This window comes from Pseudactinotalea suaedae (genome assembly GCF_009733815.1).
Taxonomy (GTDB): Bacteria; Actinomycetota; Actinomycetes; order Actinomycetales; family Beutenbergiaceae; genus Pseudactinotalea; species Pseudactinotalea suaedae.
The window spans coordinates 286,328-472,562 of record NZ_WNXY01000003.1; the positions used below are offsets into that span (position 1 = coordinate 286,328).

Below are 186,235 nucleotides of genomic sequence, written 5' to 3' on the forward strand. Positions count from 1 at the left end.
ACTACATGTGGCCGACCGATCGCACCTGGGAGGCGGGTGACCGCAAGTACAGCTGCCTCATGGTGGCCATCGACGGCGCGATGTTCACCGGCAGCTTCATCGACGGTGACGTGACGGTCAGCTGACCCGAACCGCGACAGCCGACTGGCCCCGCCCGGAGCGATCCGGGCGGGGCCAGCGCCGTCTTCAGGCCGCTCGGGCGGCGACCAGGTCAGGCGATGCCGGCGGCCGCCTGATCGGCTGCGCGGACCTCGAGCCCTGGGGCGTCGAGAGCCTCGGGCCGGTCGACGAGCACGTGCCCGCCGTCGGTGACCGCGCCCGCGAGCAGCAGCCGGGCGAGCTTGTCGCCGATCTCCCGCTGGATCAGGCGCCGCAGCGGACGAGCCCCGTAGGAGGGGTCGTACCCCTCCAGCGCGAGCCACTCGCGCGCCGCCGGTGTGACCTCGAGCGTGAGCCGACGGTCCGCCAACCGCTCCCCGAGCCGCTCCACCTGCAGGTCCACGATGCTGCCCAGCTCGCCGATGCTCAGCGGGTCGAACAGCACGATCTCGTCGAGCCTGTTGAGGAACTCCGGCTTGAACGAGGACCGCACCAGGCTCATCACCGCCTCGTTCTTGGCCGCGCCATCGAGCGAGGTGTCCACCAGGAACTGCGAGCCCAGGTTGGAGGTCAGCACGAGGATGACGTTCCGGAGGTCGACCGTGCGGCCCTGACCGTCGGTCAGCCGCCCGTCGTCGAGCACCTGCAGCAGGATGTCGAACACCTCGGGGTGAGCCTTCTCGACCTCATCGAGCAGCACCACCGAGTACGGCCTGCGCCGCACGGCCTCGGTGAGCTGGCCGCCCTCCTCGTACCCGACGTACCCGGGAGGCGCACCGACCAGACGCGCCACCGAGTGCTTCTCGCTGTACTCGCTCATGTCGATCCGCACCATCGCGCGCTCGTCGTCGAACAGGAAGTCCGCGAGCGACTTGGCGAGCTCGGTCTTGCCCACACCCGTCGGGCCGAGGAACAGGAACGAGCCCAGCGGTCGGTCCGGGTCGGAGATGCCGGCGCGCGAGCGCCGCACGGCGTCGGAGACGGCCCGCACCGCCGTCTGCTGCCCGATCAGCCGGCGTCCGAGGACGTCCTCCATGTGCAGCAGCTTCTCGGTCTCGCCCTGCAGCAGTCGCCCGGTCGGGATGCCCGTCCAGGCGCCCACGACCTCGGCCACCTCTTCCGGGCCGACGTACTCGGCGACCATCGGCGCCCGCTTCGGCTCGCCACCTCCCGCCTGCATCTCGGCCTGCTCGGCGGCGGCGATCTCGCGCTCGACGGCGGGGATCTCGCCGTAGAGCAGGCGCGACGCCTTCTCGAGGTCACCCTCGCGCTGTGCCTTCTCGGCGTCGGTGCGCAGCTCGTCGAGCTTCTTGCGGGCCTCACCGATCTGGTTGAGGCCGGCACGTTCGGACTCCCACCGGGCCGTGAGCGCGGTCAGCTCCTCCGACCGGTCGGCCAGGTCGGCGCGCAGCTTCTCCAGCCGCTGCTGGGTGCCCGGGTCGTCGGTGCCACCCTCGGAGAGATAGGCCTCCTCCATCCGCATGCGGTCGACCTCGCGCCGGAGCTGATCGATCTCGACGGGCGAGGAGTCCAGCTCCATGCGCAGCCGGGACGCGGCCTCGTCGACCAGGTCGATCGCCTTGTCGGGCAGCTGGCGCCCGGTGATGTAGCGGTCCGAGAGGGTCGCGGCCGCCACCAGGGCGCCGTCGGAGATCGTCACGTTGTGGTGCGCCTCGTACTTGGGCGCGATGCCACGCAGGATCGCCACGGTGTCCTCGACCGAGGGCTCGCCCACGAACACCTGCTGGAACCGGCGCTCCAGCGCCGGGTCCTTCTCGATGTACTCGCGGTACTCGTCCAGCGTCGTGGCGCCGACCATCCGCAGCTCGCCGCGCGCGAGCATCGGCTTGAGCATGTTGCCGGCGTCCATCGCGCTGTCGCCGCCCGCGCCCGCTCCGACCACCGTGTGCAGCTCGTCGATGAAGGTGATGATCTCGCCGTCGGAGCCCTTGATCTCGTCGAGGACGGCCTTGAGCCGCTCCTCGAACTCGCCGCGGTACTTCGCACCCGCGAGCATCGCCCCCAGGTCCAGCGCGATGATGCGCTTGCCGGCGAGGGAGTTGGGCACGTCGCCGTCGACGATGCGCTGGGCGAGCCCCTCGACGACGGCGGTCTTGCCGACGCCCGGCTCACCGATGAGCACCGGGTTGTTCTTGGTCCGGCGTGAGAGCACCTGCACCACGCGACGGATCTCGCTGTCGCGGCCGATGATCGGGTCGATCTTGCCGTCGCGTGCGCTCGCGGTGAGGTCGGTGCCGTACTTCTCCAGCGCCTGGAAGGTGCCTTCGGGGTCCGGCGAGGTCACGTTGCCGGAGCCGCGGACCGCGGGCAGACGTTCGTTGAGCCGGTCGCGGTCGGCGCCGGCTGCGCGCAGGATGTCCCCGGCCGCCCCGGAGTCCTTGGCGAGGCCGAGCAGCAGATGCTCGGTGGAGACGTAGGAGTCACCCAGTGCGGTGGCCTCCTGCGAGGCAGCGCTCAGCGCGTTGATCAGCGCGCGGGCCGCCTGCGGCTGGTTGACGCTGGACCCCGAGGCTGCGGGCAGCGCCGCGAGCGCGCCCGTCACCTGCTGTCCGATCGCCCGGCGATCGACGCCCACGGCGTCGAGCAACGCGTTCGCCACGCCCTCCTGCTGCTCGAGGAGCGCGGCGAGCAGGTGAACGGGCTCGAGCTGCGGGTTCCCCGCACCCGAAGCCTTCTGAAGAGCGGCCGCCATGGCCTCCTGCGACTTCGTCGTGAGCTTGGTGTCCATCGAACCTCCGGAAGTAGTGAATCGGTCTCCACAGTGGCCAACCGCATCAGAGTTGAGTCTATTCCGCTCAAGTCTGCTTCGGAGTCGCGTTCGCCACGCTATCCGGCCGTTCCCGACCGCGTTCGAGGATTCCTCCCCCGGGGGAACCCCGCGTGCGTCCCGAGGGTGCGTGCGAGACTGACGATCGTCCGGGCGGGACCTGTCCCGCCGCACACACGGAGGGCAAGCTCATGGGTTTCGACTCGTTCAAGAACAAGATCAACGACGTCCTGGGTGACGAGCAGCAGACGGACAAGGCGCTCGACCAGGCGAAGAACTTCATCAACGACAAGACCGGCGACAAGTACGCCGACAAGGTCGAGCAGGGTCGCGACTTCGTCGACGGCAAGGTGGGCGACGACCGGGCCGGCGGCACCACCGGCGACCGACCGGTGGGCGACGACAAGGTCTGACGGCTCGACGCGGGCGCTGAGCCCGCATGCCCGGTCCGTGCCCGCAGGCCGGCCGGGCGGCTGAACTACGCTCGCGGGGTGCCGGCCGACCTGACGATCAGCGGCGCCCGACTGCTGGGCGAGGACGCCCTCGTGGACGTCGTGGTCGACGGCGGCCGGATCGCCGCCGTCGACCGCTCGCGCGCGGGCTCGACGGCGACCGCCCGGGTCCTCGAGGCCGAGGGCCGCTGGGTGGCGCCTGGCATGTGGGACCACCACGTGCACCCCACGGACTGGGCGGCGCTGCGGCACCGCCTCGACCTGCGCGATGCCGCCTCGGCTGCCGGCTGCGTGGCCGCGGTCGCCGCGCACGTGGCGGCGAACCCGGGCAGCGAGGTCGTCGGGACCGGGCTGTGGTGCGCCGGCTGGGACACCCGCCCGGTGCGGGCCGACATCGACCGGTTCGACGTGCCGGTGTCGCTGCTCTCGGGTGACGCGCACTCCGCGGTCTTCAACGGCGCCGCGCTCGCCAGGTACGGCCTGGCGGCCGACGCCGACGCCGACGGCTGGGTCACCGAGAGCGCGTGGTTCGCCGTGATGCCCCGCATCGGCTCGGTGGACGACGCCACCCGGGACCGCTGGGTGGTCGAGGCCGGTCGGGATGCGGCCAGGAGGGGCGTCGTCGGGATCGTCGACCTCGACCCGGGCGACACCCACAGCGCCTGGCGACGCCGGGTCGCGGCGGGATTCGCCGCGCACCGGGTCCGCGCCGGGGTGTGGATCGACCATCTCGAGCGCGCGATCGACGCCGGGCTCCGCAGCGGCGACCCGATCCCCGGTGCCGGTCCGCTCGTGAGCATGGGGCCGCTCAAGGTCATCGCCGACGGCTCGCTCAACACCGGCACGGCGCACTGCCGGGCACCGTTCCCGGGCGGCGGCCACGGTGCCATGAACCTCGACCAGAGCAGCCTCGTCGAGGCCATGTCGCGCGCCGCCCGCGCCGGCATCCACGCGACGATCCACGCCATCGGCGACGCAGCCCTGACCCTGGTGCTCGACGCGTTCGAGGCGAGCGGCGCCCAGGGCTCGGTCGAGCACGTCCAGCTCGCGACGCCGTCGGACATCGCCCGGATGGCCGGGCTGGGTCTGGCTGCGAGCGTCCAGCCGTGGCACCTGGTCGACGACCGGGACCTCGCCGAGACCCTGTGGGCGGGCCGCACGGACCGTGCGTACGCCTACGCCGACATGGCCGCGGCCGGCGTCGAGCTGCGGCTCGGGTCCGACGCCCCGGTGGCACCGCTCGACCCCTGGCGTGCGATCAGCGCCGCGGTGCTGCGCAGCGGTGACGAGCGGCCCGCCTGGCACCCGGAGCAGCGGATCAGCCTCGATCTCGCGCTGCGGTCCTCGTGGGGCGGCGTGCACGAGGTCGCGGCCGGTGGCGTCGCCGACCTCGTGCTGCTGGAGGAGGACCCCCGCCGGGTCGAGGTCTCCTCGCTGCCGCGGATCGGTGTCGCCGCGACCGTCTGCGCCGGGAACGTGACGCACACGACCCTCTAGCGATTGCGGGATCGAGGACGGGCGCTCGTACTCTCGTCGTGTGAAGTGGGACGACTACGACGCTGCCCTGTTCGACCTCGACGGCGTGCTGACCCCGACCGCGGACGTGCACATGCGGGCCTGGGACGAGATGTTCAACGGGTATCTGGCGACCCGTCCCGGTCAGCGCACGTACACCGACCGCGACTACTACGACTACGTCGACGGCAAGCCCCGCTACGACGGCGTCCGCACCTTCCTCGCCTCGCGCGGCATCGTGCTGCCGGAGGGCGCCCCGACCGACAGCCCTGCGATGGAGACCGTGTGCGGCCTCGGCAACCGCAAGAACGCCGAGTTCGCACGGATCCTCGAGACCGAGGGCGTGGAGCCGTACCCGGCGTCGGTGGCGCTGCTGGACTTCCTCGCGCGGCGCGGCACCGGTGTCGCCGTGGTCTCGAGCAGCCGCAACGCCCCGGCCGTGCTCGCCGCGGCCGGTCTGGCCGACCGGTTCGAGATCGTGGTCGACGGGCGGGTCGCCGCCGCGACCGGGCTCCCCGGCAAGCCGGCGCCCGACACCTTCCTGCACGCGGCCGAGCGGCTCGGGGTCTCGCGGCAACGGTCCGTGGTGCTCGAGGACGCACTCTCCGGCGTCCAGGCCGGCCGGGCCGGTAGGTTCGGGCTCGTGGTCGGCGTCGATCGGGGCGCCGGGGCCGAGGAGCTGATCGCGAACGGTGCCGACGTCGTCGTGCACGAGCTCGACGAGCTGATCGAGGACTGAGCGCATGCATGCACACGGCGGCAGCCCGGACCCGCTCGACCGCACCCGGTTCCCGGTCGACGAGTGGGCGCTGCGCGAGACCTGGTACTCGGCCGAGGACCTCGGCGTCACCGAGACGCTGTTCGCCGTGGGCAACGGCTACCTCGGGCTGCGGGGCAACTCCGAGGAGGGCCGCGACACCCACGCTCACGGGACCTTCGTCAACGGCTTCCACGAGACCTGGCAGATCCAGCACGCCGAGGAGGCGTTCGGCTTCGCCCGCACCGGCCAGACGATCGTCAACGCCCCTGACGTCAAGACGATCAAGCTCTACGTCGACGACGAGCCGCTGCTGCTGTCGGTCGCCGACCTCGAGCAGTACGAGCGCGTGCTCGACTTCCGCGAGGGTGTCCTGCACCGCTCGCTGATCTGGCGCACAGCCTCGGGCAAGCGGGTCCGCGTCGACTCGCGCCGCATGACCTCCCTCGAGCACCGCCATCTCGCCGTCATGACCTTCGAGGTCACCATGCTCGACGGCGACGCTCCCGTCGCGATCTCCTCCCAGCTCCTCAACCGCCAGGACGGGCTCGACGAGTACACGACCCAGTCGCTCGGCGCCGGCGACCCCGCCGCCGGCTTCGACCCGCGCAAGGCGAGCAAGCTGAACGAGCGGGTGCTCGTGCCGCAGAGCCACTGGGCGGGCGACCGACGCATGGTGCTGAGCTGGCGGGCCGCGCACTCGCGCATGACGCTCGCCGTCGGCGTCGACCACACGATCGTCACCGACAACGCGTTCGAGGAGCTCACGCACGCCGAGGACGACATCGCGAAGAAGATCTACCGGGTCCGGGCCGAGCAGGGCAAGCCGATCCGGATCACGAAGGTCGCGGCGTACCACTCCTCGCGCGGGGTGCCCACGCGCGAGCTCGTGGACCGGTGCCGGCGCACGCTCGACCGTGTCCGCGAGGACGGCGTCGAGGAGTGCTTCGCGTCCCAGCGCCGTGAGATGGCCGCGTACTGGGAGCGGTCCGACGTCGTCGTCGAGGGGAACTCGGCGGTGGAGCAGGCCATCCGCTGGAACCTGTACCAGCTCGCCCAGGCCTCGCTGCGCGTGGAGACCGCCGGCATCGCCGCCAAGGGTGTCTCGGGCTCGGGCTACGAGGGCCACTACTTCTGGGACTCCGAGATCTACGTGCTCCCGTTCCTGACCTACACCTCGCCGTGGGTGGCGCGGGGGGCGTTGCGGTTCCGGCACCACATGCTGCCCGCCGCACGGCGCCGTGCCCACGAGATGTCCCAGGTGGGGGCGCTGTTCCCGTGGCGGACGATCTCCGGCGAGGAGGCCTCGGCCTACTACGCGGCCGGAACGGCGCAGTACCACATCAACGCCGACATCTCCTTCGCGCTGTGCAAGTACGTCGACGCCACGGGCGACACGGACTTCATGGTGCGCGAGGGCCTCGAGATCCTCGTCGAGACCGCCCGCATGTGGGAGGACCTCGGCTTCTGGCTCGGCGGCGAGAACCCGCGCTTCCACATCCACGGCGTGACCGGCCCGGACGAGTACACCGCCGTCGTGAACAACAACCTGTTCACCAACGTGATGGCGCGCGACAACCTGCGGCAGGCGGCCACGTGGTGCCGGCACATCGCCGAGTACTGGCCCGAGCAGTACGAGCGGCTGGCCAACCAGCTCGAGCTCGACCCGGGCGAGGCCGAGGAGTGGGCACGCTGCGCCGACAACATGTACGTCCCCTACGACGAGGCGCTCAAGGTCCACCCTCAGGACCAGCACTTCCTCGAGCGCGAGGTCTGGGACCTGGCCGCGACGCCGCAGGACAAGCGGCCGCTGCTGCTGCACTACCACCCGCTCGTGATCTACCGGTTCCAGGTGCTCAAGCAGGCCGACGTCGTCGCCGCGTTGTTCCTGCACGGTGATGAGTTCAGCCGCGAGGTCAAGCGCGCCGACTTCGAGTACTACGACCCGATCACGACCGGCGACTCCTCGCTCTCGGCCGTGGTGCAGGCGATCATCGCCGCTGAGGTCGGCTACCAGGAGCTGGCGCTGAAGTACTTCTACGCCGGCCTCTACGTGGATCTGGCGAACCTGCACGGCAACGCCTCGGACGGCATCCACGTGGCCTCGACCGGCGGCGTCTGGAGCGCGCTGGTCTACGGCTTCGCCGGCATGCGCGACTACAACGGCTCGCTGACGTTCGACCCCAGGCTGCCGGTCGAGTGGCCGGCGCTCAGCTTCACGCTGCGCTACCACGACTCGCGGCTGCACGTGCGGCTCGAGCGCGAGCGGATCTCCTTCGAGCTGCGGGACGGCGCCGCGGTGCCGCTGTCGGTGCGAGGCGAGCGGTACCTCGTCGAGCCGGGCCACCCGCTCGTGGTCGCGCTCGAGGACCAGGGGCCCGTCATCGAGCGCGAGCTCGGCAGCATGCCGCTGATCGGTTCGAGCAACGAGCACAACATGGTCTACACCGCGGGTGTGCCCGACCCCGACCGCCGCAAGAAAGCTGCCGCCGCGCGCAACGGCAACGGAAACGGGAACGGGAACGGGCAGGGGTAGCGCAGGGCAGCACGCACGGACCGCGGTCAACCCAGGTTGACAGGATGCGTCCCGTCAACCTACATTGACACCATGGTCAGGACGGCGGTCGGTGAGGCCGGTGGCGGCGGCTCCTTCGAGGTGATCGAGGAGCTGATCGGGCTGACCAGTCAGCGGCGGACCCAGGTGGCCGAGATCGAGCGCCGCGAGGCCGAGCTCGTCCGGAAAGCCCGGCAGCAGGGCTGCTCATGGCAGCAGATCGCGGCCGCGCTCGACGTCAGCAAGCAGGCCGTCCACAAGAAGTACGGTCGCAGGTGAACCTCGCGTCCTCGCGCGAGCTCACCTGCTGCCTCCACCACGACCCGCGGGGTCGATCCACACCACGCCCGACGCAGGAAACGGCTGACACCGGACCATGACGACATCCCCGACCACGCCCCCGGAGGCCGGCCCGAGCGCCGCGACCGGCCCGGACCGGTCCAGCCTGACCGACCCGGGCGCCGCACGCCGGTCCCGGAGCCCGTTCGGACGCCGTCGGGAGGCCGACGACGGCCCGCGCGCCTCGCTGCGCGAGCTGCTGCCCTACCTGGTGGTCAAGCGTGGCCTGCTGATCGCGGCGATCGTGCTCTCGGTCCTGGGTGCGGCGACCTCGCTCGCGCAACCGCTGCTGGTCCAGCAGGTGATCGACCGGGTGCAGTCCGCCGCGGAGCTCGGCTGGCTGCCGTGGCTGCTGGTCGGGCTCGTGGTCGCCGACGCGGTGCTTGCGGGCTACCAGCACTACCTGCTGCAGGTGATGGGCGAGCAGGTGGTGCGGCTGAGCCGCCGACGCCTGGTCGCGCGCATCCTGCACCTGCCGATCTCGACCTTCGACACGCGCCGCACGGGCGACCTGGTCAGCCGGGTCGGCAGCGACACCACGCTGCTGCGTGCCGTGCTCACGCAAGGCCTGGTGGAGTCCGTCGGCGGCTTCCTCACGTTCGTCGGTGCGGTGATCGCGATGATCGTCATCGACCCGCTGCTGTTCGGGCTCACCCTCGGCGTGGTGGTGCTGGCCTTCGGGCTCGCCGGCGCCGTGATGCCGATGCTGACGCGGGCGAGCGCGCAGGCGCAGGCGCAGGTGGGCGCGCTGTCCTCGGCACTGGAACGCGCGATCTCGGGGGTGCGGACGATCCGCGCCGCGAACGCCGGTGACCGCGAGGCGGCGGTCATCGACGAGCGCACCGAGGGCGCCTACCGAGCCGGCATCCGGGTCGCGCGGGTCTCGGCGCTCGTGGTGCCGATCGCGGGCGTCGCTCTGCAGGTCGCGTTCCTCGTGGTGCTCGGTGTCGGCGGTGCGCGCGTGGCGGCCGGCGACCTCTCGATCGCCGCGCTGGTCGGGTTCCTCATGTTCCTGTTCCTGCTGGTGATGCCGCTCGCGCAGATCATCGGCGCGATGTCCGCCGTCAGCCAGGCGCTCGGAGCGCTCGGCAGGATCCAGGAGATCGTGCGGCTGCCGGTCGAGTCCGACGACGACGTGGTCACCTCGGCGACGCCGGCCGACGCCGCGCCGGCCATCGCGTTCGAGCGGGTCTCGTTCCGCTACCCCGCGGGCGACGGCGGCGCTCCCCCGGTGCTCGACGGCGTCTCGTTCGTGGTCCCTCGCGGCTCGCGCACCGCGCTGGTCGGGCCGTCCGGGGCGGGCAAGTCGACCGCTTTCGCGCTGGTGGAGCGGTTCTACGACCCGACCGACGGCCGGGTGCTGGCCGGCGGCGTGGACGTGCGAGACATCTCGCGCACCGATCTGCGCTCCGGCATCGGATACGTGGAGCAGGACGCACCGGTGCTGGCCGGCTCGCTCGCCGACAACCTGCGGCTCGGCTCGCCCGAGGCCACCGAGGAGCAGATGCGTGCGGTGCTCGCCCAGGTGAACCTCGCCGAGCTCCTCACGCGCTCCCCCGCCGGGTTGGACGCACCCGTCGGCGAGCACGGCGTGATGCTCTCGGGCGGCGAGCGCCAGCGGCTCGCGATCGCGCGCGCTCTGCTGACCGCGCCGGCGCTGCTGCTGCTCGACGAGTCGACGTCGAGCCTGGACAGCCGCAACGAGGCGCAGTTGCGCGCGGCGATCGACGAGGTGGCCACCGGTCGCACCCTGCTCGTCATCGCGCACCGCCTCTCGACGGTGGTCGACTCCGACCAGATCGTGGTCCTCGAGAGCGGCAGGGTCGCCGCGATCGGCACCCACACCGAGCTGCTGGCCACCTCGCCCCTGTACCGCGAGCTCGCCCAGCACCAGCTCCTCGCCCCCACCGACTGACCCGCCCGCGCGCCCCTGCCCCCGCGCATCCCTCCCCCGCACAGCCACACCCACGCATACCCCCCGCACACCCCCCGCTCAGCCCCCGCACAGCCCGCTCTCTCCCCGCACAGCCCCCTCCCCTCACCGCTGCGGAAAGCGCTATGGGGTGCTCTCGGTCCACCCGGTGGACCGAGACGACCCCGGAGGCGGGGGTCGAGCGGCCGGGGTCAGGCGGAGAAGCCGCCGTCGGCGTGGATGAGCTGGCCGTTGATCCAGCCGCCCTCGTCCGAGCAGAGGAAGGCGACCACGGCCGCCACGTCGTCGGGCGTGCCGAGTCGACCGGCCGGCGTCTGCTGCCTGCCGGACTCGCGGATCTCCTCGGTCATCCAGCCGGTGTCGACGGGGCCGGGGTTGACGACGTTCGAGGTGATCCGACGATCACTCAGCTCGCGGGCCGCAGCGAGGACGACGCGGTCGAGCGCTCCCTTGGTGGCGCCGTAGGGCAGGTTGTGCACCACGTGGTCGCTGGTGAGCCCGACGATCCGGCCGTACCCCGGTGCCTGCAGCGCGAAGTCACGGATCAACAGCCACGTCGCCCTGACGTTCACTGCGTAGTGCCGGTCGAAGCTCTCGACGGTGGTGTCCAGGATCGAGGAGTCGACGCTCTCGCAGTGGGACAGCACGAGCACCGACGCCGGCCGCGGCACCCTTCCCATCACCGAGGCCGCCGCCTGGGCGTCCGCCAGGTCGCACTCGATCATCGTGACGTCGGCACCCAGCGACTCCAGCTCGGACCGCACCGCATCGAGGTCACCGGCTGCACCGTGCACGCGTTCGTCGTACGCCGGCAGATACACCAGCGCGAGGTCGTGCGTCGCCGCGAGCCGGCGCGCGATCCCGGCGCCGATGCTCTCCGGGCGACCGACGCCGGTGAGGAGCGCCACGGGTCGTGATGTGTCACCAGTCATGTCCGGGAGCGTACGTCGCCCTCCCCCTCGCCTTCCCTGGTCGCCGAGATCGGTGATCGACGGCGAGATCGGTGATCGCACGCACCGATCTCGCCGTGCATCACCGATCTCGGCGCTGAGAAGGCCTGGGCGGCTGGGGTTGAGCGGAGACCCACGTCGTAGGGTGCCGGGGTGACCACGGCGACCCGGACGAACCTGGCCCTGCGCGCGGTGGTGAGCGCCGCCGTCGGGCTCCTGGTGCTGGCCGGGTGCGTCCGGCTCGACGGCGACCTGACGATCAACGGGACCGCCGCGGCGGCACCGGACACGATCTCGGGGACGATGGTCGTGGCGATCTCGGACGAGTGGGCGATCGCGCACGGCGAGGACCCGGCCGCGCTGGCTGCGGCGATCTCCGAGGAGATCGCCGCCAACCCCGGGAGCGGCCTGACCGGGGAGCCGTATGTCGTCGAGGGGTACACCGGCACCACGCTGACCTTCGACGAGGTCCCGATCGAGCGGCTGAGCCTGGCCACCGACGGCGCGCTGTCGATCACCCGCGAGGGCGATCGCTACGTGCTGCGCGGCGACCTCGCGGTCCTCGACCCGACGGAGGACGACGCCGAGGCCCCGGCCGGTCCGCCGTGGTCCGCGCGCATCTCGGTCACGCTGCCCGAGGACGTCACCGAGCACAACGGAGCACTCGAGGGCCGCACCGTCACATGGGATCTCGACCAGAGCAGCCCCGATGCGACGATGCTCGCGGTCTCGTCGGTGGGACCGACCTCGTGGCTGTCGCGGGTGCCGGTGTGGTTGCTCGTGATCACCGGCGTCGCCGGGATCGGTGCGTCGGCGGCCTGGTGGTGGGGTCGCAGCCGCCGTGCGCGGGACGACGACGGCGGAGCCCGGGTCGGTCGGGATCGTTCCGCCGGCGGTCCGGCCAAGCGGGTCGACGAGATCTTCGACCGGTCGGACCAGGAACGCTGATGGCGCGTCGGCAGAGCGGCGGCACGCCCGCAACGATGGCGCTCGACGCCGCCGGCATCACCTATGAGGCACGGACCTACGAGCACGACCCTGCTGCGGCGTCGTACGGGCTGGAGGCGGCCGAGCTGCTCGGCGTCGCCCCCGAGCGGGTGTTCAAGACCCTGCTGGTCGACCTCGACGGCGGAGGGTTGGCGGTCGGCATCGTCCCGGTCGACCGGCAGCTCGACCTCAAGGCGATCGCGGCCGCTGTCGGCGTGAAGCGGGCGAGCATGGCCGACCCGAAGGTGGCGGAGCGGGTGACCGGCTACGTGGTCGGTGGGATCAGCCCGATCGGTCAGAAGCGAGCGCTCCCGACCGTGCTCGACGACAGCGCCGCCGGGTTCGCGACGATCCTCGTCTCCGGCGGGAAGCGCGGGCTGGATCTCGAGCTGGCCCCCGAGGACCTGCTCTCCGCGACAGGTGGCGCCCTGGCGGCGATCGGACGCTGAGCGCGCGGTATCGCTCACGCACGGCAGATCGAGCACTCCGCGGCCTCGTTCACCAACCTCGGTGAGTCGTCGGCGGCCTCGTGCTACGTTCGCGAGTTCGACGCACACAGCTGTGCCTGACCGAAGGTTGGCGATCTCATGGCCGAGCCCTGCCTCTCTCGTCCCGTCAGCCGTCGCGCTGTCCTGGGCGGCGCCGTCGCCGCCGGGTTGGTCCCGACGGCCTTCGGAGCCATCCCCGCTGCCGCGGCCGGCCCCGCACCGGCGGAAGGCGGCCACGGCGGGCGACGCCTCGACCTGCGGGTGCTGCCGTACCTGCAGGCTCCGTCGGCGACGTCGATGTCGCTCACCTGGTTCACCTACAGCAGCACCCGCACGACGGTCACGGTCACCGGCCCAGGGCTGCGCGGCGGCAAGCGCATCACGGTGCGGGGCACGGAAGACCCGGTGCTGACGTACACCGACGCCGAGCGCACCGAGGAGATCCCCGGTCTCGAGCAGGGCTCGTGGATCTTGTCCGACGGCAACGTCAAGCACCGCCTCGAGCTGACCGGCCTGCGCCCGGACTCGGAGTACTCCTACACCGTCGGCGAGGGCAGGCGCGCCTACCGCGCACGGTTCCGCACCGCGCCGTCGACGAAGGACTGGGAGCGCGTCACCTTCATCGCGATGTCGGACCACGAGACCGAGCCGCGAGGGCGCGTCACGCGACGGGAGTGGGCGCCGGGTGAGGGAGCCGACGCCGACCGGCCCTCTGCCGAGCCGGGTTCGGCCTGGGACGCGGTGTTCGGCACCACGACCCTCAACGGTGCGCCGGTGCTGCGGTACCCGCTCACCGAGGACGAGGGCTACCGGGCCAACCTCGCCGTGGTCGACGCCGCCAAGCCCGACTTCCTCATGTTCCCCGGCGACCTCGTCCAGGGAGGCGGCTACCAGCCGGGATGGGACGAGTGGTTCCGCTGCAACGCGGGCGAAGCGGGGTCGCGGCTGTCCCGCACCCCGGTGCTCCCCGCGCTCGGCAACTGGGAGAGCTTCGGGGGCACGGTCAACGGCGGCTACGGCACGCCAGAGGACCGTTCGAACGTGGTCCGGTCGCGCGCCAAGTACCACGCGTACTTCGACGGCCCCGACAACGGGACGCCCGCGCACCGCGGCAACTACTACCGCGTCGACTACGGCCCGGTCACGGTCATCACGCTCGACTCCAACAACGGCGAGCCGGACGACGACACCGAGAACTACGCCGACGACCCGGCGACCGGCCGGGAGTACCGCGGTCCCGGCACCGACACCCAGAACAACTTCACCGCCGCCGAGTACGCCGCGGCCGGTGGCACCGATCTGTCCGACTTCAACCCGGGCAGCGTGCAGTGGCGCTGGGCCGAGCGGCAGCTGGCCGACGCGCGGCGTCGTGGTCAGATCATCTTCATGCAGTGGCACCACTCGCCGTTCAGCAGCGGCGAGCACGGGCTGCCGATGTACCACGTCGACACCTCCGGGCAGGGCGGCACCCCGATGCGGCAGTACCACGAGATGGCCGAGCGGTACGGCGTCGTCGCCGTGATCTGCGGGCACAGCGAGCTGTTCGAGCGCAGCTTCGTCGATCTCGACGGCGACGGTGTGGGCGTGCAGTACTACGACGTCGGTGTGGCGGGGGACGGTCTGCGCGGCGAGCGCCGGGTGGCCGGCCCGGGCTCAGAGCTGCTGAGCTACAACCCCTACCGGCAGTGGACCGCCGACCGCGACGAGCGCGAGGTCTGGGGCGACGTCCGTGGCACCCGGGTGCTGCGCCGTGGCGGCAAGCACTACGGACACCTGCAGGTGGAGGTCGAGCGGCGCCGACGCGGCGGTGCGTCGGTCACGCTGACCCCGGTGCACGTGTTCCCCGTGCTGGGCAGCGACTACCGCGTGCAGCGCACCGAACGCCGTGTCTACGACGACGTCGTCGAGATCCGCGTCGGCAAGGACGGCCGCGTCAAGCGCTGACGCCGTTCAGGCCTCGGCCCCGCCGTCCGCGAAGCGCAGGACGAGCGCTGAGGTGACCCCCAGCAACGTCGCGAGCGGGCCGCTCGTGGAGGCGAGCGCCGTCTCGCCCAGCGGCAGCACCGCGGGGTCGGTGACCTCGCGCTCGTCACCCTCGACCACGATGGTCGCCCGCCCCGCAGCGAGGACGTTGCGCACCCAGTCGGGCTCCGTGCCGTAGGGCAGTGTGATCGCCACGCCCTCCTCGGTCACGACAGCGCCGACAGGTGTCTCATAGCTGCGGCCGCTCACCCGACCGGTGTGGCGGACGATCGCGTACGGCGCTCCGGGCCGGCCTGCCGACTCGAGCACCCGCGGATTGATCCGGTCGCGCTGGATCCGGTGCATGGCTCGGAGCACGGCGCGGTTGCGCGTCCGGAGGCCGACCACCACCGTCACCACCAGCGCGAGCGCTGCCACCGCCACGACTGCGAGCGCCGCACGAACGATCGTCGCTCTGCTGGATCCCGCCATCGGTGCCTCCAGGTGTCCTCGACGGCGCGATGCCGTCGTCCCAGGGTTCCACAGCGGTGCTCCCGATGTGCGGACTGCACACGCTTCCGCGGAAGCGCCCTCGCCAGAGAAGCGAGGGCGAGCTCACGAGCGCGGCGCGGGCCCGCCGTCGGGCCGTGGCCTCCCGGGTCGGCCGACGACTAGCCTGACGGCGATGAGCCGCATCACCGGACGCGAACCACCCGCGCCGCTGTACACGGACCCGGTCCACCACGCACCGACCGACCCGACGCTGGTGCGCGCGCCGGACGGCGAGTGGCGGATGTTCTACACGCAACGCCGTGCGGGCGATCGCGGCCCCGGTGTGCAGTGGGTGCACGGGACCGACATCGGGGTCGCCGCCTCGACCGACGGCGGGCTCACCTGGGAGTACTGCGGCGTGCTCGACGGCGTCGACCCGCATCCGGGCCGCAACACCCTGTGGGCACCCGAGGTGCTCTGGGCCGAGGGCCGTTTCCACATGTTCGTCAGCTACATCCGCGGCGTCCCGGACCGGTGGGAGGGCCACGCCCGCACGATCCTGCACCACGTCTCGGACGACCTCGAGACCTGGGAGCACCTCGGCGAGGTCCCGCTCTCCTCGGACCGCGTGATCGACGCGTGCGTCTACCCGCTCCCCCGCGGGGGCTACCGGATGTGGTTCAAGGACGAGGCGCACGACTCGACCACCTGGTGCGCCGACTCCCCCGATCTGTTCACCTGGGGCGAGTCCTCGCTAGCGGTGGGGGCGCCCTCGCACGAGGGCCCGAACGTGTTCGCCCTGGGCGGCTGGTTCTGGATGATCACCGACGAGTGGCGTGGGCTGGGCGTGCACCGCTCGAGCGACCTGCACAGCTGGCAGCGGCAGGGCCTGATCCTCGACCAGCCGGGCGCACGCCCCTGGGACGCGGGCCTCGGTCACCACGCGGATGTCGTGGTCGGCACCAGCGCCACGGGCGGTGAGCTGGCCTGGATCTTCTACTTCACCCACCGCAGCGGGCCGGGCAGCACCGAGGCGGACCAGGCGGACTCACCGCACCCCGACATCCCGATCGAGCACGTCACCGACGTGCAGGTGGCGGCGCTGCACGTGCGCGATGGCGTGCTGGCGTGCGACCGCGACGCGCCCGTCGATCTCGACCTCCGGCGGGCCACGTCGCCGACGCGCACGTGACCCCACTCCTCGCAGGCGGCGGGCGACGCTCGAGTCAGACTCGCAGCTCCATCGGCGGCAGGCCCGCGAGCTGCTGCGGGAACCGCCAACGGTTGTAGCCCTTGTCCCAGGGGTAGCGGTGCTGCCAGTCCTGCCACACGACTTGGAGTGCCTGGCACTCATCCGCGTACAGCTGGCCCAGCACGACCAGATCGGAGGTGTCGAGCACCCGCGTGAACATCAGCTCCGCCTCGCAGTGCTCGCAGCCCAGCGCCTGCCCGTGCACGAACGACTGGCCGCGCTTGATCCGCTCGCCGAGGTCGTTGAGCAGCGGTTCGGCCTCGGCGGCCGTCAGCCCGTGCACGAGCAGCTCGGGATGTCCCCACCCGGCCAGCCCGACCGTGTAGGTGAAGGGCGGCTCCTCCCCCTCGTGCTCGTTCTCGCAGCCGGGTTCGCTGCAGGACTCGCCGACGTGCACCAGCCCCCATCCGAACTTCTCGACCTTCTCCAGCATCGACCGCAGGTACCGATCGGTTGCCATGCTCGCTCCTTTGCAGATGGTCCTTCCACGTGCAGGGAACGGTAGGTCGGGGCACCGACAGCCGCGCCGGTGTCAGGCGGCCGGCGGCACCAGTGGCCACGGAGCCGCCGTCTCGAGCGCAGCCGCCAGCCCGAGCAGCAGGTCTTCACGCCCTGTCCGTGCCCCGAGCATGACGCCCCACGGCAGCGACGGACCGCCGGCCTCGGCCGGCGCGTGGTGCAGCGGCAGCGAGATGGCGGGCGCGCCGAGGATGTTCCACGTCGAGGTCCACGGCGTGAACGCGCACTGGGCCCAGAAGTCGCCCTCGGGGTCGGCGTCGTCGCGCATCGCGCCGATCCGCGGCGGCGGTTGCGCGAGCGTGGGGCTGAGGACGACGTCGACATCGGCCCACGCGCGGGCGGCGTCGCGCTGCAACCGCTGACCGGAGGCGATCGCTTTGGCGTAGGTGACGCCGTCCACGCCGCGACCGCGCTCGCGCATCCACCGCGTCAACGGCACCAGCAGCGGGTCGGCCTCAGGCGGGAGCGGCGCGCTCGCCGCCATCACCGACCACACGTCGATGAAGGGCAGCCAGCGCTCGGCGGGGAACGGCACGGGTGCCTCGCTCACCGAGTGCCCAGCGGCCTCGAGCAGGCGGATCGCCGTGTCGACGGCGGTCAGCGCCTCGGCGTGGACCGGAGCCTCGGGCGTGATGATCGGGGTGGTCAGCACACCGATCCGCAGCGGCTCCACCTCGGCGTCGCACGCCGCCAGGAACGATCCCGCCGCCGGCGCGGGCAGCCAGCGGTCGTCGCCCGGCCAGCCGCCTGCGAGCACGTCGAGGGCGACCGCGGTGTCGCGCACATCCCGGGTGAGGACCCCGGTCACCGCCAGGGCTGCGCCGTCGACCCCGATCGGTCCGGTGCTGACCCGGCCACGACTCGGCTTCAGCCCGACCAACCCGCACGCCGCGGCCGGGATCCGGATCGATCCGCCGCCGTCGCTGCCGTGCGCGATCGGCACGATGCCGGCTGCGACAGCGGCGGCCGCGCCGCCCGAGGAGCCGCCCGCCGAGCGCGTGAGGTCCCAAGGGGTGCGCGCCGGCGGCGCGATGTCGGGCTCGGTGTAGGGCGGCAGACCCATCTCCGGGGTGGTCGTCTTGCCGACCATCAGCGTGCCGGCCTCGCGGAACCGCGTGACCACGCCGTCGTCGACGTCCGGCACGAAGCCGCGCATCGCGGCGCTGCCGGCGTTCATCTCGACACCCGCCACCATGGTGAGGTCCTTGATCGGCAGCGGGACCCCGAGCATGGGGGCGGGATCACCGGCGGCGAGCCGGGCGGTGGCGTCGTCGGCCTGCTGCTGCGCGAGCTCGGGGGCGAGCCTCACGAACGCGCCGACCTTCGGACCGATCCGGGTCGCTCGCTCCAGCGTGTGCGCGAGCACCTCGCTCGGCGAGGTCTCACCGGAACGGATCGCGGCAGCGAGGCCGCGTGCGGACAGCTCGTGGATCTCGCTCACGCCATCAGCCTAGGCCGCGGGAGCCGAACCTCCCGGGCCCACCCTCGCGGGACCCGGGGCCTAGCGTCCCTCTGCTGCCTGCTCGGCGTCGCTGCTCAGCACGCAGAACTCGTTCCCCTCGGGATCGGCCATCGTCACCCACCCGGTACCAGGGCCGTACTGCCCTCGCCGGTCGGCGACCTCCGTGGCGCCGATCGCACGCAGCCGGTCGGCCTCCTCCTGCTGCGTCAGGTCGGTCGATCGCAGGTCGAAGTGGATCCGGTTCTTGACGCTCTTGGCCTCGGGCACCTCGATGAACAGGATGTGGTGGCTGCCGTCGCGGGCGAGGATCATGCACTCGTCGTGGCCGGGCTCGTTCGGGTCACCCACGACGTCGACGTAGTCCAGCACCTGCTTCCACCACTCGGAGAGCTGGTAGGCGTTGCGGCAGTCGATGCTGGTGTGCGAGATCCGTGACGTCATCTCGGCAGTGTGGTCCGTACCCGGGACCGGGGCAATCGGTTTGTGGGCGCCCCTACTGTGGAGGGCATGCATCGAAGCAGGATCGGGGTCGTCCTCATCGACCACCCGGGTGAGAGCTACGAGGTCGCCGCCGAGTTCTGGGCCGCCGCGCACGCCTCCCCGCGGCCGGACAAGTGCCCGACGGCGGAGTCACCCTACGAGGAGCTCCGGCACCTCCCGGGCGGCGTCGAGCTGGCGCTGCAGCGCACGGGTCCGGGCACGCCGCCGCGCGTGCACCTCGACATCGAGACCGACGACGTCGAGGCCGAGCTGGCCAGGGTCACGGCGCTGGGTGCCACGATCGTCGAGCGCCGCGAGAGCCACGCGATCCTGCAGGATCCGGGCGGCCTGCTCTTCTGCGTGGTGCCGGTCCAGAACCCCGACGCCTTCGAGGCGAGCGCCACCAGCTGGCCCTGAGCACCGGGCAGGAGAGGCGAACGCTGACAGATCCCGCGGGACCTGCCAGCATGGCCGCGTGATCTCCAGCAGCAGAGGGACCAAGCTCGCCGTCGTCGGCGCGGGGTCGGTGGGCGCGACGCTCGCCTACGCCGCCGTGATCCAGGGCCTGTCGCGGTCGGTCGTGCTCTACGACGTCAACGCCGCCAAGGTGCGCGCCGAGGCGCTCGACCTGCAGCAGAGCCTGCAGTTCGTCCCCGCCGCCCACGTCTCGGGCTCGGACGACATCGGCATCTGTGCCGGCGCCGATGTCATCGCGGTCACCGCCGGCGCCAAGCAACAGCCCGGCCAGACGCGCCTCGACCTCGCCGCCTCCACCACGTCGCTGATGCGGACCCTGATGCCGCAGCTGGTCGCCGTGGCACCGGACGCGATCATCATCATGGTCACCAACCCGGTGGACGTGATCACCTACGTCGCGCAGAAGCTCACCGGGCTGCCGCCGCACCAGCTGTTCGGCTCGGGGACGGTGCTGGACTCGGCGCGGCTGCGTGGTCTGATCGCCTCCCGCTGCGGTGTGGCGGTGCAGAACGTGCACGCCTACATCGTCGGGGAGCACGGCGACAGCGAGATCCCGCTGTGGAGCAGCGCCAGCGTGGGCGCGATCCCGGTGACCGACCTGATCGAGGAGGCCGAGCGGGACCAGATGGCGCACGACGTGGTGCACGCCGCCTACGAGATCATCAGCGGCAAGGGCGCCACGAGCTACGCGATCGGCGTCTCGGCCGGCCGGATCATCGAGGCCGTGCTGCGCGACGAGCACCGCGTGCTCCCGGTCTCGACCATGGTCGACGGTCACCTCGGCATCGAGGATGTCTGCCTGTCGATCCCCTCGGTCGTCGGTGCCGGCGGGATCGAGCGGCAGCTGCACGTGCCGATGACCGACCGCGAGGTCGCCGGCCTGCGTGCCAGCGCCGACGAGATCCGCTCCGTCGCGCGTGGCCTGGGCTTCTGAGAGCCCGACGGCGGCGCGCACCCTCGCCCCGCGTCTCACCACTCGGACGGACCGGGTAGCGTCGGCGCCGTGAAGGCACTGCTGAAGTCAGGTCCGCACGCAGGCCTGGAGCTCACCGAGGTACCCGAACCAGTCGCGGGCCCGGCCGACGTCACCGTGCAGGTCCTCACCACGGGCATCTGCGGGACCGACCTGCACATCCTGCGGTGGGACGGCTGGGCCGAGGGCACGCTCCGCCCGCCGATGGTGCCGGGGCACGAGTTCTACGGCGAGGTGGTCGCCGTCGGCAGCGCCGTGCGCGACGTGCGGATCGGGGACCGTGTCTCCGGCGAGGGCCACGTGGTGTGCGGGATCTGCCGCAACTGCCGCGCCGGTCGCCGCCAGATGTGCATCCACACCAGCGGGGTGGGCGTGAACCGTGACGGCGCGTTCGCCGAGCGGGTCGTCATCCCGCAGGAGAACGTCTGGGTGCACGGCCACGAGGGCGACACCTCGCTCATCACCCCCGAGCTCGGCGCGGTCTTCGACCCCTTCGGCAACGCGGTGCACACGGCGCTCAAGTTCCCGGTGACCGGTGAGGACGTGCTGATCACCGGTGCCGGTCCGATCGGCCTGATGGCGGCCGCCGTGGTCCGGCACGCCGGCGCGCGCTACGTCGCGATCACCGACGTCTCGGAACCACGACTCAGGCTGGCCGAGCGCACCGGCGCCGTCGACCTCGCGGTGGACGTGACGAGCTCGACGATCGCCGAGGCGCAGCGAGCCCTCGGGCTCAAGGAGGGCTTCGACGTCGCCCTCGAGATGTCCGGGCACCCGAGCGCGCTGCCGGAGGTGATCCGGAACATGAACCACGGTGGCCGGATCGCGCTGCTCGGGCTGCCCAGCGGGTCCATCGACATCGACTGGGCCGTGGTGGTGACCCACATGCTGACGCTGCAGGGCATCTACGGCCGCGAGATGTTCGAGACCTGGAACGCGATGACGGCGATGCTCTCGACCAGCCCGACGCTGAGGTCCACGATCGAGGGCGTCATCACCGACGTGATCCCGGCGCACGACTGGGAACGCGCCTTCGAGCTGGCCGCGAGCGCCAGCAGCGGGAAGGTCCTGCTCGACTGGACCCGGCTCTAGATCTCCACCCACCTCTGCCCCCCACCCAGGAGGTTCCGATGTACGCGATCAAGGACGACCTGGCCACCGAGCTGGCCGAGATCCGGTCCTCGGGGCTGGAGAAGCCCGAGCGGGAGATCACCACGCCGCAGGGCGCGCAGATCCGGGCGGCGCTCTCCGGGCAGCCGCAGCGCGAGGTCCTCAACTTCTGCGCCAACAACTACCTGGGGCTCGCGAACCACGACGAGCTGATCGCAGCGGCCAAGGGGGCCCTCGACAGCCACGGCTTCGGCATGGCCTCGGTGCGGTTCATCTGCGGCACCCAGGACACCCACCTGGAGCTCGAGAACCGATTGTCAGACTTTCTCGGGACCGAGGCGACGATCCTCTTCTCGTCCTGCTTCGACGCCAACGCGGCCGTCTTCGAGCCGCTCTTCGGCCCGCAGGACGCCATCGTCTCGGACGAGCTCAACCACGCCTCGATCATCGCCGGCGTCCGGCTGAGCAAGGCGGCGCGGTTCCGGTACCGCAACCGGGACGTCGCCGACCTGCGTGCCCAGCTCCAGGCGGCCCGCGACGGCGGAGCGCGCCGGGTCGTGGTCGTCACCGACGGCGTGTTCTCCATGGACGGCTACCTCGCACCGTTGCCCGAGATCTGCGACGCGGCCGAGGAGCACGGCGCGCTCGTCATGGTCGACGACAGCCACGCCGTCGGGTTCATGGGCGCCACGGGCGCCGGGACACCCGAGCACTTCGGGGTCAGCGACCGCATCGACATCTGGACCGGCACGTTCGGCAAGGCCCTCGGCGGTGCCTCCGGCGGGTACGTCAGCGGACGGCGGGAGATCGTCGACCTGCTGCGGCAGCGCGGCCGGCCGTACCTGTTCTCCAACTCGCTGGCGCCCTCGATCGTGGCGGCGACGCTGCGCGCGCTCGACCTCGTGCGCGACGCCGACGAGCTGCGGGAGCGACTGCTCGCCAACGCCGCGCTGTTCCGCCGCCGCATGACCGAGGAGGGTTTCGATCTGCTCGACGGCGAGCACGCGATCGTCCCCGTGATGTTCGGTGACGCCGTGCTCGCCTCCGCGGTCGCCGCGCGGATGCTCGAGCTGGGGGTGTTCGTCACCGCGTTCTCGTTCCCGGTGGTGCCGCGCGGGAAGGCCCGGATCCGGGTGCAGCTGTCCGCCGCCCACTCATCCGAGCAGATCGAGCAGTGCGTGGCTGCGTTCGTCGAGGCGCGCCGCTCACGCCCGTAGCCGCAGGCTGCAACGAAACCGTCTCCAGACGGCCGAATCGGCCGGTGTGAGCGCCGATGAGCCGATCGGGCGACGGATCTGTTGCACCGGCGCCGGGTCCTCCGTGTCAGGACGCAACGAGCACGTCGGCCAGGTGACGGCGCTGCCGGCCGTGGTCGAAGTTCGCCGGGGCGAGCCAGGCGTCGTGCGCGTCGCGGATGCGGGGCCAGTCGTCGAGCGTCATCGCGAACCACGCGGTGTCGCGGGACCTGCCCTTGGTCACGACGTGACGGCGGAACGTCCCCTCGTAGGTGAAGCCGAGTCGCTCGGAGGGCGCGTTGAGCGCATCGCAAGACCGTCGGACAGGTGCGTCCACAGCGCCTCGTGGCCAGGACCGGCGATCTCGGGGAACAGCTCGTCGGTGTGCTCGAGAGCGAGCGGCTCGATCGTGCTCCACCGCCCAGCGTGCCGGTGGACTGTGGGACGGGCCTGGGCTCCCACCCCGGCACGGCGGGTCCGACGGGCTGGCCGTGCTCGACGCTGCGCATCCCGGCAGTCCGCCCGGTCCCTCGCGCGTACCCGGCGGCGCAGGGGCGTGTATCGCCGTGACCCCGCGCGCCTCTTGCCGGGTGTGATGCACATCGGGTGCGTCCGCAACTGCTGGAGGCCATCATGGCGAACGCCACCGAGCTGGTCCGAGCCCTCGCCCACGGCGATCGGCTGGGATTCCTGGCTCACATCAACAGCCGGGTCTGGGAGGTCGTCGGGGGTGGCCCTCTCGGGCTCAGCCCAGCGGTGATCGCGGCCCTCAACCCGCAGCCGCTGCCACCGGTCGACGGCGGCCGGCCGGCCGTCTCCTACACCGCGGTCGGATACGGCCAGCTCGCCCTGATGGCGGCATCGGCGATCGGCCACGGCGAGGGCGGCAGCCGCTCGTTCCTGGCGGACATCGAGGACTGGTGCGGTACCGGCTGGCCGCGCCGCTGGCCGTGGCCGCCGCCGAAGGACCTCGATCGCGACGACCTGGCCTCGTTGCGGCTCGGCGCCGGGCTCGCCGCGGCACACGTGGCCGCCGGCTACGAGGAGGGCGACATGCGGGAGACGTTCGAGAACGCCGCGAACCAGCTGTTCGACGCCGCTCTGGGAGGCTGAGGAGCGCGCGCTCAGAGCTCGGGGCGGCCCTGGTACGCCACCTCGCGATGGGCGACCCGGTAGCCGAGCTGCTCGTTGATCGCGATCATCCACGGGTTGACGTGCGAGTTCCAGGTGATGATCGAACGCAGCCCCGGTGCCGCCTCGGACAGCTGCCGGTGGGTCTCCACCTTGAGCGCCAGCCCCAGGCGGTGACCGCGGTGGTCGGGCATCACGAGCGTGTTCTCCTGCCAGCCGATCGTGGTGCCCTCACCGGTGTGGAACTCGACGGCGCTGTTGCCGGCGAAGGTGCCGTCGGGAGCGACCGCGACGGCGATGAGGCTTCGCTTGCCGGCGTCGCGGCGTCGTTGCTCGGCGATGCGGATCCGTTCGGGCGTGTACTCGGGCGCCTCGTGCTCGACGTCCTCGTCGGGCTCGTCGAGCTCGAGCTGGCGCAGCAGGGCGCCGTACGCGGGCAGGTGCTCCTCGGGGACGGTGTCGTCGAAGAAGATCACGCGGTAGTCGCCGAGCTTCTCAGCGGCCCGGGCCGCGAGCTCGTCGAGCAGCGAGCCCGCGAGCGGCAGGTCGAGGACGCGGCACACCGCCACGTTCTTGCGACTGACACCGACGGCTGCGGCGATGCGGTTGACGGGAAGCTGCGGGTCGTCGGGGTCGCCGTCGGCGGGGATTGCGCCGTAGCCGCTGATCAGCGTGCGGCCGGAGGCGCGGATGGCCGGGATCAGCGCCTCGGCCAGCAGCGCGGTGGCCACGCCGTGGCCGCGCTCCTCGGGATGCACCACGAGATCCACGTGCACGGTGTCGAGGTTGTCGCTCAGCGGCATCGAGAGCCCGCCGTACCCGACGACGCGATCCTGACCGTCCACCGCGACCCAGTGCTCGAGGTCCCAGAACGGACTCGGCTGCAGCCGCGCTCGCGTCTGCTCGACCGTGTAGCGCTCGACGCCACCGAACAGGTCGGCGTCCGCGGCCTCGTTCAGGAGGTTGTACTGGGCGATCACGTGATCGGAGGCGACGTCGAGAGGCCGAACGGTGAGGGTCATGCGCTCACCCAAGCATCCGCACCCTCCGGGAGGCCACGCCAATACCGGCGATGCGTCCGACCGCGGGCGACGTGTCAGGCTGAGCGTCGATGCATTGCTCCTACATGGACGCCGGGCGCTGCTGCTCCGCCACCCGGATCGAGATCCCCTACCCCGAGCAGCTGGCGACCAAACAACGTGTCGTGAGCGAAGCCCTCGGGCCGATGGAGTGGGCGCCTGCGTTCCCGAGCGCCGAGGCGGGCTTCCGGAACAAGGCGAAGATGGTCGTCGCCGGCACGGTCGAGCAGCCGACGCTCGGGATCCTCGGCCCAGGCGGGCTCGGGATCGACCTCGCGGCGTGCCCGCTGCACGAACGACCGGTGGTGACCGCCATGCCGGTGCTGCGGGAGATGGTGACGAGAGCCGGGCTCACGCCGTACTCGGTGCCCGATCGCCGCGGCGAGCTCAAGCTCATCCTGGTCACGGGATCCCCGGCGGGCGAGCTGATGATCAGGTTCGTGCTGCGGTCGACCGAGGCGCTGCCCCGGCTGCGCAAGCACCTGGACTGGCTACGAGAGAAGCTGCCGAACGCCGTCGTGATCAGCGCGAACCTGCTTCCCACCCACGTGGCCTTGACCGAGGGTGAGACCGAGATCCCGTTCACCGAGAAACAGCTGCTCACGATGAGGACGAACGAGATCGACCTGCTGCTGCGTCCTGGCGGGTTCTTCCAGACCAACACCGCCGTCGCGGCGGCGCTCTACCGGCAGGCGGCCGCCTGGGCGTCGGAGGCGTCACCGCGCAGCGTGGCCGACCTGTACTGCGGCGTCGGCGGGTTCGCGCTGCATCTGGCGGGTCCGGATCGCGAGGTCGTCGGGGTCGAGGTCAGCGCGGAGGCGGTCGACGGCGCCCGGGTGGCCGCGGCGCGGCGGGGCACCTCGGTCCGTTTCGAGGTGGGCGACGCGACCGCCGTCGAGCACCTGGACGCCGACCTGGTCGTCGTCAACCCACCGCGGCGCGGGATCGGCGACCTGGCCGCGAGGCTCGACGCCTCGCACGCTCGGCACGTCCTCTACTCCAGCTGCAACCCGACCACGCTTGCGCGGGACCTCGCGGAGATGCCCAGCCTGCGCCCGGTGCGGGCCCGTCTGTTCGACATGTTCCCGCACAACCATCACGCCGAGGTGCTGGTGCTGCTGGAACGGGCCGTGACGAAAGTGCGGTGAAACCGGGCCGGCGACGAAAGTGCGTTGAAAGCGGGCCGGGGGGTCGTGGGCCTCAGCCGGAGGCGTTGCCGGTGATGTTCCAGGAGGCGAGGTGCAGGGCGGGGGCGAAGTGCGCCGTCGGGCCCCAGGAGTCGGGGTCGGTCACCACGTCAGGACCCACGCCGAGCACCTGCCCGGGTGCGAGGGCGCCCGGGTAGGACTGCGTGAACCGGACGTTCTGCACGGCACCGACGATCTCGCCGTTCTCGACGAGCCACATGCCGTTGCGGGTCAGCCCGGTCACGGTGACCTGGCGCGGGTCGAGCACCCGGGTGTACCAGAAGTCCGAGACGAGCAGCGCGCGCGATGACCCGGTGACTCCGGACAGCAGTGACGACGCGGTGGGTGCCACGTGCACCGGCGAGGCAGCCACCGCAGCGGCCACCCCCGGCTCGATGCCCAGGTGCGCGGCGACCGGCACCCCGAACCCGAAGCCGTGCCCGGTCGAGGCGCCACCGGACTCGGCCGCCGTGCGCCGGTCGTGCGCGATCCTGGTGGCGCGCCCGGCCTCGACGAACGCCAGCCGCTGCTTCGGGGTGCCCTCGGAGTCGACGGTTACGCCCCAGGAAGGGCCGTCGTCGACCAGGGAGATCGCGGGGTCGAGCTGCTCGGCGCCGAGCTCCACGAACGAGGCGCCGTCCAGCGCCATCCGGCCGTTGAAGCCATACATCGCGAGTGTCGAGACGATGTTCGCGGCTGCGGCGGGCTCGAGGATCACCTCGTACCGACCCGGCGGCAGCTCCACGGCGTCCTGGGCGGCGCGTGCCTTCGCGGCCGCCAGCGCACCGGCAGCGTACGGGTCCAGGTCGGCGAAGCCGTGCACCCGGGAGCGAGAGACGCCGTCGACCCCGTTGATGCTCGCGATGCCGTCGATCGCCGAGGCGCCGGTGCGCATCGAGGCGACCTGCCCGCCGCTGGTGGCGACGCCCGACTCCGAACGGTAGGACTTCACGTAGCCGGCGGTGCTCAGCCCACCCGCCCCCTCGATGAAGGCGGCGACGGCGGCAGCGCGCTCGGCCGGTGTCGAACCCGGCCGCTCCTGCTCGGCGGCGACCTCGGCGGCACCGGCGACCCCGGCCCACCGCGGGTCGAGCGGTGCCAGCGCGAGCGACTGCGCGACCCGGTCGGCGACGGCCTCGATCGCGCCGCCGTCCTGCGGCCCGGCGAGCCCGGTGGACAGGCTCAGCGTGCGGCCGTCGAGGTGGGCGGTGACGCGGGCGGTCCACGCCTCGTCGGCGACGTTCTGGTGGATCGCGGAGTCCGCGAACCTGGTCAGGTGGTCCTCGCTGCGCTCGACCACGCTCACCACCTCGGCACCGCGCAGGCGGGAGGTGACGGCCTCGACGGTGCGGGCGGCGATCTCGGCGGCGCTCACGCCTTCACCCCCACGCGGACGTCGTGGAACCGGGCGGGCGCGGCTGGATGCGCCGTGTGGCCGACCTGGCCGGGTTGCCCCTTGCCGCAGTTCGCCAACCCCCAGCTCACCACCTCCGAGGACAGCATGTCCATCGACTGCCAGAACCGCGGACCGATGCCGGTGTAGGTGGGGTTCTTGAGCATGCGCCCCTTCTTTCCGCCCTTGATCTCGTAGCCGACCTCGCAGCCGAACTGGAAGTTGAGACGGCGGTCGTCGATCGACCAGGAGCGGTTGGTCTCCATGTAGACGCCGTCGTCGGTGGCGGCGATGATCTCCTCCAGCGTGTGCGGTCCGGGTTCGAGCCCGACGTTGGTCATCCGGACCATCGGCAGCCGCCGCCAGCCGTCGGAGCGGACGCTGCCCGCGTAGTGGAGCCCGGCCACCGAGGCCGAGTCGCGCCCGGCGAGCACACCCACCCAGGTGCCGTGGTCGACGGCGAGGCGCTTGGCGGCGGCGGTGCCCTCGTCGTCGTACCCGAACGAGCCGAGCGCACCCTCGATGGTCGGGTCGATCGCGATCGTCATGAGATCCGAGCCGTACCGCAACGATCCCAGCTGTGCCAGGTCGAGCCAGGAGCGGCCGGCGTAGGCAGCTTCCCACCCGAGGATGCGGTCGAGCTCGATCGCGTGGCCCACCGACTCATGGATCTGCAGCGCCACCTGGCTGCCGTCGAGGATCAGGTCGGTGACGCCGGAGGGGCACTCCGGCGCGGTCAGCAGCGCGCGTGCCTCTTCGGCGACCCGCGGTGCGTTCCCGAGCAGATCGAGCTCCTGGACGAGCTCCCAGCCTCGGGTGCCGAGCTGGCCGCCCATGCTGTTGGGGTACGAGCGGCGCTGGGTCTCTCCCTCGCCGACGGCGGTCGCCTCGATACCGCCGCCCGCCTCCCGGATGCGTTGGTCGATGCGGTGCCCCTCGCTGGAGACGAACCACTTGCTCGTGTCCCAGAACGTCAGGTACCCGATCGCGACGTCGGCGCCGTGCTCACGCATCGCCGCGGTCGCCGCGACCAGCAGGTCCGCCTTGTCCGACTCGCTCACCGAGCTCGGGTCGATCTCGACGGCGTTGCTCCAGCTGGCCTGGACCGGGTCGGAGGGCACCATGCTCGCCGAGGGCAGCGGCACCTGCGCGCTGGCAGCCGCGATCTCGGCGGCGCGCTCGCCCGCGAGGCGAGCTCCGCCGTCGAGATCGGACGTGGAGAAGAACCCCCAGCTGGACCCGACGAGCGCACGCACCCCGATCCCGATGTCGGCGCTGCGAGTCGTGTCAGCGATGTCGCCGTTGCGGGCGAGCATGCGCTCGGCGCTGCGGGACATCAGACGGGCATCGGCGTAGGTCGCGCCGGCCGCGAGCGCGGCCTCGACCGCGGCGGTGGCGGTGTCGAACTCAGTCACCACCCGACCGTATCCCGACGACGGAGCGCGTGCGGGCCCGGACGGAGGTGCGTCGAGAGCTACGTGGCGGTGTCGGTGTCCGGGCGCGGCCCGATCTCCACGGGGACGGCGGTGCGCAGCAGCGGGCGCGGGCCGTGCTCGCCGGCCGACTCGCTGATCGCCTGCGTCAGGTGGTCGATTCCGATGATCACGGGGTGGCCCGGGGCGCCGTCGTGGACCGCGCGGGCCAGGCCGGCACGGAGCGGGGCGGGGATCGCGGCGAGGACCCGGTGGACGTCGTCGGGGACGAGGTCGAGCGTGTCCACCGGGACGATCACGACGGCGTCGCACGCCTCGCGGTCGACGCGACCCAGGGCGGCGCGCAGGCTCGCGCCCAGCCCCTCCTCCCAGCCTCCGACCGGTACCGCGGTGGCGTGGGCGGGCAGGGTGGCGGCGACTTCGTCCCCCGAGGCCCCGACGGCGACCAGGACGACGGCGCAGCCGGCCTCGTGCAGCACGCCCGCGGCCCGGGACGCCCAGCTCTGGCCTGCCGCGGTGCGCAGCAGACCCTTCGGGCCACCCATCCGGCGGCCGGCGCCTGCAGCCAGCACGATGCCGGTGAGCCTGGCGTGGTCAGGCATCTGAGCGCTCGCCGTGGAGCGGACCCCCCAGATCCGCGAGCGGCCGGCCGGTGCCGCCCCCGGAAGCCGCGACGACCTCGGCGAGGATGGACAGCGCGGTCTCCCGGGGGCTGCGACCGCCGAGGTCGAGGCCGACGGGAGAGCGGAGCGAGGCCAGCGCCTCGTCGCTGATGCCGCGCTCACGCAGCCGCTCCAGCCGCTGGGAGTGCGTCCGTCGCGAGCCCATCGCACCGACGAAACCCAGCCCGGCGGGTAACGCGGCCTCGAGCACCGGCTCGTCGAACTTCGGGTCGTGCGAGCAGACGAGCAGCACGGTGCGGGCGTCGACGCGCCCGGCCTCGATCTCGGCGGCCAGGTAGCGGTGCGGCCACTCGATCACGATCTCGTCGGCGCGACCGAAGCGCTCCCGGGTCGCGAACGTGGATCGCGCGTCGCACACGGTCACGCGGAAGCCGAGGTAGCCGCCGAGCTCGGCGATCGCGACGGCGAAGTCGGTCACGCCGGCGACGATCAGCCGCGGCGGCGGCGCGACCACATCCACGAGCACCCGCACACCGACGCCCTGCCTGCTGCCGTCGGTGCCGTAGCTGAGCTCGGTCGTGCGGCCGGTCGCGAGCACGGCGCGCGCGTCGGCGACGAGAGAGCCGTCGAGGCGCGCGAAGCCGGTGCCACCGAGCGACTCGCCCTCGGCCGTCACCTCCAGCAGCGAGCCGGCGTGCTCGCCGGTGAGCACCGAGGCGATCGCGACCGGGTGGTGCGCAGCCACCGACGCCGCGAAGGCGCGCAGCGGCTCGGGGTCGGTGATGCGCTGCACCAGCACCTCGATCGTGCCGCCGCACATGAGCCCCACCGCGAGCGCGTCACCATCGCTGACGCCGTACCGCTGCAGCACGGCGGGGGCTCCGCGCAGGACCTGCAGCGCAAGCGCGTGCACGTCGGCCTCGACGCAGCCGCCCGAGACAGACCCCAGCGTGGACCCGTCTTCACGCACCAGCATGCGAGCACCGACCCCTCGGGGGGCCGAGCTCCATGTCGAGACGACCGTCGCGAGCGCGAACGGCGCCGTCTCGGTCGCGAGCGCTGCGAGCACCGGGTCCATCAGGGACCGCTCCGGAAGAACTCACGGACGGCGTCGCCCACCAGCGCGCGCACGCGCTGCCGAGCCTGCTCGGTCCCCGCCGCCACGTGCGGGGACAGCACCACGTTCTCGAGCCCGAGCAACGGGCTGGACGGCGGCAGCGGCTCCGTCTCGAAGACGTCGAGCACCGCGACGGCGGGGCGTCCATGCGTCAGTGCGGTCGCCAGGGCCGTCTCGTCCACGAGACCGCCGCGGGCGGCGTTGACGAGCACGCTGCCCTCCCGCATCCTCGCGAGCCGTTCGCCGCTGACCATCTGCCGGGTCGAGGGCAGCAGCGGCGCATGCAGGGTCACCACGTCGGCTCTCTGCAGCAGGTCGTCGAGCGAGGTCTGCTCGACGTCGGGGTCGGTCACCTCGCGCTCGTCGGTGACCAGCACGGTCGAGCCGAAGCCGGCCAGCCGGCGGCGTACGCCACGACCGATCGCCCCGTACCCGACGATGCCGACCGTGACCGCGCCGAGCTCGCGCCCCAGCAGCCGGCGGTGCCAGCCCTGCGCGCGGATGTCACGGTCCGCGGCCACCGCACCGCGCAGCCCGAGCAGCATCGCCATCACGGTCCAGTCGGCCACGGCGTCGGCGTTGTAGCCCGGCGCGCTGCGCACCTCGATGCCGTGCGCGCGAGCGGCCTCGAGGTCGATGACGCCGTCGAGGCCGACCGCGGGGTGGAAGACCAGCCGGCACCGCTGCAGCTGCGCCAGCACCGACGCCTCGAGCGGGAACCGGCGCGCGGCGTCGCCGATGACGACATCGGCACGCGCCAGGTCGGGCAGCATCGCCGCGAGGTCGGCGCCCGACGGGACGGTCACCACCTCGACGTCCGCGCCCTCGACCCAGGAGGCGAGCAGCTCACGCGGGTAGTCCGACAGGCACACGAGGACCTGGCTCACAGCGCACCCACCGGCCGCGCGTCGACGATGTTCTCCTCAGCCAGAGACATGCCCAGCCCGGGTGTCGAGGGCACGGCCACCCGACCCCGCTCGGGCGTGATCGGCTCCGCGAGGAAGTGCTGGTAGATCGGCATCAGCCTCACCAGGTACTCCATGCGCGGGATCAGCGTGGGCGCGGCCGCGAACGTGAGGGCCGCGTTGCACTGCATCGACTGCCCGTGCGGGATTAGCTGCGCGCCCGCGGCGCTGACGAGCGCGGCGATCTTGGTCAGCTCGGAGATGCCGCCGGCCCAGTGCGGGTCGGGCTGGTACAGGTCGAGCACGTCCTCGCCGAGGAGACGTTGGTACCCCCAGCGCGTGTAGTCGTGCTCGCCGCCCACGATCCGCACGCCGTCGGGGAGGCGGCGTCGCAGCGAGCGGTAGCCCTCGGTCAGGTCGGCGAGCAGCGGCTCCTCGATCCAGCTGAGCCCGAGGTCCCGTGTCGCGGTCGCGACCTCGAGCGTGAACGGCACGTCCCAGCCGCTCCAGGCGTCGAGCATGATCTCCATGCCTGGCCCGCCGGCGTCGCGAACCGTACCGACGAGCTCGACGATCCGGTCGATCCCCTCCCGGCCGTCCTCGGGCCCCCAGCGCGGGAACCACTTGGACGCGCGCACGCCCTCGGCGACCAGGTCGCTCGTGCGCCTGGCCACCACGGCCGGCTCGAGGCTGTCGCCGAGCGTGGAGACGTAGACCTCGACGTCGGTCCGGGTCGGTCCCCCGAGCAGCACGTGTGCAGGGACCTCGAACGCCTGGCCCCGGATGTCCCAGAGCGCGCAGTCGACGGCGGAGAGCGCCGTCATGCCGGCGCCCGCCCGGCCGTGGATCGCCGAGCGGTACAGCACGTCCCAGAGCCGCTCGACGGCGAGCGGGTCTCGCCCGAGCAGCAACGGCCTGAGCACGTTCATCACGATCGCCGCCTGCTCGAGCGAGAGCTGGGCGGTGCTGCCGCGGAGCCCGGAGTCGGTCTCGATGTGCAGGAAGACCGAGCGCACCTCGTAGGTGTCCTCGGCGACCTCGGCGAACCGCTGTGCCGGTACCGAGCGGAGCTCGGGGTAGCAGTCGGTGGGGCGGCGGAGCCGGTCGGCGAAGATCGGGCCCTCGTGGACCACGTGGCCCGTGTACTCCACACAGGCGACGTCGGTGATGATCATCGGTGAGTCCTTTCCACCTCGGGACCAGTGTGCTGGGCCGAACGCCCGGATGCGACCAGCCCGAGGACGCCGATGACGGCGATCGCGGCGGCTCCGATCGCGAGCGCGCCGCTGCCTCCCAGCGCGGTGGCGCCGACGAAGCCGAGCACCGCGGCGCCGACGGCGGTGCCGCCGTCGAACGCGGCGTTCCAGATCGCGCTGGCGGTGGGGGCGTCGCTCGCCGGCAGCCGGTGGAAGCTCATCTCGAGCGTGACGGTCTGCAACCCTCCGTACGCCAGGCCCAGCAGCCCGGCGCCGACCATGAGCAGCCAGGAGGCCGTGGCTGCCAGCGTGAGCGCGACGACGACGAGCCCCAGCACGCCGGCTGCGACGAGCACGGGAAGCACGAGCCGGTTCCCCGCCCGGTCCAGCACAGCGCCGACCTGCCACCGCGCGACCATCCCGACCGCACCGAAGACGAGCAGCGCCAGTGCCGCCACGGCCCCGCTGGGGCGCTGCAGCGGCAGCAGCGTGACCAGGCCGCCGCCGGCCGCGGTGATCGCGAGCAGGAGCCCCGCCGGGTAGAGCAGCCGGCTCGCGGCACGCGGCAGGCTCACCGTGGCCCGCGGTGCCTGCCCCATGTCCTCGGCGGACACGTACGGCAGCGCTACGAGCGCGAGGACCGGCAGCGCGCCGAGGATCGCGACCACGCGGAACGAGCCGCCGAGCACGAGCGCGGCGCCACCGGAGATGCCCACCATCATCGGGATCGCGGCGGACAGCCCGAAGATGCCGATCGCCTCGCCGCGGCGCTCGGGGGGCGCAGCACGTGGGATCGCGAGCGCCCCGACGACCGTGACGATCGCGAAGCCCACACCGCGGACCGCCGACAACGCGTACAGGCTCTCGAGCTGGGGCAGCAGCAGGTAGAGCGGCGTGGGCATGCCCAGCAGCAGGGACCCGGCCGCGAGCAAGGAGCGGGTGCTGAAGCGGTAGAGCAGTCGCGCGGTGCCGAGCTGGGTGAGGACCGTGACGCCGAGCATCACGCCGGTGATCGTGCCGACGACCTGCTCGGAGTGGCCGATCTGCGCCGCCCACGCCGGGAGCGCGGCGAGCGTGATCGAGAAGCTGGCGAGGCCCGCGAAGCTGATCGCGAAGACCGCCCGGATCTGGGGGATCCGCCACAGCGACTGGCGGGGTGCGCCGGACCCGGTCATGCGTCGAGCTCCGCGGTGGCGCCGTGGCGCCGTACCTCGGTGCGGGAGACCAGCCGACCAGCGCGCCACACCCAGCGGTCGGCGGGGGCGAGAGCGACGGCCTCCTGCAGGGACCGGGCCCGGATCGCCACCAGATCGGCGCGCGAGCCGGGCTCGGGTGCCGCCGGCACCGCACCGATGATCGCGCGGGCGTCGGCGCCGATCATCTCCCAGGCTCGGGCGAGGCTGCGATGACCGGCCGTGACGAGCAAGGAAGCGACCTCGAGCGGGTCGAGCCTGCCGGTCGGGTTGAAGGGGTCGCTGACGTTGTCACCGCCGGCGGCGGTGCGCACCCCTGCCGCCTCGAGCGCGTCCAGCGCGGTGAGACCTCGCAGCGCCGGAACGGTGCCGCGGCCCTGCAGGTAGAGGTTGGTGGCCGGCAGCGTGACGACGCCGATGCCGGCGGCGGCGAGCTCGGCCGCCACGGCGGCCGCGGTGGCGGTGGCCTGCTGCCCCAGCGAGACGCAGTGGCTGGCGGTCACCCTGACCGAGGCATCCGCAGCGCGTCGTGCGAGCTCGCGCAGCGTGAGCACGCTGACGTCGGTGGTCTCGTCGGTGTGCAGGTCGAGGGGGCAGCCGCGCTCCGTGGCGACCGCGAGGCACGCCTCGAGCGCCGCGACCGGATCCGCATCGACGGCGGGGTTGCCGCCGACCGCGTCGGCGCCGGCGTCGAGGGCCTGCCTGAGCCGGTCGGCGTGCTCGGCCCAGCTCTCCCCGGCGGCCGGACCGCCGATGTGCGCGACGATCTCGAGGTCGACGACGTCCCGGAGCTCCTCGCGCACGGCCACCACGGACTCGATCGCGCGGGTGCCGAGCAGCCGCCCGCAGCCGACGTGGCTGCGGACCGCCGTGACGCCGTTGCCGACGAGGTGGAGCAGCGCGCGTCGTGCGCGGACGCGGACGTCCTCGTCGGTCGCACCCGCCAGCAGCGTCCCGTACCCGGTCATGGCACCCGCGAGCGTGCCCTCGGGGTTGTCGACCTGGCCGATCGTGAAGGCCTTGTCGAGGTGCACGTGCGGCTCGGCGAAGGCGCCGGCGAGCAGGTAGCCGGTCAGCTCGACACGGTCAGCGCCCTCGGGGGCGGTGACCGAGGCGACCGGACCGACCTGGCTGACGCGATCGCCGTCGAGCAGGACGTCGACGATCTCGCCCGAGGCGAGATGGCCGCCGGTGAGCAGCTGCACGGCCACTCAGCCCTTCACCCCGCCACCGGCGATCTCGGTGACGTAGCGCTGCAGGTAGCCGAAGATCACCAGCACCGGGATCATCACCAGCACACCGGCGGCGAGCATGCGACCCCAGTCGGTCGTGAACTCGCCGAGCAGCGAGTTGATGCCGACCGAGAGCGTGCGCTTGGCATCGGTGTCGATGAAGGTGTTCGCGTAGAGGAACTCTTCCCAGGCGTTGATGATCGTGAAGACCGCGGCAGCCATCACGCCCGGCAGCGCGGGCGGCAGCACGACCCGCCAGAGCGCCTTGCCGCGCGTGCAGCCGTCGATCAGCGCCGCCTCCTCGGTCTCGACCGGGACCGCCAGGAAGTAGTTGCGCATCAGCCAGATGCAGAACGGCAGCGCGAACGAGGTGTACACCAGGATCAGGCCGAGCAACGAGTCGAGCAGGCCGAGCACCTTGATCGTGGTGAACAGCGGGATCGCCAGCATGATCGCCGGGAACATCTGCGCGGCGACGACGATGAGCAGCATCCCTCGGTTGCCCACGAACGTGAAGCGCGCGAACCCGTAGCCGGCGAGGATGGCGAGCAGCAGCGCGATCGTGGTGGTGCCGGCCGCGACGACCACCGAGTTGAGGAAGTAGCTGAAGAAGTTGGTGTCGGCGAGCTTCTCGTAGTTGCCCAGGTACAGGCTGGCGGGCAGCAGCTGCTTGTCGGCGCCGTTGAGCTCGGGCGCGGTCTTGAAGGACGACAGCAGCATCCAGACGAACGGCAGCACGGCACCGAGGACGAGGACGACGGCGAACGCGTGCGCGCCCCAGGAGGCATAGCGGTGCTCTCGTTTCATCGGACGCTCCGCTTCTTGGGCGAACGGCCCTCGATGGCGTAGAAGTACAGGACCGCCAGCACCAGCATCATCAGGAAGATCATCACCGAGATCGCCGATGCCTTGCCGAAGTCGAACTGCACGAACGCGGTGCGGTAGGCGTAGGTGGTCAGGATCTCCGTGGCGCCGTTCGGTCCGCCGCGCGTGAACATCCAGATGCCGTTGAAGTTGTTGATCGCTCCGGAGATCGTGGTCAGCGTCACCAGCGCCAGCGAGGTGCGGATCGCCGGGACCGTGACGCTCGTGAACCGCCGCCACGCGTTCGCACCATCCATCATCGCTGCCTCGTAGAGCTCACGCGGGATCTGCTGCAGCCCCGCCAGGATGATGACGGCGGAGAACGGTGTCCACTTCCACGCGCTGATCAGCACGAGCATGGGCAGTGCCCACCGTGTGTCGGCCAGCCAGATCGGCGGATCGGCGAGGATCGGCCGGAGCAGATCGTTGATCGGTCCGGAGACCGGGTCGAGCAGGAACCGCCAGATCAGCGCGACCAGCACGGTCGGCACCACCCACGGGATGATCAGCGTCGTGCGCACCACACCGCGTGCGAAGAGCTTCTTGTTCAGCGTGGTCGCGATCACCAGCGCCAGCCCGACCTGGACGACCAGGGCGGAACCCGCCCACACGAAGGTGCGACCGAAAGCCGATCGGAACGTCGGGTCGGCGAGGAGCTCGACGTAGTTGTCGACGCCCGTGAAGGTGTCCTGCCCCGGGCGGAGCAGGCTCGCGTCGAGGAAGCTCGTGCCGATCGCGCTCAGCACCGGGAACGCGATGATCGCCGCCAGCACGATGAAGGCGGGTGCGATGTAGAGCACCGGCTCGAAGCGGCGCCGCAAGATCCGGCGACGCCTGGCTGCCACCAGCCTGGCGTCGGTCACGTGTGTGGTCATGTCATCCCTGGCTCGTACCCACGGTGGGCCGCCGAGCACGCCGGCGGCCCACCGTCGCGGTTAGCTGGACAGTGCGTTGTTGGCCTCGTCGACGGCCGCGAGCAGCGCGTCCGCCGGGGCGGCCTGGCCCTGGATCACCGAGTCCCACATGTTCGCCATGACGCCCCACTCGACGTCACCCCAGGTGGGGATGGCCGGCCGGGCGCGCGAGACCGGGATCTGCTCGATGAAGACCTGCCGCAGCGGGTCCTCCTTCGCCCAGTCGGACTCGACGACCTCGGTGCGACCGGGGACGTTGCCGGTGTCCTGGATGTAGTGCATCTGCTCGCTGCCCGTCATCCAGCGCACGAACTCCCACGCCATCTCGGCGTTCTGCGCGTGGTGACCGACACCGACCGCGGCACCGCCCAGCACGCTGGCGCTCTCCTTGCGGCTCGGCAGCGGCGCGATGCCGAAGTCGAGGTCAGGGTTCGCATCCTGCACAGGGAACGTGCCCCAGGGCCCGATCGCCATCATCGCCACGCGCTCCTGCGCGAACGGGGCCACGTACTGGTCCCACGAGGCGTTGGAGGCGATGAACTCCGGCGGCGCCACCTTGTCGGTCATCGCCATGCCGGCGTAGAACTCGAACGCCTCGATGCCGGCGTCGCTGGCGAACGCGGCGGTCATGTCGTCGTTGACGATCTGCCCGCCGTTCTGCCACAGCCACGGCCAGAACAGGAAGGCCCCCTGTCCCTGCGCGCCGAACATGTAACCGTACTGCTCGCCGCCGGTCAGCTCGATCGCGGCGTCGCGCAGCTCGTCCCAGGTGGTCGGTACCGCGATGCCCGCCGAGTCGAGCATGGCCTTGTTGTAGTAGAGCGCCACGTTGTTGGTCGTGTACGGCAGGCCGTACTGCTTGCCGTCGTAGGACGCACCGGCGAGGAGCTCGGTCGGGAAGTCGCCTGCGACCTCACCGCTCTGGCTCGAGATGTCGGCGAGCACCTGGCCCGCGGCGAGCTGAGCGATCGAGGACACGTCGACGATCGCGATGTCCGGGCCGGAACCGCCGGCCGCCGTCGTCGTCAGCTTCGGGACGAGGTCCTGCGTCGGGATGCCCTGCAGGTTGACGGTGACGCCGAACTCCTCGCCGAAGGCGGCGGCCGCCTGCGCCAGCGGCGAGTCGGCCTCGCCGATGATCGAGGTGTTGCCCCACAGCTCGAGCGTGCCACCGCCACCGCTCGAACCGCCGTCGCCGCCGCTGCTGCTCGTCTCACCACCGCCGTTGCTGGCCGGGCCGGTGCCGCACGCGGCCAGCGTCAGCCCTGCGGCGACTCCGCCACCGAGCGTCAGCAGGCGGCGCCTGCTCAGGGACTTGTTCGGGTTCATGAGTGTTCCTTCTGCTGGTCGTTCTGCGAGGGGGACGAGACGGCCCAGGGCCGCCAGAGGGGAGGCACCGGTGTCCCGGCACGTCGCGCGAGGCGTTGCGCGACGTCTGCTGCCTCGTGCGCGAGCTGGTGCTGGTCGACCTCGACCAGCACGCCGTCGCGAAGGACCGGCCGCCCCGCCACCACCACGTCGGTGACGTCGGCGGGTGCACCGCGGTGCACGACCGTCCACACCGGGTCGGCCATCGGGTGCCACTGCGGACCCGATGCGTCGAGCCGGACGCAATCTCCGCCGTCGAACCCGGCCGGCAGGCCGAGCACGGCGGCGCTCGTGCGCGTGGCCATGGAGAAGGCCTGCGCCGAGCCCAAGGAGCCGGGCGCCGAGCGCGCCTGGCCCTGTGCGTAGACGGCCTGCCTCATCTCGTGGAAGAGGCTCTCCATGCCGTCGACGCCGAGCATCACGGGAACGCCCGCATCGATCATGTCGACCACGGGCGCGAACCCCTTGGCGAACCTGAGGTGGTTCGTGGGGCAGTACACGAGCGCGGCGCCGGTCTGCGCCATCAGCTCGATCTCACGATCGCTGGGCACCACACCGTGCACGAGCACCGTGCCCGGCATCAGGAAGCCCGCCTCGTAGAGCAGCTCGATCGGGCGGAGCCCGTGCTCGGCGACGCAGTCCTCCACCTCGCTGGGCAGCTCGGCGATGTGCGTGTAGGTCCGCAGGCCCAGGCGCTGCGCGGCCTCGGCAACGACCGCGTAGTCACCGGGGTCGTTCTGCCGGAGCGAGACCGGCGCGAGGTACATCTGCTCCTTGGGCAGCAGCGTGTCCGCGGCGCGCTCGGCCAGCGCGACCACGTCCTCGACAGAAGTGCACAGCTCCTTGACACCCCGGGTCATGACGCCGAGCGCCACGAACCCTCGCACCCCGACCGCGCGGTGCCCGGCGACGACCGCGTCGAGGAGGCCCGGTCGGTGCAGCGGGTAGACGTGGTCGACGACCGTGGTGGTGCCGGCGCGCACCTGGCGCGCGGCACCGAGCGCCGTCAGCACGCGGTAGTCATCGGGCTCGACGGCGAGCTGCAGGTCGTTGGCGGCAGCGATCGCCGTCGTCAGCGACATCCTCTCGCCCGCGCGGCTGGGCGGCACGAGCGAGCGCAGGTGGTCGTGGGCGTTCACCAGGCCGGGCAGCAGCAGCCCTGCGGAGGGTTCGTCAGCAGCGCTCAGCCGGATGCCGCCGTCGGCGATCGTGGCATGCGCGGCGAACGGCTCGCGGTCGACGTCCTCGACCGCGATGCCCGTGAGCGTCGTCGGTTGCTGGGTCACCAACGGCCCGTCCTGGTCGCCTGCAGGAGACCGTCACGGCCGAGGCCCGCCAGCCCGAAGGTCGCGAGCGTGCGGCCCTGGGCGCGGTAGTCGGTCTCGGTGGCGATCCCGGCGAGGTGGATCATCGCGTCGATCGTCGGGGTCGGCACGCCGACCTCGGCACCGATCGAGGACATCAGGCACAGCGCGTAGGGGACGTCCTCGGTGATGTAGCGGCTCTCGAGCGCGTTCGGCCCGGTACCGAAGGTCGAGTCCGCGAAGGCCGAGGACTGCAGCGTGGCGTGCAGGCTGCCCTTCAGCTCGGCCGCGAAACCCTGCTCGACGAGGTACTCCTCGTAGCCCTTCAGATTGCTGAAGCCCAGGGTGCGACGGATCTCGATCAGCTCACCATCGATGGCGGCGATGAACCGGGACACCGCAGGGCTCGCGCCCACACCCCACAGCAGGAACTTGCCTGCGCCGCCCTCGATCGCGCCGAGGTTGCCGAGGATCGGCGGCACGTGGTCGATCGCGTTGAAGTTGAGCAGCACGGTCTCGAGCACGCTCTCCGCCGCGGTCACCGAGGGCCAGATCGCGCACGCGGTGTCGACGGCGGGGTTGCCCGCCGGGATGCCGGCGGCGATCGTGCCGCCCACCTTGCGCGACGCCGTGATCAGACCGGGTGCACGCACCCGGGCCCCGTAGGGAAGGCTGTTGAGCTCGGCGATCTGCAGGTCGATGTCGCGGCCCGCCGCGCGCATGGCGGCGACGAGCGCGAGGCTGCCGCCGCCCTCGCCGGCGAAGATCACCTGCGTGCCGGGCCGGGCGTGCTCGGCCAGCAGCGCGGCGAAGGTGTCGTGACCGAAGGCGGGCACCGAGACGACGATCACGTCGGCGGCCGCGGCGGCCGCGCCAGGGTCGAGCGATGCCTTCGCAGGTGCCTCCGTGATCCCGTGCCAGGGGGCCTTGAGCCGGATCACGCCTCGTTCGGCGATCGCGTCGATGTTGCTGCGGAACCGCTCGAAGTCAGCGACCGTCACCTCGATGCCCGCGAGCGACATCTCCATCGCGCTGGACAGGGCGCCGGCACCGGTCCCGAGCACGGTCACGGCGTGGGGCAGTGCGGTCATGCGTACACCTCCGAGGCGAGTGCGGTGAGCTGTCGCTCGACCGCGTCACGGTCCTTGCCACCGACGCTGACGATCACCTCGTCGACACCGGACTCCTCCAGCCGCCGCAGCCCGGCTGCCACCTCGGCGGCGCTGCCGGCGAGGCCGAAGGCCTCCGCCATGCGGTCGGTCACCTGCTCGGCGGCGCGCGCACGGTCGCCGCTGCGCACGGTCGCGCGCAGCGCGGTGACCTCGTCCCGGTCCAGGCCGTAGATCTCGATCAGCTCGTCGGCGTAGGCGCCGCCGGCCATGGTCACGCACCGGGGTGCGAGCAGGCGCAGCGCCGCCGCACGGTCGTCACCGATCTCGACGTCGAGCATCAGGCAGATCGCTGCCGAGCCCGACACGCGGTCGGCAGCACCCGCCGCGACCCGCTCCTTGACGAAGTCGATATGGCCCTGGGAGATGCCGTGCGTGATGACGCCGTCGGCAGTCCTGCCCGCGAGCTCCAGCATCTTCGGGCCGCGCGCGGCGAGGTACAGCGGGCCCGGCTGTGCGGGCCAACGCAGGGCGGAGCCGCGCGCGCTGAAGGTCTCTCCCTCGACCTGCGCGGTGCCCGCCTCGATCTGCCGGATGATGTCGACACTCTCGGCGACGACCCGCAGCGGCCGCTTCATCGAGATGTCCATCTCGCTCGCGAACTCGTAGCCGCCGGCGCCGAGGCCGAGCACGAACCGCTCCGGACCGATCTCGCGCAGCGTGGCGCCGAGGCTGGCCAGCAGCGTGGGATGCCGCAGGAACGGCGACATCACCGCGGTGCCCAGGCGCACCCGCTCGGTCGCGGTCATCATGAGCGCGAGCGCCGCCGACACGTCGCGATGGAAGTAGTGGTCGGCGAGCCAGACGCTCGCGAAACCCAGGTCCTCGGCGCGGCGCGCCATCGTTGCCGCCTGCGTGATCGGCTGGTCCAGCCGAACGGTCACACCTACGTCCACAGCTTCTTACCTCTCGTCTCGGGTGGCGTGGTGGGCCGGCGCTCCGAGCGCCTCCCGCACCAGGCCGGCGGCGCAGCGGCGGCGGTAGGCCGCGCTGGCTCGCAGGTCGTCGATGGGTCGGATGTCCTCGTCGACGGCGGCCGCGGCCGCGTCGATCAGGTCGGGTCCCGGGAGGGATCCCTCGAGCAGGTTCTCGACGGCGGTCAGCCGCACCACGGTGGGGGCCACCGCGCCCATGGCGAGGCGCACGTCGGTGAGCGTTCCGTCGGCGGCGACGCGCCACTGCCACGCGAGGCTGAGGAAGGAGATCGCCTGGGCGGCTCGGCCGCCGATCTTGCGAAAGCCGCCGCCCGGCCGCCCGCAGCCGCGGGCCGACGCGGGGATCGTGACGGTGCGGATCCACTCCTGCTCGTCCAGCTGCACGCGCCCAGGACCGAGCAGGAAGTCGGCGAGCGGCACGGCGCGGGTGCCGCCGTCGGGTGTGACGACGTCGATCACCGCGCCGAGCACGAGCAGCGGCGGCACGGTGTCGGCGGCCGGTGAGCCGTTGGCCAGGTTGCCGCCGAGCGTCGCACGGTTGCGGATCGTGGTCGACGCGAACACCGCGACCGACTCGCGCAGCGGCACCAGCTCCTCCCCCAGCGCCGAGGTGACCTCGGTCAGCGGGTGCAGCGCGGAGATCCGTAGGTCGCCGGCAGCGGTCTCCTCGAGCACCGGGATGCTGGCACGGATCGCGGTCAGGTCGATCATCGCGGCGACCGGGGCGCCCGCACGCCACTGCACGAGCAGGTCGGTGCCACCGCAGATCGCGCGTCCGTCGCGCAGCAGCCCGGTGACGTCGGTCGCGCTCGCCGGGCGCAGCAGCGTGGGAGGCGTCGCGCTCATGCCTGGCCCGCCTGGTCGGTGCGGCGCTCGCACGCAGCGTCGTGCACGGCGTCGTAGAAGCGGTTGTAGGCCGTGCACCGGCAGAGGTTGCCGTCGAGCGCGGTACGGATCTGCTCGTCGTCGGGATCCGGGACCCGGTCCAGCAGCGCCGCGCACGAGTTGAGCACGCCCGGGATGCAGTAGCCGCACTGCACGGCCTGACGTGCGACGAACGCCCGCTGCAGCGGCCCGTGACCGGCGTCGGCCAGCCCTTCGACCGTGCGGATCTCGGCATCGAGCACCTGGCCGACCAGCACAAGGCACGAGGTCACGGCGGCGCCGTCGATCACCACGGTGCAGCTGCCGCACTCGCCCATGCCGCAGCCCTCCTTGGCGCCGGTCAGCCCGCGCTCGGTGCGCAGGTAGTCCAGCAGCCGCATGCCGTGCAGCTCGGCGGGCACGTTGTCGATCTCGATCCCGTTGAGCCTCATCACGCCTCCTCGAGCAGGGACAGCACGCGCTCGGGGGTCAGCGGCAGCGTCTGCGGCAGCACGCCGACGGCGTCCATGACGGCGGCCGCGACCGCCGGCGGCGTCGGCACCACGACGACCTCGGACATGCCCTTGGCGCCGAACGGTCCGGAGTCCTCGGTGCTGTCGACCATCTCGACGTGCATGACCGGGGTGTCGGAGATGGTGGGGATCAGGTAGTTCTCGAGGCTCGTGGTGACCGGGACACCGCCCTCGAGGCGGTGCTCCTCCATGATCGCGAGCCCCAGGCCCTGCAGGATGCCGCCCTCGGCCTGACCGATCATGGCCGCCGGGTTGATCGCGGTGCCGCAGTCGACGACGCACAGCAGCTCGGGCACCCGGAGCTCGCCGGTCAGCGTGTTGAGCTCGACCCGCACCGCCTGCGTGCATGCGCCGTACACCCGGTGCGGTCCGTACTTCGCGAGGTCTTCGGGCGGCACCAGCCCGATGTCATCGGTGTCGGGCAGCACGAAGGTCTGCTCGTAGGTGGCCTCACCGAGCTCGACGAGCTTGGTACCCGTGCCCTCGGGGTCGAGCTGCAGCGGCAGCTCGAGCTCGGAGCACCGGCGCACGAGCTCGTCGCACACCATCCGCACGGCGTTGCCGCCAGCATAGGTAGACCGGGAGGCCGCCGTCGGGCCGGACTCCGGCACCACACCGGTGTCCCCAACCCGGACGTCGATCTGCTCGATCGGGATCTGCAGCACGTCGGCCGCGACCTGGCCATAGGTGGTCTGGATCGACTGGCCCGTGTGGTTGGGGCCCGCCCAGATCGTCACGTGGCCGTCGCCGTCGATCTCGAGGCGCGCACGTGCCGCGTCACCGGTGCCGCTGCCCATGCCGACGCCCTTGATCGCGGTCGCGACCCCGGTCCCGCGTCGCCACGGCCAGGCGGCCTGCGCCTGCCAGGACACGCGGTCGGTCCAGAGCGGGTGCACGGCGGCCTGCTCGAGCGTCGCGCGCACCGCGAGGCTGTCGGTCACGCGGTGCCGGTAGAGGCTGTGCGGCTCGCCGCCCCGCAGGGCGTTGTCGATCCGCATCTGCATGGGGTCGAGGCCCAGCGTGTGCGCCGCCTCGGTGACCGCGTTCTCGATCGCGAAGGCCACCTGCGGGACGCCGTAGCCGCGGAACGCACCCGCGTTGGCGTTGTTCGTGTAGTAGACCGTGCCGTCGAAGGAGGCCACCGGGAACCGGTACGGCCCCGTCGACATCTCGCCCGAGGTCTTCATGACGTTGGGGCCCGAGGTGATCACCGGACCGGTGTCGGCGACCGCCCGCACCGAGGAGCCGAGGATCCGCCCCGTCGCGTCGAAGCCGATCGCGATCGAGGTCCAGAAGGGGTGCCGCTTGGCCCCGGCGGCCATGGTCTCCTCGCGTGTCATGTGCACGCGCACCGGTCTGCCGGTCGCGCGAGCGAGCAGCGCGAGGTAGACGGGCATCGGGTCGTCGTTGCGCGAGCCGAACGCGCCGCCGACCGGGTTGGCGATCATGCGCACGTCGGCGATGTCGATCTCGAGCGCACGAGCGACCTTGCGCTGGTGAAGGCCGGGGTTCTGCGAGCCGCACCAGATCGTGACGACGCCGTCCTCGACGGCGGCGACACCTCCGGGAGTGTCGATCGCCACGTGCTCCTGGCTGGGTGTGGTGACGTTGCGGCGCAGCACGAGCACCGCCGGCGCGATCGCCTGCTCGACATCACCGGAGCTGAAGGAGATGCGGCCGGAGACGTTGCCGGTCGGGTGCAGCTGCGGCGCGTCGGGTGCTGCCGCCGCCGTGGGGCTGTCGACGACGGGCAACGGCGCCAGCTCGAGCTCGATCGTTGCCAGGGCACGGCGGGCGGTGTCCTCGTCGTCGGCGGCGACGAGCGCGATCGCCTCGCCGACCTGCCGCACGCAGGTCTCGGCGAGCACGGGGCCGTCGACCTCGCGCGGTCCCAGCGCGTTGACCGGGACGTCGTCGGCGACCAGCACGCAGTGCACGCCCGGCAGTGAGCGAGCCGCTGTGACGTCGATGCGGTCGATACGCGCGTGCGGGACCGCGGAGCGGAGCACCGCACCGTGCAGCACGCCGTCAGGGAACCGGTCCGTGACGTACTCGAGCGCGCCGGTGACGATCTCACCGGCGTCCACCGATGGGCGCGAGCGCCCGACCCAGGTCTGCGGGATCGTCATGGCCGCTCCGTCTCCCAGGCCAGCGCGGCAGCAGCGGTCCAGGACTGGTCATGGCTGCCGAGCGCCGCGCCGCTGAGACTGTCGTAGTACTCGGCGAACGTGCCGTCGGCGAGCTGCTTCAGCCCGGCGACCCGGATGCGCTCGGCGAGGTCGTGCTCTCCGTGGTGCTGCAGCGCCCAGCCGATCAGCCAGGAGATGACCGGCCATGTGGGGCCGCGCCAGTAGGTGCGGCTGACGAACTCGGGGGCGTCCGGGGCGGTGGTCGGCGGCAGCGGGAACGCCAGCGCGGGGTGGCCGCACCACCGCTCGCCCGCGAGCAGCTGGACCAGGCGCGCGAAGTCCTCTGCGTCCGCTCCGCAGATCAGCGGCGCGAAGCCGCCGACGGTCTCGGTGGCGATCCACGCCTCGGCCCGCATGTCGTAGTCGCGGGCGAGGCCGGTCTCTGGGTCGATGGTGGCGGCGACGGCGGCGCGGGCGCGGGCTGCGATGCTCCGGAGCGCCGTCGCGTCGTCGGGGCGACCGAGGCGCTCGCCCAGATCGGCGAGCCGGTCGGAGGACAGGGCATGGACCGCCGTCGAGAAGACGTCACCGACACGGAAGTCGATGACCTCACGGGCGGCGACGTCGTCGTAGCGCACGGAGGCGAGCTGCTCCACGAGCCACAGATAGCGGTCGTAGTCGTCGTCGCCCGGCCGCTCGCTCGCGTCCTTGACGTGGCTGGTGTCGGCGCGCCTGAAGGGCGCCATCGCACCGGGCACGACGGCCGCGCTCGGGCGATCCCAGCGCGGCGAGTTGTCCATGCCGGACTCCCACGGGTGATGGATCTCCATCAACCCGGTCGGGTGGGTGCTGCGCACCTCGTCGAGCCAGCGGTGCCAGCGCAGCCAGCCGTCGAAGGTCTCGCGCAGGAAGCGCTCGACCAGTTCCAGGTCCCGCGGACCGTTCCTCTCGGCCTGAGCCGCGATCAGCCAGATCGCGAGACTATGTATGGCGGGTTGACAAATGCCGGACGTACGCGCTCCCGTCGGAGCAGTTGGGACACCGTCGGTCCGCCACCGTTCCACGTCCGGGAAGTACCCGCCTTCGTCCGAGTACACGATCTGCGGCACCATGCCGGTGCGCCACTGCCCACCGAGGAGGTGTCGCAGCTCGGCAAGAGCCCTCTCGACCGAGAAGGTTCCCCAGCCGATGGCGACAAATGCAGCATCCCAGGACCACTGATGGGGGTACAGGCGGGGGGCTGCGACGGTGCGGTCGCCCCGGTCGTTGAGCCGTAGCACGTCCGCTGCGGCAGCGGAGAGCGCTGAGGTGGTGTGAGCCATCGCTGCCTCTCTGCGCCGCGGGGGCGGGTCCAGTGTTGCGTTCAGTGCCTGAACATAATGGCTGGCACGGCCGCCGTCAACGTGGCATCATTCGAGTCCTCAGACGTGCCGATATCGATCTTCGAGGCGAGGTGGCGGTGGCTCAGACCGACGGTCCGGAGGCCGAGCCCGGTGCGCCCGCACGCACCGCGACCGCGCCGGCGCTGCCGGCCACCTCCTACGGCGCGCTGCTCGATGTGATCCGATCCCGACCCGGGCTCACGCGAGGGCAGCTGCTGGCGGCGACCGGCATGTCACGCACCACGCTCTTCGCGCGTCTCGAGGTGCTGTTCAGGGCCGGGTATGTGTACCAGGACGGATCGGCGCCCGCGGGGTCCGGCGACGAACGCCGACCGGGTCGGCGCTCCGAGCTGCTGCGATGGGACACACGCGACAAGGTGGCGCTGGTCCTGGACCTCGGACAGACGCGGGCTCGGGTGTGCATGACCTCGGTCGGCGGGCAGGTGCTGCGCGTCCGCGAGGTGTCTGCTGACATCCACATCAACCCGGGCGAGTACCTCGCCACGATCTTCGACATCGCCGACGTGCTGGTCCGCGCCGGGACCGACGAGACCCTGGTGGGCGTCGCGGTGGGTATCCCCGCACCGATCAACCCGCTCACCGGAGGACTCGGAGCGACGACGTCGATGATGGCGCCATGGGAGCGATACCCCCTGCTCGACGTGCTTCGGGAGCGCTGGCACGTGCCCGCCGTCATCGAGAACGATGCGCGTGCCTTCGCTCTCGGCGAGGCCAGCGTGCTCGGGCCCGGCCGGGCGGTGCTCGCCATCAAGTACGCGACCGGCATCGGCGCGGGGATCGTGGACGCGGGTCACGTGCTGGAGGGCGCGGACGGCGCGGCCGGCGACATCGGCCACGTCCGCATCAGCGACGACGGCCCGCTGTGCACATGCGGCCGGCACGGCTGCCTCGCCTCCTGGGCGTCGGGGCAGGCGCTGATCCGCGACCTCCAGGGCACGGGCGTGCGCAACCTCTGGGACATCGTGGACCGCGTGTCCGCAGGAGACCCGTTGGTGTGCGACGCGGTCGACGAGGCCGCCGCACGGCTGTCCCGCGTGCTCTCGACGGTGGTCGCCGCAGCGAACCCGGATGCGTTGGTGCTCGGCGGTGTCCTGGGCCGGATGCCGCGCGTGGTGAGCACGGTCGAGGAGCACATCCGTGAGGACGTCGCCGAACGCGCCCGGCACCGGCTGCGCGTGAGCGCGGCGCATCTCGGCGCCGACGGCGGCGTGATCGGGCTGAGCCGCAAGCTCGTCGACCTCGTCTACGCACCCACGGCGATCGACCGCGCGATCCTCGGAGAGCACGAGTCGGCGGCCGGACAGGCGTGAGGCCGGCCTCCTGGCTGGAGCGGGGCAGCCGCGACTTCCCGGCAGCACGGGCCTCGCTGTCCGTCTCCACATGGCAACCCGATCGCGAACCCGCCGCGATCGCGCGCGCGAGCGGCCCGGACGACGTGGTCGCAGCTGTGCTCGCGGCGGCCGAGCGCGGGCTGCGCGTCGCCGTCCGCAGCGGCGGCCACTCGCTCAGCGCCACCCACCTGGCTTCCGGCGCCGTCACCCTGGACCTGCGGGACCTCGACCAGATCGAGGTCGACACGGATGACGCGACGGCCTGGGTCGAGCCGGGGGCGACGGTCGCACGGACGGCGGCCGCGCTGCACGCCGCCGGGATGTCCTTCCCGGTGGGGCACGCCCCGACGGTAGGACTCGGGGGCTTCCTGCTCGCGGGCGGCAACGGGTGGAACACGCCCACCTGGGGGCATGGCTGCGAGCGCATCCTCGCGGCTGAGGTGGTCCTCCCCGACGGTGAGCGACGCCTAGTCGATCGAGACCACGACACCGACCTGTGGCGGGCGGCACGAGGTGCCGGCCCGTTCTTCCCCGGCGTCGTGGTGCGGTTCCTGCTGCAGCTCGAGCGCGGCGCCGCCTGGGTCCGGCGGGGGTTCGCGAACACCGCCGCCTCCGACCCGGCCTCGCTGGGGTCGCGCATCGACGACCTGCTCGCAACGGTCCCGGCCTCGGTCGAGACGACCGTGTTCTGGCACCCGGCGCACGGCGCGCACGACGAGCCCTACGCGATGATCGCGCTGACGGCGTTCGATGTCGCCGACCCCGCCGCGGATCCCGTGACCGCGCTGCGGCGCCAGGGTTTCGACGCGGTCGGCACGGGCGCGGTGCCGCTGGCCGAGGTGGTGCGCCGGCTCCCCCGCCACGACGGCGACGCCCTCGCGAGCGACCACGTATGGACCGACTCCGCGTTCGCGCACGTGCTGCCGCGCCTGCCGCAGGACGGCGAGACGCTCACGGACTGCTCGTGCGTGCTGCTGACGACTGGATCGCGACGGGCCGACGGCGCCTCGCCCGCCGATGCTCTCTATCGCCCGGCGGGGTCGATGAGCGTCTCGGCCTACGCGCACTGGGATCCTGCCACGCAGCCGCGGGAGCCCCAGGTCGCCTGGACGCGTGAGGTGACCGCAGCGCTCGCGGAGCTGGCAACCGGCCGATACGTCGGCGAGGCCGATCTCGACAACGGCCCGCGCGCCGTCGAGCACTGCTTCCCGACCGCGGCGCGGGTCGAGCTCGCCGCCACGCTCGCACGCCATGACCCGACCGCGCGGATGGCCGCCTCGCCGCGCGGGCACGAGGCGAGGCGCTGATTGCTCGGTGAGCGCGCGCCGCTGACCACGCACGGCGCGGACGTCGACCTGCGAGACTGGGGCGATGTCACCGATGCGGGTGCTCGTGACGGGCGCCACCGGCTTCATCGGCCGCCGGCTGGTGCCCGCCGTCGCGGAAGCGGGTCACGAGGTGCTAGCGATGACCCGGCGACCCGAGGACTACGACGGCCCCGGTGAGGCCGTCGGTGCCGACGTCTCCGACCCGGACAGCCTGACGGCGGCGCTGACCGGCGTCGACGTCGCGGTGTACCTGGTGCACGCGCTGGATCGCGCGGACTTCGAGGCCGCGGACCAGGCGGCCGCGCTGGCGTTCGGGGTCGCCGCGGCACAGACCGGTGTCCGTCAGATCGTGTACATGGGCGGGCTGGGTCCGGAGGACGAGCGGCAGCTGTCCGCGCACCTGCGCAGCAGGCGGCGCACCGAACGACACCTGGCAGCGGCCGGGGTGCCGGTGACGACGCTGCGGGCCGCCGTGGTCGTCGGCCACGGCGGCGTCTCGTGGGAGCTGACACGCCAGCTCGTGCACAACCTCCCCGCGATGATCGTGCCCCGCTGGGCGACCACGCCGACGCAACCGATCGCGCTCGACGACGTGGTGCGGTACCTGGCCGGGGTGATCGGGCGGCCGGAGACCTACGGCGCGACCTACGAGGTCGGCGGGCCGGACCAGCTGACCTACCTGGAGATGCTCCAGGACGCCGCGGAGCAGATGACCGGGCACCGGCAGCCGATCGTGCCGGTCCCCGTGCTCACGCCGCGGCTCTCCTCGTACTGGCTGGCGCTCGTCACCGACGTCGACGTCACCACGGGGCGGAACCTCATCGACTCGATGGGGGTGTCCGTGACCGTCAACGACACCAGCATCCGCCAGGTGGTGCCGTTCGAGCCGATGTCCTACGTCGAGGCCGTGAGAGCGGCCCTCGCCGAGCGCGAGGCCGACAAGGGCTGAGCGGCGCCGCGGCCGCTCAGCCGAACAGCCAGGGCAGGACCAGCAGCATCGCGGTCGACCACGTCACGTGGGTGATCATCGGTGCCAGCACGCCTCCTGTCACCCGCCGCAGCCACCCGACGACCACCGCCAGGATCGCGGCTGCGAGCCCGAGCATCAGGTTCCCCGACGCGACGACCACGGCGACGTTCGCCACCGTGGCGACCACGATCGGGTAGCGGGGCGCGACCTCGTAGACGGCACCGCGGAAGAACAGCTCCTCGGCCACGCCGTTGACCACGGTGATGGCCAGCAGCAGGGCCAGCGGCCCCTCGACGGCGAAGCCGAGCACGTCGCGCACCTGCTCGCCCAGCACCGGCAGCTCGCGCACCAGCAGCGCCCCGATCGCGAAGATCGCGGCGAGCCCCAGCCCCACGAGCAACGGGGTCAGCAACGGGCGGCGGGCACGTCCGCGGAACTGGATGCGGCCCAGCCGCAACGGCCCGGACGCGAGCGCCCCGACCACCCACACCCCCGCCAGGGCAAAGGTTGCGGGGTAGAACGCGGCGTCGCCGGGCTCGATCCGCAGCGACAGCGCGAGCACCACGGCACCCAGCACGATGGTGGCCAGCACCACCAGCCGGCGCCGCCGCAGCGCTGCGACCGCGACCGGTGGCCCCGGCGCGGTCTCAGCCTCTCCTGAGGTGCTCAGCTCAGTCGTCGAGGACGAACGTGATCTCGAGGACGACCTGGTAGGCGGTGATGGCGCCGTCGGCGACCTCGACCTTCTGCTCCTTGACCCAGGCACCGGAGACGTTGCGCAGTGTCTGTGCCGAACGTGCGACACCGGCCTGGATCGCGTCCTCGAAGCTGACGTCGGAGCGGGCGGTGATCGTCGTGACGCGTGCGATCGAGCTGGTCATGCTGACCTCCTGGGGTAGGGCCACCGCCGTCGGTGGCTGCTTCCCTCGTCACCCTGCCACGTCGGGAGCGCGATGGCAGCGACATAGGGTGAGGACGTGACCGATCCCTATGCCTGGTTGGAAGACGTCGACGGCGAGCGGGCGCTCGCCTGGGTGCGCGAGCGCAACGGTGAGCGGGCTGCCGAGCTCGCCGGGTCGCCGTCGTTCTCCACCACCAAGCGACGCATCCGGTCGATCCTCGACTCCGACGCGAAGATCCCGGACGTCACCCAGCGCGGTGAGCATCTCTACAACTTCTGGAAGGACGCCCAGCACGAGCGCGGGGTGTGGCGCCGCACGACCCTGGAGTCCTACCGCAGCGAGACCCCGGAGTGGGAGGTCGTGCTCGACCTCGACGCCCTCAACGAGGCCGAGGGCGAGAACTGGGTGTGGCACGGAGCGACCGTGTGGCGTGGAGGCGACGGCGAGGCAGGCACCTCGGACGCCTTCAGGTACGCCCTGGTCCACCTCTCCCGCGGCGGTTCCGATGCCGACGTGACCCGCGAGTTCGACCTGCACACCACGACCTTCGTCGAGGGTGGTTTCGTCCGCCCCGAGTCCAAGGGTGGCGTCGCCTGGGAGTCGCTGGACTCCCTGATCGTCTTCACCGACTTCGGCGAGGGCAGCATGACGCCCTCGGGCTACCCGCGCATCGTGAAGCGCTGGCGTCGCGGAACCCCGCTGGAGGCGGCGGAGACCCTGTTCGAGGGCGACCCCGGCGACATGTACATCGGCGGTGGCCACGACCAGTCGCCGGGCTACGAGCGCACCTACGTGTTCCGCCGCAAGACGTTCCGCACCGGGGAGCTGTACCTCCTGGAGGGCGACACGCTCGTCGAGGTGCCCACGCCGCCGTCGGCCGAGGAGGACATCCACCGCGAGTGGCTCACGGTCGAGCTCCGTGAGGACTGGACCCCGGCCGACGTCACCTATCCCGCGGGTGCGCTGCTCGCCGCGAGGCTCGAGGACGTGCTCGCCGGGTCCACCGACTACCAGGTGCTCTACGCGCCCACCGAGACCACCTCGCTCGCGGGCGCCTCGTGGACCAAGAACCACCTGGTGCTCAACGTCCTCGAGGACGTCACGAACCGTCTCGAGGTGCTCACCCCCACGCCGGAGGGCCGCTTCGTGCGCACGGCGGTCGACGGCGTCCCGCGGGTCGGGACCGTCGCCGTCGCCCCGGTCGACTCGGTCACCGGCGACGACGTCTGGCTGTACGTCACCGACTTCCTCACCCCGACCACGCTCTCGCTCGCCTCCATCTCGAGCGAGGGCCGGATGAGCGAGCCCGAGCCGCTCAAGGCCATGCCGACGTTCTTCGACGCGGCCGGCCTGGTCGCGGAGCAGCACTTCGTCACCTCCGACGACGGCACCCGGGTCCCGTACTTCCTGGTGCGCCGGGAGGACCTCAGCTACGACGGCTCGGCGCCCACCCTGCTGTACGGCTACGGCGGCTTCGAGATCTCGTTGACGCCGACCTACTCGGGCGGCCTCGGCAGCTCGTGGCTGGAGAAGGGCGGGGTGTACGCGCTGGCGAACATCCGCGGCGGCGGCGAGTACGGCCCGCGCTGGCACCAGGCCGCACTCAAGGAGAACCGTCACAAGGCCTACGAGGACATGGCCGCCGTGGCGCGGGACCTCGTGGCCCGCGGCGTCACCTCCCACGACCGCCTCGGCGTGCAGGGCGGGTCGAACGGCGGTCTGCTCACCGGCAACATGATCACGCGGTACCCGGAGCTGTTCGGCGCCGTCGTGATCCAGGTGCCGCTGCTGGACATGAAGCGGTACAGCCACCTGCTCGCCGGCGCGTCCTGGATGGACGAGTACGGCGACCCGGACGACCCCGAGCAGTGGGAGTTCATCCGCACCTTCTCGCCGTACCACCTCCTCGAGCCGGACCGCGACTACCCGCCGGTGCTGTTCACGACCTCCACGCGTGATGACCGCGTCCACCCCGGGCACGCGCGCAAGATGGCGGCCGCGATGATCGCTGCCGGCAAGGACGTCACGTACTACGAGAACATCGAGGGTGGTCACGGCGGCGCGGCCACGAACGATCAGGCCTCGCACATGCAGGCGCTGGCGTACGAGTTCCTGTGGTCGCGGCTCTCGGGCGCACAGGCCTGACGGGACGCGACAACATGAACCCGAGCGCCGCCGTCGCCCATCCCGGACGTCATACGCTCGGTGGGACCCCTTCCTCCGAACGTATGACGCTGGAGGTGGAGCGGCTCGGGTTCGCACCCGCTCTCGTCGACTACCGGCAGGCCTGGGATCGGCAGCGGCAGGTGCACGCCGAGGTGGCCGCCGGTGAGCGGCCGGACTCGGTGCTGCTGTGCGAGCACGCCTCGGTGTTCACCGCGGGCGCTCGCACGCGCCCGAGCGAGCGGCCGATCGACGGGTCTGAGGTCATCAAGGTCGACCGCGGCGGCAAGATCACCTGGCACGGCCCGGGCCAGCTGGTGGGCTATCCGATCGTGCGGCTGCCCGACCCCGTCGACGTGGTCGCCCACGTGCGCCGGCTCGAGCAGCTGCTGATCGACGTGTGCGCCGACCTGGGTCTGGCGACCGTGCGGGTCGAGGGCCGCTCCGGCGTGTGGCGCCGCGGCGACGGCCAGACCCCAGACCGCAAGGTCGCCGCGATCGGGGTGCGCGTCAGCCGCGGCGTGACGATGCACGGGTTCGCCCTCAACGCCGACTGCGACCTGTCCTGGGCCGAGGTGATCGTGCCGTGCGGGCTGGAGGACGCCACCGCGACCTCCCTGACGGCGGAGCTCGGCCGGCACGTCACGGTCGCCGAGCTGCTCCCGCTGGTCGAGGCGCGGCTCCCCCAGTTGCTGGCCCGCTGAGACCTGCGGTCCGGTCTCGTCGGGAGCTGCGGACTGCTGCGCGCTCGACGACACGCCGCCACGGCAGTGCCCGGTTCAGGCCCGACGGATGGCGGTGGCGTAGTCCTCCAGGACCTCCAGGATGCCTTGGTGGACCCAGACCCGGTTGCGCGACTGGCCCGTGCTCTCCCGCAGCACACCACGCTCGGTGAGCGTCGAGAGCGCCCGCTGGACGGCGACGTCGTTCACACCGAGGCGCTGTTTCAGCAGGCGTGAGTTGACAACAGGGTTCGACACCAGGTGTGGCAGCACGGACCAGGCGTGCGACTGGGGGCGCACGCGCCCCAGCTGCTCTCGGGACATCTGCACCTGCTCGAGCAAGGCGTCCACGAGCGTGGTGCCCGAGGTCGCGGCGTAACGGGACGCCTCGGAGAACCTCGCAATGATCGGTGCGATGTCGCCGGTGCGGTAGGCCGTGAGCGCCGCGAAGTAGCCGTCTGGATCGCGCAACAGACCCGCCGACACGGGGGCGATGGTGCTGCGGAGGATCTCCTTGCCTCGCAGCAGCCCTCCCACCAAAGCACGCCCTGTGCGACCGTTGCCGTCGACGAACGGGTGAATGGTCTCGAACTGGGCGTGCGCGATCGCGGCTTGTGCGATCACGGGCAGGTCCTCGCGCGCCATGAACGTGGTGAGATCCGTGAGTGCGTCAGGCACGAGGTGGTGCTGTGGCGGGACGAACTGCGCGGTGACGGGTGACCTGGTACCGATCCAGACCAGCTGCTCGCGAAGCTGTCCGGCGTGCTGCTCCCAGCCTCGCTGGGTCGACAACAGGGCGCGGTGCATCCCCAGGATCGCGTCGGTGTCGAGCCTTCCAGCCAGAGCGAGCGCGGCTTCCATGGCGTGGACATTCCCGATCACCGTGCGTGCGTTGGCGCTCCGCGACTCCGCGAGCTCGGCGAGGGCGAGCTGTCTGACCCCCACGGTGATGTTCTCGATCTCCGACGACGACGCGGACTCGGTGCGAAGCAGGACGGCGCTCATCGGGCCCAGGGTCTGGGCGTCCTGGCCGAGAGTGGCGATCGTGTAGGCGTCGAATCTCGCCAGCACCGCCGCGGCCTCCTCCGCGTCCGCCGCGAGCTCACCCGGCAGGCGCGGATCGATCGCCGCGATACGCGGGGTGAGCGCCGACCGGTAGGTGCCCGTTCCCGCAGCGCGTTGCCTCCTCGACGTCATGCCGTCATCCGCTGCGACCCAGGTGTGCTCCTCGTAGGTGACAGCGGGGATGGTCGTGGCGACGAGCGACCCACCCGCAGGTGGGTACGTGCGACCGTGTCCTTCTGTCTCCATCAGGAATTCATACTAACAGTTTCAGCCGCTTCTGTAAGTACATGGCTCCTGCGCGCGCAGTTTCTTCGGACCTCACCCGCCGAGTCCAGATCGGTGGGAGCACCCACCGACCTCGACACCGACCACCCAACTCGGTGCAGGGGCGGGCGGAGAATGGCGTGGGTTGCGTGGGTTGCGTGGCACGGCGGCTGGGCCGTGGGACGGGCGACCCGCCCTCGTCCCGGCGCAGCCGGCCCGCCTCAGGTGCGGCGTGCGACGAAGCCGCGGAGCAGCGCCGGCACCTGGCGGGGCGAGGTCAGCCGCAGCACCGGCGGCGCGGCGGGGTCACGTCGCCACTGCCGGACCTGCACCCGCTTGTGATCGAAGCTCTGCCAGTGCCACCAGAGGATCGAGTCGCGCGAAAGGGCGGCACGCAGCGACTCGACGTTGCCGTTGCAGATCGCCTCGCGCCGCCACACCCGCAGGAACGTGCGGCGCACCAGCCGTCCGAACGAGAGCCAGCGCGGGTAGTCCAGCGCGACGATCAGGTCGACGCGCGGCATGACCACCTCACGCCAGTGCCCGTAGGCGGTGTCGAGGACCCACTCCTCGCGTGCCGCGATCTCCTGCGCCAACGCGCGCTGCTCCTCGCGCGGCCGTTCCACCCAGCCGGGAAGCCAGCCGATCTCGTCGTCGACGCTGTGCCACGGCAGGCCGGTCACGGCACCGATCTGCTCGGCGAGCGTCGACTTGCCCGCGCCGGTGACCCCGTGGACGAGGATCCGGCGCGCTGGCATCCCCGATCGTGGCAGCCTCATCTGCACCCTTCCCGTCGGTGACCGGACCCCACCACGCTAACCACTGATCGGAGGCCGGGTGCCCGGTGACCGGACCCACACGGGCCGGCAGCGGCGTCGGCCACGTCGGTCGCCTAGGGTTGCTCACGTGGCCGACACGAACGGACCAACCATGCTGGGCCTCCCGCACCTGGTGACGCCCGCGCCCGACACCACCGTTGACGGACGCCGTGTGCTCCGCATCGAGGCGCGCAACGCGCAGACCCCGATCGAGCGCAAACCCGAGTGGATCCGCACCAAGGCCACGATGGGTCCGGAGTACACCGAGATGCAGAGCCGGGTCAAGGGCGCGGGTCTGCACACGGTGTGCCAGGAGGCCGGCTGTCCCAACATCTACGAGTGCTGGGAGGACCGCGAGGCGACCTTCCTGATCGGCGGTGACATCTGCACCCGCCGCTGCGACTTCTGCGACATCGCCACCGGCAAGCCTCGCCCGCTCGACCGCGACGAGCCGCGCCGGGTGGCTGAGTCGGTCGCCGAGATGGGGCTGCGCTACGCCACGATCACCGGCGTCGCCCGCGACGACCAGCCCGACGGCGCCGCCTGGCTCTTCGGCGAGGTGATCCGGCAGATCCACACGCGCAACCCAGGCACCGGCGTCGAGATCCTGCCGCCCGACTTCAACGCGGTGCCCGAGTACGTGGAGAAGGTGTTCGAGGCGCGCCCCGAGGTCTTCGCGCACAACCTCGAGACGGTGCCGCGGATCTTCAAGCAGATCCGGCCCGCGTTCAGCTACGACAAGTCGCTGCGTGTGCTGACGATGGCCAAGGAGGCCGACCTCGTCACCAAGTCGAACCTCATCCTCGGCATGGGCGAGGAGCAGCACGAGATCGACCAGGCCCTCGTCGACCTGCGCGAGGCCGGCTGCGACATCATCACGATCACGCAGTACCTGCGTCCCTCGAAGCTGCACCACCCGGTCACCCGCTGGGTGAAGCCCGACGAGTTCGTGCACTGGTCCGACCGCGCCGAGGAGATCGGGTTCCTCGGCGTCATGTCCGGCCCGCTGGTGCGGTCCTCCTACCGCGCCGGGCGGCTCTACGCGCAGTCGATGCAAAAGCTGGGCAAGTCCCTTCCCGACGGCCTCGAGCACCTCGCCGACGCCGCCGGCGACGGCGCCCGCCAGGAGGCCAAGACCCTCCTCGGCATGCCGCTCCCCCTCACCCCCGCCGTCTAGGTTTCACCGCACTTCCGGCACCCCACCGATGTCAACGCACTTTCCACCACTTCCCGATTTCAACGCACTTCCGGCAGGTCAAAAGTGCGTTGAAATCGGGAAACGGTGCAAAGTGCGGTGAAATCCGGAAGTGGTGGAAAGTGCGTTGAAATCGGAGAGCACACGAGGAGAGCGATGACCGACGACGGTGCCCCCGGCACGATCCTCGTGCTGCCCGGCGGGGCGTACCAGCACCTCTCCGACAAGGAGGCCGAGCCGGTCGCCGAGTGGATCCGCTCGCTCGGCTGGGACGCCCGGGTGGTGCGCTACCCGCTCCGGGCCCGCCACCCCGAGCCGCTCGACGTCATCCGGGCCGAGATCGCGGCCGAGCGGGCGGCCGGCGCGCGGCTGGTGGGCGTGCTCGGGTTCTCCGCGGGCGGCCACCTCGCGGGTCACGCCGCGTTCGCGGCCGACAGCCGGCCCGAGCAGCGGCCCGATCTCGCGGTGCTCTGCTACCCCGTGGTGTCGATGCTCAGCAGCACGCACGAGACCTCCCGGCACAACCTGATCGGCGAGGACGCCTCGGCCGAGCTGCGCGCAGCGACCTCGCTCGATCGTCTCGTGACACCTGACGCACCGCCGGTGTTCCTGTGGCACACGGTCGTCGACGAAGCGGTCCTGATCCACGAGCACGCCTACCCGCTGGCAGCGGCGCTCGCCGTCAACGACGTGCCGCACGAGGTCCACGTGTTCCAGGACGGCGAGCACGGCGTGGCGATGCGTGACGACATCCCGGCCCGCCAGTGGATGGCGTTGTGCGCGGCCTGGCTCGCGGGCTTCACCGCACCGTGATCGCGCTCGGGTCGCCGCCCGCCGGCCGTGCTCGTCCGTGCCGATCGCGCAGCACGCGCACCGGCGTCGCCGCTCGCGCCAGGCGCGCGTCGCCGTACCGCACACCGCCGGCGACCCGCAGCGCGATCGCGGCCCACGACGTGACGCCGCGCTCCGCGACCCACAACGGGGTCCAGAGAGCGCTCGACGGCGGGAACACCGATCCTCCCGAGCTCCGGCGTCGGCCGCGCTCCGCGAGCACGGACAGCGCCAGCATCATCAGCAGCAGCGCACCGGGGCGCCGCCAGCCGGCGTAGACGGCGGCCGGCAGGATCGCCGCCTCCAGCGCGAGGCGGTGAGGCTGGGCGAAGCTGTCGTAGGCCTGGCGGACGCGCTGGGAGCGGAAGTGCGCCACGGTCGGCGGTCGGCGCGCCACGAAGACCTCCGGCCGATCGCGCACGGTGCCTCCGACGGCGCGGACCGTCCGTTCCATCTCCAGGTTCTCGAACAGCACGTCGGCGTCGTACCCGCCGGCCCGCATCAGCGTCGAGCGCCGCACCGCGTAGGTCCCCGGGAAGTCCGACGACACGGCACGGTTGAGGAGGATCCGCGCCGTGTCCCAGCGGGCGTGCCAGGGCAGCGGGTCGAAGTAGTTCTGCGGCCGCACCAGGTCCGCCGCGGCCAGGTCCGCGACCACGGTGGTGAGCGCGCCGTGGCTGTACCGCACGTCGTCGTCGGCGATGACCACCGTGTCGTGGCGCGCCAGCTCCAGGCCGGTCAGCACACCGCGGACCTTGCCGTTCGCCCCGCTGTGCTCCCCCACCGGGACGTGCCGCACCAGTCCGCCCCACAGGTCGGCGTGCGCGGCGAACAGCCGCGGCTCGGACCCGTCGACGACCGTGACGTCGATCCACTGCGTCAGCTGCCGCAGGTACGCGGTCAGATCCGGTGCCGCCTCGTCCGAGGTCCACCGCAGCGGCAGCACGTACTCGGCCCTCAGACGCTCGGTGGTCGGCATCTCGGCTCCGGAACCGGATCGGGGGTCTCGCACCCGCTCAGTATCGGTTCGGGCCGGCGCCGACGACGGCGTTTCGAGCACCGCGGCACGGTGCCGCTCGCACCGCCGTCCGCGGCGGTGCGACACCCCGCGCAGCAGCGCCCTCCCCTACGTGAGGCACTGCCGCGCGGGGCGGGTCTCAGCTGGCGCGACGCCCGAGGGCGAACATCGTGAGCTCGTGGTCGAGGCACGCGCGCACGTGCTTGGCGGGATCGGTCACGCGATCTCCGCAGACGTCACAACGCAGTGCCGTCTCGGCACTGCCCTTGGTGGACGGACGCAGGTTCAGCAACGTGGTGGTCATGTCTGGGAGATGCGTGGGCATCGTCGTCATGACGGAGCACACCCTGTGACGTGTGCCACATCGACCTTGGTCACCCTCGGAAGACCTCGACCTGGCCGTCGGCAGCGAGCTTGACGGGCGGCGTCGCGACACCCAGGTCCTGCCACACGAACGCCGGCCAGCGTGCGAAGAACCCGGCCAGGACGTCGAGCTCGAAAGCGATCACCTCAGCCGAGTGCTGCGGCGGCTGGGTGCGCACCTTGCCGCCGGAGATCGTGAACGGCATCGTCCTGATGGCCATGAGGTACTCGATCTGGCGCGGGTGCAGCACGTCATGGGCGAACTTCGGGACCGACGAACGGACGTCGTAGGCGTCGTTGAAGGCCGCGAGCTCGAAGTCGATCGAGGCGCCGTTGAACAACCTGCCCCAGCGGCTGTCGTTGGTCACCTGCAGGTCCGGCGAGGCGAACGGGAGCGAGATCTCGTGGATCACCTCGGAGTGGTTCTCGGTGACCGTGCGCGTCTGGGTGTGGCCGTTGGAGTCGGTGTAGGTCTCGGTCCGCTGGGTCTGCCAGTGGTGCACGAACGCCACGAACCAGGCCCCGGGGAGGAACTCGCCATGGACGACGTCGGAGGTCCTGTGGTTCATGCCCCCGCCGGTGTGCTGGACCACCGAGAGCAGACCGTCGTCGCTGGCCAGGTAGTACCAGGAGGGCCGGTGGTAGAAGCCCAGCCGTCGCTCGGGCTGCGGCTGCCGGAACGGCTCCAGCTGCGGCGCCGCGCTCCGGACGGCACCGGCGACCGGAGCGAGGGCCTCGAGGTAGACCTCCAGCTCGTCGGGATCCTTGGGGGCACCGATCTGGGTGAGCTGATCGCCGTCGACCGACAGGTTGAGGGGGAACCGTGTCGCGAAGGCGGACATCGGACCGCCCGCCACGGCCATGAACGCATCGGTGAACGCGGCATCGGCGCCGAGCAGCAGGCCGCCCCCGGGCAGCATGCCCCGGTGCTGGGCGATCACGCCCTGACGGCTCTGACCCGGTGCGGTCGCGACCAGCTCGGGCAGCGGGATGCCCAGCGGCATGCAGACCACACGGGCGTCACCGGCCGCCTGGTACTCGAAGACCTGGAAGTCGAGGCCCGAGCGGGTACGGCCGACGATGTGCTCGTCGGTGCCGCGGCGGAAGCCCACACCGAACGGCGGCACGAGCAACCCGTTCGCCACCTCGGGCGACGGGCTCGAGTCGAACACCCAGCCGCGCTCGCGGATCGCCTTGACGTAGCGGTGCCGCTTGACGGCGAAGAAGATCCCGATCCCGGCGCCGAGGGCCAGGAGCACGAGGAAGCCGATCAGGACCGGGTTGGGCCCCTCGCTCACGAGCGTCCCTGCGATCGTTGCTGGTGCCGGCGCGCGCGATCGTCGGCCCCGTGCGCACGTGGTCCGGACTGGCTCCCGCTCATGGCTACCCCCAAGGTGTCGACCGCGCGAGGCTATCGAACCGCCGTCCGCGCGCCGGCCGCCCGGGTGCAGCAGAACTGCCCATCGCGCTCAGTCGCGCGAGGGCCGCCACACCACGAGCGCGCCCGCCGTGCTCGCCCGTCGGACCCGGGCACCGGGCTTGGTGGCCACGATGTCGCCGCTCGGCGAGGCGGTGAAGACCCGCGGCCGCTGCCCGGTGAGCCCGAGCAGCTGCTCGAGCCTGTCGCGCAGCTGCTCGTTCTCCTCCACGAGGTCGAAGATCCGGGCGATGCCCGCGAGGTTGATGCCCTCCTCCTGGGAGAGCCGTTGAATCTCACGGAGCTTGTCGACGTCGCGCTCGGAGTAGCGCCGCCCGCGCCCGGCAGCGCGCTGCGGCACCACGAGCCCCAACCGGTCGTAGGTGCGCAACGTCTGGGCGTGCATGCCGGCCCGCGCCGCGGCCTCCGAGATGAGGAAGACCGGCTGACCGTAGCGGGGAGGAGTCATGCCGCTCAGCTCCTGGCGGCCTCGGCGAGCCCGACGCGGGGGTCCTCCCCCGCGGTGGCGGCCGCGAACTCGTTCAGCGCAGCGCGTGCCCCGTCGGACAGGTTGCGCGGCACGGCCACCTCGATCGTGACGATCAGGTCACCGGTGCCTCGCTTGGTGGTCACACCCTTGCCCTTGACGCGCAGCCGAGCGCCCGACGACGTCCCTGCCGGGACCTTGAGTCGCACCGATCCGCCGTCGAGAGTGGGCACGGAGATGACGGCGCCGTCGACCGCCTCGGGGAACGAGACCGGCACGGTGATCGTGAGGTTGTCACCGCTGATCCCGAACACCGGGTGCGGCTCCACGGTGACGGTCACCACGAGGTCGCCCGCCGGTCCGCCACCCGGCCCCGGCTCGCCACGGCCCGGGACGCGGATCTTCTGCCCGTCCTTCACGCCCGGTGGGATGCGGACCTTGGTGGACCTGCCGTTGACCACGAGCCCGACGGTGTCACCGGCGACCGCCTGCCGGAACGGCAGCGTGGCGGATGCGGTGAGGTCGCGACCCTTGACCGGCCCGTACTCGGCGCCACCGCGGCCGAAGCCGCCGCCACCGCCGAACAGACCTCCGAGGAGGTCGTCGATGTCGGGGCCACCGCCGCCGCCCGTGGAGTACCGCACACGCGGCCCGCCCGCCCCGCGGCCACCGGGTGCCCCGCCACCGCTGAACATGCCGCCGAACAGGTCCTCGAACCCGGTGGCGCCACCGGGGCCGGAGGCGAACCGAGGTCCGCCTCCGGCCATGGCGCGCAGCGCGTCGTACTGCTGTCGCTGCTCGGGGTCGGACAGGACCGCGTAGGCCTCGCCGATCTCCTTGAACCGGGTCTCAGCCTGAGGATCTCCGGCGTTCTGGTCCGGGTGGTGCGTGCGGGCGAGCTTGCGATAGGCCTTCTTGATCGCGGCCGCGTCGGCGTCCTTGGGCACGCCGAGCGAGGCGTAGAAGTCCTTCTCGAGCCAGTCCTGACCGCTCATCTCGCACCTCCTCCCGCGGTTCCCACCTCTGTCCTCACTGCGGTCCGACGACGGCGACCCGGGCCGGTCGGATCACGCGGTCGCCTACCCGGTACCCGGGCTGCAGCACCTGCTGCACCGTCTCGCTCGTGGCGTCCTCGCTCTGACTGTGCATCAGCGCCTCGTGGACGCCGGGGTCGAAGTCCTCACCCGGCGCGCCGTACCGCTCCACACCGAAGGTCCCCTCGAGGATCCCTTCGAGCTTCTCGGCGATCGAGGCGAACGGGCCGGTGAGCTCGCCGTGCTGGCGCGACAGCTCGATGTCGTCCAGGACCCCGACGAGCGCCTCCACCACGTCCTCGCGCCCCCGCGCCCGCGCCTCGGTGACCTCGGCGCGAGAGCGCCGCACGTAGGCGTTGAACCGTTGGTCGAGGTTGTAGTTGTCGGCCTTCGCGCGGGCGAGCTGGTCGGTGAGGTCAGCGACCTCGTCCGACCCTGCGGTGGGGTCCTCGGGACCCGACTCGTCCGGGCTCGCTCCGCCGTCGGGAACCTCCCCGACGGCGGCACTCGCCCCGGCCTCGCGCAGCTCGCCCGTCTCGGGGTCGATCCGGCGCTTGTCGCGCACGATCGGCTCGCCCTCGACCTCGGCCCTGTCCTCCGGGCCCGGGGTCACTTGCGGTCCTCCTCCTCGTCGACGATCTCGGCGTCGACCACGTCGTCGTCCTCGACCGGCGCGTCCTCGGTGGGGCTCCCCGTGGGGGCGTCACCGGTGGCCGTGGGGTCGGTCGCGGACTGGGCGTAGAGCGCGTCGCCGATCTTCTGCGAGGCCTCCACGAGCGCGGTCTGCGCCGCGCTGATCGCCTCGATGTCGGTGCCCTCGAGCGCCGTCTTGAGATCCGCGATCTTGGCGCGCACCTCGGTGGTGACGTCCTCCGGGAGCTTCTCCGCGTTGTCGGTCAGGAGCTGCTCGGTCGAGTAGACGAACTGCTCGGCGCTGTTGCGGGTCTCCTGCTCCTGGCGGCGCTGGGCGTCCTCGGCGGCGTGCGCCTCGGCCTCGGCCACCATGCGGTCGATCTCCTCCTTGGAGATGCCGGAGCCGCCGGTGATCGTCATCGACTGCTCCTGGCCGGTGCCCTTGTCCTTGGCGGAGACGTGCACGATGCCGTTGGCGTCGATGTCGAAAGTCACCTCGATCTGCGGCAGTCCGCGACGTGCCGGCGCGATGCCGGTGAGCTCGAAGGTGCCGAGCGGCTTGTTGTCGCGCGCGAACTCACGCTCGCCCTGGAACACCTGGATGAGCACGGAGGGCTGGTTGTCCTCGGCGGTGGAGAAGGTCTCCGAGCGCTTGGTCGGGATCGCGGTGTTGCGGTCGATCAGCTTGGTCATGACGCCGCCCTTGGTCTCGATGCCGAGGGACAGCGGCGTGACGTCGATGAGCAGCACGTCCTTGCGCTCACCCTTGATGACGCCGGCCTGGAGGGCCGCGCCGACGGCGACGACCTCGTCCGGGTTGACGCCCTTGTTGGGCTCGCGGCCACCGGTCAGCTCGGTGACGACCTGGGTCACGGCGGGCATGCGGGTGGACCCACCGACGAGGACCACGTGGTCGATGTCGTTGACGGAGATACCGGCGTCACGGATGACGTTCTGGAACGGCGCCTTGGTCCGCTCGAGCAGGTCCTTGGTCATGTCCTGGAACTGTGCCCGCGAGAGCTTCTCGTCGAGGTGGATCGGGCCGTTCTCGCTCATCGAGAGGTACTGCAGCGAGATGTTGGTCGAGGTCGCGGAGGACAGCTCCTTCTTCGCGGTCTCGGCGGCCTCGCGCAGTCGCTGCAGGGCGATCTTGTCCTTGGACAGGTCGACGCCGCTGGAGTTCTTGACCTGGCCGACGAGCCAGTCGACGATGCGCTGGTCCCAGTCGTCGCCACCGAGGCGGTTGTCGCCGTTGGTGGCCTTGACCTGGATGGTGGAGAAGTCGTCCTCGTCCTTGCCGACCTCCAGGAGCGAGACGTCGAAGGTGCCGCCACCGAGGTCGAAGACCAGGATGAGCTCGTCCTCCTTGCCCTTCTCCAGGCCGTAGGCGAGCGCGGCCGCGGTGGGCTCGTTGACGATCCGCAGCACGTTGAGCCCGGCGATCTGGCCGGCGTCCTTGGTGGCCTGACGCTCCGCGTCGTTGAAGTACGCGGGCACGGTGATGACCGCGTCGGTGACGGGCTCGCCCAGGTAGGACTCGGCGTCCTTCTTGAGCTTGCCGAGCACGCGCGCGGAGATCTCGGGGGCGGTGTAGCCCTTGTCGTCGATGGCCACGGACCAGTCGGTGCCCATGTGGCGCTTCACCGAGGAGATCGTGCGGTCGACGTTCGTGACCGCCTGACGCTTGGCGATCTCGCCGACCAGCACCTCCCCGCTCTTGCTGAACGCGACGACGGACGGCGTGGTCCGGGCGCCCTCGGCGTTCGCGATGACGGTGGGCTCGCCACCTTCGAGGACGGCGACGACGGAGTTCGTCGTGCCCAGGTCGATTCCGACCGCACGTGCCATGAGTGTCTCCTTGGTTGTTGAGTCTTGAGGGCTCAAGTCTGCTCACGCAGACCGATCTGTCAAACTGACTTGAGTCTAAGAGGCTCAACTCTTGTGGATCAAGGATTGTTCCCGACGGCGGAGATCGATCTCGTGAGCGCGGTCGGGGGCGCGTCGGATCGCCTCTGGAGGTCGATGCGCTGGGCGCGGCAGCCTCCGCAGCGGACGTAGAGGACGTCTCCCTCGGAGGTGCGGTGCCGCGACTCGGTGACCCAGGCGTGCTCGTGCGAGGGGGTCCGGGTGCTGGCGGGTGCGGGCTGGGACGCGGTGCGGATGTCGCTGGTGGCGCTCATGTCACCCAGCGTGGTGTCATGGTCTTATGCATCTCAACCCTTACGGCGAGTATGCGGTCCTGCTCGCGGCCTCCTTGGCGAACTCCTGGCCGGAGGACCGCGACGGCATCGTGGACCGCACGCGCGAGTTCGGCATGACGATGCGGTTCGGATCGGCGCCGGGTGACCACGACGGCGTGCGCCAGGTGATCGACGACTGGCTCCGCGTCGTCGACGCCTCCGACCCGGATGAGCGCGCCGCGCTGCTCAACGCGGAGATGGCCGCCGCCGCGGCGTACCCGCGGCTGACCGATCACGACGGCGAGGGCTGGCACCTGCACTACCGCGACGAGCAGGACGCACTGCCGGCCGTGCTGCGCGCCGTCATCGGCGTCGGGACCGCCCTGCATCTGGTCACCCGGGGCATGCACCGGCTGGGGCGCTGCGGCTCGGCACCCTGCACGAACGTGGTGGTCGACGTCACCCGCAACGGCCGGCAGCAGTACTGCTCGGTCCGGTGCGCCAACCGCGCCGCGGTGCGCCGGCACCGCGGGCGGTCTCAGCCCTCGCCGTAGTGCTGCGCCAGCCGGACCATGCCCTCCTCGATGCTGACCCGCGGTTGCCACGACAGGGCCGCACGCGTCTCGCGCTGGTCGAACCAGTGCGCGGTGGAGAGCTGCTCGGCCAGGAACCGCGTCATCGGCGGTTCGTCCCGCCCGGGCCGCACCGCCCAGACCCGCTCGACGGCGCCCCCGACGGCGCGAGCCAGCGCGCCAGGAACCCGCCACGACGGGACGGGCACACCGGCCGCCCGGCACATGCCGCCCAGCAGCTCGGCGACGGGGCGCGGTTCACCGTTCGTGACGACGAGGGCGCGGCCGTGCGCCACGTCGGCGCGTTCCACGGCCGCGAGCATCGCGCCGGCCGCGTTGTCCACGTAGGTGGAGTCGATGAGGGCCGCCCCCTGGTCGAGCAGCGGCAGCCGCCGGCGGCGGGCACGATCGACGATCCGCGCCACCAGCTGGGGATCGCCCGGACCCCACACGAGATGCGGGCGGACCGCGAGGACCGCCAGCTCCGGGGAGTCGTAGGAGAGCGCGAGCAGCTCGGCGGCGGCCTTGGTCCGCGCGTAGTGGCCCCGTGCGCCCTCGGGGTCGGCGGGCTCGGCGCCGACGCCGACCAGGGAGCGCCCCAGGTGCGCGACCGAGGGCGAGGAGACCTGCACGAACCGCTGCACCCCTGCGGCCCGGGCCGCCTCCAGCAGCCGCCGCGTGCCCTCGACGTTGACCCGCGCGAACTCGGCGGCCTCGCCCGCCAACGACACCTTCGCGGCGAGGTGCACGACCGCGTCCTGGCCCTGGGTGGCGCGGGCCACCACGGCCGCGTCGGTGACGCTGCCGCCGACGTCACGCACGCCGAGGACGCCGCTGGGCCGCCGCTGCAGCGTAGTGACCTCGTGACCGGCCTGGGCGATCCTGGCCGCGACGGCGCGACCGAGGAAGCCGCTCGCGCCCGTGACCAGGACCTTCATCGCGGAGCCCCGGCGCGTTCGCCTGCGAGCAGCCGCTGCGCCCACGCGGCCAGCGCCGCCCGGTCGATCTTGGAGTTGTGCCGGATGTCGGTGGGCAGCTCGGGCACCACGAGCACGGCCACGAGCGGTGTGCCGCACGCGGCACGCACCTGATCGGCGAGGGCGGCCGGGGCCAGGCCCGCACGCCTCGCCTGCGGGTGGGTCTCCACGACCGCGACAGCGTGCTGGACGCCCGCCGGACCGACGCCCACGACGGCCGCGCGCCGCACGACCGCGGCGCGCTCGATCTCCTGCTCCGGCCCGACCGGACCGAGCGGCCCTTCCGGGTTCGTGATCACGTGCGCGAGCCGGCCCTCGATCCACAGCCGGCCCTCGACGTCGAGATGGCCCACGTCGCCCGTGCGGTGCCAGCGACCGCCGTCGGGCGCGTCGCGGGTGGCCTCGAGGTCGGTGAGGTGGAGCCGGTGGTAGCTGTCCTTGAGGTGCGGCGCGCTCACCAGGATCTCCCCGAGCATCCCGGGGTCCCGGGTCGGCGCACCCACGGCTGCGCCGGTGCCGTCGAGAGCGCTGATGAGCACCTGCGCGTCGTGCACGGGCCGCCCCACGCACACCCCGGCGTCGTCGGCGTCCGCGAGGGCGGCGATCTCCGGGAGCGTGATGTCGGTGACGAGCAGGCACTCGGTCATGCCGTACGGGGAGTGCGCGGTGGCCGCCGGCATCAGCTCGGCCACGGAGCCGAGGAGCTGGGCGCTGACCGGGGCACCGGTGGAGAGCAGCTGGGTGACGCCACGCAGCGCGGCGCGGTCGTTCGCGGTCAGGTCACCAGCGGTGCGGGCGACGTTGAGGACGGCGGCCGGTGAGAGGAACACGGTCGTGGCGCCCGAGGCGGTCACGGCGTCGGCCACGGCGCGTGCGGTGAGCGTGCGGGGTGCCGAGACGTCCATGTCGGGTGTGGCCGACCGGGTCCCGAGTGCGGGGCCGAGGAGGGCGAAGGGAGCGAACCCGGTGACCAGCCCGGTCTCGGGGCGCAGGCCGAGCTCGGCGGCGAGCACGTCCCGGACGGCAGCGAGCTGGGCGTGCGTGTACCGCACCCCCTTGGCCGGCCCTGTGGAGCCCGAGGTGAAGAGCACGGCGGCGTCGGCGTCCGGGCCCGGATGGGGCGGGAGGCGCGCGCCCTCGGCGAGGGCGCGGTCGCCGTCGCGCATGAGCGCGGGGAGCGAGGCGCTCACGCCCAGGGCGGCCGCCACGGGGGCGGCGAGGGTGCGTGCCGAGATCCGCCGGCCGGGCCAGCCCAGCGCCCGGGCGGCGGTCAGCCCGCGACGCTCGCCGATCACGACGTCGGGCTGCGCGCCCCGCACCGCGCGCGAGAGCCCGGCGACCCCGAGGCCCGCATCGGCCACGACGACCACGGCGCCGATCCGCAGGCACGCGTACACGCCCGCCGTCAGTGTCGGCCCCGGCGGGACGAGCAGGCTCACACGATCGCCCGGCCGGACCCCGGCGGCCAGCAGGCCCGCGGCGAGGCGTTCGACGTTGCGGGCCAGCAGCCGCCAGCTGACACGGACCGGCGGCTGCGCCGCCATGTCGACGACGGCGACGCGCGGATCCTCGGCGCGCTCCTCCAGGGCGGAGCCCAGGGGCCGGAAGGCGGGATCGGGATCGGGCTTGGGCTCGGGCTCGGGCTGTGCGGTCGCGTCCGGCGCGGCCGGGACGGGCAGCCAGTCGAGCACCGCTCCTGCCCACGTCACGTCCTCGGCCACCAGGTGGCCGGCACCCTCGAAACGGTGCACGCGGGCGTGCGGCATCCGGTCGAGGAGGTCGTCGAGGTAGCGGTCGCTGAAGATCGGGTCGCGCGGACCCCAGAGCAGCAGGGCGGGCACCCGCAGCCGGCGCAGCCCGGCGGCGATCGCCGCGAGGGCCGGCGTGCTCGGGTGGTTCTCGCCCACGGGGATGTCCGCGACGAAGTCACCGATCGCGCGTCGCCGCGCGGCGCCGCGGTAGGGCGCGCGGTAGGCCTCCCGGACCGGGGCCGCCAACGGCGGCCGCGCGAGCGCGAGGGTGGTCTCCAGGAACGCGGTGCTCGCGCGCGTCGCGGCGGGGAGCACACCGGTGGCGCCCGCGAGCCGCAGCGGCGCCGGGATCGGCCCGCAGCCGCGGTGCACGGCCGTGTTGAGCAGGGCGATGCCCGCCAGCTGCTCCGGGTGCGCGAGCGCCCAGCCGAGGCTGATGGCACCGCCCCAGTCGTGACCGAGCGTGACGACCGGCCCGCGGATCTCCAGCGCAGCCGTGAGGGCGCCGAGGTCGGCGACGCGCTGGGCGAGACCGCGCACCACCCCGGTGCGCTCGGAGAAGCCCATCTCGAGCTGGTCGACGGCGACCACGCGCCAGGCCGGGCCGCCCGCGTCCGCCTGGACGAGGCTCGCCGTCAGCAGCGAGCGCCACAGGTAGGACCAGGTGGGGTTGCCGTGGACGGCCAGCACGGTGCCGGCGATCTCGTGCCCGCCACGCTCCAGCACCGGTCCGGTGTCCAGCACGTGCCAGGAGCGAAGGAGGTCGGGGGCACCGCCGTCGGCGGCCGCGCCGGGGACGCGCACGACCCGGCTCCAGGCGCCGTCGAGGCCGGGGAGCGTGTCACGGAGCTCGGCGGGCATGCCGGCCTCGGTCACCAGGCGAGCTCCATCAGCGCGGTGTTCAGACCGGAACCGACACCCATGAGCAGCACGCGGTCGCCCGACCGGAGGGAGTCCTGCTCGGCGGCGAGGGTGATCGGCAGCGAGGCCGGACCCACGTTGCCGAGGGTCGGGAACGTGGTCGGCACCTTGGCGGGGTCCAGGTCGACCGCCTCGGTGATGGCGTCGGTGTGCGACCGGGACACCTGGTGGGTGACGAACCGGTCGGCTCGCGACCAGTGCCACTCGGGCTCCGCCTCGTGCCACGCGGAGACCACGAGGTCGAGCCCGCCCTTGAGGAGGCCGGCAGCGTCGGTGAACATGCCTTCGGCGCTACCGACGCACAGCTCGTGGTACTGCGTCGCTGCGCGCGTCACGCCGCCGAGAAAGCGATGGCTCCCGGGGTGGTGGTCGGCGACGCCCATCACCGCGGCGGCCGCACCGGAGCCCAGGGTGAGGGTGGCGAACTCCTGCATGAACTCGTCGCGGTCCGGGTTCCCGCTCCGGAGCCGCTCGATGGTGGTGGCGTGGACGTCGTCCGCGTTCTCCCCGGCGACGATGAGGGCGTGCCGGATCTGCCCGGTCTCGATCATGCTGCTGGCCAGACTCATCCCGTTGACGAATCCGAGGCAGGCGTTCGTCACGTCGAAGTTCACCGCCGAGGTCGGCAGACCGAGACGGTGGTGCAGCTGGACCGCCACCGAGGGCTCCAGGTGCGGTCGCGAGACCGAGGTGTTGATGAGGAGATCGATCTCGCCGGGCTTGACGTTCGCCTGCGCCATGGCGCGGTTGGCGGCGTCGATCGCCCCGGTGTGCATGTCTTCGCCGGGGGACCAGGTGCGCCGCTCCAGGATCCCCGCGACGCGCTCGAGCAGCGTCCGCGGCAGCCGGAGCCGGTCGAGGACGTCGGCGAGCTGGTCCTGGATCTGCGCCGACGTCGTGACCGTGCCTGGCATGCCCGCAGCGACCGAGAGCATGGCCGCTCGGGTGAATCGGGCGGTGGCGTTTCCGTGCACGTGCGTCCTGTCTGCAGGTGATGGCTGCTTCTCCCGTGGCGGTGCGCACGAGGGGGACCGAGCCCGCCAGGATACTGAGCGCCTCTGCCCTCGGGATGCGATGGCCGTCGGGATGCGATGCGCAGGTACTGCGCTCTTCGGGCCAACGTACGGGTTCTTCGGTCTGTTCCACGAGCAACCGGCGGGCAGGGGCCGGCCGCCGCGAGGAGGAGCGCATCGCGGCGCCTCCTCCTCCTCCTCGAGGATGAGCACGCTCCGAGCGATCTCGTCGCACGGGACGTGGGCACGGGACCGGGATCTTCCTAGCGTCGTCGGTGTCGCGGGAACCATCCTGCGCAGCACCGAGAGGAGACGTCATGATCGAGGTGACGGACCTGACCAAGCGCTACGGGTCGACGACGGCGGTGAACGGGTTGACCTTCACGGTCAGCCCGGGCGCCGTCACCGGGTTCCTGGGACCCAACGGGGCCGGGAAGTCCACGACCATGCGGATGATCGTCGGCCTGGCGCGGCCGAGCGCGGGGACCGCCACCGTGAACGGTCACCGCTACGCCGATCTGCGAGCACCGCTGCAGGAGGTCGGCGTCATGCTCGACGGACGCTCGGTGCACCCGGGCCGCACCGCGTACGGGCACCTCATGGGACTGGCCCGGACGCACGGCATCGGCCGTGCCCGGGTACGGCAGGTGATCGGGCTGGCCGGGCTGGAGTCGGTCGCACGGCGGCGCGTGGGCGGCTACTCGCTCGGGATGACGCAGCGACTCGGTGTCGCCGCCGCGCTGCTCGGCGATCCGCCCACGCTCATCCTCGACGAGCCGGTCAACGGCCTCGACCCCGACGGCGTGCTGTGGATCCGGAACCTGCTCCGGACGCTCGCCGACGACGGCCGCACCGTCTTCCTGTCCTCTCACCTCATGGCCGAGCTCGCCGAGTGCGCGGACCGCGTCGTGGTCATCGGGCGAGGCCGGCTGCTGGCGGACGACGACCTCGCCACGCTGGTAGCACGCACCGCCCGCAGCGGGCTGGTGCGGGTGCGGACGACCGAGGCCGATCGGCTCGCCGGATCGTTGACCGCCGCCGGGGCGAGCACCCGCGCCGTGGCCGCCGACACGCTGGAGGTCTCCGGGATGGACGCCGGCGCCGTGGGGGCCGCTGCGGCGGCGCTCGGCGTCGCGGTGCTCGAGCTCGGCACCGTGGCGGGCACGCTGGAGGAGGCGTACCTCGATCTCACGGCCGACGCCGTCGAGTACGGCGGACAGCAGCGAGCTCGTGCGACCGTGCAGGCCGAGCGATGACCGCGGTCGTGGCAGCCACCGGGCTGCCCAGCAGCGCCGGGGTCCACCTCGGACGCGTGCTGAGGTCGGAGTGGGGCAAGTCCTGGGGGCTGCGGTCGACCCGGTGGGCGGTGGCGGCCACGGTCGCCATCAACGCCTCGATGGCGCTGCTGATGAGTCTCGACAGCCTGGTGGGGGCCGAGGGCTACGGCAACAGCCTCGCCTACGTGGTCGCGGGCAACTTCCTGTTCGCCCAGCTCCCGTTGCTGGTCTACGGCGCCCTGATGGGGGCTGGTGAGTTCTCGACGGGGAGCGCAGCCTCGACGCTCTCGGCCGTGCCTCGGCGGGGGCTCGTGCTGCTCGCCAAGACGCTGACGGCCGCCGGCACCGCGGCGGTGGCTGCCATCGCGGCCGTGGTGGTCTCGGCTGCGATCCTGCTGGTCGGGCCGCTGGGACCCGACCTGCACGTCGCGCTCGACGACGGCCAGTCCGTGCGCATCCTGGTCGGCGGCGCGGTGACGCTGGTGCTGCTGGCGGTGCTCGCGCTCGGCGTCGGGGCGCTGCTGCGACGCCCGTTGGTGGCGATCGCCGTGATGTTCGCGCTCGGGATGTCCGAGCTCGCGCTGATAGGTGCCGACGCGGTGGCACAGTGGCTGCCTGGGCACGCCCTGCTCGCCGTCACCGCTCTGAATGAGTTCGTCGACCTCGTCGCCTCGATGGGCACGACCGTGGTCGGCCCGTGGGGCAGCGTCGGGGTGCTGGGGGCATGGGCGCTGCTGGCGCTGCTGCTCGCCGGGGCGCGCCTGCGTCGATCCGATGTCTGAGCCGGTCCGCCTGGTGGTCGGCAGCTCGGTGGGGCTGCCGGCCCGGCGGGGGGTCGGTCTCCTGCGCGTGCTGCGGTCGGAGTGGGTGAAGGCGTGGACGGTGCCCGCCACCTTCTGGTGCGTGGGGGCCACGATGGTGCTGCACGCCGCGGTCGGCCTCTGGGTCGGGTACAACGCCGAGGCAGCCGCGGCCGGTGGCCTGTCCTATCTCCTCACCATCGGGCTCGCCGGGTCCCAGGTGCCGCTGCTGATGCTCGGGGTGATCACCGCCGCGGGCGAGCACCAGGACGGCAGCGCGCGAGCCACCTACGTGGCGGTGCCGCGGCGGCTGCCGGTGCTGGTGGCGACGGCGGTCACCGTCGCCACGATCGCGGTCCTCGCCGCCGTCTTCGCGCTGGCGACGACCTGGCTCGCGCTGCTCGCGTTCCGGGACCGCCCGGGCGTGGTCCTCGCGGCGCCCGACGGCGACCTGGGCCGGGTGGTTCTCGGCACCGTGCTGTACCTCGTCACCGTGACGCTGCTGGCGCTGGCGATCGGGGCCGCGCTGCGGCGGCCGGCGGCCGCGACGGTCGTCGCGATCACGCTGCTGCTGGTGCTCGAGCAGGCGCTCACAATGATGGGGACGTCCGCCGCCACGACGGTGCGCTCGGTGCTGCCGGGCTGGGCGGGAAGGCTGGCGGCCACCCCCACCCAGTCGCTCAGGCTCGCCGAGCAGGCGGGTGCGCAGCCCGGGCCGTGGCAGGGCTACGGCATCCTGGTGGCGTGGACCCTCGCCGCTCTCCTCGTCGCCGCCCTGGTGGTGCGTCGTCGTGACGTCTGAGGTCCGGGCCGCGCCGCGGCGCGGCAGCCCGCGGTGGTGGCGGCAGCACCCCCGGGCGGCCGACACCGCCGTCTGTGCGGCGTTCGCGCTGTGCGCCCTGCTCACGGTCGCGCTCTTCACCATCCCCGCCGTCATCTGGTACAACTACCCGCCCGGCTCCCCGATGGCGAACCGGGTCACGGTGCTGGGGGTCGTCGTCGCCGTCGCCGGTACCGCGATGCTGCGGTGGCGCCGGCGGTTCCCGGTCCCGGTCGCCCTCGGCTTCGCGGTGCTGGCGCTCGTGTCGCTGCTGCTGACCGCCGGCAGCGGTGTGACGACGATCGGGCTCGCCCTGGCGACGTACGCGGTCGCCGCGTCCCGCAGCAGCATCACCGCCTGGACCTTGGCGATCGCGACGTGGGCGGTCCTCAGCGTCGCCCACTGGAACCTGCTCAGCGTCACCTACCTCGACCTGATGGGGCTGGGGTGGCTGCAGACGCGCCCCGGGCACCTCCAGAACCCTCCCGGAGGCCTGACCCCGGAGCAGTGGACCGGCACCGAGCTCGCGCCGGTGACCTCGGACCCGGTCAAGGTGACCGCCGTGGTCACGATCGCGGCCCTGCTGCTGCTGGCCGTGGCGCTCGGCACCAACGCCCGGCTGCGACGTCAGCGCGAGGACGCGCAGCGGGAGCGCGAGCGCACGCTGCGTCGGGAGGAGCAGCAGAACGCGCTGCTCGCGCGGGTGACCGAGCGCACGCACATCGCCCGCGAGGTGCACGACGTCATCGCGCACAGCGTCTCCGTCATGGTCGCCCTGGCCGACGGTGCGGGCGCCGTCGCCGCGACCTCGCCCGAGGAGGCGAGGGTCGCGATGCGGGAGGTCTCCCAGACCGGACGGGCGGCGCTGGCGGACATGAAGCGCGTGCTGCTGGCGCTCGACGACGCCCCGGCCGCGACCGGCGACGACGAGGACCTGGCCACCATGGTGTCCCGCTTCCGGCTGGCAGGGCTGCCGGTGACCGCGACCGGTCTGGACACCGCGCTGCCGGAAGCGGCGATCGCGCTCGCGGCCCGCCGCATCCTGGCCGAGTCGCTGACGAACGTGCTGCGGCACGCACCCGGTGCCGACGAGGTGAGCGTCGCCGTCGGGCACTCCGAGGAGGTCGTCACGATCGAGGTGACCAACGGCGCCGGCGGCGACACGACCGCCGTCGAGAAGCTGGGAGCAGGGCGCGGGCTGACGGGTATGCGGGAGCGCGCCGAGCTGCTCGGCGGGACGGTCGATGCCGGACCGGTGCCGGGCGGCGGCTGGCGGGTGGCCGCGACGCTGCCGGCGCGTGCACCGCGCAGCGAGCCGGCGGAGCGGGCCGAGCCGGCCGTGGCGGCCCAGGGAGGCCACGCATGACGACGACGGTGCTGCTGGTGGACGACCACGCGCTGCTGCGCAAGGGGTTCCGGATGGTGCTGCAGGCCGAGCCCGACCTCGAGGTCCTCGGCGAGGCGGCGGACGGCCGGGTGGCGGTCGAGCAGGTGAAGGCGCTGCGGCCCGACGTGGTGCTCATGGACGTCCGTATGCCCGGCGGCGACGGCATCACCGCGACCGAGCAGATCGTCGCGGCGCACCCGGGCAGCCGCGTGCTGGTGCTGACGACCTTCGACCTCGACGAGTACGCCTTCGGTGCGCTCCGTGCCGGCGCGAGCGGCTTCCTGCTCAAGAACACCGAACCTGCCCAGCTGGTCGAGGCGATCCGCACGGTGGCGAGCGGTGACGCCGTGGTCGCCCCGCGCGCGACCCGGCGGATGCTGGAGCTGCTCTCGGGCAAGCTGCCGCGCGAGGACGCGGTCCACGACGGCCCGCACCCGAGGCTCGCCGGCCTGACCCCGCGCGAGCTCGAGGTGCTCCAGCTGATGGCCGAGGGGATGTCGAACGCGGAGATCGCCGACCACCTGGTGCTCTCGAGCACCACGGTCAAGACTCACGTGGGCAACGTGCTCGCGAAGCTCGGCGCACGAGACCGCGTGCAAGCGGTCGTGATCGCGTTCCAGACCGGGCTCGCCGCCGCCGACACCGGCCGCTGACCACCGCGCCACCCTCGGAGGGTCTCAGTCCGCGTGCCGGAGCTGCGGCCCGACGCCCGCGGGTACCGACGTGTGGAGGTGCGGCGCGTAGACGAGCTTCATCGTCCGGCCGTCGAGCACCGTGGACTCGACGAGCTCGAGGTCGAGCTCCGGGCCCTCGAGGAACAGCGAGGCGTATCCCTTCTTCCCCGTGATCGCCGGGAAGACCATCACCTCGAGCCGGTCGACCAGGCCGGCGGCCAGCAGCGCGCGGTTCAGGGAGATGCTGCCGTGGGACCGCATCGGGATGTCGGTGGTGCGCTTCAGGCGTTCGATCGCCGTGACGGCGTCCTCGTGCAGGACCGTCGAGTGCTCCCAGCCGGGCGACCGAGGATCGAGCGTGCTCGAGAACACGATCTTCGGCAGCTGGTTGAGGCTGTCGTAGTACGGCTCGTCGTAGGTGGTGACGAAGGACGCGAACTCGCGGAACGTGGTCGCGCCGAACACCAGCACCTGGTCCTGGGCGAAGGTACGCACCCGGTCGTCACGGAGCTCGGGACCCTCCTTGCCCCAGTACCCCGGCCATCCCGTGGCCGAGCCGTGGCCGTCGAGGCTGCAGAAGTAGTCGACGGTGAAGGTGGCGCTCATGGTGATGCTCCTGTTCTCCAGGCCGTCGCTGGTCGGCGGCTCCACCACTGCCACGAACGGGATCGACCCGATCGGACAACGTCCTGCCTGGACCGGCTGTTGCGCCGTCCGGGCATGGTCGTTACTGTACTGCTGTACCCATACAGTTGGAGATGGCGATGCAGATCCTGCTCTCGACGAGCTCGGGCGTCCCGATGTACGAGCAGATCAAGACGCAGATCCGCTCCGCCATCTACAGCGGCGACCTGCCTGTCGGAGACCGGCTGCCGTCGCTGCGACAGCTCGCCGCCGACCTGCGCGTGAGCCTCATGACCGTCACCCGCGCCTACAACGACCTCGTCGCGGAACGAGTCGTCGTCAACGAGCACGGCCGCGGGTTCGTGGTCGTCGCCGTGGATCCCGACCAGGCCCGCGACGCCCTGCGGCATCGCCTCGACGCCGCCGTCACCGACGTGATCGGCGCCGCCCGCGACGCCCGACTCAGCCGCGCCGAGCTGGACACCCTCCTCGACGAGAAGTGGAGCACCACATGACCTCGACAGCGATCTCGGTGAGAGGACTCACCCACACGCAAGGAGCCTTCCGCCTCGACGAGGTGGACCTCGAGCTCCCGACCGGACTCGTCATGGGCTTCGTCGGGCCGAACGGGGCAGGCAAGACGACGACGATCCGCGCCCTGCTCGGCATGCTCCAGCCGGACGCCGGGTCCGTCGAGCTGCTCGACGGGCAGCGACCCGGCACCGCCGCCGTGAACGCACGCGTCGGAGCCGTTCTCGACCAGCCCTTCCTCTCCCCCGACTGGAAGGTCTCGAGCCTGCACCGGCACGTGGGGCGGTTCTCTCCCACCTGGGACGACGAGCTGTTCCGGTCCCTCCTTGACCGGTTCGACGTCGCCCGCGACTCCCGGATCGGCACGCTCTCCCGGGGGCAGGGTGTCAAGGTGTCGCTCGCCGTCGCGCTCGCGCACCACCCCGAGCTGCTCGTGCTCGACGAGCCGACGAGCGGCCTCGACCCCGTGTCCAGGGCCGACCTGGTGGACCTGCTGCGCGACTTCATGGTCGACGAGAGGCACAGCGTTCTGTTCTCCACCCACATCACCTCCGACCTCGACAGCCTGGCCGACCTCATGCTGGTGATCGACAGCGGCCGCATCGAGTACTCCGGCACCCTCGACGAGCTGCGCGAGGAGTTCGCCATGGTGCACGGCACCGAACAGCTCAGCGACGAGGCCGCGAGCGCCATCCTCGGTCTGCGCCGCACGGGTGCCCGCTTCGACGGCCTCATCCACACCGCCTCGACGCCGCTCTTCGGCCCGACGACGGTCATCGATGCGGCCACCACCGACGACGTCGTCGTCCACCTCGCCCGTCGCGACGACACCCGACTGCACCAGGAGGCCTCATGATCGCCACCTTCGCCGGCTTCGACCTCATGAGCACCACGACGCCGCTCACACGTTTCCTGCCGTCCGTGGCGGCGATCGTGGCCGCCGCCGTGCTCACGCCGCTGCCGGCCTTCGGGATCCTCGCGGCCGCCGTGCTCATGGTGCTGCTCGCACCTCGCACGTTCGCCAACGACGAGCGCGGCCGCCTCGACACCCTCTACGCGACGCTCCCGATCTCCCGCCGCGCGGTCGTCGTCGGGCGCTACGTCGCCCTCATCGCGCTCTACCTGACGCTGGCCGCCGTCGGTACGGCTGCGGCCGTCGCCGTCACCCTCGTGCAGGATCAGCAGGTCTCGCTGGTGCAGCTCGGCCTGGTCAACCTGGCGTGCCTCGCGTTCTTCCTTCTCGTGATCGCGGTGCAGCTGCCGTTCTTCTTCGCCGTCGGCTTCGTCCGGGCCCGACCGATGATGTACATCCCGGTGATCGCGGGAGCCGGCGCCCTCTGGCTCGCCGGCCGGCTCGGCCTGCAGGAGCGGATCGACCTCGATGCGCTCACGGCGCTGCACCCCGCCGCCCTGGTGGCGCTGTCGGCGCTGGCTCTCGCGGCCGCCGTGACGATCTCCGCCGTCATCGCCGCCCGGCAGTACGCGCGCCGGTCGCTGTGAGGATCACGGGGGCGTCGTGACGGTGCCCGGCGGCTCGGAGGAGTCGGACGACGCGCCAGACCGATGCCGGCCCCAGAACCCGGTGGCTGCGAACAGGTTGTCGACCACCTGGTCGAGCATCCCGCAGTCCTCGAGCACGTCGAGGATCGTGTAGCGACGGCGGATCATCCTCGCCATCTGGTGGGTGGCGCGGAACCGGTCCATGTCGATGCCGATCAGCGTCGGGTGGTGCGGCGCTCCCGCGACCCGCAGCATGTCCATCATCTCGGCGGCGCTCACCAGCTGCGGGCGCACCCGTTCGACGACGGTGGGCCACCGCTCCACGACCAGCCGTAGCCGGTCCCGCAGCTCGGCTCCTCGGAGCTGCTTGCTCTGCGAGGCCGCGACCGACTCGTCGGCGAACGCCTCCGGCAGCGCGGCCCTCACCCGGGTCTCGACCTGCTCAGGTGACGGCGCCCGGGCGACGACGCGTTCGACGTCGAGCGCACGCAGGTCCAGGGCGAGCGAGGCCTCCCACAGCGCACAGGAGGCGATCGACCCGATCCCGACCTTGAACCCGTGCGACAGCGGCGGCTCCCAGGTCAGGCCGTGGCCGGACATCTCCCACGTGTGCGAGAACTGGTGCCCCGCGCCGGAGGCCGGCCGCGACGACTTCGCCGCCTGCATCCCCAGGCCCGAGAGCAGCAGCGACTCGGTGAGAGCGGCGACCGCCTCCGGCTCCGCGCGTGCGATCGCTGCGGGACGCCGCAGCACGGCGCGCGCCGACTCCTGCACCAACGACCACGCGGCCGGATGGATGGGCTCGATCCCGAGCTCGTCCGCGAGGATCCAGTCGGCACCGGCGGGGATCTTCTCCGACAGGTCGCCGTACCCGGTCGCCGTCAGGCGTTGCGGTGCCGCCTGCAGCACATCCAGGTCGGCGATCACGCCGGCCGGTGCCGGGCAGCTCCGCGTGGCCTTGAAGCCGTCGATGGCGATCGAGGCCCCGAACGCGCTGTAGCCGTCGACCGAGGCAGCGGTGCACACGTGCAGATAAGGCCGCTCGAGCTCACCCGAGGCCAGCTTGGTGATGTCGTTGAGGGTGCCGGCCCCGATCGAGCACGCGATCGCGCCCGGGAGCGAGGCCAGCCGATCCCGAACGGCCTCGACGGCGGGGTACCCCGCGTACAGCGTGGGTGCGCCCGGGAGCACCATCGGCTCCGCCGCCAGGACCACTCCGGCCGCCCGCAGCGAGGCGACCACCTGCTCGCCGGCGCACCCGAAGGTGTTCTCGTCCGCGACCACCAGCGCCGACCGACCCGCGAACAGCTCGACGAACATCGGGCCCGTCCGGTCCAGCACCCCGCGGCCGAGCTCGATGGCGCGGGTCTGATCAGCAGAGCGCAGGGCGTCGGCGATCCGGGTCATGCGCTTCCTCGCCGACGCACGTCAGCCGATCCGCTGCTCGCGCGCGAGGGTGACGAGGCGCGCGTGGGCGTACTCGCACACGAGCGCGTGGCGGTAGACCAGCTGCGGGACGTCCACGTTGGTGTCCATCCAGAGGCTGAGGCCGCCCATCTTCCAGTGCTTGAAGGTCTCGTCCTCGCACACCGCGGCCAGGATCTCCAGGAAGGAGTCGTCGAACCGCAGCGAGTGGATCGCGCGGCGGAACTCCTCGAGGCTGAGCGCCACGCAGAACGGGATGTTCATCAGGCAGAGCGCGGTCTGGATGTCGAGGTGCAGGATCCGCCGGCGCTTGCGCTCGGGGTCCAGCGCCGGTACCTCGACGCCGCTGAAGTCGAGCTGGTCCGGCGCGTCCACCCGGACGCCCTCGAGGGCGATCAGCAGGTCGTAGACGTTGACGTCGTGCTCGACGACGGCGTTGTCGCCGAGGCCCTCCAGGGTGGTCGGGCGCAGGGTCACCGGGTCGATCTTCGCCTCGGTGTTGTTGATGATGAAGTTGACGAGGTTGGTCTCGACCACGAAGTGCCGGATCAGCAGCTCGACGGCGTCGGGAGCCACGAACCGGCGCAGGAACCACAGGCAGAGCTTGTCCATCGTGGTCAGCGTCATCCAGCGCCCCGGCGCCACCCGCTTGATCAGGGACAGCACGGCCACCAGCACCCGCGAGAGGAACCGGGCGTAGGGGTAGAGCCATCGGCGCGAGCTCCGCCGCTGGTCGTCGATGATCATCCGGATCAGCGACTTCTCCAACGGGATCGACGGGTCGGCGTAGATCGCCTCCCACATGCTCGGGTCGGACCGCACGAACTCCGGGGCCACGGTTACACCTCGTCCAGCTCGGTGAGCTGCATGACGTACAGCCGGGCGACGACCTTCGCGCACGAGACGATCGCATCGGCCGCGTCGGCGTCGATGCGGTCCGAGGTGAGGAAGGCGTCCATGGTCCCGGTGTGCTCCACGTCAGCCTCGGCGTGGTAGATCATGAAGTGCACCTGGCGCTCAGCAAGCCCGAGCACGTCGGCGAACCGCCTGCCCCACTCGCCGGCCTTCTGCGCGCCGAGGCCCTCGATGACGAACATCGCACCGAGGCAGCCCACCGGGTTGGGCTGGCTGGCCACGTGGAACATGTAGCCGGACAGCGCCTGCGAGCCGACGTTCTTGCGGCCTGCCCTCAGCGTCTCCAGAGAGCCGCCGATCGCCAGGTAGTCGCGCTGCAGCAGCAGGTGGTCGCGGTGCTCCTCGAGCGCGTGGCTGATCGCCGCCGACCGCAGGTCGAAGTGGTCCATGTCGAAGTTCGACGCCGCCCGCGCGATCCACAGCGAGCCGTCCACGACCTGCTGGCGCAGGTTGTGCAGCAGCCGGTGGTAGTCCTCGAGCGTCACGTCGCCGGCTGCGAGCGCCTGCAGGATCGGTACCTGCTCGAGCCGCGCCTCGAAGTCGGTCCAGCACTCGCTCAGCCGGTCCAGGAGCGGCCGGGAGTCGCGCTTCGGGGGGACGTAGCCCTCGATGGGTGCTGCGGTGACGTCGGTCATCGGTCGGTGCTCCTTGCGCTGCGTGGTTCGACGACGGTCAGGTGGGCGAAGCCGAACGAGAACCGCCCGGACTCCGGGACGGCGAGCAGCACGGTCTCACCGGGCTGCAGCCGGCCGGTGCGCCAGGCCTCCTCCAGAGCGATGTAGATGCTGGCGGCTCCGGTGTTGCCGCAGGTCTCGAGGTTGGAGAACCAGCGCGTCGCGTCGAACCCGGGCACGCGTGCGGCGAGCGCGTCGAAGACGACGTCGCGGAACGCGTTGGTCGAGTAGTGGCAGATGACGTGATCCAGCTTCGCCAGGTCGACCAGCCCGAGGTCGACCAGCTCCTCGAACTGGGCGAGGCCGACCTTCGCGAGCTCGCCGAGCACCGAGGTGTCCTGCCGGATCTGCATCAGACCGGCGCGCTCGGCGCTCGCCACGTCGTCGAAGTCCTGCCAGGTTCGTCCGGCCTCGAGGACGTCGCCGTCGAGACCGGCCCGCATGCAGACCTCGTGCTCGTGCGCGAGCGAGATGTGGCGCACCCAGTCCACGCGCAGCGACGGCCGGTCCGGACGAGGCTGGAACTCCACGATCGCCGCCCCGGCGCCGTCGGAGAGCATCCACCTCAGGAAGTGCGCGTCGAGGTGGTCTTCGACGCCGTCGAACCGCCGTTGGTGCAGCCACCGGCTGGCCAGCTCCGACCCCACGACGGCCGCCCGGGCGTGCTCACCGAGCCGCACCTTGCTCACGGCGGCATCGAGTGCGGCGATGCTGGAGGCGCACACCCCGGTCGCGGTCAGCACCTGCATCGGCCCGCCACCCACCCTGCCGTGCACCATGGAGGCGAACCCGGGGACGAGGAGGTCGCCCTGCGTGGTGGCGCAGGCCAGCATCCCGAGCCGGTCCGCGCCCATCCCCCGGTCGGCCAACGCGGCGTGGACCGCCTTGGCGGCGAGCTCCTCGTTGAGCTCGGTCGTGCGGCCGTCGGTGTCCATCGCGTAGTACCGCTGGTGGATGCCGTTGGCGTTCTGGATCCGCCGCCGGATACGTTCGGTGCGCTTGTCCACGCCGCCCAGGCGGCTGGCGACCTCGTCGTTGCCGACAGGCTCCCCAGGCAGGTATCGGCCGATCCCCGTGAGATACGCCGTCGCCGTTCCGCTGCCCATCCGCCTATTCAGCCACACCTTTCGTGATGGCTGCGATGGGCAGGTCGGCCCTGTGGACCGGTGGCCACCGCACGGGCATCCCGAACCCCGCCCCGTGCGGTGGTGGCAGCGCGGGCGGGCGACTCTGAGCCGCGGCTCAGCCGGCCACGGTGAGTCTGCCGGCAAGGGCTCGGCCGGCGACCGTGACGCTCACGCACCCGAGGAGGCCGACGCCGGCCGTGATGACCCAGGGCAGGCTCGGCGAGACGCCGAAGCTGAGCGCGAACAGGCCGGGGCCGATGACGGAGGCGAGCGCGAACGAGTACTGGAACCACGAGAGGTAGCTGGGCCGCGCAGCCTTGGGTGCGGCGGCGCTGGCCAGGCTCATCGAGACCGGTGCATGGATGAGCTCGGCCACCGAGTAGACCAGGACGGCAACGATCAGGGCGGGCAGCACCAGCCACGCAGGAGCCGCTGTCAGGACCGCCGTCAACAGCCCCCAGACCGCCCAGATCACGCCGGCAGCGACCATGACCCGGACTTGACGGAACCGCTGGGTGGCCCGCACGGCGATCCCCTGGCAGGTCGCGCCGAGCACGGTGTTCATGGCCAGCAACGGGCCTACCACCCACGCCGGCACGTCCAGGGCCGTGATGACGTAGAGCGGCAGACCGAGCGCGAGCACCATGCTGCAGAACGCGAACAGCGTGTTGGCACCGATGAGCAGCAGGTAGGCGCCGTCGCGGTGCACCTGGCCGGTGGGTTCGGAGTCGGAGGTCGCGGCTGCATAGGTCGGTTCACGGAGCAGCAGCAGGCCCGAGGTGAGCAGGGCGACAGCGTTGACCGCGATCGCGATGAGGTAGGGCAGCTCCCCGGAGAGGGTGAGCAGCGCACCGGCCGCGAGGGCACCGGCGGCGAATCCGGTGCCTTGAGCCATGCCCGAGAGCGCGAACCAGGAGCCTGTGGAGCCCGCGCCGTGATCGGCGGTGTCGGCGATCACGGTGAACACCGCGGACCAGAAGGCCCGCTGGCCGAAGCCGATCATCGCGCAGCACAGGGCGAGGACCGGCATCGTCCGGCCCACCGGCACCGCCGCCAGCAGCAGCCCAGCCGTTCCGATCGCTTGGACGAGCTGCCCGCCGATGACGACCGGCCGCGCACCGAAGCGCATCGACAGGCGGCCCACCAGCGCCGGAACCACCAGCGACCCGACACCGGTCGCGGTGAGCAGGACGCCTGCGGTGGGGACGCTGAGCCCGGCCACCACGTGGAGGTAGATGAGCATCAGGGGTCCGGCCAGTCCTGCACCGACCGCCGAGACGATCAGAGCAGCGACGAGGGGCAGATGGCCACGGACAGACGGAAGGCCAAGCCTGTCGGCCAGCCTGGACGTCGGGGCACTCACGAACGACTCCAAGGATGGAAAAAGAACAAACCACCCTAAGCGGAGCTCCGTGCCCCTGCGTAGTGATTAACGGCGGCGGCGGCTCGATGGCCCGCGACCCCTGAGCCCACGGTCAGCGTGCCGAGCGGAGCAGACAGAACTCGTTGTTGCCGGGGTCGACCAGCACGGTCCAGGGCAGGTCGCCCCAGTCGTGGTCGAGCCGACGTGCGCCGAGGTCCAGCAGTGCCGCCAGGGCCGCGTCGTCGTCGACCCCGGGCGGCACCCGCAGGTCCAGGTGCATGGGGTTCTTGCCGCGCTTCGGCTCGACCGGCTCGGTGAAGGCCAGCAGCGGGCCGGTACCGGAGGGGTGGCGCAGCGTGTGCTCCTCCCGGTCGTCCGCGACCCAGTCGGAGGCCGCGAGCCAGAACTCGGTGGCCGCCGGGATGTCGTCGGCATCGAGCGGCAGCCCACCGATCGGGCCGGTGTGCTGGTAGGGCTCGCGCTCGGGCATGACGCAGAAGGCGTAGTCCTCGGGATCGACCAGGACCACCCACGGCACGTCGCGCTGGCCGATGTCGACGTGGGCCGCACCCGCATCGAGCGCCCGCTGCACCATCTCGTCGCGACGCGTGCCGGCGAACACGTCGAGGTGGAGGCGGTGCGGCCGCGGCTCGCGATCGGTCACCGGCACGAAGTCGAGGAAGAAGTCGTCCAGTCCCGGGTACCGCAGCCGGGTGCCCTGCTCCGACTCCTCCTGGACCGGCGCCTCCAGCAGACCGGACCAGAAGCGACCGAGCCTCACCGGGTCGCGTGCGTCCACGACCAGGCACTCCAGATGCAGGTTCAGACGATCGCCAGCCATCTGCCGACCCTACGACCGGGCTCCGACAACGCCGGTGCTCGCTACCTCCCCACCCGGCCCCGGTGTCGGCAAGAATCTTCGCGGGAGGTGTCGATCGGAGCCGACGTCGTTCGACCTGTGCGTGAGAGGGTCCCGACCGGGACCCGTTCCAGAGAGGGAACCACCGTGAAGTACATGCTGATCATGCGGTCCGACGAGCAGGCCGAGGCGGCGTTCGCCGATATCGACTTCGAGCAGGTGATGGACGCGATGGGCCGGTTCAACGGCGAGCTCATCGACGCCGGTGTGCTCGTCGCCGCCGAAGGGCTGGACGACGCGGCCGAGGGTGTCGTCGTCGACTACTCGGGCGAGACCCCGGTCGTGACCGCGGGCCCCTACGGGGAGGCCAAGGAGCTGTTCGGCGGCTTCTGGATCCTGGACGTCGCGTCCAAGGAGGAGGCCGTGGAGTGGGCCAAGCGCGTACCGCTCGCCGGCCCGGGCATGAAGACCGAGATCCGCCGGGTCACGAGCATCGACGAGTTCCCGGTCGACAACGAATGGATCCGCAAGGAGCGGGCCTGGCGGGAGGCCACGGGCCAGCTGTGACCTCAGGGGCCAACCCCGCTCGGCAGGCCGTCGAGGCGGTGTGGCGGATCGAGTCGGCGAGGATCGTCGGCGCACTCGCCCGCTACACCGGCGACCTGGCGCTCGCCGAGGACCTGGCGCAGGAGGCGCTGGCCGAGGCGCTGGTCGGCTGGCCGCGCGAGGGCACGCCCCGCGACCCGGCCGCCTGGCTGCTGACCGTCGGGCGGCGTCGAGCGATCGACGCCTTCCGCCGCCGGGCTGCGCTCGAGAACCGGTACGCCGCCCTCGCCCACGAGCTGGGTGAGGGCGGCACCTCGTCGGGCATCGGCACCGGCGACCCGGGTCCGCAGCAGCGAGGCGACGTGTGGGACCCGGACCGGATCGACGACGACGTGCTGGCGCTCATCTTCATCGCCTGCCACCCGGTCCTCAGCCGCGAGGCACAGCTGGCGCTCACGCTCCGGGTCGTCGCGGGTCTGTCGAGCGACGAGATCGCGCGTGCCTTCCTCATCCCCACCGCCACCGCCCAGGCGAGGATCACCCGGGCGAAGAAGACCCTGACGGCGGCCGGGGTGCGATTCGAGCTCCCACCGCGGGAGGAACGGCCGGCACGGCTCGGGGCCGTGCTCACCGTGCTGTACCTCGTCTTCACCGAAGGTGCCTCCGCATCCACGGGTCGGGAGTGGATCCGGGTCGATCTCGCCCGCGAGGCGATGCGGATGACCCGCGTCCTCGCCCGGCTCGCCGAGGACGCGGCCGAGGTGCACGGCCTGCTCGCGCTGATGGAGCTGACCGCCGCGCGGTTCCCGGCACGCCTGGGTCGCGACGGCCTGCCCGTGCTGCTGGAGGACCAGGACCGACGGCGGTGGGACGTCAGCGCGATCCGGCGAGGTCGGGCGGCGCTCGCCACCGCGCAGCGGACCGGACGCGGCCTCGGCCCCTACGGCGTGCAGGCCGCGATCGCCGAGTGTCACGCGGTGGCACCCTCGGTCGACCAGACCGACTGGGACCGCGTGGTCCTGCTCTACGACGTGCTGCGCAGGATCGCGCCCTCCCCCGTGGTGGACCTCAACCGTGCGGTGGCGGTGGCGATGCTGCGCGGTCCGGCGGCGGCGCTGGCCGAGGTTGACGCCCTCGCCGATGACGACCGGCTCGCCTCCTCGCACCAGCTGCCCAGCGTGCGCGGCGAGCTGCTGGCACGGCTCGGCCGCATCGAGGAGGCCCGCACGGCGTTCCGGACCGCACATGAGCGGGCCGCGAACGCCCAGGACCGTGTCATCCTCGAACGCAAGCTCGCCGCCCTGGACTGAGGGACGCGCGCCCGGAGACGAGCGCCCTGGGCGCTCCGGTGGCATCGAGGTCGGTCGGTCGGAGCCCTCACGCCACCGCTCCGCACCCCTCGGGCCAGCGCACCAGATCGGCCGTCAGCCGCTCGAGGTACTCGGGGGGTCCGGCCTCGGAGAACCACAGCCAGAGCTCGGCAGCGTGGATCGCGGACCACGCGTGCACGAGAGCCAGATCGGCGCCGTAGGCGTCGGCGACGGCCCGCAGCGCCCGAGGATCGTCCCGCGTGGCGCCCCACGCCGCGCGGGACACCTCCCGCAGCGGGTCGCCGAGGTGTGCCGCTTCCCAGTCGATCACTGCGGTGATCGTGCCGTCGGTGGCCAGGAGGTTCCCGGCGGTCCAGTCCCCGTGGCAGAACACAGGCGCATGGGTCGGCGGCGGTACGACCAGCGGCAAGGGGGGACCACCGGCCTCGCGATAGCGCCGGATGATGAGCGCGTCATCCGGAGCCGGCGGCAAGCCGGGTGGCGGCGGCACCTCGTGAAGTCGACGTAGCAGCGCCGTCGAGGCGCGCAGTCCGTCGAGACGGGCGTCGGCGCTCATGCCGTCCAGTCGCTCCCCCGGCATCAGGGTCATGAGGATCGTGCCCGGCCGGACCTCGACCAGCCGTGGAACCGGCAGGTCGGTGTGCCGCAGCGCGCGCAGGGCCAGCACCTCGGTGTCGTGGCGCAGCGGGTCGGCCATCCTCTTCTCGACCACGGCGCCCGCCGGGCTCTCGACCAGGCGGACGCTGCCGACGGCTCCCTGCAACATCCAGCCATCCTGCCCGGCCCTCGACCGCACGACCAGCGGACACCGCCGACGGCGTACCCGACCGGGTCAGGCCGCGTCGGCGTGGCTCGCGGGTGCGACCCTCGAGGGCACCGACAGCGCCAGTACCGCGCCGACACCACCCGCGATCAGCAGCAGCACGTCGACCGGGTCGAAGCTGCTGCCGAGCAGCAGCGCGGCCGGCGGGAACCGCTCGCTCAGCGCGGCCGGGACGCCGGTCAGCTGAAGGATCTCGACGGCGCAGGCCAGGCCCGTCCCGATCGCGCCCGGGAGCAGCGCACCCCGGCGTGGGAGCGCGAGCGCCGCCACCGCCACGGCCGCGGCGCCGTACGCGAGGGTGCCCACGCCGTCGGTCCAGGCGAGCTGCCGAAAAGGCTGCACCGCCAGACCGACGAGCACGACGACCACGAGCACGACGGCGGCTCTCGCCCTGGTGGGTGACCTCACCGGCAGAGCCAAGCACCGCCGTCGAGCACCGGCTCGCGGATCCTGCCCGACGCGGCAGATCAGCCCGCGATCTCCACGTCTTCCTCACGAGGTGGCAGGCCGCTCAGGGTGCTCGCTGCGGCACCGACCGTAGGGTGAGCGCCATGACGCGAGCGCTGATCACGGGGGCCAGCACGGGCCTGGGCGCCGAGTACGCCCGGCAGCTGGCAGCACGGGGTGAGGACCTGGTGCTGGTGGCGCGGAACGAGGATGCGCTGCGCGCGCTGGCCGCAGAGCTGGGCCGGCACGGCGTCGGGGTCGAGGTGCTGCCGGCCGACCTGCTCGACCCCGACCAGCTGGCACGGGTCGAGGAGCGGCTCCGCGACCCCGAGGCACCGGTCGACATGCTCGTCAACAACGCCGGCTTCGGGATGAGCCTGGCGTTCCATCGCAACGCCGTCGAGGACGAGGTGGCACACCTCCGGCTGCACAACGAGGTCCCGCTGCGGCTCATGCACGCGGCGCTCACCGGGATGCTTCAGCGCGGCCACGGACGTCTCGTCAACATCGCCTCGGTGGCCGCGTTCATCCCGCGGTCGACGTACTCCGCGTGCAAGCGCTGGCTCGTCGACATCAGCCGCTGGATCACCGGCGAGTACGGACGCCGCGGTGTCACCGCGACCGCGGTCTGCCCCGGGTACACCCACACCGAGTTCCATGCCCGCCTCGGGCTCGCGGCGGGTCAGGAAGGGGTCCCGGGCTGGATGTGGCTCGACGCCGCCGACGTCGTCGCCGAGTCGCTGCGCGACATCGACCGCGGCAAGGCGCTGAGCGTTCCCTCCCGGCGCTACCGGGCGATCGTGGCGCTGCTCAAGGTGGTCCCGGCCGGGCTGGCGGCGAAGGCGGCCACCCGAGGGAGGTGACGACCCGGTGAGCACGGACCGCCCGAGGGCGTCCGGCCCCGCGGCCTGATCAGCGGCGGGCGGCCCCGGCGGGCGGCCGCGATCCTGTGCCGCGCAGCGTGCGGGACTCGGCGCGGAACTGGCGCGGGGACACCCCCATCAGACGACGGAAGGTCCGGCCGAAGTTGGACAGGTCGTTGAACCCGCTGAGCCGGGAGATCTCGACGATCGAGGTCCCGGTGCTCTGCAGCAGGCCGATGGCGTAGCGGATCCGCACCCGCGCGATGTACTCACCTGTGGAGTAGCCGACCACCTTGGTGAACCGCGACGAGAAGTAGGTCCGCTCGAGCTGGGCGCGCTCGGCGAGCGCCGCGAGGGTGTGCGACTCGCGGTAGTGGTGGTCGAGCCACTCCCGGACGGCGATGACCCGCTGGTCCGAGGGTGAGGTCGAGTTCGTCGTCTTGATCAGGCCGCGACCGATGACCGCGTGCGCGCATGTCACCAGGAGCGCGGTCCGCAGCGCGGCCAGCAGGTCGAGGCTTCGCGAGCTCTCGGTCTCCTGCACGAGCAGGTCGAGGAGAAGCTCGAACCTGTCGGAGGTGTGGAGCTCGAGCTGGGCGAAGTCGGTCGTGAGGACGCCCGGCGCCGAGGGCAGCGGGATCAGCGCGGCGAGTGCCTGGTCGTGCGGCGGCCGCAGGATCGGCAGCGGGTGCAGGTCCGGGTCGATGAAGACGTTGACGACCTCGAGCCCGCCCTCGTCGGTGAGGAGGCTGTGGGTCTGCCCGGTCACCGTGACCGCGACCGAGGGCGCGACGATCTCGTGCGTCTCCTCCCCCATCTGGTGCAGGCCGCGGCCCGACAGCACGAACGTCAGCAGCACGACGTCGAGCTGGTGCGGACTGAACGCCTCGCTCACGAACCGTGGATACCGCTCGGCGGCGACGCCAACCTGGCGCAGGGTGGGGAACCGCTCACGCAGCCGCTCGGCCGGTGCTGGCGTCGTCATGCCCGCCGTCCTCGCTCTCCGCCTCGCCGGCACGGGTCCTACACACAGTTTCGACGACGCCCGGCCCAACATCCTCGCGCAACGGCACAACATCATCCGTGAATAGCGAGCATAGAACGCATATCGTGGTGGTGGCATGTGAACGGCGACGACGGAGTGGCGGCATGGGCGATATCGACGGCGGCGCAGGCGCGGCCGCAGAGCGGTGCGCGCTCACCCCTGGGCGCCCGACGCTGGAAGCGGTGGCGCGATGAGCGGGTGCCCGCTCGGGCACGGCTCGAGCACGCTCCCGGCCGACTCGATGCCCACGCGACCCTCCCCGCAGCTCCGCCGGTGGCGGCAGGAGGCCCCGCTCGTTCCGCTGAGCTACCGCGACGGCCACGAGGGCCTGATGGTCACCCGCTACGACGAGGCCAAGGCGGTGCTGGGCGATCCGCGCTTCAGCCAGCAGCCGCAGCGGATGCCGCGCAGCGACGCGGAGATCGAGGAAGGTGTGCCACCGGGACCGCTGGACGAGGCCGGTGTGCTCGCCACCGACAGCACCAACATCCTCGGCCTCGACGGCGCGGCGCACCTCCGCCTGCGCCGTGCGGTCACGCGGCGGTTCTCGGCGCGCGCATCCCGGCTGCGACGGCCCGCCGTCGCCGCGATCGTCGCCGACCAGCTCGAGGTGCTGATCGACGCCGGGCCCGGAGCCGACCTGCTGGCCCTGTACGCCGAACCGATCTCGATCCGGGTCCACGCGCTCGTGCTGGGCGTGGCCGACCACCTGCTCGAGCGCTACGCGCGGGACTACGTGCACGGCGCGCCACGTCAGCAGCAGCACGACCTGCTGCGGGAGGCGATCGACCACCGCAGGGAGACACCGGGTGAGGACGTGATCAGCGACCTGCTCGCCGACGACGACCTCTCGGACGTCGAGGTCGAGGGACTCCTGCACATGCTGAGCATGTCCGGCCGCGACACGATCGCCTACATGATCTCGACCGGCACCGTCGCCCTGCTCGACGAGCCCGGACAGTACCGCCTGCTCGTGGAGGATCCGGAGCGGGTGCCTGCGGCGGTCGAGGAGATCGTGCGGTTCTGCACCATGTTCGTGACGCTCTTCCCGCGCACGGCCACCGAGCCGATCACGATCGGCGACGTCCTCGTCGAGGAGGGGACGACCGTCTCGGTGTCGGCGGTCTCGGCCAACCGTGACGAGCGTCGGTTCGAGGACCCGGACAGGATCGACGTCCTCCGGGACGCGCGCGGGCACCTCGCCTTCGGTGACGGACCGCACGGCTGCGTCGGTCAGCAGCTCGCGCGCGTCGAGCTCGACGAGGCGTTCCGCGCCCTGGTGACGCGGCTGCCCGGACTGCGGCTCGTCTCGACCGAGCAGCACCAGCCCGGCCCGCTGGCGCACCCGGTCGCCACCTACGCCGCGCGGCCGGTGATCGTCAGCTGGTGACACCCACCGGCCCGCTCGACGCCACCGGCCCGCCCAACCAGACGAGCACGCGAGGCGTTCCCAGCGCCGCGGCTCAGGGCGTGGTGGGCTCCGCAGCCTCGCGCCTGGTCCGGACGCGCGCGAGGAGGAACACGATCGTGCCCAGCACCACGTAACCACCGCCGATCGCCCACACGATCGGTTCCTGCTGCGTGAGCAGGGCGATGCTCACCACGAGCGCGACCACCGAGACCACGCGCGGGACCGTGACGTGCGGGTGCTCGACCTTGTCCTTCTTCAGCACGAGCACCGAGATGTTCGCGGAGATGAACACCAGCACGAGCAGCAGCACCGTCGTGGAGGCCAGCACGCTCACGTCGCCGACGAAGCTCATCCCCATGGTCAGCAGCCCGACGGCGAGGATGGCCACCCAGGGTGTGCGGCGCGTGCGCAGCACCCGACCGAAGGACCGCGGCAGCAGCCCGGCCTCAGCGAGGCCGTAGGTGGCCCGGCTGGCCATCACCGTGAACAGCAGCGCCCCGTTGGCGATCGCGACCAGCGCCACGATCGAGAACAGCAACGACGGCACCCCCACCCCGGAGCCCTCGACGACGTTGAGCAACGGCCGCGTCTCCCCGGAGGTCAGCTGCTCGGGGGTGACGACCATCGAGGCGCCCAGCGCGATGAGCAGGTAGACGACGCCGGCCGTGATGATCGCTCCGAACAGGGCCCGGGGATAGGAGCGCGTGGGGTTCGTGACCTCCTCCGCCATGTTGGCGGCGGCCTCGAAGCCGAGGAAGGAGAAGAAGGCGATGATCGTCGCCGCGAACACCCCCTCGAGCGGAGGCACCTCGGCCGCGAACTCCAGGACCCGCCCCGGATCACCGCGTCCCGCGCCGATCGCGATCGCGGCCACGGTGATGACCAGCATCAGACCGGAGACCTCGATCACCGTCATCACGACGTTGGCGCTCAGGGACTCCTTGACGCCGCGCAGGTTGATGAGGATCAGCACGGCGATGAACCCCAGGGTCACGGGCACCGCGGGCAGCCGAACGATCTCGCTGAGGTACTCCCCCGCGAAGGCGTTGGCCAGCGATGCCGCCGTCGTGATGCCCGAGGACAGCATGAGGAACCCGACGATGAAGGTGACGTACGGCAGCTTGAAGGCACGTTCGGCGTAGCGGGCGGCGCCGCCCGCGTGCGGATACTTGGTGATCAGCTCGGCATAGGTGCCGGCCGTCAGCAGCGCCAGCACCAGCGCCAGGATCAGCGGCACCCAGAGCGCCCCGCCCACGTTCTCGCTCAGGTCCCCGACCAGGGTGTAGATCCCGGCACCGAGGGTGTCCCCCACGATGAAGAAGAACAGCAGCAGCGTCCCGACGGTCCGCTTGAGCTTGGTACCGGAGGTGCCGGGAGTGCCCTCAAGCGTCGTCTGCGCCATGACGACCCCCTCGCACGATGTCGGTGAGGACCGCGGGCGGCGGATCGGCTGCGTGGTCGGCTCGGGTCATCTGCTGGCTCCGATCTTCACAACGGGTTGGGGCGACCTACCAGGTGCAGGGACGTCGGCGGCCCCCCCGGGCAGCCGAAGGCCGAGCACCTGACCGACCGAGGGTCGAAACCTCCCCGGCCCGGCGCCCAGTACCCCCGGAGACCAGTAAGCACACCCAGCGCCCGACCCGAGCCGGGCCCGGGGCGCCTCAGTCGGCGTCGTGAGGTCCGGTCGAGCTCCGCTCGGGCGCCGTCAGGGCTTCCGGGATCTCGTCCACGACGGTGACGACGACGTCCTCCAGCTTCCAGTCCAGCGCAGCCACCTCCTCGCGCAGGCCGGTGAGGTCCTCCACGTCGACGGCGTCGACGCCGGGAACAATGAACACCTCGGCGTGGAACACGTGCCCCTCGTCGCGGATGCGTGACCGGTTCTGGTCCACCCAGGCGTGCCGGGCGACCGCGTCGTCCACCTCCTGCACGAGCGGGTGCGGGTCGTTGCCGTCATAGGTCTGGGCGCGCTCGTCCATCAGGGCGCCCGCCGCCACGCGCATGTTGGTCACGCCGTCACGCAGGATGCTCACCGAGATGAACAGTGCAGCGGCGGAGTCGGCCCACCAGATCCCGGCCCCGATGCCGAGCACGCCGACGATGCTTCCGGCCGCCGTCATCCAGTCGGCCTTGTTCATGTCCGCGTCCGCGTAGAGCACCCGGTCGTGCAGCGCTCGCGCGAGCGGCATCTTCGCCCGCCCCAGCAGCACCGGAGGGATGCCGGTGTAGACCATCGCCGCCACCATCAGCCACCCCGACCACACCTCGTGCCCGAGCACCACCACCAGGCCGACCGGTGGGTGCTCCTGCATCAGCAGCCCGGATGCGGAGTCGAACACCAGGAACAGTCCCATCGCCAGCAGGGCGACCGCTGACGCCAGGTGCCCGACCCCGACCGCGCGGTGATAGCCGTAGGGGTGGCGAGCCGACGGGCGGCGCCGCGTCAGGCGCACAGCCGCCAGGAATGCGATGGGCGGGATGAGCGAGAGCAGGTCCTCGGCCCATGCCGCCTGCATGGCCTGCGAGCTGCCCATCACGAGATAGACGACGGTGACGGCGCTCGCCAGGAAGGCCAGGCTGATCCACTCGAGCCGCACGGCCCGGCGCACCATCGCCTCGATCTCCTCCGGCAGCTCGGTCCTGCCGAACCGGCGGGTCATGGCGCGAGATCCTGGGCCAGCAGGAACGACTCGAGCGTGGTCAGCAGGCCGTTCTCACCCATAGCGACCGCCATCACGTGCCGCACCTCCTCGCCCTTGTCGTCGATGCTCGTCGCGTACGGGTAGGTGATGGCCGCGTGGCTCGACCAGGGCGTGGTCGCCTGGAGCCCCGCGATGACGACGTCCAGCTCGCTCTCCTCCAACCGGGTCATCAGGTCGGCCTCGCTGCCGGGCACCCAGGCGACCTCGGCGTCGAGCGATGCCGCGAAGGCGCTGACGAGCTCGACCTCGGTCCCGCTCGGCTCACCGCTCTCACCGGCCTCCGGCGCCCCACCGGGCCACCGTGTGAAGGGAGGGTTCTCCGACACCCCCACCCGCAGCACACCACCGGTGACCCGCTTCAGCGTCCCGTCCGGGTCCTGGGGAAAGCTGCATGCGGCCGCACTCCACATCAGGACCGCAGCCGCCGCACCGGTGATGGCACGCCGCCGCGACACGAGCCGTGGCTGCTCAGAGCATCCGTCCGGCACCACAGGTCCCCTTTCGATCGAGCGGACCGGGAACGATCACCACGGCGAGCATGGCTCCCGGTACCCCTTTCTCGGCACTTCGCCGCGCCGTCGTCGGCCACGACGTCCGCCGACGGAGGTCGGCATCGTCGTCACCGTACGCCGAGCCGACCCGGCATCGCAGGCCGGCGCTGCGAACCACCGCAGTGGCCGGGCAGAACTGGTCGCCCATCGCGCCGAACGAGCCGAAGCAACCGGTTGCCAAGCCGACCGGCGACGACTTCTGCCCGCATCGCCCGCGGCCCGACGCCGTACCCTGACCAGTCATGGCCGAACCCGACCGGGCAGCACTGCTCGCCGCCATCGCCAAGAACCATCAGGCGATCGCGACCAGCATGGTCAAGCACCGGTTGCAGCGGCTGCTCGACACCCACCTCACGGCCGGTCGGCTGCACGCCCTCGTGGTGCTCGACGCGCACGGGCCGCAGCCTGCAGGTGATCTCGCGCGTGCGCTGGGCCTCAGCGCCGCCACCGTCACCGGCCTGGTCGACGGTCTGGTCCGGGACGGGCTCGCCGAGCGTCGCCCCGACCCCGACGACGGTCGCGCACGGGTGGTCCACGCGACCGAGGCGGGCACCGCCGCCTGGCGCGACGCCGTGCTCGGTCCCACCGCGATCGACGAGGACGTCCTCGCCCACCTGAGCGACGCGGAGCTGGCGCTCATCGGTCAGGCCGCTGCGGTGCTGCGCCGCGCGGTGACCGATGTCACCGAATCCGGCTGATCCCACCCGCGTCAGCCACTTTCCTTCGGGTTACCCTCAACATCGCCTGGTCCGCACCTGCTCTGGAGCCCGCCCGTGCACTACCTCGCACGCTTCTCCCTCAGCCGCCGCGCGCTCGTCGCGCTGATCACCGTGGCGATCGCCGCGCTCGGGGCCGTGAGCCTGACCTCGCTCCGACAGGAGCTGATCCCCTCGATCAGCTTTCCTGCCGCCGTCGTCATCGGCAGCTACCCGGGCGCCTCGCCGGAGGTCGTCGAGGATCGCGTGACGACCGTGCTCGAGGAGGCGGTCGCGGGCGTCGACGGCATCGAGGAGATGACCTCGACGGCGGCCAGCAACGTCTCCACCACGACCGTGCTGTTCGAGTACGGCACCGACATGCCGACCGCGCTCGCGGACCTGCGCTCCGCGCTCGACACGGCCTCCCAGCAGCTGCCCGAGGACGTCGACCCGCAGGTGATCGCCGGCTCCATCGACGACCTGCCCGTCCTTCAGCTCGCGGCCGCGGGCGCGTCGGACGGCGACGACCTCGCCGGGGTGGTCGAGGAGATCATCGTCCCGGAGCTCGAGGACATCGCGGGGGTCCGGTCCGTCACGGTGAGCGGTCAGGCGGTCCGGGAGATCGCCGTCGACGTCGACATGGCCGCCATGGCGGCCGCGGGGCTGACGCCGCAGGACGTCCTGGAGGTGCTCGACAACTTCGGCCTGCGGGTACCCGCGGGCACCCTGACCGACGGTGACGAGAGCCTGACGATCGAGACCGGCACCCCGATCACGACCGTCGAGGAGCTCACGGCCATCCCGCTGGGGACGGCACCGGACGGCTCCGTCCTGACGCTGGGCACCATCGCGGCGGTCGTGGACCAGGAGGATGCTGCCACCTCGTTGTCCCGTCTCAACGGCGAGCCGTCGTTGTCGATCGCGATCACCAAGACGCCGGACGGCAACGTCGTCGAGGTCTCCGAGTCCGTGCAGCAGGCGATCGCCGACCTCGGGGAGCGGCTCGAGGCGCAGGGCGTCGACGTCGCCGTCACGTTCGACCAGGCGCCCTTCATCACGGAGTCGATCGAAGGTCTGGCCACCGAGGGCATGCTCGGGCTCGTCTTCGCCGTCGTCGTCATCCTGCTGTTCCTGCTGTCGCTGCGTTCAACGCTGGTCTCGGCGGTCTCGATCCCGCTGTCGTTGCTGACGGCGTTCATCGTCATGGAGGTCGTGGGGTACTCCCTCAACCTGCTGACGCTCGCGGCGCTGACCATCTCGATCGGCCGCGTGGTCGACGACGCGATCGTGGTCATCGAGAACATCAAGAGACACCTCTCGTACGGCGCTGACGGCGCCAGCCGCAGGACCGTGATCCTCACCGCGGTGAAGGAGGTGGCCGGGGCGATCACCTCCGCCACCATCGCCACCGTGGCGGTGTTCGCGCCGATCGGGTTCGTGGGCGGGTTCGTCGGCGAGCTGTTCCGGCCGTTCGCGGTGACGGTCGCGATCGGGATGATGGCGTCGCTGTTCGTCGCGCTCACGATCATCCCCGTGCTCGCGTACTGGTTCCTCAAGACGCCGGAGGGCGCCTCCGACGTCGAGGCCGCGGCACGCGCGCGCGAGGCCGCCGAGGCCAAGGAGCGGCGCGGCATCTGGCAGCGCGGCTACCTGCCGGTGCTGAAGGCCGCCCTGCGCCGACCGGCCGTGACGCTCGTGATCGCCGTCGCCATCCTCGGCGGCACGGTGGCGCTCGTGCCCTCGCTGCAGACGAACTTCCTCGGCAACTCCGGGCAGGACACGCTCACCGTCACGCAGGACTTCGAGCCCGGCACCTCGCTGCAGGCGCAGGACGACGCCGCCCAGCAGGTCGAGGACGCACTGATGGCGATCGACGCCGTCGAGACCGTGCAGACCACGGTCGGCTCCGGAGGCGGCTTCGCCGCATTCTTCGGCGGCAGCAGCACGCAGGCCAGCTTCGCCATCACGCTCGACCACGACGCCGACGGCGTGGCCGTCGAGACCGAGGTTCGGAACGCCGTCGCCGGTCTCGTCGAGGGCCGCGTGACCGGGATCAGCGTCGCCGGTGGGGATGCCGGCCTGGGCGCGACCACGGTCGACCTGGTGGTCACCGCGGACGAGATCGACGCGCTCGCCGAGGCGGGACAGCTGGTTCACGACTCTGTCGTGGGCATGGACGGCATCGCCGAGATCAGCTCCTCGCTGGCCTCGGACCAACCGGTCATCCAGGTCACGGTGGACCGCGACGCGGCCGCTGCCGCGGGGCTGACGGAGACCGCCGTCGCGGTCGCCGTGGCCGGCGCGATGACCGACGCCGAGGTCGGCACGATCGACATCGACGGCGACGAGGTCTCGGTCATCGCGAGCTTCGCCGACTCCCCCACCGACCTCGACGAGCTCGCCGCGCTGCCGCTCACCGGAGAGGGTGGGCCGGTCACGCTCAGCAGCGTGGCCACGGTCGAGGTGGTGCAGACCGCCTCGGCGATCACGCGGACCGACGGTCGACGCACCGTCACCGTGTCGATCACGCCCAACATCGAGGATCTCGGCTCGTTGAGCGCCGAGCTGACCGAGAAGATGGACGCGCTCGAGCTGCCAGCCGGGACCGAGGTCACGGTGGCGGGCGCGGCGGCGGACCAGGCGGACGCGTTCTCCGACCTCGGGCTCGCGCTGGTGCTGGCGATCGCGATCATCTACATCGTGCTGGTCGCGACCTTCAACTCGCTCGCGCAGCCGCTGATCCTGCTGGTCTCGGTGCCGTTCGCCGCCACCGGGGCGCTCGTGGGTCTGCTGATCACCGACACCCCGCTGGGCGTGCCGGCACTGATCGGTGCCTTGATGCTCGTGGGCGTCGTGGTCTCCAACGCCATCGTGCTGATCGACCTCATCAACCAGTACCGGCGGCAGGGGCGACCGCTGGAGGAGGCCGTGGTCGAGGGCGCGCGCAAGCGGCTCCGGCCGATCGTGATGACCGCGGCCGCGACGATCTTCGCGCTGCTCCCGATGGCGCTCGGCGTCACCGGCGGCGGGGCCTTCATCTCGCAGCCGCTGGCGATCGTCGTCATCGGCGGGCTCATCACCTCGACGCTGCTGACGCTGATCGTCGTGCCGGTCATCTACACGGTCGGACAGCGACGCCGACGCTCGAGAGGACGGGACGCCGTCGAGGGCGGCTCCGCCGACGAGGAGCAGTCGATCGAGACCGAGCCGGGCACCGGCGAGGCCGAGGACGCGGGTTCGTCGAACCACCCACGGGGGCGCCGCGCCAGGCACGCGGCCGAACCGGTCACCGAGTGAGGATCAGGCGGACAGCACGTCCCCGCGCTGCACGTCGCTGCGCGAGACGCCCTTGAGCAGCAGGCCGACGTTGTCCCCCACGCTCGCGACATCGGTCGTCTTGCGGAACATCTCGATGCCGGTCACCTCGACCTCGGCGAGCGTCTGCGTGCCGCGCCGGATCACCACGTACTGACCCGCGCGCAGCTGACCCGACCCGACCCGACCGGTCACCACCGTGCCTCGGCCGGTGATCGAGAAGACGTCCTCCACGGTGAGGGCGAACCCGCCGGCCGTGGCTGCCGGGACCGCACCGTAGGGCGCCGCGTCGGCGACCGGCGGCACCTCGCCGTACGCGCTCGGGACGCCGGCGGTCATCGCCTTCTCGCGCCGGCGGCGGCGCTGGTGCGCCAGGATGACCACCGTCATGTGCACGCCGGCGAGCATGGCTGCGCCCAGCACGATCAGCATCGCGTAGGGCTCGTCGTGGGTGATCGGAAAGACGTAGGCCAGCAGCACGGCACCGACCAGCACGACGCCGTTGATCATCCCCGTGCGGACGATCGCCTTGCTGAACCGCGGATCGGTGCCCCGTGAGGCGGCCGGACCGGCGGGCACGTCCGGACGACCCGGCGGGACCTGGCCGGCCCTGATGCCTGGCACCGGCGTCTGGTTCGGGATGTCGGTCTCACCGTCGGGGTAGAAGGTCACGGGAGGACGGTACCTGGATCCCGGCCCGGCTCCGAGGACCTCCCTTGACGCCGGCCACCCGCACGGCGCAGGATCGAGTGCGGTCGGATGCGCCAGGGGGCCGCTGCCCAGATCGACCTCGACGAGAGATGAGCAGATGCCGCAACCGGTCGGCGCGCCCGCGCCCGGTCACGTGCGGGCGGGGGCCGCTCGATGACCACGACGCTCCGGTTCGGTGTGCTCTCGCACGCGCTGCACCGGCCCGACCACGACCCCGCGATCCAGCTCGCCGCCGATGTCAGGCTGGCCGAGCACGCCGACCGGCTCGGTCTGGACGAGCTCTGGTGGACCGAGCGTCGCAGCGGTGGTTGGCAGATCGTCGCCGACCCGATGCTGATGGCGGCGCACGCCGCCGCCTCGACCCGGCGGATCCGGCTCGGCGCGGTCGTCAACCCGGTCCGCCACCATCCGGCGAACCTGGTCGACGGCGCAGCACAGCTCGACCACCTGACGCGCGGCCGGTTCGTGCTCGGGCTGGGCGCCGACGTGATGGTCGAGGACGCCGCCACGGCCGGGCTGTCCGCCACGGATGCCGAGCATGCGATCGAGGAGACGGTGGGCGCCGTCGCGACGCTGCTGCGCGGGAAGGGGCGGGTGTCACTGACGCCACGCCACGCGCCCTGGGTGGTGCGCGACCACACCCCCCACCTGCTGCCGCGGGGGCGGCTCGACACCCGCGCCGTCTCCTTCGGCGGGTCCGCGGCTCCCGAGCTGGCCGGCACCCTCGGGCTCGGGCTGGTCAGCACCGCGGCGGCCCAGGCGGTGGGGCTGCAGCGCGAGAACCGAATGGCTCAGACCTGGCTGCGCGCCGAGGCGGCGGCGCACCAGGCGGGCCGCGTCCTGTCGCGTGACCGGTGGTCGGTGACCACGCCGATCCACCTCGCCGACACCGAGATCGAGGCCCGGCGCCAGGTCCGCCACGGCATCGCGCGGTGGGCGGAGTACGCGCGGGCGTCGATGCCGGTCGAGGTGCCGGCAGGGACCGACGCCGACACCCTGATCGACAGCCTCCACGCCGCCGGCCGCGGCGTCGTCGGTACGCCCGCGATGGCGATCGAGCACCTCGAGCGGGTGCTCGACCTGAGTGCCGGTGTCGGGACCGTGCTGCTGGAGGTCGCCGACTGGGCGAGCCCGGCCGAGACCCACGCGAGCCTCGAGCGGTTCGCCCGCGAGGTGGTCCCGCACGTGACCGGCATCAGCAGGTCGCGGCTCGCGGCCAGCGCCGGCGGCGTGGGCGGCGTCGGGACGAGCGGCCGGGTCGGCCGCCGTGCGGCGACACCCCTCCCGGTGCACGGACCGGCTCCGACGCCGGTGCGAGGCGTGAGCCGGATCCATCTGGACGAGGGAGCCCGCAGCCGCGGGCGCCACGCCGTCGACCCCTCGCCGGACTAGGACGAGCCGCCTCCCGGAGGTCTCCGAGCACCGCGACCGACCGTACGCTGGCGGGGTGCTGATCCTGCTGCCCCCGTCCGAGGGCAAGGCCCAACGCGGGAGGGGCCGGCCGATCGACCTGGCGCGGCTGTCGTTCCCCGAGCTCGCCGCCGCCCGCGACCACGTGCTCGACGCGCTCGCGACCACGAGCGCGCGCCCGGACGCCCTCGTGCGGCTGACGGCGCCTCCCGGGGCCGCCCAGGAGGTCGAGCGCAACGCCCGGATCCGGGAGATCGGCACGCTACCGGCCGAGCGCTTGTACACCGGCGTCCTCTACGACGCGCTCGACCTGGAGTCGATGGAGGTCGCTGCGCGGCGGCGCGCACGGCGATGGGTGGTCGTGACGTCCGCGCTCTTCGGTGCGGTGCGGCTCGCCGACCCGTTGCCGCCCTACCGGCTCCCGGTGTGCGCGAGCCTCGACGGCCTCGACAGCCCTGCGGGTCTCGAGGCGTACTGGCGCCGGCACCTGCCGGACACGCTCACCGAGGCCGCGGGGCGGGGCGTCGTCGTGGACTGCCGGTCCAGCAGCTACGTGCCGCTGTGGCGCCCGACGGCGGAGCTCGCCGACCGGTGGGTCCAGATCCGCGTCCCCGGCGCGAGCCACTCGGCCAAGCACACCCGCGGGCTCGTGACCAGGCACCTGTGCGTGGCAGGTTCCCTCGCCAAGGACGTGCCCGCCGTGGCCCAGGAGATCGGGGCGGCGTTCGACGTCGCGCTCCACGAGCCCGCCCGGCCGGGCAAGCCGTGGGTGCTCGACGTGCACCCGAGCCCGTGACCCGGCGGGCTACCGCGCTGCTCCACCCCGTGCGGCCGACCTCGTGACCCGCCTGGGAGCGGGCAGAAGTCGTCGCTGATCGCGATGGCAACCGGTTGCGATCGCCGTCACGGCGCCACGCGCGACGAGTTCCTCCCGCCGGGCCTGGGCCCGGGGCGCGCGATGACCGGTGGGCTCAGCCGATGACGCTGCCGGCGGCGACGTCCTCGGCCGCGCCCGTGTCGGTGAGCGTAGCTGCGCCCTCCACCCGCACGTCGGGCCCGAAGGTCCAGTCACCCGTCACCGTCAGCGAGGTGGCCTCGCGCAGGCTCGGGGCCCCCTGCGCGAACCGCGTCTCGAAGTCGTCAATCTTCTTGAAGTACCGGCTGTCGAGGTCGATCGCGGGGATCGCGGCGGCCTGCGTGAGGCGGCCGTCGTCGCCCAGGTCGTAGACGTCCGAGCGCAGCAGCAGCAGCTCGTTCGTGGTCTTGACCGGGAGGAACCGTTCGCGCCCGACGGCGATCGCCGTCGCGCCCTCGAACACCTCGACGGCGGTGCCCATCGCCGACTCGACCTGGATCACCTCGGGGGAGCTGGAGTCGGCGGGGTCGACCGTCTTGACGTTCTTGATCAGCGGCAGCCCGAGCACGCCGTCGCGCTCGGTCAGCACCTGGTGCAGGACGCGCAGGTCGAACCACAGGTTGTTGGTGTGGAAGTACGGGTGGACGTGCTCATCGGTGAAGAAGTGCATGTCCTCGTCGGGCGTCATCGCCGTATCCCGCAGGATCAGCTGGCCATCGGACTTCCGGATCGCGAGGTGCCCGCCCTTGCGGTCGTTCACCGTCCGGGTGCACACCTCGGCCGCGTACGGCGCACCGGACGCCGCGAACCAGCCGGCGATCTGCGCGCTCGGGCTGGCACCGAGGTTGTCGGCGTTGGAGACCGAGGCGTAGGTGAACCCCTGGTCGAGCAACGCCTCCAGCACTCCGGAGCCGAGCAGCGAGGGGTACAGGTCCCCGTGCCCCGGGGGGCACCACTCGAGCGCGGGGTCGGCCGGCCAGTCCACCGGGGTCAGGTCCGCGGCGAGCAGCTTGGGTTCCTTGCTCTGGAGGAAGTCGAGCGGGAGGCCGTCGACCGGGAGGTCGGGGTGTGCCGACAACGCCGCCAGCGTGTCGTCCTGGGTCCGGAACGAGTTCATGAACAGCAGCGGCAGCCGCGCACCGGTCGCGGCCCGGGTGCTGCGGACCTGCTGCACGATCAGGTCGAGGAAGGACTGGCCGTCACGGACCGGCAGCAGCGACTTCGCCTTGTCCATACCCATCGAGGTGCCCAGGCCACCGTTGAGCTTGATGACCACGGTGGCGTCCAGGGCGGCGGCGGCATCGGCGTCGGAGATCTCGACCTCGCTCAGCTGGGGCACCTCCAGCAGCGGGTCGATCGTCGACTCCGGGATCAGGCCGGTCGCGCCCTCCTCCAGCAGTCGGTAGTAGTGGCTGAAGACCTCGATCGCCACCGGGCTGACCCCGGCCTCAGCCATCTTCTCGCGCGACTGCTGCAGACCCGATTCGCTCATGGCGACGATCGTAGGGCGGCGCACCGCCGGCACCCAACGCCGGGGAAGGTCAGTCGTCCTCGTTGGCCTTGGCCGCCGCGCCCGCCTCGTCGCCGAACAGCAGCTCGGTCATGACGACGTGCACCCGCTCGACGTCGGGCACGTCGTAGAGGCTGACCGGGGCCTCGGCCGCGGTGGTGAGCGTCAGCGTGCCGCAGCCGAGGATCCGGTCCAGCAGGCTGCGGTTGTAGGTGACGTTGTTGATGCGGGACAGCGGGAGGTCGTGACCCGACTTGTTGATGATGCCCTTGCGGGTGATCACGCGCCGGTCGGTCAGGGTGTAGGTCGTGGTGCGCCAGCGCAGGAACGGCACCAGCACCAGGATCACGAACAGCACGGCGACGACGACCCCGACGACCCACGTCCCCGCGGGCGTCCACGACGCCGGCATGAAGGCCATCGAGACCCACGTCAGCGCGGCGAGGAACAGCAGCCCCAGGACCGGCAGGATGAGGTCCTTGCCGTGCGTGCGCATGTGGAGGATGACGTCCTCGTCAGCACCCAGGAACTTCTGCGGCAGGCCCATGGCGTCATCGTGGCACAGCGAGGCCCCCAGCAGCGGGAAGACCTCAGCCGGAGCAGGCGCTGTCCAGGAAGTCGTCGAGGGGCTGGGCGCTGCCCTCGGCGTCGATGACCTCGCCGGGCCCCAGCGCGTTGAGGTCGGCGAGCGTGATCTCCGGCCCGGTCACCTCCACGTCCTCGGCGGTGGCCGAGAAGGTGTAGCTGCGGTCGCTGAGCAGGCCGCCGTCGACGTCGAGGACCCAGTTGTCGGGAGGGTCGCCACCCACCCGGTAGAACGTGATGGGCTCCACGGTGCGCCCGATCCACGCCAGGGTGGGGGCGCCGTCGGGCTCCTCGGCGAACTGCGCATAGGTGACCGTGCGTCGCTGGTCGCACATCTGGACCACGGCGACGTAGCCGTCCTCGTCGAGGCCGACGGCGGCCACACCGGCCGGGTCCGCGGAGGCACATCCCGCCAGGACAATGGGCAGGGCCAGCGCGGTCGCGGAGAGCGCTGCGAGCCTCGTACCCCTCACGCCGTGCTCGCCAGCGGGTCGTAACCCACCTCGAGCCACAGGTGGCGGGGGATCAGGTCCTGGATCCCGTACAGGGTGTTGACGTAGACGTCGATCGCCTCGATGCGCTGGCTGCCGCTGACCGCGATGAAGATGTCGTTGCCCTCGACCGTGATGCTCCGGCCGAGCGCGTCGGGCGCCATCAGGCGGTCCATCATCCGCGGGTGGATGAAGTCGTAGGCGAACCGGCCCTCGGGTCCCTGCACGCGCCAGGCGTCGTTGAACGCCTTCGACTCGAACCTGATGTCCTGGCCGCCGAAGAACTTGGCGACGCCGGCGCCCATGCCGTCCGGGCTGAGCTGCAACCACGGGAGCCGCGCCGGGAGGCTGAGGGCGACGACGTGATAGGTGTGCGTGGTCCGGTTCTTCCCGCTCCCGGTCGTGTACTGGTACTGCAGCGAGACCACGTGCCTGCCGTGGAAGCTGCCGGTCAGCACGTTCTGCGCACGCCGGCTGTGACCGCGCCGGAAGGGCGCCGACTGCCACCGGTGAACCAGTCCCGGGACGTTGCGGTGATAGGTCCAGCCGCGGGAGGCGGCCCAGGCCTGCGCAGCCTCGCGCTGCTTCTTGCCCCAGTACCACGCCCACCAGATCCCACCCGCGGCGAGCGCCACGAACAGCAACGGGAAGAGGGCGCCGAACCCTGCGTCGATGTGCATTCCCGTCACCTCCTTCCCGGCGAGGGTAACAACGGGTCGTGTCCCGCAATTGCCGTGACGACGGGGAGGCCTACCCGTCATCCTGAGCCATGAGCTACCGGATCATCGACGTTCCTGTGCCTACCTCCGCCGGCGCCGAGCCCAGCTGGGAGGTCCGCGCCGTCGCCGAGCTGTCCTCAGTCCTCGACGCCGAGGTGTGGGGCAACGACGACTTCGCCGTCACTCCGGAGCAGGTCGCCGCGGGTCTGCTCCATCAGGAGACCCACCTCAAGCTCCGCACGCTCGCGGTGCCGTCCGAGATCGAGCACCCCTCGGCCGAGGACGTCGTCGGTATCGCCGCCACCTGGATCCCGCTGGAGGACAACACCTCGAGCGCCAGTGTCTGGGTCGGTACGCGGGCCGACGCCCGCCGCCGCGGCGCCGGGGAGGCACTCTGGCAGCATGCGCTGGCGCAGGTGCGCGAGCACGGCCGCACGGTGGTGCAGTGCTGGTCCGGGTACGGCGTCGAGCCGGCCGCCGACGACCCGGACGCCCTGACCGCACCGACCGGTGCCGGCCGCGTGCCCGGTGCCGACCTCGGCACCCGGTTCGCGCTGGCGCACGGGTTCCGGCTCGAGCAGGCGGAGCGGCACTCGCTGCTCGACCTGCCCGTCGATCCCGAGACGCTGGCCGCGTTCCGCGCCGACGCCGAGGTCAAGGCGGGTGCCGACTACGAGCTGATCGCCTGGGACGACACGGTCCCCGAGGAGTGGGTCGAGTCCTACTGCGTGCTGCTGCGCAGCATGAGCACGGACGCTCCCTCGGCCGGTCTGACGTGGGAGGAGGAGAGCTGGACGCCGGAGCGCGTGCGCACCCAGGAGGCCAGCCTGGCCGATCAGGGCATGCACACGATCGTGGTCGCCGCCCTGCACCGCCCCTCGGGCGAGCTCGCCGGGTACACCTCGCTCGAGACGGAGGAGGGCAAGCCCGAGCCGGTGTACCAGGACAACACGATCGTCCGGGCGGATCACCGCGGACACCGCCTCGGCATGCTGATGAAGGCGGCGAACCTGCAGCGGCTCGCGGAGACGTACCCGCGCGCGGAGCGGGTGCACACCTGGAACGCCGAGGAGAACGACTACATGCTGAGCATCAACGTCGCGCTGGGGTTCCGCCCCGCCGGCGGCGCCGCCGCGTGGGAGCTCAAGCTCGACGGCTGATCGCCGCCGACGCCCTCAGGCAGCGGCTGCCCGCACCTCGATCAGGGTCTTCCACGGGTCGTCGAACCGGAGCGTCTCGCCGTCGTGCCGGGTCTCGACCGCCGCGGAGCGCAGGCGGGAGACCAGCGCCTCGACGTCGTCCGACGTCGGGAGCTCGATGCTGACCTGACCCAGGCCGAGGGAGGCTGCGCGAGGACCGGCGCCCTGGCTGTTCCAGGTGTTCATGCCGATGTGGTGGTGGTAGCCGCCGGCGGCGACGAAGAGCGCCTGCGAGCCGTACCGGTTCATCACGTCGAAGCCGAGCACGCCCGAGTAGAACTGCTCGGCGAGCGCGATATCGCCGACCTGCAGGTGCACGTGACCGATCACGGCGCCGTCGGCGTCGGGTGCGGGCGCGGCCGGCAGGTGGGTCTGCAGGAAGTCGTTCGGGTCGAGGTAGAGCGACGCCATCTCGACGCCGCCGCCGCTCGTCCGCGTCCACTCCTCGCGCGGGCGGTCGACGTACAGCTCGACGCCGTTGCCCTCCGGGTCGTCGAAGTAGAACGCCTCCGAGACCAGGTGGTCGGCGCTGCCGGTGAAGCTGCGCGGCGCGAACCGCGCGGTGCCGGCGACCGCCCGAGCGAGGCTCGGCCGGTCGGCGAAGAGAATCGCCGTGTGGAACAGGCCGGCGTCACCGCGCTCGAACTCGGGCAGGTCGGAGCGCTGCACGAGCCGCATGATCTGCTCGCCGCCGCGGCCCAGTACGGCCTCGGGGCCGTCGTGGCGCAGCACGTCGAGGCCGACGCCCTCGGCGTAGTAGGCGAGCACGCGGTCGAGGTCGCGGACCAGCAGCTCGACGTCGCCCATCGCTGTGCTCTGTGCCAACCGGTCCATCAGTCGTCCTCCGTGTCGTGCAGCCCGCCCCGAGTGGCGATCTGATTTAGTATTCAACTACTGTACCGCGGCGGGTCGCCGTCGTCCAGGCCCAGGACTGTGAGGTCGCACTCCTGGCTCGAGCGACCTCGGCGGAGGGCTGAGTCAGGAGGGGCTGAGGCGAGTCCGTCAGAGCCGGATCGCGCCGCCGACCTCGATCACGAGCCCGACGGCGGAGCCCGGCTCGATCTCGGCCTCGCCGGTGCGGGCCCGCACCTGTCCCCACCCCTCGACGTCGACCAGGGCGAGCCGCTCGCCCCGTGCGAAGGTCAGGCCCGCGACGACACCCTCGACCTGCGCGACCTCGCCCGACCCGGCCACCCGCAGCGCGCGCGGGCCGAGGGCGAGCGAGCCGCCGTCGTCGGCGGTCACGACGCGGTAGCCCAGGAACGCGGCGGCCTCGGCATCGGTCGGGGCGGCCCAGAGCTCGTCCGGGGAGCCGGTCTGGATCACGCGTCCGGCACGCATGAGGGCGACCCGGTGCGCGACCGTGAACGCCTCGTCGTGGTCGTGCGTGACGTACACGGCGGTGGTGCCGGTGGCGCGCAGGATCCCGGCGATCTCCACCGCGAGACGCTCGCGCAGGCCTCGGTCGAGAGCGGACAGCGGCTCGTCGAGCAGCAGCAACCGCGGTTGCGGAGCGAGCGCACGCGCGAGCGCGACCCGCTGCTGCTCCCCGCCCGAGAGCGTGCTGATCGGGCGCCGCTCGTACCCGGCGAGCCCGACGAGCTCCAGCAGCTCGGCCACCCGCGCGCGGTCGCGACGGCCCGCCATCTGCAGCCCGAACGCCACGTTCCCGGCGACGTCGCGGTGCGGGAACAGCTGACCGTCCTGGAACATCAGGCCGAAGCCGCGGCGGTGCACCGGCACCTCGGCGAGATCCTGACCCTCCCAGCGCACGCGTCCGGCCGCCAGCGGTTCCAGCCCGGCGACCGCGCGCAGCAACGACGACTTGCCGCAGCCGGAGGGACCGAGCAGTGCGAGCACCTCACCGGCCGCCATCTCGAGGCTGACCTCGTCGACCGCCGGTGCGGCTGCTCTCTCGTAGACGACGCTCACGCCGTCGATGCGAAGCGACATCTACCACTCCCCCGATCCGGCGCCGCCGGCGCTGCGCAGCCGTTCGGCGATCCCCATGATCGTCGCTGTCAGGAGCGCGAGCACCACCGCTGCGGCGAGCGCCATCCCGTAGTTCTCCGCGCCGGGCCGGCTGAGCAGGCGCACCACCACGACCGGCAGGGTGGGCCGGTCCGGCCGGGCGAGGAACGCCGTCGCCCCGAACTCTCCGAGCGAGACCGCGAACGCGAACCCCACCGCGAGACCGAGCGAGCGCACCAGGAACGGCCCGTCGACGTGGGCGAGCACCCGCCCGGGTGTCGCACCCAGGACGGCGGCCACCTCGCGGAGCCGGGGGTCGATCGCCCGCAGCACGGGCAGCACGGTCCGCACCACCAGCGGGATCGCCACCACCGCCTGCGCGATCGGGATCAGCACCAGCGAGCTGCGCAGGTCGAGCGGCGGCCGGTTGAGCGTGATGAGGAAGCCGAACCCGACCGTGACCGCCGAGACCCCCAGCGGCAGCATCACCGCGGCGTCCATGAGCCCGATAGCCCGGCGCGCGGTACGGCTGCGGGGCCGCCGCGAGACCACCAGCGCGACCAGCGTGCCGACGACGACCGCGATCACCGTGGCGTCCACCGCGGTGCGCAGCGACGTGAGCAGCGCGTCCCACACCGTCACGCTCAACGCGTTGGGACCCCCCGTCGTGCCGAGCGCCACGTAGTTGCCGAGCCCCCACCCGGACGGGGTACGGAAGCTCGCCACCAGCAGGTGGACCAGCGGGAAGGCGAGCAGGCCGAGCCCGACGGCGGCCGTCACCGCCGCCGGGACGAGGTCACCCCAGCCGGTCGCCGCGCTCGGGCGCAGCCGCAGCGGTCGCAGCCGCACCACGGTGCCGGCGAGGTGCAGAGCGCGTTCCCGGCTCCGGCGCGTGTAGGCCGAGACGGCCAGCACGACCGTGATCACCACCAGCTGCGCGACCGAGAGCACGGCGGCGGCGCGCAGGTCGAGGAACTGCGTGGTCTGGACCCAGATCTCGGTCTCGATCGTGCCGTAGCGGGTGCCGCCGAGGATCAGCACGACGCCGAACGCCGTGGCGCAGAACAGGAACACGATCGAGGCCGCCGAGGCGATCGCCGGTGCGAGCATCGGCAGCGTGACCGAGACGAACGCGCGCCACGGGGACGCCCCGAGCGCGCGCGCCGCCTCCTCGGCGCGCGGGTCGAGGCGCTCCCACAGCCCGCCGACCGTGCGCACCACGACCGCGTAGTTGAAGAACACGAGCGCGGCCACGATCGCGGCGAGGCTGCCGTCGAGGTCGAGGAAGCCCAGCGGCCCCGAGCTGGCGAGCAACGCCCGGAAGGCGACCCCGACCACCACGGTCGGCAGCACGAACGGCACCGTCACCAGCGCCCGCAGCACGGTGCGGCCGCGGAACGTGCACCGGTACAGCACGTAGGCCGCGGGCAGACCGAGCAGCAGGGAGAACCCGGTTCCCAGGCTCGCCTGCAGCAGCGTCAGCCCGACGAACCTCCAGGTGCGGGGCCGGCCGAGCACCTCGGCGAATCCGCTCAGGTCGAGGGCGCCCTCGGTGACGAACCCGCGGGCCACGAGCGCCGCCGTCGGCCAGGCGAAGAACACCCCGAGGAACGCCAGCGGCACCACCACGGCGACCGCCCACCCGACCCAGCCGAGCGCCGCCGCCCGCGCGGCTCCACCTCGCGGCTCGCGGGCCCCGCCACGGCCACCGAGCAGGGGTTCCTGCGCGGTATCGCTGGCCATACCGGGCAGAACCCCCTGCTCGACCGCGCTGGCGGGGGCCGGGGCTGGGACGAAGGCTGTGGCAGGGTCGGCAGCCGGGTCCGGGCTGGCGGCTGGGTGGGTTCCGGGGGCAGGCATGGGGGTCAGTCGATGACGGTCTCGGTCCAGGTCTGGATCCAGGCGTCGCGACCGGCGGCGATCTCCTCGGGACCGACCTCGAACGGGGCCGGCGAGAGCGGCGCGTGCTCGACCCAGTAGCCGGGCAGCTCGACCTGGTCGTCGACCGGGTAGACGAACATGCTCTCGGGCAGCGCCGCCTGGACGTCGGTGCTGAGCATGAAGTCGACCCACGCCTGTCCGCCCTCGGGGTTCGCGGCCCCCTCGATCACGCCGACGTACTCGACCTGGCGGAAGCAGGTCTCGAGCAGCGCCCCGGTCGGGCTCTCGGCCTCGCCCTCGGTCACCTCGAAGGCGGGCGAGGTGGAGTAGGACAGCACGATCGGGCGGTCGCCCTGACCCTCGGAGCCGGAGAAGTCGACGTAGTAGGAGTCGGACCACCCGCTGGTGATCTCGAGCCCGTTCTCCCGCAGCCCCGCCCAGTACTGCGCGAAGCCGTCCTCGCCGAACGCGCCGATCGTCGCCACCAGCATGGCCAGCCCCGGCGAGGAGGTCGCGGGGTTGCTCACCACCGTCAGGTTCGCGTACTCGGGCTCCAGCAGGTCCTCGAAGGTGGTGGGCTCGGCGATGCCGGCCTCGGCGAACCACTCGCGGTCCACGTTGAGGCAGACGTCGCCGATGTCGACCGGGGTCAGCGCGTCGGAGCCGGGGACCAGGTACTGCTCCGCGCTGCTCGGCAGCGCGGGCGAACTGTAGGAGGCGAACACCTCCTCGGTGATCGCGCGGGAGGCGAACGTGTTGTCGACGCCGTACGCGACATCGCCCAGCGGGGCGTCCTTGGTGAGGATGAGCTGGTTGACCAGCGCGCCGCCGTCTCCGGGGGCGCTGACCTCCACGGCGTAGCCGGTCTCGGTCTCGAACTGCTCGATCAGCTCGTCGGGGAGCGCGAAGGAGTCGTGGGTGACGACCCTGACGACCGACCCGGTGCCCTCCTGGGACGCGCCGCTCTCCGGGTCGGACCCGTCGCCGCCGATCACCGAGCAGCCGGTCGCGAGATGGACGAGCCCGGCGAACGCGGCGAAGGTTGCGGTGCGGGGGCGGCGGGTGCGCCGCCGTGTGCTGCTGATGCTGGTCATGCTGGCCTCCTCAGGGCTGCTGAGAAGGGGTTCAGTCACCCGGACGGATGACAACGAGAGTTGCTCGACTCCCTTCGCCGGTGCTAACCGGAGCAGGTTCGAGGGTCTGCGGCTCGCCGCACTCTCAGCGCCTTGCGCGCTCCCCTGTCGTTGAGGCAACGCTAGCGCATGGCGCTGGCGCACATAGGGTGGGTGCTGACCGACAGACCTGGAGGATCGCGTGAACCCGCAGAAGCTGATCGCCACCGTGGCCACCCTGGGCGCCGGGCTCGTCGCCACCAAGGCGATCTCGTTGGCCTGGAAGGGCGTCACCGGGCACGAGCCGCCCAAGGCGATCGACGACGACGGCGAGATCTCCGTCGTCGAGGTCATCATCTTCGCGGCGGTGAGCGCAGCCGTCGCGGCCGCCGTGCGCTCCTACGTGGTCCGTGGCACCAAGAAGTGGCTCGACGCCTGACGTCAGGCGCCTGATCGGCGCCGCCACCACCCCTCCGGCCCGAGGACCCGCTCACTAGGATCGTGCCATGGCTCGCCTCGACGTCCTCGCACTGGTGCTCGCCGGCGGTGCGGGAAGTCGCATGGAGGTCCTCACGCAGGACCGTGCCAAGCCTGCGCTCCCGTTCGCCGGGGTCTACCGGCTCCTCGACTTCCCGCTGAGCAACCTGCGGCACAGCGCCATCGACGACGTCTGGCTGCTCGTCCAGTTCGAGACCCAGAGCATCCTCGACGTGGTGGCCGGGGGACGTCCGTGGGACCTGGACCGCAGCCACGGCGGGCTCCGGATCGTGCCGCCGCAGCAGGAGTCGGGCGACGACGGCGGCCAGTGGCACGCGGGGAACGCGCACGCCATCTACACCAACCGGCACCTGATCGCGGGCGCGGAGCCCGACGCGCTGCTCGTCATGAGCGCCGATCACGTGTACAAGCTCGACTACGCCGACGTGGTGGCCCAGCATCAGCGCACCGGAGCCGAGGCGACCGTCGTCACCACGCGCGTGCCGGTCGCGCAGGCCAAGCACCACGTCGTGCTCGACATCGACGAGGGCGGGATCGTCCGCGGCTGCGAGGTCAAGCCGGAGAAGCCCTCGCACGGGGTCGTCGCCGCCGAGGTCTTCGTCTTCGACACCGCCGTCGCCCTCGAGCTCCTCGAGCAGCTCGGGCAGGACGACGACGCCGACGGCGAGGGGCTGGGCGACTTCGGGGACCGGCTGCTCCCTGCCCTCGTCGAGCGTGGCCGCGTCCACGAGTTCGCCTTGTCGGGCTACTGGAAGGACGTCGGCCGGCCCGAGACCTACTTCGCGGCGCATCGCGACGTGCTGGTGGCCCGGAGCCGCCGCCGCAGCTCCGACCTGCAGCTCGACGACAGCGCCTGGCCGATCCTGACCCACGACGTGCCGCGGATGCCGGCACTCATCGAGAGCGGCGGGCAGGTGGTCGACAGCCTGGTCGGGCCGGCGTGCCGGATCGCCGGCCGGGTGGAGCGCAGCGTCCTCGGCCCCGGGGTCGTGGTGCAGGAGGGCGCCGTGGTGCGCGACTCGATCCTCCTCAACGACGTCACGGTGCGGGCGCGTGCCCGCGTGCAGCACGCGATCGTCGCCGACGGCGCGACGGTGGGCGCCGATGCCGTGGTGGGCGCCGGCATCTCGGGGGACCTGCCGACCAGCGACGAGCTGGTGCTGATCGGTGCCGCGGCCCGGATCGCCGCCGGAGCGAAGGTCCCCGCCGGCGACCGTATCGACCCTGGTGGCCGCCGGCGGGCGACCTGAGTCAGGCGCCTGGCGAGGTTGCGCGTCGCCGATCGCCGTGGCCGGTCGGGCTAGCTGCTCGAGGGCGGGATCGGCGTGGACTTGGCGCGGTCGAGGTCCTCGGTGAGCTCATCGATCACGAGCAGGTCCTCGCGCACCTTGCCGGTCCGGTAGCCGGAGCGGCCCACCATGTGCGCCGACACGGGTGCGGTCATGAACTGGAACAGCACGACGATGGTCAGCTTCCAGGTCAGCTGGCTCGAGCCGAGTGACGCAGCGAGCCCTGCCATCACCAGCATCAGCCCGAGCACCTGTGGCTTGGTGGCCGCGTGCATGCGGGAGAGCAGGTCCGGGAAGCGCAGCGCTCCGATGGCGGCGATGAGGTTGAGGGCGCAGCCGAGGAAGAAGCAGATCGAGGCGAACCAGTCGAGCACGCTCATCGCGGGTCCTCGCTCTCGGGGTAGGCGCGGCGCATCGCGTCCTCGCGGCCACCGACGCGGCGCTTGCTCTCCTTGGCGAGCGAGGCCCGCATCCGGCCGTCGTGGGCGCGGACCTCCTCGGGTGTGAGGATCCGCCCCTCGTCCTCGGGCTCGACGGCGACGAACCGCGCCAGCGTGACCGATCCGACGAACCCGACGAGCGAGAGCACCACGAGCACGTTGACCAGGTCGGTACGTTCGGCGGCCGCGCTCCACAGCGCCAACGCGGCGATGACCACGCCGACGAGCATGTCGAGGGCGATCGTCCGGTCGAGCATCGACGGGCCCCGCTCGATCCGGACCACGATGATGATGGCCGCGGCCGCCAGCATCAGACCACCGACCCACAGCACGACCGGGCTCATCGCGTCACCTCCGCAGCAGGTCGTCGGCGCAGCAGCCGCCGGCGCGGCGGCAGGCCTGCCTCCGCGAGCGCCTCGTCGGTCGCGAACGCGTACAGCACGCGCCGCTCGACCTTGAGGCAGTGATCACGGGCGCCGTCGATGCCGCCGGCCTCGGCCACGTCGAACACGTGGACGTACAGGGTGCCGGTCAGCCGGTGCGCCTCGACGATGATCGACCCCGGCACCAGCGAGCACAGCTGGGCGGTGATCGTCAGGAACAGGTCAGAGTGGGAGCGCAGCCGCACCCGGATCACGGCGCCGTGCGGCGGCTCGCCCGGTGACAGCGCCTTCTTGGCCACCTGCACCGACGCCATCACCACGTCGCCCAGGAACCAGACGACCAGCACCACGATCCCGGGCAGCCAGGGGCGGCCCTCGAACCCGACCTTCGGCATCCGCAGCAGCGTCACCAGCAGCACAGCGAGCACGAGTCCCACGACGACGTTCGCCACCGTCAGGTCACCCCAGAGCAGCACCCACACCGCGGCGAGCCACAGCACCATCGGCCACCGGGTCCAGAACTTCACGCGCTCAGCCATCATCGCCTCCGTCGGTGGCGTCGTCGGTGGCCGACTCGGTCTCGCTCGGGTCCTGGGTGGGATCGTCGGCGGCCTCGTCGCTGGTGCCGTCTCCGCGGTCGCCGTTGGTCAGCACGGCGGAGACGTACGGCGTGCGTGACTGCAGGTCGGTGGCGGCCGAGGCCGTGTACGTGCTGAGCGGTCCACCGACCACGGCGAAGGCGAGGCCCACGGCCGCCAGCGCAGCAGCGGGACCGAACATGGAGCGCGGGATCGACGTCTCGGGCAACGGCTCCGGGGCCTCCTGCCAGAACGCCTTGTTCCACGCCTTGACGATGGCGTACAGCGTCAGGAGCGAGGTCAGCAGCCCGGCAGCCACGCCCACGTACGCCAGCGGCGTGCCGAGCTCGGCACCGGCCTGCAGCAGCCCCACCTTGCCGAGGAACCCCGACATCGGGGGGATGCCGGCGAGGTTCATCGCGGGGATGAAGAACAGGACCCCGAGCGCCGGCGCCAGCCGCGCCAGGCTCCCGAGGTTCTCCAGCGACGTCGTACCACCTCGCCGTTCGATCAGTCCCGAGACCAGGAACAGGGCGGTCTGCACCGTGATGTGGTGCGCGACGTAGAAGATCGCGGCCGCCAGGCCGGCCTTGTTGGCGAGGGCGACCCCGAAGATCATGTAGCCGATGTGGCTGACCAGCGTGAAGGACAGCAGACGTTTCAGGTCGTCCTGCGCGACGGCACCCACGATGCCCACGAGCATGGTGACGATCGAGGCGACGAGCAGCACGTCGTCGAGCCGACCCTCGGGGAACATCAGGGTCTGGGTACGAAGGATCGCGTACACACCGACCTTGGTGAGCAGGCCGGCGAACACCGCGGTGACCGGCGCGGGCGCCGTCGGGTAGGAGTCCGGGAGCCAGGCCGAGAGTGGGAACACCGCCGCCTTGATGAGGAAGCCGAGCAGCAGCATCACCTGCAGCACCAGCGCCATGCCGGGGTCGATGTTGCCGAGCCGCTCGGCGAGCTGGGCCATGTTCAGGGTGCCGGTGGCGGCGTAGACGAGCCCGATCGCGATGAGGAACAGGACCGAGGACAGAAGCGAGACGACGACGTAGATCGACCCGGCTCGGATGCGCTCGCCGGTGCCGCCGAGCGTCAGCAGCACGAAGCTGGCGCCGAGCAGGATCTCGAAGCCGACGTAAAGGTTGAACAGGTCTCCGGTCAGGAACGCGTTCGCGACCCCTGCTGCCAGCACGAGGTAGGTGGGGTGGTAGATCGCGACCGGTGCGCCCTCGTTGCCGTCGGCCAGGCCTTGAGCGAGCGAGTACAGCAGCACGCAGAGCAGCACGATCGCGGAGATCAGCAGCATCAGCGCCGACAGCCGGTCCGCGATCAGCGAGATGCCCACCGGGGCGCTCCACTCGCCGACGTTGACCACCTGCGGACCGTCGTGGTGCGCCAGGTACATCAGTGCGCCGGAGGCGAGCACCACCAGCGTGATGGCGATCGCGGAGATGATGCCCTGGAGCCTGCTGCGGCCGCCGAGCGCGAGCGTCAGGCCTGCGGCCACCAACGGGATGACGACAGGGAGCGGGACGAGCCAGGTGTTCACGAGGCGTCACCGCCTCGTGCCGGGGTCTCGACGGCGCCGAGCCCGGGCTGGTTCGTGGAGGTGCTCGGCAGCGGCGTCTCCTCGGTCTCGTCGCGAGCCTCGGCCGCCTCGACGTCGAGGTCGGCCGCGCCCTCGTCGGCGCGGTCGGGGGTGCCGACCTTCGCCAGCCGGTCGGCGACCCGACGGTCCTCGAGGTCGTCCTGCACCTCGTCGTGGCCGTGCAGCTGCCAGCTGCGGTAGGCCATCGCCAGCACGAACGCGCTCAGCCCGAGCGAGATCACGATCGCCGTCAGCACCATCGCCTGCGGCAGCGGGTCGGACATCTCCTCCGTGGGCGTGGTTCCCACGAGCGGAGGACCGCCCGCGCGACCACTCATCACGAGGTACATCACGTTCACGCCGTTGCTGACCAGGACCAGCCCGATGACGATCCGCGAGAGGCTGCGCTCGAGGAGCAGGTAGACGCCGCAGCCGATGAGCGCACCTGCGGTGAGGACGAGAACGAGGGCGGGGCTCATCTCCATCAGGACGATCCCCCTTCGCTGCGCGACGCGCCGACCTCGGCCGCGGGTCGGATGTCGTTGGGGGTGTCGCGCGGGGAGTCGAACGCGATCTCCGGTGCGGACGTCCCGGCCGCCTCACCTTGGCGGTCGACCTCCGCGCCGAGCGTGCGGAGCACGTCGAGCACGAGGCCGACGACGACGAGGAAGACGCCGATGTCGAACAGCAGGGTGGACACGATCTTGATGTCGCCGAAGATCCCGGCGGAGAACTCGATCACGACCGACTGCAGCATGGTGCCCCCGAACAGCAGCGGGATGGCCCCGCCGCCGGCGGAGAGGAACAGCCCGGTCCCCAGCAGCGCACCCGGCAGCACCGGCGCCGCTTCTCCGAGCTCGAAGCGACCACCGGCGAGATAGCGGATCACCAGCCCGACACCCGCGACGATGCCGGCCGCGAACCCTCCCCCGGGTGCGTTGTGCCCGCTGAAGAGCAGGAACAACGAGTAGAGCAGCATCGTGTGGAAGACGAGTCGCGTGGTGACCTCGAGGATCACCGAGCGTCGCTGCGGGGCGAGCGTCTCGCCGCCGGAGAGCCACTGGCGGCCACGCCCCCCGCTCGGCGCCCCGCCGGCGGCGCGCAGCGGTGCGAGGGGATCCGGGACGTCCTCGGCCCAGACCGAGGAGCGGTCGGCGTCGCGGGCACGCAGCACCGAGCCCGAGCGGGTGCGCAGGAAGATCAGCGAGGCGACGCCGGTGGCGGCGGCCAGCAGAACCGAGATCTCGCCCATCGTGTCCCAGGCGCGGATGTCCACGAGCGTCACGTTGACGACGTTCTTGCCGTACCCGAAGACGTAGGCCTCCTCGGGGAACAGCACCCAGATAGGTTCGTCGACCCGGTAGCCGGGCGCGACCAGGGCGAGCGCCATCACGGTGAGAGCCACCGCGACCGCGAGCACGATCCGCCACCACCGGTCGGCTGCGAGCGGCCGGTTCGAGTAGTAGGCCGGCAGCCGTCGCAGCACGAGGACGAAGATCACGATGAAGACCGTCTCGACGAGTGCCTGCGTCAGCGCGAGGTCGGGTGCACCGTGGATCGCGAACAGCATGACCACGCCGTAGCCGGTGATTCCGGCGAGGATCGCCGACTTCAGGCGCCGCCGGGCCCGTGCGGTCAGCACGGCACCGATGACCACGACGACGCCGACGACCGCCTGTGCCGGGGTGTCCCACCAGCGCCACGAGGCCACCGTCACCCCGCCCACGGCCATCGCCGTGGTGGCCGAGATGACCATGACCGTCAGGATCACGGCGAGGTAGAGCGGCAGGGAGCCGCGCTGGGTGCGCGAGGTGATGACGACGGCCACCCGGTCCAGCCGCCGCATCATGGAGCGGTAGACCTGGTCCATGTCCGGGAGCTTCGGCGCACGCCCCTGCAGCCGTTCGACCCTCTCCCGTACCAGGAACAACCCGGTGCCGGCCCCGATGATCAGGATCGTGAGCAGCACCGGCAGCCCCCACCCGGCCCACAGCGCGAGGTGGCCGGGCTCACCGGTCGGGTACGTCTCGGCGTAGGGAAGCAGCAGCGTCTCGCCCATCAGCGGGAACACGCCGGCGAGGACACCCAGCACCGCGAGCACGTTCGGGGAGACGAACAGGCCAGCAGCCTCGCGGTCCACCGGCCGGTCCTCGACGCCCTTCTTGCTGCCGAACGCACCCCAGAGGAACCGGGCGCCGTAGGCGAAGGTCAGGATCGAACCGACGACGACGATGACCAGGGTCACGGTCGAGGCGACGTCGTCGGTGCGCAGGCTCGCGAGCACCGCCTCCTTGCCGACGTACCCGGCGGCGGGCGGGATGCCGACCATCGAGGCCGTCGCCAGCAGTGCAGGGATGAAGGCCCAGCGCAGGGTGCGGTGCAGCCCCGACAGCTCGCGCAGGTCACGGGTGCCGGTGGCGGCGTCGACCACACCGACCGTGAGGAACAGGGCCGCCTTGAACATCGCGTGCGCGCCCACGAGTGCCAGACCCGCGAGCGCGACGCCCTGATCGGGCTGGCCGACCAGCAGGATGAGGAAACCGAGCTGGGAGACGGTGCCGAACGCGAGCACCAGCTTGAGGTCGTGCTGCCGCAGCGCGCGGTATCCACCGAGGATCATCGTGACCCCCGCGCTGACGAGCACGGTGTAGCGCCAGGCAGGCACCTCGGCGTACCCGGGCGCGAGCCGCGCGACCAGGTAGACGCCGGCCTTGACCATCGCCGCGGCGTGCAGGTACGCCGAGACCGGGGTGGGGGCGGCCATGGCACCCGGGAGCCAGAAGTGGAACGGCACCAGGGCGGACTTGCTCAGCGCGCCGACGAGCAGACAGATCAGGGCGACCGGCAGCAGCGGGCCGGAGCTGTCGATCGGGTTGGCGACGAGCTCCCGCAACGAGTACGAGCCGCCGTCGATCTGGCCGAGGATCACGATGCCACCGAGCATCGCCAGACCACCGAAGGTGGTGACGATGATCGCCTGCATCGCGGCGCGGCGGGCGCCCTTGCGGTCGAAGTAGTGGCCCACCAGCAGGTAGGAGAAGACCGTCGTCAGCTCCCAGAACACGTACAGCACGAGCGTGTTGTCGGTGGTGACGAGGCCGAGCATCGCGCCGGCGAACCCGACGAACACCGCGGCGAACCGGCCGAGATACTTGGCGCCGGTGGCGAAGTACCAGGAGCAGTAGAAGAGCACGAACGTGCCGACGCCGCCGACGATCACCGTCATGAACCACGACAGCACGTCGAGGCGGAAGTCGAGGTTCATCCCGATCGCCGGCATCCAGTCCAGCGAGACCATCGGGCCGTCCCCCGCCAGCACCGCCGGGGTCTGCACCAACGCCCAGATCGCCGTCGCAGCGGGCGCCGCCGCCAGCACGAGGAAGCCCCGCCGCCCCATCAGCCTCATGAGCGCGGGCGCGACGAGAGCCGCCGCGATGTGCGCCAACAGAAGCTGCAGCACGTCCGCTCCGAACTGTGGGGGTGGGCGTGGTCAAGGGACGTCGAGCGAACCAGCGCTGGACCCTTGGGAGGGTCTGAGGACCGAGGCGTCGCCGCAACGCTGGCATTCTACCGGCGCGAAAGCGGGCACCGTCCCCGCGTCCCGTATGTGGAGGGGGCGGGGCTCAGTCGAGCGTGACGAGGAACCCGTCGTCGTCGACGACGTAGCCGCCGACGGATTCGAGCAGCGCCTTGGTGGCGGCGTCGACCCTCTCGACGGCCTCGCCCGGCACGCTCGATCCGGCCGGGTGACAGCGCACCTCGTACAGGATGGTCCCGGCCGGCAGCAGACCCGCCAGCACCGGCGGCACCCCGATGGCCGCCTCGACGGCGACCGACCAGACCGTGCCGTCCGGACCGGTGGCGAGCACCCCGTAGGAGTCGGTGACGTCGGGCTCGGCGAGCGCCGCCGCGTCGTAGGCGTCCGCCTCGGCGTGCAGCCAGCGCCGCTCCCCCTCGTCGGCGAGCAGGCTCGTGCCGCTGGCAGCGTCGGGCGGGAGGCCGCGCCGTCCGGCGCCCTCGAGGTCGCCGCCCTCCAGCGAGACCCCCGGCAGGTGTGGCGTGAGCACGTGCACCAGCGCGTCGGGGTGCAGCCAGATCTCGCTGTAGAGCAGCAGGTCCGTGTGGGGCGGCGGGGTCAGCAGCGAACCGGTGCTGGTGAGCACGGCGCCGCCGAGCCTGCGCGCCAGCGCGAGCCCCAGCTCGAGCATCTCGCGCTCGGTGCCGCCTGGCTCGCCCTCGGCGAAGGCGTCGAGCAGACCGCCGCGACCCCGCAGCTCCACCGGGACCGGGGCGCCACGCTGCTCGGGCGCCTCGAGCCGGTAGAGGGCAACCGCCCAGGCGGGGAGGTCGGCCACCGCTGCCGGCACCGGGCCCTCGACCAGGCACCCGGGCAGGACGTCCATGCGGAGGTGAGCTCCGCCGTCGTCGAGGACCTCGGAGGGGAACCGGGACAGGACGAGAGCCTGGACGTCAGCGGGTGTGACGCCGTCGGGCACGACCAGGAGGTGACCCGGCTGCATCAGCCGACGTCGGTGCGGTGGAAACCCACGTGCGAGCGTGAGGCGGTCGGGCCCCGCTGGTTCTGGTACCGCGACCCGGAGGCGCCCGAGCCGTACGGGCGCTCGGAGGGGCTGGTGAGGCGGAAGTAGCAGAGCTGGCCGATCTTCATCCCCGGCCAGAGCGTGATCGGCAGCGTCGCGACATTGCTCAGCTCCAGGGTGACGTGGCCCGAGAAGCCGGGATCGATGAAGCCGGCCGTCGAGTGCGTCAGGAGCCCGAGACGACCGAGGGAGGACTTGCCCTCCAGACGCGCGGCCACGTCATCGGGAAGGGTGACGAGCTCGAACGTGGAGCCGAGGACGAACTCCCCCGGGTGCAGCACGAACGCCTCGTCCGGCCGGACCTCGACCAGGCGGGTCAGGTCCGGCTGGTCGGCGGCGGGATCGATCACCGGGTACTTGTGGTTGTCGAAGAGGCGGAAGTAGCGGTCGAGCCGGACATCGATCGAGGACGGCTGGATCATCGCCTCGTCGAACGGCTCCAGCACGATACGGCCAGAGCTCAGCTCGACGCGCAGATCGCGGTCAGAGAGCAGCACGGGCGCCACGGTATCAACGGCCCGGCACGCGGCCGGCCGCCCGGTGCCCGTTCAGGCGGCCGGTGCGGAGATGTTCACCATCCAGCCGACGCCGAACCTGTCGGTGAGCATCCCGAAGTGGTCACCCCAGGGAGCCTGCGTGAGCGGCTCCACGATCGTGGCGCCCTCGGCGAGCTTCTCCCAGTAGCCGGTGAGCTCGGCCTCGTCGTCGCCCGACAACGAGACCGAGATGTTGCCGCCCGGGCTGTGCTCGACCGAGCCGGGGGTGTCGGCGACCATGAGGTTGAAGCCCGCGGGGGTGCCGAGGTAGCCGTGCATGACCTTGGCGGCATCCGAGGGATCGCCGCCGGCGTCGGCGGAGAAACCGGAGTCGCCGAACGTCATGATGCTCGGCTCACCGCCGAACACACCGGCGTAGAACTCCAACGCCTCCCGTGCGTTGTCACGGAAGCTGATGTACGGGTTGAGCATGCTGGCCATGGTGGCTCCTGACGCGGACCGTGGTGAGGCGGCCAGGATCCCACCGATGAGGCGACGGCGGAAGGATTTCGACAACGGGAACCGTGCTGCGGCTCAGGGTGCGACCCTGGTGCGGTGACCTCGATCTACGCAGCGATGGGCGGCGAGGACGCCGTGCAGAGGCTCGCGCAGGCGTGGCACACGCGGTGCCTGGCCGACCCGGTCGTCAGCCACGCCTTCGCCCGCGGCCACCATCCCGCCCACACCGACCGGCTCGCCGCCTACTGGGGTGAGCAGCTGGGTGGCCCGGCGCGCTACACCGCGACGATCGGGGATCACAGCGGCGTGCTCGCGATGCACAGCGGCAACGGCGAGCACCACGAGATGGATCGCCTCGCCGAGGCGTGCTTCGCCGGGGCGCTCGACGACGTCGCCATCACCGAGCCCCGGCTCCGCGAGAGCCTGACGGCGTGGTTCACAGCGATGATCGCCGAGATGAGCCGGTTCCCCGACAGCCGTGGCGACGTCCCCGCGGGGGAGTCCGTGCCGAAGTGGAGCTGGGACGGCCGGGTGGGCTGACCGCCCTCGCGGCGACGAGACGCGACGCAGGGTGAGCCCGACGCAGCCTCAGCCGCGCAGCTCGCGGTACCTGCTCACGAGCGCCCGGGTGGAGGGGTCCTGCTCGGCGAGGGCGTCGTCGTCGCCGAGAACCGCCGGGGCGATCTCGAGCGCGAGCTTCTTGCCGAGCTCGACACCCCACTGGTCGAAGGAGTCGATGCCCCAGACCACGCCCTGGACGAACGTGATGTGCTCGTACAGCGCGACCAGCTGACCCAGCACCGAGGGCGTGATGGCGGGGGCGAGGATCGACGTCGTCGGCCTGTTGCCCTCGAAGGTGCGGGCCGCGACCAGCGCCTCGTCGGTGGTGCCCTCAGCACGGACCTCGTCGGCGGTCTTGCCGAACGCGAGGGCCTTCGTCTGGGCGAAGAAGTTCGCGAGGAACAGGGCGTGGACATCGACGCTGTCGCCCGCCCCGGCTGTGTCGTCTGTGTCCACCAACGGATGAGCCGGGTTGGCAGCGGCGATGAAGTCGGCCGGGATGAGCCGGGTTCCCTGATGGATCAGCTGGTAGAACGCGTGCTGGCCGTTGGTGCCGGGCTCGCCCCAGAACACCTCGCCCGTGTCATACTCGACGTGCGTGCCGTCGCTGCGCACGGACTTGCCGTTGGACTCCATCGTCAGCTGCTGCAGGTACGCCGCGAACCGGTGCAGGTACTGCGCGTACGGCAGCACCGCGTGCGTGTGGGCGCCGAGGAAGTTCGTGTACCAGACGTTGAGCAGGCCCATCAGCACGGGCACGTTCTCGGCGAGCTCGGTCGTCGCGAAGTGGGTGTCGACGGCGTGGAACCCAGCGAGCATGTCGGCGAACCCGCTCGGCCCGATCGCGATCGCGAGGCTGAGCCCGATCGCCGAGTCCAGCGAGTAGCGGCCTCCCACCCAATCCCAGAAGCCGAACGCGTTGGCGGGGTCGATGCCGAACGCCTCGACCTTGTCCAGGGCGGTGGACACGGCCACGAAGTGCTTGGCGACGGCCTCGTTGCGCGCCTCGTCGGTGTCCTCCAAGGCATCCGCGTTGCGCAGCCCCTCCCAGAGCCAGGCCCGCGCGAGCCGAGCGTTGGTGAGCGTCTCGAGCGTGCCGAAGGTCTTGGAGGCGACGATGAACAGCGTCGTCTCGGGGTCGAGGTCCGCCGTCGTGGTGGCGATGTCGGTCGGGTCGATGTTGGACACGAAGCGGCATGTCAGGCCCGCCTGCACATAGGGCTTCAGCGCCTCGTACGCCATCACCGGGCCGAGGTCGGAGCCGCCGATGCCGATGTTGACGACCGTTTCGACGCGCTTGCCCGTGACCCCGGTCCACTCCCCCGACCGGACCTGGTCGGCGAAGGAGTACATCCGGCCGAGGACCTCGTGGACGTCGTGGTCGATGTCCTGGCCGTCGACGACCAGAGCCGGCTCCGCACCTTCGGGGCGGCGCAGCGCGGTGTGCAGGACCGCACGGTCCTCGGTGGTGTTGATGTGCGCGCCGGAGAACATCGCCCCGATGTGCTCGCGCAGCTCGACGTCCTCGGCGAGCTGGACGAGCCGGGCGAGCGTCTCGTCGGTGACGAGGTTCTTCGACAGGTCCACGAACAGGTCACCGAGCTGGTGGCTCATCCGCGCGGCACGGTCGGGATCCTCGGCGAACCACCCCCGCAGGTCCGGGACCAGCTCGTCCCGGTGCTTGGTGAGATCCGCCCATGCGGGCGTCGTGGTGGGGTCGATCGCTGCGCTCACGGGTGCTCCTGCGTCTCGCCTGATCCGGTGCCTCGTTCAGATTAGGGCACGACGGCGGAGCGTCGGCTTGTCTGTCCAGCCGGGTTGAACGGGCCCCTCGGGAGGTGGGTACACTGGCTGCTGCCTCGGGCCGACGGCCCGAACTGCGGGTGTAGTTCAATGGTAGAACATCAGCTTCCCAAGCTGATAGCGCGGGTTCGATTCCCGTCACCCGCTCTCATGTCACGGCCGCCCGACGACGTCGAGGCGGCCTTTGTCATGTGAGCGGGTGCCGGGACTCGGGAGGAGGAGCGCCCACCGAGGAACGAGCTGGTCGCGACGACGGCTCCCGTCACCCCAGCTCAGGTGCTGCGGACCGCGGGTAGCCGCCGAGCAGCCGGCGCAGACGTGCGAGCGCACGGTCCCGGACCGCGGCGGGATCCTCGCCGCTCGAGTCGTCGTGGCCACGCAGCGCGTGCACGAGAACGGTGTCGATCAGCGCGGCCATCGCTTCCGGCTCGGGCTCACCGCTCGCCCGCAACGCCTCCTGCAGCGGGACCTGCAGCTGCTCGTGGAACTCCTGCATCGGCCCCTGCAGGACGTCGGGTCCCACGACCCGGGTGAGCGCCCGGGCGACCTCCTGGGCGGAGCTGGTGAAGAGATCGACGTTGGCTTCGATGTACGCCCAGACCCGGTCCTCGGGCGTCGCCGCGGCCTCGACGCGCGAGAGCACCTGGCGCACCCAGTCCGGGAACAGGTCGGCCACGACCGCGGCCATCAGCTCGTCGGCGGACGCGAAGTATTGGTAGACGCTGCTGCGAGCGAGCCCGGCGCGCTGCCCGACGATCGCCATCGACGGCGTCTCGGCGGTCTCGGCGAGCAGACCCATCGCCGCCTCGATCAACGCCCGACGCTGACGCTGGTGGTGCTCAGCGACAGTCGGGGCCTGGATGCGAGGCATCGCTCCCCTCCTGTCCTCTGACGCAGCTCACACAGCGGCGACGCTCACCGCTGCGAGGTTCCCGTCGACGGTTTCGAGCACGCGCGCGCAGTACCCGAGGATCTCACGACTCGCTGGCCCTGAGGCTGGGGCAACGTGTGAGCGCCCCATTCGCGATCAGCGACACTACCTTCCTGGCACGCGGCGTCAGCCGGCGGTGGATGAGCTCGATTTCCTGCGGAGGCGGTTCCCGACGTACTGTCGGCAACATGGACATCGTCAAGGGAATCGTGCTCGTGCTGCACCTGGTCGGCTGGGCGATCGTGCTCGGCAGCACGATCGCGGGACTGCGTGAGACCAAGCTCTACCGTGGCGCCGTCCACGGCGTGCTGACCGCGCTCGTCACCGGCATCCTCATGGTCGGACTGCTCGAGATGGGGGACGGCGACGTCAACCACGTCAAGATCGCCGTCAAGCTCGTGATCGCGCTGCTGGTCACCGGGCTGGTCATCTACGCCCACCGCAACCCCGACAAGGTCAGCAAGGGCGTGCTCGGCGCGATCATCGGCCTGACGACGACCAACGTCGCCATCGCGGTGCTCTGGTCCTGACGGTTCAGCCGCGCTGCCCCCGCAGCGCGGCACACCGCCGCCGGAGCCGCCGGACCCGCCCCCTGCCGGTGCCGACGGCTCCACGCGGCGCCCGCGCTACGTGGCCGGCGGGGTCAGGTCGATCGGCTGGCCGTAGGTGTCGGGCATCTGGAAGCCCGGGAACAGGTCCATCTTCGGCGCGACGAAGGCTTGCGCCGTCGCCGCCGCCTCGTCCGGCGAGGCCGAGCCGAGCGTGACGGACTGCCGTGCCCGGTCCAGGGCGTCCCAGGCCGCGGTGCCCACCGGCAGCGGCGGCCGTGACGTCGAGAACGGGAGCATGTCGGCGAAGAACTGCGCCTTGGGGTTGTAGGCGCCGTCGGCGATCGTCTGCAGATGCGTGGGCAGGTTCCCCAGCATCGGCTGGATGATCGTCTGGCCGGGACCACCGGCGTGGAACTTCATGTACTCCCACTTGGTGCGGGTCACCTCGGTGCCGCGCGGGAACACCAGGCCCTGTCCGCCCGACCAGGTGTAGGTGGGGTCGTCCTCGTTCCAGACCGGCAGCCACGTCCACCGGAAGTCCAGGTCCGGGGCGTACTTCTCGTTGCCCTGGATCTGCCACGGACCGGTGGGAGTCATCACCATCCGCTCGCTGAACATCACCGTCTGCGCAGGCGGCGCGTTCGGCGGCTGGTAGGTCGCGAAGAAGGCGTCCACCCGAGCGAACGGGAACCGCTCCACCCACTCGGCGTAGAGCTCGTAGACCTCGAGCCACTCCGGGGTGTCCATGGTGATGGTCGTCGCGTCGTTGTCGTAGACGGCTGCACCCTTGCCGAACGCGTACGTGTACGGCGAGCCGCCCTGGTCGAGCCAGGGGGCGAAGCCGAACTGCGTGTAGTTCCCGTTGCCGTCGATCTCGACACATCGCTCGGCGATGTCGGCGAGCTCGTCCCACGTCAGCACGTGCTGCTCGGGGTCGAACATGTCGAGGTCGAGCCCGATCGAGCTGACCAGGTCGGCGTTGTACATGATGCCGCGGGCGTCCGTGGAGGTCGGCAGCCCGTACAGCTGTCCGTCGTAGGTGAGCTCGTCGACAGCGAAGCTGACCCACTGCTGGCGGTACTCCTCGGCCGAGACCCCCTCGAACTCCTCGATGTAGGGGTCGAGCGGTTCCAGGAGTCCGATCGAGGCGCTCTGCACGGTGTTGAACCGGTCGATCCACCAGATGTCCGGGGCCGTGCCGCCGCGGACCGCGGTGATGATCTGGCTCATGTCCGAGTTGCCGCTGGAGGGAACCTGGGAGATGTCGACCCGGACCCCCTCGCCCTGCGGCGTCTGCGCGAACGCGTCGGCCACGGCCTGGTCCTTGTCGGTGTCCGCGGCGCCCATCCCCCAGTAGCGGATCACGTTCGGATCGTTCGAGCGCTGGTTGGCGCACGAGGGCAGCGCGATCGCCACCGCTCCTGCGCCGGCCAGCCCCAGGAAGGTGCGACGGTTGACAGCGGTCCCGCTCACTTGAAGCCTCCCAAGGTGATGCCGCGGATGAAGTAGCGCTGGAACACGAAGAACAGGACGACCAGCGGGAGGATCACGAGCACCGACGCCGCCATCAGCTGGTTGAACGAGACGTCCTGCGCGTTGACGCTGCGGAAGGTCTGCAGTCCGATCGAGAGCGTCTGCACGCGTTGGTCCTGCAGGTAGATCAGCGGACCCATGAAGTCGTTCCAGGCGCCGACGGCGGAGAAGATCGCCACCGCGGTCAGTGCCGGCCGCGCGGTCGGAAACACCAGCTTCCACAGGATCCGCCACTCCGTCGCGCCGTCCACCCGGGCCGCGTTGAGCATGTCGATCGGGATCTGCAGCAGGAACTGCCGGAGCAGGAAGGTGAAGAAGGCCGAGGCGAACATCGCCGGCAGGATCAGCGGGAACAGGGTGTTGACCAGTCCCAGTCGTGCCCACATGTCGAACATCGGGATCAGCGTCACCGGGAAGGGCAGGAACAGCGTCGCGATGACGAGGTAGAAGACCTTGTTGCGCCCGGGCCAGTCGATGCAGGCGAAGCCGTAGGCGACGATGAAGTTGGACAGCACCGCCAGCACCACGACGCTGATCGTGATGATGGCCGAGTTCGCGAAGAACTGCAGGAACGGCATCGCCGTCACGGCGTCGACGTAGTTGCTGAAGTCCCAGGTCTCCGGCCAGAACGTCGGTGGGAACTGGGCGAGCTCCTCGTCGGACTTCACCGACGACAGGATCATCCAGTACAGCGGCAGCAGGAACAGCAGGGCCATCAGGATCATCGTGATCCTCGACACCACGGCGGACTGCCAGCTCGCGCGCGACCCGTCCTGGTGCCGGCCGTAGTCGGCGCGGTCGGCGGCCTTCTCGTCCACCTGGTAGCTGGGTGCGTTGTTGCTCAGTGCCATGTCAGGGCTCCTTCCTCCGGTGCCGCGCTCATGCCGCGTTCACGTCGTAGTTCACGAACCGTCGCGACAGGAAGAAGATCAGCAGCGCCAACCCCATCCCGACCAGGAACAGCAGCACCGCGAGCGCCGAGGCGTAGCCCAGCTCGGCGAAGCCGAAGGCGTTCCGATAGAGGTACATCATGTAGAACAGCGCTCCCGAGTCCGGGCCTCCCGTCCCGTTGGTGACGATGAACGCCTCGGTGAACACCTGTAACGCCCCGGAGACGCCGGTGATGAGGTTGAAGAGGATGACCGGGCTCAGCAGCGGCAGGGTGATCGACAGGAACTGGCGACCACGGCTGGCGCCGTCCACACGGGCCGCCTCGTACAGCGTGCGAGGGACGTTCCGCAGCCCCGCGAGGAAGATGAGTGCCGCGTTGCCGGCGCCGAGCTGGGCCATCAGCACGATCGCGATCTTGATGCCGGTGGGGTCACCCAACAGGTTGACGTCGGCGCCACCGAACGGGCGGATCAGCTGGTTGAAGAAGCCGAACTGCGGGTTGAGGAACACGATGAAGATGAACGACATCGCGAACGCCGGGATCAAGGACGGCATGTAGAAGATCGTCCGGAACAGCGCGACCTCACGCACGTTGCGGTTCATCGCCAGCGCGAGGACGAGCGCCACGAGCAGACCGATCGGCACGGCCAGGACCGCGTAGAACGCGGTGTTGCCCACCGCGGTGCTGACCAGCGGGTCGAGGAAGGCCGAGACGTAGTTCTGGAACCCCACCCACTCCGGCGTGAGCAGCCCCGAGTACCGCGTGAAGCTCAAGATGATCGAGTAGGTCACCGGGTAGACGACGAAGACCAGCAGCCCCAGGATCCAGGGCGAGATGAACATCAGGCCGAGCCTGAGGTTGCGGCGTTGCGTCTTCGTCAGCTTCTTGCGCCCCGTGGCCGCCGCCGGCGGTGGGTCCGGAGCCACGGCGCGGTCGTCGCTGCCGGGGTCTCTGGTCGTGGTCGTGGTGGTGCCGGTCATCGTGTCCTTCCGGTCGAGACGGCGTCGATGCCGTCCGCAGGTCAGGAGGTCACGCAGCGCTGCGCGCGCGTCGGACCTCGGCGTCCTCTGCCCTCCTCCTCGAGAACTCTTCCGGTCACTTCTCCCCGGGCGACCGACGTCCCCCCGGGTTGTGACGGCTCCCATCATGCACCAGACCTCGCCGGTGGCGATGGGAATCGACATATTGATTGACCCCATCATGCAGCAGGCATCGTCGCCTGGGAAGGGAATCGACATATTGATTCGTTGGTCGGTCTCAGACCCTCGAGACCATGCGGCGCCGCGCCGCCGGGTCGACGAGCACGGCGATGTTGTCGGAGACCTGCTCGATGCCACCGCGACCGCGCGGCAGGTTCTGCACGGCGGGATCGGTCACCGACCCCAGCAGCGCCCCCGAGATCTGCTCGTTCGGGAAGACGAAGGGCCGGTCCCAGAACGGTGCGGTCGCCGGCGCCGGCGCAGGGAGCCCGGCCTGCTCCTGCAGGGCGAGGACGAGGTCGAGCGCACGGGCGATGTGCTGCTGCCGCGGTCGCCAGTGATCCGCGGCGAGCGCCGCATCGAGGTGCTCACCGATCGCGGCGGAGCCGGGGAGCCGGTCGAACATCGTTCCGAGCCACTTGGAGTAGGGCGCCCAGGTGCGGTGCAGCAGGAAGGCGAGCCTTGTCACGGTCAGCGCGAGACGACCGCCGATGAGGCGAGAGCCGCGCTCGTCGCCCACCTGTCCGGCGCGTCCCATGAGCGGCATCTCCTCCTCGAGCTGGATCCAGCAGCTCGCGACCAGGTAGGCCCAGACGTCGTGCGGGTACCACGCGAGCATGCGGCGCGCGGCATGCAGCGTCCCGTCCGTGTCCCAGAAGACCGGGCCTGCCGAGACCTCGAGGACGGACTGGCCCGTCAGCGACAGCCAGTCGTCGACCGACAGGCGACCGAGGTCGGCCAGTCCGAGCTTGTCGTGCAGGAACTGCGAGAGGGTCGTCGTCTCGATGTGGTGCTGCGCCCGGGTGGCGCCGGTGAAGGCGAACCGTGTGGGTAGCCCGGCATAGGTGGGCGGCAGGCTCGCGTCGAGGTGCGCGGCCACCGGACCGACGAGGTCCTCGGGCACGAGCAGGCTGAGCCGCAGACCCCAGTCGTGATCGCGTGACGTCGCGTCGTCGAGCCCGAGGACGTCGGACCCGGCACCCAGCCGCCCTGCCGCATGCGGGAGGTCGGGCCAGCGCGCGTCGAGGAGCGGGCGCACGACGTCGTGGTAGTAGGCGCGGGAGAGGTCCGCGCCACCGGTCTGGTCATCGGCAGTCATGGTGACCGTCTCTCCTCCGGGCGTGATCGGTTCGGTCGCTCATCCCGCCTCCAGCAACCTGGCGGCGTCCTGTGCGTGGGCGTAGATCGCGGTGGGGTCGGCGAACACGGTGTGATCGCTGGACCGGGCCAGGAGGGTGAGGATCACGGGCGTGCCGTCGTTCCGTTCGAGGTACCAGGTCCCGGCGAGCACACCGGCCGCACTGCCGCCCTTGAAGCCGACGTAGGTCCATGCCGGCCCCATCGCGGCGCCGGGGTTCGCGGAGAGGATCTCCCGGAGCGGGGCGCCGGCGGACGTCGTGGCCTTCTCCTGCAGCGCTGTGTGCGCTCGCGCCACGTCGGCGGGGGTGGCGAACCAGTCGACGCCGGACTCCCACGCGGGCACCGACCAGTCGACGTCGTCGGTGTCGGGGACACCTGCGGGCACGTCCGCGAGCAGCGCGGTGCGCTCGGCCGTGTCGCCCGCGGCCCAGCGCTCGCGCAGGTCGGCATCACCCCACCCGAGCCAGAAGTACTCCCGCGTGGTCAGCAACGGGGTGTTCAGCGCGGGGTCGCCGTGCCCCATCTCGAGCATCGCCGCCAGCACGGCGTCGCGACCGAGCGCACGGATGAGCAGGTCGGTGGCGGTGTTGTCGCTGATGGCGATCATCTTCTGGGCGGCCTCGAGAACGCTCACGGTCGCTCCGTCCGGCAGGTCTTGCAGCTCGCCCGTGGGAAGGCTGCGGACCGCGGCATCGATCGTCAGCGGCGACTCCCAGGCCAGCGTCCCGCGGCCACCGCATCCACGAGCGCTCCGAGGACGTAAAGCTTGACGACCGACCCGACGGGTGCCGCCTGCGTGTCACCGATGGCGACCGAGGGCGTGTCGGCACCCATCTCGAAGACCTGCAGGGACGCCTCGAACGGCGCTGCCTCGAGGTTCTCGCGCAGCTCGTCCCAGTCGGCCGCCGGCGTCCGCTCGGGCTGCGGGGCGGCGAAGAACAACCCGTTCATGCGATCGTCCTCGCCGACGGACACGTTCATGTCGAACTGCGTATGGCTCGAGTCGATCCGGACCGTGGCCTCGGCCTCCGTGCCGTCGTAGCTCGCCACCGTCCACGGCTGCTGGGTACGCAGCTCCTCGAGCTTCGTGCGCAGGTCGCTCAGCGGCACGGTCTCCCAGAGCGCCGGGTCGAAGCGCTCCTCGACCGCCGACTCGTCAGCGATCTCCTCGCCGTTGAGCTGCTCCAGCACCCAAGCGGCGTGCGCACCGACCGGTGTGTCGGGAATGTCGGCGGACGGCTCGATCGGATCCTCCGCGGGAGCGCAGGCCACCGCCACGGCGGTCAGCAGCGCCGCCAGGAACGCGGCCACGACCGCGCGCAGCCTGCGTCCGTGGTGCGGAGCCCTCGTGTGCGTCGTCATGGTGACCAGCCTTCGTCACCCGTCCCGGCGCCGACATCCCCTGGTCGCCGGAACCTGTGGTGCCCGTTCCGTCGCTCGACCTAGGACACGCGACGGAGGTGGTGCGGGACCAGGCCCGGCTACGCCGTCGTCGGCCGATGCAGCAGGGCGCTGTGCTGGCTGCGCTCCAGGTAGCTCACGACGGCGTCGCGGCTCTTCGTCAGGCAGGACAGGCGCTCCTCGATCCCGGCCAGCTCCTCCCGCAGCTGCTGCGCGAGGGCGAGCGAGCACTCGGGGGCGCCGGCGTGCTCCTCGGTGTCGAGAATCAGCCGCGCCATGCGCGCCGACAGCCCGGCCTGGATGAGGCCGCGCACCCGCACGGCGCGGGCGATCTGGGACTCGTCGTACGAGCGGTAGCCGTTGGGGAGCCGCTCGGACTCCAGCAGGCCCTGCTGCTCGTAGTATCGGAGCATGCGGGCGGGGATGCCCGTGCGCTGGGCGACGTCGCCGATCCTCATGCTGAGCTCCTCCGACATCGGGCTTGACATTGACATCAGTGTCAAAGTTTACCGTCGTGGCATGAGTTCTGTTCACGTCTCCACGCCGACCCGCGCCGGTGAGTCACGCCTGCCGCTCCAGCCTCTCCTCATCCTCGGCCTCGGGGTGCTCGTGACCGTGACCGCCGAGTCGCTGCCGGCCGGGATGATGCCGGAGATGGCTGCTGATCTGGCGGTGAAGCCGCTGGAGATCGGACTCCTCATCTCGGTCTGGGCGATCACGGTCATCGTCACGAGCGTCCCGCTCGCGCGAGCGACGGGGCGCGTGGACCGCCGCCTGGTGGTGGGCTACTCGCTCACGCTGTTCGCGCTCGCCAACATCGCGACGGCGTTGGCGTCCAGCTATCCGCTGGCCATGGCGACGCGTGTGCTCGCGGCGACCGCGCACGGCGTCTTCTGGGCCGTGGTCATCGTGTACGCGTCCTCGCTCCTGTCGCCCTCGCAGCTGGGCCGTGGGCTCGCCGTCGTGACCGCGGGCGGCACGGCCGCGACCGTCGCGGGGCTCCCCGCGGCGACCCTGATCGCCCAGACCTGGGGCTGGCGCACGACGTTCGTCATCCTGGGTGCGATCGCGCTGCTGATCGGCGCCGTCGTGGTCCGGCGGATGCCCAGCTACCGGCCCGACCGCGCGGCAGACCAGGGGCGTGACCGCGGGTTCTGGCGTGACCCGTCACTGCCTGCGCTGGCCCTCCTGGGGGCGGCCGCCACGCTCATCGCCGTCGCGCAGTTCGCCTCCTTCACCTACATCCGCCCCTACCTGGAGATCTCCGCGGCGATCGCGCCCGCGCACTCCTCAGGGCTGTTGTTCCTCTACGGCGCGGCGGGCATGGTCGGCGTCGTCACGGCGGGGTTCCTCGCCGACCGGTTCCCGCGCGGCTCGCTGGCGGCCGTGCTCGTCCTCTTCGTGCTCGCGTTCCTCGTGCTGACGGTGGCCTCGACGGCGACCGCCGCGGTCGTCTCAGCGCTCGCCACGTGGGGGTTCGCGATCGGGGCGCTGTTCCCGCTCCTGCAGACGACGCTCATGAAGGTGGCGAGCGAGCGCACCCGCACCTTGGCGAGCGCAGGTCTCGTGGTGCTGTTCAACGTCGGCATCGCCATCGGGCCCTGGCTCGGCGGCATCGTCGGCGGCGCGGCGGCGCCCACGACGAACACCGCGGCCTCCGCCGGCGTCATGCTGGTCGCCGCCGTGCTGGGCGTGCTGGGCCTGCACCGCGCCACCCGATGGCTCCGCCCTGCCGCCGCGACGACCTCGACCAGCCCGAGCGAGGCCGCCTGAACCGCGCTCACCCAGGTGCGCCGGTCAGGTCACTCCGTCGACGCCCGCCGCAGGCCGCACGTGGCGGGCGCGTTCAGCACCGTCCCGTCGGCATCGAACCGTGACCCGTGCAGCGGGCAGTCCCAGGTCTGCTCCGCGTCGTTCCACTTCACCTTCCCGCCGAGGTGCGTGCACACGCGCGACAACCCGTCGGGTGCCGCGGCCGGCTCGGCGCGGTGTGCGGCGTCCAGGCGCATCCACCCCCGCGCCATCTCCACGGCCACGGACGCGTTGAACCGGGCGAAGGTTCCCAGGCCCGCCAGCTCGGACCGACGCCACGGCTCGTAGATCGCCGCCCAGTCCAACCGCCCGCCCGTGACCCGAGCGGCCAGCGCCATGGCGCCGGCGACCCCGTTGGTCATGCCCCACTTGGCGAAACCACCGGCGACCAGCAGGTGCTCGGTACCGGGCTGGAGCGGCCCGGCGAACGGCAACCCGTGGGACGTGGAGTGGTCCTGCGCCGACCAGGCGTGGGTCTCCTCCGCCTGCGGCCACCACCGCCGGGTCCAGTCGCGGAGCTGGTCCAGGTGCTCGCGCTCCGAACGCGTCCGCCCCGTCGTGTGGCCGGCACCGCCGACCAGCAGCAGCTTGTCGTCCCCGCGTCGGGCCTCTCGCAGCGACCGGCTGGGCTGCTCGGCCGACAGGTACATCCCCGACGGCGGAGCCACCACGCCGCGGAACGCCATCAGGTACGAGCGGCGCGCCTCCATCCGTGCGAAGTAGCCGCCGCGGTCGAGGATGGGCATGCCGGTGGCGAGCACCACGCGGTCCGCCTGCACCACGCCGGAGTCGGTCTCGATCAGCGCCGGCTGGTCGCCGCTGACCCGGAGCGCGCGCACGCCCTCGTGCACGGTCGCGCCGTGCGCACGTGCCTCACGGACGAGCGCATGAGCCACCGCGACCGGGTCGGTCTGCAGCTGCTCGCTCAGCTGGACCCCGCCCCGGTGGCCGAACGGGAGATCGAGCTCGGGAACCCAGGTCACCGGTAGCCCGGCATCCCGGGCGAGCGCGAGCTCCTGCCGTGCCTGTCGCTCCCCCTGGTCGCTCACGGCGAAGGTGACGGCGTCACGGCTCTGCACGGGGACGCCGGCGGTCTCGCAGAAGCCGGACAGCCACTCCTGGGCCGCGCGGTTGGCCTCGACGTAGGTGCCGATCACCGAGGGCGGGTGGTGGCGAGCGATCGTCGAGAAGGTCGTTCCCTGCAGGAGGCTGACCTTGGCGGTGCTGGCACCTGTGGTGCTCCCGGCCACGGTGCGCGCCTCCAGCACGGCGACCGAGAGGCCGGCCCTCGCCAGCAGCACGGCTGTCGTCAGGCCGGTGATGCCGGCGCCGACGACGGCGACCTCGACACGGCTCGGCACAGCGGTGCCGTCGGTCTCGGCTCGGTTCGCAGCCTCGTGCCACAGTGTCTGACGCGTCATGACGACCTCCCACGCTCACGCCGGCTGGGCGCGCTCACCCGGCGGGCGAACGCCTGCCGAAGCATCCCAGCCGGACAGCAGTCGGTACCCGCTTCGAGGGCAGGCGATTCACTCGCCTTCCGCCGGACCCTCGCGCAGCAGCGCGATGCTGCCCTCCTGGTCGAGCACGGGCTGACGCAGCTCGTCGGTGAGGAACTCGAGCATGGCCTCCGAGAGCGTCGGGTTCTCCGAGGCGATCACGTCACCGGCGATCGCCACGTGGAGATCGTGGGCGAACGCGGCCATGGCGGTCTCGGCTACGCAGCTGTGCGTGGACACGCCGCCGATCAGCAGATGGCTCACCTGCAGCTCGGTGAGGATCTCGCGCAACCGGGTGCCGTGGAAGGCGTCGTCGCGCGTTTTCGTCACGTCGAGACCACCCTCGGTGTCGAGCGCGTCCACGTAGCTGGCCTGCGCGGTACCCGGGAACGCGAAGCCCTCGTCGTCGGCCAGCATGTTGACGGTCCACGTCGACTTGTCCCGATCGTGCTCGGTGCGGACCAGCACCACCGGCCGGTCGGCCTCTCGCGCCGCCACGACGAGCTCGTTGGCCCGCTCGATCAACTCATCCTTCACCTCGTCGAGCTCGGGGGCCTCGAAGTAGGCGTTCTGCAGGTCCACGAGCAGCAGCGCGACTCCGGTGTGCCGGCTCGCGCCGCCGCTCACCTCTTCCACCACGTGTCCAGCGGGGTGACCGGCGTCGTCCGCTTGTGGCGCGTGCGGCGCCAGGCTGCCTCGATGCGCTCGGCGACCTCGTCGGGCACCTCCCGACCCTCGACGTAGGCGTCGATGTGCTCGTAGGAGATGCCGAGCTCGGCCTCGTCGGACCGGCCCGGGATGTCGTCGAGAAGGTCGGCCGTCGGTTCCTTGGCCCAGAGCCGCTCCGGCCCACCGATGGCACGCAGCACCGCCCGGTTCTGACCCTTGTCGAGCCCGTAGAGCGGGAGCACGTCGGCGGCGCCGTCGCCGAACTTGGTGAAGAAGCCGGTCACCGACTCGGATCCGTGATCGGTACCGATCACCAGGAGCCCGCGGTCGCCCGCGAGCGCGTACTGGGCGACCATGCGCAACCGTGCCTTCGTGTTGCCCTTGGTGAAGTCGGAGATCGGCTGGCCCGTCGACGTCAGGTACTCCGACTCGAACGCATCGACGGCGGTGCCCACGTTGAAGGTGACCACCTCGTCGGGCGCCACGAACGCGACGGCCGCCTGGGCGTCGTCCTCGTCGAGCTGCACGCGGTAGGGCAGCCGCACGCCCACGAAGACGGCGTCACCTCCCTCGGCGCGGCGCCGCTCGACCGCAAGCTGGGCCAGACGACCGGCGAGGGTGGAGTCCAATCCCCCGGAGATCCCCAGCACATAGCCGCGAGCCCCCGTCGCGGCGAGGTAGTCGTTCAAGAACGACACCCGGTGCTCGGCCTCCGCCGCTGGATCGATCTCGGGCGCGACGCCCATCTCCTCGACGATCACCCGCTGTACCTCACGCATGCGCACACGCTACGCCGCTCACGCTCCGTCACGGGCGGAGGTGGTCCAGCAGCCATGCCTTCACTCCGAGCTGACCGAGCTCTCGTCGTGCGGTGCGCCCACGGGCTTCGACTCGGCGGAGCCGCGCTGTCGGAGATAGATGGACAGCGCCACCATGCTCCCGACGGCGAGGAACTCGGACTGCCAGTTCTGCAACGTCCGGTCCCAGAACTCCGGCTCGACCAGGTACTCGGCCCAGCCGATCGCCGGCTCCCCGTGCGTGGCCTGCTCCGCGTTGTGCACCGTGAGCCCAGCCAACGACTGCAGCGACCAGGAGGCCACGAACACGCCGCCCATCACCAGCAGCAGCGAGTTGGAGTACACGCTGCGGCGCCACCCGGCGGCCTTCGCCCAGGCCGGTGACTCCGGCCTGGCGTGCTCACCGAGCAGCTGTTGCTCCTCGGAGCCGGTCCCTTCGTCCCCCGGCTTCTTCGACTCCGGTGAGCCATGCTGGACCAACCACACCGTGGCGGCGATGAACAAGAAGAACTGCAGGTACTCGGACTGCCAGTTCTCGGCGACGTCGACGACGAACGCCGAGCTGGACACGAAGCTCCACCAGCTGATACCGGGCTCGCCGTGGGCCGCCTGGTCCGCGTTGAAGACCAGATGTCCCGCGATCGACTGGCCGGCCAGCGCCAGCAGGAAGATCGCGGCGAAGAAGATGCTCAGGCCGTGGTCGCGGAACCGCTTCATCGCCCGGTCACCACGATGGCCACCATCGCGCCCAGACCCAGGACGAGGACCGCGCACCAGAACGTCATCACCGCTCTCATGGGCCTGACGCTAGACCTCCGAGGTGCGACGAGGCACGCGCGACCCTTCGATGTTGTTGACTCGTGCACATGTCCTCCGTCGCCGCGGGCCTTCGCTGCCTGACCCTGAACGTCCTCGGACCCGCGAACCCGGACTGGGAGCGGCGCAGCCGGCTGATCGGAGCCGAGCTGCGTGCGCAGCAGGCCGACGTCGTCGCCCTCCAGGAGGTGCCGACCGACGAACGGCTCGACGAGCTGCTCGGACCGGGGTACCACGTCACCCCGTTCTCGCAGACGAGCGAGGACGGGACCGGTGGGGTGCTGGCCACCCGGGCCGAGCACCGTGTCCTGGAGGAGATCGGGCAGGGCACCCCCGAGAACGGGCAGGACCTGCCCTGGTACGCGACGCTGGTCGTCGAGCTGGAGTCCTCGGTCGGATCGTTGGTGGTGGCGCACCACAAGCCGAGCTGGCCCTTCCCGCTGGAGGTCGAGCGCGAGCAGCAGGCGCTCCGAGCCGCATCGGCGGTCGAGCGCTGGGCGGGCGATCGCCCTGCCGTCGTGCTCGGCGACTTCGACGCCACCCCGGACTCCGCCAGCATGCAGCTCTGGCGCGGCCGCCGCTCGCTGGAGGATGTCAGCGTCTGCTACCAGGACGCGTGGGAGACCGTGCGGGGCGACGAACCGGGCCTGACCTTCACCTCGGAGAACCCGCTGGTGCGAGCGGGTGAGGTCGCGACGGCCATCTCGCGTCGCATCGACTACGTCCTCGTGCGTGCCGGTCGGCACGGGCCGATGCTGCAGGTCGTCGACTGCCGCCGCCTGCTCGACCATCCGGTGGAGGGGGTCTGGGCCAGCGACCACTTCGGCGTCGTCGCCGACCTGGCGCTGCCCCACCACCCTCCGGGCAGCTGGGCCGACTACCCGGCGGCCGAGCCCGGATAGTCGCGACCGCGACGAGGGTCTCCGGCGCGCCTGCTCCCGTGCGGCTCACGGCATGAAACCGAACCGGATGGGAACCGGTGGCCATGTCCTTGACCTTGGGTTACTTCCTGTCCTGTGAAGAGTACGGTCCGGCCGAGCTGGTCGAGCAGGCGGTCGCCGCCGAGCGCGCCGGGTTCGACGCGCTGTGGATCAGCGATCACTTCCATCCCTGGAACGACGAGCAGGGTCAGTCCCCGTTCGTCTGGGGTGTGATCGGGGCGCTGAGCCAGGCCTGCTCCCTGCCCGTCACGACCGCGGTGACGTGTCCGACGATGCGCATCCACCCGGCCGTGATCGCCCAGGCCGCCGCGACCGCAGCCGTCCAGCTGCGTGGCGGCTTCCGGCTGGGCGTCGGCACCGGTGAGGCCCTGAACGAGCACGTGCTCGGCGACGTGTGGCCCGCCCACGCCGTCCGGGCCGAGATGCTCGAGGAGGCCATCGCGCTGATCCGGCGCCTCTGGGAGGGCGACGCGGTCACCACGCGAGGACAGCACTACGAGGTGAGCGACGCACGCATCTACACCCTCCCCGACGAGCCGATCCCGATCTACGTGAGCGCGTTCGGGCCCACCGCCCTCGAGCTCGCCGGGCGGATCGGTGACGGCTTCGTCACGACCTCGCCGGCGGCGGACGACGTCCAGCGCTTCAAGGAGCTCTCCGGCGGCAAGCCCGCCCAGGGCGGCGTGAAGGTGGCGTGGGCCGACTCCGAGGCCGAGGGCATCGACTACGCGCACCGGCTCTGGGCCAACTCCGGCCTGCCGGGCGAGCTCTCGCAGGTGCTGCCCTCCGTGCAGCACTTCGCGCAGGCGAGCGAGCTCGTGACGCGGGACGCCACCGCCCAGAGCATCGTCGCCGGCCCGGACGTGGACCGCCACGTCGAGCAGCTGGAGCAGTACGTGCAGGCAGGCTTCGACGAGGTGTACGTCGCCAACATGGGCCCGCAGTACCTGGAGATGATCGAGGCCTACGGACGTGACGTCCTGCCCCGGATCCGCGAGAACGCCGGGCGGTGATCGTCCCTCCCACCCTCGCACCCTCGCATCTGGACGCGTTCGCATGCATCAACCACCCCGCGAAGGGGAACCGGAGATGACCGACAGGAAGGCATGACCATGACTGACGAGAACCGATACGAGAGCTCGAGCCCCGCCGGTGTGGCGCCCCCGACGTACCCGCCCGCCACCACGACGGGACCGACCTCCAGCACCACGTCGACCTCCAGCACCACGTCGACCTCCGCTGGCCAGAGCAGCGGGACCGACGCCGCCAAGGACGAGGCCGGCCAGCTCGCCGACCAGGCCAAGGGCAGCGCGCAGGAGGTCGCCGGCGCGGCCGCCGACAAGGCGGGCGAGGTCGCCGAGACGGCCAAGGACCAGGCGAAAGAAACCCTCACCGAGGCCAAGAACCAGGCGCGTGACCTGTACGAGCAGGGCCGCCAGCAGGTCTCTGAGCAGGCCGGTGCCCAGCAGCAGCGCCTTGCCGGTGGCATGCGTTCGGTCTCCTCGGAGCTGTCGGCGATGGCCGAGAGCAGCGAGAACCCGGGGCTGGCCACCGCGCTCGCACGGCAGCTGGGCCAGCAGCTGGAGAGCGCCGGAGACTGGCTCGAGCAGCGTGAGCCGGCCCAGGTGCTGGACGAGGTCTCCCGCTACGCGCGGAAGCACCCGGTCACCTTCATGGCGATCGCAGCGGGTCTCGGTCTGCTCGCAGGCCGGGTCGCGCGCAGCGCCAAGGACGCCAGCAGCGACTCCTCCGGAGGCGGTGCAGGCGCCAGCGGCTCAGCGGGGTCCGGCACCGCCGGCACCGGGTCCTACGGGACCCCGGCGCCTCAGCCCTACGGCACCTCGTACGGCACGACCGGCGGCCAGCCCTACGGCACCACCAGCACCGCGTACGGCACCACGGGCGGCCAGCCCTACGGCACCACCGGCACCCAGCCGTACGGCTCACCGGCAACCTCCGGCTCGTCGCAGGAGGGGCCGCTCGCGGGAGCTCCCGGCGCGATGGGAGACACCGGCGCGGTCGCACCGGCCACCGCACATCCGGACGATCGTTCATGAGCGCCGGACCCGACGCCTACCCGCCCCCGCCTGCCAGCACGCCGGCGTCCACCGCTGACGACCGCTCGTTGGGCGAGCTCTTCGGGGAGGTGACCGAGGACCTCTCGGTCTTGATGCGCCAGGAGGTGGCGCTCGCCAAGGCCGAGGTCCAGGAGTCGGCCAAGCGTGCCGGCAAGGGTGCAGGTCTGCTGGGTGGGGCCGCGGTGGCAGGCAACTTCGCGCTGCTGTTCGCGTCCCTGGCCCTGTGGTGGGCGCTCGGCGCCATGATCGGCGAGGGCGACGAGGTTCCCGCCCTCGGCTGGTCGGCGCTGATCGTGTGCGGCATCTGGGCACTCGTCGCGCTGGTGATGGCCATGAGAGGCAAGAAGTCGCTCGACTCCGTGGAGGGCGCTCCGCGGACCGCCGAGACAGTTCAGAAGATTCCGGACGCCATGAAAGGACATGACCGATGAGCACCGATCCCGACCGTATCCGCGCCGACATCGAGCGCACCCGATCCGAGCTCAGCAGCGATGTCGACGCTCTCACCGACAAGGTGAGCCCCGCTCGGGTGGCCGAGCGCCAGACCGACAAGCTGAAGTCGGCCGTCTCCGGCGTCAAGGACAAGGTGCTGGGGGTGGCGGATGACGCCCGCACCGCGACGTCCGACGCGGCGCACGCCGCGGCGGACGCCGTCAGCGACGCGCCGCACTCCGCCAAGAGCAGCGCCAGCGGCAACCCGATGGCTGCCGGGCTCATCGCGTTCGGCGTGGGCCTGCTGGCGGCCTCGATGATCCCGTCCTCCCGCAAGGAGCAGCAGCTGCTGGAGCAGGCCAAGAGCTCCGACGCGGTGCAGGGCGCCGCCGAGCAGGCGAAGTCGCTCGCTCAGGAGATGGCAGGCGACATGAAGGAGCCCGCGATGGAGGCGATGGACGCCGTCAAGTCCACGGCCACCGAGGGCGCAGAGCAGGTGCGCGAGAGCGCCACCGAAGGCGCCGCCGAGGTCCGGTCGTCCGGGCAGCACGCGGCGGAGGACGTCAGCGAGCAGGTCGGTCAGTCGCGGGACCGGCTGCAGGGGTCCTGACCCCTCACCCCGTGGGCCGGGCACCGGCCCACGGGGTTCCCTCGTCGTGGAAGGTTCGAGATGGCCGACAAGTCAGATCCGCAGTCCCAGCCGGACAAGCCGGACTCACCCACGGATCTGCGGAAGCCGTCGTGGACGTACACGGTGCGGCGCACGATCAGCGAGTTCCTCGCCGACGAGTGCACCGACCTCGCGGCGGCGCTGACCTACTACGCGGTGCTGTCGCTGTTCCCGGCCGTGATCGCCCTCGTCTCGATCCTCAGCCTGGTCGGCCAGGGGGCGATCACCGAGTCGCTCCTCGGTATCGCCGAGGACGCGATGCCCGAAGAGACGATGAACACCATCGGTCCCGTGATCGAGAGCCTGACCAACGTGCCGGCCCCCGGGATCGGCCTGCTGGTCGGGTTGCTGACGGCGGTGTGGACGGCGTCCAACTACGTCACCGCGTTCTCGCGCGCGATGAACCGCATGTACGAGGTGCCCGAGGGCCGTCCGTTCTGGAAGCTGCGCCCGGTGATGTACGCGCTCACCATCGCCATGCTGATCCTCGTCGCCCTCGTGGGTCTCATCCTGGTGCTCAGCGGCCCGGTGGCTGAGGCCATCGGTGACGCGATCGGTCTGGGCGCGGCGGCGATGACGGTCTGGGGGATCGCGAAGTGGCCGCTGCTGCTGCTGCTCGTGGTCATCGCGATCGCGCTGCTCTACTACGGGACGCCGAACGTCAAGCAGCCCAAGTTCCGCTGGATCAGCACCGGTGCCGTGGTCGCGATCGTCGTCGCGGCACTGGCCTCACTGGGGTTCGTGCTGTACGTCACGAACTTCGGCAGCTACAGCGCGACCTACGGTGCGCTCGCCGGCGTAATCATCTTCCTGCTCTGGCTGTGGATCATCAATCTGGCGCTGCTCTTCGGCGCAGAGTTCGACGCCGAGCTGGAACGTGGCCGCGAGCTCCAGGCGGGCATCGCCGCCGAGGAGACCCTGCAGCAACCACCTCGTGACACCCGCGCCAGCGACAAGCAGGCTGCCAAGCGGGAGAAGCTGGTCGCGCGCGGCCGTGCGCTGCGTCGGTCACGTGGCCGCACCGAGGACGACGGCGGTGCGCCCGACGGCGACGAGGCCAAGCATCGCTAGTCGGGGCGAGGAGTCGCGCCCCGCGGGACCGACCGCGCCGCAGGCCCAGCAGGAGGGGGTCGCCGGTGAGCGCCAGCAGGACGTGCGCCTCGGAGACGTCGACCTGACGGCCTGGTCAGGTCCGCTGGGCGAGGCCACGGCCGCCAGTGCGACGACGCTGTCCCGCCGGGCCGGTGCCTACTCCGCTCTCGCCGTCGCGCTGGCGGTCGGCGTCGCCGTGATCTCGGCCGCTGCCGCCATCGTGATCGTGATCTATGCGGCGGTCACCACCAGCCAGGGCGTGGCCGGGCTCGACCGGCCCCTGCTGGACCTTCTGCTCGGCACGCGCTCCCCCGTCGTGGACACGCTGCTGACCGCGGTCACCGCCACGGCGGGCAAGATCGGCATGCCGCTGATCGCGATCACGGCGATGGTCGTCCTCGGCGTCCGCCGACGCTCGTGGACGCCCGTGGTCCTGATCGCCGTGACCGGCGCGGTGTCGTTGCTGCTGACGATCACCGGCAAGGAGTTCATCGCTCGGGTCCGACCGCCCTACAGCGACGCCGTCCCACCCTTCGAGCTCTCGGAGTCGTTCCCGAGCGGGCACACGCTGAACGCTGTCGCCGTCGTCGGCATCATCGGCTACCTGCTCGCGCTGCGCCGCGGCCGGCGCGCGCGCATCACGATCGTGACGGCCGCGGTCCTCTACGTCCTCCTCATCGGTTTCACCCGGGTCTACCTCGGGCATCACTGGCTCACCGACGTGCTCGCGGGCCTGGTCCTGGGCGCGGCCTGGCTCGCCCTCGTCATCACCGCGCACCGCTACTACCTCACGGCTCGCTCCGCCGAGCGCGAGGCCGGGCCGCCCGCCGAGGTCCACACCCGGGAGCAGCACGAGAGCTAGAGCCGTGCGGCGGCTCACGCCGCGACATGCTCCACGACGCGCGCCTGCAGGGCAGGCACCGGCAACGCAGCGCCGACCTCTCGGTCTCCCGCGCCGGTGAGCTCCCGCGCCGTTCCCCCCTGCGAAGCCAGCTGCCAGACCTCGTCACTGGTCGAGACGTTCACGACGACGGTCCAGGACCGGCCCCCGGTCGAGTCGACGTGCCACGCCCGCAGCGGTCCGGACGCCGAGAGGGTCGCCGTCGTGGGGACGGCGGCGCCCGGACCGCCGACGTGCATCAGGTAGGCCACGTCGATGATCGTGGTCCGCGGCGGCACGTACTGGGACTCCTGCACCGTGCCCATCGCGAGCGTCTCCACGCGGAGCGACTGCAGCGGACCGCCGTCGGGCGTGGGCGATCGGAGCAGCTGGACGGCCCCCTCGGTGAGCGATCGCACGGTCAGCACGCCATCGACGGTCACCTCGTGCCCGAGGTCGGTCACCGAACCGGCCATCGGGACGTCGTCGAGCCGGACCGTGCCCCCAGCGGTGCGCAGCTCGCGGCTCGCGCCGTTGTAGACGTCGTTGGGGATGCCCAGGTTCAGTCCGTGCCAGCCGAGCAGGCCGACCGACCACGCGGCCGTGCGAACCAGCTGGAGGCCCAGCACCGTGGCGTCGTCCGGCAGCGCGACCATCGCGATCGTGCTCTGTGCGGCGCCATCACCTTTCCATCCTTCGGCGATGACCAGCTCGGTGCCCTCCAGCACCTGGCCGACCGTCGCGAACCCGTCGTCGAAGGACGACTGCCATCGGCTGGTCACGCGCCGCTTGGGGCGACCGGAGTTGAACTCGTCGAAGGCCGTGTTCTCACCCTCGAGCCGCAGCCGGGGTGCGAGGTTCAGGTGGTACTCGGCCATGTCGCCGTGTGCGGTGGGCACGCACAGACCCTGGGTCGTGGTGAAGGCGCGCCAGCTGTGCGAGGCGAGCCGCCGCCCCCGCACCATCACGACGCCGTGCTCGTCGTCGGACCAGGATGTCGGCTCGTGCCGTGGGGCCGTCTGCGCCGACCGCTCCCGGTCCCCGTGCGCGACGAGGAAGGCGAGCGCGTTGGCCCGGTCGGACTCGAGCCGGGTGTAGTAGTAGGGGCGCCGTTCCTGGATGTGGCCGAGCCGGCGGTCGTAGAACGCGCCCCGATCACCGGTCTCGGCCGCGACCAGCTCGAGGTAACCGGCGATGACGGCATCCGCTCCCTCATCACCCAGGTGCTCCCGGGCGTACAGGGCAGCGACCGGCACGTACTCCTGGCAGTAGGCGTAGCGCACCCGGCTGTCGCCACCCAGCCGGATCAGACGGCCGTCGGGGGTGATGCAGCTCTTGAGGCGGTCCCACAGCACGTCCTGGTGGAGGTGCAGCAGGTCGGGGACGGGCAGACCCGCCGCGGCCTGGTCGAAGTACAGCAGGCTCGCCTGGCTGGTGCAGATCGCCATGTAGCCGAGGTTGAGATAGCCGTGGTGGTCGAGCGCCATCGAGTCGAAGAAGTTCGCGCCGATGTGGCGGCTCGCCAGCGGCTCGCCGTCGTAGCGGGTCCGATCCTGCGCGTCCGCCGTCAGGCTGACCCCGTTGGCCATGAAGCTCAACGCCCTGTCCCGGTACGCCGGTGCCTCCGGGGCATCGGGCACGCGGGTGAGGGTGCGCCACAGCAGCGCACCGTTCCACAGGTTCGACTCCGGGTCGTTGTGACCCTCGTCCGCCCACAGCCCGGCGACCACACCCGGTGTGCGACCGCGCTGGTAGGAGGTGCTCAGCCAGTCGGACTCGCTGAGCAGCACCCGTTCGGCGTCCTGGCGGAGGTCGGCGCCCGCCTCACCCAGCAGGTCCAGCCCCAGCCACGCACGCTCGATGCCGAGCGCGCTGATCCACGTGTGCCCCCAGCTGCGGCCGTCGGCGCACGTGCTCGGACCGGACAGGTGCGAGCTCCACGCGAATCGATAGCTGTCGCGTGCGCGTCCGAGCGCCCAGCTGCGCACCGAGGCGTCCGGGTGCCGCGCGGCGACGGCGGCCGCGGCGGACGCGTACTTGAGGTTCGTCTGCACCCCCCAGCTGTCGTAGCCCGAACCGAACCAGCCCAGGCCGTCGTCGGCCTGGGTCCACCAACGCTCCATCGCCTCCAGCCACTGCCCGAGCCGTTCGACCGGTCTCATGACTCCAGGGCTGCGTGCGCAGCCTTGTACTCGTCGATGACCTGGTTCCCGCCACCGGACAGGAAGTCCTCGACGGCGGCGGGCCAGTCGCTGACCGGGCGCCGGCCGAGGATGATGTCGGTCTCGGTGCTCTGCAGACCCGTCTGGAGCGCCGACCACTGCCGGCTCGCCGTCTCCGAGTACAGACCGTTCGTCGGGTCGACGAAGGACTTCTCGGTCACCTGCATCTGCCAGTCGTACGCAGCCTGGACGGTCTCCTGCCGCCTGGCCGAGTAGATCGCACGCGCGGCGTCGGAGATGTAGATCGACCCGATGTTGATCTCGGAGGCACGCTCGCTGACCACGGGGTCGCTGCCGTCCAGGTCGTAGTGCATGCCCTCGATCCCGTAGTGGACGAAGAGGTACTCCTCGCTGCCGAACGGCGCCGCGTGGTAGTCGGCCACCTTGAGGAGCGTCTCCACCCGGTCGGCAGCGGCCGCGCTGATCGCGGTGATCCCGACGTTGGGCTTGTTGATCATCTGGGTCCCCGTACCGCCGTCGAACCCGATCACCGGCAGCGCCTGGATGTCGAGGCCCTCGACGCTCGCGTGCTGGTTGTAGAGGCTGAACCACGCCACGAACGAGTCCTCGTGAAGGACTGTCGTGCCCGAGCCGAACCAGTCCTTGCGTGTCGAGGAGGGTGCGACCGCTGCGTCGGGGTTGATGACGCCGGCCTCCTGCAGCTTGCGGACGGCCTCCAACGCGTCCTGGTGCCGCTCGTCCTCGAGGTTGGTGGCGAACTCGCCGTCCTCGATCGTCCAGTAGCCGGGGATGTCGAGCATCGATCGCACGTACGGCAGCGGGAACGAGCCCCACGCCCAGGTGTTGCCACCGGTCAGCTGCTCCGACAGCGCCATGAGGTCGTCGAAGCTCTCGGGGGTCTCGGTGATCCCGGCCGCCGCCAGCAGATCGGCACGCACCAGCACGGCCGGCTGCGCCATCAGACCGCGCTGGATCGGGATCGCTCGGATGCGTCCGTCGAAGATGCACTGGTGCCACGACGCGGTGGGGAGGTTGGCCAGCGCGGGGTAGTCGTTGATCGCGTCGCCCGCGAGGTGGTCGGTGAGGTCGGCAGCCTTCGCGGCCATGAACTGCGGCAGCGACTGCATGGCGCCGAGGTAGAAGAAGTCGGGCAGCGTGTCGCCGGCGACCGTGGTGGCGAACTTGGCGTCGTACTCCGCGGACGGGGTCGCGGTGATGCTCAGCTCGGATCCGAGCCGTTCGTTCAGCTCCTGCCAGAAGGGGTTCTGACCCATCGTCGGCGGGATGGCGAAGGCGGTCGGCACCATCGCCGTGATCGGCTGGCCGTCGCCCGGCGTGGCGCTCGAGTAGGCGCCCGGGTCCGAGGGGTAGGCGAAGAACGCGTTCGAGGTGCGCCCTTCCTGCTCGGCCAGATCCGGCTCGACGCCGCCGTAGGGGGTGTAGGTGGGAAGCACGGCCGAGCCGTCGGTACCGGTGGCGCCGCCACCGCCGTTGTTGGCGCCGCCGTCGTCGGAGCAGGCGGTGAGACCGGCGACCGCGGCGGCCCCCAGCCCGGCCATGAGGATGCTGCGCCGGCTGGGCAACGAGGTGGAACGTGACATCGGTGTCTCCTTCTCTCAGGTACCGGTGCATGACGCACCGGGCAGGGTTCGTGCGGGTGGGTGGGCAGGCGTGAGCGGTCAGCCCTTGATGGCGCCGGTGAGTGCGCCCTTGGCGAAGTGGCGCTGCAGGAAGGGGTAGACGCACAGGATCGGGACGATCGAGATCACCAGGATCGCCATCTGCAACGTGACCTGGGGCGGCACGATGCCGGAGTCCATGTCGGCAGCGGCGATGCGTTCGCCGTTGGTGACGTAGGACCGCAGCACGAGCTGCAGCGGCCACAACGAGGTGTCGTTGAGGTACAGCAACGCCGCGAAGAACGAGTTCCAGTAGCCGACGGCGTAGAACAGGCCGATCACGGCCAGGGCGGCCTTGGACAGCGGCAGCACGATGCGACCCAGCAGGCTGAACTCGCCTGCGCCGTCGATCTGGGCCGCCTCCAGCACGTCCTGCGGGAGGTTGCTGAAGAACGCACGCAGCACGATGACGTTGAAGGCGCTCAAGCAGGTCGGCACGATCAGCGCGGCCAGCGAGTCGAGCATGCCGAACTGCTTGACAACCAGATAGGTCGGGATCATGCCCGGGCTGAAGAACAGGCTGCAGATCAGCAGCATCGTCAGCGCGCGGCGCCCCGGCAGCGCCCGCCGGGTGAGGGCGTAGGCGAGCATCGAGGACACCGTCAAGGACAGCGCGGCTCCCAGGATGGTGACGATGCCGCTGATGCCGAGCGCCCGCGTCACCACACCGCCGGCGAGGATCGCCCGGTAGGCCGAGAGGTCGATGCTGCTGGGCCACAGCACCAGGCCGCCGGCGGCGGTCACCTGCGCGGCCGGCGCCAACGACGTGGCGACGATGCCGACGAACGGCACCAGGACCAGCGCGCACGCGATCGTGAACACCACCGCCTTGAGCACACGCATCTGCGGCGACGAGGGCGGCTGGCCGTTGACGAGACGGTACCGACGCTGACGACTCATGACCTGTACAACCCGTCCTCGCCGAACATGTGAGCGACCTTGTTGGCACCGAGAACCAGCAGCACCGAGACGACGCCTTTGACCAGGCCGACCGCAGCCGCCTCGCTCCAGTTCCCGCCGACGATCCCGTTGTTGTAGACGTAGGTGTCGAGGACCTCGGAGGCTTCCAGTCCGACCGCGGGCTGCTGCAGGATGATCTGCTCGAAGCCGACGCTGAGGGCGTCTCCGAGGCGCAGGATCAGCAGCAGGATCGCGATGCTCTTCAGGGCGGGCAGCGTGATGTGCCACAGCTGACGGGCGCGGCCGGCGCCGTCGACGACGCTCGCCTCGTAGAGCTGGACGTCGATCTGCGAGAGCACCGCGAGGAACAGGATCGTCGCCCACCCGGCGTCCTTCCAGATCAGCTGGCTGGTCAGCAGCGGGATGAACAGATCGGCGTTGCCGATGATCTGGAAGGTGTCGTAGCCGTTCGAGCGCAGGAAGTTGTTGAGCATCCCCGAGCCACCGAGAAACTGCTGGAAGATCCCCACGACGATCACCCAGGACAGGAAGTGCGGCAGGTAGAGCACGCTCTGCACGATGCGCTTGATGCGCTCGGACGCCAGCGACGTCAGCGCGATCGCGAGCGCGATGGGGATCGGGAACACCACCAGCACCTGGACGAGCGTGATGATCAAGGTGTTGGTCAGCGCCGTCACGAACTGGTGGTCGCCGTTGACGATGACCTCGAAGTTCTGCCACCCGACCCACTCGCTCTCCCCGATGCCGAGGAACGGCAGGTAGTGCTTGAAGGCGATGACGTTGCCCAGCAGCGGGTAGTACTGGAACGCGAGCAGGACGACCACTCCCGGCGCTGCCAGCAGCAGCAGCGGGAGGCGGCGGCGCAGCGATCGCGCTGACGGTGAGGTACTCACACGCTGTCAACTCCGGTGTTGATGGACGAATGTACGCGCGTACATTTAGAGGCCGCGCCCAAGTTAGCCTTGGCATACTTCGCTGTCAAGACTCCTCGGAGGGGCCCAAGAGCGGGGGAAGCGTGGTTCGAGCAGGGCGTGAGCGGCAGTGGCAGCAGGTCCGGATGGCCGATGTCGCGGCCGCCGCCGGCGTGTCGCGCGCCACCGTCTCGCGGGTCCTCAGCGGCGATCCGGCGGTCGTCGAGAGCACGGCTGCGGCGGTCCGTGAGGTCATCGACCGACTCGGTTATCGGCCCAATCGCGCGGCTCAGGCGCTGATGGGTGCCAGCCGCACGCTCGGCGTGGTCTTCGGGCAGCCGCCCGAGCGATCGTCCGCGCTGCTGCTGGCCGCGATGCAGGAGGCTGCGACCGAGCGCGGCTACACGCTGACGGTGGCGATCGCCACCGACCACGAGGGCGAGCAGCTGCGGCGAGGACTCGACTCGATGGTCGATCAACGAGTCGCCGCCGCCATGGTGCTCCCGGCCACCGAGCTCAACGCCCAGGTGCTGGCCGAGGTCGAGGTGCCGTTCCCGATGGTCAGCACCACCGACCTCGGTCCCGAGCCTCCGTGCTCGGTGGTGGCACTCGACGAGGTCGGCGCCGTCGACCTCGTCGTGCAGCACCTGCAGGAGATCGGTCGGCGCCGGATCATGCACCTCGGCGGCCGGCGCGAGACGCTCGTGGCCCGGTTCCGGCGAGAGCGCTGGGAGGCGCTCGTCGGCGACCCGGACCTCTTCGAGTCCGCAGGTGCATGGAGCGCCCGTGCCGGTTACGAGGCTCTGCACAAGGCCGCGGCGCGGGGCGTTCGCCCCGACGCCGTCTTCGCCGGCGCCGACGACATCGCGCTGGGGGTCCTGCGCGCGGCCGCCGAGCTCGGCCTGCGGGTCCCGGAAGACCTCGCCGTCGCCGGCTTCGGTGGCCTGCCGGCCACCGAGTTCTACGGTCCCGGGCTGACGACGGCGGAGACCGACCTCCGCGAGCGAGGTCGGCTCGCCGTCGAGGAGTGCCTGCTCCGGCTGGCCGACCCGGACGCCCCACCCTCGCGTCGGCTGCTCCCGGCTCAGCTGGTGGTGCGCGGCTCGACGGTCCCGTCGGCCTGATCCGTGGCCTCGCGGCAGCCACCGCCCGCGTCCTGACGGCGATCCCCGCCGGCACGTGCTCCGCGAGCAGGAGCGGCCCGCACCCCTAGGTCTGGGGGTGTCGGCAGCAGCGCGATCGCCCTAGCGTCCGAGCAGGGCCTTCGTGCGGCCCGGAGCCGATCCCGAAAGCCTGCGACGACGCGAGGCGCCCGATGTCTGACGCGACCCTCAGTCTGCTCATCCTGGCCGGGACCGTGGGCCTGTTCATCTGGAACCGGCTGCCGGTGGGCCTCGTCGCCATCATCTCCGCCCTCACGCTCTACGCCACCGGCCTGGTCGACGCCGATGGCGCGGTCGCCGGCTTCGGCGAGCCGATCATCGTCTTCATCGCGGGCCTGTTCATCGTGTCGGAAGGTCTCGACGCCTCCGGCGTGACCGGGTGGGCGGGTCAGGCCCTGGTGCGTCACGTCGGGACCCGCAGGGCGAGCCTGCTGCTGGGACTGATGGCGCTCGCCGCTCTCCTCGGCGCGTTCGTGACGCCCAACGGAGCCGCCGCCGCACTGCTCCCCGTGACCGTGGTCGCCGCCCGGCGAGCCGGCCTGGTCCCCGCTGCGCTGCTGATGCCGGTGGCGTTCGCCGCCAGCGCCGGCGCGCTGTTCGTGCTCTCGGGCAGCACGGTGAACGTGATCGCCTCCGACGCCCTCGACGAGCACACCGGTGAGGGCTTCGGGTTCTTCGAGTTCGGCCTGATCGGGCTGCCGCTGGCACTGGTGACGATCGCGGTGTGCCTCGCCGCGTCGCGGCGGCTGCTGCCGCTGCGGGAGCCGGAGGAGGCGTCCGCCGACCTCAGCGGCCACGCCCAGACCGTCATCGAGCACTACACGTTGGAGCAGGGCTTCTACCGGCTCCTCGCCCGCGCCGGCGCCTCGGTCATCGGCACCACCCCGGCGGCCGCTGTCGAGGGCACGGGCCTGACGCTCATCGGCGTGCAGCAGGCCGACGACTCCCCCGGTGCGCCCGACCAGCCGATCGTCGAGGGTGACGTCGTCGTGGTCTCGGGCGAGGTCGAGGCCGCCGAGCGGCTCGCGGCCGAGCACGACCTGGTCGTCGAGTCAGCACCGATGACCCGGGCCAGCCCGGCGAACCTGGTCTCCTACGACGCCGGCGTCGTGGAGGTGGTCATACCGCCGCGCTCCGGCCTGGTCGGGGAGGTGGTGTTCCCGGGCAAGGTGCGGTCCGGGCTGACCCTGCTGACCGTGTCGCGATACGGCAGCAGCCGCGGGCCGCGCCCGACCCAGCTGCACGAGGGCGACATGATGCTCCTGCACGGCCCCTGGGCCGCCGTCAGCGAGCTCACCCGGAACGCCGACGTGCTGCCGGTCAACGACCCGGAGCTGGTCCGGCGGCAGAACGCCCCGCTGGGCCGACGCGCGTGGCTGGCGCTGGCGGTGCTCGCGGTGACGGTGGTGCTGCTGGCCTCCGGCATCGCCTCCCCGGCCGTCTCCGCGCTCACCGGCGCCGGGCTGATGGTGCTCACCCGCGTGATCACGCCCTACCAGGCATACCGGGCGGTCTCCTGGCAGACCGTCGTCCTCGTCGGTGGCCTGATCCCGCTCTCGGCGGCGATCGCGAGCTCGGGTGCGGCCGACATCGTCGCCGGTCACATCGTGGCGCTGGTGGAGGGGACCGATCCCCGGGTGCTGCTGGCACTGCTGTTCCTGCTCACGGTCGTGCTCGGCCAGGTGGTCAGCAACACCGCCACGGTGCTGATCGTGGTCCCGATCGCGCTGGCGGCAGGCTCCGCCGCCGGTGTCGCCGCCGCGCCCGTGCTGATGCTGGTCGCCGTCGCGGGTGCGGCCTCGTTCCTCACCCCGATCGCCACTCCCGCGAACATGATCGTGATGGGTGCCGCGGGGTACCACTTCGGGGACTACTGGAAGCTGGGTCTCGTCGTGACGGCCGCCTGGTTCGTCGTCGCGATCGCGCTCATCCCGTTGATCTGGGGCGTGTGATGACGGCCGCGTCGCGCTCGTTGCGCTCCCGGCTGCTGCGCTGGGTGATCATCGCCGTGATCGCCGTCTTCGCGTGGTTCGCGCTGGAGGGTCTGGTGGGCCGGGTCGACTGGCGTGGTGTCGCGGACGCCTTCTCCGGCCTCCCGCTGTGGGTGCTCGCGCCGCTGCTGCTGGTGCTCCTGGTGCGTCAGCTCCTCAACGCGGTGCCGCTCGTGTACTACGTGCCCGGTCTGGGGGTGGTCCGATCGGCACTCAGCGACACGACAGCGAACCTCGTCGCGACCTTCACACCGCCGCCCGGGGACATCGTGCTGCGGGTCGCCATGTTCCGTTCGTGGCGGCTGGACCCGGTCGCCGGCATGACGGGGGTGACGCTCAACTCCGCGAAGTTCTACGCGATCCGGTTCGTGGCGCCCGTGCTGGGCCTGATCCTGCTGGGCGGCTACGGGGCGACGCGGCGACAGTGGCTGCTCGCGCTCGCGTGCGCCCTGATCGCGTTCGTGCTGCTGGGGGGGCTCGTGCTGATGCTGCGATCGGACGCGATGGCACGGTGGCTGGGTCGGACCGCGGGGCGGGTGGTGCGCCGGTTCCGCAAGGGCACCGACCCCGAGGCCTGGGCCGCCGCCCTCGTCACGCTCCGCGCCACGGCGGCCGACGCGGTCCGGCGCGGCCTGCTGCCATCGATGGTCGCGCTCGTCGGCATGGTGCTCGCCGACGCGACGATCCTGGCCGTCGCGGTGCGCGCCGTCGGTGTCCCCGCCGCCGACCTTCCACTCCTGGAGATCTACGCGGCGCTGCTGCTGATCTACCCGTTGACGCTGCTCCCGCTGTTCGGGCTGGGTGTCCTCGACGCGGTGCTGGTGGCGGCGCTGACCACCGCCGCGGGCGTCGCGCTCGAGGCGGACCTCATCGCCGCCACCGTGATCTGGCGGGTCGTCACGATCGTCGGCACGCTCGCGCTCGGCCTGCTGACGCTGGCGATCTGGCGGCTCACCAGCCGTGGCACGGCCCTCGACCTCGCAGCCGATCCCACGGCCGACCCTGCACCCGACGTCCCACCCGGCGCGCTTCCCACCGATCACAGGAGACCCTCATGAGCTCGACGGCGACAGCACAGCCCGGCGTGATGGCGCGCCTGCTGGACGGCATCGAACGGGTGGGCAACAAGGTGCCCAACCCCACGGTGCTGTTCGTGTACCTGATCGCGTTCGTCGCGGTGCTCTCGGCGCTGCTGGCGTGGGCGGGCGTGAGCGTGACCGACGACGTCGTGGTGCCGGTCCCGAACGAGGAGTTCGCCGCGATCAGCGAGCATCTCGGCGGCACGTACTCGCTCTACGACTCCACGACCGGTGAACCCGCGACGCTGCCGGAGTTCGTCGTGGTCGAGCAGGAGTTCCCGGTGCGGAGCCTCCTGTCGATCGAGGGGCTGCGGTTCTTCTTCTCCTCGTTCGTGGACAACTTCTCCGGCTTCGGCGTCGTCGCCGTCGTGCTGATCTCGATGGCCGGCGTCGGCGTGGCCGAGGTCGCCGGCATGATGGCGGCGCTCATCCGGCGGGTCGTCAAGGTCGCCCCGGCGAGGTGGTTGCCCTTCATCCTGATCTTCGTGGGCGTGCTGTCCTCCGTCGCCACCGATGCCGGGTACCTGATCCTGATCCCGCTGGCCGCGGCGGCGTACGCCTCGGTGGGTCGGCACCCGCTGGCCGGCATGGCCGGGGTGTTCGCCGCCGTCGGCGCCGTGTTCGGGGTCAACCTGCTCATCACCCCCAGCGACTCGATGCTCACCGAGATCACCAACGACGTGCTGGGCACCCTGGGCATGGAGACGATCAACGTCACCCAGAACTTCTACTTCTCGATCGTGAGCTCGCTCGTGCTGGCTGTCGTGGTGACGTTCATGACGACGAAGTTCGTCGAGCCGCGCCTCGGCACCTACGACCCGAAGGAGGCCGGTGACAGCTCGGCACCCGCCGAGGAGATCGATGCCGCGGCCGAGGCCCGCGGGCTGAGGTTCGCGGGTTGGACGGCGCTCGGTGTGCTCGTGCTGGTGCTGGCGCTGTCGCTGCCGCCGGGCGCGCCGCTGCGTGACCCGGCCACCGGTGACCTCATCGGCACGACGCCGTTCATGGCGAGCCTCATCTTCGTGATCTCGCTGGCGTTCCTGCTGTGCGGCATCGCGTTCGGCCGAGGAGCCGGCACGCTCAAGGGCGGCAACGCGATCGTCGGGGCGATCTCCTCGACGTTCGGCACCCTCGGCGGGCTGCTGGTGATGTTCCTGATGATCGCCCAGTTCATCGCGCTGTTCAACTGGTCGAACCTGCCCACCGTCGCCGCGGTCGAGGCCGCCCAGCTGCTGGAGCAGGCGTCGGTCCCCGCCCTGGTGCTGCTGATCGCCTTCATCCTGGTGATCCTGGTCCTCGACATCATCCTTCCGGGCCTGATCCCCAAGTGGGCCATCTTCGCGCCCGTGTTCATCCCGATCTTCGCGACCCTCGGTGTCGCACCGCAGACGCTGCTGGCCGCCTACCGCGTGGGCGACTCGCCCGTGAACGTCGTCACCCCGCTGATGGTCTATCTGCCCTTCATCGTCACGATCGCGCAGCGGTACGTGAAGAAGTCCGGGCTCGGCACGGTGATCTCGCTGATGCTCCCGTACACCGTCGTCATCCTGCTCACCTGGACCGCGCTGTTCGTCGTGTGGTTCCTGCTCGGCATCCCGTGGGGGCCGGACGCCCCCGTCGAGATCACCTAGCCGCGGGCGCCCCTGCCCGCGGTCCACCCTGCTCACCACCGGAGGCCCTCGTGACCACTCCACCGTTGCCGGCACCGATGCCGGTCCGGCGTCTCACACCGTCATGGTTCGCCCAGGTCGCCGTCACCACCGGCGACGGCGGCGACGCCGATGCGATCGGCATCCCCGTCCTCGCCGACGGCGAGGTCCCCGATCTCCTGGAGACCGGCCGCGAGGCCTTGCGCCGCGCGGGCTTCACAGGAGCGCTCGGATCGGCGCTCGCCGAGCCACGCGGCGAGGGTCCGGCCCTGGTCGCGGTCGGGATGGGCGAGCCGAGCTCGCTCGACGCCGCCGCTGTCCGCGACGCTGCCGCCGCGTTCGTCCGAGCCGTGCCGGCCGACGCCGCCCTGGCGATGCACGTGCCGACCGGGATCCCGGCCGGCGAGGCGGCGGCCGCGATCGTCGAGGGCGCGCTCCTCGCGCGGCACCGGTTCGACCTGCGCTCGACGCCGAAGCCGAACGACCCCGTCGCGGTCACCTCGATCGTGCTGGTCCCGGCGGCCGGCGACCAGGACGCGGTGACCGCCGGCGCGGCGCGCGGCCTCGTGACCGCACGAGCGGCGCTGGTCAGTCGCGACCTGGCGGCGTGCCCGGCGTCCCTGCTGACCGCTACGGCGATGGCCGACGTCGCCGTCGAGCTCGGGTCCGAGGTCGGCCTCGAGGTCGAGGTGACCGATCTCGCCGGGCTCGTCGAGCTGGGGTGCGGTGGCCTGCTCGGTGTCAACCGCGGCTCCGAGCAGGAGCCGCGCATGGTTCACATGACCTACACCCCTCCGGGTGAGGCGACCGGCCACCTGGGGCTCGTCGGCAAGGGCATCACCTACGACTCCGGGGGCATCAGCCTCAAGCCGGGCGACGAGTCGCACTCGCAGATGAAGAACGACATGAGCGGTGCCGGCGCGATCCTCGCCACGATGCTGGCGCTGCCCGCGCTCGAGGGGCGGGCACGGATCGAGGCGTGGCTGATGTGCACGGACAACATGCCCTCCGGGCGAGCGATGCAGCTGGGCGACGTGCTGACCACGCGCGGCGGCACGACCGTCGAGGTGATCAACACCGACGCCGAGGGGCGGTTGGTCATGTCGGACGCGCTGGTGCTGGCGGTCGAGGCGGGCTGCGACGCGATCGTGGACGTGGCCACGCTCACCGGCGCGTGCCTGCGGACCTTCGGCACCGAGGTCGCCGGCGTGATGGGCAACCGGCCCGAGCTCGTGGCGGCGGTGACCGCTGCCGGCGAGAAGGCCGACGAGCCGGTGTGGCAGCTGCCGCTGATCGCCTCCTACCGCTCGCAGCTCGACTCCGAGATCGCCGATCTGAAGAACCTCGGCGGCCCCAACGCGGGCGCGATCACCGCGGCTCTGTTCCTGGAGCACTTCGTGGGCGACGTCCCGTGGGCGCACATCGACATCGCGGGTACCGCGCAGGCACCGGCGGCCACCGCCTGGGTGAACCGTGGCCCTACGGGCTTCGGGGCCAGGCTGCTGTGCGAGCTGGCGGTGGGTTTCGGGTCCTGACGGCGACGCGCCACCCCCGGCTCACGGGCGCGGGAGCAGCCCGTCCTCGACCGCGCGCCGGTACAGGTCGACCTTGGTCGGCGCCGGCCGTCCGCGGTCGCGGTACTTGATCCGGATGCGCCGGATGTGGTCCAGCACCGTCTCTCTCGTGATGCCCAGCTGCCGGGCCACGCGATCAGCCTTCTCACCCGAGGCGTAGACCGCGAGCACCTGCAGCTCCCGCGAGGTCAGCGTGGCGACCGGACCGGGCGCCGCCCGGGCCGCCACGCTCCCCGAGGGCCTGCCGCCGGCCGCGCGAACGGCGCGCCGCATCGTCGACACCAGCACGGCGACCGGGTCGCACATCCGGACCACGCCGCTGAGACCGGTCCTCGAGGTGGGCTCGGCGGGCAGGTCCGGCGGGTCCGCGTCGTGCTCGGTGTACGCGAGCACGCGAGCGCCGGTGGCGCTCAGCGCGGTGACGTCTCGGTCGAGGTCGTCGCGACCAGCCAGCCGCAGGTCGAGGAGGACCACGTCGACGTCCGGCTCGCTCGCGACGAACTCCTCGACGCTCCGGGCGTGGGCGACGAGGTGAGCATCACCCGTCGCCACGAGCATCTGGCGCAGCCCGAGGACGATCACCTCGAGGTTCTCGACCAGCCCCACCCGCAACGGATCCACACCGCTGTGGTGCGCTGCCGGAGGAAGCGGTGCCACAGACACGGTGCCTCCTCGTCCCCCATGCGTCTGAGGCACGAGTCTGGCACCGATGCCCGCCCCCTGAGGTCAGTTTGCGGCCTCGGGCCCGGGTTCCTCCGAGCCCGGCCGCGGTCGTGCCAGCACCCGGTCGATGCGGTTGCCGTCGACGTTGATGACCTCGATGCGAGCGCCGTCGATCTCGACGACGTCGCCCAGCACCGCGACGCGGCCCAGCTGGTCGAGCAGGAACCCGGCGACGGTCTCGTAGTCGCCCTCGTCGGGGAGCACGATGCCGGTGGCCTCGGCGAAGTCCTCGAGGTTGGTGCCGCCGTCGAGCGAGACCTCCCCGGCCGGGCCGCGGCGCCTGGCTGCCTGCGCGCCCTTGTCGAACTCGTCGTGGATCTCGCCCACGAGCTCCTCGACGAGATCCTCCAGGGTGACGATCCCGTCCGTGCCGCCGTACTCGTCGATGACGACGGCGATGTGGATGCGGTCACGCCGCATCATCGCCATCGAGGGCAGCAGCGCGTTGGTCGAGGGGAGCACCACGATGCGGCGCACGAGGTCGCGCACGGTGCGGGCCGCTCCGGCGGGCGCCTGCAGCGGGAGCGCGCCGGCGTCGTCGTCGCCGGCGTGGACCACCAGGTCCGCGAGCAGCACGTCGCGCACGTGGACGAAGCCGAGCACGTGGTCGAAGTCGCCGTCGATGACCGGGTACCGCGAGTACGGCTGCGAGGCGATCTGCTGGGTCGCGTCGTCGAGCGTGAGGTCGGCCTGCAGGAACACGACGTCGTGCCGTGGCCGCATCACCTCTCCGATCGTGTGCTCGGTGGCGTCGAAGACGTCGCTGAGGATCTTGCGCTCGTCCGCCGGCAGCGACTCGTTGGTGATCACGAGGTCGCGCAGCTCCTGCTCGGTCATCTGCTCGTTGGTGGCCTTCGGGTCACCTCCGAGCAGTCGCACGACCACGTTGGTCGATGCCGAGAGCAGCCAGATCACGGGCCGCATCAGGGTCGCGAAGGTGTCGAGCGGCGGACCGACCGCGAGCGCGAACGTCGAGGCCCGCTGCAGCGCCAGCCGCTTGGGCACCAGCTCGCCGAGCACGAGCGAGAGGTAGGCGATGAGCAGCGTCATGAGGATGAACGCGACCGTGCCGGCCAGCGACTCCGCGAGCCCCAGAGCGGTGAACAGCGGCGCCACCGCGGGCGCGATCGTCGAGGCGCCGTAAGCGGCCGAGAAGAACCCGGCCACGGTGACGCCGACCTGGACCGCCGCCAGGAACCGGTTGGGGTTGCGCGCGACGGCGGCGACCCGCTGGCCGCGCGGACCCTTCTTCGCGATCTGGTCGAGCTGGCTGTCGCGGAGCGAGACGAGCGCGAGCTCGGTGCCGGCGAAGACGCCACCGACCAGGATGAAGACCAGGACCAGCGCGATGTTGGTGAGCAGCCCGTCCATCAGGTGGCGTCGCTCGTATGCCGGGGTTCGTCCATAGGGCAGACGCTATCGAACGCGGGGGTCTCATCCCGTGACGAGACGGCGACCGCGCCCCGGACGCGAGAGGCTCGGCGGTGCGGACGCGCGGCGCTGGCACGACATCCCGACGGCGTCCCGCACGCCGGCCGCCGGCATCGGTACCGTGGCTCATCGTGATCGACGAGGCCACCATCCGCGACCGGCTGCACCCTGACAGCCTGCCCGATCTGTTGGTACGCCTCGGCTTCCACGACGACGACGCCGTCGAGGCGGTCGCGGCCGCCGACCGGGTGCGCCGCCGCCGCTCCGACCTGGCGGTGGTGGCACGGTCGGCCTCGTTGCTCGCCGAGGGCGTGGGGATCTTCCGGCCCACCGCCCCGGACCCGTGGCAGGACCTGCCCGAGGGCAGGGAGGACCTGGCGCTGCTGGCCCTGCTCGCCTCGGTGGACGAGGTGCGGGCCGAGCACGCGCGCCGTCGCATCCCGGACGCGATCTCCTGGGGGTCGCTGGCCGATCTCGGCCAGCAGGTCTCCGTCAACCGGCTCACGCACGGGCGGTTCGGTCTCGACACCTACGGCTGGATGCGGACGGCGTGGTCCGGTGGTCTGATGTGGCTCGGGCGGCTGGAGTTCGTGCCGAAGCCGAGCGCGTCCGGCTGGGTGCTCGACACCCACATCCCCGCCTCGGGCCCGCTGACGCCCGAGAGCGTCGATGCGGCCTTCGCCGCCGCGGCGCCGTTCTTCGCGCGCCACTTCCCCGACTGCCCTGTCACGGCGTTCGCGTGCACGAGCTGGCTGCTCGACCCGACGATCGCGGACCTGCTCCCCGCCTCGTCGAACCTCGTCCAGTTCCAGCGGCGCTGGACCCTGGCAGGCTCCGGATACCGCTCCGACGAGAGCGTCATCTACTTCGCGTTCAACGTCCGCAGCGACCCCGAGGACCCGATCGACCCGCGCACGCTCACGGCGCGGACGTCGCTGCAGCGCGCGGTCGTCGACCATCTGGTGGCCGGTGGGCACTGGTCGGCGTGGTCGGGCACCGCGCCGCTGCCCGATCCGACGCCCACGCCGGACGCGCCAGACGCCTGACGCGGCGGACGCGACCGACGTCGGTCGACCGCTCGAGATCGGACATCCACGGCGACCCCGAGGATCGCGCCGTGCGATCTCGCCGTGGATGTCCGATCTCGGCGCAGGCGCCCCGGGATCAGCAGGTGGCGTGGACGTAGTCCGGGGCGTCGGGGGTGAGGAGCTGGAGGTCGCGCTGCACGACCCCCGCCTCGGAACCGATCGCCTCGCACGCGGCCGCGAGCCCGGCGTCGGAGTACTCGACGGCGTAGACGCGGCCCTCGAAGATCTCGACGAATGCCTCGCACTCGTCGTGCTCGCCGCACTCCTCGACGATCGCGAAGCCGAAGCCGATCTCGGTGCGGGCGATCTCCAGCAGCTCCGGCGTGTTCTTCTGCCCGACGGCGAGCCCCAGATCGGTGGCCTCCTCGACGAGCAGCCGCGCGTAGGCCACGGTGTCGTCGCGGTCGAACGGCGCGTCCGGGTAGCGGGTGAAGGTGTCGAGGTTGTCGAGCTCGACGGCGTCGAAGCCGCGCGCCACGCACTCGGTGAACCGGTGCGTGACGAACTCGACGGCGATCCGTCGTTGCCGGTTCGAGTCGATGTTGATCGGGTGCTCGCCCGGCCAGGCCGGGTCCTCGAGGGAGTCCAGGACCAGGCCCTCAGGCCAGTTCAGCTCGCTGTCCGGGTGGCCGGGCTCGGCCTCGGTCTGGAAGGCGTTGACGTAGCAGACCGAGTACGCCTCCGGGTCGGCCTCACCACCGGACCACTGCCGCACCACCAGCTCGGCGCCGCTGGGCGGCGGGTAGTCGCCCCCGAGCTGGTAGTCGAACGCCACTCCCGGCGGTGGCTGCACCGGCATCGGTCTGGCGGCGCACGCAGCCAGGGTGAGCCCGACGGCCAGGGCGAGCCCCGCCGTCATGACCCTCTCGCCCCGCACAGGGCACAGGGTACGACGGCCCTACGGTGGGTGGATGGACGGACGCGACCCCGAGGCCCTGGTGCGGGCGTTCCACGCGACCTACGCGCTGCCGGTGGCCGAGGACGCCCCGAGCGTCGACCGTGACCGCGTGCACATGCGGATGGCGTTGATCGGCGAGGAGCTCGCCGAGCTCGTCGAGGCGGTCTACGGGTCGGCGGCCGGTGCGCTGATCGACCAGGCGTTCGCCGCTGCCGTCGCGGCCGACGACGGCAGCCGCGACGTCGTGGGCGCAGCCGACGCGCTCGCCGACCTCGTGTACGTGAGCTACGGGATGGCGCTCGAGTGCGGGATCCCGCTGCCGGAGGTGCTGGCCGAGATCCAGACCTCGAACCTGTCCAAGCTCGCAGCCGACGGCACGCCGATCCTGCGCGAGGACGGCAAGGTCCTCAAGGGTCCGGAGTACCGGCCACCCGACGTGGCGGCCGTGCTGGCGCGCCGGCAGGGCGGCTAGCGGACGGTCGTCACCACGACCCAGGTCGCCCACCCGCACACGAGGGCGAAGGTGGCGAGCCAGATCACACGAGGGAGCGCGGCGAGCCGCGCGAGGACGCGCGCGTCGTTGCCTGCCGAGGTGTCCCGCGCCGCGGCGACCAGGTGCCGCCACGCCCCGACCACGAGCACCGCCGCGAGACCGGTGAGGACCTGCGCCTGCAGCTGCGGCTCGCCCCACCACCACAACGCCGCCACTCCCGCGAGGGCACCGATCGTGACGGCGGCGGTCAGCACCGACCGCACCTGCACGAGCGCCACCACCAGCACGAGACCGAGCACAGCCAGCACCGGGGCCGCCCACCCGCGACCGACCGCCACCGCGAGCCCGGCGGCCAGCAGCGCCGGTGCGGGGTAGCCGGCCCAGGTGGTCGCGACGAGCCCGGGACCCGAGCTCCGCCCCCGGGTGACGGCGTGCCCCGAGGCGTCGCCACGCAGCACGAAGCCGGTGAACGTCCTCCCGGCGAGCACACCCACGACGGCGTGCCCGAGCTCGTGCACCAGCGTCACCCCGAGCCGGGCGACCCGCCACAGCGGCGGGGTGAGCACGAGGACGAGCGCGACCCCGCCGACGACCGCCAGCTCGACCGCTGCGAGTGAGACCGGTTCCCCCGGCTGCACCCGTTGCAGCGCCTCCTGGACCCAGCTCACGTGGGTGAGTGTAGGGACCGACGCTGTGCGCCTCAGCCCTGCGAGAGCTGGATGCGGTTACCGCTCGGGTCGTCGACGATCGAGGAACGAGGCTTCCAGGCGTGATCCGTCGGAGCCTCGACCTGGGTGCCGCCCGCCGCGAGCGCCCGCCGGTGCGACTCCTCGACGTCCGGCACCAGCACCCCGAACGCCGCGGGCGCCCCTCCGTGCCAGTCCTCCAGGGTGACGAGGAAGAACGAGGGCGCGTGGTACGCGCCGAGGGAGAACGAGGAGATCGGCTCGTCGAACGTCCAGCCGAACACCGTGGTGTAGAACTCGACGAGCTGCCGCCTGTCGCGGACCGCGAGCATGACCTGCACCGGTCTGCCCTGGGAGGGCGGCGGCGCCGGGACACCGGCGCCGAGGTAGACGTGCGCGGTCTCGAGCATCCTCGCGAGCGTCGCGGCACGCTCGGTGAGGCGCTGCTGGTGGCGGGCGAGCACCGCCCGCACCGCTTCGCCGTCGGGCGCCTCCAGCACGGCGCGGACCTCCTCGACCGGGAGGTCGACGCTGCGGAGCTGGCAGATCACCGACGCCGCGTCGAGCTGGTCCCGGTGATAGCGCCGGTAGGACGTGCGCGGGTCCACCTCCGCCGGCTCGAGGATCCCCAGCTCGTCGTAGTGGCGCAGCGCGGGGATCGTCAGACCGCTGAGGGAGGAGAACTTTCCGATCTCGAGCAGCTCGTCCATGTGTCCATCGTGAGGTCTGCGGCTACCGGAGAGTCAATCCCTCGCACCGACGTCGTGCACGTGGTGCTCCAGGTCGTGCAGCGCGTAGACCCCGAGCGTGTACGCCGTGAACGCCGAGCCGTTGCTGCGGCGTCCGGGCCGGTCCCACTGCTCGTCCGCGACCGCCGCGTACGCGGCGGCGAGGTGGCCGACGGCGGAGCTCACCTGCGAGGCGACCTCACCCGGGTCGGCACTCGCGTAGCCGCCCGCGAGCGCCGCCTCGTCCTGGTCCCAGTTCTCGAACATCGGGTCGTCCTCGGCGAGGATCAGCGCGAGCCGGCGACCCATCACCCCCGCGACGTCACGGACGTGCGCGGCGTACTCGGTGGGCGACCAGACCGTGGGGAGCGGGCGCCGTCGGGCGTCCTCCTGGGCGAGGCGAGCGGGCCAGACCGACCCGGCCGCCATGATCCGCGGAGCGAGATCCTCGCGCGTGAGCGCGCCGGGATCGAAGCCGCACTCGGTGCAGCGTCGTTCCAGGACCCAGGTCCAGTCCTTGGTGTCGGGGGCGATCGCGGGCGTGTCGGTCACGACGTCAGTCTGCCCGGTCAGGTGGTGGGCAGCCGGTGGAACGCTGCGTCAGACCGCGGCGCGGACCCGGCCCTGCCACTGCTGCGCCGCCAGCTCGGGCGGCTCGCCGGCGCCTGCGCTCTCCCGTGCCAGCTCCACGGCCTCCGCCAGCAGGCGGTAGAGGCGGCGGTCGGCGTCGGGGATGCAGGCCGTGGCGAGCGCGTGGACCGCGATCTCGACGATGCTCGCCGCCGGCGAGTACCGCGGCGGCACCGGCACCCGGCCGAGGAACTTCTCGGCCCAGGCGTGGGCGTCCGGGACGTCGCGCAGCGCAGCACGGGCACGCGCGCGCAGCGCCGCGCTGCTGGTCGCGTTCTCGGAGGCCAGCAGCCGCAGCGCTCCGACCGCGAGGGCGTGCTGGTGCGAGGAGGCGGCATCGCGGATGCTGTGCGCGATCGCGAGCAGCGCGAGGTCGCCGGGGAAGCCCGCCGGCAGGTCACGAACCCCGACCACGGCGGGAACCAGCGGCGCGAGCCTGGGCCTGGCCTCGTCGGACGTGGAGTCGTTGATCATGCGGGCGAGCGCGGCCAGCATCGGGTCCGTGCACCGGGGCGCGTCGCTCCAGCGTTCACCGGCCAGGTAGGACGCGAGCTCCATGAAGCACGCGCCGCGCCGGGGCGAGCGGTGCCGCCCACGTGCGAGCAGGGGGAGCAGTTCCGGGGTGTCGGTCGCCGCAGCCACGATGGGGCCTCCTGTCAGGACTCCTGTCCCATTGTGCGCCGCTCTCCGCACCTGCGCCAGGGTTTCGGGGCTGATCACGCCATGCCCGGGCGTTATGGGCGACGCGGGCACCGGTGCCGACGCGGGTAGCGGGGTGGCGGTCGCCGCCGTCGGCAAATCCTCAGTAAAGTGGCCATGTTCGGCACTCGGCCGCACGTGGATCCTTTACCACTCCTTGGAGGATGGGTGACTGACCTCCTCGCCAGCTACCGCGCGGCAGGCCCGGGCCACGACGAGATGCTCCAGTCCGGCGGCGCCACGCGCGCGGCGTGGGACCAGATGGCCGCGCTCGCCGGGATCGACTCCTGGGCGCAGCTCCAGGAGCGCAGCGAGGACGTGGTCACCCTTCTCGAGGACCACGGCGTCCGGTACGGGTCCGACCCCGACGACGTCCCCTGGCCGCTGGACCCCTTGCCCGTCATCATCGACGAGGAGGAGTGGGTCGACCTCGAGGGGAGGCTGACGCAGCGCGCCGAGCTGCTCGACGCCATCTTCACCGACCTGACCACCGAGCGGCGGCTGCTGGCCGAGGGCCTGCTGCCGCCCGAGATCGTGCTCGCCCACCCCGGCTTCGTGCGGGCGGCCGACGGCATCCTCATCCCCGGCAGGCACCAGCTGTTCCTGCACGCCGCCGACATCGTGCGCAACGCCGACGGCGCCTGGCTCGCGCTGTCCGACCGCACCCAGGCTCCGAGCGGCATGGGATACGTCATGGAGGACCGGCGCGTGATCGCTCAGGTCCTCGCGGGGCTGTACCGGCAGGCACGGATCCGGCGGATCGGCCCGTTCTTCCACGCCATGCGCGAGGCGCTGCACGACATCGCGCCCGCCGGGTCGGGCGACGACCCGCGCGTCGCGCTGCTGACGCCCGGTCCGTTCTCGGAGACGGCGTTCGACCAGGGGTACCTGTCCACCATGCTCGGGTTCCCCCTCGCCGAGGGCGAGGACCTCGTGGTCTCCGACGGCCGGGTGTGGATGCGCTCGATGGACCAGCTGGAGCCGGTCGATGTGATCGTGCGACGCGTCGACGCCGAGTACTGCGACCCGCTCGACCTGCTCGGCAGCTCGATGCTCGGTGTCCCCGGACTGGTCGAGGCGGCACGGACCGGCGCCGTGACGATCGTCAACCCGCTCGGGAGCGGGCTGATGGAGAACCCGGCGCTGCTGACCTACCTGCCGCGCCTGTGCCGTGCCCTGCGCGGCGAGGAGCTGCAGCTCGCCTCCGCGGTCACCTACTGGTGCGGTGAGCGCTCGATGTGCTCCCACGTGATCGCGAACCTCGACCGGCTGGTGATCTCCTCGACCGTGCCCGGCAGCCCACCGATCCACGGCTGGGAGCTGACGGCCTACCAGCGTGCCGATCTCGCGGCGCAGATCTCGCAGACGCCGCACCAGTGGGTGGGCCAGGAACCGACCGAGGCCTCGACCACCCCCACGGTCGGCGACGCCCGCCTCGACGCGTGCCCCACCGTGCTGCGCACCTTCGCGGTCGCCCGTCAGGAGGGCTACCAGGTGATGTCGGGTGCCCTGGCGCGCGTGACGTCGTCGGACACGAGGACCGAGACGCTCGCGCAGACCCCGATCGGCAGCGCCGCGAAGGACGTGTGGGTCCTGTCCGCCGAGCCCCCGGCGCAGCTGGAGCCGTGGCCGCCGGCGGAGCCGGACCCGATCCGCACGCGCGGCGCGTGGCGGGGCGCGATCAGCCCCGGCGCAGCCGAGGACCTGTACTGGTTCGGTCGGTACACCGAGCGCACCGAGGCCACCGTGCGGCTGATCCGCGCCGTCGCCGACCGCTGGGAGGACTACCACCTGCTACCACGCTCGACAGGCGGCCGTGCGCTCGAGGTGCTCATGGACGCCGTCGGCGACATCGTGGGGCCGGGCGACCTGACCGACCTCGTGCTGGACGAGACCCGACCCGGGTCGGTCGCGTTCGCCGTCGAGCACAGCACCAGGGCCGCGACGGCGGTACGTGACCAGCTCTCCGCCGACACCTGGCTCGCGCTCTCGAGCATCGAGAGGGCCCTCAACCGGGAACGGGACAGGCAGCGCACGGCCGCCGGCGAGGGACTGGGCCTCGGTCGGGTGCTGGCGCGGAGCCTCGAGGGCCTGCTCGCGCTCGCGGGCATCGGCGCCGAGTCGATGGTGCGGGACGTGGGGTGGTGGCTGATGGACGTCGGCCGCCGGATCGAGCGGGCGCAGCACCTGGTGCGCGCGCTCTCCGCGACCGTGACGCAGCGCCGTTCGGCGATGGTCGACTCGATGATCCTCGAGTCGGTGCTGATCGCCCACGAGTCGGTCATCACCTACCGGCGCCGGTCGCAGACCCATGCCCGCCTCGACACCTTCCTCGAGCTGTTGCTGCTCGACACCGCCAACCCGCGCTCGCTCGCCTACCAGCTGGAGAAGCTCCGCGCCGACCTCGCCAGCATCCCCGCCACCGGCGCCCGGGTCGGCGCCCGCGACCGCCTGCTCACCGACCTGGCCGACCTGCTCACCGAGCTCGACACCGCGGCTGTCATCGTGGCCGACGGCGAGGGTCATCGCCCGCGGCTGGCGGAGCTGCTGGAGTCGCTGCAGTGGCGCCTCGACGAGCTGGCCGTCGAGATCGCGCGCGTGCACTTCGCCCGCCCGGCCTCCAGCCCGTGGGCGGACGCGTCGGGGACCTGGTCGGAGGAGGGTCGCGATGTCTGACACCAGCCACAACCGGCACTACCGGCTCACCCACCTGACCAGCTACTCCTACCCGGAGGAGGTGACGTCCTCGTATGGCCGCGCGGTGCTGCTCCCCCGGCCCGGCGGCGGCCAGCAGGTGCACGCGAGCCGGCTGACCGTCACGCCCGAGGCGACCGAGATGCGGGATCACCGCGACTTCCACGGCAACCTCTCCTCCTACTTCCACGTCACCGAGCCGCACACGGCGCTGCAGGTGCGGTCCTCCTCGGTGCTCACCGTGACGCGGCGCCGCGCCGACCGGGCCCGGCTACCGAACGTCCCGTGGGAGCTGGCGGCGCAGGCGGCCCGCACGGTGTTCTCCCCCGAGGCCCGCAGCGGCAGCAGCATCGCCGGCGGGCTCGCGATCGCCGAGTCGCGGCTGGCCTCCCCGATGGTGGACCTCTCGGACGCGGTGCGTGAGTACGCGTCGCCGTCGTTCGCCCCGGGGCGAGCGGTGCCGGACATCGTGGAGGACCTCTGCCATCGCATCTACGCCGACTTCGAGTACCGGTCGGGCTCGACGACCGTGCGCACCCGCCTGCCCGAGGTGCTGGAGCGGCGCACGGGCGTGTGCCAGGACTTCGCCCACCTGCTGATCGGGTGCGTCCGGTCGATGGGGCTGGCCGCGCGGTACGTGTCGGGCTACATCGAGACCCGCCCACCGGCAGGGCAGCCCAAGCTGCGGGGGGTCGACGCCTCGCACGCCTGGGCGTCGGTGTGGATGCCGGGCGGCGGCTGGCTGCACATCGACCCCACCAACGACCAGTTCATCGACAACCGGTACGTGGTGCTCGGGTCGGGCCGCGACTACCGCGACGTCTCGCCGCTGCGCGGCATCGTGTTCACCGAGGGGAAGGGCTCGAGGCTCGAGGTCGGCGTCGACCTGTGGCCCATCCAGGTCGCAGACCTCGACGAGCAGATCGCCGAGGTTCACGCGGGCACACCCGCCACCTGATCTGGGAGGCTGGGCGCATGCCCCGACAGATCGCGACCAACACCCGAGTCGACCGCGCAGCCATGGAGGACTTCGTGCGGCCGCGCCACCACGGGATCCTCGTGACCACCCGCTCCGACGGCGGCTCGCAGCTCTCCCCCGTGACGATGGGCCTGTCCGCCGAGGGCCAGGTGGTGATCTCGACCTACCCCGACCGGGCGAAGGCCGTGAACCTGCGGCAGCGCTCGGCGGCCTCGGTGTGCGTGCTGTCCGACGACTTCGGCGGCGCCTGGGTGCAGCTCGACGGCACCGCCGAGGTGATCGACCCGCCCGACTCCGTGGAGCCCCTCGTGGAGTACTTCCGCTGCATCTCCGGAGAGCACCCCGACTGGGACGAGTACCGCGAGGCGATGCGCAAGCAGGCCAAGTCGCTGATCCGCATCACGATCGAGCGCTGGGGCCCGATCGCCACCGGCGGCTTCCCCGCCCGCCTCGCGGACGCCTGACCCGCGTCCTCCCCCTTCCCTTCTCCGGTTCGAGGTAATCGGCCACCACCGCAGGGGACCCGATTACCTCGAACCGCGGGAAGGAGAGGGAGCGGGCGGGGGGAGCAGCAGAGCCGCACGGCAGCACCGCCGTCGCGGGTCGAGGTAAACGGGTACCACCTCGCGGCTGCGGATTACCTCGAACCGCGGGAAGGGGGACGCGCGAAGGGGGAGGCGCGAGGGCGGGAGGGGGAGGCGGAGGGGCGGGGGTCAGCTGCGGGCGGTGAGGACCAGGGGGCCGTCGTGGGTGACGGCGATCGTGTGCTCGCTGTGGGCGCCGCGGGAGCCGTCGGCGCTGCGGAGCGTCCACCCGTCGGGGTCGGTGTAGATCTGGTCGGTGCCGAGCATGAACCAGGGCTCGATCGCGATCACGAGCCCCGGGCGCAGCGGCAGCCCGCGGCCGGCGCGGCCGGCGTTCGGCACGTGCGGCTCGCCGTGCATGGTGCGGCCCACGCCGTGACCGCCGAAGTCGGTGTTGACCCCCCAGCCGTGCGCCTGAGCGATCGCGCCGATCGCGGCCGCGATGTCACCAACCTTGTTGCCGACGACGGCGGCCTCGATGCCCCGAGCCAGCGCCTCCTCGGTCGCGGCGATGATCTCGAGGTCCTCCTGGCGCGGGGTCCCCACGACCATGCTCATCGCGGAGTCGGCGACCCAGCCCTCGAGCTTGGCGGCGAAGTCGACCGAGAGGAGATCGCCGTCGGCCAGCGTGTAGTCGTGCGGCAGACCGTGCAGCACCGCGTCGTTGACCGAGGTGCACAGCACCTTGCCGAACGGGCTGGCCCCGAACGAGGGGTGGTAGTCGATGTAGCAGGACTCGGCACCGGCCTTGCGGATCATCTCGTGCGCGAGCGCGTCGAGCTCGAGCAGGTTGACCCCGACGGCGGCCTTCTCGGCCAGGGCGGTCAGCACATCGGCGACGAACGCGCCGGCCGGTCGCATCGCCTCGATCTCGGACGGGGTCTTGAGCTCGATCACCCGCCCAGACTAAAGGCTCGACGGCGTGTCGCACGCCTGAGCGCCGGTGCGGCCCGGCAGACTCGTGACCAGGCAAAGCGAAGGCCCCTCGGAGTAGGCGTCCGAGGGGCCTTGCCTTGTTCGTCGACACTGGTGGCCGAGGGATGAACCACCGGCCGCGACCGCGAACCCGAGGGTTCGCCGCCCCCGCCGAGGCGGGTGGCCGTTCGATGAACTGAACCGGTCGGGCCGTTCGGTGAGCGGGCGTCATCCTCGCCACCCGGCACGCTCGGAGCCGAAGCTCCTCACTGCCGGTCACCGCCGGTGTCCGATCGATCTCGGTATCGTCCGTGGGAATCGGTCCGGGTCTCCCCGTTGTCCTCATCCGACCTCGATCCGGTTGCCCGGGTCGAGGCTCCGATCGCGTCGGACGCGGTGCTGCCACCTCCTGCCGCGGACCAGCTCCCCGAACCACCTCTCGGTCTCCCGAGCGGGTTCGGATCGGCACCGGAACCGCATCTGGAGGGGCCTTCACCCCGCCTTCGCGATCGACTGGTCGATCTCGATGGCTTAGTTCTAGTGGGGCGCACGGGGCACGGCAAGAGGGTTCGACGACCCAATATTTATCCCCAGTCGACGCACAGGTCGGTCCACAGGCCGACCTGCGCCGATGCACTTCGTCCACACCCCTGTGCGCCATATTTGTGGACAACCCACGACGCCGGAGCCCCGCGACGGCCGCCGCGCGACCGCCGGGTGAACGGTACGTGAACTGCACACACGCCCGACCACAGGCTGTGGGGAACGCGACACCTCCCCAGGCGAGGGACGCCGTCGGCACGCAGATAGGTTGACAGGGTGAGCAAACCCCTCGTCGTCGCAGCCGCGATCGTCGATGACCTCGACGCTCCCAGCCGGCTGCTCGGCGCCCGACGCTCCGCGCCGAAGTCCCTGGCCGGCCGATGGGAGTTCCCGGGCGGCAAGGTCGAGCCGGGCGAGCCGGAGCTCGACGCCCTCCACCGCGAGCTCGCCGAGGAGCTGGGTGTCACGGCCACCGTCGGCGCCCTGGTCCCCGCACCCGACGGCGGCGACTGGCCGATCACCAAGGGGTACTGGATGCGGCTGTGGTTCGCCTCGATCGAGGGTGACCCCGAGCCGCTCGCCGACCACGACGAGCTCCGGTGGCTGACGGTCGACGAGCTGGGTTCGGTGCCGTGGCTCGATGCCGACCTGCCGATCGTCGACGTCGTGCGCGCCGCGATGACCCGCACCTGATCCACCTGTTTCAGACAGATTCGTCCGAATCGTCACGACATGGCAAGATGCGTAGGTGCCCAAGATCATCGGCTCGACGCTCGCTGAGCATCGGGAGCAAGTCCGTACCCGGCTGTTCAGCGCCCTTGCGCGGCTGATGGACGCGACCGGCTTCGACACCCTGACGATGTCGGACATCGCCGCCGAGGCCGGGGTGGGGCGCACCTCGGTGTACAACCACTTCGCCGACAAGGAGTCGCTCCTGATCGGCTACATCGAGCACGAGACCGGGGCCTTTCTCGTCGGGCTGCGCGAAGCCCTGGAAGGCGTGACCGACCCCGAGGAGCGGCTGCGCGTCTACATCCGCCAGCAGATGTCGCTCACCACCACCTACCACCCCGCGCCCGGCCCGGACCTGCGGTCGCTCGTCTCCCGTGACACGGTGGCGCGGCTGCGCGAGCACGTCCGCGAGGTCGAGCTGCTGCTGCGCGAGATCCTCACCGACGGCGTCGAGGCCGGCCGCCTCCCCGAGCAGGACGTCGACTCCGTGGTGCCGCTCGTCCACGCCTGCCTGACCGGGCGCGCGGCGCTGCGGGACCCGGGCGAGCGCGACCGAGCGGTGAGCGCCACCGAGGAGTTCGTGCTCCGCGCCGTCGGCGCAGCCTGACCGGTCCGCACCACGCCTAGGTGGGCGGGGCGAAGACGCAGAACTCGTTGCCCTCCGGGTCCGCCAGCACGGTCCAGCGCCCCCCGTCCCACAGGTGGGTGGCGCCTCGGACGAGCAGCCCGTCGACGCGTCCCTGGACGTCCCAGTGCAACCGGTTGGGCTCGGTGCGTGGCTCGGGCACTGCGTTGAAGTCGAGGGTCATCTGCTGGTCGACCGCGACCCCGGTCAGCGTCCACCAGTCGTCCTCGGGCTGGGTCGTCGGCGCCACGCCGAAGACCTCGCCCCACCACCGCGCCTGCGCGGCCGGGTCGACGCAGTCGATCCCGATGCCGTGGACTCGGTATGCCGGCAGCTCGGCCGACGAGCGCAGGAACGCGCAGAACTCGTTGTCTTCCGGGTCGGCCATGACGGTCCAGCCCAGGCCCGTCTCGGACGCCGGGGCGAGCACCCGGGCGCCGAGCGCGACGAGGTCGTCGACCGCGCCGCAGTAGACATCCAGGTGGAGCCGGTTCTTGACGCGGTGGGGCCGGTCGACCGCGTTCACCCACATCGTGTGCCGCGACGTCGGTCCCTCCAGGCGACGGTGCTCGGTGGGGCCGGCCAGCTCCAAGCCGGCGACCGCCGCCCAGAACCGGGACTGGCCGTCGACGTCGAGCGCATCGATGCAGAGGTCCTGCCAGGTCACGAGCGGTCCGATGCTCATCGGGTCAGTGAAGCAGGACTGCCGGCTCCCCGCGGCTATCCGGAACCGCTGCAGGTCCGGTCCCCCGGCCTCGGTCAGGGCTGCTCCTTGACCAGATGGAGCAGCCAGTCCCGCCCGGTGTCGATCAAGGCGTAGCGGCGGGTGCCCTGCTCGCCGTGCAGGTCGAAGACGAACCGACGATCGGTGCGGTCGACCAGCGACCACGTGCCGTGGTCGGCGATGCTCTTGTGCTCGTCCACGTACGTCGCGTGACCGAGGTCGTGGTCGGGGACGGCGACCGCGAGCCGGTCCTGACGGCTGTCGGTCGGCATGCCCTTGGGCACCGCCCACGACCGCAGCACGCCGTCCTCTTCGAGACGGAGGTCGTAGTGCGGTCGCGGCTTGCGGTGGTCGTGGAGCACGAACACCGGGTCGGCCATGGCCCCATGCTGCCCCACGCCCGCACCACCCGCCATGCCCCACCGCCCGCGACGACCGACATGGTCGGGCTAGTCTCGCGAGATGAGCAGCGCGCCCGGTTCCGTCATCCAGATCGAGGTCGACGACGGAGCTCTCCCCGTGCACGTGTACGCGCCCGAGTCCGGCTCGGGGCCGGGCATCGTGCTGGTGCAGGAGATCTTCGGTGTCTCGCCGTACATCGCCGGCCGGGCTGCCGATCTGGCCGCCGCCGGATACCTGGTGCACGTCCCGGACCTGTACTGGCGGCTGGACGAGCCGGAGCTCGACGAATCCGCGCCCGACCTGCTCCAGCAGGCCATGGGCCGCATGAGCGCACTGCCCTGGGAGCACGCCGTCGCCGACACCGCCGCCGCGGTGCGGAACCTGCGCGCGACACCAGAGGTGACCGGACCGATCGGGCTGGTCGGCTTCTGCTACGGCGGTGGCGTCGCCTTCAACGTCGCGGCGATCGAGCACGTGGACGCTCTCGTGTCCTACTACGGCAGCGCGCTGCCGAACCTGCTCGAGCTGGCACCGGCGGTGACGGCGCCCTCGCTGCACCACGTCGGCGAGGCGGACAGCTACCTCCCGACCGCGGCCGTCGCCGCGATCCGCGACGCCGTGACCCGCCCCGGCGTGGAGCTGCACACCTACCCCGGCGCCGACCACGCCTTCGACAACACGCGACCGGAGTTCCACCACGCCGAGGCCTCCGCGCTGGCGTGGCAGCGCACGCTCGCCTTCCTCGACACCCACCTCGCGAGGCCGGCCGCATGAGGCAGCGGGGACGGGGCAAGTCCGTCGTCGCCGTTCTGGTCGCCCTCGGGCTGCTGATCGGCGGCGGCTACCTGGCCGACGGCTGGGTCCGCTCGCAGGTGGAGAGCCGCGTCGAGTCGACGGTCCTCGAGCAGCTCCCGGACCTCGACGCGGACCTCGACGCCGAGCTCGGCGGCCGCTTCGCGACACCGCAGCTCGTCTCCGGCACCTTGGAGACGATCACGATCACCGCCCCGCAGGCCACGATCGACGGGCTGACCCTCACCGACGTCCACATCGTCGCCACCGGTGTCCCGATCCGCGGTTCGGGAGCCGTCGCGAGCGTGCACGCGACCGGCACCGCGCCGACGGCGACCGTGCTCGCCGCCATCGAGCGCCGGGTCAACCTTCCCGACGGCGTCGAGCTGCAGCTGCTCGACGGCGAGATCGCTGCGGTCGCCACCGTGCTCGGGGTGCCGCTGGAGGCCTACGTCAGGCTCGTGCCGCAGCCACGTGCCATCACGATCGAGATCGACCGGCTGGTGCTGGGCGGCGCCACCGTCGACGCGGCCGACGTCCCGTTCGACCTCGGCGGGCTGCTCGGCTCCACGGCGGTCGACCTCGAGATGCTCCCCGAGGGCGTCGAGCTCACCGAGCTCGTGGTCACGCCGGAGGGCATCGACCTGGTGCTGGCCGGCACCGACATCGCGGTATGAGCGCGGCGCACGCGGCCCTCGAGCACGTCCGCAGGCTCGCGGAAGCGTCCGCGCCGCTCGACCCTGCGCCCGCTGCGGAAGCAGCGAGGGCACGCGCCCACGTCACGGTCACCTTCCACCCGGACCGGCCCGGACGCGACGGCCGCACCGCTGCGGAAGGTCTGGCCCACGACGGCCGGTACCGCACCCAGTTCGAGACGGGCACCTCCTCCGGCGGGCTCGACCACGTGATGCGCGGCGCGCGCTCGGGCTGGGAGCACGTGATGTTCGGGGGTGCGTACGACGGCGCCCCGCCCGCCGACCGGCCCCGCTACGGAGGGCTGGACCTGCTGGGTCATCCCGACGGCGCGTGCCCGCGGTTCGGGTCGACCCACCTGCGGCTGCGCCGCGAGGTCCTGACGCGATGCACGTTCAGCTGGGGCGACAGCGTCACGCAACCGAGCGTCGTCGGCACCTGGGACCGCCTGGACGCGGTGCTGGCCGCAGCCGCTTCCGCGGGAGCGCCCGAGCTCGAGGGGTGCTCCCGCTCCGGTGCCGACCGCCTCGGCGGCGACATCATCGAGGTACAGATCCACGGCGGCCTGCGCATGAGCGACGTCGAGGCCGTGGTGAGCGACCCGGCCTACCGGGGCACCGCCGTCGAGCACCACCTCGCCCGGGCGTGCGAGCGCGACGGTGCGACGCTCGCGTGGCACGACGGGTATGCGCTCCCCGTCGCGAGCCTGGACGAGGAGTTCCGCGGACCCGAGCCCGTGGCGCTGGCGCGAGCCGTGTGCGACCGGTTCGGCCACGAGGTCATCGACCCCGAGATGCTCGGACGCGCCGCCGTGGCGATCGCCGCGGACCCGACCGGCTGGCCGGGTCCGGGCGACGTCGTGGAGACGCTGCAGCACCTCAAGTACGTGTGGCACCACCTCGCCGCCTTCGGGTACGGCTCCTCTGAGCTGCCCGAGGCGCGAGCGGCTCAGCCCAGCGTCTCGGGATAGCTCGCCGGCTGCCCGAGGACGTGCTCACCGAGATAGCCGAGCACGACCTGGTACCAGACCTTCGCGTGCTGCGGCGTGAGGACCCAGTGGTTCTCGTCCGGGAAGTACAGGAAGCGGTGCACGGTGCTGCCGTCCTCACCGGCGGGGAGCCCGGAGGCGGACAGCAGCTCGTACCAGAGCCGCAGGCCCTCACCGATCGGGACGCGGTAGTCCTTGTCCCCGTGCACCACCAGCATCGGGGTGCGGATGTCGCCCACGAACCGGTGCGGTGAGTTCGCCAGCGCCATCTCCGGCGTCATCTCGCGCGCCCAGTAGTACGCGGCGTCGGTGGTGCCGCCGAAGCCGTCGAGCGCCCACAGGCTCGCGTGGGTGACGATCGCCCTGAACCGGTCGGTGTGCCCGGCCACCCAGTTCGCCATGTACCCACCGAACGAGCCGCCCATCGCTGCGGTGCGGGTCTGATCGATCTCGGGCAGCCGCTCGGCGGCGTCGGTCGCGGCCATCAGGTCCGTGAACGGCGGCCCACCCCAGGCACCCCAGCCGCGCTGCACGAAGTCCTGCCCGTACCCGGTCGAGAGCGCCGGGTCGGGAAGCAGGACCGCGTAGCCCTGCGCCACCAGCAGCCAGGGGCACCAGCGCCACGACCACGCGTTCCACGAACCGAGCGGTCCGCCGTGGATCCACAGCACCAGCGGCGCCGGCTGGTCCGCAGACGCTCCCTCAGGCAGTGCGAGCCAGGACCGGACCCTGGTGCCGTCGGCTGCGGTGGTCTCGACCTCGCGCAGCGTGCCGGGAAGGGCGGGGCGCTCGACCGGGCCACGCAACGGCGTCACCTCGCCGGAGTCGAGCGCGATGCGGACCGGCTCCGCCGGGAAGGCGTAGGAGCTGCGCAGCGCGAACGCCGTGGCGCCGTCGGCGCTGACGACGACGTCGGTGTAGGCGGCGTCGTCAGCGGTGAGCCGGGTGGGCTCGCCGCCGTCGAGCGGAACCCGGAAGATCGGCGACCGGCCGTCGTCGTCGGCGAGGACGAGCAGAGCGTCCGAGCTCGGGAGCCAGGTGATCCCCGCAGGCCATCGGTCCCACCCGGTCGCGAGCTGGCGCGGCTCCGAGCCGTCGACACCGGCGGTCCACAGCGTGACGCGCGGGGCCTCCTCCGGGGTGCTGATCGTCTCCCGGGCGTAGGCGATGCGGGTGCCGTCGGGGCTGATCCTCGCTCCGCCGAGCTCGGCGTCCGCGTCCTCCAGGATCGTCCGCCGGTCACCGGTGGCGACGTCGATCGCCGCGAGCACCGAGCGCACCGCGCCGCGCGCCAGCGGCACGTTCAGGGTGGTGACGATCGTGGTGCCGTCCGCGCTGAGGTCGTGGCCGGCCTCGACGAGCCCGGAGCCGATGTCGGGGGTGAGGTCGCGGAGGTCGAGCGGGGCGTCGTCGTCCGAGGACTCGCCCTCGGGCTCGGACGCCGTGGCGGCGACCGCCGGGGTCAGGGTCCCGGCGAACAACCGCGGGGCGTCCGGGCCGAGGTCGTGGTCCCAGTAGCGGATCGGGTAGCCGGAGTGCAGGATCGCGCTGATCTTGTTGTCGGAGCGCAGGTCGCGGAGCCGCTGCTCGCTCTCGGTGTCGGTCGCCGAGGCCAGGGTGCCGGCGCTGACGACGACGGTCGCCGCCTCGCGTGCGGCCTTCACCGACGACACACCGCCCGGGCGCTCGGCCAGCAGTCGTGCCTCGCCGCCGCCGGCCGGCAGCATCCACACCGCAGGCTTGGCCTTGTCCTCGCCGGTCTCGCCGTGAGCGCGCTTGGCCACGAACAGCAGGTCGCCGGCGGCCGTGAACGCCGCCTGGCTCTCGCCCTTGGCACCGCGGGTGAGCCGCCTGGCCGGAGCTGCGCCGTCGGGGTGGACCTCCCAGAGCGCCGTGACGTAGCCGGTGCTCTTGGGGTCGAGGGTGGACACGCCCACCACGAGGCGGCGCCCGTCCGGCGACAACGCGAGCGAGCCGAGGCGCGGCATCGCGACGAAGGCGTCGAGGTCGTGGAAGGGGGTGGCTGGTTCGGGGGTCTGCTCGCCGTCGGTCATGGGTCGTTCCTATCACCCGCGGGTGACGTATCACCGGCGTGCCGCCGCGCTCCTGGGCATTCGAGACACCCGCCGTGCCGAAGGAGACCCGGAGACATGCCCGACCAGCTGCTCGAGGACAAGGACCTCGACCTGTCCCCCGACGTCCTGTGCATGCTGATGCGCCGCCGGTCGCGGATCGCCGCCATGGCCGCCGCGTCGAGCCGTGACCACGAGGTCACCGCGGGCCCCTCGGGTGGGTCGCTCCATAAGATCCAGGGGTGACCTCGACGAGCGCGAACGACCACCAGGTCGCCGTGCTCGTCCTCGAGGGCGCCAAGCCGCTCGACGTCGGGATCCCCGCGCAGGTGTTCTCCCGCCGCCCGAGCATGCCGTACGAGGTACGCGTGTGCGGCGCCCGGCCCGGCATGGTGACCGGCGGTGACGGGCTCGCCTACCACGTGGCCGAGGGGCTCGAGGCGCTCGAACGCGCGGGCACCATCTTCGTGCCCGGCTACCGGACGCCCGCCGACACCAGCCCGCCGGGCACCGTGCTCGAGGCGCTCCGGGCCGCCCACGAGCGCGGCGCCCGCCTGGCGGCGATCTCCACAGGCGCGTTCGCGCTCGCGGCGACCGGTCTGCTCGACGGCAAGCGCGCCACGACGCACTGGCACTACACCCAGGCGCTCCGTGACCGGTACCCGCGCGTCCAGGTCGACGAGAACGTGCTCTTCGTCGACGAGGGCGAGGTGCTCACGTCGGCGGGCGCGGCGTCGGGCATCGACCTGTGCCTGCACCTGGTGCGGCGCGATCACGGCGTCGGCCTGTCCAACCACGTGGCACGACGACTGGTGGCCGCGCCCTACCGCAGCGGCGGACAGGCCCAGTACGTGCCGCGCAGCGTGCCGGAGCCGCTCGGCGACGTCTTCGCCGAGACGCGGGAGTGGGTGCTGGGGCACCTCGCGGAGCCGTTGACGCTCGAGACGCTCGCCCGCAACGCGCGGGTCTCGCCCCGCACGTTCTCGCGGCGGTTCCTCGAGGACACCGGCTGCACCCCGATGCAGTGGGTGCTGCGAGCGCGCGTGGACCTGGCGCGCGAGCTGCTGGAGCGCAGCGACCTCGGCGTCGAGCAGATCGCGCACCGGGTGGGGCTCGGCACCGCCGCGAACCTCCGGCTGCACTTCCAGCGGATCCTGGGGACCTCACCCACCGAGTACCGGCACACCTTCTCCGCCTGAGCAGGGCTCGCGGGCCCCCGCCCGGCGCTGGCGAGAACCTTGCGACCGATGGCAGATTCTCTGGCGGATCCCTTGCGCATGATGGCGTTCTGGCCGCTGGCAGGTCGGGACGGCGGTACGCAGCATGGGTGGTGACGAAAGGAACCACGCATGACTCGCATCGCCATCAACGGATTCGGCCGGATCGGCCGCAGCTCCCTTCGCGCTCTGCTGGAGCGCGACAGCGACCTCGAGGTGGTCGCGATCAACGACCTCGCGACGGCGGAGACCCTCGCTCAGCTCTTGCGACACGACAGCACGCTCGGGCGGTTGCGTCGAGCAGTCGAGGTCGACGGCGCAGACCTGGTCGTGGACGGCCGGCGGATCCGCGTGCTCGACGAGCGCGAGCCCGCGACGCTGCCCTGGGCCGACCTCGGTGTCGACATCGTGCTCGAGGCCACCGGCCGGTTCACCTCGGCCGAGGCGGCCCGCGCCCACCTGGACGCCGGCGCGCGGCGCGTGCTGGTCAGCGCACCCTCGGCCGGCGCCGACGTGACCCTGGCCTTCGGCGTGAACACCGAGGCGTACGACCCGGCGCGGCACGTGATCGTCTCCAACGCCTCGTGCACCACCAACGCGCTGGCACCGCTGGCGTCGGTGCTCGACGACCTGGCGGGGATCGAGCACGGGTTCATGACCACGGTGCACGCCTACACGCAGGAGCAGAACCTGCAGGACGGACCGCACCGTGACCTCCGCAGAGCGCGTGCTGCCGCGGTCAACATCGTGCCGACCACCACGGGCGCGGCGAAGGCGATCGGTCTGGTGCTGCCGAACCTCAACGGCAAGCTCTCCGGTGACTCCATCCGGGTGCCGGTCCCGGTGGGCTCGCTCGTCGAGCTGAACACGACCGTCTCCCGCGAGGTCACCCGCGAGGAGGTGCTGGCTGCGTACCGCGCAGCGGCCGACGGCCCGCTACGCGGCATCCTCGACTACTCCGACGAGCCGTTGGTCTCCAGCGACATCACCGGCGAGCCGGCCTCGGCGATCTTCGACGCCGATCTGACCCGCGTCGACGGGCGCCACGTCAAGGTCGTGGCCTGGTACGACAACGAGTGGGGGTTCTCCCACCGCGTGGTCGACACGCTCGAGCTGCTCGCGCGGAGCTGAACCACCGGACCGAGCAGGGCGCGCTAGGAGCGTTCCCGGGACCGGGCGCCGATCTCCGAGAGCATCTCGTTGTACGCGGCGAGCTCGGCATCGCCGTCCCGGTCGGCAGCCCGGTCCTGGCGGCGTGCGGTGCGGGCGTCGTCGCGGTACCAGCTCATCGCCAGCAGCACGGCGACCGCGAGGGCGGGGATCTCGCCGATACCCCAGGCGATCTCGCCGGCCGCACGCTGGTCGGCGAGCGCGTCGACGCCCCAGGGCAGCCCCAGGCCACCGAAGTAGTCGGCGGCGAGGAGCTCGGTCATCGTGGTGATGGCGACCCCGAAGAACGCGTGCGCGGCCATCGTCGCGAACAGCAGCAGCAGCCGCATCGGGTAGCCGGGACGTGCGGGACCGGGATCCACACCGATCAGCCCGTTGACGAACAGGTACCCGCTCAGCACGAAGTGCACGATCATCCCGATGTGCCCGATGTGGGTCGTCGAGGCGAAGTGCAGCAGGGGTGAGAAGTAGAAGATCACCATCGTGCTGATGAACACGAGGGCGGCCACCACCGGGTTCGCCACCAGGGTCCCCCACCGCGAGTGCACGATCCCCAGCAACCACTCCCGTGGTCCGCGCGAGCCGTCCGTGCGGGCCGCGAGCGCGCGCAGCGCCAGCGTCACCGGGGCGGCGGTCACCAGCAGGATCGGCACGACCATCACGTACGCCATGTGCGCGGCCATGTGCACGCTGAGCATCACGTGGCCGTACACGGCCGGCGCCCCCAGCACGAGGTAGGCGAGCACGAGGCAGCCCGCGACCCACGCGATGGTCCGGCGCACCGGCCAGGCGTCCCCTCGCCGCCGCAGCCGCAGGACCCACCCGAGGTAGACGACGAGCATCGCCACCACGACGAACCCGAAGAAGAGGTCGGGGTAGAAGGCGCTGAGGATGGTCTCGGGCGTGGGCGCGGGCGGCGGCGGGCGCTCCGAGAGGTACTCGGTGGGCGAGAGCACACCGCTGGGCTCCTGCTCGACGGGCGGCTCGCTCCCGGACAGCGCCACCCCGAGCCCGCTCGCGAGACCGACCAGCGCGACCTCGACGCCGATGAGCCGCCAGAACAGTCCGCCGCGCCCCCCCTGCAGACGCGCGATCGTGCGACGCCGGTGCCACCATCCCGCCGCACCGAGGGCCGCGAGCAGCACGATCTTGACCACCAGCACCGCGCCGTACCGCGTTCCCAGCGCCGCCGGCGAGCCGACCCTGATCCAGGCGCTCGCGATGCCGGAGACCGCCACGATGGCGAAGCACCAGGCCGCGATGGTGGAGAACCTGGTCGCGACGGCAGGCGCCGAGCTCCCGAGCCGGCGCCCGATCAGCGCCAGCACCACCAGGCCGCCGGTCCAGACGGCGGCACCCAGGATGTGCCCGAAGATGCCGTTCATGCCGAGCTCGTGGTTGTCGGTGCCGGCCGCGTGCCCCTGCGTGGCCACCGGGACCAGAACCCCGACGCCGAGCACCAGCGCCGCCAGGGCCGATCGATAGCCCGAGACCGCCACCGTCGCGATCCCGAGGGCTGCCGCCATCACCGCCGTGACCAGCTGCGAGCGGCCGGTGGAGATCTCGGTGATGTAGAACCCGAGCTCCTCCCCGAAGCCGGCGCCGCCGACCGGGCGCCCCGCGACCAGCGCGTACCCGAGCACCACGTCGAGCACGGCCAGCACGGCCCATACCGGACCGGCGACCGAGACCACGGTCCGCACGAGCCGCCAGGCTCCGCCGTCGTCCCTCTCGCCCTTCCCACCGGGAAGGGCGAACGCCAGCATCACGAGCCCGCCGAGCGTGACCGCCTGGGCCAGCTGGATCAACGTCCCGACGGCGGGTGTCGCCCAGCGGACGAGCGCGCCCGGGTCGCCCACGAGGGTGGGCGCGCTGGCGCCCGTGATCGCCGCCCCCAGGAGCGCGCTCAGCACCGCGACCGGGAAGCCCGCGGCGAGCCAGGGCCACAGCCGGACGAGACCTCCTGAACCCGTCTCGGGGGGCGCTGCGGTCGTCACTGCTCGAGGGTAACCGGGCAGCGATCGGCTGCTCGCACCTGCCGGGTGGCCGGCAGCCGGTCGACCGCGCCGGCGTCAGGCTGTGGCTGCGCCCGCGGCGGTGCTCACGCCGTCGCACCGGGGGCCGGCGAGACGGCGTCCCGGGGGCGGGTGGCGACGTACCACTGGGTGAGCAGCAGCACGATCAGCGTCACGTCGACGACGTCGCCGCCGTAGTACATGAGCTGCGCACCGACCTCGCCGTCGGTGGCGTGCACCCCGGCCGGCGGGTGGGCGTAGAGCCACTTGGCCAGGATCGAGTGGACGGCGACGAAGACCACCAGCACCCCGGCGCGCAGCGGGACGGAGGCGCGGTGCGGATCGGGATCGGCTCCCACCACGGACGCGGTGAAGAGGTAGCCGGCCAGCAGGATGTGGGCGTGCACGAGCCCGTGCACCAGCGCCGAGGTGTGCATCCACTGGTAGAGATCGGTGGTGTAGAGCACCCAGAGGCCTCCGGCGTTGAGGACCGCGGCGACCACCGGGTGCGTGATCACCCGCACGGGCGCGGTCCGCAGCAGCCTGGCCAGCGACCGTGCTCGATCCACCCGCAGCGTCCGCAGCGCCAGGGTGAGCGGGGCGCCGAGCACGAGCAGCAGCGGTGCGAGCATGCCGACCAGCAGATGCCCGGCCATGTGCGCGGTGAAGCCGGTGCGAGCCGCCGCGGCGACCGGGCCGACCAGCCCGACCCCGACGCAGAACAGACCGGCGTACCAGGCCGCGCCGCGGTAGCCCGACCAGGGGCGGCGATGGCGGCTCGCCCACCACGCCACCGCGTATCCGGCGGCGGCAGCGGCCAGGGCGAGAAGCACCAGGACGTCGAACACCGCCCATCCGAGTCCTTCGTGCCCGGTGGCGGCGCCGTGGTCGTGGTGCATCGCTGCGGGCTCAGCCGGGGCGGCGATCCGGGCGGGTGCGCCGGACGATCACGGCGCCGACCACCAGCAGCACCGCGGCCGAGCCGATCCACGTGGCGTCATACGGCAGCAGGTCGACGTCGTAACGGATCTGGTGGATGCCCAGCAGCTTGTGGTTGACCACGCCGTCGACCAGCTGGAAGAACCCGACCCCGGCGATCACGGCGCCCGCCCAACGCTTCCAGGCCACCTCACCCCGGCGGCGGACATCGGCCAGCAGGAACAGACCCCAGATGGTGATGAACCAGCCGAAGGCGTGGAAGAACCCGTCGGCGGTCAGCGCGACCCGGGTGGTCGACAGGTCGTAGAAGTGGTGCCACTGCAGCACCAGGTGGAAGATGAACAGGTCGATCACCGACGCCGCGATCCCGCAACCGAAGAGGAAGCCGGACACCACGGTGCGCCGGTCCAGGTCGACGGTCCTCCCTGCGCGTGAACCCGTCCCAGCAGACATCAGGACCCCCTCGTTCAGCGTGGGAAGAGTGCTCGCTCGTCTCGCACCAACCTAGCCCGATCGCTGTCGCCGAGCTCGTCGATCACGGCGGGCTGTGCTGTGCAGCCCTAGACGAGTGCCGGCGTCGCGCGGCAGACGGCGCACGTGCAGTCCTCGCGCGAGCGGAGCACGGCGTCACCCGCCAGCTTCTCGCTCGAGCGCGCTGGTTCCTCGCGCCGGGTGACGACCTCGACGACGTCTCCCAGCTCGGCCACCTGCACGAGATACCTGACCAGGGCGGGCGGGTCGACGAGCGTGATCGGCTGCTCGCAGCGGAGCGCCAGGCTCGCGAGGAACGCGATCACCGAGGAGTCGATCGAGGTCACGTCCCGGGTGTGCACCTCGATCGGGAGGCCCAGCTGTTCGAGCTCGGCCAGGGCGGCGACCAGCTCGCTGTTCATGCTGATGTCGATCTCGCCGGTCAGGACCAGCTCGGCCTGCGCTCCCGGCGCGAGGACGCTCACCGTGCCGGTGGCGCGGTCGGCTCGCGCGCGCTCGTGTCGTAGATCCACCTCGAAGACTCCACGTCGAATCCTTCGACGCACGAGCGGCTCGGGACCGAGCGTCAGGCCCGTGACGTCGCTTCGCCTGAGGGCAGGGCGCCCGCGGACCGCGGGCGCCCTGCGATCGCTCAGCTGGTCTCGTCGGCTGCGGCCGAGCTCACCTTGTCCGGGGTGATCTCACGCTGCTGGCCGCTCGCCTGCTCGACCATGATCTTGCGCGGCTTCGCCCGGTCCGCGACCGGGATCGCCAGGGACAGCACACCGTTGTCGTAGGAGGCCTGGATGCCATCCAGGTCGAGGTCAGGTCCCAGGCTCAGCTGCCGGGTGTACCGACCTGCCGGCCGCTCTTGAGCGAGCCAGCGTGCTCCATCGGCAGCACCGATCGTGCGTTCGGCCGCGATCGTCAGGGTGTTGCCATCGACGTCGAGGTCGATCGAGCCCGGGTCCACCCCCGGAAGGTCGACGTTCACGATGTACCGGTCCTGGACACGGTAGAGATCCATCGGCATCCAGCTCGCGGCCCGAGCCGAGCCATCGCCCGTCAGCAACCGCGCCGTCAGCCGATCCATCTCACGAAAGGGGTCGAAGGTCAGAGCCACAACCACCACCTCCTTCGGTCCGGGACGCCGCACCTCACGGCGTCCGGTCGTGGCATCACGTCCCGAGGGGTCGGCCCCGCGGGGCACCACCAGATTAGCACTCGGTGATGGAGAGTGCTAGTTGAAAAATGGTCCAGATCTCCGCTCGACGAGAGACTGCACCGCTGCCTACGTCGTGACCTCGTCGTCGAAGAGCCCCAGCAGCGTCGCTGCCCGGAGCGCCTCGACACGCGTGCTGGCACCGAGCTTGCGGTAGATGCTCTGCAGCTGGCTCTTGACCGTGTTCGGTGACACGTGCAGCACGGTGGCGAGGTGCCGCGTGACCCCTGTCTCGCGGAGGTGCTCCAACACCACCAGCTCGCGGTCGGAGAGCCGAGCCTGCACCGAGGAGAGCCGGAGCTGCTCGCGTGCGACATCCAGCTGGTCCAGCAGCTCACGGCTCGGGGGGTCGACACGCAGCTCGCGCGCGCGCTCGATCAGCTGCGTCATCCGCGCCGGTCCCTGCCGCGCGAACGGCAGCAGCGCCCCGGAGCGGGAGGCGATCGCCAGGCCGCGGCCCAGCAGCTGGTCGGCGCGCTCGTCGTCACCGAGGTCGTCGAAGACCAACGCGGACACGATCAGCATCCATGTCGGGTAGTTGGAGGCCCAGGTCGAGGGCGTGGGCAGCACCGGTTCGAGCAGCTCCGCCGCCTCCTGAGCTCTGCCGAGCGCCAGCAGCACCACGCAACGGACCAGCGTCGACACCAGCCCGACCGGGGGGCCGGCGTGATCGAGCACCGCGAGCGCGGCCTCCGGTTCGTCGAGGGCCACGAGCAGCTCGGCGCGCGTGTTCCGCAGGATGGTGGCCGCGAACGGTGGCAGGGTGCGGCCGGCCAGGAGGGAGTCAATGACGTCGAGGGCCCCGAGCCCGGCGTTCGTGGTGCCCGAGAGCAGGTGAGCCATCGCCTCAGCCTGCGCGCGCAGCACCGGCAGCGCGGCCGGGTCCTCGGTCCCGGTCGCGACCGGCATCCGGTGCAGCGCGTCCCACGCGCCCGCCACGTCCAGCTGGGCGATCAGCCGCGCGGTGTCTGCGAGGGCGCCGATGCTGCCGGCCAGACCGTGCTGAGGTCGCGGTCCGCGCTGCGTCCCGTCGTCGCTCGGGTGAAGGGCACCCAGATATCCCTGGACGAGTCGGTCCAGCTCGACGAGCAGCGCCCGCATGTCGCCAGGGCCGCTGTCGGGCAGCAGATCGAGTGCACGCCCGAGATCGGTGGCCGCACGCGACAGGTCACCGGCGCCGATGGCGGTCAGGGCCGACTGCCCGTGAAGCCAGGCAGCCAGGCCGGGGGCGGCGGCCGGAAGCGCCTGCTCCGCCTGATCGTGCAGCTCGACCGCACGCTCGTGCTCGCCCGCCATGCGGGCGAGCACCGCGCGGATGCCGAGCGCGGTCGTCGTCAGTGCGGCGTCCACCGGCTCGGTCACGCTCGGGGTCGCCAGGTTGAGGATCTCGCTGGCCCGGCGCCGGTCCTGCGGGCGGACGCTGCCGTCGTGACCGCTGTGGAAGATGTCGACGAGGGCGCGGGCCTGAGCGAGGAGCAGGCGCGGGTCTTGCTGTCGACCTGCCGCGATCGAGCCCAGCAGCTCCGTGACCTGACCGGTCGGCAGCTGTGGCAGGTCCTGCCAACGGCTACGGACCCAGGAGCCGAGCTCGTCGACCAGGCCGTACTGGTGCAGCAGCCCGACAGCTGCCACGAAGTCGTCGTGCTCGTCCAGCCACTGCGCCGAGCGGCTGACGGACTCGACCAGCTGGGCGCGGGACAGCTCGACGTGGAGCCGCCGCCGTAGCCCCGACCGCAACGCCGGCACGAGCACCAGCTGGGGATCGCGGTCACCGCCCACGACCTGGACCAGACCGGCACCCTCGAGCAGCCGGACCATCCGCTCCGGCTCAGCGGTGCCCCAGATCCAGCCCAGCTGGGCGAACGACAACGAGTCCGGGATCGCCGTCCGCAGCATGCGGCCCCACGCGTCCGAGTAGATCGCACCGGCCCCCGCGCCGTCGGCGACGACGCCCATGAGCAGATCGGTCGTCTCGTCCAGCAGCTGCTCGGTGAACCGGCCGGTACGGCGGATCGCGTGGACGACAGCGTCGACCGCCATGGCGTAGCCACCGGTGTGCTCGAGGACGGTACGTGCCGTCCCCTCATCGATCTGGGTGCCCACCAGCTCACCGAGCTCCACGATCTCGGCGGCCGTGAACGCCAGCTCCCGCGCCGTGACCACGGAACCGAGCCGAAGCTCTGGCTCGCTCGAGGTGATCGTCATCCCCAGGCCTCGGAGAAGGATCAGGTGCAGACCCGGGTGCCGGGCCTGGAGTGGGCGTAGCTCGTCGAGGACGCCACCATCCTGGGCGGCGCGGCCGCGGAGCACCGCGGCGACCGGGCTGGAGCCGGTCTCGAGCGCAGCGGTCAGTGACTCCCACCGGGGACCACGGGCTGGGGCGGCGTCGAACCACACGAGCTCGGTGCCGGACTGTCTGGCCCATGTGCGGACCAGGGTCGACTTGCCTGCGCCGTGCGGGCCGCTGACCAGTGCGGTGCCGGTGGCGACCGCGGCGGACAGCCGGCGCAGCAGCCGCCCTCGAACCAGGCGCTGCTCGGTGCCATCTCCCATCACGGAACGCGGCGCCCCTGGCGACAAGTCACTCCTCACCTCTCCCCCGATGGTCGCGGCCCGGCATGATCCCGTCACACATGGATCACCCCTTCCGCCGCACGCGGTCCCCCGACCTCGACGTCCCCATCGTGCTGTCCGGTCCCGCGTCCGTCAGCAACCTACCGCCTCGGCACCAGCACGACTGCAGCAGACCGGCATGTGTCACGGATGGGGCCGGTGCTGGCCTCATCCGTGACAACCGGTCGCTCGTGGCGCTGCCCTAGAGGAGGGGCAGCTCCTCGCGGGTGGTCCGGCGGCTCCAGCCGCGGACCGCCACGAGCGCACCACCCAGCAGCGTGATCAGGCCGGCCACCAGCGCTGCGGTGCCCACACCCTCCGAACCGGTGTCCGGCAGCTG

At 71.7% G+C, this 186,235-nt stretch carries 179 protein-coding genes, 1 tRNA gene and 1 riboswitch (1 of these 181 only partly in view); of the genes, 73 read left to right on the forward strand and 107 right to left on the reverse strand.

Annotation, left to right across the window (positions count from 1 at the left end):
- A protein-coding gene (locus tag GPA04_RS06885) for a septum formation family protein (protein WP_156223332.1) crosses the window boundary here: on the forward strand, positions 1–125 show its 3' portion. The gene continues 970 nt to the left of window position 1, outside the view; the window shows 125 of its 1,095 coding nt (coding positions 971–1,095); its start codon lies beyond the left edge, outside the window; its stop codon occupies positions 123–125.
- Positions 126–211: 86 nt separating this feature from the next.
- On the opposite strand, the gene clpB is transcribed toward GPA04_RS06885, so the two are convergent.
- Positions 212–2,848 (reverse strand): ATP-dependent chaperone ClpB, encoded by a 2,637-nt coding sequence (gene clpB, locus GPA04_RS06890; protein WP_156223333.1) that lies wholly within the window; start codon positions 2,846–2,848, stop codon positions 212–214.
- A gap of 230 nt (positions 2,849–3,078) precedes the next feature.
- On the opposite strand from clpB, the gene GPA04_RS06895 reads away from it, so the two are divergent.
- The 6 genes from GPA04_RS06895 (at position 3,079) to GPA04_RS06920 (ending at position 10,419) form a co-directional block, all read left to right on the forward strand.
- A complete protein-coding gene (locus tag GPA04_RS06895; protein WP_156223334.1) occupies positions 3,079–3,300 on the forward strand; it encodes an antitoxin in 222 nt (73 codons plus the stop codon).
- Positions 3,301–3,378: 78 nt separating this feature from the next.
- Complete coding sequence (locus GPA04_RS06900; protein ID WP_156223335.1) at positions 3,379–4,836, forward strand: amidohydrolase; 1,458 nt, start codon at positions 3,379–3,381, stop codon at positions 4,834–4,836.
- Positions 4,837–4,876: 40 nt separating this feature from the next.
- Positions 4,877–5,593 (forward strand): HAD family hydrolase, encoded by a 717-nt coding sequence (locus tag GPA04_RS06905; protein ID WP_156223336.1) that lies wholly within the window; start codon positions 4,877–4,879, stop codon positions 5,591–5,593.
- Between the two features lie 4 nt (positions 5,594–5,597).
- Positions 5,598–8,147: a glycoside hydrolase family 65 protein gene (locus tag GPA04_RS06910; protein ID WP_156223337.1), complete on the forward strand. Its 2,550-nt coding sequence runs from the start codon at positions 5,598–5,600 to the stop codon at positions 8,145–8,147.
- A gap of 72 nt (positions 8,148–8,219) precedes the next feature.
- Entirely contained in the window at positions 8,220–8,444 is a 225-nt protein-coding gene (locus GPA04_RS06915; RefSeq protein WP_156223338.1) for an AsnC family protein, read from the forward strand.
- A 97-nt stretch (positions 8,445–8,541) separates the two neighbouring features.
- Positions 8,542–10,419 carry an ABC transporter ATP-binding protein gene (locus tag GPA04_RS06920; protein WP_156223339.1) on the forward strand — a complete coding sequence of 626 codons (1,878 nt, stop codon included), beginning with the start codon at positions 8,542–8,544 and terminating at the stop codon, positions 10,417–10,419.
- A gap of 209 nt (positions 10,420–10,628) precedes the next feature.
- Here the strand turns inward: GPA04_RS06920 and GPA04_RS06925 are convergent, their stop codons facing one another.
- The gene (locus GPA04_RS06925; RefSeq protein WP_156223340.1) at positions 10,629–11,369 is read right to left on the reverse strand and encodes an SDR family oxidoreductase; all 741 of its coding nucleotides are present in this window, start codon (positions 11,367–11,369) and stop codon (positions 10,629–10,631) included.
- Positions 11,370–11,540: 171 nt separating this feature from the next.
- Here GPA04_RS06925 and GPA04_RS06930 point away from each other — a divergent pair, with 171 nt between their 5' ends.
- From GPA04_RS06930 to GPA04_RS06940, 3 genes are all read left to right on the forward strand, one after another.
- Positions 11,541–12,335, forward strand: coding sequence for an LppM family (lipo)protein (locus tag GPA04_RS06930; protein WP_156223341.1), 795 nt, complete (start codon positions 11,541–11,543; stop codon positions 12,333–12,335).
- On the forward strand, positions 12,335–12,823 hold the full coding sequence (gene ybaK / locus GPA04_RS06935; protein ID WP_156223342.1) for a Cys-tRNA(Pro) deacylase: 489 nt from the start codon (positions 12,335–12,337) through the stop codon (positions 12,821–12,823). Before GPA04_RS06930 ends, ybaK begins: the two co-directional genes overlap by 1 nt.
- 138 nt (positions 12,824–12,961) lie before the next feature.
- Complete coding sequence (locus GPA04_RS06940; protein WP_156223343.1) at positions 12,962–14,806, forward strand: metallophosphoesterase family protein; 1,845 nt, start codon at positions 12,962–12,964, stop codon at positions 14,804–14,806.
- Between the two features lie 6 nt (positions 14,807–14,812).
- Here the strand turns inward: GPA04_RS06940 and GPA04_RS06945 are convergent, their stop codons facing one another.
- Entirely contained in the window at positions 14,813–15,316 is a 504-nt protein-coding gene (locus tag GPA04_RS06945; RefSeq protein ID WP_156223344.1) for a nitroreductase family deazaflavin-dependent oxidoreductase, read from the reverse strand.
- A 193-nt stretch (positions 15,317–15,509) separates the two neighbouring features.
- On the opposite strand from GPA04_RS06945, the gene GPA04_RS06950 reads away from it, so the two are divergent.
- Entirely contained in the window at positions 15,510–16,508 is a 999-nt protein-coding gene (locus GPA04_RS06950) for a glycoside hydrolase family protein (RefSeq protein ID WP_156223345.1), read from the forward strand.
- Positions 16,509–16,542: 34 nt separating this feature from the next.
- Here the strand turns inward: GPA04_RS06950 and GPA04_RS06955 are convergent, their stop codons facing one another.
- The 3 genes from GPA04_RS06955 to GPA04_RS06965 all read right to left on the reverse strand — a co-directional run bounded on the left by GPA04_RS06955 (position 16,543) and on the right by GPA04_RS06965 (position 18,990).
- Positions 16,543–17,028, reverse strand: a complete 486-nt coding sequence (locus GPA04_RS06955; RefSeq protein ID WP_156223346.1) for a DUF4262 domain-containing protein — start codon at positions 17,026–17,028, stop codon at positions 16,543–16,545.
- Between the two features lie 72 nt (positions 17,029–17,100).
- Positions 17,101–18,528: an amidase gene (locus GPA04_RS06960; protein WP_156223347.1), complete on the reverse strand. Its 1,428-nt coding sequence runs from the start codon at positions 18,526–18,528 to the stop codon at positions 17,101–17,103.
- 60 nt (positions 18,529–18,588) lie between these two features.
- Positions 18,589–18,990, reverse strand: a complete 402-nt coding sequence (locus tag GPA04_RS06965) for a VOC family protein (RefSeq protein ID WP_156223348.1) — start codon at positions 18,988–18,990, stop codon at positions 18,589–18,591.
- 66 nt (positions 18,991–19,056) lie between these two features.
- Here GPA04_RS06965 and GPA04_RS20985 point away from each other — a divergent pair, with 66 nt between their 5' ends.
- From GPA04_RS20985 to GPA04_RS06980, 4 genes are all read left to right on the forward strand, one after another.
- Positions 19,057–19,446, forward strand: a complete 390-nt coding sequence (locus GPA04_RS20985) for a VOC family protein (protein WP_162458541.1) — start codon at positions 19,057–19,059, stop codon at positions 19,444–19,446.
- A 58-nt stretch (positions 19,447–19,504) separates the two neighbouring features.
- The gene (locus tag GPA04_RS20990) at positions 19,505–20,440 is read left to right on the forward strand and encodes an L-lactate dehydrogenase (protein ID WP_194238931.1); all 936 of its coding nucleotides are present in this window, start codon (positions 19,505–19,507) and stop codon (positions 20,438–20,440) included.
- Positions 20,441–20,509: 69 nt separating this feature from the next.
- Complete coding sequence (gene tdh / locus GPA04_RS06975; protein WP_156223350.1) at positions 20,510–21,571, forward strand: L-threonine 3-dehydrogenase; 1,062 nt, start codon at positions 20,510–20,512, stop codon at positions 21,569–21,571.
- 38 nt (positions 21,572–21,609) lie between these two features.
- A complete protein-coding gene (locus tag GPA04_RS06980) occupies positions 21,610–22,806 on the forward strand; it encodes a glycine C-acetyltransferase (RefSeq protein WP_156223351.1) in 1,197 nt (398 codons plus the stop codon).
- Between the two features lie 106 nt (positions 22,807–22,912).
- On the opposite strand, the gene GPA04_RS21315 is transcribed toward GPA04_RS06980, so the two are convergent.
- Positions 22,913–23,161: a GNAT family N-acetyltransferase gene (locus GPA04_RS21315; RefSeq protein ID WP_241680648.1), complete on the reverse strand. Its 249-nt coding sequence runs from the start codon at positions 23,159–23,161 to the stop codon at positions 22,913–22,915.
- A gap of 269 nt (positions 23,162–23,430) precedes the next feature.
- Between GPA04_RS21315 and GPA04_RS06990 the strand changes: the two genes are divergently transcribed.
- Positions 23,431–23,937: a hypothetical protein gene (locus GPA04_RS06990; protein WP_156223352.1), complete on the forward strand. Its 507-nt coding sequence runs from the start codon at positions 23,431–23,433 to the stop codon at positions 23,935–23,937.
- A gap of 11 nt (positions 23,938–23,948) precedes the next feature.
- Here GPA04_RS06990 and GPA04_RS06995 read toward each other — a convergent pair whose 3' ends face one another.
- The gene (locus GPA04_RS06995; protein WP_156223353.1) at positions 23,949–24,977 is read right to left on the reverse strand and encodes a GNAT family N-acetyltransferase; all 1,029 of its coding nucleotides are present in this window, start codon (positions 24,975–24,977) and stop codon (positions 23,949–23,951) included.
- Between the two features lie 89 nt (positions 24,978–25,066).
- Here GPA04_RS06995 and GPA04_RS07000 point away from each other — a divergent pair, with 89 nt between their 5' ends.
- The gene (locus tag GPA04_RS07000) at positions 25,067–26,182 is read left to right on the forward strand and encodes a methyltransferase domain-containing protein (RefSeq protein ID WP_156223354.1); all 1,116 of its coding nucleotides are present in this window, start codon (positions 25,067–25,069) and stop codon (positions 26,180–26,182) included.
- A 52-nt stretch (positions 26,183–26,234) separates the two neighbouring features.
- Here the strand turns inward: GPA04_RS07000 and GPA04_RS07005 are convergent, their stop codons facing one another.
- The 18 genes from GPA04_RS07005 to ggh are packed head-to-tail and all read right to left on the reverse strand — an operon-like array spanning position 26,235 to position 46,715.
- Positions 26,235–27,596: a metallopeptidase TldD-related protein gene (locus GPA04_RS07005; protein WP_156223355.1), complete on the reverse strand. Its 1,362-nt coding sequence runs from the start codon at positions 27,594–27,596 to the stop codon at positions 26,235–26,237.
- On the reverse strand, positions 27,593–29,029 hold the full coding sequence (locus GPA04_RS07010; protein ID WP_156223356.1) for a TldD/PmbA family protein: 1,437 nt from the start codon (positions 29,027–29,029) through the stop codon (positions 27,593–27,595). Before GPA04_RS07010 ends, GPA04_RS07005 begins: the two co-directional genes overlap by 4 nt.
- 59 nt (positions 29,030–29,088) lie before the next feature.
- Positions 29,089–29,649: a nucleotidyltransferase family protein gene (locus GPA04_RS07015; RefSeq protein ID WP_156223357.1), complete on the reverse strand. Its 561-nt coding sequence runs from the start codon at positions 29,647–29,649 to the stop codon at positions 29,089–29,091.
- Positions 29,642–30,748 (reverse strand): XdhC family protein, encoded by a 1,107-nt coding sequence (locus tag GPA04_RS07020; protein WP_156223358.1) that lies wholly within the window; start codon positions 30,746–30,748, stop codon positions 29,642–29,644. The genes GPA04_RS07015 and GPA04_RS07020 overlap by 8 nt, the downstream gene beginning before the upstream one ends.
- The gene (locus GPA04_RS07025) at positions 30,748–31,674 is read right to left on the reverse strand and encodes an NAD(P)-dependent oxidoreductase (RefSeq protein ID WP_156223359.1); all 927 of its coding nucleotides are present in this window, start codon (positions 31,672–31,674) and stop codon (positions 30,748–30,750) included. Before GPA04_RS07025 ends, GPA04_RS07020 begins: the two co-directional genes overlap by 1 nt.
- Complete coding sequence (locus GPA04_RS07030) at positions 31,671–32,867, reverse strand: enolase C-terminal domain-like protein (RefSeq protein WP_156223360.1); 1,197 nt, start codon at positions 32,865–32,867, stop codon at positions 31,671–31,673. The genes GPA04_RS07025 and GPA04_RS07030 overlap by 4 nt, the downstream gene beginning before the upstream one ends.
- Entirely contained in the window at positions 32,864–34,063 is a 1,200-nt protein-coding gene (locus GPA04_RS07035; RefSeq protein ID WP_156223361.1) for an MFS transporter, read from the reverse strand. The genes GPA04_RS07030 and GPA04_RS07035 overlap by 4 nt, the downstream gene beginning before the upstream one ends.
- The gene (locus GPA04_RS07040; RefSeq protein WP_156223362.1) at positions 34,060–35,292 is read right to left on the reverse strand and encodes an amidohydrolase family protein; all 1,233 of its coding nucleotides are present in this window, start codon (positions 35,290–35,292) and stop codon (positions 34,060–34,062) included. Before GPA04_RS07040 ends, GPA04_RS07035 begins: the two co-directional genes overlap by 4 nt.
- Complete coding sequence (locus GPA04_RS07045; protein ID WP_156223363.1) at positions 35,293–36,120, reverse strand: carbohydrate ABC transporter permease; 828 nt, start codon at positions 36,118–36,120, stop codon at positions 35,293–35,295.
- On the reverse strand, positions 36,117–37,052 hold the full coding sequence (locus tag GPA04_RS07050; RefSeq protein ID WP_156223364.1) for a carbohydrate ABC transporter permease: 936 nt from the start codon (positions 37,050–37,052) through the stop codon (positions 36,117–36,119). The genes GPA04_RS07045 and GPA04_RS07050 overlap by 4 nt, the downstream gene beginning before the upstream one ends.
- 60 nt (positions 37,053–37,112) lie before the next feature.
- Positions 37,113–38,420 (reverse strand): ABC transporter substrate-binding protein, encoded by a 1,308-nt coding sequence (locus GPA04_RS07055; protein ID WP_156223365.1) that lies wholly within the window; start codon positions 38,418–38,420, stop codon positions 37,113–37,115.
- The gene (locus tag GPA04_RS07060; RefSeq protein ID WP_162458542.1) at positions 38,417–39,745 is read right to left on the reverse strand and encodes an amidohydrolase family protein; all 1,329 of its coding nucleotides are present in this window, start codon (positions 39,743–39,745) and stop codon (positions 38,417–38,419) included. The genes GPA04_RS07055 and GPA04_RS07060 overlap by 4 nt, the downstream gene beginning before the upstream one ends.
- Complete coding sequence (locus GPA04_RS07065) at positions 39,742–40,854, reverse strand: NAD/NADP octopine/nopaline dehydrogenase family protein (RefSeq protein WP_156223367.1); 1,113 nt, start codon at positions 40,852–40,854, stop codon at positions 39,742–39,744. Before GPA04_RS07065 ends, GPA04_RS07060 begins: the two co-directional genes overlap by 4 nt.
- Positions 40,851–41,816, reverse strand: coding sequence for an LLM class flavin-dependent oxidoreductase (locus tag GPA04_RS07070; RefSeq protein ID WP_156223368.1), 966 nt, complete (start codon positions 41,814–41,816; stop codon positions 40,851–40,853). Before GPA04_RS07070 ends, GPA04_RS07065 begins: the two co-directional genes overlap by 4 nt.
- A gap of 18 nt (positions 41,817–41,834) precedes the next feature.
- Entirely contained in the window at positions 41,835–42,713 is an 879-nt protein-coding gene (locus GPA04_RS07075) for an FAD binding domain-containing protein (RefSeq protein ID WP_156223369.1), read from the reverse strand.
- Positions 42,710–43,183: a (2Fe-2S)-binding protein gene (locus GPA04_RS07080; protein ID WP_156223370.1), complete on the reverse strand. Its 474-nt coding sequence runs from the start codon at positions 43,181–43,183 to the stop codon at positions 42,710–42,712. The genes GPA04_RS07075 and GPA04_RS07080 overlap by 4 nt, the downstream gene beginning before the upstream one ends.
- Positions 43,183–45,393: a xanthine dehydrogenase family protein molybdopterin-binding subunit gene (locus tag GPA04_RS07085; RefSeq protein WP_156223371.1), complete on the reverse strand. Its 2,211-nt coding sequence runs from the start codon at positions 45,391–45,393 to the stop codon at positions 43,183–43,185. The genes GPA04_RS07080 and GPA04_RS07085 overlap by 1 nt, the downstream gene beginning before the upstream one ends.
- Complete coding sequence (gene ggh, locus GPA04_RS07090; protein ID WP_156223372.1) at positions 45,390–46,715, reverse strand: glucosylglycerate hydrolase; 1,326 nt, start codon at positions 46,713–46,715, stop codon at positions 45,390–45,392. Before ggh ends, GPA04_RS07085 begins: the two co-directional genes overlap by 4 nt.
- Before the next feature lie 137 nt (positions 46,716–46,852).
- Between ggh and GPA04_RS07095 the strand changes: the two genes are divergently transcribed.
- The 3 genes from GPA04_RS07095 to GPA04_RS07105 all read left to right on the forward strand — a co-directional run bounded on the left by GPA04_RS07095 (position 46,853) and on the right by GPA04_RS07105 (position 50,404).
- Positions 46,853–48,106, forward strand: coding sequence for an ROK family protein (locus GPA04_RS07095; protein WP_156223373.1), 1,254 nt, complete (start codon positions 46,853–46,855; stop codon positions 48,104–48,106).
- Entirely contained in the window at positions 48,103–49,434 is a 1,332-nt protein-coding gene (locus tag GPA04_RS07100; protein ID WP_156223374.1) for an FAD-binding oxidoreductase, read from the forward strand. The genes GPA04_RS07095 and GPA04_RS07100 overlap by 4 nt, the downstream gene beginning before the upstream one ends.
- A gap of 64 nt (positions 49,435–49,498) precedes the next feature.
- Positions 49,499–50,404, forward strand: a complete 906-nt coding sequence (locus GPA04_RS07105; protein ID WP_241680649.1) for an NAD(P)H-binding protein — start codon at positions 49,499–49,501, stop codon at positions 50,402–50,404.
- Positions 50,405–50,420: 16 nt separating this feature from the next.
- Here GPA04_RS07105 and GPA04_RS07110 read toward each other — a convergent pair whose 3' ends face one another.
- Positions 50,421–51,020, reverse strand: coding sequence for a CPBP family glutamic-type intramembrane protease (locus GPA04_RS07110; protein ID WP_206674143.1), 600 nt, complete (start codon positions 51,018–51,020; stop codon positions 50,421–50,423).
- Between the two features lie 76 nt (positions 51,021–51,096).
- Positions 51,097–51,306, reverse strand: a complete 210-nt coding sequence (locus tag GPA04_RS07115; protein ID WP_156223375.1) for a dodecin family protein — start codon at positions 51,304–51,306, stop codon at positions 51,097–51,099.
- A gap of 96 nt (positions 51,307–51,402) precedes the next feature.
- On the opposite strand from GPA04_RS07115, the gene GPA04_RS07120 reads away from it, so the two are divergent.
- Positions 51,403–53,472 carry a prolyl oligopeptidase family serine peptidase gene (locus GPA04_RS07120; protein WP_156223376.1) on the forward strand — a complete coding sequence of 690 codons (2,070 nt, stop codon included), beginning with the start codon at positions 51,403–51,405 and terminating at the stop codon, positions 53,470–53,472.
- An 83-nt stretch (positions 53,473–53,555) separates the two neighbouring features.
- Positions 53,556–54,194, forward strand: coding sequence for a lipoyl(octanoyl) transferase LipB (gene lipB / locus GPA04_RS07125; RefSeq protein ID WP_194238932.1), 639 nt, complete (start codon positions 53,556–53,558; stop codon positions 54,192–54,194).
- Positions 54,195–54,269: 75 nt separating this feature from the next.
- Here lipB and GPA04_RS07130 read toward each other — a convergent pair whose 3' ends face one another.
- Complete coding sequence (locus GPA04_RS07130; protein WP_156223378.1) at positions 54,270–55,523, reverse strand: Fic family protein; 1,254 nt, start codon at positions 55,521–55,523, stop codon at positions 54,270–54,272.
- A 239-nt stretch (positions 55,524–55,762) separates the two neighbouring features.
- A complete protein-coding gene (locus tag GPA04_RS07135; protein WP_206674144.1) occupies positions 55,763–56,320 on the reverse strand; it encodes a P-loop NTPase family protein in 558 nt (185 codons plus the stop codon).
- Positions 56,321–56,471: 151 nt separating this feature from the next.
- Between GPA04_RS07135 and lipA the strand changes: the two genes are divergently transcribed.
- Positions 56,472–57,536, forward strand: a complete 1,065-nt coding sequence (gene lipA, locus GPA04_RS07140) for a lipoyl synthase (RefSeq protein ID WP_156223523.1) — start codon at positions 56,472–56,474, stop codon at positions 57,534–57,536.
- Positions 57,537–57,710: 174 nt separating this feature from the next.
- Entirely contained in the window at positions 57,711–58,367 is a 657-nt protein-coding gene (locus tag GPA04_RS07145) for an alpha/beta hydrolase (RefSeq protein WP_156223379.1), read from the forward strand.
- On the opposite strand, the gene GPA04_RS07150 is transcribed toward GPA04_RS07145, so the two are convergent.
- The 8 genes from GPA04_RS07150 to GPA04_RS07185 all read right to left on the reverse strand — a co-directional run bounded on the left by GPA04_RS07150 (position 58,354) and on the right by GPA04_RS07185 (position 65,517).
- Entirely contained in the window at positions 58,354–59,364 is a 1,011-nt protein-coding gene (locus tag GPA04_RS07150) for a glycosyltransferase family 2 protein (protein WP_156223380.1), read from the reverse strand. The genes GPA04_RS07145 and GPA04_RS07150 overlap by 14 nt on opposite strands.
- A 178-nt stretch (positions 59,365–59,542) precedes the next feature.
- Positions 59,543–59,737 (reverse strand): hypothetical protein, encoded by a 195-nt coding sequence (locus GPA04_RS07155; RefSeq protein WP_156223381.1) that lies wholly within the window; start codon positions 59,735–59,737, stop codon positions 59,543–59,545.
- 40 nt (positions 59,738–59,777) lie between these two features.
- Positions 59,778–61,064 carry a hypothetical protein gene (locus tag GPA04_RS07160; protein ID WP_156223382.1) on the reverse strand — a complete coding sequence of 429 codons (1,287 nt, stop codon included), beginning with the start codon at positions 61,062–61,064 and terminating at the stop codon, positions 59,778–59,780.
- A gap of 171 nt (positions 61,065–61,235) precedes the next feature.
- Entirely contained in the window at positions 61,236–61,652 is a 417-nt protein-coding gene (locus GPA04_RS07165) for a heat shock protein transcriptional repressor HspR (protein ID WP_156223383.1), read from the reverse strand.
- 5 nt (positions 61,653–61,657) lie between these two features.
- Entirely contained in the window at positions 61,658–62,665 is a 1,008-nt protein-coding gene (locus tag GPA04_RS07170; RefSeq protein ID WP_156223384.1) for a DnaJ C-terminal domain-containing protein, read from the reverse strand.
- A 34-nt stretch (positions 62,666–62,699) separates the two neighbouring features.
- The gene (locus GPA04_RS07175) at positions 62,700–63,317 is read right to left on the reverse strand and encodes a nucleotide exchange factor GrpE (protein WP_156223385.1); all 618 of its coding nucleotides are present in this window, start codon (positions 63,315–63,317) and stop codon (positions 62,700–62,702) included.
- On the reverse strand, positions 63,314–65,185 hold the full coding sequence (gene dnaK, locus GPA04_RS07180) for a molecular chaperone DnaK (protein WP_156223386.1): 1,872 nt from the start codon (positions 65,183–65,185) through the stop codon (positions 63,314–63,316). Before dnaK ends, GPA04_RS07175 begins: the two co-directional genes overlap by 4 nt.
- Before the next feature lie 98 nt (positions 65,186–65,283).
- On the reverse strand, positions 65,284–65,517 hold the full coding sequence (locus GPA04_RS07185) for a hypothetical protein (protein WP_241680650.1): 234 nt from the start codon (positions 65,515–65,517) through the stop codon (positions 65,284–65,286).
- 26 nt (positions 65,518–65,543) lie between these two features.
- On the opposite strand from GPA04_RS07185, the gene GPA04_RS07190 reads away from it, so the two are divergent.
- Positions 65,544–66,071, forward strand: coding sequence for a CGNR zinc finger domain-containing protein (locus GPA04_RS07190; RefSeq protein WP_156223387.1), 528 nt, complete (start codon positions 65,544–65,546; stop codon positions 66,069–66,071).
- Here GPA04_RS07190 and GPA04_RS07195 read toward each other — a convergent pair.
- From GPA04_RS07195 to GPA04_RS07205, 3 genes are read right to left on the reverse strand one after another with little or no spacing between them, the layout of a single operon-like run.
- The gene (locus GPA04_RS07195; protein WP_156223388.1) at positions 66,056–67,027 is read right to left on the reverse strand and encodes an NAD-dependent epimerase/dehydratase family protein; all 972 of its coding nucleotides are present in this window, start codon (positions 67,025–67,027) and stop codon (positions 66,056–66,058) included. The genes GPA04_RS07190 and GPA04_RS07195 overlap by 16 nt on opposite strands.
- Positions 67,024–69,678, reverse strand: coding sequence for an alpha/beta fold hydrolase (locus tag GPA04_RS07200; RefSeq protein WP_156223525.1), 2,655 nt, complete (start codon positions 69,676–69,678; stop codon positions 67,024–67,026). The genes GPA04_RS07195 and GPA04_RS07200 overlap by 4 nt, the downstream gene beginning before the upstream one ends.
- Positions 69,679–69,689: 11 nt before the next feature.
- Complete coding sequence (locus tag GPA04_RS07205; protein WP_241680651.1) at positions 69,690–70,652, reverse strand: 3-oxoacyl-ACP synthase III; 963 nt, start codon at positions 70,650–70,652, stop codon at positions 69,690–69,692.
- Positions 70,653–71,068: 416 nt separating this feature from the next.
- Here GPA04_RS07205 and GPA04_RS07210 point away from each other — a divergent pair, with 416 nt between their 5' ends.
- Genes GPA04_RS07210 through GPA04_RS07230 form a run of 5 tightly spaced genes read left to right on the forward strand, consistent with a single transcriptional unit; the run spans position 71,069 to position 75,688 of the window.
- A complete protein-coding gene (locus GPA04_RS07210; protein WP_156223390.1) occupies positions 71,069–72,007 on the forward strand; it encodes an ABC transporter ATP-binding protein in 939 nt (312 codons plus the stop codon).
- A complete protein-coding gene (locus GPA04_RS07215; RefSeq protein ID WP_156223391.1) occupies positions 72,004–72,810 on the forward strand; it encodes a hypothetical protein in 807 nt (268 codons plus the stop codon). Before GPA04_RS07210 ends, GPA04_RS07215 begins: the two co-directional genes overlap by 4 nt.
- Positions 72,803–73,630, forward strand: a complete 828-nt coding sequence (locus tag GPA04_RS07220; protein ID WP_156223392.1) for a hypothetical protein — start codon at positions 72,803–72,805, stop codon at positions 73,628–73,630. Before GPA04_RS07215 ends, GPA04_RS07220 begins: the two co-directional genes overlap by 8 nt.
- Positions 73,620–75,014 carry a sensor histidine kinase gene (locus tag GPA04_RS07225; RefSeq protein ID WP_156223393.1) on the forward strand — a complete coding sequence of 465 codons (1,395 nt, stop codon included), beginning with the start codon at positions 73,620–73,622 and terminating at the stop codon, positions 75,012–75,014. The genes GPA04_RS07220 and GPA04_RS07225 overlap by 11 nt, the downstream gene beginning before the upstream one ends.
- Entirely contained in the window at positions 75,011–75,688 is a 678-nt protein-coding gene (locus tag GPA04_RS07230; RefSeq protein WP_156223394.1) for a response regulator, read from the forward strand. Before GPA04_RS07225 ends, GPA04_RS07230 begins: the two co-directional genes overlap by 4 nt.
- Before the next feature lie 24 nt (positions 75,689–75,712).
- Here GPA04_RS07230 and GPA04_RS07235 read toward each other — a convergent pair whose 3' ends face one another.
- Entirely contained in the window at positions 75,713–76,315 is a 603-nt protein-coding gene (locus tag GPA04_RS07235) for a dihydrofolate reductase family protein (protein ID WP_156223395.1), read from the reverse strand.
- A 152-nt stretch (positions 76,316–76,467) separates the two neighbouring features.
- On the opposite strand from GPA04_RS07235, the gene GPA04_RS07240 reads away from it, so the two are divergent.
- From GPA04_RS07240 to GPA04_RS07250, 3 genes are read left to right on the forward strand one after another with little or no spacing between them, the layout of a single operon-like run.
- On the forward strand, positions 76,468–76,848 hold the full coding sequence (locus tag GPA04_RS07240; protein WP_206674145.1) for a GntR family transcriptional regulator: 381 nt from the start codon (positions 76,468–76,470) through the stop codon (positions 76,846–76,848).
- A complete protein-coding gene (locus tag GPA04_RS07245) occupies positions 76,845–77,720 on the forward strand; it encodes an ABC transporter ATP-binding protein (protein WP_156223396.1) in 876 nt (291 codons plus the stop codon). The genes GPA04_RS07240 and GPA04_RS07245 overlap by 4 nt, the downstream gene beginning before the upstream one ends.
- Positions 77,717–78,364 carry an ABC-2 transporter permease gene (locus GPA04_RS07250; protein WP_156223397.1) on the forward strand — a complete coding sequence of 216 codons (648 nt, stop codon included), beginning with the start codon at positions 77,717–77,719 and terminating at the stop codon, positions 78,362–78,364. Before GPA04_RS07245 ends, GPA04_RS07250 begins: the two co-directional genes overlap by 4 nt.
- A 3-nt stretch (positions 78,365–78,367) precedes the next feature.
- Here GPA04_RS07250 and GPA04_RS07255 read toward each other — a convergent pair whose 3' ends face one another.
- The 6 genes from GPA04_RS07255 to GPA04_RS07280 all read right to left on the reverse strand — a co-directional run bounded on the left by GPA04_RS07255 (position 78,368) and on the right by GPA04_RS07280 (position 84,709).
- The gene (locus GPA04_RS07255; RefSeq protein ID WP_156223398.1) at positions 78,368–79,771 is read right to left on the reverse strand and encodes a sn-glycerol-1-phosphate dehydrogenase; all 1,404 of its coding nucleotides are present in this window, start codon (positions 79,769–79,771) and stop codon (positions 78,368–78,370) included.
- A 21-nt stretch (positions 79,772–79,792) separates the two neighbouring features.
- Entirely contained in the window at positions 79,793–80,626 is an 834-nt protein-coding gene (locus GPA04_RS07260; RefSeq protein WP_241680652.1) for a DUF6999 family protein, read from the reverse strand.
- Positions 80,627–80,628: 2 nt separating this feature from the next.
- Positions 80,629–81,339, reverse strand: a complete 711-nt coding sequence (locus GPA04_RS07265) for an iron-containing redox enzyme family protein (RefSeq protein ID WP_156223399.1) — start codon at positions 81,337–81,339, stop codon at positions 80,629–80,631.
- The gene (locus GPA04_RS07270; protein ID WP_156223400.1) at positions 81,336–82,484 is read right to left on the reverse strand and encodes a 3-oxoacyl-[acyl-carrier-protein] synthase III C-terminal domain-containing protein; all 1,149 of its coding nucleotides are present in this window, start codon (positions 82,482–82,484) and stop codon (positions 81,336–81,338) included. Before GPA04_RS07270 ends, GPA04_RS07265 begins: the two co-directional genes overlap by 4 nt.
- A 136-nt stretch (positions 82,485–82,620) precedes the next feature.
- Entirely contained in the window at positions 82,621–83,868 is a 1,248-nt protein-coding gene (locus GPA04_RS07275; protein ID WP_162458543.1) for an MFS transporter, read from the reverse strand.
- Between the two features lie 112 nt (positions 83,869–83,980).
- The gene (locus GPA04_RS07280; RefSeq protein ID WP_156223402.1) at positions 83,981–84,709 is read right to left on the reverse strand and encodes a VOC family protein; all 729 of its coding nucleotides are present in this window, start codon (positions 84,707–84,709) and stop codon (positions 83,981–83,983) included.
- A 174-nt stretch (positions 84,710–84,883) separates the two neighbouring features.
- On the opposite strand from GPA04_RS07280, the gene GPA04_RS07285 reads away from it, so the two are divergent.
- Complete coding sequence (locus GPA04_RS07285; RefSeq protein ID WP_206674157.1) at positions 84,884–85,294, forward strand: YciI family protein; 411 nt, start codon at positions 84,884–84,886, stop codon at positions 85,292–85,294.
- Positions 85,246–86,583 carry an RNA polymerase sigma factor gene (locus GPA04_RS07290; RefSeq protein WP_156223404.1) on the forward strand — a complete coding sequence of 446 codons (1,338 nt, stop codon included), beginning with the start codon at positions 85,246–85,248 and terminating at the stop codon, positions 86,581–86,583. The genes GPA04_RS07285 and GPA04_RS07290 overlap by 49 nt, the downstream gene beginning before the upstream one ends.
- 67 nt (positions 86,584–86,650) lie before the next feature.
- Here the strand turns inward: GPA04_RS07290 and GPA04_RS07295 are convergent, their stop codons facing one another.
- Together GPA04_RS07295 and GPA04_RS07300 are read right to left on the reverse strand one after the other, a co-directional pair.
- Positions 86,651–87,370, reverse strand: coding sequence for a phosphotransferase family protein (locus GPA04_RS07295; protein ID WP_156223405.1), 720 nt, complete (start codon positions 87,368–87,370; stop codon positions 86,651–86,653).
- 66 nt (positions 87,371–87,436) lie between these two features.
- Positions 87,437–87,835, reverse strand: a complete 399-nt coding sequence (locus GPA04_RS07300; RefSeq protein WP_162458544.1) for a DUF2809 domain-containing protein — start codon at positions 87,833–87,835, stop codon at positions 87,437–87,439.
- Positions 87,836–87,978: 143 nt separating this feature from the next.
- Here GPA04_RS07300 and GPA04_RS07305 point away from each other — a divergent pair, with 143 nt between their 5' ends.
- Complete coding sequence (locus tag GPA04_RS07305) at positions 87,979–88,737, forward strand: SDR family NAD(P)-dependent oxidoreductase (protein WP_156223407.1); 759 nt, start codon at positions 87,979–87,981, stop codon at positions 88,735–88,737.
- A gap of 49 nt (positions 88,738–88,786) precedes the next feature.
- Here GPA04_RS07305 and GPA04_RS07310 read toward each other — a convergent pair whose 3' ends face one another.
- A complete protein-coding gene (locus GPA04_RS07310) occupies positions 88,787–89,722 on the reverse strand; it encodes a helix-turn-helix domain-containing protein (RefSeq protein WP_162458545.1) in 936 nt (311 codons plus the stop codon).
- Between the two features lie 250 nt (positions 89,723–89,972).
- Here GPA04_RS07310 and GPA04_RS07315 point away from each other — a divergent pair, with 250 nt between their 5' ends.
- Positions 89,973–91,172 (forward strand): cytochrome P450, encoded by a 1,200-nt coding sequence (locus GPA04_RS07315; RefSeq protein WP_156223409.1) that lies wholly within the window; start codon positions 89,973–89,975, stop codon positions 91,170–91,172.
- Positions 91,173–91,245: 73 nt separating this feature from the next.
- Here GPA04_RS07315 and GPA04_RS07320 read toward each other — a convergent pair whose 3' ends face one another.
- From GPA04_RS07320 to GPA04_RS07330, 3 genes are all read right to left on the reverse strand, one after another.
- Entirely contained in the window at positions 91,246–92,595 is a 1,350-nt protein-coding gene (locus GPA04_RS07320; protein ID WP_156223410.1) for an APC family permease, read from the reverse strand.
- Positions 92,596–92,854: 259 nt separating this feature from the next.
- Positions 92,855–93,853 (reverse strand): cation diffusion facilitator family transporter, encoded by a 999-nt coding sequence (locus tag GPA04_RS07325; RefSeq protein ID WP_156223411.1) that lies wholly within the window; start codon positions 93,851–93,853, stop codon positions 92,855–92,857.
- Positions 93,850–94,350 carry a transporter substrate-binding domain-containing protein gene (locus GPA04_RS07330; RefSeq protein ID WP_241680655.1) on the reverse strand — a complete coding sequence of 167 codons (501 nt, stop codon included), beginning with the start codon at positions 94,348–94,350 and terminating at the stop codon, positions 93,850–93,852. The genes GPA04_RS07325 and GPA04_RS07330 overlap by 4 nt, the downstream gene beginning before the upstream one ends.
- Positions 94,351–94,688: 338 nt before the next feature.
- Here GPA04_RS07330 and GPA04_RS07335 point away from each other — a divergent pair, with 338 nt between their 5' ends.
- Together GPA04_RS07335 and GPA04_RS07340 are read left to right on the forward strand one after the other, a co-directional pair.
- The gene (locus GPA04_RS07335) at positions 94,689–95,144 is read left to right on the forward strand and encodes a MarR family winged helix-turn-helix transcriptional regulator (protein WP_156223412.1); all 456 of its coding nucleotides are present in this window, start codon (positions 94,689–94,691) and stop codon (positions 95,142–95,144) included.
- A 75-nt stretch (positions 95,145–95,219) separates the two neighbouring features.
- Complete coding sequence (locus tag GPA04_RS07340; protein ID WP_156223413.1) at positions 95,220–98,441, forward strand: efflux RND transporter permease subunit; 3,222 nt, start codon at positions 95,220–95,222, stop codon at positions 98,439–98,441.
- Between the two features lie 3 nt (positions 98,442–98,444).
- On the opposite strand, the gene GPA04_RS07345 is transcribed toward GPA04_RS07340, so the two are convergent.
- Entirely contained in the window at positions 98,445–99,131 is a 687-nt protein-coding gene (locus tag GPA04_RS07345; RefSeq protein ID WP_206674146.1) for an EF-Tu/IF-2/RF-3 family GTPase, read from the reverse strand.
- Positions 99,132–99,323: 192 nt separating this feature from the next.
- Here GPA04_RS07345 and GPA04_RS07350 point away from each other — a divergent pair, with 192 nt between their 5' ends.
- Both GPA04_RS07350 and GPA04_RS07355 read left to right on the forward strand, forming a co-directional pair.
- A complete protein-coding gene (locus GPA04_RS07350) occupies positions 99,324–100,562 on the forward strand; it encodes an LLM class flavin-dependent oxidoreductase (protein WP_156223414.1) in 1,239 nt (412 codons plus the stop codon).
- Between the two features lie 55 nt (positions 100,563–100,617).
- The gene (locus tag GPA04_RS07355; protein ID WP_156223415.1) at positions 100,618–101,376 is read left to right on the forward strand and encodes a YaaA family protein; all 759 of its coding nucleotides are present in this window, start codon (positions 100,618–100,620) and stop codon (positions 101,374–101,376) included.
- A gap of 175 nt (positions 101,377–101,551) precedes the next feature.
- Here the strand turns inward: GPA04_RS07355 and GPA04_RS07360 are convergent, their stop codons facing one another.
- From GPA04_RS07360 to GPA04_RS07375, 4 genes are all read right to left on the reverse strand, one after another.
- Positions 101,552–102,928 (reverse strand): UTP--glucose-1-phosphate uridylyltransferase, encoded by a 1,377-nt coding sequence (locus GPA04_RS07360; RefSeq protein WP_156223416.1) that lies wholly within the window; start codon positions 102,926–102,928, stop codon positions 101,552–101,554.
- Between the two features lie 49 nt (positions 102,929–102,977).
- The gene (locus GPA04_RS07365; protein WP_156223417.1) at positions 102,978–103,493 is read right to left on the reverse strand and encodes a PH domain-containing protein; all 516 of its coding nucleotides are present in this window, start codon (positions 103,491–103,493) and stop codon (positions 102,978–102,980) included.
- 43 nt (positions 103,494–103,536) lie between these two features.
- The gene (locus GPA04_RS07370; RefSeq protein ID WP_156223418.1) at positions 103,537–103,914 is read right to left on the reverse strand and encodes a hypothetical protein; all 378 of its coding nucleotides are present in this window, start codon (positions 103,912–103,914) and stop codon (positions 103,537–103,539) included.
- A gap of 86 nt (positions 103,915–104,000) precedes the next feature.
- Positions 104,001–104,702, reverse strand: a complete 702-nt coding sequence (locus GPA04_RS07375; protein ID WP_156223419.1) for a type III secretion system chaperone family protein — start codon at positions 104,700–104,702, stop codon at positions 104,001–104,003.
- An 89-nt stretch (positions 104,703–104,791) separates the two neighbouring features.
- Between GPA04_RS07375 and GPA04_RS07380 the strand changes: the two genes are divergently transcribed.
- Complete coding sequence (locus GPA04_RS07380; protein WP_156223420.1) at positions 104,792–105,901, forward strand: GNAT family N-acetyltransferase; 1,110 nt, start codon at positions 104,792–104,794, stop codon at positions 105,899–105,901.
- A 15-nt stretch (positions 105,902–105,916) separates the two neighbouring features.
- Here the strand turns inward: GPA04_RS07380 and GPA04_RS07385 are convergent, their stop codons facing one another.
- The 4 genes from GPA04_RS07385 to GPA04_RS07400 form a co-directional block, all read right to left on the reverse strand.
- Entirely contained in the window at positions 105,917–106,774 is an 858-nt protein-coding gene (locus tag GPA04_RS07385) for a VOC family protein (protein WP_194238933.1), read from the reverse strand.
- Positions 106,775–106,942: 168 nt separating this feature from the next.
- Complete coding sequence (locus tag GPA04_RS07390; RefSeq protein ID WP_156223421.1) at positions 106,943–107,893, reverse strand: ABC transporter ATP-binding protein; 951 nt, start codon at positions 107,891–107,893, stop codon at positions 106,943–106,945.
- On the reverse strand, positions 107,894–109,654 hold the full coding sequence (locus GPA04_RS07395) for an ABC transporter permease (RefSeq protein WP_156223422.1): 1,761 nt from the start codon (positions 109,652–109,654) through the stop codon (positions 107,894–107,896).
- Between the two features lie 122 nt (positions 109,655–109,776).
- Positions 109,777–110,886, reverse strand: a complete 1,110-nt coding sequence (locus GPA04_RS07400; RefSeq protein WP_156223423.1) for a thiamine ABC transporter substrate-binding protein — start codon at positions 110,884–110,886, stop codon at positions 109,777–109,779.
- Positions 110,887–110,938: 52 nt separating this feature from the next.
- Positions 110,939–111,042: riboswitch (TPP riboswitch) on the reverse strand.
- 64 nt (positions 111,043–111,106) lie between these two features.
- Between GPA04_RS07400 and GPA04_RS07405 the strand changes: the two genes are divergently transcribed.
- Positions 111,107–111,343, forward strand: a complete 237-nt coding sequence (locus GPA04_RS07405; protein ID WP_162458547.1) for a DUF4235 domain-containing protein — start codon at positions 111,107–111,109, stop codon at positions 111,341–111,343.
- Between the two features lie 67 nt (positions 111,344–111,410).
- A complete protein-coding gene (locus GPA04_RS07410; protein ID WP_156223425.1) occupies positions 111,411–112,652 on the forward strand; it encodes a glucose-1-phosphate adenylyltransferase family protein in 1,242 nt (413 codons plus the stop codon).
- Positions 112,653–112,702: 50 nt separating this feature from the next.
- On the opposite strand, the gene mnhG is transcribed toward GPA04_RS07410, so the two are convergent.
- From mnhG to GPA04_RS07455, 9 genes are all read right to left on the reverse strand, one after another.
- Complete coding sequence (gene mnhG / locus GPA04_RS07415; protein ID WP_156223426.1) at positions 112,703–113,071, reverse strand: monovalent cation/H(+) antiporter subunit G; 369 nt, start codon at positions 113,069–113,071, stop codon at positions 112,703–112,705.
- A complete protein-coding gene (locus tag GPA04_RS07420; RefSeq protein WP_156223427.1) occupies positions 113,068–113,475 on the reverse strand; it encodes an MrpF/PhaF family protein in 408 nt (135 codons plus the stop codon). The genes mnhG and GPA04_RS07420 overlap by 4 nt, the downstream gene beginning before the upstream one ends.
- Positions 113,472–114,053 carry a Na+/H+ antiporter subunit E gene (locus GPA04_RS07425; RefSeq protein WP_241680656.1) on the reverse strand — a complete coding sequence of 194 codons (582 nt, stop codon included), beginning with the start codon at positions 114,051–114,053 and terminating at the stop codon, positions 113,472–113,474. Before GPA04_RS07425 ends, GPA04_RS07420 begins: the two co-directional genes overlap by 4 nt.
- Positions 114,046–115,647 (reverse strand): Na+/H+ antiporter subunit D, encoded by a 1,602-nt coding sequence (locus GPA04_RS07430; RefSeq protein ID WP_156223429.1) that lies wholly within the window; start codon positions 115,645–115,647, stop codon positions 114,046–114,048. The genes GPA04_RS07425 and GPA04_RS07430 overlap by 8 nt, the downstream gene beginning before the upstream one ends.
- Positions 115,644–116,165, reverse strand: a complete 522-nt coding sequence (locus GPA04_RS07435; RefSeq protein WP_156223531.1) for a Na(+)/H(+) antiporter subunit C — start codon at positions 116,163–116,165, stop codon at positions 115,644–115,646. The genes GPA04_RS07430 and GPA04_RS07435 overlap by 4 nt, the downstream gene beginning before the upstream one ends.
- Before the next feature lie 5 nt (positions 116,166–116,170).
- Positions 116,171–119,146: a Na+/H+ antiporter subunit A gene (locus GPA04_RS07440; RefSeq protein WP_156223430.1), complete on the reverse strand. Its 2,976-nt coding sequence runs from the start codon at positions 119,144–119,146 to the stop codon at positions 116,171–116,173.
- 163 nt (positions 119,147–119,309) lie between these two features.
- Entirely contained in the window at positions 119,310–120,206 is an 897-nt protein-coding gene (locus GPA04_RS07445; protein ID WP_156223431.1) for a hypothetical protein, read from the reverse strand.
- Positions 120,206–120,784, reverse strand: coding sequence for a dCTP deaminase (dcd, locus tag GPA04_RS07450; RefSeq protein ID WP_156223432.1), 579 nt, complete (start codon positions 120,782–120,784; stop codon positions 120,206–120,208). The genes GPA04_RS07445 and dcd overlap by 1 nt, the downstream gene beginning before the upstream one ends.
- Positions 120,785–120,835: 51 nt before the next feature.
- Complete coding sequence (locus GPA04_RS07455) at positions 120,836–121,264, reverse strand: VOC family protein (protein ID WP_156223433.1); 429 nt, start codon at positions 121,262–121,264, stop codon at positions 120,836–120,838.
- Between the two features lie 114 nt (positions 121,265–121,378).
- Between GPA04_RS07455 and GPA04_RS07460 the strand changes: the two genes are divergently transcribed.
- Positions 121,379–121,822 (forward strand): globin domain-containing protein, encoded by a 444-nt coding sequence (locus GPA04_RS07460; protein ID WP_241680657.1) that lies wholly within the window; start codon positions 121,379–121,381, stop codon positions 121,820–121,822.
- Between the two features lie 48 nt (positions 121,823–121,870).
- On the opposite strand, the gene pgi is transcribed toward GPA04_RS07460, so the two are convergent.
- Positions 121,871–123,577: a glucose-6-phosphate isomerase gene (pgi, locus tag GPA04_RS07465; RefSeq protein ID WP_156223434.1), complete on the reverse strand. Its 1,707-nt coding sequence runs from the start codon at positions 123,575–123,577 to the stop codon at positions 121,871–121,873.
- A 145-nt stretch (positions 123,578–123,722) separates the two neighbouring features.
- Between pgi and GPA04_RS07470 the strand changes: the two genes are divergently transcribed.
- Positions 123,723–123,793 (forward strand) — tRNA-Gly (locus GPA04_RS07470).
- Between the two features lie 115 nt (positions 123,794–123,908).
- On the opposite strand, the gene GPA04_RS07475 is transcribed toward GPA04_RS07470, so the two are convergent.
- Positions 123,909–124,517: a TetR/AcrR family transcriptional regulator gene (locus GPA04_RS07475; protein WP_156223435.1), complete on the reverse strand. Its 609-nt coding sequence runs from the start codon at positions 124,515–124,517 to the stop codon at positions 123,909–123,911.
- A 248-nt stretch (positions 124,518–124,765) separates the two neighbouring features.
- On the opposite strand from GPA04_RS07475, the gene GPA04_RS07480 reads away from it, so the two are divergent.
- Positions 124,766–125,107: a hypothetical protein gene (locus GPA04_RS07480; RefSeq protein WP_156223436.1), complete on the forward strand. Its 342-nt coding sequence runs from the start codon at positions 124,766–124,768 to the stop codon at positions 125,105–125,107.
- A 96-nt stretch (positions 125,108–125,203) separates the two neighbouring features.
- Here the strand turns inward: GPA04_RS07480 and GPA04_RS07485 are convergent, their stop codons facing one another.
- From GPA04_RS07485 to GPA04_RS07515, 7 genes are all read right to left on the reverse strand, one after another.
- A complete protein-coding gene (locus GPA04_RS07485) occupies positions 125,204–126,601 on the reverse strand; it encodes a substrate-binding domain-containing protein (RefSeq protein ID WP_156223437.1) in 1,398 nt (465 codons plus the stop codon).
- The gene (locus tag GPA04_RS07490; RefSeq protein WP_156223438.1) at positions 126,598–127,512 is read right to left on the reverse strand and encodes a carbohydrate ABC transporter permease; all 915 of its coding nucleotides are present in this window, start codon (positions 127,510–127,512) and stop codon (positions 126,598–126,600) included. The genes GPA04_RS07485 and GPA04_RS07490 overlap by 4 nt, the downstream gene beginning before the upstream one ends.
- A 28-nt stretch (positions 127,513–127,540) precedes the next feature.
- Positions 127,541–128,533 carry a carbohydrate ABC transporter permease gene (locus GPA04_RS07495; protein WP_156223439.1) on the reverse strand — a complete coding sequence of 331 codons (993 nt, stop codon included), beginning with the start codon at positions 128,531–128,533 and terminating at the stop codon, positions 127,541–127,543.
- A 277-nt stretch (positions 128,534–128,810) separates the two neighbouring features.
- The gene (locus GPA04_RS07500; RefSeq protein ID WP_156223440.1) at positions 128,811–129,851 is read right to left on the reverse strand and encodes a DUF4037 domain-containing protein; all 1,041 of its coding nucleotides are present in this window, start codon (positions 129,849–129,851) and stop codon (positions 128,811–128,813) included.
- 39 nt (positions 129,852–129,890) lie between these two features.
- Positions 129,891–130,613 carry a serine hydrolase gene (locus tag GPA04_RS07505; RefSeq protein ID WP_156223441.1) on the reverse strand — a complete coding sequence of 241 codons (723 nt, stop codon included), beginning with the start codon at positions 130,611–130,613 and terminating at the stop codon, positions 129,891–129,893.
- Positions 130,592–131,254 (reverse strand): Cpe/LpqF family protein, encoded by a 663-nt coding sequence (locus tag GPA04_RS07510; RefSeq protein ID WP_156223442.1) that lies wholly within the window; start codon positions 131,252–131,254, stop codon positions 130,592–130,594. The genes GPA04_RS07505 and GPA04_RS07510 overlap by 22 nt, the downstream gene beginning before the upstream one ends.
- A gap of 119 nt (positions 131,255–131,373) precedes the next feature.
- A complete protein-coding gene (locus tag GPA04_RS07515) occupies positions 131,374–131,751 on the reverse strand; it encodes a MerR family transcriptional regulator (RefSeq protein WP_156223443.1) in 378 nt (125 codons plus the stop codon).
- Between the two features lie 61 nt (positions 131,752–131,812).
- Here GPA04_RS07515 and GPA04_RS07520 point away from each other — a divergent pair, with 61 nt between their 5' ends.
- Positions 131,813–133,066: an MFS transporter gene (locus GPA04_RS07520; protein WP_162458548.1), complete on the forward strand. Its 1,254-nt coding sequence runs from the start codon at positions 131,813–131,815 to the stop codon at positions 133,064–133,066.
- Between the two features lie 29 nt (positions 133,067–133,095).
- Here GPA04_RS07520 and GPA04_RS07525 read toward each other — a convergent pair whose 3' ends face one another.
- From GPA04_RS07525 to GPA04_RS07540, 4 genes are all read right to left on the reverse strand, one after another.
- Positions 133,096–134,526 carry an FAD-dependent oxidoreductase gene (locus GPA04_RS07525; RefSeq protein WP_156223445.1) on the reverse strand — a complete coding sequence of 477 codons (1,431 nt, stop codon included), beginning with the start codon at positions 134,524–134,526 and terminating at the stop codon, positions 133,096–133,098.
- Positions 134,527–134,634: 108 nt separating this feature from the next.
- On the reverse strand, positions 134,635–135,231 hold the full coding sequence (locus GPA04_RS07530) for a cysteine hydrolase family protein (protein ID WP_241680658.1): 597 nt from the start codon (positions 135,229–135,231) through the stop codon (positions 134,635–134,637).
- Positions 135,228–136,052: an NAD(+) synthase gene (gene nadE / locus GPA04_RS07535; protein ID WP_156223447.1), complete on the reverse strand. Its 825-nt coding sequence runs from the start codon at positions 136,050–136,052 to the stop codon at positions 135,228–135,230. Before nadE ends, GPA04_RS07530 begins: the two co-directional genes overlap by 4 nt.
- Positions 136,053–136,112: 60 nt before the next feature.
- Entirely contained in the window at positions 136,113–136,787 is a 675-nt protein-coding gene (locus GPA04_RS07540) for a DUF6766 family protein (RefSeq protein ID WP_156223448.1), read from the reverse strand.
- A 149-nt stretch (positions 136,788–136,936) separates the two neighbouring features.
- Between GPA04_RS07540 and GPA04_RS07545 the strand changes: the two genes are divergently transcribed.
- The 7 genes from GPA04_RS07545 (at position 136,937) to GPA04_RS07575 (ending at position 142,961) form a co-directional block, all read left to right on the forward strand.
- Positions 136,937–137,788, forward strand: a complete 852-nt coding sequence (locus GPA04_RS07545) for an endonuclease/exonuclease/phosphatase family protein (RefSeq protein WP_156223449.1) — start codon at positions 136,937–136,939, stop codon at positions 137,786–137,788.
- Positions 137,789–137,871: 83 nt separating this feature from the next.
- Positions 137,872–138,840 carry a TIGR03557 family F420-dependent LLM class oxidoreductase gene (locus GPA04_RS07550; protein WP_206674147.1) on the forward strand — a complete coding sequence of 323 codons (969 nt, stop codon included), beginning with the start codon at positions 137,872–137,874 and terminating at the stop codon, positions 138,838–138,840.
- A 99-nt stretch (positions 138,841–138,939) separates the two neighbouring features.
- Positions 138,940–139,884, forward strand: a complete 945-nt coding sequence (locus GPA04_RS07555) for a hypothetical protein (protein ID WP_156223450.1) — start codon at positions 138,940–138,942, stop codon at positions 139,882–139,884.
- Positions 139,881–140,336 carry a phage holin family protein gene (locus GPA04_RS07560; RefSeq protein WP_156223451.1) on the forward strand — a complete coding sequence of 152 codons (456 nt, stop codon included), beginning with the start codon at positions 139,881–139,883 and terminating at the stop codon, positions 140,334–140,336. Before GPA04_RS07555 ends, GPA04_RS07560 begins: the two co-directional genes overlap by 4 nt.
- Positions 140,333–140,947: a DUF3618 domain-containing protein gene (locus tag GPA04_RS07565; RefSeq protein ID WP_156223452.1), complete on the forward strand. Its 615-nt coding sequence runs from the start codon at positions 140,333–140,335 to the stop codon at positions 140,945–140,947. The genes GPA04_RS07560 and GPA04_RS07565 overlap by 4 nt, the downstream gene beginning before the upstream one ends.
- A gap of 60 nt (positions 140,948–141,007) precedes the next feature.
- A complete protein-coding gene (locus GPA04_RS07570) occupies positions 141,008–142,078 on the forward strand; it encodes a YihY/virulence factor BrkB family protein (RefSeq protein WP_156223453.1) in 1,071 nt (356 codons plus the stop codon).
- A gap of 82 nt (positions 142,079–142,160) precedes the next feature.
- Positions 142,161–142,961, forward strand: a complete 801-nt coding sequence (locus tag GPA04_RS07575; protein ID WP_241680659.1) for a phosphatase PAP2 family protein — start codon at positions 142,161–142,163, stop codon at positions 142,959–142,961.
- 14 nt (positions 142,962–142,975) lie between these two features.
- Here the strand turns inward: GPA04_RS07575 and GPA04_RS07580 are convergent, their stop codons facing one another.
- The 4 genes from GPA04_RS07580 to GPA04_RS07595 all read right to left on the reverse strand — a co-directional run bounded on the left by GPA04_RS07580 (position 142,976) and on the right by GPA04_RS07595 (position 148,655).
- On the reverse strand, positions 142,976–145,141 hold the full coding sequence (locus tag GPA04_RS07580; RefSeq protein ID WP_156223454.1) for a hypothetical protein: 2,166 nt from the start codon (positions 145,139–145,141) through the stop codon (positions 142,976–142,978).
- Entirely contained in the window at positions 145,138–146,763 is a 1,626-nt protein-coding gene (locus tag GPA04_RS07585; RefSeq protein WP_156223455.1) for an extracellular solute-binding protein, read from the reverse strand. The genes GPA04_RS07580 and GPA04_RS07585 overlap by 4 nt, the downstream gene beginning before the upstream one ends.
- Positions 146,764–146,841: 78 nt before the next feature.
- Positions 146,842–147,741, reverse strand: a complete 900-nt coding sequence (locus GPA04_RS07590; RefSeq protein ID WP_156223456.1) for a carbohydrate ABC transporter permease — start codon at positions 147,739–147,741, stop codon at positions 146,842–146,844.
- Complete coding sequence (locus GPA04_RS07595) at positions 147,738–148,655, reverse strand: ABC transporter permease (protein ID WP_206674148.1); 918 nt, start codon at positions 148,653–148,655, stop codon at positions 147,738–147,740. The genes GPA04_RS07590 and GPA04_RS07595 overlap by 4 nt, the downstream gene beginning before the upstream one ends.
- 122 nt (positions 148,656–148,777) lie before the next feature.
- On the opposite strand from GPA04_RS07595, the gene GPA04_RS07600 reads away from it, so the two are divergent.
- The 5 genes from GPA04_RS07600 (at position 148,778) to GPA04_RS07620 (ending at position 156,090) form a co-directional block, all read left to right on the forward strand.
- Positions 148,778–149,797 carry a LacI family DNA-binding transcriptional regulator gene (locus GPA04_RS07600; RefSeq protein WP_162458549.1) on the forward strand — a complete coding sequence of 340 codons (1,020 nt, stop codon included), beginning with the start codon at positions 148,778–148,780 and terminating at the stop codon, positions 149,795–149,797.
- 191 nt (positions 149,798–149,988) lie between these two features.
- The gene (locus tag GPA04_RS07605; protein ID WP_156223458.1) at positions 149,989–151,788 is read left to right on the forward strand and encodes an SLC13 family permease; all 1,800 of its coding nucleotides are present in this window, start codon (positions 149,989–149,991) and stop codon (positions 151,786–151,788) included.
- On the forward strand, positions 151,788–152,885 hold the full coding sequence (locus GPA04_RS07610) for a lysylphosphatidylglycerol synthase domain-containing protein (protein ID WP_156223459.1): 1,098 nt from the start codon (positions 151,788–151,790) through the stop codon (positions 152,883–152,885). The genes GPA04_RS07605 and GPA04_RS07610 overlap by 1 nt, the downstream gene beginning before the upstream one ends.
- On the forward strand, positions 152,882–154,537 hold the full coding sequence (locus GPA04_RS07615; RefSeq protein ID WP_156223460.1) for an AbgT family transporter: 1,656 nt from the start codon (positions 152,882–152,884) through the stop codon (positions 154,535–154,537). Before GPA04_RS07610 ends, GPA04_RS07615 begins: the two co-directional genes overlap by 4 nt.
- 50 nt (positions 154,538–154,587) lie before the next feature.
- Positions 154,588–156,090: a leucyl aminopeptidase family protein gene (locus tag GPA04_RS07620; protein ID WP_241680660.1), complete on the forward strand. Its 1,503-nt coding sequence runs from the start codon at positions 154,588–154,590 to the stop codon at positions 156,088–156,090.
- A 21-nt stretch (positions 156,091–156,111) separates the two neighbouring features.
- Here GPA04_RS07620 and GPA04_RS07625 read toward each other — a convergent pair whose 3' ends face one another.
- Together GPA04_RS07625 and GPA04_RS07630 are read right to left on the reverse strand one after the other, a co-directional pair.
- Positions 156,112–156,792, reverse strand: a complete 681-nt coding sequence (locus tag GPA04_RS07625; RefSeq protein WP_156223461.1) for a LuxR C-terminal-related transcriptional regulator — start codon at positions 156,790–156,792, stop codon at positions 156,112–156,114.
- A gap of 63 nt (positions 156,793–156,855) precedes the next feature.
- A complete protein-coding gene (locus GPA04_RS07630; RefSeq protein WP_156223462.1) occupies positions 156,856–158,223 on the reverse strand; it encodes a hemolysin family protein in 1,368 nt (455 codons plus the stop codon).
- A gap of 191 nt (positions 158,224–158,414) precedes the next feature.
- On the opposite strand from GPA04_RS07630, the gene GPA04_RS07635 reads away from it, so the two are divergent.
- A complete protein-coding gene (locus tag GPA04_RS07635) occupies positions 158,415–159,329 on the forward strand; it encodes an acyltransferase domain-containing protein (RefSeq protein WP_156223463.1) in 915 nt (304 codons plus the stop codon).
- A gap of 118 nt (positions 159,330–159,447) precedes the next feature.
- On the opposite strand, the gene GPA04_RS07640 is transcribed toward GPA04_RS07635, so the two are convergent.
- Positions 159,448–160,248: an endo alpha-1,4 polygalactosaminidase gene (locus tag GPA04_RS07640; protein ID WP_156223464.1), complete on the reverse strand. Its 801-nt coding sequence runs from the start codon at positions 160,246–160,248 to the stop codon at positions 159,448–159,450.
- A 34-nt stretch (positions 160,249–160,282) separates the two neighbouring features.
- Here GPA04_RS07640 and GPA04_RS07645 point away from each other — a divergent pair, with 34 nt between their 5' ends.
- Positions 160,283–160,741 carry a pyrophosphohydrolase domain-containing protein gene (locus GPA04_RS07645; RefSeq protein ID WP_206674149.1) on the forward strand — a complete coding sequence of 153 codons (459 nt, stop codon included), beginning with the start codon at positions 160,283–160,285 and terminating at the stop codon, positions 160,739–160,741.
- On the opposite strand, the gene GPA04_RS07650 is transcribed toward GPA04_RS07645, so the two are convergent.
- Genes GPA04_RS07650 through GPA04_RS07665 form a run of 4 tightly spaced genes read right to left on the reverse strand, consistent with a single transcriptional unit; the run spans position 160,738 to position 163,448 of the window.
- Positions 160,738–161,430 carry a M50 family metallopeptidase gene (locus tag GPA04_RS07650; RefSeq protein WP_156223466.1) on the reverse strand — a complete coding sequence of 231 codons (693 nt, stop codon included), beginning with the start codon at positions 161,428–161,430 and terminating at the stop codon, positions 160,738–160,740. The genes GPA04_RS07645 and GPA04_RS07650 overlap by 4 nt on opposite strands.
- Before the next feature lie 32 nt (positions 161,431–161,462).
- Positions 161,463–162,158 (reverse strand): VOC family protein, encoded by a 696-nt coding sequence (locus GPA04_RS07655; RefSeq protein ID WP_156223467.1) that lies wholly within the window; start codon positions 162,156–162,158, stop codon positions 161,463–161,465.
- A 33-nt stretch (positions 162,159–162,191) separates the two neighbouring features.
- Positions 162,192–162,728 carry a DinB family protein gene (locus tag GPA04_RS07660; protein ID WP_156223468.1) on the reverse strand — a complete coding sequence of 179 codons (537 nt, stop codon included), beginning with the start codon at positions 162,726–162,728 and terminating at the stop codon, positions 162,192–162,194.
- 48 nt (positions 162,729–162,776) lie between these two features.
- Positions 162,777–163,448: a hypothetical protein gene (locus GPA04_RS07665; RefSeq protein ID WP_156223469.1), complete on the reverse strand. Its 672-nt coding sequence runs from the start codon at positions 163,446–163,448 to the stop codon at positions 162,777–162,779.
- Positions 163,449–163,673: 225 nt separating this feature from the next.
- Between GPA04_RS07665 and GPA04_RS07670 the strand changes: the two genes are divergently transcribed.
- The 3 genes from GPA04_RS07670 to GPA04_RS07680 are packed head-to-tail and all read left to right on the forward strand — an operon-like array spanning position 163,674 to position 167,642.
- Complete coding sequence (locus tag GPA04_RS07670; RefSeq protein ID WP_156223470.1) at positions 163,674–166,181, forward strand: circularly permuted type 2 ATP-grasp protein; 2,508 nt, start codon at positions 163,674–163,676, stop codon at positions 166,179–166,181.
- A complete protein-coding gene (locus GPA04_RS07675; RefSeq protein ID WP_156223471.1) occupies positions 166,174–167,157 on the forward strand; it encodes a transglutaminase family protein in 984 nt (327 codons plus the stop codon). Before GPA04_RS07670 ends, GPA04_RS07675 begins: the two co-directional genes overlap by 8 nt.
- Before the next feature lie 17 nt (positions 167,158–167,174).
- A complete protein-coding gene (locus tag GPA04_RS07680) occupies positions 167,175–167,642 on the forward strand; it encodes a PPOX class F420-dependent oxidoreductase (RefSeq protein WP_156223472.1) in 468 nt (155 codons plus the stop codon).
- A gap of 249 nt (positions 167,643–167,891) precedes the next feature.
- Here GPA04_RS07680 and map read toward each other — a convergent pair whose 3' ends face one another.
- Positions 167,892–168,659, reverse strand: coding sequence for a type I methionyl aminopeptidase (map, locus tag GPA04_RS07685; RefSeq protein ID WP_156223473.1), 768 nt, complete (start codon positions 168,657–168,659; stop codon positions 167,892–167,894).
- 837 nt (positions 168,660–169,496) lie between these two features.
- Between map and GPA04_RS07690 the strand changes: the two genes are divergently transcribed.
- Positions 169,497–169,913 carry a (deoxy)nucleoside triphosphate pyrophosphohydrolase gene (locus GPA04_RS07690; RefSeq protein WP_156223474.1) on the forward strand — a complete coding sequence of 139 codons (417 nt, stop codon included), beginning with the start codon at positions 169,497–169,499 and terminating at the stop codon, positions 169,911–169,913.
- A 55-nt stretch (positions 169,914–169,968) separates the two neighbouring features.
- Positions 169,969–170,559, forward strand: coding sequence for a TetR/AcrR family transcriptional regulator (locus tag GPA04_RS07695; protein ID WP_156223475.1), 591 nt, complete (start codon positions 169,969–169,971; stop codon positions 170,557–170,559).
- A gap of 16 nt (positions 170,560–170,575) precedes the next feature.
- Here the strand turns inward: GPA04_RS07695 and GPA04_RS07700 are convergent, their stop codons facing one another.
- On the reverse strand, positions 170,576–171,262 hold the full coding sequence (locus GPA04_RS07700) for a VOC family protein (protein WP_156223476.1): 687 nt from the start codon (positions 171,260–171,262) through the stop codon (positions 170,576–170,578).
- A gap of 74 nt (positions 171,263–171,336) precedes the next feature.
- Positions 171,337–171,681: a DNA polymerase ligase N-terminal domain-containing protein gene (locus GPA04_RS07705; RefSeq protein ID WP_156223477.1), complete on the reverse strand. Its 345-nt coding sequence runs from the start codon at positions 171,679–171,681 to the stop codon at positions 171,337–171,339.
- Positions 171,682–171,763: 82 nt separating this feature from the next.
- Between GPA04_RS07705 and GPA04_RS07710 the strand changes: the two genes are divergently transcribed.
- The 3 genes from GPA04_RS07710 to GPA04_RS07720 are packed head-to-tail and all read left to right on the forward strand — an operon-like array spanning position 171,764 to position 174,158.
- Entirely contained in the window at positions 171,764–172,477 is a 714-nt protein-coding gene (locus GPA04_RS07710; protein WP_156223478.1) for a dienelactone hydrolase family protein, read from the forward strand.
- A complete protein-coding gene (locus tag GPA04_RS07715) occupies positions 172,474–173,172 on the forward strand; it encodes an LmeA family phospholipid-binding protein (protein ID WP_156223479.1) in 699 nt (232 codons plus the stop codon). The genes GPA04_RS07710 and GPA04_RS07715 overlap by 4 nt, the downstream gene beginning before the upstream one ends.
- A complete protein-coding gene (locus GPA04_RS07720) occupies positions 173,169–174,158 on the forward strand; it encodes a DUF3626 domain-containing protein (RefSeq protein WP_156223480.1) in 990 nt (329 codons plus the stop codon). The genes GPA04_RS07715 and GPA04_RS07720 overlap by 4 nt, the downstream gene beginning before the upstream one ends.
- On the opposite strand, the gene GPA04_RS07725 is transcribed toward GPA04_RS07720, so the two are convergent.
- A complete protein-coding gene (locus tag GPA04_RS07725) occupies positions 174,137–176,230 on the reverse strand; it encodes a S9 family peptidase (RefSeq protein WP_156223481.1) in 2,094 nt (697 codons plus the stop codon). The genes GPA04_RS07720 and GPA04_RS07725 overlap by 22 nt on opposite strands.
- Positions 176,231–176,326: 96 nt before the next feature.
- Here GPA04_RS07725 and GPA04_RS07730 point away from each other — a divergent pair, with 96 nt between their 5' ends.
- The 3 genes from GPA04_RS07730 to gap all read left to right on the forward strand — a co-directional run bounded on the left by GPA04_RS07730 (position 176,327) and on the right by gap (position 178,596).
- Positions 176,327–176,494 (forward strand): hypothetical protein, encoded by a 168-nt coding sequence (locus tag GPA04_RS07730; RefSeq protein WP_156223482.1) that lies wholly within the window; start codon positions 176,327–176,329, stop codon positions 176,492–176,494.
- Complete coding sequence (locus GPA04_RS07735; protein WP_156223483.1) at positions 176,491–177,447, forward strand: GlxA family transcriptional regulator; 957 nt, start codon at positions 176,491–176,493, stop codon at positions 177,445–177,447. Before GPA04_RS07730 ends, GPA04_RS07735 begins: the two co-directional genes overlap by 4 nt.
- Before the next feature lie 150 nt (positions 177,448–177,597).
- Positions 177,598–178,596 (forward strand): type I glyceraldehyde-3-phosphate dehydrogenase, encoded by a 999-nt coding sequence (gene gap / locus GPA04_RS07740; protein WP_156223484.1) that lies wholly within the window; start codon positions 177,598–177,600, stop codon positions 178,594–178,596.
- Between the two features lie 23 nt (positions 178,597–178,619).
- On the opposite strand, the gene GPA04_RS07745 is transcribed toward gap, so the two are convergent.
- The 7 genes from GPA04_RS07745 to GPA04_RS21490 form a co-directional block, all read right to left on the reverse strand.
- A complete protein-coding gene (locus tag GPA04_RS07745; protein WP_156223485.1) occupies positions 178,620–180,632 on the reverse strand; it encodes a bifunctional copper resistance protein CopD/cytochrome c oxidase assembly protein in 2,013 nt (670 codons plus the stop codon).
- A gap of 104 nt (positions 180,633–180,736) precedes the next feature.
- Positions 180,737–181,549 carry a cytochrome c oxidase assembly protein gene (locus tag GPA04_RS07750; RefSeq protein ID WP_156223486.1) on the reverse strand — a complete coding sequence of 271 codons (813 nt, stop codon included), beginning with the start codon at positions 181,547–181,549 and terminating at the stop codon, positions 180,737–180,739.
- A 10-nt stretch (positions 181,550–181,559) separates the two neighbouring features.
- Positions 181,560–182,042 (reverse strand): DUF2243 domain-containing protein, encoded by a 483-nt coding sequence (locus GPA04_RS07755; protein ID WP_156223487.1) that lies wholly within the window; start codon positions 182,040–182,042, stop codon positions 181,560–181,562.
- A 107-nt stretch (positions 182,043–182,149) separates the two neighbouring features.
- Positions 182,150–182,593, reverse strand: a complete 444-nt coding sequence (locus GPA04_RS07760; protein ID WP_156223488.1) for an STAS domain-containing protein — start codon at positions 182,591–182,593, stop codon at positions 182,150–182,152.
- Positions 182,594–182,712: 119 nt separating this feature from the next.
- Complete coding sequence (locus GPA04_RS07765) at positions 182,713–183,183, reverse strand: Hsp20/alpha crystallin family protein (protein WP_156223489.1); 471 nt, start codon at positions 183,181–183,183, stop codon at positions 182,713–182,715.
- Between the two features lie 168 nt (positions 183,184–183,351).
- Positions 183,352–185,835, reverse strand: coding sequence for a LuxR C-terminal-related transcriptional regulator (locus tag GPA04_RS07770; RefSeq protein WP_156223490.1), 2,484 nt, complete (start codon positions 185,833–185,835; stop codon positions 183,352–183,354).
- Between the two features lie 262 nt (positions 185,836–186,097).
- Positions 186,098–186,232, reverse strand: coding sequence for an LPXTG cell wall anchor domain-containing protein (locus tag GPA04_RS21490; RefSeq protein ID WP_366464467.1), 135 nt, complete (start codon positions 186,230–186,232; stop codon positions 186,098–186,100).
- Positions 186,233–186,235: the final 3 nt, after the last annotated feature.

Excerpts from the sequence above, each read along its gene's own strand:
- clpB (WP_156223333.1), bottom strand. The coding sequence starts at position 2,848 with ATGGACACCAAGCTCACGACGAAGTCGCAGGAGGCCATGGCGGCCGCT.
- GPA04_RS06895 (WP_156223334.1), top strand. The coding sequence starts at position 3,079 with ATGGGTTTCGACTCGTTCAAGAACAAGATCAACGACGTCCTGGGTGAC.
- GPA04_RS06910 (WP_156223337.1), top strand. The coding sequence starts at position 5,598 with ATGCATGCACACGGCGGCAGCCCGGACCCGCTCGACCGCACCCGGTTC.
- GPA04_RS06915 (WP_156223338.1), top strand. The coding sequence starts at position 8,220 with ATGGTCAGGACGGCGGTCGGTGAGGCCGGTGGCGGCGGCTCCTTCGAG.
- GPA04_RS06920 (WP_156223339.1), top strand. The coding sequence starts at position 8,542 with ATGACGACATCCCCGACCACGCCCCCGGAGGCCGGCCCGAGCGCCGCG.
- GPA04_RS06925 (WP_156223340.1), bottom strand. The coding sequence starts at position 11,369 with ATGACTGGTGACACATCACGACCCGTGGCGCTCCTCACCGGCGTCGGT.
- ybaK (WP_156223342.1), top strand. The coding sequence starts at position 12,335 with ATGGCGCGTCGGCAGAGCGGCGGCACGCCCGCAACGATGGCGCTCGAC.
- GPA04_RS06940 (WP_156223343.1), top strand. The coding sequence starts at position 12,962 with ATGGCCGAGCCCTGCCTCTCTCGTCCCGTCAGCCGTCGCGCTGTCCTG.
- GPA04_RS06945 (WP_156223344.1), bottom strand. The coding sequence starts at position 15,316 with ATGGCGGGATCCAGCAGAGCGACGATCGTTCGTGCGGCGCTCGCAGTC.
- GPA04_RS06950 (WP_156223345.1), top strand. The coding sequence starts at position 15,510 with ATGAGCCGCATCACCGGACGCGAACCACCCGCGCCGCTGTACACGGAC.
- GPA04_RS06955 (WP_156223346.1), bottom strand. The coding sequence starts at position 17,028 with ATGGCAACCGATCGGTACCTGCGGTCGATGCTGGAGAAGGTCGAGAAG.
- GPA04_RS06965 (WP_156223348.1), bottom strand. The coding sequence starts at position 18,990 with ATGACGTCACGGATCTCGCACACCAGCATCGACTGCCGCAACGCCTAC.
- GPA04_RS20985 (WP_162458541.1), top strand. The coding sequence starts at position 19,057 with ATGCATCGAAGCAGGATCGGGGTCGTCCTCATCGACCACCCGGGTGAG.
- GPA04_RS06980 (WP_156223351.1), top strand. The coding sequence starts at position 21,610 with ATGTACGCGATCAAGGACGACCTGGCCACCGAGCTGGCCGAGATCCGG.
- GPA04_RS06995 (WP_156223353.1), bottom strand. The coding sequence starts at position 24,977 with ATGACCCTCACCGTTCGGCCTCTCGACGTCGCCTCCGATCACGTGATC.
- GPA04_RS07000 (WP_156223354.1), top strand. The coding sequence starts at position 25,067 with ATGCATTGCTCCTACATGGACGCCGGGCGCTGCTGCTCCGCCACCCGG.
- GPA04_RS07015 (WP_156223357.1), bottom strand. The coding sequence starts at position 29,649 with ATGCCTGACCACGCCAGGCTCACCGGCATCGTGCTGGCTGCAGGCGCC.
- GPA04_RS07020 (WP_156223358.1), bottom strand. The coding sequence starts at position 30,748 with ATGGACCCGGTGCTCGCAGCGCTCGCGACCGAGACGGCGCCGTTCGCG.
- GPA04_RS07030 (WP_156223360.1), bottom strand. The coding sequence starts at position 32,867 with ATGATCATCACCGACGTCGCCTGTGTGGAGTACACGGGCCACGTGGTC.
- GPA04_RS07035 (WP_156223361.1), bottom strand. The coding sequence starts at position 34,063 with ATGACCGGGTCCGGCGCACCCCGCCAGTCGCTGTGGCGGATCCCCCAG.
- GPA04_RS07045 (WP_156223363.1), bottom strand. The coding sequence starts at position 36,120 with ATGAAACGAGAGCACCGCTATGCCTCCTGGGGCGCGCACGCGTTCGCC.
- GPA04_RS07050 (WP_156223364.1), bottom strand. The coding sequence starts at position 37,052 with ATGACCACACACGTGACCGACGCCAGGCTGGTGGCAGCCAGGCGTCGC.
- GPA04_RS07055 (WP_156223365.1), bottom strand. The coding sequence starts at position 38,420 with ATGAACCCGAACAAGTCCCTGAGCAGGCGCCGCCTGCTGACGCTCGGT.
- GPA04_RS07065 (WP_156223367.1), bottom strand. The coding sequence starts at position 40,854 with ATGACCGCACTGCCCCACGCCGTGACCGTGCTCGGGACCGGTGCCGGC.
- GPA04_RS07075 (WP_156223369.1), bottom strand. The coding sequence starts at position 42,713 with ATGAGCGCGACGCCTCCCACGCTGCTGCGCCCGGCGAGCGCGACCGAC.
- GPA04_RS07080 (WP_156223370.1), bottom strand. The coding sequence starts at position 43,183 with ATGAGGCTCAACGGGATCGAGATCGACAACGTGCCCGCCGAGCTGCAC.
- GPA04_RS07085 (WP_156223371.1), bottom strand. The coding sequence starts at position 45,393 with ATGACGATCCCGCAGACCTGGGTCGGGCGCTCGCGCCCATCGGTGGAC.
- ggh (WP_156223372.1), bottom strand. The coding sequence starts at position 46,715 with ATGGCTCACACCACCTCAGCGCTCTCCGCTGCCGCAGCGGACGTGCTA.
- GPA04_RS07105 (WP_241680649.1), top strand. The coding sequence starts at position 49,499 with ATGTCACCGATGCGGGTGCTCGTGACGGGCGCCACCGGCTTCATCGGC.
- GPA04_RS07115 (WP_156223375.1), bottom strand. The coding sequence starts at position 51,306 with ATGACCAGCTCGATCGCACGCGTCACGACGATCACCGCCCGCTCCGAC.
- lipB (WP_194238932.1), top strand. The coding sequence starts at position 53,556 with ATGACGCTGGAGGTGGAGCGGCTCGGGTTCGCACCCGCTCTCGTCGAC.
- GPA04_RS07130 (WP_156223378.1), bottom strand. The coding sequence starts at position 55,523 with ATGGAGACAGAAGGACACGGTCGCACGTACCCACCTGCGGGTGGGTCG.
- GPA04_RS07135 (WP_206674144.1), bottom strand. The coding sequence starts at position 56,320 with ATGAGGCTGCCACGATCGGGGATGCCAGCGCGCCGGATCCTCGTCCAC.
- lipA (WP_156223523.1), top strand. The coding sequence starts at position 56,472 with ATGCTGGGCCTCCCGCACCTGGTGACGCCCGCGCCCGACACCACCGTT.
- GPA04_RS07145 (WP_156223379.1), top strand. The coding sequence starts at position 57,711 with ATGACCGACGACGGTGCCCCCGGCACGATCCTCGTGCTGCCCGGCGGG.
- GPA04_RS07150 (WP_156223380.1), bottom strand. The coding sequence starts at position 59,364 with ATGCCGACCACCGAGCGTCTGAGGGCCGAGTACGTGCTGCCGCTGCGG.
- GPA04_RS07155 (WP_156223381.1), bottom strand. The coding sequence starts at position 59,737 with ATGACGACGATGCCCACGCATCTCCCAGACATGACCACCACGTTGCTG.
- GPA04_RS07165 (WP_156223383.1), bottom strand. The coding sequence starts at position 61,652 with ATGACTCCTCCCCGCTACGGTCAGCCGGTCTTCCTCATCTCGGAGGCC.
- GPA04_RS07170 (WP_156223384.1), bottom strand. The coding sequence starts at position 62,665 with ATGAGCGGTCAGGACTGGCTCGAGAAGGACTTCTACGCCTCGCTCGGC.
- dnaK (WP_156223386.1), bottom strand. The coding sequence starts at position 65,185 with ATGGCACGTGCGGTCGGAATCGACCTGGGCACGACGAACTCCGTCGTC.
- GPA04_RS07185 (WP_241680650.1), bottom strand. The coding sequence starts at position 65,517 with ATGAGCGCCACCAGCGACATCCGCACCGCGTCCCAGCCCGCACCCGCC.
- GPA04_RS07190 (WP_156223387.1), top strand. The coding sequence starts at position 65,544 with ATGCATCTCAACCCTTACGGCGAGTATGCGGTCCTGCTCGCGGCCTCC.
- GPA04_RS07195 (WP_156223388.1), bottom strand. The coding sequence starts at position 67,027 with ATGAAGGTCCTGGTCACGGGCGCGAGCGGCTTCCTCGGTCGCGCCGTC.
- GPA04_RS07200 (WP_156223525.1), bottom strand. The coding sequence starts at position 69,678 with ATGCCCGCCGAGCTCCGTGACACGCTCCCCGGCCTCGACGGCGCCTGG.
- GPA04_RS07205 (WP_241680651.1), bottom strand. The coding sequence starts at position 70,652 with ATGCCAGGCACGGTCACGACGTCGGCGCAGATCCAGGACCAGCTCGCC.
- GPA04_RS07210 (WP_156223390.1), top strand. The coding sequence starts at position 71,069 with ATGATCGAGGTGACGGACCTGACCAAGCGCTACGGGTCGACGACGGCG.
- GPA04_RS07215 (WP_156223391.1), top strand. The coding sequence starts at position 72,004 with ATGACCGCGGTCGTGGCAGCCACCGGGCTGCCCAGCAGCGCCGGGGTC.
- GPA04_RS07220 (WP_156223392.1), top strand. The coding sequence starts at position 72,803 with ATGTCTGAGCCGGTCCGCCTGGTGGTCGGCAGCTCGGTGGGGCTGCCG.
- GPA04_RS07230 (WP_156223394.1), top strand. The coding sequence starts at position 75,011 with ATGACGACGACGGTGCTGCTGGTGGACGACCACGCGCTGCTGCGCAAG.
- GPA04_RS07235 (WP_156223395.1), bottom strand. The coding sequence starts at position 76,315 with ATGAGCGCCACCTTCACCGTCGACTACTTCTGCAGCCTCGACGGCCAC.
- GPA04_RS07240 (WP_206674145.1), top strand. The coding sequence starts at position 76,468 with ATGGCGATGCAGATCCTGCTCTCGACGAGCTCGGGCGTCCCGATGTAC.
- GPA04_RS07245 (WP_156223396.1), top strand. The coding sequence starts at position 76,845 with ATGACCTCGACAGCGATCTCGGTGAGAGGACTCACCCACACGCAAGGA.
- GPA04_RS07250 (WP_156223397.1), top strand. The coding sequence starts at position 77,717 with ATGATCGCCACCTTCGCCGGCTTCGACCTCATGAGCACCACGACGCCG.
- GPA04_RS07255 (WP_156223398.1), bottom strand. The coding sequence starts at position 79,771 with ATGACCCGGATCGCCGACGCCCTGCGCTCTGCTGATCAGACCCGCGCC.
- GPA04_RS07265 (WP_156223399.1), bottom strand. The coding sequence starts at position 81,339 with ATGACCGACGTCACCGCAGCACCCATCGAGGGCTACGTCCCCCCGAAG.
- GPA04_RS07270 (WP_156223400.1), bottom strand. The coding sequence starts at position 82,484 with ATGGGCAGCGGAACGGCGACGGCGTATCTCACGGGGATCGGCCGATAC.
- GPA04_RS07280 (WP_156223402.1), bottom strand. The coding sequence starts at position 84,709 with ATGGCTGGCGATCGTCTGAACCTGCATCTGGAGTGCCTGGTCGTGGAC.
- GPA04_RS07285 (WP_206674157.1), top strand. The coding sequence starts at position 84,884 with ATGCTGATCATGCGGTCCGACGAGCAGGCCGAGGCGGCGTTCGCCGAT.
- GPA04_RS07290 (WP_156223404.1), top strand. The coding sequence starts at position 85,246 with ATGGATCCGCAAGGAGCGGGCCTGGCGGGAGGCCACGGGCCAGCTGTG.
- GPA04_RS07295 (WP_156223405.1), bottom strand. The coding sequence starts at position 87,370 with ATGTTGCAGGGAGCCGTCGGCAGCGTCCGCCTGGTCGAGAGCCCGGCG.
- GPA04_RS07305 (WP_156223407.1), top strand. The coding sequence starts at position 87,979 with ATGACGCGAGCGCTGATCACGGGGGCCAGCACGGGCCTGGGCGCCGAG.
- GPA04_RS07310 (WP_162458545.1), bottom strand. The coding sequence starts at position 89,722 with ATGACGACGCCAGCACCGGCCGAGCGGCTGCGTGAGCGGTTCCCCACC.
- GPA04_RS07315 (WP_156223409.1), top strand. The coding sequence starts at position 89,973 with ATGAGCGGGTGCCCGCTCGGGCACGGCTCGAGCACGCTCCCGGCCGAC.
- GPA04_RS07320 (WP_156223410.1), bottom strand. The coding sequence starts at position 92,595 with ATGGCGCAGACGACGCTTGAGGGCACTCCCGGCACCTCCGGTACCAAG.
- GPA04_RS07325 (WP_156223411.1), bottom strand. The coding sequence starts at position 93,853 with ATGACCCGCCGGTTCGGCAGGACCGAGCTGCCGGAGGAGATCGAGGCG.
- GPA04_RS07335 (WP_156223412.1), top strand. The coding sequence starts at position 94,689 with ATGGCCGAACCCGACCGGGCAGCACTGCTCGCCGCCATCGCCAAGAAC.
- GPA04_RS07350 (WP_156223414.1), top strand. The coding sequence starts at position 99,324 with ATGACCACGACGCTCCGGTTCGGTGTGCTCTCGCACGCGCTGCACCGG.
- GPA04_RS07360 (WP_156223416.1), bottom strand. The coding sequence starts at position 102,928 with ATGAGCGAATCGGGTCTGCAGCAGTCGCGCGAGAAGATGGCTGAGGCC.
- GPA04_RS07365 (WP_156223417.1), bottom strand. The coding sequence starts at position 103,493 with ATGGGCCTGCCGCAGAAGTTCCTGGGTGCTGACGAGGACGTCATCCTC.
- GPA04_RS07375 (WP_156223419.1), bottom strand. The coding sequence starts at position 104,702 with ATGCACATCGACGCAGGGTTCGGCGCCCTCTTCCCGTTGCTGTTCGTG.
- GPA04_RS07380 (WP_156223420.1), top strand. The coding sequence starts at position 104,792 with ATGAGCTACCGGATCATCGACGTTCCTGTGCCTACCTCCGCCGGCGCC.
- GPA04_RS07385 (WP_194238933.1), bottom strand. The coding sequence starts at position 106,774 with ATGGACCGGTTGGCACAGAGCACAGCGATGGGCGACGTCGAGCTGCTG.
- GPA04_RS07390 (WP_156223421.1), bottom strand. The coding sequence starts at position 107,893 with ATGTCGCTTCGCATCGACGGCGTGAGCGTCGTCTACGAGAGAGCAGCC.
- GPA04_RS07395 (WP_156223422.1), bottom strand. The coding sequence starts at position 109,654 with ATGGCCAGCGATACCGCGCAGGAACCCCTGCTCGGTGGCCGTGGCGGG.
- GPA04_RS07400 (WP_156223423.1), bottom strand. The coding sequence starts at position 110,886 with ATGACCAGCATCAGCAGCACACGGCGGCGCACCCGCCGCCCCCGCACC.
- GPA04_RS07410 (WP_156223425.1), top strand. The coding sequence starts at position 111,411 with ATGGCTCGCCTCGACGTCCTCGCACTGGTGCTCGCCGGCGGTGCGGGA.
- mnhG (WP_156223426.1), bottom strand. The coding sequence starts at position 113,071 with ATGAGCGTGCTCGACTGGTTCGCCTCGATCTGCTTCTTCCTCGGCTGC.
- GPA04_RS07420 (WP_156223427.1), bottom strand. The coding sequence starts at position 113,475 with ATGAGCCCGGTCGTGCTGTGGGTCGGTGGTCTGATGCTGGCGGCCGCG.
- GPA04_RS07425 (WP_241680656.1), bottom strand. The coding sequence starts at position 114,053 with ATGGCTGAGCGCGTGAAGTTCTGGACCCGGTGGCCGATGGTGCTGTGG.
- GPA04_RS07435 (WP_156223531.1), bottom strand. The coding sequence starts at position 116,165 with ATGAGCCCCGCCCTCGTTCTCGTCCTCACCGCAGGTGCGCTCATCGGC.
- GPA04_RS07445 (WP_156223431.1), bottom strand. The coding sequence starts at position 120,206 with ATGCAGCCGGGTCACCTCCTGGTCGTGCCCGACGGCGTCACACCCGCT.
- GPA04_RS07455 (WP_156223433.1), bottom strand. The coding sequence starts at position 121,264 with ATGGCCAGCATGCTCAACCCGTACATCAGCTTCCGTGACAACGCACGG.
- GPA04_RS07475 (WP_156223435.1), bottom strand. The coding sequence starts at position 124,517 with ATGCCTCGCATCCAGGCCCCGACTGTCGCTGAGCACCACCAGCGTCAG.
- GPA04_RS07480 (WP_156223436.1), top strand. The coding sequence starts at position 124,766 with ATGGACATCGTCAAGGGAATCGTGCTCGTGCTGCACCTGGTCGGCTGG.
- GPA04_RS07490 (WP_156223438.1), bottom strand. The coding sequence starts at position 127,512 with ATGGCACTGAGCAACAACGCACCCAGCTACCAGGTGGACGAGAAGGCC.
- GPA04_RS07495 (WP_156223439.1), bottom strand. The coding sequence starts at position 128,533 with ATGACCGGCACCACCACGACCACGACCAGAGACCCCGGCAGCGACGAC.
- GPA04_RS07500 (WP_156223440.1), bottom strand. The coding sequence starts at position 129,851 with ATGACTGCCGATGACCAGACCGGTGGCGCGGACCTCTCCCGCGCCTAC.
- GPA04_RS07510 (WP_156223442.1), bottom strand. The coding sequence starts at position 131,254 with ATGACGACGCACACGAGGGCTCCGCACCACGGACGCAGGCTGCGCGCG.
- GPA04_RS07515 (WP_156223443.1), bottom strand. The coding sequence starts at position 131,751 with ATGAGGATCGGCGACGTCGCCCAGCGCACGGGCATCCCCGCCCGCATG.
- GPA04_RS07520 (WP_162458548.1), top strand. The coding sequence starts at position 131,813 with ATGAGTTCTGTTCACGTCTCCACGCCGACCCGCGCCGGTGAGTCACGC.
- GPA04_RS07525 (WP_156223445.1), bottom strand. The coding sequence starts at position 134,526 with ATGACGCGTCAGACACTGTGGCACGAGGCTGCGAACCGAGCCGAGACC.
- nadE (WP_156223447.1), bottom strand. The coding sequence starts at position 136,052 with ATGCGTGAGGTACAGCGGGTGATCGTCGAGGAGATGGGCGTCGCGCCC.
- GPA04_RS07540 (WP_156223448.1), bottom strand. The coding sequence starts at position 136,787 with ATGAAGCGGTTCCGCGACCACGGCCTGAGCATCTTCTTCGCCGCGATC.
- GPA04_RS07545 (WP_156223449.1), top strand. The coding sequence starts at position 136,937 with ATGTCCTCCGTCGCCGCGGGCCTTCGCTGCCTGACCCTGAACGTCCTC.
- GPA04_RS07550 (WP_206674147.1), top strand. The coding sequence starts at position 137,872 with ATGTCCTTGACCTTGGGTTACTTCCTGTCCTGTGAAGAGTACGGTCCG.
- GPA04_RS07555 (WP_156223450.1), top strand. The coding sequence starts at position 138,940 with ATGACTGACGAGAACCGATACGAGAGCTCGAGCCCCGCCGGTGTGGCG.
- GPA04_RS07560 (WP_156223451.1), top strand. The coding sequence starts at position 139,881 with ATGAGCGCCGGACCCGACGCCTACCCGCCCCCGCCTGCCAGCACGCCG.
- GPA04_RS07565 (WP_156223452.1), top strand. The coding sequence starts at position 140,333 with ATGAGCACCGATCCCGACCGTATCCGCGCCGACATCGAGCGCACCCGA.
- GPA04_RS07570 (WP_156223453.1), top strand. The coding sequence starts at position 141,008 with ATGGCCGACAAGTCAGATCCGCAGTCCCAGCCGGACAAGCCGGACTCA.
- GPA04_RS07580 (WP_156223454.1), bottom strand. The coding sequence starts at position 145,141 with ATGAGACCGGTCGAACGGCTCGGGCAGTGGCTGGAGGCGATGGAGCGT.
- GPA04_RS07585 (WP_156223455.1), bottom strand. The coding sequence starts at position 146,763 with ATGTCACGTTCCACCTCGTTGCCCAGCCGGCGCAGCATCCTCATGGCC.
- GPA04_RS07590 (WP_156223456.1), bottom strand. The coding sequence starts at position 147,741 with ATGAGTCGTCAGCGTCGGTACCGTCTCGTCAACGGCCAGCCGCCCTCG.
- GPA04_RS07605 (WP_156223458.1), top strand. The coding sequence starts at position 149,989 with ATGTCTGACGCGACCCTCAGTCTGCTCATCCTGGCCGGGACCGTGGGC.
- GPA04_RS07610 (WP_156223459.1), top strand. The coding sequence starts at position 151,788 with ATGACGGCCGCGTCGCGCTCGTTGCGCTCCCGGCTGCTGCGCTGGGTG.
- GPA04_RS07615 (WP_156223460.1), top strand. The coding sequence starts at position 152,882 with ATGAGCTCGACGGCGACAGCACAGCCCGGCGTGATGGCGCGCCTGCTG.
- GPA04_RS07630 (WP_156223462.1), bottom strand. The coding sequence starts at position 158,223 with ATGGACGGGCTGCTCACCAACATCGCGCTGGTCCTGGTCTTCATCCTG.
- GPA04_RS07645 (WP_206674149.1), top strand. The coding sequence starts at position 160,283 with ATGGACGGACGCGACCCCGAGGCCCTGGTGCGGGCGTTCCACGCGACC.
- GPA04_RS07655 (WP_156223467.1), bottom strand. The coding sequence starts at position 162,158 with ATGGACGAGCTGCTCGAGATCGGAAAGTTCTCCTCCCTCAGCGGTCTG.
- GPA04_RS07675 (WP_156223471.1), top strand. The coding sequence starts at position 166,174 with ATGTCTGACACCAGCCACAACCGGCACTACCGGCTCACCCACCTGACC.
- GPA04_RS07680 (WP_156223472.1), top strand. The coding sequence starts at position 167,175 with ATGCCCCGACAGATCGCGACCAACACCCGAGTCGACCGCGCAGCCATG.
- GPA04_RS07700 (WP_156223476.1), bottom strand. The coding sequence starts at position 171,262 with ATGAGCATCGGACCGCTCGTGACCTGGCAGGACCTCTGCATCGATGCG.
- GPA04_RS07705 (WP_156223477.1), bottom strand. The coding sequence starts at position 171,681 with ATGGCCGACCCGGTGTTCGTGCTCCACGACCACCGCAAGCCGCGACCG.
- GPA04_RS07710 (WP_156223478.1), top strand. The coding sequence starts at position 171,764 with ATGAGCAGCGCGCCCGGTTCCGTCATCCAGATCGAGGTCGACGACGGA.
- GPA04_RS07715 (WP_156223479.1), top strand. The coding sequence starts at position 172,474 with ATGAGGCAGCGGGGACGGGGCAAGTCCGTCGTCGCCGTTCTGGTCGCC.
- GPA04_RS07720 (WP_156223480.1), top strand. The coding sequence starts at position 173,169 with ATGAGCGCGGCGCACGCGGCCCTCGAGCACGTCCGCAGGCTCGCGGAA.
- GPA04_RS07725 (WP_156223481.1), bottom strand. The coding sequence starts at position 176,230 with ATGACCGACGGCGAGCAGACCCCCGAACCAGCCACCCCCTTCCACGAC.
- GPA04_RS07730 (WP_156223482.1), top strand. The coding sequence starts at position 176,327 with ATGCCCGACCAGCTGCTCGAGGACAAGGACCTCGACCTGTCCCCCGAC.
- gap (WP_156223484.1), top strand. The coding sequence starts at position 177,598 with ATGACTCGCATCGCCATCAACGGATTCGGCCGGATCGGCCGCAGCTCC.
- GPA04_RS07750 (WP_156223486.1), bottom strand. The coding sequence starts at position 181,549 with ATGCACCACGACCACGGCGCCGCCACCGGGCACGAAGGACTCGGATGG.
- GPA04_RS07755 (WP_156223487.1), bottom strand. The coding sequence starts at position 182,042 with ATGTCTGCTGGGACGGGTTCACGCGCAGGGAGGACCGTCGACCTGGAC.
- GPA04_RS07770 (WP_156223490.1), bottom strand. The coding sequence starts at position 185,835 with ATGGGAGATGGCACCGAGCAGCGCCTGGTTCGAGGGCGGCTGCTGCGC.